Genomic DNA, 228032 nt, shown 5'->3' with positions numbered 1-228032 from the left:
GTCAGCGGACGTCGCGCCGCAGCCAACCCTGCGGAATAGCCGCACGGCGCCACTTGCAGTACCAGAAGGGCCGGGAATGATTCCCGGCCCTTCCCTGTTGCAGGAACTGATACATGCAAATGCATCTATTTTCAGGTACACTGGATTCATCGCCCGGAACCACGGGCAGGGAGAAAGGCACATCATGCAGATCGGCGTCTTCAGCGTCAGCGACATCACCACGGACCCCACTACCGGACGTACTCCCACCGAGCACGAGCGCATCAAGGCGTCGGTAGCCATTGCCAAGAAGGTCGAAGAAATCGGCATGGATGTCTACGCCCTCGGTGAGCACCACAACCGCCCGTTCTTCTCCTCGTCCCCCACCACCACGCTGGCCTACATCGCGGCACAGACTGAGCGCATCACGCTCTCAACGGCCACCACGCTGATCACCACCAATGACCCGGTGAAGATCGCCGAGGACTTTGCGATGCTGCAGCACCTCTCCGACGGACGCGTGGATCTGGTTCTGGGCCGCGGCAACACCGCCCCCGTCTACCCTTGGTTCGGCAAGAACATCCAGGACGGCATTGAGCTTGCCATCGAGAACTACAGCCTGCTCCGCAAGCTGTGGGATGAAGACACCGTCAATTGGTCGGGCAAGTTCCGCACCCCGCTGCAGAACTTCACCTCCACCCCGCGGCCGCTCGACGGCGTGGCCCCCTTTGTGTGGCACGGTTCCATCCGTACCCCGCAGATCGCCGAGGTTGCTGCGTACTACGGTGACGGGTTCTTTGCCAACAACATCTTCTGGCCGAAGGAACACTACCAGCAGCTCATCGGCCTCTACCGGGAGCGCTTCGAGCACTACGGACACGGTAAGGCAGACCAGGCAATCGTTGGCCTGGGCGGTCAGTTCTTCATGCGCAAGAACTCCCAGGACGCCGTCAAGGAGTTCCGTCCGTACTTCGACAACGCACCCGTGTACGGCCACGGACCGTCCCTGGAGGACTTCACGTCGCAGACGCCGCTGACAGTGGGCAGCCCCCAGGAGGTCATCGAGAAGACCCTGACCTTCCGTGAGTTCTTCGGCGACTACCAGCGTCAGCTGTTCCTGATCGACCACGCCGGACTTCCGCTGAAGACCGTCCTGGAGCAGTTGGACCTCTTCGGCGAGGAAGTCCTGCCGGTCCTGCGCAAGGAGTACGCAGCCCGGAAGCCCGCCCACGTTCCCGACGCCCCGACCCACGCTTCACGTGTTGCCACCGCCCTGGAGGCCAGCGTCGGCGAGTCGGCTCCGGCGGGGACTGCAGGTCAGGAGTCCTGATGTCCAGCCCGTCGGCCTCATCCGCCGTCCGTCTCGCCGCTGAAACCTGGGAGTCGCTTTTCCGCTCCCAGGTGGCGGTGATGCGGAAACTGCAGTCCGGCCCTGCCTTCAAGACCCTTCCGGTCAAGGAGTACGACGTCCTGTTTACGCTCTCCCGCTGCCCTTCCGGCCAGCTGCGCTTGAATGAAATCAACGACAAAGTCCTGCTGAGCCAGTCAAGTTTGAGCCGGTTGGTTGACCGGCTGGAGAAGCGCGGCCTGGTGGAGCGGACAACAGCTCCCGACGACGGCCGTGGAGTCCTGCTGTCCCTCACCGAAGCCGGACGTGAGTTGCAGAAGACGATCGGACGCGAGCACGTCCGTGACATCGCGCACCTGGTCGCTCCGGCCTTGACCGCCGACGAACAGCGCGAGTTGCTTCGCCTGACGGAGAAGCTCCGCGCGTCCGTCGCGGGCCACTAGCCGGCTGCACTGCGCCTAGCGCAAGGTGATGAGTTGCCCGGGGTCTTCCCCGGGCAACTCGCCGTTAACGCCGGCGTTGACCTTCAGGGTTTTCAGCGTGAGGCTTCCCCCTACGGTGGAGAGGAACGCGGTGTCGGAGGAATCCCTGCCGGCAGTGATCCGGAGCATGGACCGGCGCGGGGCCAGGCCCGTGGGATCGATGACATGCCAGCCACCATCGATGTAGGCCTCGGCCACGGCGTGGAAATCCATGGGGCTCAGGCCAGGGGCATACACCGCAGCCAAGCGGGCGGGGACGTCCTTGGACCGCAGCAGGGCGATGGCAAGATGCGCGAAGTCACGGCATACACCCCGCCGGTGAAGGAGGGTCTCCACGGCACCGTCCGTCCCCCTGGAGGATCCGCTGACGTAGCGGAGCTCGCCATGGACCCAGTTCCGCACTGCTGCCAGGAGTTCGGCTCCCTGCAGGTTCCCGAACTCGGCGTAGGACGTGGGAAGCAGCCTGTCCGACTCGGCATACCGGCTGGGCCGGACGTAGCGGATGAGTTCCATGGGTTCGGATGTATCTGCGACTCCCGTGCCCACCACTGTGGCGTGGTAGTCGACCGTGACCTCGCTGGGTTCGGTGAACTCCATGTAGTGGAACCGTCCGCCGTGGTGGTCGGCAAGCTCAGCGTACGGAACGTCCTGCCCGTCGCACGTGATGGAAAGCGTCTCGGCCAGGGAGTCGTAGCCGGGGTTGTTGGCCACGGCAATGGCCATGGCGACCTTGGTATTCGCTGCGGTCTTGAAAACGAGCTTGGCGGCTACGTTGCGTTCCATTAATCTCCGGGTTGGTTGCGGCGGGACAGCCCCCGTGCCGCCGTGCGTGGACCGGCCGACATCGGGACTATAGATCGGCCTTCAGAGACAGTAGCATCCACTGGACGCTTGGGAATCCGGACGCGGGACACCCCGGAACACGCACAGGACTAGGCTGAAGGCATGGATTCCGACGACAGCCTTCCCACCATGTCCGCCGTGGACATCGCCGACTGGCGTTTGCGGACGTTCGCCCTGTACCACCACGTGCGTGAGTTGGCCGTCCGGGATCCTTTCGACGCCCACAATTACTGGCGGCAGGAACGCGACCGCATGTTTGGAACACATCCGGCCTCGGCTTTGACGGATACCGCGAAAGCTTCCTTCTCCGGCCTCAAAACTGCGGACTACGACCCCGCCTTCCGGCTGTATGTCCCGTTGTCGCCCGAGGGTGCCGGCCAGGAAATGAACGTGAACACGGGCACGGACGGAGTTGTACCCTTCATCAGGATCGGCACCTTTGAGCTTCCCCGGCTCGGCTCCCTGGCTGCCTGGCGCCTGCGCAGCTATGGCGGCGGAATCTTCGTTCCCTTCCGGGACGCCACCGCGGGCAAGGACGGCGGCAGCTACGGCGCCGGACGCTATCTTCTGGACACCATCAAGGGCGCATACCACGGCGTGCGCCAGGGCACCGGGGAACAGGAGTTCGTGCTGGACTTCAATTTCGCCTACAACCCCTCGTGCGCGTACAACGAAGCCTGGGCGTGCCCCCTCGCGGGTCCGGCCAACCGGCTCTCTGAGGAGATCCCTGTTGGAGAGTTGTACACCGGCTAACCTTTCGCGTTGGCTAGCCAGTCAGGCCGGCTGCAGCGGCAAGGGAGAGGCAGGCAATGGCCGTCAGTATCGTCAGGGGTGCCACGATCAGGCCAAAGACGGCGTAACCCTTCCATGCGATCAGCACATTCATCCGCTTCAGGCGATCGTGCCACAGCAGTGTCGCCAGCGATGCCCAGGGAGCCACAAGGGGTCCGGCATTGACTCCGACCAACAAAGCGGCCATTCGCAGGGGGCTTTCCGCCAGCGGTTCGGCGAGCAAGTAGGCCGGCAGATTGTTGACGACGTTTGCACCCAGGGCACCTGTCAGCGCTAATCTCAGCAGGTCCGGGAATCCCTCACCCTGGCCTGCGGCTTCTCCAAGCAGCGACGATGCCCCAAGGTATTGGGCGGCCTCGACCACCAGGAAGAGTCCGCAGGTGAAGAGCAGCAGGGACCACGGAACCAGGGCCACCTTCAGTGCTTTGGGGCGGCGAACAGCGAACGTGACCAACAGAACGGCTGCGGCGGTCGTGGCTGGAATCCAGATCGCTGTTCCCGATACCAGTGCGGGCAACAGCAGAACCAACACCACCGCGCTGACGGACAGCAACACGCGGTCTCCGGCAGCCTTGGACGGCCCAGTGGTCTTGGACGGCCCAGTGGCCTTGGACGGCACAATGGTCTTGGACGGCCCAGGGGTCGCAGGAGCAGAAGCATTGCGTGGGTAGGCCCTGCGCAGGTCGCGGCGGAAGACAACGGCAATGAATGCCATTGGCACCAGGACCGCGGCCAGGGACGGCGCCCACATCAATTGCGCGAACTGCGCTGGACTGATGCTGCCCAGGTGGTGCTGTGCCAGGAGGTTGGTCAGGTTCGACACCGGCAGCAACAGGCTAGCCGTGTTGGCCAGCCACACCGTGGTCAACGCGAACGGCAGGACCGGCAGGCCTGCCTGCTTTGCCACGGTGACCACCACGGGGGTGAGGAGGACCGCCGTCGTATCCAGCGACAGAAAAATGGTGCTCACCGCAGCGAAGAATGCCAATAACAACCACAGCAAAACGCTGCTTCCACGTCCCCACCGGCCCAAGCGCCGTGCGATCCACTCGAAGGCGCCGGCCTCGCTGACGAGCTCGGTCACCACGGTCATGGCAACGACGAAGCCGAGAATGGGTGCCACCCGGTCCACGAGGACCGCCACTTCATGCCAGGGCAGGATACCCGCGGCAACGGTGACCCCACCGGCCACCAGCAGGACCAACCCGAAGATCGCCAGACGCATGGACTGGATTCTAAACCCACGGCACGGCTCTTCGCCCACGGCCCGGGTTCTTCGCTGTCGGCCAGGAGAATGCGTCATGGCATCGTAAGCAATGGGCCCACCGCCAGAGCCCGTGGAAGCCTAGCCTTGAAGCATGAACAGACTCCTCTTCCGGCCGCGGACCCAGCGGATGCTCGTCGCCGTTGCGGCGGCGGCAATCCTTGGATTGCTGGTCGCCGGGGCAGCACTGTTCCAGCCCTGGCGGCTCTTCACGAGCAGTGCCGTGGACGAAGCGCCGCCGGGAGTTTCGGCGCCCGCAGCGGTTGATACTTCGGCCTCCGGCGCCGAGGCGGCCATCCCTGCAGAAGCGCAACAAACCCCCGTACCGGTTGTGGTTGGTACCGGCGCATTCCAATCGCAGGAACATGCAACCAGTGGCACCGCCCAGCTGCTGAAGCTCGCGGACGGCAGCCATGTTCTCCGCCTGGAGAACCTGGCCAGCAGCGATGGGCCCGACGTCAAAGTGTGGCTGAGCAGCCTGCCAGCCGGCGGCGATTGGTTCAAATACCGGTCGGGGCGCTATGTTGACCTCGGCGCTGTCAAGGCCACCCATGGCAACCAGAATTACGCCATTCCTGCGGGCACCGATGTCTCGGGGCTGGCCTCTGTTGTCCTGTGGTGCGATCGGTTCAGCGTCGCCTTCGGATCCGCTCCGCTTGCTTAGCACCGCGTCGGAGGACGTAGGATGTCTCCATGACGTCCCTCTCCCCCCGCCGCATCGCACGCGTCCGTCCCCTTGATCCCACCACGCCGGACGAGCAGTTCTTCGTGGCCAATGATGCCCGGGACTTCGACTCGGATGCCGGCAGGAGCTGGACTGTCATCGAGACCCCCTTTCCCGGATCACGGGCCAACGCTCCAGGCCCTGCCCGGGCCGGCTGGGACATCGGCGCAGTGGTGGACCAGAAGATGTTCACTTTCCTTGCCCCTTCGGTACCGGTCAATGTGTTCGGGATGGCCCACAACACGGGGCAACCCGGGCGGGACCTGCCACCGCAGGCTTTCCACAAGGCGGCTTCCAGCGTGATCGGCCCGGACGAAGCCATCCAGCTGGGCCACGGGGCGGGCCACGTGGACCCGGAAGCCGAACTGACGATCGTCGTCGGCCGCACAGCCCGGGGATTGACCATGGAAACGGCCCGCGACGCGATCCTTGGCTTCACCATCGGTAATGATGTCTCCGCCCGTGACCTGCAAAAAACAGACGAGTTGTGGATCAGTGCCAAGAGCCAGGACACCTTTACGCCCGTTGGGCCGTGGATCGTCACGGACCTGGACGATTCGGACCTGGCCATCGGCATCATCCACAACGGCAAGGAACTGCAGGCGGCCAGTTCGGCCGACCTCGGCTGGAAAGTGGACGAGATCCTGGTCTACCTGACCGCCTTCATGACCCTCCAGCCGGGCGACCTGGTGCTGACGGGCTTCCCGGCAGAATGTGCCCGGATCCGCCCCGGGGACGTGGTGGTGTGCCGTGTGGAGGGCATCGGAGAGCTGCGCAACCCGGTCACTGGGGCCTCGTGGGAAAACCAGGGCGCATAGTGTGACAGGCTTAAGGCATGGAGACAGCCGCGGACGCCACTGGACTGCGCCCGTCTCCCTCGGATAGCCCAGCAGCGAAACTGCTGCGCAAACGGCACAGGGGCATCCTCAAATACCCCGTGGTCCGCCAGCTCATCCGGTTTACGGGGGTGGGCATCATCTGTACCGCCGGTTCGCTGGCCATCTACGCCGTGCTCCGGCCCTGGATCGATCCCCAACTGGCCAACGCGATCGCCCTTATCCTGACGTCACTGATGAACACAGCCCTGAACCGCCGCGTGACCTTCAAGATCTCCGGGAGCAGGAAGCGGACCCAGGACCATGTGAACGGGCTGATCGTCATCGTCATTGCCCTGGTCATCACCGGCGGCAGCCTCGGGGTCCTGCACCTCGTCAGACCCGAAGCGACGGTCACTGAAGAACTGTGGACCACCACATTGTCCGGGTTCCTTGCCACCGCTGTGCGGTTCACGCTCCTGCGCCACTGGATCTTCCGCCGCGCCCGCCACATCTAACGGCTCACCCAACTGAGTCGCATTTGTGCGCGTTTTGAGGGGTCAAAACGCGCACAACTGCGACCTAGTTGGGGTGGTGGGCCAGGTTCCTGACGCGCCCGACGGCGGTTTCCACGGCAACCGCTGCTTGCTCAAGTTCTGCAGCGGTAACGGCAGAGGTAAAGCTGAAACGTACAGCGGTCTGCGCCGTTCCAGGATCCAGGCCGAGCGCCAACAGCACCGGCGAAGGTGCATCCGATCCGGCCGCGCAGGCCGACCCGCTGGAACACACCACGCCGAGCCGTTCGAGTTCCAGCAGGACCGACTCGCCGCTGGTTCCCGGAAAGCAGAAGGATGCCACCGACGGCAGCCGCTTCACAGGATGCCCCGTCAACACAGCTCCCGGGACTTTCGCGAGGATCGCTTCAATGAACCGGTCCCGCATTCCGGCAACCTGGCTTGCCGCAGTGCTTTGTTCGGCGTGGCTGAGCGTCAACGCCGTCGAGAGTGCTACCGCTCCGGCCACATTCTCAGTGCCCGAGCGCTTGCCACGTTCCTGGCCACCGCCGTGGACCAGTGGTTCCAGGCGCAGCCGGCCTCTGGCAAACAGCACCCCTGAGCCCTTCGGCGCCCCGAGCTTGTGGCCTGAAAGGCTGAGGGCATCCACGCCAAGGGCTTTGGTGTCCAGGGGCAGCCATCCGGCAGCCTGGACGGCATCGGTATGGAAGGGGACATCCAGTTCATGCGTCACCGCCGCCAGTTGGGCCACAGGCTGGACCGTTCCTACCTCATTGTTGGCATACATGATGCTGACCAATGCGGTTTCCGGACGAAGTACTGCCCGCAGGGCCTCCGGTGTGACCAGCCCGTCCCCGTCCACCGGCACCACGTCCACGGCGAAGCCATGGACCCGTTCCAGGTACCGGGCCGATTCCTCCACCGCCGGATGTTCGACGGCGCTGATCACCACCCGGTTCAACGCCGGGTCTGCGGCCTTCCGGGCCAAGGCGATGCCCTTGACGGCAAGGTTGTCCGCTTCCGTGCCTCCGGAGGTGAAGGTCACCTCGCCGGAGCGGCAGTTCAGGACATTCGCGACGGCGGACCGCGCCCCCGCGAGCGCTGTCGCCGCCGCTTGGCCCAGGCTGTGGTGGCTTGAGGGGTTGCCGAACTCACCGCTGAGGTAGGGCCACATGGCCTGGAGCACTTCCCTGCGGACGGGTGTGGTGGCAGCTGCGTCCAGGAAAATCACGGCTGGTTCAGTTCGAGTTCGACGTCCAGGCCCAGGTCAAGGGCAGTGACGCTATGGGTGAGGCCGCCAACGGAGATCACGTCCACGCCGGTCGCCGCGATTTCCGCGACAGTGTGGAGGTTGACGTTTCCGCTGGCCTCCACCATGGCCCGGCCGTCGACCTGCTTGACGCCCGCGCGGAGTTCGTCGGTGGTGAAGTTGTCCAGCATGATCGTGTCCACCCCGGCGGCAAGGACGGGCTCGATCTGTTCGGCGCGGTCCACCTCCACTTCGAAGTGGGTGGTGTGGCCCAGTTGGTCCTTGGCAGCAAGCAGCAGCCCGGTAAGTTTGGCGGAGTCTCCTCCTGTCATGACGGCCAAGTGGTTGTCTTTGGCCAGGACGGCGTCGGAAAGGCTGTAGCGGTGGTTCGCTCCCCCGCCGCAACGCACGGCGTAGCGTTCCAGCACCCGGAGCCCGGGCGTAGTCTTTCGGGTGTCGGTGATCCTGGCGCGGGTACCTTCCACCAAGCGCACGAATTCGGCAGTTTTCGTGGCTATGGCACTCATGCGCTGAACCAGGTTCAGGCCCACCCGCTCAGCCAGCAGTACTGAACGCGCGCGTCCGCTGACCCGCGCGAGGTGGGTACCGGCGTCGAACGTTTCACCGTCGGCGAGCAGCAACTCAACGTCGGTGTCCGGGTCAATGAGCTTCATCGCGTCACGAAACACCGTTCCGCCGCTCAGGACACCGGGAACGCGCGCGTTCAGGACGGCGGTGGCTCGGGCGTCTGCGGGGATGAGCAGCTGCGAGGTGATGTCTCCGTTGGGTGCGTCCTCGGCGAAGGCCCGCTCCAGGATGTCCCGGACAGCTGCGGCGGGGAGGGTCAGGTTAGTCATGGACGAGGCTCGCTTTCCGGCTCATGGTGTCACGCTTGTCAAAATGGTCGACGGCGGCTGGTTCGGTCACGCTGTCGCTGCGGTAGTGCGCCCCCAGGGACCCACGCCGCTCCCGGGCGGCCCGGACAAGCAGTTGCGCGGCCAGCAGCAAATTGGCGTCCTCGTGCTCCCGCGGATCCAAGGAACCGGCACCGACCAAGGGCAAAACATCCTCAGCCCAGCCATCGAGAACAGCCTCGGCTTCCGCCAGCAACACCCCGTTCCGCAGGACCCCGGCCTTGGCAGTCATAAGTTGCTGGAGGGCCAGTCGAGAGAAATCCGCAGGAGAAGGCAGTCCGCCCGCACCAAGCGGTGCTGGAGGCCCCGAAAGCGCCGTTGTCGCGTGAGCGGCCGAACCGGCCGCCGAGCTTGCGAGGCGATCGCCGGTGCGAGCCGCGAGCGCAGGCGCCGAGGGGCCTGCAGCGCCGCGGTCGCCGGAGACGAACCCCGCCACGGCACGCCGCGCAAACACGAGCCCTTCAAGCAAGGAATTACTGGCCAGTCGGTTGGCGCCCTGCACACCGGTACACGCAGCCTCACCTGCGGCGTACAAACCAGGCACCGACGTCCGGCCGAACAGGTCCGTCACCACTCCACCCATCCAGTAGTGCGCTGCCGGTGCTACGGGAACGGGTTCGGTGGTCCAGTCGATACCGGTTTGCCGGGTCCGGTGGCTGATGGTCGGGAAGCGTTTCTCGAGGAAGCCTTCGCCGCGCTCTTTCTCGGTCACCGTGGCGTCCAGGTAGACGTGTCCGTTGGGGTCGCCGAGGGCGGCCAAGTGCAGGGCGATGCTGCGGGATACCACATCGCGCGGGGCGAGCTCGGCGTCGGGGTGGTAATCGCCCATGAACCGCTGGCCGTTGGCGTCCACCAGGACGGCCCCTTCACCCCGGACGGCTTCAGAGATCAGCAGGGGGTCGGCGCCTGCGGCAGCATGCTGCATTCCGGCCTGGGGAACCAGGCAGGTGGGGTGGAACTGGAAGAATTCAAGGTCTGCAACGGCAGCTCCGGCCCGCCACGCGAGGGCCAGGCCGTCCGCGGTGGCAACCGAGGGGTTGGTTGTCTGCGCAAAGAGCTGTCCGGCACCGCCGGTGGCCAGCAACACGGCGTCCGCGGCAAGGGCAACCTCATGGCCCTCGTGCAGGTAGGTCAGACCGGAAATGCGGCCTTCGGGACCGGTTGTCCGGAGCAAGGAGGTGGCGAAAGCTCCACTGACCACGCGGATACGCCCTGCCGCCTCGAACTCCAGGACGCTCCCGATCAACGCAGCTGCCACCTTGGCACCGGTGGCATCCCCGCCGGCGTGCAGGATGCGCGGCGCCGAGTGGGCGGCTTCGAGCCCCAAGGCGGGGTCGCCGTCGTCGTCCAGGTCGAAACGCACCCCGAAGCGTTCCAAGCCGACCATGTCCAGTCGGGCCTCGGTGCACAGCACCCGCACGGCCTCGGGGTCGCAATGGCCCGCGCCGGCCTTCAGGGTGTCGGCGATGTGGGCGGCCACCGTGTCACCTGGGGCTGGTTCCGGCAGGACCGCCGAAATCCCGCCTTGGGCGAACCAGGTGTTGCTGTCCGCCAACGTGCCCTTGGTCAGGAGGACGACGGCGGCGCCCGCCTCCGCGGCCAGCAGCGCGGCGTAGAGGCCTGCGATGCCGCTCCCCACAACAATCAGTCGCTGCGCGGGTGGGCCGGAAAGGCTCGACGGGAGGTGTGTCGAGGTCATGTGGGACTCGATTCGGCTAGTTGCGGTGAACCGGTATTCCTGTGCCGTGCTTGACGGCGCACGTTTATGCAGGCTTGGCGGCTAACATGCGCTCAAGGGCGATCTTGGCGTTGTCCTGCACGGCGTCGTCCACGGTGATGCGGTTGACGATGCGTCCTGCCACCAGTTCCTCAAGGACCCAGGCGAGGTAGCCGGGGTGGATGCGGTACATGGTGGAGCACGGGCAAATGACGGGGTCAAGGCAGAAAATGGTGTGCTGCGGGTTCTCCGCGGCGAGCCTGTTCACCATGTTGATCTCGGTGCCGATGGCGAACGTGGTGGGTTCGGTGGCTGCTGCGATGGCTTTCTTGATGAAGTCGGTTGAACCGGCGGAGTCTGCCGCGTCCACCACTTCCATGGGGCACTCGGGGTGCACAATCACGTTGACGCCCGGGAAGTCCTGGCGGGCCTTCTCGATCTGGCCGACGTTGAAGCGCTTGTGCACGGAGCAGAATCCGTGCCAGAGGATCACGCGTGAGTCCTGCAAGGTCTGGGCCTGGTTGCCGCCCAGTTCCTTGCGCGGGTTCCACATGGGCATCTGCTCCAGCGGAACACCAAGGGCCTTGGCGGTGTTGCGGCCCAGGTGCTGATCGGGGAAGAACAGCACCCGCTGGCCGCGTTCGAAGGCCCACTCCAGCACGATTTTGGCGTTGGAGGACGTGCAGACGATTCCGCCGTTCCGGCCGCAAAAAGCCTTCAGTGCGGCGGAGGAGTTCATGTACGTGACGGGAATGACCGGCACCCGGCCGTGCTCATCGGCGTCGGTTCCGAAAATCTCCTCCAGCTGTTCCCAGCACTCTTCCACGGAGTCTTCGTCCGCCATGTCCGCCATGGAGCAGCCTGCGGCCAGGTTGGGCAGGATGACAGCCTGTTCGGGCGTGGAGAGGATGTCCGCGGTCTCGGCCATGAAGTGCACGCCGCAGAAGATGATGGCCTCGGCGTCCGGCCTGGTGAGGGCGGCATTGGCGAGCTGGAAGGAGTCACCCACGAAGTCCGCGTACTGCACCACTTCGTCACGCTGGTAGAAGTGGCCCAGGATCACGGCACGGTCGCCGAGGGTTTCCTTCGCGGCGCGGATTCGCTGGTCGAGCTCGGCCTCGGAAGCCAGCTTGTACTCTTCGGGGAGCTGGCCCTGGCGTGGCGTCGCCTGCGGGGCGACGTCGGCGCTGGAGGCACCCGGGCCGTACGCCGGGACTCCGGCAAGGGCCTCGGCGAGGTCGTACTCCCACGGACCCTTCGCGAGTGCGGGGCTGCAGGTGGCTCCGGCAGCGGAAAGGCCCTTCTCGGCTTCCTCGCGGGTGATCAGCTGAACGGCAGTGTTGACGCTGCTCATGGTGTACTCCTGTTGTCTGGCCCGAGGCCGGGCGTGCCGGTGAAGCGGTAGAGGCGTGGCGGACGGTGTTTTCCGCCCTGCAGGTATTCACCGGTTTCTTCGATGTCCGGTGTGGCTTTGATGTGGCGGCGGAAGTTTGCCGGGTCCAACTGCCGGTCCAGGACGGCTTCGTAGACCTCACGGACCTGGGCGAGCGTGAAGTACTCCCCCAGCAGGTGGTAGGCGATGGACCCGTAGGCCATTTTGTTGCGCAGCCGCCAGAGGGCGTAGTCCACGATCGCGTTGTGGTCGAAGGCGAGCTCGCCCACCCTGTCCGCGCGGAACCACTTCACGTTTTCGGATTCGTCCGCCAGGGCTGCTTCGGTGGGCTGGACGAGCGCCCAGTACACAATGGACACCACGCGCTGGCTCGGAGAGCGGTGCACTCCGCCGAATGCATAGAGCTGTTCCAGGTAGTTCGGAGCCAGGCCCGTTGTTTCCCGCAGGTTCCGGGAGGCTGCGTCCTGAAGGGACTCATCGTGGGACAGCGGCCCGCCCGGGAGCGCCCATTGGTCCTTGTACGGCTCACGGATGCGGCGGACCAGCGGCAGCCAAAGGGTGGGGCGCCCGGTCTTCTCGCTGGGCCTGAGGGCAAAAATCACCGTGGATATGGCCAACGACGGCGGTGCGAGCCGCCGCTCTGCGACGTTGGCTGAGTTGACGTTCACGGCGTTCACCTCGCTTCTTCGCCGCTGGAACCATCAGTTCCGGTTTAGTTAAAGTCAGATTGACTAGAACTAATGGTACGACTCGGGAGGCCAAGCGCAAAATGCTTTTCGTCACACAGGCTTGGCGGCCGACTCCATGAGCGGCAGGGTGCGTCCCTGGATGTGGCTGTTGAGGACGATCACCGATGAACAACGGACCACCGACTTAGTGGCAATCATGGCATCGAGCACCCTCTGCATATCCGGGTTGGAGCGGGCCGCAATCCGGACCATGAGGTCCGAGTTCCCCGTGACCGTATGGACTTCTATGATCTCCGGGATCGCACTGAGGCTCTCAATGATGGCGTCATGCCCGATTTCCTGCGTGATGGTCACCGAACAGAAGGCCACCACGGGAAAGCCGAAGTTGGCAGGGTCCGGTTGCGGCACCCAGGAACCGATGACACCGTTTTCAATCATCCGGTCAATCCGGGACTGCACCGTTGCCCGTGCCACCTTCAGCACACGGGATGCCTCCAGCACGGAGGATCGCGGCGAATCCGTGAAGAAACGTACAATTTTTGCATCAAGAGCATCGACCAGCATCAAAGTTCCTGTCCCCGGGGAGCCATACCCATCACATCGCTACTGTGAAAAGTGATGTATCTTACAAACTGCGAGAATTATTCCACGGCTCTTGCTGCGTCGTCGACGCTCCGCTTGCCCGGCCCAAGAGGCCGGCGCGGCACAACCACGTATGAAATCCATAGAAGGTAGACACGTATGACAACGAAGTCCATCGCGGCTCCTGCGACTGCGCCCGGCCTCGGCCATTCACTCAAGCCACGCCAGCTCACCATGATGGGCCTTGGCAGCGCCATCGGAGCCGGGCTGTTCCTGGGCTCCGGCGCGGGGGTCCAGGCAGCCGGTCCCGCAGTCCTCATCTCCTACCTGGTGGCGGGAACCCTGATCATCCTGGTGATGTGGGCCTTGGGCGAGATGGCAGCGGCCAACCCCAACAGCGGCGCCTTCTCCGTTTATGCGGAAAAAGCCATGGGTAAAACGGCCGGTGGCACCATCGGCTGGCTCTGGTGGCTGCAGCTGGTGGTGGTCATTGCCGCTGAGGCCCTGGGCGCAGCCGGTCTGCTGTACTCCGTGTGGCCCGTCATTCCGGTCTGGGTCCTTGCCTTGGTGTTCATGGTTGTCTTCACCGGCATCAACCTGGTGGGAGTCCGGAACTTCGGTGAATTCGAGTTCTGGTTCGCCATCCTCAAAGTGGCAGCAATCGTAATCTTCCTGTTGATCGGCGCAGCCCTGCTCCTTGGCCTGCTTCCCAACGTCGCATCCCCCGGACTGTCCGGCTTCGCAGATTTCGCCCCCAACGGACTCAGCGGCATTGCTGCGGCGTTGTTCGTGGTGATCTTTGCCTTTGGTGGCACCGAGATCGTCAGCGTGGCCGCCGCCGAGACGGAAAACCCCGCCCACAGCGTCGGTAAGGCCATCCGCACGGTGGTGTGGCGCATCCTCGTCTTCTACATCGGCTCCGTGTTCGTCATTGCAGCGGTCCTCCCCGTCGGCTCCGACGGCCTCAAGTCCCCGTTTGCCGGGGTGCTGGACCTGGCCGGCATCCCGGGGGCCGGCGCGGCGATCACCCTGGTGGCCGTCGTAGCGCTGCTTTCGGCACTGAACGCCAACCTGTACGGCGCGTCCCGCATGATCTTCTCCTTGTCCGAACGTGGCGAAGCCCCCCGCTTCCTGTCGCGGCTGAGCGGCGCCAAGGTGCCGGTTGCCGCCGTCGGGATTTCCGTGGCGTTCGGGTTCGCCGCAACCGTCCTGGAGTTGCTGTTCCCCGAAATGGTGCTCCCGGCGCTCCTGAACCTCGTGGGCTCCACCTGCCTGGTGGTGTGGGGTACGGCACTGGTGTCCCAGCTCATCCTCCGCCGCCGCGCCGACCGCGACGGCACGGAACTTCCGCTCCGGATGAAGGGCTTCCCGGTCCTGACCATCGTGGGACTGGTACTGCTGGGAATCATCTTCGCTGTTGGCTTTGCGAACCCGGAAAGTGCGGTACAGCTGTTCGGCACCACGGCTCTGATCCTTGTGATCGCCCTCGGATGCTTCCTCAACGCCCGCGCGAAGGCCGGGAAGGTTGGCAGCACCGCCAAGTAGCGGCTTGTCAGATGAAATCAAGAGGCTCTTTGCAGTTTGTTCTGCAAGGAGCCTCTTTTTCTCTTCAGTTTGTACAATGTGTTTGCTTCAAACTGGGCTGATTGCGCACCGCCACTTTTGGTGATTACTGTCACAGCCATGACAAGCATTCCTGTGATTGCCGCCGTCGAGGATGACGCGGCCCCGCTCACGCACCACCAGTTGCGCGAGCTTTACACGCTGATGGCATCCGTCCGCCACCTGGACACGGCCGCCGTCGCCTGGCAGCGCCAGGGAATCATTCCCGGCTACGCGCCGGAGCTCGGCCAGGAAGCGGCCCAGGTCGGCAGCGGCTACGCCGTGGACCTGAGCCGGGACTTCGTCTTTCCGACCTACCGTGAGATGGGCGTGGCCCGGGCCATGGGCGTGGACATGGTGGGCTATATGTCCACCCACAAGGCAACGTGGCACGGCGGAATGTACAACCCCGTGGAATCCCGTTTCGCTCCCATCCAGGCAGTGGTGGCAGGGTCGGTCCTGCACGCCGTCGGCTGGGCCCACGGCCAGACCCTGTCCGGCGGGTCCGGCGTCGCCATCACGTACTTTGGGGATGGCGCTTCCTCCCAGGGCGACGTCCACGAGGCCATGAATTTTGCTGCGGTGATGAAGGCGCCCGTGGTCTTCTTTGTCCAGAACAATGGCTGGGCCATTTCCGTACCCACCGAACGACAGGTAGCAGGCGGTTCCGTTGCAGCCCGCGCCGCCGGTTACGGTGTCCCGGGCATCCAGGTGGACGGCAACGACGTCCTGGCCGTGTACGAAGCCACGCGTTCGGCCTTGGCGCACTGCCGCTCCGGCAACGGGCCCGTAGTCATCGAAGCCATGACCTACCGCCGCGGACCGCACTCCACCGCGGACGATCCCGGGCGATACCGCTCCCTTGAGGAAGAACGGCTCGACGCCGGCGAGGACCCCCTGGAACGGTTCCGCCGGACACTCCTGGCCGACGGCGTGGCGGACGAAGCCTTTTTCGCGGAGGCCGGGCGCCAGGCCCGGGAGGAAGAAGAAGCGATCCGCACGGCCATCGAGAACCTGGGACCGCGTCCCGGGGCCGAGATGTTCAGCCTGGTTTTCCAGGAACCCACACCCGCACTGCAGCACCAGGCCACCGCGTGGCGAAAGGAATCCGACCATGCCTGAGGCAATGACTGCCACCACCGTCGCGGCTCCGCGCGCCGCTTCCGGCACCGTGGAACTGCTGTCCATGCAGCAAGCCCTCAACCGCGCCCTGGACGACGTCCTGGCGGAGAACCCCAAGGCCGTGGTCTTCGGCGAAGACTGCGGAAAGCTCGGCGGCGTCTTCCGGATCACCGACGGCCTGCAGGCCAGGCACGGCGAAGACCGGGTCTTCGACACCCCGCTGGCCGAATCCGGCATCCTCGGCATGTCCGTGGGGCTGGCCATGGCCGGTTACCACCCGATTCCCGAGGTCCAGTTCGACGGCTTCGCCTACCCGGCCATCAACCAGATCATCTGCCAGATTGCCCGGATGAACTACCGCAGCCGCGGAACGTTGCCCATGCCCATCACGCTCCGCGTTCCCAGCTTTGGCGGCATCCGCGCCCCCGAGCACCACGGCGAAAGCCTCGAAGCCCTCTTCGCGCATGTTCCCGGCCTCAAAGTCGTCTCACCCTCCACGCCGCACGACGCCTACCACTTGCTTAAGTACGCAGCCACAAGGCCGGATCCGGTGATCTTCATGGAGCCAAAATCCCGGTACTGGCAGAAAGGTCCGGTGGACCTCACCACCGCCACGGCCCCGGACAGCGGAACCCACGACGCCGGTACGCACCCCGGCGGGAACCTGACCGGTGCCCGGATCGTCCGGGAGGGGCGCCACCTCACCCTGGTGGCCTGGGGTGCCATGGTCGCCCGGTGCCTGCAGGTGGCCGAACTGGCCGCTGAGGACGGAATCGACGTCGAAGTCCTGGACCTGCGGTGGCTCAAGCCCATCGATGCAGAGGCGTTGGCGACATCCGTCGCCAAGACGCGTCGCGCCGTCGTCGTGCATGAAGCTCCGTTGACCTCAGGCTTGGGCGCCGAAGTCGCCCAACTGATCACGCAGCACTGCTTCGACACACTGAAGGCGCCGGTGGAACGCGTCACCGGCTTCGACGTGCCCTACCCCTCCGGCGACCTGGAGGACGAATACATCCCCAACATCGACCGCATCCTTTATGGGATCCAACGCGTACTGGAGTATCGCCGTGGCTGAACTGTCCTTTCCCCTACCGGACCTTGGCGAAGGCCTCATCGAAGCAACCGTGCTGGACTGGCTCGTGGAACCGGGCCAACAGGTGGAACGCAACCAGCCGCTCGTTGAGCTGGAAACGAGCAAGTCGGCCCTCGAATTGCCCAGCCCGCAGGCGGGTAAAGTGGTGCGTATTCACGGCGAGCCGGGTCAGACCATCAATGTCGGCGAACCGTTGATTGTGTTCGAGGTCCCGGATGACACCGCCGGGATCGTGGGCACTGTTCCGAAGGACGAAGCACCCAAGCGCCGGGTCCGCCTGAGCGCCGTACCCGATGAGGACTGACATGATGACCGGCAGGCACACCGTGGAACAGCGGCACACCGTCGAAGGCACCGATCCAGGATTGTTCGTCGAAGTCCACCAACCTGCCACCGACGCCGGGCTTCGGCCTGTCCTGCTGATCCACGGCTTTTCATCCTCCAGCAAACTCAACTGGGTTGACAGCGGCTGGGTGGCAACGCTCCAGGGAGCCGGAAGGCGGGTGATCACCGTCGACCTCCCGGGCCACGGCCGAAGCCACTCCCCGGAGGACCTAGACTCCTACACCCCCAGCCGCATCCGGGCCGACCTGCTTCAGATCGCCATCGACGCCGGGGCACGCCCCCTGCGGGATGGAGACCCGGCCACCGGCCTGGACATCATCGGATATTCGTTGGGTTCCCGGCTCGCCTGGGAGTTCGCTGCCACGCAACCGGACCTGGTGCACCGGCTGGTGCTCGGTGGCCCCAGCGCCCAGGATCCGTTGGCCGCCTTCGACCTCGCAGCCGCCCAGAAGTACCTGGCCGACGGAACGCCCATTGAGGACGAGTCCACCGCGGGCTTGCTGAAGATGGCGGCGATGCTGCCCAGCAACAACCTGTTCGCCATGTTGTCCCTTATCGAGGCCATCAAGGGCGAGCCCTTTGACCCGGCCGAGGCGGCGCCGCACCTGCCCATCCTTCTGGTTGCCGGGGACAAGGACGAGCGTGCCCTCACCATGCCCCGGCTGGCCGCCATTGCCGGCAAAGCCGGAGCGCTGGTGGAAACGCTCGTCATTCCGGGCAGGACGCACACCAATGTGGTCACCAGCAGGGCATTCAAGGACGCGGCCGTGGAGTTCCTGGGCGTTTAGCCCTGGAGCCTGGGGGCGGCGGACTAGCGGGACAGCCGCTCAGCGTTGATGCTCATTCGCTGGAGCACGCTGACGGCCATGGCGTATTCGTCGATGCCGATGCCCAGGGACAGATCCTGCCTGGTGGCCTCCACCAGCCGCATGGCCTGGTGGTAGGTTTCCCGTCCGCGCTCCGTCAGGACGAGGCGTTCGTCCATCATGCTCAGCAAGCCCCTGCCGACCAGCGCCGCGAGGTCGCGTTCGCGCTGGTGGGCGGCATCGGTCCAGTACGGCCGCAGAACGGCGTCAAGTTCCTCGGGCCGCAAGGGTGCTTCGCCCAGGGCATTCAGCGCCTGCCACTGGGCGCGGCTGAGCTTGATCCGGGCCAGCGTGTAGTCCAACTGCGCCTCGAGTGCGGCGTCCAGCTTTTTGATCCAGTAACCAATGGGCTTGTCCACAGTGCCATGCTTCCAGCGGATCCCGCACCGGGCAAGGATGGGACGATAGGCTGGAAGCAGCGCCGGACAACGTGGAAGTGGGATAGATGGGCATGCGGTTCAGGGACCGGGCGGAGGCCGGGCAGCGCCTGGCTGAAGGACTCCCCCAGTTCAGGGAACGGCCCCATACGGTGGTCCTCGGACTGGCCCGGGGAGGCGTTCCCCTCGCAGCGGCAGCCGCCTCCGCTCTCTACTTGCCCTTCGGTGCGGTCCTTGTCCGCAAACTGGGCATCCCCGGCCGGTCCGAAACTGCCTTCGGAGCCCTCGCCTGGAGCCAGGGGGACGTTGTCCGCCTCATCAACCGTCCGCTGAAGGACCACATCCAGGCGCTGGGCATCAGTGAAGCTGCGCTGGAGGCCGTGGAAGCTCACGAACGGGCCGAACTGGTCCGGCGAGCGCGGGAATATCCGGGCGTAGACCACGATCTGCGGGGCAAGACCACCATTCTGGTGGACGACGGCCTGGCCACGGGAGCTACCATGCGGGCTGCCGTGGAGGCTGTGCGCTCGGCCGGGGCGCGAACGGTGGTGGCTGCCGTTCCGGTCGCTTCCCTGGAAGCTGCAACATCCCTTGGCCGGGTTTGCGATCTCGTCCACGCACTGCATATCCCCGGTAAGTTTAATGCCGTCGGTGCGTTCTATGAGCACTTTGAACAGTTGACGGACGCTGAGGTCATGAAGCAACTGGAAGGGGCATAGCCCTGCCGGACCATGCCCCTTCCCGTCGGCTGTCCGCCGGAGTTGCTAGTGGTGGACGCTGTACCCGAGGGGCCGGCCCTTGGTTTCCTTGGCCAGGATGACGCCCACCGCCGAGATAACGCAGAGGCCCATGATGTACAGGCCCACGGATCCCGACCACTTGGTGCCATCCAGCAGTGCCTGGGCGATGGTGGGCGCAAAGGCACCACCCAGGATCGCGCCCAATGCGTAGCCGATCGAAATGCCGGAATAGCGGACCTGGGGCGGGAACATCTCGGCATACATTGCGGACATGGGACCGTAGGACAGGCCCAGTCCGATGGTCAGCACGAAGAGCGCCACGCCATAGAGCCAGATGTCCCTGGTGTCGATCAGGGCGAACAGGGGCACCATCCATACGAAGACCAGGGCGTAGCCGGTGAGGAAGGTCTTCACGCGCCCGATCTTGTCAGACAGCCATCCGCCGACCATGGTGAAGATCAGCCATCCGAAGGAGGCGACGGTGGTGGCCAGGAGGATCTGGGGAGCCGGCATCTTGAGGGCACGGGTTGCGTAGGAGATGAAGAAGGCAATCAGCAGGTAACCTGCGGCGTTGTTGGCAATGAAGATCAGTGCCGCCAGCACCACCTCTTTGGTGTTGTGGCGGAACAGCTCGCCCAGGGGCGCCTTGCTTTCAGCCTTGCGCTGGGCGATCTCCTTGAACACCGGGCTTTCTCCGACGGCGCGCCGGATCAGGTAGCCCACCACGATCAGGACCACGGAGAGCAGGAACGGAACACGCCAACCCCATGCGGCGAAGTCCTCCTTGGACATGCCGGACTGCAGGAAGAACAGGAGCCCGGTCGCGAGGATCATGCCGATGGGAACACCAATCTGCGGGTAGGCGCCGAAGAGGCCGCGCTTGTGCAGCGGCGCGTGTTCCACGGCCATGAGGGCTGCGCCACCCCATTCGCCACCGGCAGAGAAGCCCTGCACCACGCGCAGGAAGATCAACAGCACAGGAGCCCAGAGGCCGATGCTGGCGTAGGTCGGCAGGAGGCCGATCAGTGCCGTGGCGACGCCCATCAACACGAGCGTCATGACCAGGACGGCCTTGCGGCCGACGCGGTCACCGAGGTGGCCTGCCACGGTGGCACCCAGCGGCCGGAAAAGGAAACTGATGCCGATCGTGGCGAAGGAGAGGATCTGCGCCACGCCTGGGTTCGCTTGCTCCAGGGGCGTCAGGAACAACGGGGACAGCAGTGTTGCCGTGAGCTGGGCGAAGATGAAGAAGTCGTACCACTCGATGGTGGTGCCCACCAGGGTCCCTGCAAGGACCCTGCGCTCATCGCGCTTGCTGCTGGGCCCTGACGGGGAATCGACTGTGGAGGCTGCGGTCATTGGAACTCCATGGGGGTGAGTGACTGGTCGGTACGCGGCACTGCAATAACCGACAGAACGGTCAGTTAGGAAGAATACTACAATTGTGATCCCAAGCACAGCATCCGCCGATGCTTGGCCCCGCGGCCCCGCGCACTGCCGACGGCAACTGCCACCACCGCAGAGCGGACATAGGATGGTTCGCATGACTTCCCGCAGCGACGCCACAAGCCAACAGGCTCCCGCCACCCAGGTCCCGCCGTCGCAAACGCTCTCCCGTGGAATCCGGGCGCTGGAGATCCTGGCCGAAGCCGAGCGGCCGCTGAGCATAGCCGAACTGGCCGCGGCACTGGGAGTCCACCGGTCCATTGCCTACCGGATCCTGCGGACGCTCGAAGACCATTCCCTTGTCTTCCGCGACGATTCGGGGCGGGTCCAGCCGGGCGCCGGACTTGCCGTCCTGGCCCGCGGCGTCTCGCGGAACCTGCAGGCAGCTGCTTTGCCCGAGCTGACCCAACTCGCCAACACGCTGCACATGACCGCCTTCGTTGCTGTCTGGGACCACCAGGAATGCGTCACGCTGGTGACCGTGGAACCCCGCAATTCGGGCACGGCACTGGCCCAGCACCCGGGCACGCGCCACCCGGTGGGCACCGGAGCCCCGGGCATCGCCATCCAATCCACCATGACGGAAGAGCGCTGGCACCAAGTGGGCGGAGGGATCCCCTACCGCGCTGAAGCCCGGGAAGCCCGCCGCGCCGGCTACGCCACCAGCCACGATGAAGTCATCGCCGGCCTGTCATCCCTGGCCGCCCCGATCCACGTGCCCGGCGGACGGCCGGCCGCGGTCGCCGTCGTCTACATCCGGCTGGACCAGGACGCCGACGCCGTGGGCAAGGCGCTGGTGGAATGCGCCGCGCGCATCGAAAGCCAACTGGCCTGACCCCATCACGCCAGCCATTCCTTCCACGCCAAGCAGTGTGCCTTGGCACACAAGACCTGGCGGCACCGGGTTCCCAATACTCGAAGGACGGACAGGACCACCCTGGCCCTGTCCTTTGCCGAGATCAGAAGGAAACCCATGAGCCTGAACCTCCTTGACACCTCCAACTGGCTGCCACTCGACGGCCTGGCGCCAGGCTTTGATGCCAACAAGGCACCGACCGTGCAGGACCTGGCAGGCCGCCACTTCGCGGTCCGTGGCGACGGCGGACCCATGACCTTCACTTTCGACGACGATGAAGTGAACTGGGCGGCCGCAGGGCACTCCGGAACCGCCGCATACGAAGCTTTCCAGGTGGCCGATGACCTTTACTACGCGCAGTGGCACAGTCCCGTGGAACCGGACCTGGCTGTGTCGCTGGTGCTTGACCTGGCCAACGGCCGGGCCCTCTATATCGGCGCAGTGCTGGGAAGATCGACAGCGGGCAGCACGGCCGTGCAGCACGACTTCCGCCCCGGCGACCTTGACGGCGCATCCCCGAAGGGCCGGCCCATCGGCGAAAGCACGGGACTGATCGGCAGGCGCGTGGAATGGGTTTACAGTCCGGACCACGCCTATGAGCACGTATACCTCAGCCCCACCTGGTACACCTGGCAATGCCTGGCCGGACCGGAACGCGGCCTGGCGGACACCGATTCCAATACGGTCCTCCAGGTCAGGCCGGGCATTTTCGTCTTCACGTGGCGGGAGAAGGTCATCCCCTGCGGTTCGGTGACGATCGCCGACCACAGGGATGTGGGCGCGATCCGCTCCCATGGCAGTTTGTTTGGATGGGACGAATCCGGGACGCTGCCCGTCCATTTCACTTTTGGAGCGCATGGGCGCCTGATCAGCGTCAGCCATCACAGCCCCGGGCTCGACCCGGCCGCTTGATGTCAGCAAACGGCCCCGGCAGTTCTGGTTTCCAGGACTGCCGGGGCCGTCTTCCTGCGCTGCTCAGCCCTCGGAACCGTGCCCGATCCTCGCATAAACGGCGGGCTGCGAACGCCGCAGGCGCAGGGCCCAGAGAACCCCCACGACTCCTGGCAGCAACACCACCAGTGGCAGGATGAAGGTGGCGGGGGTGGATTCGGACTGCCCCAGGAGGACGTTGAAGTTGGCCACGATGAGGATGAAAACCAAGGCCAGGAGCACAAACCCAAGCCCCGGAGCCACCATCCGCACCCAAAGGCTTGCGCCGTGGGGCTGCTTGCGGAAGAAGCCGATCACCGCCACCGACACCACGGTCATCAGCAGGACAAGTCCCATGGCGCCGCTGTTGGTCAGCCAGGTGAACATCGTCAGGACCGGGTACAGTTCGCCGAGGTCCGAACCTGCTCCTCCCACGGCAAAGGCCAGGGTCACGACGACGGCAATCGCCGTTTGCGCCAGGGAACCGGCATAGGGGGCGCCATTGGGGCGGACTGCGGAGAGGGCAGCCGGGATGACACGCTCCCGGCCGAGCGAGAAGAAATACCGGGCTACTGCGTTGTGGAAGCTAACCAATGCCGCGAAAAGGCTGGTCACGAAGAGCAACTGCGCAATGTCGCTGAGCAGGACGCCTCCGTGGGCGGTGAGGAAGGCGAAGACCATGTCCGGCCCGTTGGCTGCTGCGGTATCAACAACCGCCGACGGTCCGGCGCCCACGGTCATGGCCCACGCGGAGACGGCATAGAAGAGGGCAATGATGGCGACGGCGGCAAAGGTGGCCCGGGCGACTGTGCGTTTGGGGTCCTTGGATTCTTCGCCGTAGATGGCTGCTGATTCAAAGCCCATGAAGGCAGCAATGCCGAACGAGAGGACCGCCCCGATGCCCGGCGCGAAGAGGGAGGCCGGGTTGAACGTGGCGGCACTGATGCCTTCCGGTGCTGCTGCCAGGCTGATGACGTCATAGACGATCACCACCAGGAACTCGAGGGCCACCAGGACGCCGAGGACCTTGGCGGAGAGATCCACCCTGTTGACTCCCAACCAGCCCACAACCGCAATGCAGGCCACCACGGGAATCCACCACGGCACGGCGATGCCGAACCTTGCCGAGAGCAGGGACGAGACGGTAAATCCAAAGAGGCCGTAGATGCCCACCTGCATCAGGTTGTAGGCCATCAAGGCCACCAGCGAGGCCCCCACCCCGGCCGGACGCGATATGCCCTGCGCGATATAAGCGTAGAACGCGCCTGCGTTCGTGACATGGCGGCTCATCGCTGCGTACCCCACCGCAAAAAGGGTGAGGATGCCGCCGAGGATCAGGAAGGACAGCGGCACGCCCGTCACCCCGGTGACGGCGAACGTGGTGCTTACCCCGCCTGCCAGGACCGTCAGCGGAGCCGAAGCCGCGATGATCATGAAAGTCACGGCGGGCACGCCCAGGCGGCCGCCGGTGCCGGCCGTTCCGCTGGTCTTGCCCCGGACCGGGTTGTCAACGCTCATATGTATGCTCCTGCCTCTTCACCGCGTGGATCCGAGCCGCGGGTCTCGGTGCCGCGGGAGATGGCGCGGCACTTTCTGGGTGACTCCGCCATCTTCCACCCCCCAAGGCAGGAGTGACTTGTCTCACACCGCAGGGCTCTTGACTGTCCACGCAAGCACCGGGGCGGGGCGGACCCCAGGTGTAGAATCGTGGGCAAGCTCACGTCCGCGCTGCTGCATCCAATGTTCATGGCACGGCCGGCCATTGAAAGGGATAGTGATGACCGTCGCGGCCGAAACGGGCCCCTCAACCGTGCAGACAGTGGTGGCCGGGTCATTCCAGGAATGGAGCCGGGCCATCTCGGCGTCGTTCGTGCCGCTGCTGGCTTCCGGGCTCAAGGACACGTCGTTCCACGGAACCATGCGCGCCCGTGTCCTAGGGCAGATTTCGGTGGTGGAGGTGACGGCAGGCCCCCATACAGTACACCGGACACCGGAACTGATCGCCCGATCCACCGGCCGGTTCTTCAAGCTCAGCATCCAACTGGCCGGCACCGGCCGCCTGGTCCAGGATGACCGCGAGGCCGTCCTCCGCCCCGGCGACCTCTCCATTTACGACACCTCCCGCCCGTACCAGTTGACGTTCGACGACGACTTCCGCACCCTGGTGCTGATGTTTCCGCATGTGCTGTTGGACCTTCCCGCCGACGCCATGGGCCACGTGACAGCCCTGCGGATCCCGGGCGACCAAGGCCTCGGTGAACTGATCAGTCCCTTCCTGGTCCGGCTCGCTGACAATCTCGAGGCACTCTCCGGCACCAACGGCCTCCGGCTGGTGCATAACGCCCTGGACCTGGTCACCACTCTCTTCAACGGCGAACTCGACCAGCTCATCGAGGCCGGACGCGATCCCCACCTCCTCCTCCTGGCGCGGATCCACGACTACATCGAATCCAACCTCGGGGATCCGGAGCTGTCCCCCGGGTCGATCGCGGCCGCCCACTATATCTCCACCCGCCACCTGCACGACCTCTTCCAGGAAATTGGCACCACCGTGGCCGCCTCCATCAGGCAGCGCCGGCTGGAACGCTGCCGCAGGGACCTGGTGGACCCGGTCCTCGCGGACCGGCCCGTCACGGCCATTGCTGCCCGATGGGGGTTCACCGATGCCGCCCATTTCAGCAGGATCTTCCGGGCGGCTTTCGGAAACTCCCCCACCGGGTACCGCAGCAGCAGCTGAGGTACCCGGCCCGCACCGGGGAGGGCCGCCGTCGAACGCCTCCGACTGACGCCGGCTACGCGGCCGCGGTAGGCGCCGTCCCTTCGTCAGCCAAGGCGGCCATCTCCTCCACCATGGCGCGCAGCAGCCGGTCCTCCAGCCCCGACGCGGATGGATCACCTGCCAGGTTCACCAACTCACCCGGGTCCGACCGGTGGTCGTAGAGTTCTGCGATCTCTGTTCCGAAGTAGCGGGTCAGCCGTCCTTCGGCGGTGATGACCGTCCGCATCCGGACCGGTCCGGGCAACCCTTCCAGGCCGAACGGCTGTTCTTCCTCCACGAGCAGGGCGTCCCGGTGGCTGCCTGCCAGGCCGTGCAGCAGGGGCACCAGCGAGCGCCCCTGGATGCCGCGGTAAGTGCTGGAACCGGTGAGTTCCAACAAGGTCGGCGCAAGGTCCGCGCTGGAAACGAGGGCACCGCTTCGACCTTTTATGCCGTCCGGGACATGGACAACCAGCGGCACGTTGGTCACCGCCCGGTAGTGGACGAAGTGCTTCAGCATGAGTCCGTGGTCACCGAACAGATCGCCGTGGTCGCTTGTGAACACGATGATCGTGTCATCGGCCAGGCCCTGCCGCCCAAGTTCATCCAGGATCCGGCCGATGTGCTCATCCATCATGGTGATCAGGCCAAACTGTGCCGCGGCGGCGTGCCGGTATTGCTCCTCCGTGGCCGACCAGGTCATGGTCGGATCCGGGTTTGGTTCGCCCCGCCGCTCCACCATGGTGCGGATATGGTCCGGCGACGCCCCGTGGTCCTGCTCGAAGCCAAGCGGCAGGGGCATGGAAGCGGGCTCGTACAAGTCCGCGTAACCGGCCGGCGGGGAGAACGGGTGGTGTGGGTCCGGGAAAGAGACAAACATGAAGAACGGTTGGTCCTGGCCTGCGGCATCCTTGAGGTGTTCGATTGCCTTCTCGCTCACGTAGCTCGTTGGATGGGCCTCGGCAGGGATTGCCGTTTGGTAGACCTGGTCCCAGCCGCCGTACGTGCTGGAGGAGCGGGCGGGGCCGCCCAGCGTCTCCGGATCCACACCTCGTTCGCGGGCCCAATGCACATAGTGCCCGCCGGGACGGTCGCCGTGGCCTATCACCAGGTCAACGTGCTGGTAGCCGTAGTAATCGGCCGGAAGTGCGATGAAGCGCTGGTCGTGGGCCTCACGGTTCTCCCACTGGTCCCAGCCCGGCGCCAGGTTCCGGCTATGTGCGTCCCCCACTGTCCTGTCGAGGAGCAGGGGATCCGTGGACCGGATCTCCTCCGCCTGGTGCGGTTCGAACTCCCAGCCCATGTTCTGGTGGTGCAGTTTGCCCACACCGACCGTCCTGTAACCCGAGGAAGCCAGCGAGCCGGGAACTGTCTGCGTGAAGGGGTCCAAGGTGATGCCGTTGCAGCGGGTCCCGTGCGCCGACGGCCAGCGGCCCGTCATCAGGCTCGCCCGGTTGGGCATGCACGTGGGGTTGGCTACGGTCGCATTATTGAAGACCAGGCTCCTCGCTGCGAGCGCGTCAAGGTTGGGTGTCCGGACCGTACTGTTGCCGCCAAAACCCAGATGGTCTGCGCGGAGCTGGTCCGCGATGATGAACAGCACATTGGGACGCTTGGCGCGTGGTTTTTTGCTCTTCGTCATGCGGGCCTCTTGATCATGGACAGAACATCGGTGCGCTGTTGCGCGAAGGCCGGCAGGGACCGCGTGGTGATCTGGTCCCTGGGAGCGGGCAGGTCGACCTCGACGATCCGGTGCACGCGCGCCGGGCGGGAGCCAAGGACCACTACCCGGTCCGCAAGGTAGACGGCCTCGTCGATGTCGTGGGTGACCACGAGGATGGTCATGTTGAAGTCCTTGCGGATCTTCAGGCACAGGTCTTCCAGGTCGAAGCGGGTCTGCGCATCGACCGAGGCAAACGGCTCATCCATGATCAGGATTTCGGGCCTGTACGCCAGCGCCCGGGCGATCGCCACACGTTGCTGCATGCCGCCGGAAAGTTGCCACGGGTACTGGTTGTCGGCGTGGGAAAGCCCGACGGCAGCCAGCGCGCTGTCACAGCGTTCCTTCACTTCCGCTGCCGGCAGTTTCATGTGCTTCAGGGGCAGGACGAGGTTCTTCCGTACCGTCAGCCATGGCATGAGCGAACGGTTGTAGTCCTGGAACACCAGGGCCATTTCAGGAGGTGGCCCACTAATGGTGCGGCCGTCGATGGCCGCCCGGCCGCTGCTGGCCGGGTGCAGGCCGGCAAGGCACTTCAGGAGCGTGGTCTTCCCCACGCCGGAGGGGCCCACAATGCAGACGATTTCACCGGCATCCACCGTGAAGGTGAGGTCCTCGATGACCGTGCGGGCTTTCTCGCCGCTGCCGTAGGTCTTGGCGAGATGGGAAACGTCCAGGCGCGGCGTGTTTTCCGGCCCGTTGGTGGTTTGCGGTTGCCGTGTGGTTTCTGGTTGCTGTGGCATGACGGACTTTCTGTTCTGGAGGGGAAGCTTGGTGGACTGCCGGATGCTCATGCCACACGCGCCAGGGCACGGGAACCGAGGTACCAGGCCAGGACCTTGCGCTTGATCAGTGCAAAGACCACGTTGACCAGGAAGCCGATGACCCCAAGGAGCAGGATCCCCGCCCACATGTCGGCCGTCATGAAGCTTTGCTGTGCCAGGAGCGTCATGGCACCGATGCCCTGGGAGCTGCCCAGCATCTCGCTGGCAATCATGACGATGAAGGCAACCTGCAGGCTCACTTGGAGGCCCGAGAAGATCTGCGGGGCTGCTGCGGGAAGGAGGACATTGAACAGCCTTTCCTTCCGCGTGAGCCGGTACACGCGAGCCACATCCATGATGTCGTTGCCGACGCCCCGGATTCCGTCCACGGTGGCGATCATGGTGGGAAAGAGTGCCGCCAACGCAATGCTCGTGACCCGCATCTGCGTCCCGAAGCCGATCAGCGAAATGAAAATCGGCACCAAGGCAACCGGCGGGATGCCACGCAGGAAGTGGATGAGCGGGTCCACCATCCACCGGACCTGGGGAACCAGAGCCGTGGCGAATCCAAGGGCAACGCCACCGACGGCCGCGATGACAAATCCGAGGAACAGGTTGCCCAGGCTCAGCAGCACATCGGATTGGAAATGGTCGAACAGCCAGAGCTGCCGGAACCGCAGCAGGATGTCCTGCAGTGGCGGGAAGAAGGGGTCGATCGACCGGGCGGACAAGAGCCACCATGCCACGAGCAGGAGCACCGGGGTGCCTGCACCCACCAACCAGTTGCGGATCTTTGTATTCTTCATCAGGGCACCACTTCCCGGTAGGACTCATGCCAGTGCAGGACCCGGCGTTCGGCGAGCCTGGTGGCACCTTGGAACAAGAGGCCCAGGACGCCCAACACGATCACCAATGCGTAGAGGGTGGCGTAGTCGCCCGCGGCCTGGGCCTGGTAAATGCTTTGGCCCAGGCCAGGCCCTCCCCCCAGCAGGCCGGCTACGACGGTGACCACCAGGGCGGCAGGAGCCGCCACGCGCATCGCCGTTCCGATGTACGGCAGCGCACTGGGCAGGACCACGCGGAACAGGATCTCTGCGCTGGACATTCCATAGCTGCGGGCCGTATCGCGGGCCACGGGATCCGTTCCCTGCACACCGTCCACTGTTTGCATGACGATCGGCAGGAAGCAGCCGAACACCACCAGGAACAACGACATTTCGGCGGTGGGCCCAAGGACCAGCACGGCCAGTGGCAACACGACGATGGGCGGCACGGGCTTGAGGAATTCGAGGACTGCAAGGGTTGCGTAGCGGATGGTTTCGAAGCTGCCTACCAGCAAACCAAGAACCACGCCCGCAACTGCGGACATTCCCAACGCGAAAAGCGCAATGCCGATGGTGGATCCCACGGCGGCCCAGAAGGTGGTCGACCCCAGGATTCCCGCCAAGGTGGTGAAGACCGTGGTGGCTTGCGGCAGGGCGTTGCCGGCCACCTTGGCAGTGGCGGCCAACTGCCAGGCGATCAATGCGACTGCTATCCCCGCCCCGCTGAAAACGAGCGGACGCAGTGACGGTTTCATGGGGAAGCTCCCATCGTCAGCCACGTCCTACTTTCCGAAAATGAGGTCGCCCGGCAGTTTCACCGGTGAACTGAGGAAGCCCAGGTCGGCCAGGTTCTTGTTGGCCCGTTCGATGTCCTCAAGGCGCACGTCCTCCGGCCAGTAGTTCACGGCACCGGACTTCACAACATCCAACGGGGTTTTGGTGATCTCGGCACTGACTTGCTGGGCCTCGTCCGTGTGGCCGTTGGCGTAGGCGTTGGCCTTGTAGATGGCGGCACGGAAGCCTTCCAACGCTTTCTGCTTGCCCTTGACCGTGTTGGCCCCGGCCACCCAGAGGCCAATGGCACCTTCTTCGAAGAACTTGACGCCCGGGGATGCCAGCAGGCGGTTGCCTTCGGCGACAGCCTTGGAGGTGAAGGGCGCAACCAGCGATGCTGCATCGACACGGCCCGAGTTCAGGGACTGAAGTGCTGATGACGGATCCAGGACCATCCAGTTCACTTTGGCGGGATCACCGCCGTCGTCCTTGACGAGTTTGCTGACCGTGACCTCAAGCTGGGCCTTGCGGGCCGGTACGCTCACGTTCTTCCCTTCCAGATCCTTGGGCCGCGAGATCGCAGAAGCCTCCTGGACCAGGAGTCCGGTGTCGTCCACGCGGTTCAGGTCAGCGCCCTCGCTGGCACCGTCCTTGTAGCCGTCGGCTGCAGCGACGACCTTCAGGGGAACGTTCTGGCTTAGCGCATTGAGCAGCGGGATGGACGGCGTGTAGGTGAGGTCCAGCTGTCCGCTCTGGGCGGCTGCGATACCGGCGGGCGGGTTGGCTATGACAGAGATCTCGACGTTGAGACCCTGTTCCTTGAAGTAGCCTTTGTCTGCCGCAAGCTTGATGGCGGCGTCTGAACCGATGCCGATGGTGCCCACTTTGAGGGTGGTTGTTCCGTCCGGCGCGGCCGTGGCGGACGGACCGGACGAGGTGCCACACGCAGCAAGGGACATGGCCAGGACTGCTGCCAAAGCCACGGGAAGTGTGCGTTTCATGGAGGTACTCCTTGGTTTACGAACGGTTGGATAAGGCGGAGAGTTCGGTGGCGGCCTGATGGACAATGCGTCCACCGGCCACGGTGAGTGTGATCCTTGTGCCCGGGAGTGTTTCGATGTCTCCGTCCCCGGGCCAGGGATCGGACAACAGGCACAGATCCGCTGCCATTCCCGGCAGCAGCGACCCTTTGAAATGTTCTGCATGGTCCTGCCAGGCCGCCTTGCTGGTCATGGAGGCAAGCGCCTGGAGGCCGGTGATCCGCTCGGGGTCGTTCGGGTCACCGGGTGTGGATGCTGTCCCCCTGCGTACGGCCGCCACGATGGTGCGGCGCCAATCAGGACTGGTGACGGGCGCATCCGAGGCAAGGTTGAAGCACACTCCGGCATCGAGGGCCGAGCGGAGGGGCTGGTGCCGGGCAAATCGCTCCTCGCCCAGGACGCGGCGCATGATGTCGCCGGCCTCGGAACGGATCAGTGGATTCGTGCTGTAGCCGATGCCGTGATCGGCCATGGTGGACAGCGTTGTGGTGTCGCTGAAGGCACCGTGGATGATGTAGTGCCGCCGATCGCCCGCTACGTCACCGGCGGCGAGGATGGCTTCAACCGCGGCGCCGGTGGCTGCGTCACCGGTAGCATGGATGCCGGCCTGGAGTCCCGCGCCGTCGATCAGGCGGAGGATCCTGTGCAGTTCGGCGACCCTTTCGGCGTCGCTGTTGCCCTGGATCACCAGCTGCCCGTGGGTGCAGGCCTTTCCATACGGCTCACTCATCCAGGCAGTGCCGCTGCGCGGGATGCCATCCGCGAAAACCTTGACCCCGGCAATCCGCAGCTGCCGGGAGTCGATTCCCCTGCTTGAGCAGGCCTCGGCAAGCCCGCTGCCAAGCCCCTCTTCGACAGCCGATGCGGTGGCTCCACCGGTTCCGGCGAAAAGCATGAGGACGTTGATCCGCAGCGTGAGCAGCTCCTCTACGGCAAGATCGCCCAGCAAGGCCAGGGCCGCCGTCGAGCCTGCTCCGTCCATCAGTCCGGCACTGGCGGGACCCAGCCCCGGGTCGGTGAGGGACGTGATGCCAAGCGAATGCAGCTGTTCCTGCATGCGGAGCAACGCGGGGCGGAGGGTCTCTTCGGGCACCGGTGGCATGACCTTGGAAACCAGCGCCATCGCCCCGTCCTGGAGCAGACCCGTGGGACTGCCGTCCGCCGCCCGCACCAGCACGCCGCCCCCTGCGTCCGGGGTTGCCGCGCTGACACCCGCCAGGCGCAGCGCCTCGCGGTTCGCCAGCAACTGGTGGCCTGTCTGGTCGAAGGCCACCACCGGAATGCCTGGCCGGACGTCAAGCAGCTGTCCGGTTGCGGGTCCGAGCGTGACTTCATCCCAGCCGTGGGCTCGGATCCAGCCGTCCGCGCCAACAGGTGCGGTCTGGATGACATCGACGACGGCGGACCAGTCGGGTGCCGTTGAGGCGTCCAGGCGGACGTAGCCGAAGGAGGCCATGGCCGCGGAGATGAAGTGCAGATGCGCGTCATTGATGCCCGGGATGAGGGCACCACCTGCAGCATCCACGACGATCGTGGCCGGGCCGGTCATCGCATCCACGTGCGCGCGGCCGAGGCCTGACACGAGGCCGTTCTTCACGGCGAGCGCATCCGAAACCCTGCCGGGGTCGCCGGGGTCCATGGTGTGGACCCCGGCATTGATGATCACCAGGTCAGCGAATTCCTGCATCGGGTCTCCTCAGGTTTCTGCACCCATGAATGTGATGCAGGCAACGTTTCTGAAAAGAGTATGTCAACTGACTAGGTCACTTGACTAGGTTTTCGGATAAAATTTTTCCCGGAGGTCATTTCCAGCCTCTCCGGTGGCGCCGAAAGCCGACCCGGGCGGACAACGCCTAGGATCGTTTGGGACCGGCATGACCGGTCAGCACATGATGAGAGGGGCGCGGATGGCCAGGGTTCCCGCCGAGGAACGGCGATTGCAGTTCGTGGAAGCAGCAGCACGGGTTATTGCCCAGGACGGGCTCGCCTCCGCTACTACCCGACGGATAGCGAGCGAGGCCGACGCCCCTTTGGCAGCTCTCCACTATTGCTTCCGCAACAAAGACGAACTTCTCGAAGAGGTTTACAACTTCCTCAGCAGGGACTACGCCAAGGCGCTGGAACCCGTAGCCGACCCCGGACTGGGACTGCGCCACATGATCGGCGCCCACGCCCGCCGTATCTGGAGCAGGATGCTCGAGAACCCCCACGAGCAGGTGACCACCTTCGAGCTGCTGCTCAGGAGGTACCGGGTAGAGGCGGTGGACCAGCCCCAGGCCCTGCTTATGAACCGGTCAATGTACGACGGCTGGGTGAATTCCACGCTGGAATTGTTCCGCAACGCTGCCAAAGCCTCCGGCGAGCCGCTCCCCCACAACCTGGAAGACATCACCAGGCTCTTCATCTCAGGCATTGACGGCATCAGCATGCAGCACCTTGCCGACCCGGACGAGGACCGCTCCTTGCGGCTTGTGGAGCTCATGGCCCGTTCCCTGGCGTCCGGGCTGGACTACAGCTGAGTCAGGCTTTGCCCTTGCGGCGCATGACCAACCACGTCACCAATCCCAGCAGCAGCAATCCACCTGCTGCGGCCATCGACACCAGGAAGGCGCCACCGTATCCCTGCGTTTGGGCCAACTGGCCACCCAGGTAGGCGCCCAACGCAGTTCCGGCAACAATTCCACTCGCGAGTGCTGTCATGACCGTCGCCATGCGCCCGTTCGGGGCAACCACGCCGCCGATGCTGAAGACTGTGACCATCACAGGACCCACCGGGATGCCGAGGACCAAGAGGACAACGATCATTGACCAGAGACCGGCGGGCAGCAGCAACAAGACTGTCAACACCGACATCGCCAACGCTGCGGCCACCCAACGGGCAGCAAGGCCGAAGCGCTGCGGCCAAAAAGCCACCGACAACGCCGCCACCGCTGAGCTGAGACCCATCACCGCGTACAGGAGGCCGGCAATTTCCGCAGTGGCAAACGCGGCGCCGAAGGCACTCAATCCATTTTGCGTCGCCCCGAAGAAGGTGCCCATGCAGATCATGGCCAAGACCGGGACAGCCACGACAGCCATCGCCCACCGGCGTCGTGGCTGGGCGGTTTCGGAACCAACGACGGCGGAACGCGGCTTACGTGGGTGCGGAACCACCGCGAGGTGGCTGGGATGAACGGCGAAGGCCGGCACGAGGGTGATGGTCATGGCCGCCGCCAGCGCAAGGGGAAGCCAGGGTGCCACCAGGCTTGCGAGCAGACCCACCAACGCGGGTCCCAGGACAAACGTGATTTCGTCGGCCGTCCCCTCATAGGACAAGGCCGTGTCCAGATCCGCACGGTTTGCTGCAACGCTTCGGTGTCCAGTGGTTGGCGACGCCAGGTTGCGGGTAGTGAGCGCCATCCACCGGACACGGGCCATGGGACCCACCTGCGGGCAACTGGCGCCGGCAACAAAGGCCACGACAAGCACTGCGAGGGCGTCGACCGGCGATCCGTACGAAGGCGTGAGATAGGCGGCCGCCAATAACCCGGCCACGGCCAGGGTGTTGATCACTGCGGCCGCGAGCAGGACAGCCCGCTGGCCGGCACGGTCCGCGAGGGAACCCAGGACGGGGGCACCGACAGCTGAACCAATGCCTACAGCGCCCGCTGCCATGCCGCCTATGGCGTAGGAGTTGCTGACCGCGGTGATGAGCGTCAAGGTCCCCACGGTCAGCATCGCAAGGGGTAGGCGCGCGAACAGCCCCAGGGGCAGGAACCCCGGACCGGCCAATTCCGGCAGTCGCGCAAACCTGCCGGGCAAACGGGAGGTTCGCCGGGCCGCGGCCACCGGCTGGCCCTGGGAGCGCAGCGGATCAGCCTGCAGGATGGGCTGCTTTGGGGCGGGAGATGTGGGGGCCACCACGTGGTGGACTGGATGGGAAGTATTGTCCATGTTTTCCGGGTTCACTAAAGGTGCGCACCGTCCCTCCTCCCGATGCGCGTAACCCGGAATAACGGATCAAGTCTATCGGATCCGCATCAGAGCGGGACAGCCTCGGCCATGCGGACCGTGGATCCGTTCCTGCCCTTGACCACGTGCAACTGGCTTCCGATCCGCTGTTTCATCTCGGCGACATGGCTGACCAGCCCCACCACCCTGCCGCCGTTGCGGAGGCCTTCCAGTGCGTCCATGACCTGCTCGAGTGCCTGCTCATCCAGGCTGCCGAAGCCTTCGTCCACGAACAGGGTTTCGATATCCACTCCCCCGGCTTCGTGCTGCACCACATCGGCCAACCCCAGTGCCAGGGACAGGGAAGCCATGAAGGATTCGCCGCCGGAGAGTGTGGAAGTGTCCCGGCGGTGGCCCGTCCATTCATCCACTACTTCCAGGCCCAGGCCGGACTTGGCACCGCGGGCAGCCCTGGCGTCCGTGTGCTGCAGCGTGTAGCGGCCATCGCTCATGGCCACGAGGCGCTCCGAGGCGGCCAGTGCCACCTGCTCCAGGCGCGCCGCCAACACGTAGGTGTTCAGGCTCATCTTGTACTTGTTGTCGCCGGCACCTCGGAGCGTTTCAGCCAGACCGGACAGAATGCGGGCCCGTTCCCGGGGCTCCTTGCCGGCCGCATTGAGGTCGGTGTAGTCCTTGCGGATCCTGGCCAGCGCGGTCACTGCCTTGCGCGCCACCCCCGCAGCCACCGCTAGCGACGTGGCTGTCCGGGTGGCTCGGGAAACCTCTTCCCCGGCCGCGGCAAGCTCTGGCTCCGGAACGGGCAACTCCCCCAGCGCAGCCTCCTTGGCGGCCAGGACCAGTTCCTCGGCGGCAAACAACTCCTCCAAGCGGGCACCTTCGGTATCGAAGTCTGCGACCGCAGTTTCCAGCCCCACAACGTCCGAAGCCGGCAGCAGCTGTTTCCGGGCTGCATCAGCGGAAGTGAACCCGGCGTCGGGCAGGGCGCGCTCCAGTGCCGAATGAGCGTCTGCTTCCATCTGCAGCGCCAGCCGGGCGTCGTCGTCCGCGGCGACATACGCCTGCAGCACTTCGGATTGCCGCAGGAGAATGTCCAGGCGGTGGCGAAGGCTCGGGTGCTCCTGCCTCAAGCCGGCAAGCTCCGTTTCGAGCTCCTGGTGCTGTTCCGCAAGGAGCCTCAGGGCCGATGACGCCTGCGCTTCACTGCTGAGGGAGGCGTCATGCTCCTCCTGCAGGAGCGTGACGCGTGCCGTGAGCTTGTCCTTGCTGACGCGCAGGCCCTCAAGTTTCTTCACCGCAGCCAGTGCCTGCGACGCCGCCAGCCGGGCTTCCTCCAGTCGCTCTTTTGCCACCAAGGGATCAGCGTCTCCGCCCTGGGCAGCGAGCGCCGCGAGGGCCTGTCCTGCGGCGGCTTGCTCGGTGGACAGCTGATCGAACTCTTTTTCGCTCGCCTCGAATGCCTCCCGCGCCTCTGCCTCCTCCTGTGCCAAGGACAACGCCGTCCTGGCCGCCCGCGCCGGGTGGGGATGCTCGGAGCTTCCGCATACGCCGCAAGGTTCACCGTCAACCAGGGCAGCGGCGAGTTCGCCTGCAGCGTTGGCAAGCCGCTCTTCACGCAGATCCAGCCACGCCTGCCGGAGGTCCTGCCAGATCGTTCTTGCCCGGGAGCAGCGTGACGTTGCCTGGTCCGCTTCCCTGGCAGCCACTGCATGCCGGGCCACGACGTCCACCGCAGCTGCCGCCGCTCCCGCCTCGCGGTCAAGGTCGGGCTGCCGGGCTGCCAAGGGCTCAAGCGAGGTGATCTCCGCGTCCAGGGCATCGCCTTCGGCCCGCAACTGGACAAGGGTGGCAGCCGCCGACTCTACCGCGGCCTCGCTGGCAGCACGTTCTTTGTGCAGGTCAGCCATCCGCCGCGCGATCGCCTCAAGACGCTGTTCATCAGGCAGGCTGGCTTCGAGCACGGCGACGGCAGCCTTCACCGTTTCCAGTGCCGCCTTGGCCTCCGGGCCAGCATGCCCTGATTCAGTCAGCTGACTCGCTGCGTGGTCCTTGCGGGCGACAGCGGACCGGACCTTCAGCGCAGCGGCGTCAACTGCGTCGAGTTGGCCTTTCAGGACCGCCGCACGCCGGTGGGCATCAAGTCGCTCCCGATCCTCGAGTGCTTGCGGCGCAGCCAGTTCGAAGAGGACACGGCGTTGCATCGCGGCAGCCAGCCTGGCATGGCGCCTGGCCTTGTCCTGGTCTTCCTGCAGCTTGGCCGAAAGCCCGGCTGCGTGGGTTTCGGCAGCTCGGGCCGCAGTCCGGCACCGGTCTTCTTCGGCTGTCACGGCTGCTTCAACCGACGCCAGCCAGGCCTCCGGCTCCCCGGCCGCGGGATCGAAGGGCGCATGCTCCCCGCCCAAGTGTTCCTGTTCCGCAGCGGCGCGGTCCAGCAGCATCTTCAGCTCGGCCGCGTTGTCCTCCACGGCACCCGACGCCTCCGCTGCCTGCCGTGCGACCTGCCGCTCCACGGCTTCGAAGCGCTGGGTGCCGAACAGCTTCTGCAACAGGTCAAGGCGATCAGCGGCCTTGGACCGGAGGAAGGCTGCGAAGTCCCCTTGGGGAAGCATCACCACACGGGTGAACTGCTCCCGGTCCATGCCGAGCACATCAGCAAGTTCCGCCCCGGCCTCATCATTGCGGGACGTCTTCTCCTGCCACTCACCGGAGACCCACTCGCGCAGGAGAGTCTTGGCCTGCTGGGTGGTGGTTCCGTTCCTGCCCCTTTTGCTGGGCCGTTCCCAGGCCGGCGAGCGGCTGACTTCGAACCGGCGTCCCCTGGCCGAGAATTCACAAACGACACGCGGCTCAGCGGCCGGGGCGGCGTGGTCGCTGCGCAGGCGCTTGCCATCCTGCCGGGCGCCCGGTACGGAACCATAAAGTGCGAAACAGACAGCGTCCAGGATGCTGGTCTTCCCGGCCCCGGTGGCACCGTTGAGGAGGAACAGGCCCTGTGCTCCGAGCTGGTCAAAATCGATGACCTGCGGCTCGGCAAACGGCCCAAAGGCTTCAATTTCCAGGCGGTGGATCCTCATTGTGCGGCCTCTTCCAGTCGAACCGCTTCCAGCGCCTCACGGAGGGCCGCTTCTTCCGCCCCCACGGGCCCGCGGTCCCTCACGTGGTCGAGGAACCCGCAGCAGATCCCGAGGTCGTTTTCCGCGGCAGCAAGCCTGCTGCTGTAACTCGTGACAGCCTTGGCCTGCGCCCCCTGCGGATCGAAAGCAAGGACCAGGGTCCCGGCAAACCTGGTCCTGACCTGTTCCATGGCCTGCGCGGGACGCTGCGGATCGGTCAGGGTGACGTGGCAGTAGGCAGTTTCCGCCCACTGGTGCTCTTCAGCTGCCAACAGCTCCGCCAGCGTGCCCCGGAGGACAGCCAGCTGCTTGGGAGCATCCCAAAAAACGTCCTGCACCTCCACACTGCCATCTGCTGCAATGTCCACCAGCCACGCGCCTTTCCGGTGCTGGGCCTCTGAAAACGAGTAGGCCAGCGGAGACCCGGAGTAGCGGACGTTATGGGTCAATTCCTGGCGCCCGTGCAGGTGTCCGAGGGCCGTGTAGGAAAACTCCTGGAACAGATCCAAGGGGACGGCGCCCAGGCCCCCGACACTCAAGTCCCGTTCACTGTCCGAGGTAATGCCGCCACTGGCGAACGTATGTGCCAAAACCACGGGATAAACCGGCCCGTCCGCACGCCGGCGGTCAACGTCCTGACTGATCCGGTCGACAGCCTCACGGGTGACCTCGAAATGACCTGCTTCCTCCAGGCCCAAGGAACCGGCTACCAGGCGGGGCTCCAGATAAGGAATTCCATACACGGCGAGCGTAGCCCCGGTAGCACCATCGAACGGAAAGAGCACCGGAACATTCAGGTCCTCGACGCGGGTCCTCACGTGGACGCCGCCGCGCTCCAGCAAGCGGGCAGCGAAGCCGAGCCGGATCGCGGAGTCGTGGTTGCCGCTGGTCAGCACCACCTTTGCGCCTGCCGCGGTGAGCCGGACCAAGGCCTCGTCAAGGAGCCTGACGACATCCAGCCCGGGCAGGGCGCGATCATAGACATCCCCGGCAATGAGCACGACGTCCACTGCGTTGGCTTCCGTGAAAGCCACCACCTGATCCACAAAGCTACGCTGGGCCTCGAGCATCCCTACGCCGTGGAAGGACCGGCCAAGGTGCCAGTCGGAGGTATGAAGTAACCGCATATTTTCAAGCTAACGGGGGGCACCGACAAAAAAGCGAAGGCAGGCCGCCCGCCGTCGATCCTTAACCCGTTCCTAGCCTTTCCTGCCGTCGAAGAAGTCGCGGGCCTCATTGGCGGCCGGCTTGACCGGCCTGCTGCCGGCTGCAGCATCCGCCCCGGCATCAGCGCGACCCGCTTCCTCCGCCGCGGTGTCGTCGTCGGTGTCGTCGTCAGCGGCTTCTTCAGCAGTTTCTTCAGCGGCTTCTTCAGGGGCGTCGCCGGCGCCCGCCGGAGCCGGGGAGAAGTCGCTGAATCCGCGGAAGACAAACCCTGCCAGGGCCGCACCCATCAAGGGAGCAACCCAGAACAGCCACAGGCTTTCAAGGGCCCAGGACGGGCTGAAGAACGCCTGGCCTGTTGCCCGGGCGGGGTTGAACGGAAGGTTGCCCAGGACCTGGCCGAGTTGAAGGAGGACAGCAAGGGCCAGGCCCACCGCGAAGGGCGCCAACGCCGGGATGGCGCGGCGTCCGGCCGTCGCCCCCAGGTACACCGCCACCAGGAGCGCGGACCCGATGACCTCAACGAGCAGGACGCCTGCCAGCTGGGTTTGAGCTGCGGAGTGCTCGCCAAAGCCGGCAGCCACAGTGCCGAAAGCCCCGCGGGCGTCGGTCAGGACCGGCACAGTGAGGACCACGAAGAAGGCCAACGCAGCACCCACCACGGCACCGGCCACCTGTGCCAGTACGTAGGCCAGGGCAGCGACCGGCCGGATACGGCCGGCGATGAGGCTGCCCAGGGTGATGGCCGGGTTGAAGTGGCCTCCCGAAACGTAACCAAAAGCCAGCATGGCCGCCGTCACCGCCAAGCCGGCAGCAAGGGTGGCCGGCAACGGACCTGCCTGGGGATTGGAGAAGATCTGGACACCGACAGCCACCAGCACCAGGAACATGGTTCCGAGGGCTTCCGCGCTGAGCCGGGCAATCAGTCCAGGCCTAGGCGCGGGCGGTGCTTGCACAGGAGAGGTCATGGCTGGGCATCCTTTGAAGTCGGGAACGGGGCCTTGGAAATCTTGCCAGCGGAATCTGGGGAGTTGCTGGGACCGGCCCCCGCAGTGCATCCTTTCGAGCTTAGCCGCCCAGGGCGATCGCCGCGATCGCAGAGGCGCCCAAAGCAAGCACGGCCACAGTGCTGGCCAGGACCAGTTTGGCCGGGACGGCGGAGTTTCCACCGTGGAGCTGCCGTGAGCGGACCCACACCACGGCGGCAAGGACGGCCGTGGCCGCGGCAGCCACCAGGGCACACAGCCCTTGGTAATCCAATCCGGGGAGCCCCGGGTACAGGGGGGCGGTGGATGGTTCGGACACCAGCCAGCTCCGCCAGATGAACAGGTCCACCACCACCAGGGAGATCAGCGTCCGGCGCCAGGCGAGGGTGGTCCGTTCGGGCTGCAGTCCAGGATCACGGGTGGTGTCCATGTCTACCGGGCTATGAGGATCAGGACGGCGAATCCGAACGCCGAAAGTGCCACCACGATCGTCATGAACAACATCACACGGGAGAACGGCAAGGCCCGGTCGTTGCGCATGGCGGCCTCCATCTGCCCCCACCGCCGGTAGGACAGGGCAGCAAGTCCGGCCCCAATGACGGACAGGGCTACGCAGAGGACCACCCTGACCGGCTGAGGCGCGATGTTCGGTGCGAGCTGGTCGATTGCCACGGCACCTGCCAGCAAAGCCAGGGACGTGCGGATCCAGGCCAGGAAAGTGCGTTCGTTGGCAAGGGAGAAACGGTAGTCAGGCGTTTTGCCTGTTCTTCGCCAAGCCGGTTCGCGCACGGTGCCTCTCCACGTTCGTCCATGCCCGGCAGCCCCTGTCGCCCCGCAGCCTCCCCACCATATCAGCGGGGTTCGACGGGCACGGTAAGTTACTGCCATGAGTGTTGACTCCCCTTCCGCTGCTGCCCCGTCCTTCCCGTCGCGTGTGCGCGGCACGCTCCTCGGCGGAGCATTGGGTGATTCCCTGGGCTACGCCGTGGAATTCGACCCCATCAAGACGATCCGGGCGCGGTACGGTGCCGCCGGCCTCACCTCCTTTGACCAGCTCGACGGCGTCAGCCACTTTTCGGATGACACCCAGATGACGCTGTACACCGTGGACGGCCTGGTGGAAGCACTGGAATGGGCCAACGACGGAGTGGCCGCCGACGAAACCGCGTGCCTGTGGCTTGCCTACCTGCGCTGGCTGGCCACCCAGGATGTGGCTGTTTCGCCCTCGGCCCCCGTGCCCCAGCCGCGCTGGATCGACCGGCAGGAGGTCCTCAAACACCGCCGGGCGCCGGGGAACGCCTGCCTCAGCGGCCTCGCCACGGGCGAGATGGGAACCGCTGCACGGCCCGTCAACCCCGACTCCAAGGGCTGCGGCACGGTCATGCGGTCGGCTCCGTTCGGCCTGATTCCCCATATTTCGCCTCAAGCGGTGGCAAAGCTGAGCTCCGACGCCGCTTCCCTGACCCACGGCCACCCGTCGGCCCGGATCAGCGCGGCCGCCTTCAGCCTGCTGATCCATCACCTCGTGGCAGGCAGTGACGCCAGGGCCGCTGCCGCCCAGGCACTTGAACTCGTGATGGACCTGCCGGTCGCGGCCCCGGAGCTCCAGGCCCGCCTCCAGGCTGCGCTGGACCTCTCCGACGACGGGCAATTGCTGGCACCGGAGGACCTGACCGAAGCATTGGGTGAAGGCTGGGTCGCAGAGGAAGCACTCGCCGTCGGGCTTTACGCTGTGCTGGCCACCGCGGGCGGCGGGCCGCAGGAACACTTCCGCGCCGCTGTGGCGGTCGCCATCAATCACAGCGGCGACAGCGATTCCACCGGTTCCATTGCAGGAAACATCCTCGGCGCCCTCTACGGCGAGGCATGCCTGCCGCCCTCCTGGTTGGACGCACTGGAGGGCAGGGACGTCATCGAGGGCATGGCCGCGCGGTTGCTGGCCGTCACCGTGGGCTGACGGTTCTCAGGTACGGCGGAGCGCGATGTTGTTGCAGGCCTCGCACACGCTGTCCGGAATCATCCCCCGGCGCTGCAGGAAGGCGAAGACTGCGCACCCCAGGCAGAACCCTGCGAACGCTTCAAGGGACGCTGCCACGATCAGCACCGCCAGGACGGTCCAGGCTGCGGGCTGGAACCCCAGGAAATAGAGCACGACGGCGGCACTCGCCATGGCGGCCCCCATGCCTTGGGCGAACCGCTTGGGAGGACCGGCAACGAGCTTGGCGTGGCCGATCCGCGGTGCCAGTACCTTGGTTGACAACAGGGCCAGCGGGGAAATCCGTGGGCCGAAAAGCACCCGTAACCAGAAGCCGGCAGCAATCACCACCAACCCCCAACCCCATCCCGTTGCGAGCGTGGCCACAGCAAGGACCACCACCAGCCCTGCGGTGATCCTGGCAGCGTGCTCATTCACGGGATTGGGGAAAGCGAAAACCGCGCGCCAGTCCACGCCCCGGAGCGCAATGTCCCCGCCTTGGTTCCGGGCACTGGCAGGATTGGCCTTGGTCATGATCCAAGGCTAGGAGCGCCGGCCTGTGCGCGGGAAGCATTGTTGCGCTCTATGACCGCTGCGGCATCACGAGGCCTGCCGCTGCTGGAAGCCACCCACCATCTGCAGGAACTCGCCCTCGGAGACCACCTCGATCTGCTGGCCCTTGGCATGGAGTTCGAGCACCCGCTTCGCTTTCCCGGTCAGCCTGCCTGCCCGCAGGTCACCGGCTACGAAGCCGCTGCCGACAACCAGAACGGTAGTCCGGGCAGTGACCCGGCTCTCCGGGCGGGCGCCCATGTCAGCTGCGCGGGCCTTGGCTTCCGGGCGCGTCATGGCCAGGTCGCCGGTAAACACCACCGTCTGCCCGAACAGCGGATGTCCCGGCTCGGCCGCAGGGTTCGGCAAGGGGTTGGGACCTTCCTCCGGCCACGCGGACCAGCCGCTCCGGGGACCGCCGGGAACGACGCCTCCCGGGGCCGCGGCGGGGCCGGTTCCGGCTGCCTGGGCTGCGAGCGCCGCGGCCGTGGCCTTCGACAGACCCGTGGCGGGATGGAAGGCGGGCTGTTGCGGCACAGCCAGCCCCAGAGACAAGTAGAGCTCCGCGATGCTGTTGGCGTTGTTGCGGCGGGCTATGTCCACCAGGATGCCGGCGCATGCCCGGGCGTCTTCCGCGGCGTCGTGGTGGTTTACCAGCGGCACCCCGGCTTCCTCGGCCGCGTAGGGAAGTGAATTGGAGACCAGCGAATAGCAACGCCGCGACAGCATGACGGTGCAGACGTAGTCATAGGCCGGGCCACCCAGTCCGGACACCTCCAGGGCCGAGCGGATGACTCCGAGGTCGAACGCCGCATTGTGTGCTGCCAGGATGTCGTCACCGATGAAGGCCCCGATCTCGGGGAACAGCTCAGCGAACCGCGGCAGGCCGGCAACGTCCTCGGCCCTGATGCCGTGGATCCGGGTGTTGTGGTACTCGAAGTGGTCGTGGTTTTCCGGGGGGCGCATCAGCCAGGACGCTTCTTCCACCACCACACCGCCGCGGACTTTGCTCAGTCCGACCGAACACGGGGACCCCCTGAAGCCGTTGGCTGTTTCGAAGTCGATCGCCGTAAAGTCCAATGCCACTGGACAAGGTTACAGGCGGAAAGGGCCAACCCCGGCCGGTTTCGGCGGCGGGGCGGCCCTTTCGGAAAGCGTTTGTGGTGAACGCTACATCACCCGGTCAGGGAGTGGCGTGGCGGAGGGTGGCGTAGGAGCCTGCCGCCAGGAGGATGCACAGCAGGGCGGCCCAGCCACTGATGCTCAAGGGAGACTGCCCGGCAAACCAGCCACCGATTGACCCCCACCACTCCAGCAGCGTGGCGAGTGCGGCCAGCCCGATCAGCACCACCACGGTGCCCAGCGTGGAGACGAGCACTCCCGTGGTCCCCCAGCGCTTGAAGATGGTGGCAAACCAGAAGCCGATAATGAACATGAACATCATTACGACGAAGAAGAACGCCGCCGTTGAGTACCACGGGCCGTCGGCTACCCAGGGGATCGTGAAGAAATAGCCGGAAACTCCCCATCCATTGGTGGCCCTCTCGATGACGCCGCCCAGGAGGTACAGCCCGGTCATCCCCAGGGCTATGACGGCGAACAGGCCCAGCGACCCCAGGTAGAACGCCCTGCGGCTGATGCTCAGCCCCTGGGAGAACGGAAACACCAGGGTCATGCTCTGGATGCCCAGCACCATGAAGTACCACATCGGCGCCTGGCTGCCGCCGCCATACTTGTTCTCCGCCACGGGAATCAGGGCAAAGATGGCCAGCGACATCAGGAACGCAGCGGCCAGGATCACCACGGGCCAGCCCAGGAAAGTCCATTTATTGATCAGTTGCATGCGCGCAACTGCTACAGCCCTGCTCATCTGCGTGCCTCCATCGTGTCTTCACTGAAGTCCTGCGCGCCGGCACTGTCCGGCATGCCGCGGGCCATCGTCTTGCGTACTACCAATTGCTGGAGGGAGACGGGCGAGAGTTCCAGTCCCAGCTCCTGTGCTTCCATCCTCGTGCGGCCGTCCAGTGGCTCATCCACGGTGACCGAGGCCAGCGAGCCGAGTGTCTCCCGGTGCAGGATTTTTCGGCCGGCCAGGAAGGAATCCACTTTCTCAGCGGACCCGGAAACGGTGACTGCCGAACCGCGGATGCTGTCGGCGTCGGCATCCATGATGATGCTGCCGCGGTCGATCACCACGACGTGTTCGAGCAGGTTGGAAACCTCATCTATCAAGTGGGAGGAGAGGATGATGGTGCGGGGATGCTCCGCGTAATCCTCCACCAGGCGGTCGTAGAAAAGCTGGCGTGCCACGGCGTCCAGGCCAAGGTAGGGCTCGTCGAAGAAGGTGAGCTCGGCACGTGAAGCGAGGCCGATGATCACTCCCACCGCGGACAACTGGCCGCGGGAAAGCTTCTTGATCCGGCGGTTTACCGGCAACTGGAAGTCTTCGGCCAGGCGGTCCGCGAACTTCTGGTCCCAGTTCCTGTAGAACAGCGCAGCCGAACGGAAAGCATGCCGGGGCTGGAAGTCATCGGGGTACTTCTGGGACTCCCGGATGAAGCAGATGCGCGACAGGACGCCGTCGTTCTCGTAGGCGTTTTCCCCGAAAACGAGCGCGTCGCCGGATGAAGCGAAGGCCTGGGCGGTCAGGATGGACATCAGGGTGGTCTTGCCGGCGCCGTTGCGGCCCAGCAGGCCGTAGATCCGGTCGCCCGTCAATTGAAGGTTGACGTTGTCCAGGGCTTTGAGGTCTTTGTAGCGTTTGTTCAGGTTACGGGCCTCGACGATGATCTCGCTCACAGGGCCGCGCTCCTTTCCTTGGTTTCCGTCTCCGGATCCAATCCGGAACTTCGTTCGATCATGCTGCCCAGCTGCTCCGGAGTAATTCCCAGCTTGCGGGCTTCGGCCGTCAAGGGCCGGACGTACTGCTCAAAAAACTCTTCGGTCCTGCGGGCAATCAGTTGGGCGCGGGCACCTGTGGCAACAAACATCCCTATCCCCCTGCGTTTGTAAAGAATCCCTGAATCCACCAGCACATTGACGCCCTTGGCGGCCGTAGCCGGATTGATGCGGTGGAACGCCGCGAACTCGTTGGTGGAAGGAACCTGTGATTCCTCGGGCATGGTTCCGTCCACGATGCCGTTTTCGATGAGTTCGGCGATCTGCATGAAGATCGGTCGGCTGTCATCGATCATCACATCACCGCCTCATTGGTTCGTTACTCATGTAACTAACCATACAACCAACCAGCGAGTCGTCAAGCCCCACGGGGCAGAAAACCGGGCAGAAAAGAGGACCACGGCGTTCAAGTAGGCTTAATGGGTGATCTTTTCTGCGATGAGCGACCTTGCCGTATCCACCATTGGGGGCGCGGGTCCGGTGCGGCCGCCCATGGCCTCGTTCCTTCCGGACTGGCTGAACCCCCAGATCTTCCTCGCCGATCCCGCCCTGGCACCCTGGGTGGTGTTGCTGGTCTGCGGCATCGTTTTCGCTGAGACCGGCCTGCTGGTGGGCTTCTTCCTTCCGGGCGATTCCATGCTGTTCACCGCCGGCCTGCTGGTGGCCACGGACACCATCAAGTTCAACATCTGGGCCTTCGCCGCCCTGATCGTGGTTTCTGCGATCATCGGCAACCAGACCGGCTACCTCATCGGCTCCAAAGCGGGACCGGCCATCTTCAACAAGCCCGACTCGCGCCTGTTCAAGAAAGAGAACGTGGAGAGCGCCCATGCCTTCTTTGAAAAGCATGGCGGCAAGGCGCTGATCCTGGCCCGGTTCGTGCCGATCATCCGCACGTTCGTCCCCGTTATCGTGGGCGTGGCCCAGATGGACAAGCGCAAATTTTTCCTGTTCAACGTGATCGGCGCGCTGCTCTGGGGCGCCGGCGTCACCCTGCTGGGCTATGTCCTGGGTGACCGCGTTCCCTGGGTCCAGGAGAACCTGGACATCATCTTCATCGTCATCGTGCTGGTCTCCGTCATCCCGATCTTCATCGAGGTCGGCCGCGGTTTCGTTGCCAAGCGCAAAGCGGCGCTCGAGGGAACGGACCCGGTGGAGGAATTCATCGAAGAACATGAGGGCGGCAAGCACGGCGACCACTGACAAACGCCAAAGGCGCCCCGCGCTGAGCTGATGAAGCTCTGCGCGGGGCGCCTTTTTGTCAGGGGACAGCCGTCAGCCTGCAGCGCCATGCCCGGAGAGGGCACCGACAATGGCCGGCAGCAAAGCCCTGAATGCCTGTCCGCGATGGCTGATGGCGTTCTTTTCCTCGGGGCTCAGCTCTGCGCAGCTTCGGTCCATGCCTGCCGGCTGCAGCACGGGATCATATCCGAAGCCTCCATCGCCCCGGGGTTCGCGCAGCAGCGTTCCCTCAAGCTGGCCGTACTCAACTGTTTCGCGTTCCACGCCTCCCGTTCCCGGAACGGCCAGCGCAGCGGCACACACAAAGGCTGCACCGCGGTGGGTGTCCGGCACATCGGAGAGCTGGGCCAGCAGCAACTTAAGGTTGGCGGCGTCGTCTCCATGCCTGCCGGACCACCGGGCGCTGAAGATTCCCGGCGCACCGCCCAGGACATCCACTGCAAGACCTGAGTCGTCAGCGATGGCAACAAGCCCCGTGGCCTCGGCCACCGCCCGTGCCTTGAGCAGCGAGTTTTCAGCGAACGTGACGCCTGTTTCGCGGACGTCCGGCGCACCTGCCGCAGCCGCGTCCACGACTTGGGTGTCGACGTCGAGCCCTGGCACCTGGCCACGCAGCAGCTCGCGCAGCTCCTTCAGTTTTCCTTTGTTGTGGGTGGCAAGCACCAGACGCGGCGAGGCCGCCCCGGGCCCGGTCACGGAGCCTCCGCCAGGGTCTCACGCTGGATGGCGGCCAGCTGGCCGGTGCCGATCAGGGCAAGGTCGAGGAGGGCATTGAGTTCGTCACGGTCGAAGGGGGCACCCTCCGCGGTGCCCTGGACCTCCACGAATTTGCCGGAGCCGGTGACCACGACGTTCATGTCGGTTTCGGCCCGGACGTCCTCGACGTAGGGCAGGTCCAGCATGGGCACGCCGTCGATGATGCCCACGGAAACGGCGGCGATGGTATCAACCAGCGGTTCGGCGTTGCGGGCAATGAGCTTGTTCTCGCGGGCGAACCGGATGGCTTCGGCCAGGGCGACGTACGCGCCGGTGATAGCCGCCGTCCGTGTTCCACCGTCGGCTTGGAGGACGTCGCAGTCCAGCACGATTGTGTTCTCGCCGAGGGCTTTGGTGTCGATGATGGAACGCAGCGAACGACCAATCAGGCGGGAAATCTCATGGGTGCGCCCGCCGATCTTGCCCTTGACGGATTCACGGTCCGAGCGGGTGTTGGTGGCCCGGGGAAGCATGGCGTACTCGGCCGTGACCCAGCCGCGGCCTTCACCCTTGAGCCAGCGCGGCACGCCCTCGGTCAGGGACGCCGTACACAGGACCCTGGTGTTGCCGAACTCGATCAATGCTGAACCTTCGGCCTGCTTGGACCATCCCCTGGTGATGCTGATGGGGCGCAGTTGGTCCGGGGTTCGTCCGTCGGCACGGGTGACGGGCGTGGCTGTAGCTTCTGAAGTCATGACCCAAGCTTATCGAGGCCCGGCACCCAACCAGGTCGCATTTGTGCGCGTTTTGACGGCTGAAAACGCGCACAAATGCGACCTGGTTGGGTTGGGTTAGATCGTGTAGTGGACGCCCGCGACTGCCACGGCCACGTCCCCGGCAAAGACCGGCTTGGCCTCAGACATGACCTTGGTTTGGGAGGTCCAGACCGGAATATGGGTCAGGAGCAGGCGCCTCGCCCCGGCGTTGGTAGCTGCCTCGCCGGCCCGCTTGCCCGTGAGGTGGACGTCCTTGATACCGTCGTCACGGCCTTCCTCGAACGCCGCCTCGCACAGGAAGAGGTCCGCGTCACGGGCGGCTTCTTCCAAGCCGGGGCAGGAATCGGTGTCGCCTGAGTACGTCAGGGTTTTGGTCACCGGAATTCCGTCCTTGCCCGGTTCGGTCGCCGTGACCCGCAGGGCGTACGCTTCCTCCACCGGATGGTTCACGCTGAAGGGGGTCACGGTGAACGGACCTACCGTCACGGGCTTCTGTTCGGCCCAGTTGGTGAAGTCGAATTCCTCATGCATGCCCGGATCGAGGTCCAGGCCGTAGGCGGTGGCCATCCGGTCCGCAGTGGCCGCCGGCCCCCACACGGGAAGGCGGTCCCGGCCCCAGCCCCCTGGTTTCCAGCGGACTGCCACATGCAGGCCACAAAGGTCCATGCAGTGGTCAGGGTGGAGGTGGGTCAGGAAGATCGCGTCAATGTCTTCGAGGTCGGTGTACCGCTGGATAGCCCCCAAGGCACCGCTGCCCAGGTCCATCACGATCTTCCATTCACGCTCACCGTCGTGCGCGGTTACCAGGTAGCAGGACGCAGGCGAGCCGGGACCGGGAAAGGATCCGGTGCAGCCCACAATGGTGAGTTTCACAGGCCACTCTCCAACGGGCCCCGGTTCAGGTCATCGGCGGGTTGCACGAAATACGACCGGCGGGACAGGCCGGCCCCCGATCGGGCCGCTTCCAGCATCTCCGGCGTGATCCGGGCCAGGCTGCCGGTGGGATACTGCGCCGACACGTGGTCCACATGCTTCACGGAGAGAACCTCCGGTCCCAGGAAACGGCGGGCGAGGGTTTCGAACTGGGCGGCGTCGCCGGTGGCAATGAACTCATGGCCCGGAGGCGTGCCCTCCGTCCGTTGAATGCCGCCGTTGGCCAGGGCACGGTAGACATCCTTGGCCGTCTCCTCGGCACTGGACACCAGCGTGACATCCTCACCCATGACGAAGGAGATCACGCCCGTCAGCAACGGATAATGGGTGCAGCCCAGCACCACAGTGTCCACGCCGGCCTGTTTCAGGGGCGCCAGATATTCGTTCGCGGCGGCCAGGAGTTCCGGACCCGTAGTGACGCCGGCTTCGACGAAGCTGACAAACGCAGGGCACGCCACAGACGTAATGGCAAGGTCCGGCGCTGCGGCAAACGTGTCCTCGTAGGCGCGCGAACCGACCGTGGCGGATGTTCCGATGACACCGATCCTTCCGGAGCGGGTAGCGGAGACGGCACGCCGGACTGCCGGCTGGATGACTTCGATCACGGGAATGCCGTAGCGGGCCGTGTACCGCTCGCGGGCGTCCCGGAGGACGGCGGCCGACGCCGAGTTGCAGGCGATGGTGAGCAGCTTGACGCCGGAATCGACCAGCTCGTCCATCACGCCCAGGGCGTTGGCCCGGACCTCCGCGATGGGGAGGGGTCCATACGGGCCGTGGGCGGTGTCGCCCACATACAGGATCGACTCATTGGGAAGCTGGTCGATGATGGAGCGGGCCACCGTCAGGCCACCGACCCCGGAATCGAAGATGCCGATCGGCCGCGAACCCATAAGGGCGTCCTCGCTGCCCAAGCCGTCAGCCGCGGCCGTGACGGGGATTTCCGAAGACGCGGGGCGGAAGAATCTGCCGCCTGCTGAACTGCCCGATGCTGAAGTCATGATTATTCGAGAATAAGGCTTCACCTGTGCTGCGGCCATTACCTGTGGTCACCGCCTCGTGTCTGATGTGTCACAAACCCGGGCACCACGGCAGACCCCGCTGATCAGGATTTTGCCTGCCTGGCGGCCATCATCGACTGCACCAGCGACTCCTGCAGCCAGGTGGTGAAGTTGTACACCAAGGCAAGGTAGCTCTCCACGTCCTCGGCCTGGCTCCAGTCCTGCATGGAGTGGATGTGCTCCGCGTCGGCTTCGTCGCGGATGTCCAGCCTTTCGGCCAGCACGAGTCGCACATCGTTGAGGGCCATGGACCACCGCTTGGCGTCCTCCGGCGTCAGGAGGAGATCGTCCTTGTCCAGGCCCAGGGCGGTGGCGCGCAGTGCGCCGATCTTGCTTTCCCTGACGGAGCGCTCGGTGAGTTGACGGAACTCCAGGGACGCGGCGTCGTCGTTCTTCATGACGTTGGGCAGCAACCGCAGGAGGGCGCGGTCCGTTGGCTGCTTGACGTCCATGTCCAGGCCGATGAGTGCCGCCAGCGGATCCTCGTCCTCGCGGATATCAGCCTCCAGCATGGAGATGACGTCGGCCACCAATCCCCGCAGGAGGTCGCGTTCTGCCGGTTCGAGGTAGCCGGTGATGCCCTTGAGTCCGTATTTGAATGCCTTAGCCACGTCCGCGGCCGCCCTTTCCGGGTGCTTCGTTGCCGCTTGCCGCCTTTTCCACGGTGGCCCACAGGCCAAACCCGTGCATGGCCACCGCGTGCTGCTCCACTTGTTCCTTGCTGCCGTGTGCCACGATGGACCGGCCTTTCTTGTGGACCTCCATCATGAGCTTGTGCGCTTTGGACTCGGAGTAGCCGAAGTAACTTTGGAACACATAGCTGACATAGCTCATGAGGTTGACGGGATCATTCCAGATCACCAGGTTCCAAGGGATGTCCGGGGCGGTCAGGACACCCGTGGAGGTCAGCTCGGCGGCTTCCGTCCGTTCATCGATGTCCGTACCAAACGCAACGCTAGGGCTCATCTGTCCATTCTATGGCGGCTCGCACTAGAGTGAATTTCGTGAGTAGAGCCACGTCATGGGACCATCCCGCCACTTCCTTATACACCGACCACTACGAGCTGACGATGCTCCAGGCCGCCCTGCATTCGGGCGCCGCGCACCGCCGTTCGGTCTTCGAAGCGTTCGCGCGCCGGCTGCCCGACGGCCGTCGCTACGGCGTGGTGGGCGGCACGGGCCGCCTCCTGGAGGGAATCGCCGACTTCAGGTTCGGCGATGCCGAGCTCGCCTTCCTTGAACACAACAAGGTGGTCAACCGGGAGACCCTGGATTTTCTGGCCAACTATAAGTTCACGGGCGACATCTGGGGCTATGCCGAAGGCGAAGCCTACTTCCCCAACTCCCCCATCCTCATTGTGGAATCCACCTTTGCCGAAGCCTGCATCCTGGAGACCTACATCCTCTCCGTCCTCAACCACGACAGCGCCATTGCTTCTGCAGCCTCCCGGATGACGACGGCGGCCGGCAACCGTCCGTGCATCGAGATGGGCTCCCGGCGCACCCAGGAGGAATCGGCGACGGCGGCAGCACGGGCGGCGGTGATTGCCGGCTTCGCCAGCACCTCCAACCTGGAAGCCGGACGCCGGTACGGCATCAAGACGGTGGGCACGGCAGCGCACTCCTTCACCCTCCTCCACGACACCGAACGCGAAGCATTCGAAGCGCAGATCGCTGCCTTCGGCCCGGGTACTTCCCTGTTGGTGGATACCTATGACGTCGAGACCGCGGTGAGGACCGCCGTCGAACTCGCCGGTGACAAGCTGGGTGCCGTCCGGTTGGACTCCGGCGACCTCGTGGCGCAGGCACAGTGGGTCAGGCAACTGCTGGACGACCTCGGCAACCACAACACGCGCATCGTAGTGACCTCCGACCTCGACGAATTCGCCATCGCCGCCCTGCAGTCGGCCCCGGTGGATTCCTACGGTGTGGGTACGTCGCTGGTCACCGGCTCCGGTGCGCCGACGGCAAGCATGGTCTACAAGCTGGTCAGCCGCACCAACGACCACGGCGAGTTCATCTCCGTGGCCAAGGCGGCCAAGAACAAGGTCAGCGTCGGTGGCCGCAAATACGCGTTGCGCAAGCTCAACGAACGGGGCATTGCCACCCAGGAAATCGTTGGCATCGGCCACCGGCCCGAAGACGACGGCAATGACCGTCCCCTGCTGCAGCAGTTCGTCAAGAACGGGGAACTCCTTCCCGGTTGGACCGGCCCGGAAGGGGTGGTGAGGGCGAAGGAGCGGCACGCTGCCAGCATGGCTGAACTTCCCGCCGTCGTGAACCGCCTCCAGCGCGGCGAGGCCGCCATCCCCACCATCTACGAGGAGAACTGATGGCCAAGGCCCTGATCATCGTCGACGTCCAGAATGATTTCTGCGAAGGCGGAACCCTCGCCGTGGAAGGCGGGGCCGCTGTGGCCGGAGCCATCAGCGAATACCTCGACGCCAACCAGCAGCACTTCGACCACGTCGTAGCCACGCAGGACTGGCACATCGAACCCGGCAGCCACTTCTCGGATGAACCAGACATGGTGGACTCCTGGCCGCCCCACTGCCGCGCACGGACCAAGGGTGCCGAACTCCACGAGGACCTTGACCCCGAGTACATCCAGGCCTACTTCCGCAAAGGCCAGTACACCGCGGCCTACTCCGGATTCGAGGGCGTTCTGGCACCCGAAGACGACGTCCCGTCCGGCGACTTGAAAGCAGGTGCCCCGGTGGCGGAGGTCCTCGATGAAGACGCCATCGGGCTGGATGACTGGCTGCAAAGCCACGACGTCGAGGAAGTAGTGGTTGTAGGGCTCGCGACGGACTACTGCGTCAAGGCCACAGCCCTTGATGCGGTGCAGGCCGGCTACACCACCACCGTCATCGCAGAGCTGACGGCGGGTATCGCCGACGACCTTGACGACGCCTTTGACGAGATGGAAGCGGCCGGCGTCGAAGTGGAGCGCTCCTAGTACTTCCGGACAACGATGAAGGGCGCCGCAGTTGCGGCGCCCTTCATCGTTGGTGTTGGCGGGTTGCTACTTGCGGCCGATGAACCAGTCCTGAAGCTTGCGCAAACGCGCCTGCAGTTGCTCTTCGTTGGCCTGCGCCACTGCAGGTCCGCCACAGACCTCGCGCAGCTTGGTGTGCACCACCCCGTGCGGCGTTCCGGTCCGGGCCGACCACGCCGAGACGTTCTTGGCCAGTTCGTTGCGCAAATCCATCAGCATGCGGTGGTCGGGAACGGCCGGAGCCGCTTCCGACGCAGGAGGCTGCCGCTTCCGGCGGGATTGTTGCTCGCGTTGGCGCTGGCGCAGCAGCGTACCCACCTGCTCGGCATCCAGCAGCCCCGGGATGCCCAGGAAGTCCAGTTCGTCATCCGAGCCGATATCGGCACCCGTACCGAACTCGCCGCCATCGAAAAGGACCCGGTCAAACGAAGCCTGCGAGTCCAGGGCTTCGAACTTGCCCTTGGCCAGTTCGTCAGAGGCCTTTTCCTCCCGGTTGGCCTCTGCCATGAGGTTTTCCTCAGGGCTGAAGAGGCCGTCGTCGTCCTTGTCCGGACGGTCCAGCGCATGGTCCCGCTCGGCCTCCATGGTGTTGGCCAGCACCATGAGCGGTGGTACGGACGGCAGGAACACCGACGCCGTCTCTCCCCTTTTGCGCGCACGCACGAAACGCCCCACGGCCTGGGCGAAGAACAACGGCGTGGACGTGGACGTGGCGTAGACGCCCACCGAAAGCCGCGGAACGTCGACCCCTTCGGACACCATGCGCACGGCAACCATCCAGCGCTTGTCCCCCGCCGAGAACTCCTCGATCTTGCTGGATGCCTTGGAGTCGTCGGAAAGGATGACCGTGGGGGACTCCCCCGTGATCTTCTTGAGCTGGCCGGCGTAGGCGCGTGCGTCCTCGTGGTCCGTGGCAATGACCAGGCCTCCGGCGTCGGGAACGGTCCGGCGGACCTCGCTGAGGCGCTTGTCGGCTGCCGCCAGGACGGCGGGAATCCACTCCCCCGCGGGGTTCAGGGCCGTGCGCCACGCCTGGGAGGTGATGTCTTTCGTAACGGCTGCCTCACCCAGCGAGGCCGCCATTTCATCGCCCGCGCTGGTCCGCCACCGCATCTGGCCCGAATAGGCCATGAACAGCACGGGCCTCACCACGTGGTCGCGCAGGGCGTTGCCGTAGCCGTAGGTGTAATCGGCCTTGGACCGGCGGATACCGTCCCGGTCCTCGACGTATTCAACGAAGGGGATCGGGGAGGTGTCCGAGCGGAAAGGCGTTCCCGTCAGGGCGAGCCGTCTGGCGGCGGGATCGAACGCTTCACGAAGACCGTCGCCCCATGACAAAGCCTCGCCGCCATGGTGGATTTCATCGAGGATCACCAGGGTCCGGGCCGCCTCTGTCTTGGCCCGGTGCAGCATTGGTTTGCTGGCCACCTGCGCATAGGTCACGGCGACGCCCACAAATCCGCGTCCGTGCTGCCCGTCCGAGTTCTTGAAGTTCGGGTCGATGGCGATGCCAACCCGGGCCGCCGCGTCAGCCCATTGGCGCTTGAGGTGGTCAGTGGGTGCCACGATCGTGACCCTGTTGACCACTCCGCTATCCAGCAGCGTGGTGGCGATACGCAGCGCAAACGTGGTCTTTCCGGCGCCGGGTGTAGCAACGGCCAGGAAGTCCTTGGGCTTGCGCGTCATGTAAAGGTCCAGGGCCTCCTGCTGCCAGGCGCGGAGCTTGGGAGCTGTACCCCAGGCTGCCCGCTCCGGGTACGCCGGGGGCAGGGATGGACCACCAAAAAGTGTTTCTGTCATACGGACTCCCCCGTCCTGATGGCAGCGCCGGCGCGTCCCGGAACCCCGGGCACGCGGCATTGCACCGCTGGGCGGTGGTAATCAGAGGGGACCTTGTTGTTCTCCCCACCCACTACTTGGAGTTGCCCGGGCCGCTGTTTCCGCCGTCGTCACCGGGACGGAGGCCTTCGTAGATCTCCTTGCATTCCGGGCAGACCGGGAATTTCCTGGGATCCCGCCCCGGGGTCCAGACCTTGCCGCAGAGCGCAATCACAGGCTCGCCGGTCATGGCCGACTCCATGATCTTTTCCTTGCGCACGTAGTGCGCAAAGCGCTCACGGTCGCCGGGCTCCACTTCCTGGCGCGTCTCTTCGCGCTCAATGGTGGCGGTGGACGTTCCGGCTCCGGAAAGCTCGCGCATGGGGTCGTTCTCGAATGGATCCGGAGGAAGCGTAGTCATGGCATCCATCCTACCGTCTACAGCCCCTGCCACTCCGGCTTGTTGTCGTAGGTGTGGCGGTAGTAATCGGCCAGCTTGAGCGAGGATGCGGCGGCTTCGTCCACCAGAATCGTCGCGTGCGGGTGCATCTGCAGGATGGAAGCGGCACAGATTGCCGCGACCGGACCTTCGACGAAATCCCTGACAGCCTGGGCCTTCTGAGCTCCCGTCGCTACCAGGATCACGTGCCGGGCATCCATGATGGTGCCCAGCCCCTGCGTGACGACATGGTGGGGTACATCGTCAATGGAGTCGAAGAAACGGGCGTTATCCTTGCGGGTCTGCTCGATCAGGGTCTTGATGCGCGTCCGCGATGCCAGCGAAGAACCGGGCTCGTTGAAGCCGATGTGCCCGTCCGTACCAACACCCAGAATCTGCAGGTCCACGCCGCCGACGGCCTTTATTGCATCCTCGTACGCCTGGCATGCCGCTTCGAGATCCTCGGCTGCACCATCGGGGCCGTGGACGTTTTCCGGCTTGATGTTGACTCGGTTGGTGAACTCACGCCGAATGACCTCACGGTAGGACTCCGGATGCCCTGTTTCCAGGCCAACATATTCATCCAGCGCAAAGCCATGCGCCTGGCTGAAGTCCAGGCCGCCGGCCTCGTACCTTCGAGCCAACTCATCGTAGATGGGGAGGGGGGAAGAGCCCGTGGCAAGGCCCAGCACGGCGTTGGGCTTTCGGCGGACCAAGGCCTCGATGGCATCGGCCGCCAGGGCCCCGATCTGCTTGGTACCGGGGAGAATAACAACTTCCATCGTCTACGGCCTTCCTAATAAAAATGAGCTCAGTGCGAGGTTATCCCATGTCCGACCTATGCACTATTGTTACGGATTCAACGGTTCACGCTGAGCTGAGCGAACATTTCCGGCCCACGCGCATCCAGCCACTTTCCGCCCAGGCGAACTCCTGCAACGAACAGCACGGTGCCCAGCACCGGCCCCACCGCCAGGTTGATCCAGCCGGCTTCCGGGCTGCCGGCAAAGAGCTGCACTGCCACGAAAGCCAGCTCCGGTATCAGCAGGACCGCCAGCACGCCCATGCCTATGGCCTGCACCGCCAGCGTCTGGGCCACGTTCCCCGGAGGCTTCTTGAACGGGCTGTCCCCCGGCAGGGGAACAGCTATGTTGTAGCGTGCCGAGAGCACCGAGGACAACCCCAGTCCAGTAAAGAGCGTTCCCAGTGACAAGCCGAGCAGGTTCGGCAGCCACTCCCAGGAACCGGTGACGAACAGCGGTCCCACAGTGAAGACCACAACAACCGGCAACGATATAGCCAGGCATGCCAAGGCCCTGCCCAGCCTGTCATCGATACCGCGCACTCCGGCTGCCAGGTGGAGGGCAAAAGCGGTGTTGTCGTAGGAAACGTCGGCGCAAATGGCCCAGGCCATGATGAACGCCGTCAGGGGCCCCAGGATCATCAGGGTGCCGTAGCTGCCTTCCTGCGATCCTGCGAAGAAAAAGATCACCGGCAACAGCGGGACCACTACCAGGGACCCGGCATAGCGGGGATCCTTCAGCCAATAAATCAATGCCCGTGCGGCCACCGCGCCTGCCGGAGTAGCAGGCAAAACGCCGAAGAGGCCGGGTTTCCCACCCCTCTTCGAAGAGCCTCCGGAGTAGGGCGGAGTGACCAGGGCACGCTGCAGGAGCAGGTGCCAGCACCAGAGAAGGACCGCGATGGTGCCGGCGGCAATAAGCGCCTTGAGCCCCGCGCCCGCGTAATCCCCGGCATCCAGCGAGCCTCCGAGGGACCAGGCGGCACCAAGCGGCGTCCATGCGACTGTCCGCGCCAGCACGGGCAAGTAATCGGCGCTGCCCCGCACGCCGTCAATGATCCCCACCATGATCGGTCCCATGAGCATCAGCGGGATGAATACCACGATGCTGCTGACATCCTTGAAGCGCCGTGACGAAGCCAGCCCGGCAGTGGCCGTGGTGACGACTTTGGACAGGACTACACATGTCAGGGCACCCAGCAGCGCGCCAAGCAATGCTCCTGCCACGGCAGGGACGCTTCGCCACCAGGTGCCTGCAGTACCCAAGGCTGCGAGCAACGTGGCGATTCCGGGGACGCCGATGAAGCCGGACAGTGCCAGGCCCGCCAGGAGCTGCCGGGGCGGCACGGCAAACCCGGTGAAACGGGAAGGATCAAGGGTCATGTCCGCAGCTGAGGCGACGAGCGGGATAATGGCCCAACCCAGCACAGTCGCGGCACCGCCGAGCACCACGACGGTCTGGGCAACGCCGGCATCAGCCCAACGCAGTGCCACCAGGCCGCCGATGACAAGGGACAGCATGCCCAGGGCATACAGGAGGCCCAGCCCTATGCCGATCAACTGCAACGGGCTCCGTTTGAAGCCATTCAGCAGGAGACGCCACTTCAGGCTCAGAAGGTGCGCAACCATTCCAGTCCTTCCGTCCGGTGTCCCCCGCCTACCAGCTGGACAAAGCGTTCCTCCAGGGTCGAACCGCCGCGGACCTCCTCGACAGTACCTGCCGCCAACACCCGCCCGGCGGCCACCACGGCCACGTGGCTGCACATGCGCTGGACCAGGTCCATGACGTGGCTTGAGACGATGACCGTGCCACCGGATGCCACATAGCTCTCGAGGATGCCGCGGATGTTGGCAGCAGAGACCGGATCCACCGACTCGAACGGCTCATCCAGGACAAGGAGCCGTGGCGCATGGATCAGGGCCGAGGCCAAAGCGATCTTCTTGGTCATGCCCGCCGAATAGTCGACCACCAGCGAGCCCGCATCGGCTTCAAGGTCCAAGGCAGCCAGGAGTTCGCCCACCCGTGAGGCGACGACGTCGCGCTCCATGCCGCGCAGGAGCCCCGAATACGTGATGAGTTGCTCGCCCGTCAGCCGGTCGAACAGGCGTACGCCGTCCGGCAGCACACCCATGAGCTTCTTGGCGGCGAGAGGTTCGCGCCAGACGTCCACACCGTGAACCAGCGCCGTTCCGAAGTCGGGCCGCAGCAGGCCGGTGGCCATGGACAGCGTGGTGGTCTTGCCTGCGCCGTTGGGACCCACCATGCCGTAGAAAGAACCGGCCGGTACCTCGAGGCTGACGCCATCGACGGCGATCTTCTGCCCAAACCTCTTGGCTAGGCCCCTGATCGAAAGAGCCGCGGGCCCGGCAAGGGAGCCGTCCTGGGGGACGTAGGATGCGGGGCCGGTGGGCGGTTGGGCGGGCTCGGGCTCGTGGCTTGGTTCCGTCATGGCACCAGCCTAGCCGTGCTGCGGGCGCGCGGGGGGCGGCCTAAAAACTATGGCGTGGCTTGGCCCGTTGGTACTGCGGAGCCCAGGGAATGTCGTGTCCCAGTTCGTGGGCAGCCCGCAACCACCAATGGGGATCCCGCAACGCTGCCCGGGCCATGAAGACTGCATCTGCACGGCCGTTGGCCACGATATCTTCAGCCTGCGCCGGAGTAGTCAGAAGTCCAACAGCCCCGGTGGGAACACCGGCCTCACGCTTGACGGTCTCCGCGAAGCCCGCCTGGTACCCGGGAGCGGGACGGATCGACTGGTGGGCCACTGCTCCTCCGCTTGATACGTCCACCAGGTCCACGCCCCGCCCTGCGGCCTCCTTGGCGAGCCGGACGGAGGCATCCAGGTCCACGCCCCCTTCTGCCCAGTCCGACGCCGAAATCCTCAGCAGCAGCGGCATGGAGTCCGGTATGGCAGCACGGACAGCGTCAATGACTTCCAGCATGAGCCTGTTCCGGTTGCCCTCACTGCCGCCCCAGTCATCCGTCCGGGTGTTGATGAGGGGACTCTGGAACTGGTGGAGCAGATACCCGTGGGCGCCATGGATTTCCACGGTGTCGAAGCCGGCCTCCACTGCGCGGGCGGCAGCGGCGGCAAAGTCGCTGATCACACCACGAATGTCCGCTTCGGTCATGGCCACGGGTGCTGCGTAGCCCTCGTAGGACCCGGCGGAAGGACCCACGGTGGGCCAACCGCCGTCGGACTCCGGAACCGAACCGGAGCGTTCGGCGAACGGCCAGTACGTGGAGGCCTTGCGGCCGGCATGCGCCAGCTGGACACCGATCCTGCAGTCCACGGCGCCGTTGCTGTGCACGAAGCCGACGATGCGTTGCCAGGCCTCTGCCTGCGCATCCGAATACAGCCCGGCGTCCCTCGGGCTGATCCGCCCGGCGGCGTTGACCGCCGCGGCTTCGGTGAGGATCAGGGCAGCACCACCTGCAGCGAACGAACCCAAATGCATGAGATGCCAGTCATGGGGAACCCCCTCCCCCGTTTCCGGGCCGCAGCTGTACTGGCACATGGGCGAAACCCAGCCACGGTGCGCAATGGCAAGGGAACGGAGCTGGAGCGGGGCAAAGAGGGCGGACGGCACTAGAAGAGGACCCTCGCCAGCCCCTGCCGCGCCTTCGCCACCCTGTCATCGGACGTACCCACGACCTCGAAAAGCTCCAGCAGCCGTACCCGTGCAGTCTCCCGTTCGGGACCGAAATTCCTGCCAATAAAGGAGATAATGCGCTGGAAAGCGTCCTCGATGTGCCCCCCGGACAGATCAAGGTCCGCCACCATGAGCTGGGCGTCGAGGTTGTCAGGTTCCTCGGCCGCCATGGTCCGCAGGTTTTCCGCCTCCGGTGCTGTGAGCTTCTCCAGGCGGGCCATGAGCTCCACCTGCGCCAGGCCGGCCTTGGCATCAGCATCGGCGGGTTGTTCAAGCAGGGCCTGCTTGTAAGCGGCTTTTGCGGCCTCGTAATCGCCTGCCTCGATGGCATCCACGGCGGCCTGGTGAAGTGGGGGAAGCGGTGCGGTTCCGGCCTCGCCCTCCTGCGGAGCATCGCCGATGGTGCCGGTGACGCCGTTGGCGGCAGCGACCTTCAGGAGTTCTTCCACAAGGCTGCGGATCTGTTCGTCGTCAGCCGGGCCCTGGAACAGCGGAACGGGCTGGCCCTTGACCACTGCAACGGCTGTAGGGACAGCCTGCACCTGGAATGCCTGGGCGAGCTGCGGGAAAGCGTCGACATCCGCCGCCGCAAGCACCAGCCGGCCGTGATAGCTGTTCACTACCCGTTCTGCGGCATCGAGCACGGCGGGTGATTCAGCCGCGTAGCGCGACCAGAGCAGGAACAGCACGGGGATCTGGGCGGACAACTGCACCAGGTCCTGGAAGTTGGTTTCCGTGGCATCCACGCGGAGCGGGGCGCCTGGCGCCTCACCGCCGGCGGGCGCGCCGGGATCACCCGGGGCTTGCGGCGTGGGCGGCTGGGCAGGGGCCGGACGGCGCAGCGACGAGAGGTCGACGGCGCCACGAAGGTTGAGCTGGCTGGCAGCGGCTGGAGTGGGTCGGTATCCGGGCGAACTCATACCGTCCACTCTAGCCGCTGCCGTGCACAGGCCGTGGCTTACTTGAAGCTGGCCCCTACCAGTCCACGCGTGGCCGCCACGAGCTTCATGGGATCACTGGAACCTGCCGGCGGAATGTAGATGGCCACCGACTCTGCAAAGTTGAGCACCATGCCCGTAGTGGTTTCCTTGCCACCGGCAAAGACCGCTGAGTCGTCTTCAAGGATCAGCTTGTCACCGGCGGCTTTCGGGGTGCCTTCGAAGGCGAAGTTCAGGCGTCCTACCACCAGGGCGCCGCCATCGGCTGTGCGCAGAACAACTGTCTGGTTGTTGACGGGCGTGTGCGAGAACTTGAAGTTGGCGCTGGTGCCGTTCTTCACTGTGTCTGCCTGGTAAGTCAGCGCACCGGCAATGTAGGGCGACGACTGGCCATCGGCCAGCTTGCTCCGGTTGGGCGAATCGGGAGTCGTCAGCATTTCACCGAGGATCCCCAGTGCCTCGTTGCCGCTGTAGGCCAGTCCGGTCTTGTCATCAGCCGACACCGGGGCGGTTCCGTCGCGCGGGACCGGGAAGGACGGGAAGTTGGTTCCCGGCTGCAGCGGAGCAGTGCCCCACAGCTTGTAGTTTTCGCGCGGCGACAACTGGACCAGCGTCAAAACCTGCGGAACGACGTTTCCGTCACCCTGCGTGAGGGCGAAGACCGTGCGAGGCCAGTCTGTCTTGGTGCTGATGACGCTGCTCTGCAGCTTGGTGGCACGTACCGGCATGCGGGCCTCGTAGGCCGAAACCGCCGAACGGATCTTGTAGTTCTGCGTCCGGACCTCAAGCTCCATCTTGTCCACGCGGGGTGCAAGCTTGGCTGCGTCCTTGGCGGCATCGGCGGCGTCAACGGTGCTGGCCACCTGCTCAAGGATGCGCTGCAGCTGCGATTCGAGCATGACCGGACGGGCAGCGTCGTCCCCGGCACTCGCCGAGGCAGATGGGCTGGGGGTAGTGGTCGCGTGGGCCGCCACCGCGGTACCGCCCACGAGGACCGCAACAGTCGCCGCTGCTACGGCACTGATCCGGAGCGTGGAACCTTCGGCACCTGCACCGCGGCGCTTGGCGGCGTCGTCGGCCGGGGTCACTGGCAGCGCCGTAGTCTGTCCCTCGCCGCCGCCGTGCGTGTCATCGTCATGCCGGCGGTTGCTGATCGCCTTGGCGACGAACGGAAGGGCAGCGCCTACCAGGATGATGATGATGCCGAGCACGATCAGGGGCACGGCCCAGGGGGTGGTTGCGTTGTTGGGGAACGTCATGGAAATCGACGACGGCGCGGGCTGGGTTCCGTCGCTGGCCACCAGCAGGGACCACTCGCCCTCGGCAGGTGGGTTCCATGTGTAGTCAAGCTCGCCGCTGGCGTCCTCCGTGTTGACCCAAAGGTCGGAGCCAGCCGGCGACGGTGCCGTCGGTTCACCGTCAGCAGACTCCACTTCCAGGGACTTCTGGTCGTCGGACACGCCCTTGACGGTGGTGTGGGCAGTGTTGCCTACCCAGGCGTCCACATCACCGGGACGGCCGGTGGCAACAATGAAATTGCCTTCGCCCTGGATCTTGATCTTTACCGGCCCGTCATGCCGGGCAATCAGCTCCTGGTCGATCACCGTCAGCGGGGACGCCTTGGTGTCACCGGGCGTAGAGGCCGTTACAGTCTCAGCGGGAGCCCAGAAGGTCAGCTGGCCAATGCCGGCCAGCATCGTCAGCAGGCCCAGCAGCACCAGCAAGGCTGCAGTCTTCAAACGCACAGAATCACCTATCATCAGCGGTCGTTGAACTTCAAGGGTAACCGTTTTGTTATCAAAGAGTCAGATCGGCGGAAAAGCACGGACACGCCGAAAACCCCGTAATGGCGCCGACAGAGGGCGATTACGGGCTCCTGATAGTGTGGCGATGATCATGATATCGGGGCAAGCAACCGCCAATATCGGCAAGCATCCGCGTAGAAAAGGCAGCATAACCGCGTGAAAGACCACATGGAGTCCCAACCCGTCGAAGAGCCGGGATCAACCGCGGAGAATGCGCCCGTGGACGGGACCTCGGCAACGGTCCCGGTCCGCACCGGTCGCATGGCTGCCTTGGCCCGCCGTCTCCGGCAACCCATTCCCGGTGCCAGGACCAGGGTCCGCTTCGAAATGCCCCCTGAAGAAGAGGCCGGCACCTCCCTGGAGGCAACCGGCACGGACGACGACCACGGCTTCGGAGCCCCCGGGCCGCGGATGTCCTCCCAGCATCCGCTGTATGTGGGCTTTATGGGCACTGCCGGGGTGGGTGTTGCCCTGCTGGTGTTCTATATCGCCAGCAACACCACCCAGCTGCTCTTGTGGATCGTCGCCGCCTTGTTCATCGCCCTGGGCCTGGACCCCGTGGTCCGGTGGTTGGAAACGCGGAAGTTCCCCCGCCCTGCAGGCATCCTGATCTCGCTGACAGTCCTGGTCCTGGCCGTGGCCGGGTTCTTCGCAACGCTTATTCCCACGATCGTGGAGCAGGTCTCGGAAATCGTCCGGCAGGCCCCTGATTGGATCCGCAGCTTCCTCGACTCCGACTTCTTCCGGACTGTGGACTCCCAGTTCGGCGTCCGCGACCGCATCACCACTGAACTGGACAAATTCGTCAAGGACCCCGAAGCCATGGGCGGCATCTTCGGCGGCGTGGTGGGTTTCGGTTCCACCGTCGCCAACGGCCTGTTCGGCACGCTGATCGTCCTGGTGTTGAGCCTGTACTTCCTTGCCGCGCTGCCATCCATGAAGAAGTGGGCGTACAGGCTGGCACCGCGCTCACGCCGGCCACGGGTGGAAGCCCTGTCCGAGGCCATCACGGACTCGGTTGGCAACTATGTGATCGGGCAGGCCTGCGTTGCCCTGCTCAATGCTTTCTTCGCGTTCATCGTCATGAGCATCCTCGGCATACCTTTCAGCGTGCTGCTGGCCTTCGTCGTGGCACTGCTGGCGTTTATTCCGCTCGTGGGCGGCTTGATCGCCGGGGTCGTGGTCATCCTGGTGGCACTGACCGCAGGCTGGCAGACCGCGGTCATTTACGCGATCGCCTACTTCGCCTACCTCCAGTTCGAGGCCTACTTCATTTCACCGCGCATCATGCAACGCGCCGTGGCTGTGCCGGGAGCTGTCGCCGTGATCTCGGTGATCGCAGGAGGCAGCCTGCTGGGCGTGCTTGGCGCGTTGATCGCCATTCCCACGGCAGCTGCGATCATGCTGCTCATCAAGGAAGTCTTCATCGCGCGGCAGGACCGGCACTAAGCTCCCGCTACCGGCCCCGCCCAGACCCGCGGCAGGCCGTCCACGCCCGCGCCCGCCTCAGTGACGTCGTCGACGATCTCATCCAGGACGCGCGCCGCGTACTTCTCGCCCACCCAAAGATGCTTGGCGCCGTCGACGCCGACAAGCCGGGCCTGGGGTACGAGGCTGAAACGCCGGGCTGCTTCGGCAGGCTGCAGGTAGTCGTCATGCTCCGGCACCAGGACCGTGAGCGGCTTGCCTGACGCCGCCCACTCTTTCAGGTGCACATCGGTTGCGCGGTGCAGCGGCGGTGACAACAGGACGGCGCCTTCGACCGCCGGCGCCACCGGCTCCGTTGCGCCGTACATGAGGGCCAGTTCGGTGCCGAATGACCATCCCACCAACCAGCGGTTGGGCAACCCGCGGTCGACGGCGAAGCGGACTGCCGCTTCAACGTCGTACCGTTCTCCCACGCCTTCTTCGAACACCCCCTGGCTGGTTCCCCGGGGCGAGTGGGTACCGCGCGTATTGAATCTCAGTACTGCAACCCCGGCCAGGGCAGGCAGGCGGTAGGACGCCTTGCGGTACACATGCGAGTCCATGAAGCCGCCGTGGGTCGGCAGCGGATGGAGGGTGATCAGCGTCGCCGCGATGTCTCCCGACTCAGGCACTGCCAACTCCCCCACAAGGACCTTGCCGTCTTCGGTGGTGAACTCGATGTTTTCGCGGCGTGCCGGCAGCACGGTGGATGCCCTGATCTCCGCGGGTACATCCGGCTGGGTGAAAACAAAGGAGGCAGGGTCGAAAGTCATGCACCCAAGCCTAAGCGAATCAGCGGTAGCGGTAGGTCCGGGACGTCCAGCAGTTGGTGTGCCAGTGCCGCCGCTCTGCCAACCCCGCAGCCTGGCCGAACAGGTGGCTGTCGTTCCACACCACCAGATGCGCAATGCCCGGCATGATCGCAGTGGAACAACCCGGGCAGATGTACTGTTTTTCCGCCTGGCGGGCCGTCATGGTGCGCACCATCCAGTCCCCGTCAGGCGCGCTTTCGCGCCGGGCAATCCCCGCCCTGGCACGCTCCAGGTCCAGCTCCGGAACCGGGTCCGTCCACTTGCCCGCGGACTTGCCGGACCGCGCGCTGGAGGGGCTGCGGCGGGGGCGGTTGGAGCGGGGCATACCTCCATTCTGCCCCAGCCCACCACCGCCAAGCGGTAATGTGGGGCGGGTGCGACTTGTCATAGCCCGTTGTTCTGTTGATTATGTTGGCCGCCTCAAGGCCCACCTGCCCCTCGCTACCAGGCTCCTGCTGGTCAAGGCGGACGGATCGGTGCTGGTGCACTCGGACGGCGGGTCATACAAGCCGCTTAACTGGATGAGCCCGCCCGCCACGCTGCGCGTCACCACCCCTGAGGAAACAGAGGTGGAAGAGGGCGTGGTGGAACAGTGGACGGTCCAGTCCGCCAAGACGGATGACCGGCTCATCATCAACATCTACGAATCGCTGCACGACACTTCCCATGAACTCGGCACAGACCCCGGGCTCATCAAGGACGGCGTGGAAGCCGACCTGCAGCGTCTGCTGGCCGAGCAAATTGAGACCTTGGGCACCGGATACTCCCTGATCCGCCGGGAGTACTTCACCGCCATTGGGCCGGTGGACATCCTGGCCCGCGACGCCCACGGCACCACGGTGGCGATCGAACTCAAGCGCCGCGGCGACATTGACGGCGTGGAACAGCTCACCAGGTACCTGGAGCTGCTCAACCGTGATCCCCTGCTGGCACCCGTTCGCGGGATCTTCGCGGCCCAGCAGATCAAGCCCCAGGCCAAGGTGCTGGCCAACGACCGGGGCATCGATTGCGTCACGCTGGATTATGACGCGATGCGGGGCGTGGATGACAGCGAGTCCCGCTTGTTCTGATTCCGCCCTTCGGGCGTTGTGCCACAGGCCACTAGAATCACAACCATGACTGCCGCAGACCGATTTGTGTCCTCTTCCGCGCCCAGCCACCAAATCCTGACCGGAACACTTATCAGTGACGGGGTGGTGACGGAGGACGGCCTCCTGGCCATCGATGGTGACCGGATCGCCTTTGCCGGCCCGGCAAGGGACTTCGATCCCGAAGCCTTCGAAGGTTTCGGCAGCGCCGTCCGCCTGGGTGTTCCCAGCGGCAGCTACCTCCTGCCGGGCCTGGTGGACGTGCACTGCCATGGTGGAAACGGCGGCGATTTTCCGGGCGGGGACGAGGCGTCTGCGCGGAAGGCTGCGGACTTCCTGCACCGTTCCGGAACCACGTCCTTCCTGGCCAGCATGGTCACGGCCTCGCGCGAGGACCTCCTGCGCGGGATCGGGCTCTTCGTGAAGCTGGCGGACGAAGGGCTGGTGGCCGGTATCCATCTTGAGGGTCCGTTCCTCTCGCATGCCAGGTGTGGTGCACAGAATCCCGACTTCCTGCTCGAGCCGGACCTCGATCTCATGAACGAACTTGTCGCAGCTGCTGCCGGGAAGCTCGCCACCATGACCTACGCACCGGAGCTCCCCGGAGCCTCGGCCCTGGTGGACCTCATGACGTCGCACGGCGTGACGCCGTCCCTGGGCCACACGGACTGCGACGACGCCACTGCGGCCGCGTCCCTGGCCGCAGCCCGCGAGGGCCTTGAGTCTGCAGGGTTCGACGGCGTGAGCTCGCTTCCGACCGTCACGCACCTGTTCAATGGGATGCCGCCGATGCACCATCGGGCTCCGGGGCCTGTGGCGGCTTGCCTGCGCACGGCACAGGAAGGAAAGGCCGTGGTGGAACTCATCGCCGACGACACCCACCTGGATCCCAGCACCGTTGCCACTGTTTTCCAACTGGTGGGCGCCAACAACATCGTGCTCGTGACGGACTCCATGGCGGCAGCCGGCTTGTCGGACGGCAACTACATGCTCGGCCCCTCCCCCGTCACGGTCAGCAATGGCGTTGCAACGCTGGATGCCACGGGGTCCATCGCGGGCGGCACGGCAACGCTGCTGGAGGTGGTCCGCAAAACCGTCGCAGCGGGGGTGGCACTCCCGGATGCCATCTGCTCCGCCACGGCGGTCCCGGCGGCTGTCCTTGGCCTCTCGGACGAGGTGGGCGGCCTGCGGCGGGGGCTGCGCGCCGACGTCGTCATCACTGACCAGGAGCTGGGCCTGACTTCTGTGATGCGCAACGGAGAGTGGCTGCACCAGGGGCAATAGCGTGTTTGTGAATTACCGGCAGCACGTTACCTTCTTTTTACCGAAAATTTTCCCGAATTGCCTAAAAGACCGTTGACCTGCGGCACGCCGCATGAAAGTGTTGTAGCAGTCTTTGTGTAGGTGGTTTTCATGCTCGCAAGACGAGTTGCGAGCGTGAAGCTCCTGCGAAACCAACCGGGCGCCCCCCGGCAGGAATCCGGAACTTCTCGCGAAGTAACAAGGCCGGTACGAGGTGTATCGGACTGCTGTTTCGTAATGAGGAGAAATACATGGCACTGGGAACCGTCAAGTGGTTCAACGCTGAAAAGGGCTTCGGCTTCATCACCCCGGACGACTCGGATGGGGACGTGTTCGTCCACTACTCCGAGATCCAGACCGGTGGCTTCAAGACCCTCGACGAGAACCAGCGTGTTCAGTTCGAGATCGGCCAGGGTGCCAAGGGCCCCCAGGCAACCGGCGTTACCGTCGTCTAGCATGACCCGCTGAAACCGCATCCGGTTTCGCATCCAGTGATGGCCCCGGCTTACGCCCGGGCCATCACTCTTTAAGCAGCAATGCCTGATTTGTCTGATATTTCGACAACCCTGTTACAAACAGTGAAGAAATACGTATTATCGGCATTCTTAATATGGGTTGATAAATCAACCAACCAAGCTCCGGAGGAGCCGGGCCGAATGTCGCACGGACAAACCCGGGAGGTACGCCCGGGTCAATGCGCGGCCCATTGCCGGAAGGTCAAGGGGATCCTGGTAATACATGTACAAGGTCCGGTAGTCGGGCTTGAAGCGTGATTTGAAGGACGCCAGGGACCGGAAGCCATAAACGGGTTCCAATGCCTGTCCCACGACGTCCAGAATCCCCGCCAAGCCCTCCGGCCGCTGGTCGCCGTCCTCCTGGTCCCGGGCCAGGGGCGAGCCTGAGAGGGAAATGACCTCCACCGATGTCCGCAGATGGAGAATCGCAGAGGCAATCAGGAATTCCATGACCCCGGGGAAGCCATCACCCCGTCGGCGCATGAAATCCAAGGTCCAGCTCACAACCTCGCCATTGCTGTAGACGGGCAGCCAGCTGGTGACGCCGTACACCAGTCCCTCTTCATCCACGGCGGCGCAGACCAGGACATCGGGATCGTCCAGTTCGTCCAGGCCACCGAGGGTAAAGCCCATCTCAGGGACACGTTTCTGTGCGGCCCACTCTTCGGACACCTCTGTAATCTGTGTCCGGATGCTGTGCGAAAGCTCACCATACCGGCCCCACACCGGAGCGATCCCCATCTTGCCTGCACGGTTGAGAGCAGTCCGGACGTTTTGCCACTCCTTGCCGCGGAATTCCAGCCCCTTGACCATCAACCGTGTCTCCTGGGCCACGGGCACGCGGCGGAAACCCCGTCCCTTGAGCAGGGGCCACAACTCGTCGGTGCACGAATAGAGGCATGGCACCAGCGCATGCTGGGAGCAGTATTCGAGGAAGCCTTGGATCGTCACGGCACGGTGCGCGGGATTCCCCAGCGGTCCGGCCAGCGTCAAGGCCACGTGGCCGTGCTGCTGGTATGCAACGCACCCTGTCCCCTGCTGGTTGAACCAGTACTTGTTGGGTTCCCAAAGCGCCATCCAGGACAGGGAGTCCCCGCCCTTCTTCACCAGCGCGCGGGCGTGGTCCCGCCCCTCGTGGTCCAATCCCCCGGCATGGTGCCCGCGGAGCAGGAGGATCCATACCCCCAGCAGCGCCACCAGCCAAAAGAACGTTCCTGAATAGGAGAACAGAAAGACTTCCAAGGCATCACGCTCAGCGAAAACCTTGCGGTAAACCCCAGGAAGTGGAACAGGCAGGTACTGCCGGGCGAGTTCGGCACCCAGGCCCAGCAGGCCGCCGTCGCGCGTCATGCCGCCGGCCGCGAACCACGCAACGGAGTACAACAGCGCCAGTCCGCCGCCGGTTAAGCCCACCAGCCAGAAGACCCTGCGGGTGAGTGCGCCTGATGACCGCACACGGAAATGACCACGGTAGGCAAACAACAGCACCGCCAAAGCCAGTGGTACGAGCACCAACGGAATAACGTGGGCAACTGCGGAGCCCAGCGTGCTGCCATGGGGACGGACAACCGGGAGCGGCATGCGGGCGAAGAGCCCCAGGTACACCGCCGACAGGCCGACCACCACCAACTGCACGGCAATGGCAATGCCCAGCGCCAAGCGCCGGCCACGCCGCATGCCGTCCGCACATATCAGCAGGAGGACCACCGGGACCACCGCCAAGGCAAGGCCCAAGGGACCTGTGTAGCCCTGCCGGCCCAGGTCCAGGCAGGCCACATCGATGGTTCCGCCGCAGCTCTCTTCCAATTGGCTCAGCGTTGGCAGGGGGTTGAGGATGACATCACGCAGCAGGGCCAAGGGACCCGAGGGACTCTTCGCTGCGGCCGTGAGGATCGGCCCCACGGCAAAGATCGCCATGGTCAGCGCCAGCAGATTGCGCACTTCCCTGCCCGTGGAGCGGTGAAGGTGCAGGTGCCCGTGGGTACTCTGCATCCACCAGCCGGCAGCAAGCCCGATCAGGGCGCCCAACAGCCCCACCACCGTTTCGGGATGGCCGATGTACAGGACAAGGAGAATGGCCACGGACAAGGCGGCCGTCCGCAACCGGCGCTGCCACAGGGTGGGCATCAGGGCACTGGCCGCCAACGCCGTGGCTATCAACGCACCGTAGGGTCCGATCAGGCGCTGGTCCACCATCCTCGACAACCAGCCGTCGTCTGCGACGCGTGCCACTTGGGTAACCGTCAGGAAAGCTGCAACGCAGGCGAACTGGGAACCGAAGAACATCACGGCTGTCCGCAGGAAACCCAGATACCGTTCGGCAATCCCCAGGAGGAACAGGATCATCAGGACAGCGGCGGCAAAGGCCAACGCATTGGTTGTGAAGAAGAGCGAGGTCCACAGCGACCACCACTGACCCGAGCGCAATCCCGGCAGGGAGACACCCGCCACCGGTAGCCATGCCTCCGGCGGACCGGAGAGGAAGCTTCCGGACACTATCGAAACTGCAGCAAACAGGATCAGCACGGCGGTCGTCAGCGGAGTGGCGCGAAGATGCCTGGCGGTCAACCGCATCGCCGGTACCAGGACGCCCTTCACCGCAAGGTTCACCTGGTCAGTCCCCACCTGGAGGAAAGAAAGGACAACGCCCCGGGCATGCTGCGCACTACCGCATCCCACGAATGTCCGGCGTGGGGGATGGAATGCTCCTCGACGGTGAACCCGGCGTCCCTCGCGGCATCGGCAAGGACGTGCATGTACCCGGTGAACTCGGTGTCCGACACACCTGCCGTCAGGTACATGCCGCTGTCCGGGTAAGTCCGTTCCCGCATCAGAACCAAAGGCGTTCCCGCTTCGAAGGCCGCGACATCGCCGTCGAAGGAATCGGCAATGGTTTTGTTCCGGTCTTTAGCCAAAGCCGGCTCCTGCTCAGCGGCGAAAGCCAGTACCGAGGTAAACAACTCCGGATGGCTGGTGCCCATCTGGACCGCGCACGTGCCGCCGAAGGAGAACCCGCCAACACTCCATTGACCTGCGTCCGTGGACACATCCAATGTTGCTGCGATCCAAGCAGGTACATCCCGGGACAAATACGTGCCGGCCTGGGCAATGCGGCTGTCCATGCACATGGTGTTGGCATTGCCGGAACCGTTGGGGTCCACCACCACGGTGACCGGTGCAAGGCCGCCATGCGATTCGGCAAACCGGTCCATTTGCGACCGGAGCTGCCCTCCTGTCAGCCAGTCCGCCGGACCACCCGGCTGGCCGGAAAAGAGCACCAGTACAGGCAAAGCGGGCCGGGGTTCCGTTTGATAGGCCGGCGGGAGATAAATATAGGCGTCGCGTGCCGCGAAACCGGAAACTGTGCCGGGAATGGCCGCCTTGCGAAGGACACCGCCGCGTGGCATCGCATCAGGAGCTTTCCACGTTGAAACCGGTACCGGTGCCTGTGCCGCGCTCCCCCGCTGGAGGCCGGGCTCCAGCGGCTGGATTCGGGCTACGGCCGTGCCCAGGAGGTCGGAAACCGTATTGTTCAGCCCGAAATACAGATTCACCTGGACTACGCAGAGCAGCACCACGCCGAGCATGGCTGCCACGTTGGCCCACCGGAGCTTCCAGCCGGATCGGGGAAACTTCGCAAGACACAGCAGGACGGCCGCCACCGCAGGGACAGACCATACAAGGGTTTCGAACGGAAGATTCTCCGAAAAAACCGCGAGCACGTCAACAAGGAGCCAATGCGCCAACGCAACCATGCCCACGGCTGCACCCAAGCAGGCCGGCACCACCAGCAGCCAGGAACGCGTGCGCCGCCACAGCAAACAGGCCGCCCCGGCTGCACCGCACGCGATGCTGAACCATAGGAACGGCCCATCTACGAGACTGAGGTCCGACAAGAAGTCCATGGCGCCTAACGCCAGGTTCCGACGCCGATGACCGGCCCTGCTTCAAGCCACGAGGACAGGCCGGCATAAGCGTCGAAGTTCATGGCGAGCATGAACTTGTTGCCCTCGTACTGCAGTTCGACCACTACGACACCGGGCTGGACCCGTACGAGTTCGTCTTCCGTGGGTTGCCGCCTGCCCAGCAATTCGAGCGAACTGCGTTTGAACCGGTGCTTGGGGATGACGCTCAGGGACATCAAGCGGAACCACTCAAGTTCATTGTCCTGATAACGACAAACCCCCATCTGCCAGCTGTGACCAGCCGTGCAAATGGAGGCGTCGACAGTGCCCAGGGCGCGCCGCAGATTGAAGCGGCGCACCCCGAAAAGGCACAGTGTGAAAATCAGCAACGTAAACGCCGTTGCCAGGGCGATGAACGGAATAAAGGAATCGTCCATCTGGGTCTTGCTATCGGATCCCCGCTGTAGCCGCTTCGCCCAGGTGGGCGTTGTCAGCAACAATGACCACGCGATCGTTGTCAACGGAGAAGAAACCGCCGTCGACCTCTACCGCAATACGGTCACCGGAAACCGGCTGGATTGCCAGCTCGCCCGCGGCCAGGATGGCCAGGAGGGGCGAGTGGCCCGGCAGGATTCCGATTTCACCATCGCTGGTGCGGGCCTTCACCATCTTGGCCGCGCCGGACCACACGAAGTGGTCCGCTGCGACAATCTCAACCTCAAGCTCAGCCATATTACTTGGTCTGTTCCTGGATCTTGGCCCAGTTGCGCTCGACGTCATCCAGGCCACCGACGTTGAAGAACGCCTGCTCTGCGATGTGGTCCAGCTCGCCGTCGCAGATGGCGGTGAAGCCTTCCACGGTGTCCTTGATGGACACGGTGGAGCCTTCGACGCCGGTGAACTGCTTGGCGGTGTAGGTGTTCTGGGACAGGAACTGCTGGATACGGCGTGCACGCGACACGACGATCTTGTCCTCTTCGGACAGTTCGTCAACACCAAGGATGGCGATGATGTCCTGGAGTTCCTTGTTCTTCTGCAGGATCTGCTTCACACGGACAGCCGTGTTGTAGTGGTCCTTGCCGATGTACTGGGGGTCCAGGATTCGGGAGGTGGACGTCAGCGGGTCAACGGCCGGGTACAGACCACGGGAGGCGATTTCACGGGAAAGTTCCGTGGTGGCGTCCAGGTGTGCGAAGGTCGTTGCCGGAGCCGGGTCGGTGTAGTCGTCAGCAGGGACGTAAATGGCCTGCATTGACGTGATCGAGTGGCCCTTGGTGGAGGTGATGCGCTCCTGGAGCAGACCCATCTCGTCAGCCAGGTTCGGCTGGTAGCCCACTGCGGACGGCATACGGCCGAGCAGTGTGGAAACCTCGGAACCGGCCTGCGTGAAGCGGAAGATGTTGTCGATGAAGAGCAGCACGTCCTGGTTCTGCACATCGCGGAAGTATTCCGCCATGGTGAGCGCGGACAGGGCAACGCGCAGACGCGTTCCCGGCGGCTCATCCATCTGGCCGAAGACAAGGGCGGTGTCCTTGAGAACGCCGGCCTCTTCCATTTCAACCCAGAGGTCGTTGCCTTCACGCGTACGCTCGCCAACGCCGGCGAATACCGAGGTACCACCGAAGTTACGGGCAACACGGGTGATCATTTCCTGGATCAGAACGGTCTTGCCCACACCGGCGCCGCCGAACAGACCAATCTTTCCACCCTTGATGTAAGGGGTGAGGAGGTCGATAACCTTGATACCGGTCTCGAGCATCTCCGTGGAGCCCTCGAGGGAGGCAAAGCTCGGGGCCTTGCGGTGGATCGGCCAGTAGGCGTCAGCCTTGATCTCCGATTCAGCAACGTCCAGGGGCTTGCCGAGAACGTTGAAGATGTGGCCCTTGACGCCGTCACCGACGGGGACGGAGATCGGGGCACCGGAGTCCTGCACGGTGGTACCGCGGACGAGACCGTCGGTAGCCTGCAGGGAGATGGCGCGGACGAGGTTGTCACCCAGGTGCTGGGAGGTCTCGAACGTGATGGTCTTGGTCTGGCCGTTGAGCGTTACCTCGGTGGTCAGGGCGTTGTAAATCTCGGGGATTGCGTCAGCCGGGAATTCGACGTCGACAACCGGACCAATAACACGGGCAATGCGGCCGGTGGCACCGGCCGTTGCTACGTGTTCGGTAGCAGTGGCAGTCATCTCTCTCACTTCACTCAGTAGATGGCGTGGGGTTAAGTTTATCTGTTTGGTGCAGGTGCGGCTTCGCGCCTGACCAGCTAGGACGCGAGGGCGTCGGCGCCGGCCACGATCTCGGAAAGCTCCTGCGTAATTTCGGCCTGGCGGGCCGTGTTGCGAAGGCGCGTGTACTTCTTGATCAGTTCCGTAGCGTTGTCACCGGCCGACTTCATGGCCCGCTGGCGGGCAGCAAGCTCGGAAGCAGCGGCCTGCAGCATGGCTGCGAAAATGCGGGACTCGATGTAACGCGGAAGCAGGGCGTCGAGGACCTGCTCGGTTTCCGGCTCGAACTCGTACAGCGGCAGCAGCTCGGATTCCGAAGCCGCTTCCTCTTCGACGACCTCCAGCGGGAGCAGACGGATGACCGTGGGCTCCTGCGTCACCATGGACTTGAAGCGGGTGTAGACGACGTGGATCTCATCCACGCCACCCTCTTCGTAGCTGGTGGCGAAGTCTTCGAGGAGTGCAGCGCCGATTTCCTGGGCTGTTTCGAATTCCGGTGCATCCGTTCCGCCGGTCCAAACGCGGGTGTAGTCACGGTTGCGGAACTCGAAGTATGCCTGTGCCTTGCGGCCGACCAGGTACGACTTGACTTCCTTGCCCTCTGCGTGGAGAAGCTCAACGAGGCCTTCGGCCTGCTTGAGCACGCTGGCAGAATAGGATCCTGCAAGGCCGCGGTCCGATGTGACAATCAGGACTGCGGCGCGGCGGATCTGCTCCGGCTCGGTGGTCAGCGGGTGGTCGATTTCGCTCTGAGTTGCGACAGCAGAAACGGCACGGGTAATCGCGTTCGCGTAAGGCAGTGAAGCTGCTACGCGGGCGCGGGCCTTACCGATGCGCGAGGTAGCGATCAGTTCCATCGCCTTGAAGATCTTGCGCATCGACGTCGTCGAGCTGATCTTCTGACGGTAGACCCGAATCTGGGCTCCCATACTTATCCTTTCCTAAGTTCCCGACGTACTGCCCTGCCGGGGCCCTTCCGGACCCCGGCAGGGCAGTTCATCGAAACTAGCGCTTCTGCTTGACGATCTTTTCCTGGTCGACGTCGCCGCCGGAGATCGCTTGGTGCTCCTCGTGTCCGGCGCCAACCAGTCGGTTGTCGCCCTCACCGAAGAAGCCCTTCTTGAAGGAGACAACGGCTTCCTTCAAGGCTGCGGCGGTGTCGTCATCCAGGACGTTGGTCTGTGCCAGCGTGGTCAGGATGGAGGACTGGTGCTTGAGGTGCTCAAGGAACTCGGATTCGAAACGGCTGATGTCTTCAACCGGAACGTCGTCCAGGTAACCGTTGGTGCCTGCCCAGATGGACACAACCTGGTTCTCCACCGGGAACGGCGAGTACTGGCCCTGCTTGAGCAGTTCCATCAGGCGTGCGCCACGGGTGAGCTGCTGGCGTGAAGCAGCGTCAAGGTCCGAGGCGAACATCGCGAAGGCCTGCATGTCGCGGTACTGTGCCAGGTCCAGCTTCAAGGTACCGGAGACCTTCTTCATGGACTTGACCTGTGCAGCACCACCCACGCGGGAGACGGACACACCCACGTCAACAGCGGGACGCTGGTTGGCGTTGAAGAGGTCCGACTGGAGGAAGATCTGGCCATCGGTAATGGAGATCACGTTGGTCGGGATGTAGGCGGAGACGTCGTTTGCCTTGGTCTCAACGATCGGCAGACCCGTCATGGAACCTGCACCGAGCTCGTCGGAGAGCTTTGCGCAACGCTCAAGGAGGCGGGAGTGCAAGTAGAAGACGTCACCCGGGTAAGCTTCGCGTCCCGGCGGACGGCGCAGCAGCAGGGATACGGCGCGGTAGGCTTCGGCCTGCTTGGACAGGTCGTCGAAGATCACCAGGACGTGCTTGCCGCCGTACATCCAGTGCTGGCCGATGGCCGAGCCGGCGTACGGTGCAAGGTACTTGAAGCCTGCGGGGTCGGATGCCGGAGAAGCCACGATCGTGGTGTACTCCAGGGCGCCGTGGTCCTCGAGGGTCTGACGGACGGCTGCGATGGTGGAAGCCTTCTGGCCAACACCGACGTACACGCAGCGGACCTGCTTGTTGACATCCCCCGAGGCCCAGTTGGCCTTCTGGTTGATGATGGTGTCCACGGCGATGGCGGTCTTGCCGGTCTGGCGGTCACCGATGATCAGCTGGCGCTGGCCGCGTCCGATCGGGATCATGGCGTCGATTGCCTTGAGGCCGGTCTGCATCGGCTCGTGGACGGACTTGCGCTCCGTCACGCCGGGTGCCTGCAGTTCCAGCGCACGGGTGGTTTCGGCCTTGATCTCGCCAAGGTCGTCGATCGGCTGGCCCAAGGGGTCGACAACGCGGCCCAGGAAGGCGTCGCCAACCGGAACGGACAGGATCTCACCGGTACGGTGAACTTCCTGGCCTTCTTCAATACCGGTGAAGTCACCGAGGATGATGACACCGATTTCGCGGACGTCGAGGTTCTGGGCGAGGCCCAGGGTGCCGTCTTCGAAGCGAAGCAGCTCGTTCGCCATGACCGAGGGAAGACCCTCAACACGGGCGATGCCGTCACTTGCGGTGGTCACACGACCAACCTCTACGCGCTCTGCGTTACCGGGTTCGTAGGACGCCGCGAACTCGTTCAACGCATTACGGACGTCGTCGGCGTTGATGGTCAATTCGGCCATCTGCAGTCCCTGCTCTCCTGTTTCGTGATCATCGTTGCTCACGATGACCGGGTTTTCTATCAGTTGTGTTGTGCTTGGTCTGGCTAGCCAGCGAGCTGACGGCGGAGTTCGGTCAGGCGGGCGATCACCGAAGCGTCGAGCACTTCATCGCCCACCTGGACACGGATTCCACCAATCAGGGTGGGGTCAACAGTGACGTTGACCTTGAGTTCGCGGCCGTACAGGGCATCCAGCCCGGCCTGCAGACGGCTGGCCTGCGTTTCCGTCAACGGACGGGTAACGCTGACAGTTGCAATCCAGCGCTGCTGACGCCTGGCTGCAAGCTTGGCGAAGGACTCGACGAGCTTGCTCGGCTTGACACCACGCGGCTGCGTGACGGCCTGGCTGATGAGAACCTTTGCTTCCTCGCTGATGCCAGGAACAAGTTTCTCGGCCAGTGCCACCTTTGCCGCGGCGGATGCCTGCGGCTCAGACAGAGCACGCTGTACTTCGTGGCTGGAAGCGACGACCTGGTTGAAGGCAAACAGATCGTTTTCCAGCTCTTCCAGCCCCGTGATACCGGAGGCAGAAACTGCCGACTTGTTTTCAGCTACCGCAATGACAACCGTGGCGGCAAGAGTCTCGAGTGCATCGCCGATATCGCGTGCGGAGGCCCAGCGCGAGCTGGCCAATCCACCTGCGATTTCAGCAGCATCAGCGGAGACTTTTCCGCTAACAAGCTGCTTGACCAGCGCCGACTTCTCGTCTCCGCTACGGGAAGGATCAGTCAGGGCGCGGCGCAAGCCAGCCGAGCTGTCCACCGTTCCCAGGATTCCGAAGAGGTCCTTAGCCAACTGCAGCGACGCCAGGGGAAGCTTGGATTCCAACTGGGCCAGCGCTGTGGTCAGCGATTCGCTCGATATACCTGCCATTACTTAGCTGCACCTGCGTTCTGGGTCTCCAGATCGGCGAGGAAGCGGTCCACGACGCGGGCTGCGCGCTCGTCGTCGGTCAGTGCTTCGCCAACGATGCGGCCGGCAAGCGTGGTTGCCAGGGTGCCAACCTCGGAGCGGAGGGACACTACTGCGGCCTGACGCTCGGATTCGATGGCAGCGTGTGCCTGTTCCGTGATGCGTGCAGACTCGGCAGCAGCCTTGGCCTTCAGGTCAGCGAGGATCTGGGCGCCTTCGGCGCGTGCTTCTTCGCGGATACGGTTGGCCTCGGCACGGGCATCCGTGAGCTGCTGCTTGTACTCTTCGAGTGCAGCAGAAGCTTCTGCCTGGGCCTGCTCGGCCTTGGCAATGCCACCTTCAATGGCTTCGGCGCGCTCTGCGAAGGTCTTCTCGAACATCGGGACAACAAACTTGACCACGATGTACATGAGGACCGCAAAGCCGACGAGGACGACACCCATTTCCCAGACATTGGGCATAAGGGGGCTGACCGATTCGCCTTCAGTGGCGGCTGAGATGATCAGCTGATTCATATTTCACCCGTCCTATCTACTCGTGCTTGGAATTCGCTTGGTTCTAAGGACTAGGAAAGAACGAAAGCGAAGACGAGGCCGAGGATGGCGAGAGCTTCAGTCAGTGCCAGACCCAGGAACGCGATCGGCTGCAGCACGCGCTGAGCTTCCGGCTGACGTGCAACACCGTTGATGTAAGCGGCGAACACGAGACCCACACCGATACCACCGCCGATGGCCGAAAGACCGTAGCCGATGAGGTTGAGGGAGCCGTTGATGGTGCCTTCCATTTTTTCTTCCTTTCAAGATGCCGCCAGTGCGGCAGGTTGTTTGGGTTGCTTCATCCCCGCAAGGGGAAGTCTTTGTTGGGTGCCTAGTGGCTGTCGGCGTGCAGTGCGCCTTCGATGTAGATCGCTGTCAGCAGCGTGAACACGTAAGCCTGCAGGGCCATGATCAGGGCTTCGAGCATGTACATGGCGACGGCGCCAACCAGGACCAGGACCGAGGCACCCTTGAGCAGGACGTTCTCCTGCATGACAAGGAACTCGATGCCGGAACCGGCGAGCATCACGATCAAGTGACCGGCCAGCATGGTCGCGAACAAACGGAGGCTGTGCGTGACCGGGCGGACCAGGAAGTTGGAGATGATTTCGATCGGGACGACGATCGGGAGGATGTACCACGGCACGCCGGACGGTACGGTGGCCAGCTTGAAGTACTTCAGGCCGTTCTTCTTGATGCCGATGATGATCCAGGTGAAGTACACGATGCCGGCAAGCACATAGGCGCCGCCCACGTGGGAGAAGCTCGGAAGCTGGATCAGCGGGATGGCACCGTAGATGTTGTTCAGCAGGATGAAGAAGAACAAGCTGAACAGCAGAGGGACATACTTGATGAAGTCCTTGCCGCCGATGATGTCCTTGGCGATGCTGTTACGGACAAAGCCGTAGGCCATCTCGCCGGCGAACTGCAGTTTGCCGGGAACCAGCTGCTGCTTGCGCGCGGCAAGGATAAAGAAGGTGGCGATAATAACGACCGAAAGGATCACCAGCAGCATTTGCTTGGAGAAGCCGTCGTGTGCACCCCAGGGCAGGATTGCCGGCAGGTGCATTTCGTCGATTCCGGGCGGGGTGAATGACCCCGAATCCTGGGCGGGGAGCGCAAGCGCGATCAACGCGTTTCCTCTCTGCTGTGTCCATCATTGGGCATTGGGTGGAAGGTGGACACAGGCAGTGCATCCAATTTCCGTGTGAAATTATGTGGCATTACTGTCCCCGTCCGTGGACGGACCGCTGTCTGCGTTGCTCCCGCCAGCCGAAGAACTTGGTTTGGTGAGGCCGTGCATATGGGAAAGATAGAACCCTCCTGCGGCTCCCAGCAGAGCGCCAAGGAGCACAATCCAGCGGGTCCCCCACAGATTATCCAGACCCCAGCCTATCAAACTCCAGACAATGATCCCGCCAATGATGTAGCTGAAGACGGCGATGCCGGCGTTGTAGCCGCCATCGTTTCCGGGCTCGGCAGAATCATTGGTTTTGCGGGTCTGAGGAGCCGGGGCGGAGTGGCTGGTGCGGCGCTTACGCAGTGGCATCGGGTTTACCCTCCTGGTCTGCGGAATCGTTGTAGATCTGCAGGCGGGCTTTGCTGAATCCGTAAATCTCTGCGGCTTGCCAGAACACGACGCACACCACGGCACCGATAAGGAACCAGCGGTGGTGGAGCCATTCCGGCGCACCTGTCAGGAAAAGAACCACCGCGAAGCCGATCACTTTGACGAAATACGTCGCAACAAAGAGGCCCACGGCACCGGAGGGATTGTTCCTGCCGACGAAGTGGCCGATCAGAAGGCTGATCGCAAAGAAGACCATGACCAGGGCCGAGCCGAACGCTGCCGAGAGCGCTCCGGTTCCGCCGTTCAAGACCGCTGCCACCACGCAGGTGGCCACGGTTGCGGCAGAGGCCGCCAGCGTGCTCAGCCGGAGCAGGCGCAGCCACAGTGAGGAGGATGGTCCGGAAACTCCAACACCACGTCTGCCGGACGGGCGTCCGGTGTTGGCGTTGGATGTCATGGGGATACCAATCCTCGTGGCAAGGGGTGCCATATTCTCAAAGTGGGGAAACGGGCGAGTGAATGTCCGCAGTAAGAATTCTACATGAGATAGAACTGTGACGATAACCAGGCGTCATGCACTACTCCCCCGGTTGCGCCACATTCCGTTTGAAGTAGGGCCACGCGGTGACTGCGGCCATCACCAGGGCCGCCACGACGTCAACGATCAGCACGACCTGCCACGGGAAGATGGCGAAGGCCACGCCGCCGAAGGCCAGGATGCAGGTCCAGACATAGAGCATCACGACGGCGGTGCGGTGCGAGTAGCCGAGGTCCACCAGCTTGTGATGGAGGTGCCCGCGGTCAGCTGACCAGGGGGATTGTCCGCGCGCGGTCCTGCGGACCACGGCCATGCCGAAGTCGAGCAGCGGCAGTGACAGCACGGCGAAGGGCAGCAGGATCGGGATGATGGTGGGGATACCATTGGCCCGGTCGTAGAGGCCCGAACTGATTTGGCCGGTGGCCACGACACCGGCCGAGGCCATCAACAGCCCGATCAGCATCGCTCCCGAATCGCCCATGAAGATCTTGGCCGGGAACCAGTTGTGCGGCAGGAACCCGATGCATCCACCCACCAGGATGGCCATGAGAAGGGTCGCAAGGTCGGAATTGTCCGTGGAGGGGTTGTTCCGGTGCACCCAGTAGGCAGTGAGGAAGAAGGCTCCCCCGCCGATGGTGGCCACGCCCGCTGCCAGCCCGTCCAGGCCATCGATGAAGTTGACCGCGTTCATGGTGGTGACGATCAGCCCGGCCGTCAGGAGGATCTGGACCAGCTCCGACTCAAGGAACAGTGGCTCCGGAATGAAAGGCACCACGGACATCCGCACCCCCCAGATGGCAACAATGAGTGCTGCCGCCACCTGCCCGAGCAGTTTGATCCACCACCGGATGTCCAGGATGTCGTCCGCCACCCCCACGGCGACAATGACCACAGCACCGGCCAGAATGCCCCACGGGGCGTCGTTGTGGCGGAAAATATCCTTCACGAAGAAGGAATTGCTTGCCACAACCAACGCCACAAAGAAGCCGGCAAATATGCCCAATCCCCCGAGCTTGGAGATCAGCACCGAGTGCATGTCCCGGCTCCGGATGGGACGGTACAGCCTGAGTTTGTTCCCCAGGACCCGGGCTCCCCAGGTTCCGGCGTATGAGACCAAGGCAGCCGTCAGCGCCATCAGCAGATACATGATCATGCGGCGGCTCCGGACGGCAGGCCTGCGCCGGCACCGCGAACAACGGCCATCCCGGTCAGCCGGAGGGCCGCTGGAATGCCGTGTAGTTCTGGGCAGCTCAAGGGGTGGAAATCTGTCTGTCGATAAATGGAACTACTCCGTCGCCATGCCTGCACCGGCTGTGCCGAATGATGCGGGATTGTTGTGGACTCTAGTCACGATACTAATGCCAACGCCTGTGACCTCCGGCGCAAGGCAGCGCAAAGCCGCCCGCCAAACGGAGCCGGCGGAACGGTTTCAGGGACGCATTGCCGGTCCGCGGACCTCGCGAAGCGCGTAGATCCCCCTCAGGACGTCCTCGTTTGCCCGTGGTGGACGGAACCCGTGGACCAGCCCGGTGAAAAGCCCCTTGAGAAGTACTTTGCGGTTCCCCGACGCGGCCACGGTCCGGGTCCAGTTGCGGACCGATGCACCCGTGAAAAGAACTTTCTCCCACGGCGCAAGGGCCTTGGAACGGGTGTACACCCAGATTTTGTTGCGGACTTCGTAGTAGAAGCGCGGCCCCGGATCTGCCCCGGCATCACCAAACACCTTGGTGTGGTGGTTGGCAACCGAAGCGTTGGTGGCCAGCGCCGCTCCGCTCCGAGAGACCCTTGCCGTGTATTCGAGGTCATCATTCCAGATGAAGTAGTCAGCGATCGGAAGCCCGTGCTTGCGGATTTCCGCGCCGCGGAGCAGCACCGAGACGAACGACGCGCTCCTGATCTGGGTGGCACCAATGCGGGCCGCAGCGCTGCGGGCTGCCTCGCCGGCGCCAATCCTGGGCCGCATGCGGTTCATCGGGTGGTCCCGGCCGTCGGTCCAGACAACGCGGCTGGCGACGAACGCCGGAGCGCTGCCGGTTTCCTGTTCATAGGCCTCCGACGTATCCAAGGCTTCCTGCAGCGCACCCGGCTGTGGTTCGGTGTCGTCGTCCATGATCCAGACGTGGTCCGCATGATGGTCAAGGACAGCCCGTTCCATGCCCACCACGAAACCACCGGCACCACCGACGTTGGTGTTCAGCGTGACCACATCAGTCTTTAGAGGGCCGGCGTAGCTGCGAAGGTAGGCGGCGGTGCCGTCGGTGGAGGCGTTATCGACAATGACGACGGCGTCCGGAACCATGGTGCCTCCAGCGATGCCTGCCAAGGTGGTTTGCAGCAGTTCGCGCCGGTTATAGGTCACCACAACTGCTACCACGACGGGTTGGGACGTCATTTTCTGCCTTTGCTTGGGGAATGTTGGAAACGGCGGCGGATGAGCAGGCCGGCAAGTTTCCACGGTTCAACAAATACGCGGTACGCGACCCTCCCGGGATGGAGCACCAGCCGCCATGCCCACTCGAGTCCAAGGCGGCCAAGCCACCGCGGTGCCAGTTTCTGTACCCCCGCCACCTGGTCGATCGCGCCACCCACAGCGCAGTACACAGCGGGAGGCAGCTGCTGCAGCCGGCGGACGAGGACCTCCTCCTGGAGTGGCATGCCCAGTCCGAGAAGAACCACCTGGGGGCGGAATCCGTGCAGCCATCCGACGACAGCGTCTTCCAGCGAATCATCCCAGTCTTCGCCTGGCATGCCGTCCACCACAGCGCCGGGGATCAGCTCACGCAGCCGTGACACGGCTTTGGTGTTCGCGTCACGTCCGGCTCCTACCACTGCAACCCGTTCGAGTCCCTCGACGCCTCCCAACGCAGGCAACCAGTCGGTGGAACCCAAGCGGTAGGCCATGGTCCCCTGCCCGAGGTGCTTGAGCCGTCGTTTGTGGGCGAGACCCCACAACATGGCGACGGGGGCACCGTCCAGGAGGACGATGGAGCTGTCCTCGTAAAGGGAGCGGAAGGTGGAGCATGAGTGGAACAGTGTCACGCTGTGCAGGTTGTGTCCCAACACGGTGGCGGTGGTACCCCGGGCGATCAACCCGCCCAGGGCATTGATGAGGTCATTGACGCGCAGCGGAGTGGCGTCGACGTCGAGGACGGGGACGCGCTGGCGGTCCGGGATCATTCCGGCTTGGCCTCAGGTGCGGCATTCGGCGCAGCGGCTTCCAGGGGATCGTCGACGGCGGCCGGCTGGTCAGCGGAGGCCGGTTCCGCCCCTGCGTCCGCCGGAGTTGCCTCGGCAGCTGCCGCCGATTCGCCGAAGCCAAGGATGGAGGGCACAACTTCGCGGAGACGTTCCAAGGAGATGGCCCCTTGGCGAACCACCTTGAAGGGCGCGGAGGTGGCGTCGACGATCGTGGACGGAACAGCCGCAGTTCCCTGCACTGGCCGGAACCCGCCTTCGAGGTAAACCTCAACGGATTCAGCCAGTTGAAGGCGGGCCTCGGAGGCAGTCTGCGCCGCTTCCTGGCCGGTGCGGTTGGCCGAAGAAACGGCCAGGGGGCCGGTGAGGCCCAGGAGTTCCAGCGCGATCTCGTCGTCCGGCATGCGGAGGGCCACGGTGCCCTTGGTCTCACCCAGGTCCCAATCGAGGGAGGGCTGGGCGTGCAGGATCAGGGTCAACCCGCCAGGCCAGAACGCCTGCGCCAGGGCGCGGGCATCAGCCGGGACGTCCGTGGCCAGCCCGTCCAGGGCGTTGATGCGGGGAATCAGTACAGGCGGCGGCATCTGGCGGCTGCGGCCTTTGGAGGCCAGCAACAGGGTGACGGCCAGCGGGGAAAAGGCATCCGCTGCGATCCCGTACACCGTGTCCGTCGGCAGGACGATGCACTTCTTGTCGCTGATGGCACGCTGTGCGTGCTGGAGTCCCTCAGCCCGCTGGTCATCGGAAGTGCAGTTGTATGTTGTGGTCACACCGCTATTCTTTCATTGATCAGTTGGCTTCTTTGCCAGCACCGCGCTCGTGGCACGTTCCTTGCCGTTGAGGTCAACGTGGGTCGAAATGTCTTCCCAGCAGCCCATGCGGCGCATCATTCCGGCAATCCATGCAGACTGGACCTCGGCGTGTTCCATCACGAAGAAGCCCCCCGGCTTCAGAAGACGGGCAGCTGAGGCCGCTGCCGCCGTCGGGAGTTCCATGCCATCGGCTCCCCCGCCGTAGAGTGCCTCCGGTGGGTCGTGCAGCGCGACTTCCGGCTCCTGCGGGATGGCTTCAGCCGGGATGTAGGGCGGGTTGGACACGACGGCGTCAAAGGTTCCGTTATGTTCCTGGAGTGCATCCCGGAGGTCACCCTGGACCAAGGAAACGCCCAGCGGTTCAAGGTTCCGGGCCGCCCAAGCGTAGGCAAGGGGGCTGAACTCGACGGCCAGGACCTCAGAACCGGGGATTTCGTGGGCCAGGGATCCGGCGATCGCGCCTGAACCGGTGCCCAGGTCCACCATTTTGGGATGGTCTGTTCCGGCCAGGTGGTCGATGACCAGTTGGACGACGGATTCTGTTTCAGGTCTGGGGATGAACACTCCCGGACCGACGCGCAGCTCAAGGTGCCGGAAATAGGCGATTCCGGTGATGTGCTGCAGCGGGACCCGGTCGGCGCGTTCCGCGACAAGTTCCGCGTAGCCTTCCGGAGCGGGCGAGTCTCCAAGGAGCATGGCCCGAAGCCGCCCGAGGCCAACCCCCAACAGGTGGTCGGCAAGCAGTTCGGCATCAACCCGCGGACTGGGAACACCAGCTTCGGACAACACCGACTCGGCTGCCCGCACAGCCTCCGCGAGGCTCTGGCCTGGATGGAACGTCATGGGCTGAACCTGCCGGACGCTATTCGCCGATGGCGTCCAGGCGGGACTGCTCATCCATGTCGATGGCCGACTGGATGACGGGCTCAAGGTCACCGTTCATCACGGCGTCGAGGTTGTAGGCCTTGTAGCCGGTGCGGTGGTCCGCAATGCGGTTTTCCGGGAAGTTGTACGTACGGATGCGCTCGGAACGGTCCATGGTCCGGATCTGCGACTTGCGCTGCTCCGAGTTCGCTGCGTCAATTTGCTCCTGCTGGTGGGCCAGGAGGCGGGCACGGAGCACGCGCATGGCGGCTTCGCGGTTCTGCAGCTGCGATTTCTCGTTCTGCATGGCCACGACGATCCCGGTGGGAAGGTGCGTGATGCGTACTGCGGAGTCCGTGGTATTCACCGACTGACCGCCCGGACCGGACGAACGGTAGACGTCGATCTTGAGATCGTTCTGGTTGATCTCAATTTCCTCAGGCTCATCAACTTCCGGCAGCACCAGGACACCGGCAGCGGAGGTGTGGATGCGCCCTTGCGATTCCGTCACGGGAACGCGCTGCACCCGGTGCACGCCGCCCTCGAACTTCAGGCGGGCGAAAACGCCCTCCGCGGGATCGTTCGAACTGCCCTTGATGGCCACGGAAACGTCTTTGTAGCCACCGAGATCGGACTCGGTGGCGGAAATCATTTCCGTCTTCCAGCCCCGTGACTCGGCATAGCGCATATACATCCGAAGGAGGTCGCCGGCGAACAGCGCAGCCTCATCGCCGCCTTCACCGCCCTTGACTTCGAGGATCACGTTACGGGCATCATCCGGATCGCGCGGGATGAGCAGGCGCCGCAGCCTCTCCTGGGCGGCGGGAATCTGCTCCTCGAGCTGCTCCACCTCAGCGGCAAAGTCGGGATCCTCGGCGGCCATTTCCTTGGCAGCCTCAAGGTCGTCGTTGAGTCCGCGCCATTTGTTGTACGCCTCCACGATGCCCTGGAGCTGGGCAGAGCGCCGCCCCAGCTTACGGGCAAGCGACTGGTCGGCATACACGGCAGGATCGCTCAGCTGCGCCTGGATGGCGGCATGCTCATCAAGCAATCCCTGGACGGACTCAAACATTTTTCAAACCTCTTTCGACTCGTACAAGTCTAATAACTGCAACGACGGGCCAATGACACCGGGCGAGAGCCCACTCTGATCCGCTTGTCGGGGACCGTTGCCGACGTCGAGCATTTTGCCAACCCGCGAAGGCGGGCCGAAAGCGGGACGAGCCGCTGATTCTGCTGCCCCGGGAGTGGCTTCGGGCCTGCCGGAGCGTGGTGGCAAAGTCCGAAGGGACTTTGCCACCACGCGTAGGGGCGGGGGCAGCAGAATCAGCGGCTCACCAGAGCAGCTATTTGTCGTTGTCCGACTTTGCTCCAAGCGTCGTCTTCTGGACCTGCATGAGGAACTCGACGTTGCTTTGCGTTTCCCGGATCTTGTTGGTCAGCAGCTCAAGGCTCTGCTGCTGCTCCAGGCCCGAGAGGACGCGGCGCAGCTTCCACATGATCTTGACCTCTTCAGCGGAGAGCAGGTTCTCTTCGCGGCGGGTGCCGGACGCGTTGACGTCCACGGCCGGGAAGATGCGCTTGTCCGCCAACTGGCGGGAGAGGCGCAGTTCCATGTTGCCGGTGCCCTTGAACTCTTCGAAGATGACCTCATCCATCTTGGAACCCGTCTCAACGAGCGCAGTTGCCAGGATGGTGAGTGAACCGCCGTTTTCGATGTTGCGGGCGGCACCGAAGAAGCGCTTCGGCGGGTACAGGGCAGCGGAGTCCACACCACCGGACAGGATGCGGCCGGAGGCCGGTGCTGCCAGGTTGTACGCGCGGCCCAGGCGGGTCATGGAGTCGAGGAGGACCACGACGTCCATGCCCATTTCCACGAGGCGCTTGGCGCGCTCGATCGAAAGTTCGGCAACTGTGGTGTGGTCGTCGGCGGGACGGTCGAAGGTGGAGGCGATGACCTCGCCCTTGACCGTGCGCTGCATGTCCGTGACTTCTTCGGGACGTTCGTCAACCAGCACCATCATGAGGTGGACCTCAGGGTTGTTGGTGGTGATTGCGTTCGCGATGGATTGCAGGATGAGCGTCTTACCGGCCTTCGGCGGGGAGACGATCAAGCCACGCTGGCCCTTGCCGATCGGAGCCACGAGGTCGATGACACGCGGGCCGATCTTCTTGGGGTCCGTTTCCAGGCGCAGGCGCTCGGACGGGTACAGCGGAACCAGCTTGGCGAACTCGACCCGGTCCTTCAGTTCCTCCGGCGTCTTGCCATTGACCGAGGTCACGCGGACCAGGGCGTTGAACTTCTGGCGGGAGGACTGCTGGTTGCGGTCTTCGCCTTCGCGCGGGGCACGGATGGCTCCCACCACGGCGTCGCCCTTGCGCAGGTTGTACTTCTTGACCTGGGCCAGCGAGACGTAGACGTCATTGGCGCCCGGGAGGTAGCCGGAGGTACGGATGAACGCGTAGTTTTCCAGGACGTCGAGGATGCCTGCCACCGGCAGGAGGACGTCGTCCTCAGTGATCTCGATGTCGTCTACCTCGGGACCCTGGGCCCGGCCGCGGCGGCGCTCGTTGCGGTCGCGGAAGCGGTCGCTGCGGCTGTTGCCGTCGCGTCCGTCCTGGCCACCGCGCCGGTCGCTCCGGTCATTTTGCTCATTGCGGTCGCGGCGGTTCCGGCGGTTGCGGCGGTTGCCCGTGTCCTCGCCGTCGTTGTCCTCCCGGCGGCGGGAGTTGTCACGACGTTCGCGCTGGGGCTGCTCCCCGGCTTCGGACTGCTCGCGCTGTTCGCTGCGTTCGCCGCGCTGTTCGCCGCGCTGTTCGGTGCGTTCTGCCCGCTCGGCACGGGGTTCGCGCTGCTCAGGTGCGGCTGCCTCGGCTGTTTCCGCGGAAGCTGCGGCGGCCTCGCCACGGCGGCGGTTGCGGGTACGCGGCTGGCGACGTTCGGTTGCAGCTTCACTGTTGTCCTGCGTTGCAGGCGCTTCGGCCGGCGCAGCTTCCGGAGCGGCTGCTTGGGCGGATTCACCCGGAGCGGCGACAGCAGCTGCCTCGGCAGCGGCGGCTACTACGCCGTCGCTGGTGGCGCGGCGGCTGCGGCCACGTCCACGGCCCCGGGGTGCTTCCTGGGCCGGGGTTTCGGCGCCGGCATCCGGTGCGGTTGCGGCGTCTGCTGCCGGGGCCGGGGCTTCGGCGGGCGCCTGGGTGGCAACGGTGTCCGTTGCCTTGGCTGCCTTGGTTGCCCTGGCAGGTGCTTTGGCGGTGGACGTCCCGGCCCGGTGGGCAGAGATGGCCGTTACCAGGTCCCCCTTGCGCATGCGCGAACCACCGGAGATTCCCAGCTGGCTGGCGAGAGCCTGAAGCTGGGCGAGCTTGAGGCCTGCAAGGCCACTGCTCTTGGTGGCGGCTGCCGTTGACGACTCGGCAGCAGAAGATGATGTGTCCACAGCTGAAGCCAGCTCAGTGGTTTCTGTCACGAAGGATCCTTCCCCCTCGACGGCGTCCAGGGCGAGAGCCGGACGCGATGATTTGATCTGGGCTGCAGTTCAGATCTGCAGCCGGTATTTTCGGCCTTGCCTGATGGATTGTGGCCAACAGGGCCGGTACTGATCGTCTTCACTGGATCCAGTTGCCCGGACAGCCGACTGACTATTCAGGGAACAGAGAGAGTTCTGCGGAACCTGAAACAGGCCGGAAGGAGACGGCACCACCAGGCGTTGACGCAGTTGACGAAAGGAACGGCGAATCCACCGTAGTCCAAAATCAGGGAACTGCCCGCGGCTTTACCGGCGGTGCACTTCCACTCTAGCACCTTCGACGTCCACAGCCAGCGTCATCACGCGCCATCCGACATCCGGTGTGTTGGATGCCGTAAATGCCTCAATCTTTTGGACAATCTCCGCGGCTTCACCCTGGCCGTTGGCCAGGACCATGACAGTAGGCCCGGCACCTGAAACAACGGCGGCATGCCCGGCGGTCCGCAGCGATGCAATGAGGTCGGCGCTGGGACGCATTGCCTCGGCCCGGTAGCTCTGGTGCAAATAGTCTTCGGTACCTGGCAACAGGAAGCGGGGCTGGCTGGTGAGAGCGTGGATCAGCAGCGCAGCGCGCCCCGAGTTCATGGCTGCCGCATGGTGGCCCACCGAGGCCGGCAGCAGTCCGCGGGCAGTTTCCGTGGACAGTTCATAGTCGGGAATTGCCACCACCGGAACCACCGACGCCGCGACGTCGGCGCGCGTACTGCTGTACTGCTCGCTGTCCTGCCAGGACAGCGCCAATCCGCCAAAGATGGCGGGTGCGACGTTGTCAGGGTGACCTTCGATCTCACTGGTCAGCTGCAATATCCAGTCACGGTCCTGCCGGGCTGCTTCCGGAACCAAGGCATTGGCGGCGGTGACCGCGGCAACCACAGCCGCAGCCGACGAACCGAGCCCACGTCCATGCGGGTTGACGTTGTCTGCAGTGATCCGGAGGCCCGCACGCTGGTAGCCGAGCCGCTCCAGGGCAAGATCGATCGCACGCACCACCAGGTGGGAAGCATCGCGGGGAAGAGTGTCCGCCCCTTCGCCGGAGAGCTCGAACTCGAGCTCCCCGGACTCCAGGGTTTCCACCGTCAGGGTGTCATGGATGGACAGGGCCAGGCCCAGGCTGTCGTAGCCGGGCCCCAGGTTGGCACTCGTTCCGGGGACCGTGACGGTCAGCCGCTGGCCTGCCGCGACAAGTGCACGATCAGTCGCGGTGGGCTGCGTTGTTTCCACTCTTACTTTTCTTCCAGTCCCAGTTCTGCTGCCACGGTAACGACGTCATTGGGCACCTTAACGGGCTGGACGTCGCTGCCATCCTCGGTGCGAAGGGCCCACTGCGGGTCCTTCAGGCCGTGGCCCGTGACGGTGATGACAATGGTCTTTCCGGAGGGCACCTCGCCGGCAGCGTGCTTCTTGATCAGCCCGGCGACACCGGCGGCCGAGCCGGGTTCGACGAAAACGCCTTCCTTCGATGACAGCCAACGGTGTGCGGCGAGGATTTCCTCGTCCGTCACGGCTTCAATGAGGCCGCCGGACTCGTCACGGGCCGCAACAGCGGTTTCCCACGACGCAGGGTTGCCGATCCGGATGGCGGTGGCAATGGTGTCAGGCTCAGTGATGGGGTGTCCGGCCACGAAGGGAGCCGCACCTGCAGCCTGGAAGCCCCACATGATGGGGGTCCTGGTGGACACGGCGGGGAGTGTCCCGTTGGCGGTCTCGAACGGAGCGGCGTACTCCTTGTAACCCTTCCAATAGGCACTGATGTTCCCTGCGTTGCCCACGGGCAGCACGTGGATGTCGGGCGCGTCGCCCAGGGAATCCACAACTTCGAAAGCACCCGTCTTCTGGCCCTGGATACGTGCAGGGTTGACGGAGTTCACCAGGAACACCGGGTACGACTCGCCCAGCTTGCGGGCGATGTCCAGGCAGTTGTCGAAGTTGCCGTCCACCTGCAGCAGCGTGGCGCCGTGGGCAATGGCCTGGCTCAGCTTACCCATGGAGATTTTGCCTTCGGGTACCAGGACCGCGCATTTGAGTCCGGCGGCCGTAGCGTACGCAGCAGCGGAGGCGGAGGTGTTTCCCGTCGAGGCACAAACAACTGCTTTGGCACCGGATTCGACGGCAGCAGTCATGGCCATGGTCATGCCACGGTCCTTGAAGGAACCGGTGGGGTTCATGCCTTCGACCTTGAGGTAGACCTCGGAGCCGGTCAGTTCGGAAAGCTTCTGCGCGTGGACAAGAGGAGTGCCGCCCTCGCCGAGGGTAATGACCTTGGTGGCTTCCGTTACAGGCAAACGATCAGCGTATTCGCGGATTACTCCGCGCCATTGGTGAGCCACTTAGACCCCTTCTACCCGCAGTACGGATGTCACAGAATTGATGACGTCAAGGCCCTTCACGGCCTCGACGGTTGCTGCAAGTGCAGCTTCGGATGCCCGGTGCGTCACGATCTTCAGCTCAGCCGATTCCACGTTGGATGCGGAATCCCGGTGGATTGTCTGGCGCATGATCTCAATGGACACGCCGTTCTCCGCGAAGATGTGGGCGATGCGAGCCAGCACGCCGGCCTGGTCTGCCACATCCAAGCCGATGTAGTAGCTGGTGTTCGAGGCGTCGACCGGCAATGCCGGAACATGGCCCGTCGTGGTTTCGGTTCGACCGGGTCCGCCCAGGACCAGGCGCCGCGCAGCGGAGACAAGGTCGCCCAGCACTGCCGAAGCTGTGGGCGTGCCGCCGGCTCCCTGGCCGTAGAACATCAGCTCGCCGGCGTTTTCCGCCTCGATGAACACTGCGTTGAAGGCTCCACGGACAGCTGCAAGCGGGTGCTCCCGCGGCAAGAGCGTGGGATGGACGCGGACGGAGATGCCGCTTCCGTCCTCCGAGTCAATCTTCTCCGCGATGGCGAGGAGCTTGATGACAAAGCCCGCTTCCTTGGCGGAGGCGATGTCCTCGGCGCTGACCTTGGTGATGCCTTCACAGTAGACATCATCCAGGGAGAAACGCGTGTGGAACGACAGCGAGGCAAGGATTGCCGCCTTGGCTGCGGCGTCGTGGCCTTCGACATCGGCAGTGGGATCGGCTTCGGCATAGCCAAGGCGCTGGGCTTCGGCCAGGGCGTCGGCGAACTGCGCGCCCGTGCTGTCCATCTGGTCAAGGATGAAGTTGGTGGTGCCGTTCACGATGCCCAGAACGCGTGTGATGCGGTCTCCGGAAAGGCTGTCCCGGATCGGACGAAGGATCGGGATGGCACCGGCCACTGCGGCCTCGTAGGACAGCTGCACCCCGGCTTTGTCGGCTTCCTCGTACAGGGTGGGGCCGTCCTGGGCGAGCAATGCCTTGTTGCCCGTGACCACGCAGGCGCCGTTCTGGATGGCGGTGAGGATCAGCGAACGGGCCGGCTCGATGCCTCCCATGAGCTCGATCACCAGGTCGGCGTCCTTGACCAACGTCTCGGCGTCAGTGGTGAACAGTTCGCGGGGCAGCTCAACATCACGGGGTGAATCGATGTTCCGCACGGCGATACCGGACAGTTCCAGCCGTGCCCCGCTGCGGGCCGCAAGGGCCTCGGCGTCGTCAATCAGAATCCGCGCGACCTGGGCCCCAACGTTGCCACAGCCCAGCAGGGCCACCTTCAGGTTTCGCACTTCAGACATTCGCCACTCCCATGTCGCGGTTCAAGAGATCTTCTTCGGTTTCCCCGCGGACAATGAGCCTGGCGACGCCGTCGCGCACCGCGACAACACCGGGCCGTGCCAGGTAGTTGTAGTTGCTGGAGAGGGCCCAGCAGTAGGCGCCGGTACCCGGTACTGCGAGCAAATCACCGGCTGCCACATCCGCGGGCAGATATACATCTCTAACAACTATGTCGCCGCTCTCGCAATGTTTGCCCACTACGCGGGACAGCTGCGGAGCCGCACTGGAGTTCCGGGACGCCAAAATCGCCGAATAATCCGCGTCGTACAGCACCGGGCGGGCGTTGTCGCTCATTCCGCCGTCCACCGACACATAGCGCCGGGGGTACGTAACGTTGTCCGGCTCTTCCGTGTCAGCCGGACCGTCCACACGTACCGTCTTTGTGGTGCCCGTCTCATACAGGGTGAACGTGGTGCTGCCGACGATCGCACGGCCGGGTTCGATGGAGATCCGCGGTGCAGTGATGCCCAGCTCCGCGCAGGTTGCACGCACCACGGCAGCCATCGCCTGCGCAATGTCCGCCGGCGGGCGCGGAGTGTCCACGGGGGTGTAGGCGATGCCGTAACCTCCGCCAAGATCGAGCTCCGGCATCACGATCGAGTACTTCTGCTGCATGGCAGCCTGGAAGCCCAGCAGTTTTTGGGCCGCCAGGGCAAAGCCGTCCGGCTCGAAGATCTGCGAGCCAATGTGGCAGTGCAACCCCAGGAGTTCGATGCTGTCGTAGGCCACCGCAGCAGCAACGGCTTCCTCCGCCGCCGACAGGCCCTCCTCATCGGTGGTATCACCGGCCATGGAGAGTCCGAACTTCTGGTCTTCATGGGCCGTTGCGATGAACTCGTGCGTGTGTGCGTGCACCCCGGGAGTCAGCCGCAACATCACGTTTGCCCTGGTGCCCCGGCTGGACGCGATTATGGCCACGCGTTCCAGTTCATCGAGGCTGTCCACCACGATCCGGCCTACGTTCATGTCAAGGGCCCGGTTGATTTCGGCATCGGATTTGTTGTTTCCGTGGAGGCCCAGGTGGCTTCCGGGAACTCCGGCGTGCGCTGCCACAGCGAGTTCCCCGCCGGAACAGGTATCGAGCCGCAGGCCTTCGTCGGCAACCCACTGTGCAACGGCGGTGCACAGGAACGACTTGCCCGCGTAATAGACATCCACTCCCCCGCAGATGTCCGCGAAGGCAGCATCGAAAGCATCCTTGAAAGCGCGCGCCCTGGACCGGAAATCGGTCTCGCTCATGACGAACAACGGGGTGCCGAACTGCTCCTTCAGCGCGCTGGCAGCGATGCCGTCAATGGTGACCTCACCGGCGTCGTTCTTCTGCACGCCTTCAGCCCACAGGAGCGGCTGCAGGGCGTTCAGGTCCTCGGGAACGGCAAGCCATTCGGGGGCCAGCGGTGATTCGTGGGTGGTCATGGTTACATCCGTTCCGGCGCAGAGACGCCCAGCAGTCCGAGTCCATTGGCCAGCACCTGGCTGGTGGCATCGTTGAGCCACAGGCGGGTGCGGTTGACGTCCTGTACAGGTTCCTCACCCTGCGGAGACACACGGCAGGCATCGTACCAGCGGTGGTAAGCCCCCGCGATAACTTCCAGGTGCCGGGCAATCCGGTGCGGTTCGCGCAGTTCCGCAGCCTTGGCGACGATGGACGGGTAGCTGCCCAGGTAGGACAGGAGTTCGTTTTCGGTCGGGTGGTCGAGCAAGGACGCGTCGAAGGCGTCCTCGCCATCAATCTGCCGTTCCACCCCGGCCTCAGCTGCGTTCCGCGCGGTACCGCGTGAACGGGCGTGGGCGTACTGCACGTAGAACACCGGGTTTTCATTGCTGTTTTTCTTCAGCAGTTCAGGGTCCAGCGTCAGCGGTGAGTCGGCAGGGAACCGGGCCAGGGAATACCGCACGGCATCCTTGCCCAGCCAGGAGATCAGGTCCTTGAGCTCGATGATGTTGCCGGCACGCTTGGAGAGCTTGGCGCCGTTGATCGAGACCAGCTGTCCGATCAGGACCTCGATGTTGACCTCCGGGTCATCGCCTGCGCACGCGGCGATGGCCTTGAGCCGGTTGATGTAGCCGTGGTGGTCTGCCCCCAACAGGTAGATCTTCTCGATGAATCCGCGGTCCTTCTTGGACAGGTAGTACGCGGCGTCGGCAGCGAAGTAGGTGGGTTCGCCGTTGGCACGGATCATCACGCGGTCTTTGTCATCGCCAAAGTCGGTGGTACGCAGCCACACGGCTCCGCCGTCGTCAAAGACGTGGCCCTGCTCGCGAAGGCGGGCAACCGCGGACTCGATGGCACCGGCGTCGTGCAGTTCCTTCTCGGAGAAGAAGACATCGAACTCGACCCCGAATTCGGCCAGCGTGTTCCTGATGTCCACCATCTGGGCCTCGTAGGCAGCGGCACGGATCACAGGCAGCGCCGCCTCGTCCGTGAGCTCGCGGATGTCCGGGTGGGCCTTGAGGACTTCATCCCCCAACTCCCGGATGTATTCGCCGGGGTAGCCACCTTCGGGAACATCGCGTCCGTGGAGGCGGGACAGGACGGAGTTGGCGAAGACGTTCATCTGCGAGCCGGCGTCGTTGATGTAGTACTCGGCAGTGACATCCGCGCCTGACGCACGCAGGACCCTGGCGATGGCGTCGCCCAGTGCCGCCCAACGGGTGTGGCCGATGTGGAGCGGCCCGGTGGGGTTGGCTGAAACGAATTCCATGTTGACTACATGCCCGGCGAGCGCCTTGTTGGTGCCGTAGGCAGGCCCGGCCTCCACGATGGCTTTTGCCAGGGCGCCCGCGGCAGCTGCGTCCACGGTGATGTTCAGGAACCCCGGCCCGGCGATGTCAACACCGGTAACCCCGGGGATTTCCTGCAGCCGGTTGCTGAGGATGACCGCGAAGTCGCGCGGGTTCATGCCTGCTTTCCTGCCAAGCTGGAGGGCAATGTTGGTGGCCCAGTCTCCGTGCTCCCTGTTCTTGGGACGCTCCACGCGGACGGTTTCAGGAACGTCGGTTTCCGTCAGGGCGATTTCCTGGGCGGAGACAGCGTCCTTGAGGCAGGCGGATATGGCAGCGGAGAGTTCTTCGGGAGTCACCCATCTAGCGTACCGGGGGGCCTGCAAAGACGCGGAATTCGGGCCGTGGACGTGGACACCCTGTACACAGCGGAGGCACAGGAACGGCTGGCCGGGGGCACAGGGTGAACCATTACGCTGATTTCATCGTTGTGAAGACGTAGGAGGTGGCCTTGCCGGCCATTACCGAGCACTACCGGTCCATTGACGGATCCGCGTCCAATCCCAAGCCCAGTTGAAACGAGCAGAACCATGACTACGCCACTTCGCAAAAGCCTTTACGTTGGTATCGCCGGCCTCTCCATCATCGGAACCGCTGCAGCGTGCGCGCCCTCCACCCAGGCACCTTCCACCCAGACGCCCGCCACGCAGAACGGCGGACAGGCGTCCACAAGCAGCCCGTCCGCGGCAGCCTCCTCTTCCAGCGGGTCGGGTACGTCTACGTACAAGGACGGCACCTACAGCGCAGACGGGACCTATACGTCTCCCAACGGCCAGGAAACCGTCGGGGTGGAACTGACCCTGGCTGGAGACACGGTGTCGGCCGTGAACATCACGGTCCACCCTTCCAACCCCAATACCAAGAAGTTCCAGGGTGAATTCGCCAGCGGGATCGCCGGCCAGGTAGTGGGGAAGAACATCGATGAGCTCAATGTTTCCAAGGTGGCCGGCTCGTCACTGACCTCCGGCGGCTTCAACGACGCCGTCCAGCAGATCAAGTCCCAGGCAAAGTAGCACCATGCCGCACCCGGGCTGGAGCAGTTTCAGCTTTGAAGGGATCGGCACGCAGTGGGACATCGCGACGCAGGACCCCCTCACGCCTGAGGTACAGGGACACCTGCTGTCCACGGTGGAGGACTATGACCGGACCTACTCACGGTTCAGGGCGGACTCTGCCGTGTCGGCCCTGGCCCGCGAAGCAGGCACTGTGGTCCTTCCGGCCCACGCCGTGGCCCTCCAGGGCGTTTACGCGTCCTTGTACCGCTTGACCGACGGCGCCATGACCCCGTTGGTGGGCGGGAGCCTGGAACGCCTTGGTTATGACTCCTCCTACACCCTGGCACCACACGGTGCCCCCGCGCCCGCCTCCCGGTGGGAGGATGTCCTGGAATGGACGGGCACAAACCTGGGTGCCTTGGAGCCCCTGGTGTTTGACATCGGCGCGGCCGGCAAGGGGCAGCTGGTGGATCTGCTCGGCGATGTCCTCCGGTCCGCCGGGCATCGCGAGTTCCTGGTGGACGGCAGCGGCGACATGCTCCATGCCGGCAGCCGCCCGGTGACCGTCGCTTTGGAACATCCCTATGATGCGCGGCAGGCGATCGGCACGGTCGAACTGCAGAACGGCGCGCTCTGCGCGTCCGCTTCGAACCGTCGCGCATGGGGTGATGGCCTGCACCACGTCCTGGATGGGCGGACCGGACGGCCGATCCAGACCACGGTAGCCACCTGGACCCGCGCATCCACGGCATTGGTGGCCGATGCCTTGGCCACGGCGCTGTTCATGGCGGAACCGGCCCGGCTGGAGTCCGGTTTTGAATTTTCCTGGCTCCGGGTGTCCTCGGACGGCACCTTCAGCCGTTCGAAGGACTTTGAGGGGAAACTGTTCACATGAACGCAGTGAAATCGCGGCTTGATACCTGGCTTGGCAGGTTCACCATGTACCGCCTGGTCCTGTGGGTGCTGGGCATCCTGGCAGCCTACAGCCTGGTCCTGAATGCCCTTGGCTGGCTGACGTTCGGAATTCCGCAGATGCTGGTCCATCTGGCAGTATGCCTCGGCGTTACCTACGCATCGAACCGCCTGCTCGCGCTGCTGTTCCGGACCACGCCCCATTCGGAATCGTCCCTGATTACGGGTTTGCTCCTCTACTTCCTCTTCTGGCCAACGTTCGCCCCCACTGACATGGCCGGGGTGGCTCTCGCATGTGTCCTGGCCAGTGCTTCCAAGTACGCGCTGGCGTTCCGCGGGCGCCACATTTTCAATCCGGCCGCGGCGGGAGCGTTCCTCACGGGTTTGACGGGGCTGAACATCGCCACCTGGTGGGCGGCAACGCCTGCCATGCTGTGGCTGCTGGTTCCCGGTGTCCTGGCCGTGCTCTACCGTACGCGGAAAATAGCCATGGCCACCGTTTTCACGGTGGTATCGACCGGCATCATCTTCGTCGAGCTCATGGGCCGTGGGATGACGGCGGGGCAGTCGTTGTGGCAGCCGCTTGCCCAGCGGCCGGTCCTGTTTTTCGTTGGTTTCATGCTGTCTGAGCCACTGACCCTTCCGCCGCGGCGCTGGCAACAGCTGGCCTTGGCCGCACTGGTGGGCGTCGTTTTTGCCGTTCCCTACAATTTCGGTTTCGTCGCCAACTCCCCCGAGCTCGCGCTCCTGCTGGGCAACCTCCTGGCGTTCTTCTTTGGTCAGCGCGGCGCCGTCCACCTGACGTACAAGGGTTCGCGGCCGCTGACCCCGGGCAGCAGGGAGTTCCGCTTCGAGCCTGATCGTCCCGTCCGCTTCGCTGCCGGGCAGTACATGGAGCTGAACCTGCCGCACCGGAAATCCGACGGCAAGGGCCGCCGCCGGGTCTTCAGCATCACCAGCGCACCAAGTGCGCCGGAGGTGACTTTCGGCGTCGGAACCGCCGGTCCCTTGTCCAGTGCCAAGCAGGCGCTGCTCGCCCTGCAGCCGGGCGATAAGGTATCTGCAACCTCCGTGGGCGGGGACTTCCTGCTTCCGAACGACGCCGGAAGGCCTGTCCTGCTGATTGCTGCGGGGATCGGGATCACGCCTTTCCTCTCCCATCTTGCTGCCAGCGGCCCCGGCCGTGATGTGGTGGTGCTGTACCTGGCCAAAGGACGCGATGAACTTGCTTCCTGCGATGCGCTGGAAGCCTCCGGTGCCCGGGTGATTGCCCGCCTCGCCGATGGTTCCACTCCCCCGGCGTTCATGCACGACGCCGGTCCCTCCCGGATCGACGGAACCCGCCTTAAGGAGCTGGTTCCGGATGTTTCAGGGCGGGACGTCTATATCTCCGGGTCGCCGGCCAGCGTGGAGTCCCTGCGGGCCGCTGCACGGTCGGCTGGCGCCCGGCGTGTCCACATCGACTCCTTCGCAGGCTACTAGGGATTCGGGGGACGGCAGGCCGGATGCGGTGGCGTCGCGTGCCGTTTTCGTTTGCGGCGCAGTGGCTGCTAAGCTCTAGGACGTCCCACCGGCAACGGAGGGATCCCCGGATGCCCTCGTAGCTCAGGGGATAGAGCGTCTGCCTCCGGAGCAGAAGGCCGTAGGTTCGAATCCTATCGAGGGCACAATGAAGACCCCGCCAGTTACCTGGCGGGGTCTTTGTCGTTCCCGGCCCCTTTTCGCCCCTGTCCGGCCGGCAGGCGGTGCCGGACTATCAGTTCGGGGCATGCCGGGGCGACACCCGGAAATTGTCGGACCCCGCTCCTAGGCTGGTCGCAGTTGCAGTCGCAGAGAGCCAAAGGGGTAGTCCATGATGTGTTCGATCGTCCCGCCGTACATGCTGCGCCGGCTCGCGGCTCAGCACGAGCCCCGGCTCCGGGCCGTAGCCCGGGCCGCCAAGGAATCGCTCCTGCATATCAGGGATTTGCAGGCCGCCCGGGCGACTCCCGTGCCCGCAGCCCCGCCGAGTGCCCGCCAAGCCAAGCCCGGGCCGCCCTCCCGGACCATCTTCGACGCCGGGTCGTCCGAATCGCTGCCAGGGCGGATTGTGCGAAAGGAAGGCGCACCCCCTTCCGGGGACGCTGCGGCGGATGAGGCTTATGACGGCCTGGGCGGAACGCACGGGCTTTACGCAGACATTTTCGGGCGCAATTCCATTGATGACGCCGGGTTGGCCCTGGACGCCACGGTGCATTACGGGCAGCTGTATGACAACGCGTTCTGGGATGGAAGCCAAATGGTCTTCGGCGATGGCGACGGCCAGATTTTCCAGCGCTTCACTAAATCCTTGAGCGTCATCGGCCATGAGTTGGCCCACGGCGTGACGCAGTACACCGCCAACCTGGCGTACCGGAACCAGGCGGGGGCCTTGAACGAGTCCATGTCGGATGTCTTCGGTGCGCTGGTGGAGCAGTACGTCAGGAAGCAGCCCGCCAGCCGTGCCAGCTGGCTGATTGGCGAGGGCCTCTTCACCGAACACGTCCAAGGCTCCGCACTGAGGTCCATGAAGGCTCCCGGCACGGCGTATGACGACGACGTCCTGGGAAAGGATCCCCAGCCCGATTCCATGGACACCTACGTCCGCACCAGCGCGGACAACGGAGGAGTGCACATCAATTCAGGCATCCCGAACAGGGCCTTCTACCTGGTGGCCTCGGAATTGGGTGGCAACGCCTGGGAAGCCCCGGGACAGATCTGGTACGGGACCCTCACCAGCGGCGCCCTGCCTGCCACCTGCACTTTCGGCAAGTTCGCCAGGACTACCCTTGCTACCGCGGAAGAACTCTTTGGTGCCGGTTCGGTCGAGCATGACGCCGTGAGGAAGGCATGGGAAACTGTGAAGGTCAAGGTTTAGGAGCCGGCCGGGCAGGCGGGGACGTTCCCGCCCGGCCGGTCATGTACAGGAAGCGGTGACGGGCCGGCGCCATGAAAATCACAGTCCAGCGCAGCGGGGGCATCGCCGCCATGACGCGCGTCTGGATCGTCGAGGCGGTGTCCGCCCAGGACAAGGAGCGGTGGCTGCCCATGGTGGAGGCGTGCCCTTGGGATGAGGCCAGCCACCGCTCCCCGGCCGGCAACCAACCGGACCGGTTCATGTACTCGATCCGGGCCGGGCAACGCCGCGCCACCCTCCCGGAACGGGAAGTCACCGGCCCTTGGCAGGAACTGGTCGATTGCGCCAAAGCGGAGGGCGCAGAAACCCGCGGCCGCTTCGGCACACGGCGCTGACCATCCGGAGAACAACCAGCCCGCAGATAAACCACCCGTTACCGCCCCACCCGTTACCGCCGGAAGCTTAGATGGCTTCAGCCAGTTGGCCCCTGAACGCCCTCCGGTAGCTCTGTGGACTCGTGTCCAGGACTTTGGCGAAGTGGTGCCGCAGCAGTACGGAATGTCCAAATCCTGCTTCGCGGGCTACTTCGTCAATGTTCAGTTCGGTGGTCTCCAGCAGTTCCTGGGCCCGGAGCACCCGCTGGGAGTTGAGCCAGGCAGCCGGGGTCGCACCTGTTTCGGCCCGGAACCGGCGCGCGAAGGTCCGCGGGGACATATGGACCCTGGCGGCAAGCTCGTTGACGCTGTGTTCCTCCTCCAGGTGTTCCACCATCCAGCGCAGGAGCTGCTCCATGGGCGCGGATCCACATTGCGGCATGGGCCGGTCGATGAATTGTGCCTGGCCTCCGTCGCGGTGCGGCGGCACCACCATGTCCCTCGCTATGGCGGCTGCAACGTTGGCGCCAAGTTCCGTGCGGACCAGGTGCAGGCAGGCGTCGATTCCCGCGGCTGTACCGGCGCTGGTGATGATGGTCCCGTCCTGGACGTAGAGGACGTTTTCATCGACGATCGCCGCCGGGTAGCGGGCGGCGAGGTCCTGCGAATAATGCCAGTGCGTGGTGCAGCGCCTCCCGTCCAGCAAGCCGGCCCGGGCCAGGGCGTACGCTCCCGAGCAGATGGACATGACCCACGCTCCGCGGGCGTGGGCTGCCCGCAACGCGTCCAGCACGGACTCTGGAACATCCTGGTCGCGGCCGAAGGGGGCCATGATCACGAGGTCGGCGTCAGCTGCGGCCTCGAGCCCGAGGCTGACGTGCAGTGAGAGCCCGGATTTCATCCTGATGTCGCCCGGCTCCGGCGCGCACACCCGGAAATCGAAGGCAGGAACGCCTGCGCCGCGGTCGGAGCGGTCGATGCCGAAGACTTCGAAAGCCGTACCGAACTCGAAGATGGAGAAGTTGGGAACCACGATGACTGCCACTGAGGTCAACATACATCCAGTGTGGCAGAAAATTTGCTAAATGGGGAATTTCTGCCACTGTTTCCTGGACCATCTCCAGAGAAGGATGGAGGCATGGAAATCTTCGGAATCATCCTCTTTCTGGTCCTCGTCACTGCTGTAGCAGCCACCGTCTCCGCCCTCCTCAAGGACGGCCGCGGACACAACCCGCCCATCAATTCCAAGCAGCCCTGGACGGCGTTTGACGCCCCCAGCTCGCCCTACTGGAACCCGCGCATCTACTGACCGCTCTCCTGCCCGCAACGAGTCTCTCCCACGTGCATCCGCCCGGGCAGCACGTGGACTAGATTCATCAGCATGATCCAAACTTCCGCCCGGCTCCTGCAACTGCTGTCGCTGCTGCAGGTGCGCCGGGAATGGACAGGTCCGGCCTTGGCGGAACGAATGGGCGTCACGGAGCGGACCGTCCGCCGGGATATCGACAAGCTGCGCAACCTTGGTTATCCCATCCACGCCTCGCCGGGGATCGCCGGCGGTTACCAGTTGGGGGCAGGCGCGCAGCTTCCACCACTTCTCCTGGACGACAACGAAGCCCTCGCTGTTGCCCTCGGCCTTAATGCGGTGGCCGCGGGCCCCGTGGCAGGCATCGGCGAAGCGTCAGTCCGGGCGCTGGCCAAGCTTGAGCAGGTCCTGCCCGCCCGGTTGCGACCCAAATTCGCGATGCTGAAGACAGCCGTCACCACGCTGCCAAGCAACGCGGCATCAGTGGACCCGCAGCACCTGACGGCTCTGTCCTCTGCCATCTCCGACCACCGGCAGGTTTCCTTCGACTACATCAAGTCCGATGCTTCCGCCGCGCGCCGGTTGGTGGAACCGTACCGGTTGGTCGATACCGGCCGTCGTTGGTACCTGGTTGCCTGGGACCTAGACCGCGATGACTGGCGGACATTCCGGGCGGACCGCATCGGTTCACTTCCCGCCGAACGCCGCAAATACGTTCCGCGGCCTTTGCCGGCGGACGACCTGGCGGCCTATGTGCAGCAGTCCATCACCAGGTCGCCCTACAGGTACGACGTTGTGGTCCGGCTGCACGCCCCCATGGCCGAGGTGGCCGCCGTCGTGAATTCCACCATCGCGGCGTTGTCACCGGACGGCGGGTCCGCCACCATTCTCCGGGCAGGCTGGGACAACCTTGCCGCGCCCGCGGCCCATCTGGCGTCGCTGGAGATGGACTTTGACATCCTGGAACCGCCCGAGTTCAAGGCCTTTGCCCTGCAGCTCTCCCGGAAACTGACGGCAGCCGCCGGTCCGGCGTCAGCTCCTGCCGATGACACGGCAGTAGACTGGCATCAGCCATGACACTTCATATCTCCTACCCCGCCGAGCTCCCCGTTTCCGAGCGCCGCGAGGACTTGATGGCGGCCATCGCCGCACACCAGGTGACCATCATCGCCGGCGAAACCGGCTCCGGTAAAACAACGCAGATCCCCAAGATGTGCCTGGAACTGGGATTGGGCGACAACGGCCTGATCGGCCACACCCAGCCCCGCCGCCTCGCTGCCCGGACAGTGGCCGAACGCATCGCTTCGGAACTCGGCGTGGAGATCGGCCAGGAGGTAGGTTTCCAGGTCCGCTTCACCGGCGAGACCAGCCCGGCCACCAAAATCAAGCTCATGACTGACGGCATCCTTCTCGCGGAGATCCAGCGGGACAAGCTGCTGCGCAAATACAGCACCATCATCATCGATGAAGCGCACGAGCGAAGCCTCAACATCGACTTCATCCTGGGCTACCTGAAGCGGATCCTCCCCCAGCGCCCGGACCTGAAGGTCATCATCACCTCGGCCACCATCGACCCCGAACGCTTCGCCAACCACTTCGGCACGGACGATTCCCCGGCTCCCATCATTGAGGTTTCCGGCCGTACCTACCCGGTGGAAATCCGGTACCGTCCGCTGTCCCAACCGGCTGATCCGGATGAAGACGCCTCAGACGACGAACTCGAGGAAGACCGCGATCCCCTCGACGCTGTCTGCGACGCCGTGGACGAACTCGCCAAGGAGGCACCCGGGGACATTCTGGTGTTCTTCTCGGGTGAGCGCGAAATCCGTGATGCCGCAGAAGCCATCAACGGCCGGATCCAGGCCAACCGCCGGCTCGCCGGGACCGAGGTGCTTCCGCTGTTTGCCCGGTTGAGCCTGCAGGAACAGCACCGCGTCTTCAACCCCGGTGGGAAGCGGCGCATCATTCTTGCTACCAACGTGGCCGAGACGTCCCTGACGGTCCCCGGAATCAAGTACGTGATTGATACGGGAACGGCCCGCATCTCACGGTACTCGCATCGCACCAAGGTCCAGCGGCTTCCCATTGAACGCGTGTCCCAGGCTTCTGCCAACCAGCGCTCGGGCCGTTGCGGACGCGTGTCAGAAGGCATCGCCATCCGGCTCTACTCCGAAGAGGACTTCGAGTCGCGTCCACAGTTCACGGATCCGGAGATCCTCCGGACCAACCTCGCCGCGGTCATCCTGCAAATGACCGCCATGGGTGTGGCACGGGGACCGAAGGACGTCGAAAACTTCCCCTTCGTGGAGCCACCCGACTCACGCGCCATCAACGACGGCGTCACTCTCCTCCGTGAACTCGGTGCCTTGAGTGCGGCCCGGCAACAGGACGCCGGCGAGGGGCAGGGTGCGGATCGAAGAGGCGGCGATGAGGGCCGCAACGGCCGCGGACGCAGTGGCCGGAGCCGCAATGGCCAGGCCCGAAGCGGCAGCGGACTGACCGCCGTCGGGCAGAAGCTTGCCCAACTGCCCGTGGACCCGAGACTCGGCCGTATGATCGTCGAGGCGGGCAAGCGCGGTTGTGTCCGCGAGGTCATGATCCTCGCTGCGGCTTTGACCATCCAGGACCCAAGGGAACGGCCCACTGACAAGCAACAGCTTGCTTCGGAAAAGCACGCGCGCTTCCGTGATGAAAACTCGGACTTCACCGGCTATTTGAACCTGTGGAATTACGTCCAGGAAAAGCAGCGTGAGCTCTCCTCCACCCAGTTCCGGAAGCTATGCCGGACGGAGTTCATCAACTACCTGCGCATCCGTGAGTGGCAGGACCTCTTCACCCAACTGCGCCAGCTGGCCAAGCCGCTGGGCATCACCCTGGACAACAAACGCGAAGCCGACCCCGTGGGCAACCATGAAGGCATTCACATCAGCCTGCTGTCCGGCCTCCTGAGCCACATCGGCATCTATGACGAACGCAAACGCGAGTACGCCGGAGCACGCGGCAGCCGGTTCGCCATCTTCCCCGGCTCTGCCCTGTTCAAGAAGTCGCCTCCTTTTGTGATGGCGGCGGAGTTGGTGGAGACCAGCCGGCTGTGGGCGCGGGTGGCTGCAAAGTTCGATCCCCTGTGGGCAGAACAGGTGGCACCTGACCTGGTGAAGCGCTCCTACAGCGAGCCGCACTGGTCCTCTCGCCAGGGTGCCGTACTGGCCCACGAGAAAGTCACGCTCTACGGCGTCCCCATCATTCCCAACCGCCGCGTCAACTATGGACGCATCGACCCGGAGCTCTCCCGCGAACTGTTCATCCGCCACGCATTGGTGGAGGGCGAGTGGCGTACCCACCACAAGTTCTTCCATCGGAACCGCGCCCTCCTCCAGGAAGTCGAGGAACTCGAGACCCGCATGCGGCGCCGGGACATCCTGGTGGACGACCAAACGCTCTTCGAGTTCTATGACGCCCGGGTGGGCCAGGATGTGGTGTCCGAACGCCACTTCGACAAATGGTGGAAGGAAGCCCGCCAGTCGGACCCAACGCTGCTGGACTTCGACCAATCGTTCCTCATGAGCGGGGACGCCGAAGACCTCGATGAATCCGCGTACCCCAAGGTCTGGGTCCACAAAGGCTTCGACCTTCCGCTCAGCTACGAGTTCCACCCTGTGGCGCCAGGCTCCACGCCCGATCCCTCTGACGGCGTCACGGTCGAAGTGCCCGTGCTTTTCCTGAACCAGATGGACGACGCGCCGTTCCGTTGGCAGATCCCCGGCCAGCGGGTGGACCTCGTCACGGCACTGATCAAGTCGCTGCCGAAACAGGTCAGGAAGAACTTTGTTCCCGCCCCGGATGTCGCCCGGCAGGCCACGGCGGCCCTTGAAGCGGAGTTCGATCCCGCTGCCGATGAGCTGGAGCCTTCGCTCGAACTCGTCCTGCGCAGGTTGAAGGGGCACATCATCCCCCCTGGTTCGTGGAACTGGGCGGCTGTTCCTCCACACCTGCGCGTGAGCTTCAAGGTGGTGGACAGCCGGGGCAAGGTCCTTGGTGAAGGAAAGAACCTTGCCGCGCTTCAGGAAACCCTCGCACCGGCCACCCGGCGTGCGATTGCCGAATCGCTCGGGGCCACCCCGGCCACCACCCGGGCAGCGAAGACCAGCCCTGCGGCCCCCGGCGGGAAGGGCACCCGGGAAGCGCTGTTGCCGGGAAGCAAACCGGCAGACGGCACGGTTGCAGAGCGCAGCCGAATCACATCCTGGGACTTCGGGAAGGTCGAACGGCAGGTCTCCCGAAACGTCAAGGGCCACGCCGTCACGGGTTACCCGGCGATCGTCGACGAAGGTTCATCGGTTGCCTTGCGGGTTTTCCAGACGGTTCAGGAGCAGGAAGCGGCCATGCGTGGCGGCGTGATCCGGCTTCTGGCTCTTCGGGTTCCCTCGCCGGACAGGTACGTTCTGGAACACCTGAGCAACACGGAGAAACTGACGTTCAGCCAGAATCCGCACGGCTCCGTCAATGCCCTCATAGCCGATTGTGCACTGGCCGCCATCGACAAACTGACGCCTCAGGACCTCCCCTGGGACAAGGAAGCCTTCGATGCCTTGTACGAGGCAGTCCGTGCGGAACTGATCGACACCGTGTTCACGGTAACCGCCGTCGTCGAGCGCATCCTCGCGAGCACGCGCAGGATCCAGAAACAGCTGAAGGCGGCCACCAGCCTGTCACTCATCAGCGCCCTGAACGACATGAAGAGCCAACTGGAGCAGTTGGTCTACCCGGGTTTTGTGGCACAGACGGGCTACGCGCAGCTGAGCCAGCTTCCGCGGTATCTCCAAGCCATGGAGAAGCGTCTCGAGAAGCTGCCGTCCAACGTGCAACGGGACGGCCTGAATATGGCCGTGGTCCAGTCCCTGGAAGACGGGTATGACGACGCCGTGGCAGCACTGTTGCCCGGACGGCGCGCCGGCAACGAGTTAACACGCGTGCGCTGGATGATCGAAGAGCTCAGGGTCAGCCTCTTCGCCGTGGAACTGGGCACAGCCTATTCCGTGTCGGAAAAGCGGATCCGCACGGCCCTCAACCAGGCGCTGGCGCCCGCCTGAGGCGCCACGTCCGCGCCATATCCGCCAACCCGGTGGTGCCTCATCGAGCACCACCGGGTTAAAACTGCGCTCAGTCTTCGGGGACGAACTCTTCGTGGCCGGCCGCCCGCAAGGCGGCGCGCAACTTGACCGCGGTCGCGTCCATCACCGCTGGATCAGGGTTGTGGTCGACGTTATGGACTTCGAAGTCAGCCGTGGAATAGGCCGGCCAGATGTGGACGTGCAGGTGTTCCACTTCGAAGCCTTCCACGAGCACACCCACGCGTTTGGCGTCGAACAGCTTCTCCTGCACCTGCGCGATGCGCTGTGCCACATCCATGACCTTCCCCAGCAGTTCCGGGCTGGCATGGGTCCAGGAGTCCACCTCCGTGCGCGGCACCACCAGGGTGTGGCCGGACGTGATGGGCGCAATGGTCAGGAAGGCCACCACGTCCTCGTCCTTCCATACAAAGCGGCCCGGGATATCGCCGTTGATGATCTTGGTGAACAGCGTGCTCATGCGTCTGCCCTTTCTGACGGTTGGTGGAGTGTTGCGGTGTCCAGCACGAATCGGTACTTCACGTCCCCGGCAACCATGCGGTCGTAGGCCTCGTTCAGCCGGGAGGCGTCCACTACTTCGATATCACTGGCAACGCCATGCCCGGCACAGAAATCCAACATCTCCTGGGTCTCATGGATGCCGCCGATGAGGGACCCCGCATAAGCCAGGCGGCGGCGGATGAGGAGCCCGGGGCTGACCGGCGGCATGTCCTCCGCGGGAAGGCCCAGCTGGAACAAAGCACCCTCGAGCCGCAGGGTCCGGAAGTAGGGGTTGAGATCGTGCGGAGCAGCCACGGTATCGATGATGACATCGATGCTGCGGCCGGCAGCGTCCATGGCTTCCGGGTCCGTTGACAGGACTACGTGGTCCGCGCCGAGCTCACGGGCGGCCTGGAATTTGGTCTCGGACGTGGTGAACACGGTGACCTCGGCGCCCATGGCCTTGGCGATCTTGACCGCCATATGGCCCAGTCCGCCCAAACCCACAACGCCAACCGCATCCCCCTCTTCCACCTCGAAGTACCGCAGCGGCGAGTAAGTGGTAATTCCTGCGCACAGCAGCGGTGCGGCGGCCGCCGGGTCCAAGGCATCCGGTATGCGCAGGACGAACCTGCGGTCAACCACCACGGAGGTGGAGTAGCCGCCCTGGGTGATGGCATCCCCATTGCGGGGATCGGGGGCGCCGTACGTCCCCACGTTGCCCCGTTCGCAGTACTGTTCCAGGCCGTCCAGGCAACTGTCGCATTCCCTGCAGGAGTCCACCATGCAGCCCACTCCCACCCGGTCGCCGGGCGCGAATTCCGTCACGGCAGCGCCAACGCGCGTCACCTTGCCGACGATCTCATGGCCAGGCACCAGCGGATAGGGCGGGATGCGCCATTCCCCGCGGGTGGCGTGCACGTCCGAATGGCAGAGGCCGCAGAATTCGATCCCGATTTCCACGTCGTCGTCCTTGGGTTCCCGCCTCAAGACGGTCAGGGGCACCAGGCCGCTCCCAGGGGAGGTGGCGCCGTAGGCGGCTGCGAGGTTGGTCGCCACGGAGGGCGGGTGTTCGACCGTGATGGGTTTGGCAAGCGGCGGTGGTACGGGGCGTCCTGGCGTCATGGTTCGACGCTACCTCCGGCGCCTGTGGCTGTGCCAGTTTGCGGACGTCCCGTTCCGGCGGTCGCCGGCTCGCCCTCGAATGGTTCCGGCCCTGTGGCCACAGGGTTGCCGGCGTCGTTGGACCACTGCGAGAAGGACCCGGGGAAAAGTGCGGCCTTGAACCCCGCCAGTTCGAGGGCCACGATCTGGTGGGCGGCCGTCACGCCGGATCCGCAATAAACCGCTACGGGAGTCTCGTCCGTGACGCCGAGCCCGGCGAAGCGGGCCCGCAGTTCCTCCGCGGGCAGGAAGGTCCCGGCCGCGGAGATGTTGTCGGTGGTCGGTGCACTGAAGGCACCGGGAATATGCCCCGCACGCGGATCAACCGGTTCCACTTCCCCGCGGTAGCGCTCCCCCGCCCTGGCATCGAGCAGAACACGGTCACCGTGCCAGTGGGCAGCCTCGTGCCCGCTGATCACCGGCATCCTGCCTTCAGCCAGCGTGAGATTCCCGACGCCGGGACTTACCTCGCCTGTTTCCAGCAGGTGGCCTTCCGCGCGCCAGGCGGACAGGCCGCCGTCGAGCAGGTAAACCGACGCAACCCCGGCGTTGCGGAGCATCCACCACACGCGGGCGGCAGCCATGCTGCCGCTGTCGTCGTACGCGACCACGGTGTCGCCCTCATTTATGCCCCACCGGCGGGCTGCTTCCTGGAAGCGGTCCGTGGACGGCAGCGGGTGCCTCCCCAGTGCGGGCTGCGCGTGGTCGGCGAGTTCCGTGGGCAGGTCCACAAACACCGCCCCGGGAAGGTGGCCCTCCAGGTAGCGTTCACGGCCATCGGTCCGGCCCAGGACCCAGCGGACATCGAGAAGCACAATGCGCTCCCCTGCCGCGAGCCGGCCATGCAGCCCGGCAGCGTCAATCAGCGGTGGCATTCAAACTCCTTGCGGTCGTTGGCGTTTCTTCACGTACTGCTCACAGGGCATCCGCGTCCCAGCCTAGTCCTGTCAGCAGCCGGCCGCGCGGGGTGTGACACCGGCGCACCTGCGTGCCGCCGGTAGGCTTTAGCGGTGAGCACATCGTGTATTCAGGACCGTCGCTGGGCAGACGAAGCCATCCGGAAGATCGAGGCCGAAAACAACCGTTCGGCGGACACGCACCTTTATGCGGTTCCGCTCCCCGCGCATTGGGGGGTCCAGCTTTACCTGAAGGACGAGTCCACCCACCGTTCCGGAAGCCTCAAGCACCGCTTGGCGAGGTCGCTGTTCCTGTACGGGCTGGTCAATGGCTGGATTACCGAAGGCACCACCATCGTGGAAGCCTCGAGCGGCAGCACGGCCGTGTCGGAAGCCTACTTTGCACGGCTCATCGGGCTGCCGTTCATTGCTGTCATGACCAGGACCACCAGCCCGGAGAAGATCGCCTTGATCGAGGAATTCGGCGGTGCATGCCTGCTGGTGGACCATGCATCGGAGGTTTACGCCGTCGCCGAAGAAACCGCACGGACCTCCGGCGGCTACTACATGGACCAGTTCACCTATGCCGAACGCGCCACTGACTGGCGCGGCAACAACAACATCGCCGAGTCCATCTTTGAGCAGTTGGCCCTGGAAGAACATCCGGTTCCCGAGTGGATCGTGGTGGGCGCCGGCACCGGCGGAACCAGCGCCACCATTGGACGCTACCTTCGCTACAACCGGCACCGCACCCGGCTTGCCGTGGTGGACCCGGAGAACTCCGCCTTCTATCCGGCCTGGCGCGACGGACAGGACGCATCACCCACCGGGCAACCCTCCCGCATCGAAGGCATCGGACGTCCCCGGGTGGAACCGAGCTTCATCCCGGCTGTCATCGACCACATGATCCAGGTCCCGGATGCTGCCTCCGTGGCCGCCATGCGGCATCTGCGCAAACTGACCGGACTGCACGCCGGCCCCTCCACCGGCACCAACCTGTGGGGTGTGTGGCAACTCGTGGCCGACATGGTGTCCCAGGGCCGCACCGGCAGTATCGTTTCGCTCATGTGCGACGGCGGTGACCGGTACACCGGCAGCTATTACGACGACGGCTGGCTCACCGGAAAGGGGTTGGATCCCACGCCCCACGAAGCCACGCTGGAAAGGTTCCACGACACCGGGATCTGGAACGGCCCGCGCGCCTAGACTTCCACGGACTCCCCGGGAACGAGCCGCCTGTAGCGCGTGCCGTATTTGGCACCGATCCGGGTGACGTGGCCCTCCACGATTCCCCTGCCGAGTTCGTTGAGCAGAGCATCGTGGACCGGGAATGCCTGCGGCGCCCGGACCGAGATGACGAAGTCCACTACTTCCCCCACCTTGGACCACGGTGCGTGGATCGGAACCAGCAGGGTCTTGACCTCCATGGAATCGGGAACCACGAACGAGTCGCCGGGGTGGAACACGTTGCCGTCCACAAGGTAGCCGATGTTAGCCACCACTGGGATCTGGGGGTGGATCAACGCATGCTGTCCGCCATAGGTCTGCACCCGGAAACCGGCAACGTCAAGGGTGGATTCCGGAGCCGCTGCATGAATGCGGCCGGCCAGGGAACCTGCCCCCTCCCCGGCGTCTTGACCCGCTGCATCCAGCAGGGCGTTGACCACGGCCTGCGGAGCGTGCACTGCCAGGTCTTCATCCCTACGCAACGCTGCCAGGACCGCCGACCGGTCAATATGGTCGTCGTGCTGGTGGGTGATGAGGACCGCCTGCGCTCCCGCCAAAGCCTCACCGGCCTCCGAGAACGTCCCGGGATCAATCACCAGGACGTTTCCCTCCTTTTCAAGCCGGACACAGGCATGGGTGTACTTGGTGAGCTTCATGATGACAGCCTAGGGTCGGCCCCTGACAGTTTCCAACCATCCCCTGCTGGTAAAATTGGGGTTTGCCAGCGTCACCAGGGAAGTGAGTTCTTCAATGCCACAAGGCACCAATTCCGCGACCACCGGCCCTTCGGCGCCGGCCACGGGCGGCGCCAGGGAGCAGCGCGTCACCAAGCAACGTCTCGCTGTCAGCGCTGCCCTGGACGAATTGGATGACTTCGTCAGCACCCAGGAACTATACCGGTTGCTGCAGAACAAAGGCACGTCGGTCTCCCTGGCCACGGCGTACCGTATCCTCCAGTCGCTGGCAGACGACGGCCTGATCGATGTCCTGAGGAACGGCGAGGGCGAGGCCGTGTACCGCAGGTGCGCCGTTACGGGTCACCACCACCATTTGCTGTGCCGCAACTGCGGCAAGGCCGTTGAGGTGGAGGCCCCCGCCGTCGAGACCTGGGCTGCCCGTACCGCCACCGAACACGGCTTTACCGAGGTGGCCCACACCGTGGAAATCTTTGGTCTTTGTCCCGACTGCACGGCCCGGAAGGCGGCCGGCGGGCTTTAGGCCGCCTGCAGGCTCCGGGGGCTTAGAGTGCTCCCGCCGGCTGACCGCGGGACACCCGCCCGTTCAGGCCACGGTTCGCCCGCACCCGTCCGATGATCCTGCAGGCCACGTAGATGACGAACGACAACGTGGTGACGTAGGGGCTGATCGGGATCCGGCTGCCGAGGGCCAGGAGAATTCCGCCCACTGTGGCGGTCATGGCGAAGACGACACTCAGCAACACCACCAGGCGCGGCGAGGTGGTGACCTTCAAGGCCGCGGCGGCAGGAGTGATCAGCAGGGCCAGCACCAGCAAGGCCCCTACGATCTGGATGGACAGCGCCACACTGACACCCAGCAACACCATGAAGCCGATCGCCAGTCCCCTGACCGGGACGCCCCGCGCCTCGGCCATCTCAGGGTCGACGCTCGCAAAGTCCAGCGGACGCCAGATGGCGGCCAAGGCAATCATCACCACTACGGCCGTGCCGGCCAGGGCCGTGAGCTGCACCGTGTCCACTGACACGATCTGCCCTGTCAGCAAACCGAACTTGTTGGCCGCGCGCCCTTCATAGAGGGCAAGGAACAGGATGCCCAGGCCCAGGCCGAAGGGCATGATCACGCCAATGATCGAATTCTTGTCCCGGGCGCGGACGCCCATGAAGCCCAGCAACACGGCGGCGGCAACGGAGCCGACAAGGGAACCAAAGATGATGTCGGCCCCCACCAACAGTGCGAACGCGGCACCGGCAAAGGACAACTCCGAAATGCCATGGACGGCAAAGGCGAGGTCCCGCTTCATGACGAAGGTTCCCACCAGGCCGCCGAGCAGCCCGAGCACCGCGCCGGCCCAGATCGAGTTCTGGACCAGGACCAGGAGCTCGGCGTAGTTGTCGAAAGTGAAGATGGTCCGGAGGATCTCACCGAGGTCCATTTAGAACTCCTCCCCGGCAGTTGCGTGGGCATCGTCATGGAAGTGCGTGGTCGCGTCGGGAAGGCCGACGACGACGATCCTTCCGTTCGCGTGGATGACCTCCACGTGGCTGTTGTACAGCTCCGACAACACTTCCGTGGTCATGACATCCTCAGGAGCACCAAGCCGGAACTGGCCCCCCGCGAGATACAGCACCCGGTCCACGTAGTCGATGACCGGATTGATCTCGTGGGTCACAAACACCACGGCGCTGTTCCGCGCGTGGCATTGTTCGTTGATGAGCGCGCTGACGCCCTGCTGGTGGTGAAGGTCCAAGGACAGCAACGGCTCGTCGCACAGCAGGACCTGGGGCTCGGTGGCGAGGGCCTGGGCAACCCTGAGGCGCTGCTGTTCGCCACCGGACAACTGCCCCAGCGGAACCTTGGCGTAATCCGAGGCACCCACCAGGTCAAGGAGTTCATCAACGCGCCGGTTTACCGTGCCGGAGCCGAGGCGCATGCCCCACCGATGACCGTCGATGCCCAGGGCAACGAGGTCCCGTGCCCGCAGCGGCGTGTCCGGAGCAAAAGACTTCTGTTGCGGGATGTAGCCGATGCGCTTGCTTCCGCCTTCCGCGGGATGTCCCGCCAGCGTTACGCTGCCGGAATGGAGCTCCTGGAGGCCCAGCAGGACTTTGAGGAAACTTGTCTTGCCACTGCCGTTGGGCCCGAGGACCGCGAAGAACTCCCCGGGATGGATATCGAGATCCAGGTCCCTCCACAGCGTCCTCCTGCCGAACTGCAGGCTGGCTCCGCGGAGGCTCACTACGGGTGTCAAAAGTTGTCCTCGATCCAAGCGCCCGTTGGTGCGCCGTTGTTGGTGCGATGGTGTTCGCGTTCAGTGATGGCCCACCCTGTGGTTGGGGCAAGAAGGTGGGGCAGGAAAAGGCCCCGCGGCCATCCCCAATATCTTAGGACTCCAGCGGGGCCTTCACCGCATAAGTGCGGGCATACTTTGCGGAACTGCGTGCCTATTGTGCCAAAGCGGCCGACAGGGACTCCACGTTCCCGCCCATCCACTGCAGGTAGTCCTTGCCATCCGGGAGGGTCTCGGTGAAGTTGACCACGGGCACCCCCGCAGCCTCGGCGGCACGCTTGACGGATTCTGTCTGCGGCCCCTCGGTCTGCTCGTTGTAGGCGAGGAGCTTGACGCTCTTGGCGGAAACGAGGTCCGTAGTCTCCTTGAGGACGGCCGCGGGAACGTCAGTGCCCTCTTCGATGGCGGCACTGTAGGCTTCGGGGGTCTTGTTTTCAAGACCGGCAGCCTCCAGAAGGTACAGCGGCACAGGTTCCGTGATCGCCACCGGAGAAGCCTGGTGTGCGGCCTTCAGGGCGTCAAGCTTCCCGGTCAATTCTCCCAGCTTGGACTTGAACGCATCGGCGTTGGCCGTGTAGGTGGAGGCGGATGCGGCGTCCAGTGAACCTAGCTTGCCGGCGATCGCTTCGGCAAGCTTTCCCATGGTGTCCAGGCTGTACCAGACATGCTCATTGAACTCTCCGTGGTCGTGCGTGTGACCTTCCCCGGAGTGGGACTCCTCCGTGTGGCTCTCGCCCTCCGGTGCCAGCCCGGAAACGTCCACGGCGCTGATCATGTTGTCGTGGCCGACCTTGGTCTCGTCTGCGATCTTATGGAGGAATTCGTCGTAGCCGCCGCCGTTCTCCACCACCAGCTTTGCCTTGGAGATCACCAGCTTGTCCTGGGCGCTTGCCTCGTATGAGTGCGGGTCCTGGCTGGTCTTGGTGATGATCGAGCTGACGTTGACCTTGTCTCCACCCACCGCCTTGACGATGTCACCGTAGACGTTGGTGGACGTGACAACCTCGATGGCGCCCGAGGACGACGCCGGGGAAGAATCACCCGCTCCTGCAGTTCCGGCGCAGGAAGAGAGCAACAGGGCAGCAAGACCGGCGGAAGCGGCCATGGACAGGCGGGCGGCTGGACGACGCACAAAGACCTCGGATCTACTCAAAATGAGAATCAAACACAATAACTGGCATTCCCAGTGTAGCGCTAAATAGGAATGATTCCTATTTAGCGCTACACGTCAACGTTCAGGGGGAGCCACGGCACCGGCCGGGAGGCCGGTGCCGTTGGCGACGAACTCCTGGCGGAGCACGTGACTACTGGGCCTGCGCGCCGCCCAGGCGACGTATTCCCGTGGCCTGCGTGGCATCCCTGATCTCGCCCACCAATTGCTCAATCACGTCCTCGAGGAACAAGACTCCCTGCGTAGCTCCCCCCGGACCCACGACCCGGGCCAGATGCGAGCCGGTCCTCTGCATGACGGACATCGCCTCTTCGATTTCATCTTCGGGAGAGAGATTGGCCAGTGAGCGTATCCGGCCTTCGGCAATGGGGTGGCCGCGCCCTTCATCGGGGATGGACAGGATGTCCTTGACGTGCACGTATCCGGCGAGTTCGCCGTCGTCGTCCACTATCGGGAACCGCGAGAAGCCCGTCCGGCTGACCGCCTTCTCCAACTCCCGGGGAGTTGAAGCGGACTTCAGGACCACCAAATGCTCCAGCGGGACCATGATGTTGGCCGCCGTGTGTTCGGAGAACTCCAGGGCGCCGCTCAACAGCCCGGCTTCATCGTCCACCAGGCCGTGCCGCGTGGACTCCTGGACAATCGACTGGACTTCCTCCAAGGTAAAGGAGGACGACACCTCATCCTTTGGCTCGATCCTCATCAGCTTCAGGATGTGGTTGGCCAGCCAGTTCAGCGTCCAGATCACCGGGTTCACCACGCGGGCGATGAACATCAGCGGCGGAGCCAACAGCAGCGCAGCCTTGTCCGCCACGGAAACAGAGATGTTCTTGGGGACCATCTCACCGAACGTCACGTGCAGGAAGGTGACGAACAGCAGCGCGATCGCAAAGGCGATCACATCAGCCAGTTCAACAGGAATCCCTATCATCTCCAGCGGAGCCGCCAGCAGATGGTGGATCGCAGGCTCGGCTACCTGCAGGATCAGCAGGGAACAGACCGTAATGCCCAACTGGGCACACGCCAGCATGAGGGAGACATTTTCCATGGCCCGCAGCGTGGTTTGTGCCCTCTTTGACCCTGCCTCCGCCAGCGGTTCGATCTGGCTTCGGCGGGCCGACATGACTGCGAACTCGGCGCCAACAAAGAAGGCGTTGCCGATCAGCAGGACAACCAACCAGATAATTCCGGCCCAGTCACTCATACGGCACCTGCCTCATGGTGGTTGTCCCCGGCCCCTGCAGCTGCGTCGTCAGGTTCGGCCACGTGGTGGAAACTGATCCGGTCGATCCGCCGGCCGTCCATGCGCGTGACAGTCAACGTGCCGCCGCCGGCGTCAACAACATCACCGACCCTGGCGATCCGGCCCAGTTTGCTCATGACGTAGCCCCCTACGGTTTCGTAGGCGGACTCGTCCGGGACCTTCAGGTGGGGAATTTGTTCCGATACCTCGTCGGGCCGGAGGAGGCCCGGGAAATACCAGTCACCGGACGCGCTCTGGAGCAGGCCCGGGCGCACTTTGTCGTGCTCATCGGAGACCTCTCCCACGATTTCCTCCACCAGGTCCTCCAGGGTTGCGATGCCCGCGGTTCCTCCGTATTCATCCAGGACCACCGCCAACTGAAGATTGCCCTCACGGAGTTCGGACAGCAGGGCATCCAGGTGGATGGTCTCCGGCACCCGGAGCACATCGGTCATGATGGCTCCGGCCTCAAGCTTGCCCCGGCGGTCGGCAGGGACCGCCACCGCTTTCTTGACATGCACGACTCCCCGGATGTCATCCGCCGAGTCACCAATCACCGGGAACCGCGAATATCCGGTCCGGCGCGCGGCGTCGAGAATATCGGAAACGGGCTGGCCCGCATCAATCGTTTCCATGCGGATGCGGGGTGTCATGACATCCGCGGCCGTCCTGCCGGAGAAGCTCAGGGTCCGCGCCACGAAATTTGCGGTTCCGGCGTCAAGCGTGCCGAGTTCAGCCGACCGCCGCACCAGGGACGCCAGTTCGGCCGGCGTCCGCGCGCCGGAAATCTCTTCCTTGGCCTCGAGCCCGAACAGATTCAGGACCTTGTTGGAGAAACCGTTCAGCACCACAATGGCCGGCTTGAACACAGCGGTGAAGATCAGTTGTGGCCGGGCAAGCGCCTTGCCCAGCGGGAAGGCCAGGGCTATGGCCATGTTCTTGGGTACCAGTTCGCCGATGAGCATCGACAGCAGGGTTGCAAGGACCATCGCCACCACCAAGGCCACCGAATGCGCTACCTCGGGCGCCAGGCCCAACAGGCCCAGGGGCCCTGAAAGGAGCTGCCCCACGGACGGTTCCATGACGAAACCCGTGAGCAACGTGGTGAGGGTGATGCCCAGCTGGCAACTCGAAAGCTGGGTGGACAGGGACTTCAGGCATTTCAGCAGCGGTACCGCCGCGTGGTCGCCGTCGTCGATGGCCCGCTGGACGCTTGATTGGTCCAGGGCCACCAGGGAAAACTCAACTGCTACGAAAAAGCCGGTTCCCAGAATGAGGGCGAAACCGGCTATCAGGAGAATCCATTCCATCAGAACATCACTCCGGAAACCGGAGCATGCCAGGAACGGGGCGCCTCCACCGCGGGACGATTGCCCGGCGGAGGCTGGTCGGGCCCCGTGGACGCGTGGTCCGCGGGACCACCGGCCTGGAGGGCCGGCGGGTGATGGGCATGTGAACGGGTGTTGCCGGCTCGGGGGGTACGTTCCGCGGGAATCGCAATGCGGTTCCCCTTGCAGTACCCAGGCCGGCACCTAGATTTACTGTCCATAAGGATTTCAGTCTACAGGCCACGCCTGTGCGTCCAGGCGTGGGGACAGGACGGTTTTTGACGTGCCGCCGCGGCCCGGAATCAAGGGTTTTCCCCTTTGAGAACCGGGCAACATGATTTAGGTCACCACTATTGGCAGTTAACCGACGATCCTAACTAGACTGGCAAAGGTCTGAGTTCGCGGGACCCGGACCCTGGTGCATCGTTGCGGAAAAGCAACCTTGGCCAGCGGGAAATCAACACTCATGGAAGAGGCGTATTTCAAGTGCCAGAGCAGCCCAGCCACCGTCTACCAGAGGAATTTGGCGGAAACGAGTGGCTCGTTGACGAACTGTACGAGCGGTATCAGCAGGACAAGAATTCGGTCGACGCCAAGTGGTGGCCGCTCTTCGAATCCTTTGACACCGGGGACGGCACTTCTTCCAACGGAACCTCCGCAGCCCCTGCCGCTGCCAATCCACCCACCCAAGTACTTCCCGTGGTAGCCCCGGCGCCCGCGGCTCCGGCACCGGCGCCGGCAGCCCCTGCGGCACCTCCCGCTGCCGCGCCGGCGGCCCCGGCCGCAGCGAAGAAAGCACCTGCCACGGTAGCCAAGGACGGAGCAAAGAAGCCCGTCGGCGGTAATGCCGCACAGCCGATCCCCGCCCAGCTTCCCCGGAGCACCAAAGCACCAACCGCGCCTGAAGAGGATGTCGTGTCCGTCCTGCGCGGCCCCGCCAAGGCGATCGCTTCCAACATGGTCACCAGCCTGGAAGTACCCACGGCCACCAGCGTCCGGGCCGTTCCGGCCAAGCTGCTGATCGACAACCGGGTGGTCATCAACTCCAACCTTGCCCGCGCCCGCGGCGGCAAGGTGTCCTTCACCCACCTCATCGGCTACGCCGTGGTCCGTGCGCTCTCCCAGTTCCCGTCCATGAACGTCTACTACGACGAAATCGACGGCAAGCCCAGCGCAGTCCAGCCCGCGCACGTCAACTTCGGCATCGCCATTGACATGCCGAAGCCCGATGGCACCCGCCTCCTGATGGTTCCCAACATCAAGAAGGCCGAGACCATGGACTTCGCTGAGTTCTGGCACACCTATGAGGACCTCATCAAGCGTGCCCGCAACGGCAAGCTGACTGCTGACGACCACGCCGGTACCACGGTTTCGCTGACCAACCCGGGCGGCATCGGCACCGTGCACTCGGTGCCCCGCCTCTCCAAGGGACAGGCAGCCATCATCGGCGTCGGCGCCCTTGATTACCCGGCCGAGTTCCAGGGCGCGAGCGAAAAGATCATCGCCCAGAACGCCATCAGCAAGATCCTGACACTGACCTCCACCTATGACCACCGCGTCATCCAGGGCGCAGGCAGCGGCGAATTCCTGAAGCTGGTCCACCAGCTCCTGCTGGGCGCGCAGAACTTCTACGACGAAATCTTCGAAGCCCTGCGCATTCCGTACGAGCCCGTCCGCTGGAGCCCCGACCTCCAGGTGGACCCGGCCGACGAGATCAACAAGGTGGCACGGATCCAGCAACTGATCCACTCCTACCGGGTCCGTGGCCACCTCATGGCCGACACCGATCCCCTGGAATACGTCCAGCGCAAGCACCCGGACCTTGACGTCCTCACCTACGGCCTGACGCTGTGGGACCTCGACCGCGAATGGCCCACGGGTGGCTTCGGCGGCAAGCCGCAGCTGAAATTCCGCGACATCCTCGGCGTCCTCCGCGATGCTTACTGCCGCACCACCGGCATCGAGTACATGCACATCCAGGAACCCGCCGAGCGCAAGTGGTTCCAGGACGAGCTGGAGCACCCCTACTCCAAGCCGAGCCGCGAAGAGCAGCTCCGCATCGTCTCCAAGCTCAATGCGGCCGAGGCTTTCGAAACCTTCCTGCAGACCAAGTTCGTCGGCCAGAAGCGCTTCTCCCTTGAAGGTGGAGAGTCGCTGATCCCGCTGCTCGACGCCGTCATTTCCGACGCGGCCGACGACGGACTGGACGAGGTCGCGATCGGTATGGCCCACCGCGGCCGCCTGAACGTTCTCACGAACATTGCCGGCAAGACCTACGCCCAGGTCTTCCGGGAGTTCGAAGGCACCCAGGACCCGCGCTCCGTCCAGGGCTCGGGCGACGTGAAGTACCACCTGGGCACCGAGGGCACGTTCACCTCGGACAACGGGAAGCAGACCAAGGTCTACCTCGCTGCCAACCCGTCCCACCTCGAAGCCGTGGACCCGGTCCTCGAAGGCATCGTCCGCGCCAAGCAGGACCGCCTGGACCAGGGTGAGTCCTTCCCCGTCCTGCCCATCATGGTGCACGGCGACGCCGCCTTCGCGGGCCAGGGAGTTGTGGCGGAAACCCTCAACCTCTCCCAGCTGCGTGGCTACCGCACCGGCGGCACCATCCACGTCATCGTGAACAACCAGGTCGGCTTCACCACCGCTCCGTCCTCTTCGCGTTCGTCCACCTACTCCACGGACGTCGCCAAGATGATCCAGGCTCCGGTGTTCCACGTCAACGGTGACGATCCCGAAGCCGTGGTCCGCGTGGCCCAGCTCGCTTACCAGTTCCGCCAGCGGTTCCACAAGGACGTTGTCATCGACATGGTGTGCTACCGCCGCCGTGGCCACAACGAGGGCGACGACCCCTCGATGACCCAGCCGCTGATGTACAACCTGATCGAGGCCAAGCGCTCGGTGCGCAAGCTGTACACGGAATCGCTCATCGGCCGTGGAGACATCACCGAGGAAGAAGCCGAGCAGCTGCTGCGCGACTACCAGGAGCGCCTGGAGCGGGTCTTCGCCGAGACACACGCCGCGCAGACCTCTCCGATCCCGATCATCACCGCGGACTCCGCTGCCGTGTCGGATATCGAGCGGCCCATTGCCCAGCAGTCCGATTTCGGAACCAACTCCCCCACGTCCACCGCCATCTCGGCAGAGACGCTGGCACGCATCGGCAAGGCCCACCTGGAGATCCCGGAAGGCTTCACCGTCCACTCCAAGCTCAAGCAGCTGCTGGAGAAGCGCGAACAGATGTCCCGTGAAGGCGGCATCGACTGGGGCTTTGGCGAGATCGCTGCCTTTGGTTCGCTGATCATGGAAGGCGTTCCCGTACGCCTGGCAGGCCAGGACTCCCGCCGCGGAACCTTCGTCCAGCGTCACGCCGTCTTCCACGACCGTGCCAACGGCAATGAATGGCTGCCCTTGGGCAACCTTTCGGACAACCAGGCCAAGCTGTGGATCTACGACTCCCTGCTGTCCGAGTACGCAGCCATGGGCTTCGAATACGGCTATTCCGTGGAACGGCCGGACGCTCTGGTCCTCTGGGAGGCCCAGTTCGGCGACTTCGTCAACGGCGCCCAGACCATCATCGATGAATTCATTTCCTCGGCCGAGCAGAAGTGGGGCCAGCGTTCATCGCTGGTGCTCATGCTCCCGCACGGTTACGAGGGCCAGGGACCGGACCACTCCTCCGCACGCATCGAGCGTTTCCTCCAGCTGTGCGCCGAGGACAACATGATCGTGGCCAACCCCACCACCGCGGCGTCGCACTTCCACCTGCTCCGCCGGCAGGCCTACAGCCGGCCGCGCAAGCCGCTGATCATTTTCACGCCGAAGCAGTTGCTCCGGTTGAAGGGCGCAGCCTCTGCCGTGGAGGACTTCACCACCGGCGGCTTCAAGCCGGTCATGGGCGAGCACGAGCTCGAGCCCGGCACGGTGGATCGCGTCATCCTGGTTTCCGGCCGTCTGTACTACGATCTCCTGTCCAACCGGCAAAAGTCGGGCGACACGTCCACGGCGATCGTCCGTGTGGAGCAGCTCTACCCGCTGCCCAAGGCCGAGATCGAAGCCGAACTGGCGAAGTACCCGAACGCAGACATCGTGTGGGCCCAGGACGAGCCCGCCAACCAGGGTCCGTGGCCGTTCATGGGCCTGAACCTGGCTCCGCAGCTGGACCGGAAGGTCCGCCTGGTGTCGCGCCCGGCGTCGGCGTCCACGGCAGCAGGCTCCATGAAGCGACACGCTGCCGAGCAGGACATCCTGATCAAGCAGGCGTTCGAGCGCAAGTAACACCAAAAACTGCCCGGCTGGGGTGCGGTTCCGCACCTGCAGCCGGGCAGTTCTGTTTAATGGGACAGAAACTCGGTTCAAGAACAGGCGCTGATCCTGATGCCGTGCAAGGACCGTAACGAGTGTGAAGAGGTAACCGTGGAAGACAGGAAGCTGCGCATTGCAGCTGTTGGAGATGAACTGCTGGCAGGGCTGGGAGATCCCCGGGCGCTTGGTTGGCTTGGAAGGGTCCTGGCACGGACACCCCAGGATTCAGTCGTGGTGGAAAGCTTCTCCCTCCCCTGCCCCATGGAAGGCACGGAGGGCCTGGCGACACGGTGGCAGGACGAAGCCGGCCGGCGCTTCAGCGACACCCACGAAAACCGGCTGGTCATAGGTCTCTCAGGGCGCGACGTCGAGTTCGGCCTGTCCACCGCCCGCAGCCGCCTCAATCTCGCCAACATCCTGGACGGCGCCTCGCACAGCGGTGTCGAGGTCTTCGTCGTCGGCCCGCCACCCACCCTGGACCCGGCCCGCAATAAACGCCTGGCCGAACTGAACACAGCCTTTGCCGATGTCACGACCAGGAGGAACCACCACTACGTTGACACGTTCTCTCCACTGCTCAACCATGAGCAGTGGAGGACTGACCTCGCAGCCAATGGCGGCACACCGGGACAGGCCGGTTACGGATTGATTGCGTGGCTGGTCCTGCACCGCGGCTGGTTCCAGTGGCTTAACATCGCCCAGCCGGAGTAGCAGCCAACCGCGCCCTACCCTGGTCAGCGCCGTCCATTGCCATCGGTGCCATCGCGATATATCGTGTTTACATCAACGCGATATATCGCAACCTGGAGGGATCATGTCAGACGAGCTATGGACTGTGACGGGCCCGCAAACCATCGATGTGGAGAACGTCCGCTCACTCAAACTCGGAATCGTCAAAGGCCGGTTCGACGTCGTAACGCACGACGAACCCTTCGTGAGGATCGAAGTCAGCGACGTCACCGGCGACCCCCTGACCGTGACGTTGGTCAACGGCCGCCTCGAAGTCCGGCACCAACTGCAGGGACCGCAGGGGTGGTTCAAGAACCTCATGGGGACCGTCAACAACTCCAGCACCAACACCGCGGTGGTCGGGATCGCCCTGCCGCCCGGCGTCGATGTGGAGGCGGGAACGGTCAGCGGCGACGGAATGGTGTCCGGCCTCACCGGCAACATCCGGCTCAGCACCGTCGCAGGCTCCGTGATGTCCGACCAGACGAGCGGCGAACTGCACGTCAACACCGTCAGCGGCGAAGTCATCGTCAGAAACCACGACGGCGTCCTGACCGCCAAGAGCGTCTCCGGCGAAGTGACGGCGTCGGGCACGTTCTCGAACATCCGCGCCAACACCGTCAGCGGCAACCTCACCTTTGACCTCCAGGACTTCACCCACGACTTTGGCGCCAATTCGGTGTCCGGGGACCTCACCGTCCGCCTCCCCCATGATGTGGGACTGGATATCTCCGCCAAGTCGGCAAGCGGCGCCGTTGTCATTGACAACCAGGTGTACAACCAGCCGGGAGGCAACGTGAACACGATCGTGGGGCCCGACGGGAAACTGATGCTGGTCCGGACCAACACAGTGTCCGGCAAAACCCACATCATGCATGCGCTGGCGCCTGCCCCCGGGGAGCCAGGGTATCCGGTCCCCGGCGAAGCAGGCCTCTGATGCCTCCCGTCTTCGCGCATGGTGCGTTGCGCTTGTACCTCCTGGCCCTTCTCGAGTCGGGCCCACGGCATGGGTACGAGCTCATCAAGGCGCTCGGCGACAGGTTCGGGGGCACCTATTCGCCCAGCGCCGGAACCATCTATCCGCGTCTGGGCAAGCTGGAAGAAGAAGGGCTTGTAGCTACGGAGTCGGAAGGCCGGCGGACCAAGTACCTCATTACCGAAGCAGGCCTGGCGGAGCTTGACCGGCGGAGGGAGGAACTGGCCGGCGTCGAGGACACCATCTCTGCCTCTGTCCGTCGTCTGGCGGATACCCTTCGCGAGGATATCCGCGCCAATATGCGCGGACTGCGTGCCGACCTCGCCGCCACGGCAGAAGCGGCAAGGACCCAGCCCGGACCCGTTCCCTTCCAGGTCAGGACCCGGAGTTATTCAGCCGAAGGCCAACAGATGCTCAAGGAAGCCGAACTCATGGTGCAGTCCTTCCGTGACGACATGCGTGTGGAGCTACGCCAACACAGCGCCGGGCAGGAACTCACGCCCCTGGTCCTGGAGACCATCAGGGCCGTCCTGGACCAGGCCCGCATTTCCATCAGGAGTTCACTGCGCAGCTAGGCCGGAAGACCCGGCCGGGGGCCGGTTCGCCTGCGAACGTGCTGATGTGCGAAACTGGAGGGCAGCTCTATTGAGTATCAAAACATTTAAGGAGGCCAGCTATGAGCAAGCGTGCACGTAAGCGTCGTGACCGTAAGCGTGGCGGCGCGAACCACGGCAAGCGTCCCAACACCTAAGCCAGCGGCTTAGCGTCAAGGCTTAAAGCAAAGGCCCCGGAAACCAGCAGGTTTCCGGGGCCTTTGGCGTCCAACCGGCAGCTCAGGCGTCCACGGTCTTGATGGAGTGGATCCTGTCCAGGATGGAGTTCTTGAGGTTTTCCGGGGCAGACTCGGTGCAGGAGCGCTTGACCATGGTGCGGATCAGGCATTCGAGGTCATACTGCTCGGTGCACTCTTCGCAGGAGTCCAGGTGCTCCTTGATGTCTTTCAGGTCCTCGCGGGTCAGTGCCCCGTCCAGGTATTCGTAGATGCGCTGCATCCGCGTGTCGTCGCAATCGCCCAATCCCTGGCAGTCGCTCATTGCTCTTTCTCCTGATTTTTGCTCCCGGCCGCAGCCTGGTCTTCTGTGTGGGCGCTGAAGCCCCGTTCTGCGGCGTAGTCCGCCAACATATCCCGAAGCATCTTCCTGCCGCGGTGCAGACGCGACATGACGGTACCGATCGGGGTATTCATGATCTCTGAAATTTGCTTGTACGCATATCCTTCGACGTCCGCGAAGTAGACCGCCAGGCGGAACTCCTCCGGGATGGCCTGCAGCGCGTTCTTGACGTCGGAGTCAGGCAGGTGGTCCAAGGCCTCGGCTTCGGCCGACCGCAATCCGGACGACGTGTGGGACTCCGCCTTGGCCAACTGCCAGTCCTCGATGGTGTCCGAGTTGGACTGCAGGGGTTCCCGCTGCCGTTTCCGGTAGAGGTTGATGTACGTATTGGTCAGGATGCGGTACAGCCATGCCTTGAGGTTGGTCCCCGGCTTGTACTGGTGGAAGGCCGAAAATGCCTTGGTGTAGGCCTCCTGCACGAGGTCTTCCGCGTCGGAGGGGTTCCGGGCCATCCGCATCGCCGCAGAGTACAACTGGTCGACATACTGCATGGCGTCCCGCTCGAAGCGCTCCCGCCGCTGTTCAACAGTTTCGGTAGCAGGATCGACGTCGGAAGCCACCGCGACGTCGTCGTCCGCTTCGGCTGCCTGGTACATGGCCGCTGCGGCCGGTTCAATGGTGCTCATCGAAGCCAAGTCTACTGTCAGCCGCGGGGAATCAGGCTGTCTGGTCCCGCCGGACTCCAGCAGGCCTGCCCGGTCCTTCACCAAGGTCAAAAAACCAACTCCGTTCAGCGAAGCGGCATCACGCTGCCGCAGCCCGGCCTCCACCGCGCCTGTTGTTCACAACGGCGGCCGCTGGGTAAATATTCCGCAAAGGTGCAAGACTAGACCAGACTGCACCCCGTGACACTTGTGGCAACCCATCCAGGAGGCAAGACATGTCAGTTATCCGGTTCCTCGCCCGCCCCATGCTCGCAACCAGCTTTGTCGTGGCAGGTTTGGACAAGCTCAAGCACGCTGACGACACTGCCCGGCAACTCTCCCCTGTCCTGCGGCGCGCCTCCGAGTCCTTGCCCTTCCCCGCGGACGAGAAGGTGCTGGCCCGGGTCATCGGCGGAGCACAGTTGGGCGCCGGCGCCCTGTTGGGCCTGGGCAAGCTGTCCCGCTTTGCGGCCACCGTCCTGGCCGTGACATCGGCGCTGAACACTTTCGTGGAGTGGCGTTCGGCGGACATCAGCACCAAGGAAGGCCGTACCGCACGCAAAGCACAGCTGCTCAAGAACATATCCCTGACCGGAGGCGTGCTGTTGGCCGCCGTCGACACCGCGGGACGGCCCAGCCTTGCCTGGCGGGCAGAGCACCTGGCGGCGGACGCCCGGAAGGTCACCGGCAAGCAGATCAAGCGGGCAGACAAAGCCGTACGCAAAGCCGTCGATAACGCAGTTGGAGCATAAGGAAGCATGACAGGTACCACCGCAGCACACCCGGGGCCGGCAGGCTCCGGCCCTGCATTGCCACTTTGGCCGGCTCCGTTTGCACAGGCACCCGTGGACGCCACCGTCACGGTACCGGGGTCCAAGTCCCTGACCAACCGTTTCCTGGTTCTCGCGGCCCTGGCCGACGGCCCTTCGAGGCTCCGGGCACCGTTGCATTCGCGTGATTCGGTGCTCATGATCCAGGCCCTCAAGCAATTGGGGGCCACAGTCACTGAAGTACCCGGCGACGGCGACTACGGACCTGATCTCGAGATCACGCCCATGGACCAGGCGGCATCGGGCACAGACACAGCCATCGACTGCGGACTCGCCGGAACCGTCATGCGATTCGTCCCGCCGCTGGCCGCCCTGCGGAAGGGCACGACCCTCTTCGACGGTGATCCCCACGCCCGCAAGCGGCCCATGGGAACCATCATCGAAGCCCTCTCAGCGCTCGGGGTGCCGGTGGGCACGGAAGGCGGCAGGACGCCGTCGGCCCTTCCCTTTACTGTGGCAGGCACCGGAGAGGTGCGCGGGGGCCACCTGGTGATCGACGCGAGTGCCTCTTCCCAGTTCGTGTCCGCCCTGCTGCTTGCGGGGGCACGTTTCACTGAAGGCCTGCACCTGGAACATGTGGGCAAACCCGTACCAAGTCTCGACCACATCGCCATGACGGTTGCTGTGCTCCGGAGCGTCGGTGTCAGGGTCGATGATTCCGTTCCCAACCATTGGCGCGTGGAGCCCGGACCCATCCGGGCGTTCGACCAAAGAATCGAGCAGGACCTTTCGAACGCGGGCCCGTTCCTGGCGGCAGCACTGGCGACCCGCGGAACCGTGCGGATTCCCAACTGGCCATCCGAAACAACCCAGGTCGGCGATCTCTGGCGGAGCATCCTTGCGTCGATGGGTGCGCAGGTCACCCTGGACCACGGCACGCTGACCGTGACCGGCGGTCCGGACATCAAGGGGGGCGATTTCGACGAGACCAGCGAACTCGCACCAACGGTGGCCGCCCTGTGCGCTTTGGCGTCGGGACCATCCCGCCTGACGGGTATTGCCCATCTGCGGGGCCATGAAACCGACCGGCTGGCTGCCCTCGTCGCGGAAATCAACCGCCTGGGCGGTGACGCCGAAGAAACAGCGGACGGCTTGGTCATCCGCCCTGCCCCGCTTCATGGCGGGGTGGTCCACAGCTACGCGGATCACAGAATGGCCACCGCAGGAGCCATCCTGGGCCTCGCCGTCCCGGGCGTCCAGGTGGAAGACATCGCCACCACGTCCAAGACCATGCCCGACTTTCCGCTGATGTGGGAGGCCATGCTGCAGCAGGGCGAGGGCACCAACGGAGCCAGCGCCTGACCATGGCCCGCGACGCACGCTCCTGGGACGAGTCCGACGTCCGGATCCGGCCCAACAAAAAAGGTTCCCGGCCCCGCACCAAGGACCGCCCCAGCCACGACGACGCCGTGATCGGCCGGATCATCACGGTCGACCGTGGCCGCTATACGGCCGTGGTGGCCGAAGACACACCGCAGGAACGGACGGTCATCGCCGCCAGGGCCCGCGAACTTCGCCGGTCCCCTGTGGTCCCCGGTGACTTCGTGGCCCTGGTCGGCGACGTCTCCGGCGGGCCGGACACGCTCGCCCGGCTGGTCCGCGTAGAGGAGCGCAGCACGGTCCTGCGGCGCAGCGCCGATGACACCGACCCCATTGAACGGGTGGTGGTGGCGAACGCCGACCAGCTGGTGGTTGTAGTGGCCGCGGCCAATCCCGAACCCCGGACCGGTTTCATTGACCGGGCCCTGGTGGCCGCATACGACGCAGGTATTGAACCACTGCTGCTCGTCACCAAGGCTGACGTCAAGGATCCGTCTGAGCTGCTGGCCAATTACGTGAGCCTGGACTTCCCCGTGATCATCAGCCGTACGGCGGACGCAGCCGCATCCGGCATCGATGCCCGGTCGGATGACGGCTTGTCAGCCCGCCTGGACAGCGAAGCCGTGGCAAGTCTGCGCAGCCATTTGGACGGCAAAGTCACGGTCATGCTGGGTCACTCCGGCGTAGGCAAATCCACCATGGTCAACGCCTTGACCGGTGCCGAACGCGCCACAGGCGGCGTCAACGCCGTCACGGGCCGCGGGCGCCACACCTCGTCCTCGGCCCTGGCGCTCAAGCTCGCCGATGCCCCGTCCGGCAGCTGGATTATTGATACTCCCGGCATCCGGTCCTTCGGCCTGGCCCTGGTGGATCCGGACCGCATCCTGCACTCGTTCCCGGACCTGGAGCCCGGCACCGACGCCTGCGACCGCGGTTGCAAGCACGACGCCGGGGCGGTCAACTGCGGCCTTGATGCGTGGGTCAACGAGGGCCACGCGGGTCCCTCCGGTCCGGCCCGGCTGGCATCACTGCGACGACTCCTGGGCGCAGACCCCAGGCTGGAGGCCAAGGAAGCCAAGGAACTGGGAACCGTCAACTAGCCAGCGGGCTTCACGTCCCGCTGCGGGGGAACGTTTCACGATAAGTTTGGTGGCATGACCCAACCCGTTTCCAGCTACAACGACGACCTTCGCCTTGCCCATGTCCTGGCGGATTCCGTGGATGCCCAGACCATGGACCGCTTCAAGGCCCTGGACCTGCAGGTCGAAACCAAGCCAGACCTCACTCCGGTCACAGATGCCGACAAGGCCGCCGAAGAAGCAATCCGCGGCCAGTTGTCCCGTTCCCGGCCGCGGGATGCTGTGCTGGGTGAGGAATTCGGCAGCACGGGTCACGGCTCGCGGCGCTGGATCATCGATCCGATCGACGGCACTAAGAACTTTGTCCGCGGAGTTCCCGTCTGGGCCACACTGATTGCCTTGGTTGACGAGGGGGAGCCAGTGGTGGGGGTCGTCAGCGCTCCCGCCCTGGGCAAACGTTGGTGGGCTGCAAAAGGGATGGGAGCCTACACCGGCCGTTCCCTGGCGTCGGCCACACGGCTCAAGGTTTCCAACGTCTCGCACCTGGCCGATGCCTCCCTGTCCTTCTCGAGCCTGTCGGGTTGGAAGGACCGCGGAAACCTGGAGGAGTTCCTGGGCTTGACGGAAGACGTGTGGCGCACCCGCGCGTACGGGGACTTCTGGTCATACTGCCTTGTTGCCGAGGGCGCGGTGGACATCGCCTGCGAACCGGAGCTCAACCTTTACGACATGGCGGCCCTGGTCCCCATCGTCACCGAGGCCGGTGGCCGGTTCACCTCCCTTGAAGGTGAGGATGGCCCCTTCGGTGGCAACGCCCTGGCGACCAATTCGATCCTCCATTCCGAAGTCCTCAAGCGCTTGAACCCCGAGGTTGACGACCTCCTCTAGCAGCTAATGCCACGGTTGCCACCTGGCAGCCAAGCAAAATTTTCGACGGCGGATGCCACCTTTCGGGGGCATCCGCCGTCTGTTTGTTCGGCAAATCGGCCAAATTTCAACCGGCGTAATAAAGCGCTTAACAATCCGGGCGGCTTTGAAACGGGCGGCGGGCGTGCCCTAACCTCATTTACAGGTCACGAGTGCCAGCGCAAAACCCCGGTTTGCTGGCCGGCAACCCTCCATTCGCGGTGGGGTGCCCCGGGTGACGACCAGGCCGGTCCGGAACGGATACGGCAAGCGCGGATCCCCGGCGGGGTCCCTCTTGAGTGAGGTCACATGAGCACAGCTACGTTCAGTTTCACGATCCAGCCGTCCCCCGGGCAGGAGCTTGCCGCCGGCAGGCCACTGGCCGCCGTCACCGGCGCCGAGCTGCAGGCACCACTGATCCAGGGCGGTCACGTCCGATACGCCAACCTTGACTACGGAGCATCGGCACCGGCCCTGACCATCGTGTCAGCCTACTTGAACGAGGTCCTCCCCTACTACGCCAGCGTGCACCGGGGCGCCGGTTATGCCTCGCAGATCAGCACCTCGGTGTACGAAAACTCGCGCAACATCGTTCGCGGGTTCGTAGGCGGCCGTCCTGACGATTCCGTGATCTTCACCCGTAACACCACCGACTCGCTGAACCTGCTGGCAGGCTGCCTGCCACAGATCGATGGCAAGCACACCGGTGAAGTCCTGTACCTGGACATCGAACACCATGCCAACCTGCTTCCGTGGCAAGGAGTTCCCCACCGCAGCGTGGTGGCTGATACCACCCTTGCCGGCACCATCGCGAAAATCCGCGGAGAACTCAGCCAGGGTGGCGTCTCCCTGCTGGCTGTTACCGGCGCCTCCAACGTGACCGGCGAAATCCTGCCGATCAAGGAACTCGCTGCCCTGGCCCACGAATACGGTGCCCGGATCGTTGTTGACGCCGCACAGTTGGCACCCCACCGCCCCATCAACATCGCCGCGGCCGACGTCGACTATGTTGTGTTTTCCGGCCACAAGCTCTATGCACCTTTCGGCGCGGGTGTGGTGGTGGGACGCCCGGACTGGCTCGACGCCGGAACCCCGCACCTTGCCGGCGGCGGAGCGGTGCGCGAGGCACGCCTGGACTCCGTCAGCTGGGCAACCGGCCCTGCCCGCCACGAAGGCGGCTCCCCCAACGTGCTTGGTGCAGCAACCCTCGCCCGCGCTGCCCAGGTACTTTCCGGACTCGATCCGCAGGCATGGCACAACCACGAGGCCGCCATCCGGGCCTACCTGGTGGAAGGCCTGCAGGCCATTGACGGCGTGAGCGTCCACCGGATCTTCAGCGATTCGACCGATACCATCGGTGTGGTCAACTTCTCGGTGGAAGGATTCGACGCCGGACTGGTGGCCGCCTACCTCGCTGCAGAGCACGGTGTGGGCCTCCGCGACGGCCGCTTCTGCGCCCACCCGCTGCTCAAGCGCCTGGGCTTGCCCTCGGGTTCGCTGCGCGCCAGCTTCGGCGTAGGTTCCAGGCTGGAGGACGCCGGGCGCCTGCTGCGCGGCATCGAAGAACTCAAGCGCACCGGCCTGGGCTGGGACTACGTGGTGGATGAAGGCCGCTGGGTACCGGCCAACGACCACCGCACCTACCCGGAATGGGCCCCGAATACCCCGGGTACCGCAGGCGCCGCACCCTGCACCGTGGACTAGCCTGCGCCCTGGAACGACTCCCGACCCAACTAAGTAGCAGCAGAGCGCGTTTTGACCCCTCAAAACGCGCACAACTGCGACCCAGTTGGGTGAGGCGGGCGGCCACTGAATCGCACCGCTCTTGCGGTAAATTCGTAAGGTACCCCGGTCTCAAGCTTCCGAAGGAGTCCTTGCGTGGCCATCAGTCCACATCTTGTATCCGGTGGCGCCAGCGGTCCCAGGCTGCATCATGAACGACGGCAGGAACTGGGACAGAGCTTCCAGGACGGCGGCGAACACTACCACCGGGTGCGCCCCGGTTACCCCGCGGACTCGGTTGACTGGCTCCTGCCGGCGGGAACCAGGTTCGCTGCGGACGTTGGTGCCGGTACGGGAAAATTCACGGGGCTGCTCGTCGACCGCGGACTGGAAGTGGCCGCCGTCGACCCTTCCCGGGACATGCTGGAGCAACTGCGGAAAACCTGGCCGCAGGTGAACGCGCTGGAGGGCACGGCAGAGGCAACAGGGCTGGCGGACTCAGCATTCGACGTCGTCAGCGTCGCCCAGGCATGGCATTGGTGCGAACCCCTCAAAGCGAGTACCGAAATCGCCAGGATCCTCAGGCCTGACGGGGTCCTGGGACTGATCTGGAACCAGCTCGACACGTCCGTTCCCTGGGTACACCGCTTGTCGCGCATTATGCATGCGGGCGACGTCCACAAACCGGACTTCCGGCCGGTCGTCGGACCGGAGTTCGTGGACCTTGAAAGCCACCTGACGGCGTGGCAGGAGACCCTCACCCCTGCCGACATCATCGAGCTGGCCAAGTCGCGCAGCTACTACCTGCGCGCCAACCAGGCCACCCGGACGAAAGTCACCGGCAACCTCGAATGGTACTTGTATGAGCACCTCGGCCACGCGCCGGGAGAGACCGTCGGGCTGCCGTACGTGACGCAGACCTGGCGGGCGCGAAAGGCCCGATCTGCGCCGCCACGGTAGGCTAGTGGTGTGAAGACCAGTACGCCCTCCTCCTCGATCGAGGACTACGTCAAGGTCATCTACTCCTATACGGAGTGGCAGGACAAGCCCATCACCTCCTCGCAGCTGGCCCAGAGGCTGGGCGTGGCCAACTCCTCCGTATCCGAGATGGTCCGCAAGCTCAAGGACCAGGGCCTGGTGGACCACCAACCGTACTCCGCTATCCGACTCACGGATGAAGGTATGCGCCTGGCGTTGGCCATGGTCCGGCGGCACCGCCTGATTGAGACCTACCTGGTCGAAGAACTGGGATACAGCTGGGATGAAGTCCACGACGAAGCCGAAATGCTGGAGCACGCCGTCTCGGACACCTTCATCGACCGCATGTCCGCCAAGCTCGGCCATCCGCTCCGCGACCCCCACGGCGATCCAATTCCCTCTTCCGACGGCTCGGTGGAACTTCCGCACGCGTACCGCATGATCGAACTCGACCAAGGGCATTCGGGGCGCATTACCCGCATCAGCGACGAAAACCCTGATCTCCTGCGCTATCTCGCCGCAGAGGCGATCACTCTGGATGCACAGGTGGAAGTGATAGGGCGGAAACCGTTCGGCGGCGCCTTGGTGGTCCGGATCGGCAGCGGGAGCCAGCGCCGCGAATTCGATCTCGCCGATGAAGTCTCCTCGGCCCTCTGGGTGCAAAGCGCCGGCGTCCACGAAGGCTGCGTCCTGCCCGCCCGCTGACTGGAGCGACGCGAAAGGTCAGGTTGGCACTTCCGGGCTGCTGCCGTCGTCGGCTGTGCGCCCCCTGGGGTTGCCGGCTGAACCGGCCGGTTCAGGAACCCCGTTCCGGATCCCGACGGCGGACGCCAGCGCCCCGGCCACGAACAGGACCGCCGTGACCACCAAGGCGTTGTAGAGACCCTCCCGTGTGAAGACGGGACCTACGATCAAGCCTGCGAAGGCGATGCACACCAACCCGGCAATGCGTGCCACCGCGTTGTTAACGGCCGAACCAATTCCGGCTTCCTCCGGAGGCACGGCACCCAGGATCGCCGCCGTCAGCGGAGCGACCAGCGTCGCCAGGCCCAGCCCGAACACAATCTGCCCCGGGAATACCTGCGTCCAGTAATCCAGCGGCTCCTGGATCGACAAGGACATGAGGAATCCCACCGCGCACAGCATTGGTCCGACCGTCATGAACCACCGCGGCCCGTACTTGCCTGCCAACCCACCGAACCAGGAGGCCGCCAGCATCAGGATGACGGTACCCGGCAGCAGGGCGATACCGGCAACCGTGGCCCCCATGCCGCCAAGTTGCTGGAGGTAGATGCCGAGGACAAAGAACCCCAGGGATATGGCACCGTAGATGGCCAGTGTGGCCAGGTTTCCCCACCCGAAGTTGCGGATCGAGAAAAGCCGCAGCGGGAGCATGGGTTCCGGTGTGCGCGCTTCGTGGACGAGGAACAGTGTCAGCGCTGCCGCGCCTGCCAGCAGCGGAACCCACACCTGCGGGCTGCCCCAGCCCATCCGTCCCTGTTCGATGAACGCAAAGACGGGACCGCCCAGGCCAATCATCGCCAGGACCGCGCCCCGATAGTCTATGCGCTTGCTCCTGTCACGGGCTGCGTCGGAGGCGCGCAGGCCTGCCAACACAGGCCAGATCGCTACGGCAGGAACGACGTTGATAAAAAAGATGACCCGCCAGGACCACAGGTCGACGGACAGGCCACCGATCAGTGGACCGGCGATGGCGGCCGCGCTCGTCCAGCCGGACCATTGCCCGATCGCCTTCGACTGGGCCGGTCCGGAGAATGCGGAAATGATCATGGCCAGCGAACTTGGCACCAGCAAAGCACCCGCCACGCCCTGCAGCGCCCGCGACACCACAAGGACCTCACCGTTCCAAGCAAGGCCGCACATCACGGACGTGGCTGCAAACCCGGCCAGACCCCATTCCAGGATGCGGGCACGGCCAAAATGGTCCGACAACGATCCCGCAACCAGGATCAGCGCGCCGAGTGTCAGGAGGTATGCATCCACCACCCACTGCTGAATCACCAAGCCGCCGCCGAGTTCCCTGCCGATCGCCGGAAGTGCGAGATTCACCACAAAACCGTCAAGGATGGCCATGAAAGAAGCAACAATGGCCACCACCAGCACGCGGCGCTGGAGTGGTGGGCTTGGTGCCGCTTGTTCGGTCATCTGCACAGCCTACGCTTGCCGTATCGTTGAGTGGTGATCAGCAGACGTGATGCAGCTTTGGCCCTCGATATCTCCATGGAAATGGCCCAACGGCACGGCATCCCGTCCAGGCTTTCCGAAGCGCAATTGCGGGAACTGCAGGACAATCCGCCGCCCTGGCTGGTGCAATCCCGCGCCAACCGTACCGGTAAGCGTCCCGTCTGGGTTCATTTGGAATGTGCGGTCTGCGGCTACTCGGAGGCCGCAAGGCCCAAGAAGTGGTGGCCGGAGTTCTCATTCGTTGTGTGCGGGCACCACCACGGCAAGGAACTGCCCGTAGCTTTCCCGGGCGATGTCCGCACCGAGTACGAAGGCATCGGCAGCCGCTTCATCGGTGTGGTCGATGTCCAGCCTGAAGACCGCTAGCCGGTGCCCGCTATCCCGGGGTGACCATCTCCGACGGCACCGCGACCAACTGCAGAGTCTTCCCCTCACGCAACACCGTCAGGGGAAACGGCTCACCAATGGCCTCGGTGAACAGCAGCTTCTGGAGGCTCTCGGCGCTGGAGACCGGTCGGCCCATGGCCCGCAGCACCAAGTCCCCAGGTTCCAGCCCGGCCGCTGCTGCTGGTGATCCCGGAAGGACCTCCACGACCCGCAGTCCCTCGCGCTGTCCGGTCCGCACAACGGCACTGGCATCCAGCGGGATCGGGGTACTGACCAGGCCCAGATAGGCACGGCGTACCCTGCCGTCCTTGAGCAACGCCGCGATAATCCTTTGTGTCGTCCTGTTGATGGGCACGGCCAAGCCAAGGCCCAAGCCGGCCACCGCCGTGTTGATACCCACGATCCGGCCCCGGGAATCGGCCAGTGCGCCCCCGGAATTTCCTGGATTCAGCGCAGCGTCAGTCTGGATGACATCCTCAATGACGCGCCGGTGTTCCCCGGCACGGACGGGAATGGACCTGCCCAGGCCGCTGACAACTCCCGCGGTGACCGACCCGGCCAAACCCAGCGGATTCCCAACAGCGATGACCAGTTGTCCCACGTGCAGGCCTTCGGCGTTACCCAGGCTGGCGGGCGGCGGGGTTGCCCGGAGTCCCCGCACCACGGCCAGGTCCGAGAGCGGATCGGCACCCACCAATTCAACGTCTGTCTGTTTGCCGTCGGCAAAGACAGCCCGGCCGGCTTGGATGCCGGACACGACGTGCGCGTTGGTGAGCATGTAACCGTCAGCGGTGAAAACCACCGCTGACCCGCTGCCCACCCGGCTGCGGCCATGACGCCCCCTGCTGGTCATCTCAATTGCTGCTACATGCGGGGTAACCGTCGCCGCAACGCGGATCACGGTCTGCGAATAGGCGTCCAGTTCCTCGCTTCCCTGCCGGAACTGACTGTCCTCCCCCCCGGCCGGCTCGTCCGGCCATTCAAACTCCGGTGCGGTGCCCATGGTCATGCCTCTCGTTGCGCTGCGCACTGCTGACGGGACTGTTGGTCCTACCGGAATCAACGCACGGCGGGCCAGTGGGTAGTCCCTGATGGGCTACGCCATGGGTGAACGAAAAAGGGGCCTTAAAGGGAAATTGCCCCCGGATCGTGATGATCCGGGGGCAATTCCGTGGAGATGGGGGGAATTGAACCCCCGTCCGATGTCGTGTTGTCAGGGCTTCTCCGGGCGCAGTTTGCGTCGGATTTTCTCGGCCCCAGCCATCCTGCAAACAGGTGGCTGATCCGGGCCCAGTCATCTAAAAGTCCCGTTTACCCCAATGACGAAGGCAAACAGCAGTGGCTATCTAAATGACGCCAGGAACCGGGGCGATAGCAACCCCGGGCTGACGGACTGTCTTACTGCTTAGGCAGCAAGAGCGAAGTCAGTGCGCTTAGATTCGGCACTTATTGGTTTGCAGACAGCGTTTACGAGATAATTCTGCATCCTCGGCCCGCTTCACCTGTCGCGACTAACATCGTCGAAACCGATCATCCCCGTATTTTGTTACCAACCCGGACGGCGGGTCGAAAGCTTCGAACCCCATCCGGACTATCAATCATAACGCACGCAAAGCTGCCGGCATTCCCGCGACACGGCATTTGTCAGCGACGGTTGCGCTCCCGAAGTTCCCGCAATGATTCACGCTTGTCCTGCTGCTCGCGGAGGGTCTGGCGCTTGTCGTAATCCTTCTTGCCCCGGGCAACGGCGATTTCCACCTTCGCACGGCCATCGAGGAAGTACAGCTGCAACGGGACAACTGTAAAACCCGACTCGCGGATCTTGTGCGAGATTTTGTCGAGCTCCTCGCGATGGAGCAACAGCTTACGACGGCGGCGCGCGGCGTGGTTGGTCCAGCTCCCTTGGTTGTACTCGGGGATGTGGATGCCTTCCATCCACAACTCGTCGTTGTAGAAGGTGCAGAACCCGTCCACCATGGAGGCGTGGCCCTCGCGAAGGGATTTCACTTCGGTACCCATGAGGGCGATGCCGGCCTCGTAGGTGTCCAGGACATGGTAGTTATGCCGGGCCTTCCGATTGGTGGCCACTACCTTACGGCCACTTTCCTTGGGCACGGTAGAACTCCTTGTCTTAGGTGGATCAGCAGGTGCAGATCCCATTCAGTGTACGTCAGCGGCAGCCTGCTCTTTCCTACAGCAACCTCATGGGATCGACCGCGGCGCCGTTGAGCCAGGTCTCGAAGTGCGCATGGCAACCCGTGGAGTTACCGGTGCTGCCCGAGTAGGCAATGAGCTGGCCGGCCGAAACCCGCTGGCCGTTGGCCACAACGATGCTGCTGTTGTGGTAGTAAATGGTGGTCAGGGAGTTGCCCTGAACCACTCCATGCGAAAGCTTAACCCGCCAGCCACCGCCGTCGGCTGAGTTCCAACCGGAGTTGAACACCTCTCCGGCAGCGGCCGCGTAAACCGGAGTGCCACAGGCCGCACCGAAGTCGATGCCTGTGTGCATGTACCCGCCGGTGCCGTAGAAGTCGATCGTGCCCGGCGGGGTCGCACGCCACCCGAAGCCGGAAGTGATCGGCACATAGCTGGCGAACGGGTGCCTCAGGCCAAAGGACGAGGGCGAACCCACGGGCGGGACGAAGGGAGTTTCCGGTGGCGCCGGACGGCCCTGGGCCGCAGCAGCGGCGGCTGCGGCGGCGGCTGCTTCTGCCGCCAGGCGCCGTTGTTCTGCTTCCCATGCTTCCCGCAGCTTGCGATCGCGCTCCACGATCTCCGCGGCAACCGAGTCCTGCTCGGCCTTGACGCGGGCAAGGTCTGCTTCGATTCCTGGTTTGGCTGCCTGCAGCTGACCGTTCAACCGGGTGGTGTCCTCGATCAACTGGTCCACCTCGGCCTTCTTCGCCGCGGCCTCGTCCCTGGCCGCCTTCTCGCGTTCCAAGGCAGCATCGGCTTTGGCTTTCAGGTCCTGGATTTCCGCTTCGACGGCGGCAAGCCGGGCCTGGGAGTTGACGTTGGTGGCGTTCTGCTGCGTCAGCTTGGTCATGGCGGCGTTCTGGCTGCGCATCGCCTGGTCAGCCAGGTCCATCGACTCCGTCAAGCTGCCGGATTCATTGGAACCGAACAGGAGCGCAATGTTGGTGGGCACACCTCCGGACTTGTACGCCTGGGAGGCAATCTGGCCGATCAGCTTCTTGGTGTCGCTGATCTTCTGCTTGTCGCTTTCAAGCTGCTCGGTGATTTTGGCTTTATTCTGCTGGGCAAGTTCCACCCTGGCAGCCAGGGCTTCAACTTCCTTGACCGCACTGGCCACACGGCCTTGCGCTTCCAAGAGGGCCTGCTGGGCACCCGGCAGCCGCCCCTGATAAATCACCAGGTCGCTGGCCGCCTTCGCAATCTTGGAATCAACGAACTCCAGGGACGCCTGAACCCGTGCCGCTTCCGCTTCAAGGGCAGCCTGCTGGTCATCGAGTTGGTCAGCGTGTGCCGCTGGAACACCCGACAGCAGACCCGCGGCAAGGCCGACGGCCAACACGGCACCCAGAATCCGGGCATGCCCCGACGCCAGGCGCCGGCGCAGGGAGTTCTGGTCCAAGGTGGTCATCATGAGTCCTTTTCGCTTGTCAGTCTTGTTCGTTGGCGCGCACCCACCGCTAAACCTTCAAGTAGCGCCGGAGGGTCAACAAGGAGGATATCCCGGCCAGGCCGCCACCGAGTGCAATGAGGACCGGTGCGATCACCAAAACCTGCGTGGATGAGATGAAGGGTGTGTTCAGGAACTGCCGGGAAAGGTCACCGTTGAGCCAGAAATGCGCCATGAGCCAGAGCGTCACGGAAGCAAGGACAGCACCGACCACGGCAGCGATGACGCCTTCAAGGATGAAGGGCAACTGGATCACCGTCTTGGAGGCTCCCACCAGGCGCATGATCCCGGTCTCCCTGCGGCGGCTGAATGCTGACAACCGGATGGTGGTGGTGATCAGCAGCACCGCACAGAAAATCATCACGGCGGCGACACCGACCGCTGCGACGGATGCCCCGTTCATCCACGAGAAGATCCTCTCCAGCACCTGGCGCTGGTCGCTGACGGTTTCAACGCCCGGCTGGGAGGAGAACGTCTCGCTGATGATCTGGTATTTCTCCGGATTCTTCATGTTGATCCGGAACGACGCCGGCAACTGGTCCTCGGACACCGAATCGACGATCGGAGAATTGGAGAACTGCTCCTTGAAGTGCTTGTAGGCCTCAGTTTGGGACTCGAACTGGAAGTCGTTGATGTACTGCTTCACGGCCGGGGATTCAAGCATCGCCTGCAGGTTCTCCTGCTGCTCCTTGGTGACCGCGCCGGACGCGCAGCCCACCGCCGTCGAGCTGTCATTGCAGAGGAAGACGGCAACCTGGACTTTGTCGTACCAGTAACCTTTCATCTGGTTGATCTGCATCTGCAGCATCCCTGCTGCACCGACAAAGGTCAGAGAGACAAAGGTAACCAGCACCACGGAAACCACCATGGAAAGATTGCGGCGAAGGCCGCTGCCGATCTCGCCAAGAATGAAGAGAAGCCTCACAGCTTTGCCCCCTGTGCCCGGGTGATCTCTTCTCCGCTGGCATCGCGAAGTCGACGCGACTCTCCCACCACCGGAATCATCGACGTGTACAAAGCCTTGGCTTCATCACGGATGACCTTGCCGTTCTCCAGCTCCACCACGCGGCGGCGCATCTCATTGACGATGTCGTCGTCGTGGGTGGCCATGACCACCGTGGTGCCGTTCTGGTTGATCTTGTCCAGGACACCCATGATCCCCATGGACGTGATCGGATCCAGGTTTCCGGTGGGCTCATCGGCCAGGAGGATGCCGGGACGGTTCACTACGGCCCTGGCGATGGCCACGCGCTGCTGCTCACCGCCCGAAAGCTCGTGCGGCATACGGCGTTCCTTGCCCTCAAGGCCCACCGTCTTCAGCACCTCCGGCACTGTCTCGCGGATGATTGACCGGCTCTTTCCGATCACCTGCATCGCGAAGGCGACGTTCTGGAAGACATTCTTCTGCGGCAGCAGGCGGAAGTCCTGGAAAACCACGCCGATGCCCCGACGGAGCTTGGGCACACGCCAACTGGAGATGTTGGCAACATTCTGGCCCGCGACATAGACCGAGCCTGATGAGGCCTTGTCTTCTTTCAGGATCAAACGCAGGAACGTGGACTTGCCCGAACCCGAGGCACCTACGAGGAAGGTGAACTCGCCACGGTTGATCTCAAGGCTGACAGAATCGAGCGCCGGCCGGGCATTCTGCTCATAGACCTTGGTGACATTCTCAAATCTGATCATGGCCCTTTTGGAACCCCGCCGGACATGACATTGTGGCCCAGTCCAACAGCCGGCGCGCGGGCTTTCGGTGGGGGAAGTGAGAGCACCGGCCTTTTGACTATACGCAGGCGGGGACCGTGATCACGGGGCTTTGGAGGGCGTGTCGCAGAATCCGGTCAGGCGTCGGCGTTGCGGTTGCCGGTCCTCCAACGGATGCCGGCGTCGATGAAGTCGTCGATGTCGCCATCCAGAACGGCAGAGGTGTTTCCGACTTCGTGTTCGGTCCGCAGGTCCTTGACCATTTGGTAGGGGTTCAGGACGTACGACCGCATCTGGTCGCCCCAGGATGCCTTGACGTCACCGGCCAGTGCCTTCTTTTCGGCGTCCTGCTGCTCTTTCTTGAGCAGCAGCAAGCGGGACTGCAGGACCCGCATGGCCGCCGCGCGGTTTTGCAGCTGGGATTTCTCGTTCTGCATGGACACGACGATGCCCGTGGGAATGTGGGTCAAACGCACCGCCGAGTCCGTCGTGTTCACCGACTGCCCACCGGGGCCCGAAGACCGGAAGACATCCACCCGGATCTCGTTGTCCGGGATCTCGATGGAGTCCGTTTGCTCGATGAGCGGGATCACCTCAACAGCTGCGAAGGATGTCTGGCGCCGGCCCTGGTTGTCGAAGGGGCTGATGCGGACAAGGCGGTGCGTTCCGGCCTCGACGCTCAGGGTGCCGAAAGCGTAGGGTGCCTTGACCTCAAACGTGGCGGACTTGAGGCCTGCTTCTTCCGCATAGGAGGTATCCATCACGGTGGTCGGATACCCGTGGCGTTCTGCCCATCGCAGGTACATCCGCAAGAGCATCTCCGCGAAGTCGGCCGCATCCACACCACCGGCTCCGGCCCTGATGGTGACCACGGCTTCACGTTCGTCATATTCGCCGGACAGAAGCGTGACCACTTCAAGTTCCGCCAGCGCCTGGCGGATCGATTCGAGTTCGTTGGCCGCTTCCGCCATCGAGGCATCATCGCCTTCGTCCTGGCCCAATTCCACGAGTACTTCGAGATCGTCGATACGGGCCGCAAGTTTGGTGAGGCGCTCAACTTCTGCCTGCTTGTGGGACAACCTGGACGTTACGACCTGGGCGGATGCGGGATCGTCCCAAAGGTCAGGGGCGCCGGCCTGTTCGCTCAGTTCTGCGATCTCGACCTTCAAGGCATCAACATCTGTGACGTTCTCGATGGAGCTGTAAGTAGCGCGCAGCGCGCGGATTTCTGCGGGAAAATCAATGTCAGCCATGGTCATTCCAGCCTACGCTATCCGCCGTAGTGTCCCTGCGGCAGGTCCTCATTGTGTCAGGCGGGACCGGGCCGAGGACTTCGCCTCGACCACGATTCCTTCGGGCAGCAGCAAACTCACCAATGGTGGATGCGCCACCGATGTCAGGACCACGACGGCGGTCCCCCCTGACGAGCTTCCGGTTCCCGGGGCGATTTCCAGCCGGTCGTGCAGCGGAACGGCCTGGCTGGCCTCCAGGTAGCGCTGCACAGCATGCCGGACCTTGTCCCCGGTCAAGGAAAGCGCTGGAGCGCCGCCGGCCTGCAGGGCTTCGGGTCCGTACGTGTCGGCCGCGGCAAGGGCTGCCCCATCAGCCAAAGACAACAGCTTCTTGTGTTCAAGGTAGACGGCAGAAACAGCCATGACCACGGCAGCAACCAAAAGAACCAGCACCAGATAACCCACGATCAGGACGCTGATCTGCCCGTCTTCGTTGCTGCCGCCGCGATACAGGCGGCTGCAGCCGGCCGGACATTGGTTTCCTGCAGCAGCCGGCGCGTCCGTTGGTTCCTGTGGCGTCATGGGAACCGTCCGGCAATCTGGGTGGCCGAAGAGCTCAAACTGGCTGCCTCGAGCCTCAAGGCATCGCCGAAGGGGACCAACGGCAATGGCACGGCCAGATGCACGGTAACCGTCACGGCTGTACCTCCGGCGGCACAATCGTCCGGAATACACACCACATCCATGGTGGCTTGCCCGGGGGCGAAACCATAGTCCTGCAAGGCCGCGGCCACCGCCTGCCCGGCCGCCGTCGTCCGGTCCTCCAAAGGCCCTTCGGAAACGTAAACCTTCGCGGCCTGGTCCGCCGCTCCCACCACAGCGAAGGAGCCTCCCTGAAGCTGCGCCATGGTCACCACGAAGTACACCACGGGGAGCATGAGCAACAGCGCAAGGAAGGTGAACTCCACCACGGCGCTGCCCCTCTCGCCTGCAATCCCTGCGGCCGTGCCGGGGCTAGTCCGGGCGCGGCGCATGGCCCCTCACTTCCTGGATGCTGGCCGGACCTGCGAGGCCCACCACCGGAAGAGGCGCCCGCACAATGACCTCCAGCGTGCCGTACCCGTCGCGCGTTTCCTCGACAGCCACAACGTCTGCCGCGTAATCGCCGTTCAGCGCCATGGTGATCAGATCAATGGTCCTGCTCCTGGCATCCTCCGGCGACCGATCGGCCAAGGCACCGTAGCGGGCACCGGAGGATGCAGCATCAATGAGCGTATTCCGGACATGCAACGCCAAGGTGAGCTGAACGACCGATACAAAGAACAGAGTCAGCAGCGCTCCGACGAGGACGAAGTCCACCACAGCCGATCCACGTTCTCCTGGCCAGGTAGCCGACGGGGGTAGTACCCGCCGGGGGCTCGCTGGATTGCCTGCCCGCTGCGTCGCTGGCGGGCCGTTCGGACGGTTGCACACGCCTAGTTGCCCACCTTGGCCATGGCCTGGTTGAAAAGGTCAGCCAAAGCAGGGGATGCGATGGCGAGGAGGCCTGCGACGAGGATCGCGGACATCAAGGTGATCATGACCCACCCGGGCACGTCTCCCCGCTCCGGGCTTTCCTGGAGACCGGACACCATGCGGTGGGTGAGCCGGTTTGCTGCGCTTTTGCCGGCAGTGGCTGCTGAGGACGGTCGGTCGGTGCAGATGCTCAAGGTATCCCCCATAGGGTGTGTTGGTTGCTGGACAGAATTGGTGCGGAAATTGGTGCGGAAAGAAGACGTGGCCCGGAAAATGATGTGGTCCCGGTCGTTGGGCCAAGGTGAAGACTGGGCCGGGAAAAGCCGGTGCGGTGCCGAACAGGCTGGTTGTTGCCGCAGGTGCCGTGGAGCAGGCGCTTCGGCCCTTCGTGGGTCAAAGACTCATCTGGAGCGCTCCCAACGCGGGGAAAGCTGCAAAGACGACTGTCAGCGGAAGGACGCCAAAGACAAGCGGCACCATCATGCCGATCTCCTTACGGCCTGCCGATTCCATGAGCTCCCGCTTGGCAGCGTCCCGGACGTCCGCGGCCTGGGCCTTGAGGACGTCTGCGAGCGGTGTCCCGCGTTCAACGGCAACAACGAGCCCGTCGACAAACCGGGCCAGCGGTTGGAGCGACGTACGGGCGGAGAACGCCTGCAGTGCTTCCGCCAAGGGCTTGCCTGCGCGGGTGTCGGCAAGAACGGCGGCAAACTCCCGGGCGAGCTCCCCGTGCGGGCTGCTCCGGCAGACCCGGTCCATGGCATTGGGAGCACTCTCTCCCGCGGCCACGGCGAGCGCCATCAGCTCAGCAAGGCTGGGAAACTCGGCGAGTATCCTGGCTTCCCGCTTCTTGATCCGCCGGCCGAGGACAAAGCCCCGCAGCATATAGCCACCTAGCGCGCTTCCCGCCACAGCCAGGACAAGGAACGCGGGATTCAGCCGGCCAATCAGGGCGCCAAAAACGGCCGCTGCCAGAGCCGCCAGGAACCCGCCGACCGCCCACAGCATCTGTTCGGCGCGGAAGTCGAGAACCGATTTCCCCGAGCCGGCCTGCGCGAGGCGCCTGGCGAGGGCCGAACTCCCGTGGTTGTAGCGCGCAAGGAAGGCGAATGCATCCGCTGCGACGGGTCGAAGTATCAACTCCAGTGGGCCGAACGGCGTAATGTTGTGCATCGGTTCCGTCAACAGCCTGGATTCGAGGTTATGGGATTTCAGCTGCGGTTCGATGCGCTCAGCGAACGTGGTTGCCCGCATGAAGGGAAGACGGACGATGATAAGCCAGGCCCCGGCTCCGAGCAGGAGACCCAACAGCACGGCTGTCGCCGCTTGTGGATTCATGCCAGGACCCTCCTGTCCTCGGGCAGCGCTCCGATGCGAAGCATCACTGAATAGCTGACGGCCGATATCACCAGGCCACCCAGGAGGACTACCGCTCCGGTTCCGGAGTTATACGCTGCCGCCGCTTCCGGACGTCCCGACATCACCATGAGCACTATCCACGGAGCGGCTACGGCCAGGCGTGCGCCGTTGACCGTCCACGACTGCCGGGCTTCCAGTTCGTTGCGCATCCTGGTGCTCTCGCGCAGGAACATGGCAAGTGTCCCGAGCATGCTGCCCAGATCAGAGCCGCCGACCTCCCGTGTCATGCGCAGTGCCTCAAGGATCCGGTCTGCTACCGGGTCCGCAAGCCTGGCCTTCAAGGTGTCCAGGGCTGTTTCGAAGTGGCCGCCGGATCGGTAGTCCGCCCCAAAGTCGAGGAACATCCCACGGAGTTCATCGGGCCCTTTATGGCCCAGCTGCATGAGTGCCTCGGGCAGGGACAACCCTGCCCGGATGGCAGAACGCAGGTGATCCACGACGTCCGGCCAGAGCCGGCGCAGGACTGCCCGGCGTTTGCGTGCCCGTCGCAGAACAAGGGCGAAGGGAGACCACGCCCCGAACGTGGCGAAACACAGTGCGAGGGGCGCCGACGCCGTGAACACCAGGAACAGCAGGAAGACCACCAGCCCGGTGCCTGCACAGGTCAGCAACAGGCCGGTACCCGTGACCTTTTCGATTCCCGCCGTCAACAGGAGTTGTTGCACAGCGCTGGACCGGCGCTTACCTGCCGGCTCTGGCGGGGTCTCCCAGGTGGACCACCAGATCAGAAACACCCCGGCACCGGCAACGATGCCCAGGAACGGTCCCATCAGTTCAACTCCAGCAAGGCGGAAACGTCGAAGCCGGCGCGGGCGAACTTGTCGATGGCAGGCATCGAATTCGCGTGGGGCTGGAGCTGCCCGTCCACCAACCTAAAGACCGCCGAGGACTCAATAATGCCGTTCTCAACACGTTTTCCCAGCGACAGGATTTCTGTCACCTGCCGCTGGCCGGTGGAATGGCGGCTGCAATGCACAACAATGTCGATGCAGGCTGCGACCGTGGGCACCACGAAGGCACTGGAGATGTTGGCCCCCGCCAGAAGGGGCAGTGTGCAGATCTTGGTGACAGCATCGTGCGCCGAGTTGGCATGGACCGTGCACATACCGGGAAGGCCTGAATTCAACGCGATCAACATGTCCAGGCTTTCGGCTTCCCGGACCTCCCCCACTACCAGGCGGTCCGGTCTCATGCGGAGGGCTTCCTTGACAAGCCGCCGGAGCGGTATCTCCCCCTGGCCTTCAAGATTCGGCTGGCGGCACTGAAGGCCCACAACGTCGCGCAGCGGCAGCTGGAGTTCGAAGATTTCCTCGACCGTGATGACCCTCTCCCGCGGGCCGATACTTGCCGCCAAGCAATTCAACAGGGTGGTTTTGCCAGCCTGCGTGGCGCCGGAGACCAGGATATTCAATCCGCTTGCGACTGCGGCGCCCAGGAACCTGGCCGCCTGCGGAGTGAGGCTGCCCAGTTCAACCAGATGCTCCAGCCGGCTGGCCCTGGCAATGAACTTCCTGATGTTCACGGCCCAGTGCTTCCTGGTCACATCAGGAATAGCCGCGTGCAGCCGGGAGCCGTCGGGCAACGACGCATCGACAAACGGCGAGGACAGGTCGAGGCGCCGTCCTGAACTCTTGAGCATCCTTTCAACAAGGTCGCGCACATTGTGGGTGCTGAGTGAAACAGTGGTCAGTTCCGACTCGCCGTTCCTGGCCACGTAGATTTCCTGCGGAGCATTGATCCAGATCTCCTCGATGGAGGGGTCATCCAGAAACGGCTGCAGCGGACCGAATCCGGCCACGGCGTCATAGACGTACCGTCGGGCTGCTTCGAGCTGACCCAGCGGCGGCAGCGGCCCAAGGAGGGCCCGTTCGTCGTAGTCATTGACCGCAGCGTCCACGAGGCGCCGTACATCCGAAGCCTGCTCCAGCGGATCCAAACCTTGCCGGCGGATCAACTCACGGACCTCACCCTCGACGATCTTCAGCGCATCCATATTTCCCCCAACCTGCAGCATGTCCGTGAAGCGAGAGGCGAATCTCGCATCACCACGCTAGGTCAGCGGCATCCGGTGAATAAAGCCCTTGGTGCCTGCATGTGGATAACCCGTACCAGATGGCCACGCCTGTATCGCACGTCCCACTAGTCACTCCAGTTTCAGGATGTTAGGGTAATGCCCGTTAGGAGCTGGCCTTTGGTCCCATGCGCAAGCGCCCGCCCCGGAAGCTTGTCCGCAAGCCACCCATGCGCCGCTGAGCCGCGGCACAGGGCCGGAAAACGATATGACACGTACCCCAGGCAGGTCGCTTAGCCGCCGCGTCCCCTTCGCCCAGTCCGGGATTGCCCTTTCCCTGGCGCTTGTTGCGGGCTGCTTCCTCGGAGCGCCCGCCTGGGCGGAGACGTCCGGGCCCAGGCCCGCCCCACCTGATGCCACCCAGGAAGCGGTCTCCGGGTCGCCGCAATATCCAGCCATTACCCCCGGACAGGCCCAGCCGCCGGCTCCTGCCTCAGGGGTAGCTGCGGCGGGTCAACCGCCCGCCGCAGGGACCGGCGTCGTACAGTCACCGGAAAGCGGGCCCGTACCTGCCGCAGGACCGGCGCCCGACGCAACCCCGGCCGACGCAACGTCCGCAGCCAAGGCCATGCCAGGCGAAGCTCCCAACGCTGAATCCATCAAGGAAGCCATGCGCGCCGCCATCCCCGCCGGTGGTGCGGAGATGGGCCAGCGCTCGCCGAGGGTCCTGGCGGACAAGAACAACCCGGGCGGTTCGGGGCCCGCAGCATCCCGGGGTGTCGGCCAAGTGGTGTCCATGGCGGCCGATCCGGGGCACTGGCGCCCAACCATCGGAGTCCATGGGCAGGACGTCAGCGCCCACCAAGGCAACGTCAACTGGCAGAGCCAGTGGAACCAGGGATCCCGGTGGGCCTATGTCAAGGCCTCGGAGGGCAACTACTACCTCAACGAAAACTACACCCAGCAGTACAACGGCTCACGGAATGTCGGCATGGTCCGGGGCGCATACCATTTCGCCATCCCCAACTGGTCCTCGGGTGCTGACCAGGCGAGGTACTTCGTGGCAAACGGCGGCGGCTGGACCGCGGACGGCTACACGCTCCCTCCTGTGCTGGACATCGAGTACAACCCCTATGCCGGGCGGACCATCAACGGTTTCTACTTCGGCAACACCTGCTATGACATGTCCAAGGCACAGCTGGGCCAGTGGGCCGCCGACTTCGGCAACACCGTCAAGGCACTGACCGGCCGCTACCCCGTGATCTACAGCACCACCGATTGGTGGAACACCTGCGTCGGCAACACCACGTTCGGTGCCTACCCCTTGTGGATCGCCTCCTACTGGTCCAACCCCACCAACTCCCCGGGCTCCATGCCGGTGAGCTGGGGCAACTACACCATGTGGCAGTACAGCAGCACTGGACCGTTCCAGGGCGACTCCAACATCTTCAACGGAAGCTACGACCAGCTGCGGACCTTTGCCCGTGGAGTCTCCTACGCTTCCAACCCGTCCATCAAGTCCGGCGCAGACATCCTGGCCACTACATCGTCCGGGCGGTTGGACGCCTTCACGGCGAACGGCAGCGGGCGCATCACGGGACCGGTGTCCATCGGGTCCGGCTGGAGCGGGGCCAAATCCTTGTTCGTCATCGACTGGAACCAGGATGGCGTTCAGGACATCCTCTCCCAGTGGCCGGATGGAACGCTGAAGGTCTTCCGCGGTGCCCCCGGCGGGAGCTTCTACGCACCCATCCAGGTGGGTTCGGGGTGGCAGGAAATGTCGCTGACCGCAGGGTGGTGGAATGCCAAAGACCCCTATCCGGGCGTGATTGGCCAGGACTACCGCGGCAACCTGTACAGATATCCGAACGCCAGCGGCGGTGGACTTGGCAACGGAATCCTCATCGGTACCGGCTTCAGCGGACACCAACTCAACCAGATCGACTTTGATGGTGACGGTAACCAGGACATCGTGTCCCGGACTGCGGACGGAACACTTCGCCTGTACCGGTCAAACGGCACAGGCAGCTTCGTGGGCGAACCGGCCCGGGTCATTGGTTCCGGCTGGGGTTCCATGACGGCAGTCAGCTCGGCCACGAACTTCAGTGGTCCGGCATCCCAGGGGCTCCACGCCGGGGCAACCAACGGTGACCTGTTCTACTACCCGGCCGCTAGCGGCAACTGGGGCAACCGCAGCCTCATCGGCCTGGGCTGGAATGACGCGAACCTCATCAGCGGGGCGCCCCTCGATGTCGAGTCCACCCTCGGGATCGACCAGGAAGATGTCCTCGCCGTCCGCCCGGACGCCAACCTTTACCGCTACCCGGGCACGGGAACCACTGCACTCCTTCCCGAAGACCTCATCGGTACGGGCTGGGCGGGCCTCAAGGCCGGCTTTGTCACGGATTGGAATGGGGACGGTGCCCTGGACATCGTGGCGCAGTGGTCCGACGGCCGGCTGAACGTCTACCCGGGACGGACCGGCAGCGGATTCGGTGCCCCCATCGCCTTGGGCAGCAACTGGAGGGACTGGACACTGACAGTTGGCACGTGGAAGAAAGCCGATGCCCATCCCGGCATCGTCGGTTATGACGGTTCCGGCCGGTTGTACTACTTCAACAACCCCAGTGGCAGGACCGTCTCCACCGGCGTAGCCATCGGGGCAGGCTGGACGGGACTGGCCATCGTCCACATGGACTTCGACAAAGACTCCAACGCCGATCTCCTGGCGAAGACCGGCACAGGCGAGTTGAAGCTCTACCGTTCCAACGGCTTGGGCAGCTTCATCCAGGAGGCCCCCGCGGTCGTGGGAACGGGCTGGAATGTCATCTCTTCCTACGGATCCGTCCGCGGGTTCGCCGGCGCGGGTTCCACGGGGATCATCGCCCGGACCACCTCCGGCGAGTTGAAGTACTACCCCGTCGGCTCCAACAGGACGTGGGGCACCGTCTCCAGGATCGGTACGGGCTGGAACGGCCTGAACATCCTGGCACCTGCGGCACGCTGACACAACGCGCCGAGCCAGCTTGCAGGGTCTGTCCACGGGAATTTCCCCCCGCGGACAGGCCCTTCCTGCTTCGTGCATCAATGCAGATAAATAGTTCCGCCCGACCGTCCTAAATTTGTCGATCACATGGTCTAATGAAGGTGGTCTCACGTTTTGGCTGTTCGGCGCATTCGGGAAACGGACTTTGTTTGGGGGCAAGCAAGATCACCCATTGCGCGCAATCAAGGAGTGATCTTTATGGCGTTTAGAGTTGGAACTGCTATCACCGACATAACGCCGTCGCTGAGCACCAATCCGTACATGGCCGGATATGGATCAACCGACGGCGGACGGGAGGCCACCAGCAGTTCTCCGTTCGAGCCCCTGTATGCTCGGGCCATTCTTATCTGGGAGGACGCCCACCCCCATATCATCATCAGCCTGGATGTCCTTGCCCTGCCACGGGCCATGCACCAACGGGTACGTGACAGGATCATCGGGCTGGCCAACTGGTCCAGCAGCGACATCCTGATCCAGGCGACGCACACGCACAACGGTCCTGCCCTGATCGATACCCTGCATCCCTACATGGCCTATGGCGTGTCGGACCTTGGCCTCATCCGCTCCTACAGCGCTGATCTTGAGGACACCATCGTCGATCTTGCCCAGGCCGCACTGGACGCAGACGAAACGCCGGTGACCTTCGATTACAAGGTGTCGTCCCAGAACTTCAGCGCCAACCGGGTCGGCCTGCCCTATACGGAGACCGCAGTTCCGATCCTGGTGGCGCGCCGGGGAAACGGCACCCCTGCGGCAGTGATCTTCAGCTACGGTTGCCATCCGATCAGTGCGGGCCTGCGGACCCTCTTCGACGGCGATTTCGCCTCCGGTGCCTGCAATTACATCGAGAACCGCAATCCGAACTGCTTTGCCATGTTCATCCAGGGCCCCGCAGGCGACCAGGACCCGGGCGGTGTACGCAGCTGGACGCTGCGGGACCAGCACGGCGACGCCCTGGGTGCAACTGTCCACAACAATATGCAATCCGCAGGCCGTGCCTTGAGTGGCCCCATGGTGACCAGGTACCAGGAAGTCCAGCTCCCCTTGGACATCACTCCTACCGCCGGCAACCTGGCAGCTGTCCGCGCGGCCTACGTGGCGCGGCTGGGCAACCCCAACGGCCAGCCCCAGTGGTACCAAAGGCATGCGCAGGTGATGATCGGCCGCATAGACAGCAACAGCTACGAAACCTCCGTGCCGTCACCGTTCCAGGTGTGGAAATTCAACGGCAGTCCGCAGCTGAAGATCGCCATGATCGGCGGTGAACTCGTCAGCGGCTACGCTGCATATTTCCGCAGCAGAAACGGTGGAAACAACGGCATAATCGTCGGCGGATATGCCAATGAATCATGCTGTTACATTCCCAGCAATGAATTCTTCCCCCCTTATATGCCGCTGGGAAGCTACGAAGGTGGTTGGGAACCTGATTTCCCGGGAATTGCCGGTGGATCCATGACGGTATATGGCCATCTGGCACATTTCAAAGGTGGCACCAATGGGGTGGAAACCACCCTCATCAATGCCATGAATTCACTGCTGGCCTGAATCGAAAATTCACAAGGCGCGGATCCCGCCGAGGGATCCGCGCCCTTTCTTTAAGCGGCAGCGGTTTTCAACCATCTGGTCAGCAGGGCTGCCTGGGGAGCCAGCGGTGCCAGCGTCAAGGCACCCTTCACCACGGGAACACCGTAGGCGGACAAGGCCGCGGCCAGGTTCCGCGGATCTGTGCGCGTACTGGCCCTGATGATGCGAAGGCACAGCTCCGATGCCTGCCCCGGGGCAGCACCCGCGGCGATGGCGGTGTTGACCGCCGCGGTTTCCTCCGCGGTCAGGACATGCGGGCTGCTGCCAACGTAGGCTACCTGACAATCCGTGATGTGCATGTAGCGGGTAGAGGCCCACACTTCATCCAGACTCGAGAACTTGCCGATCAGGGTGCCGTCCTGGGCCGTACAGGTGAACTGGTACCGGATTAACGGCTCCGGGCGTTCCTCGGGAACTTTGTCGGTCGCGTCCACTGGCGCGGCCTCGAGCCCGGAGGGTTGGGAAGAATTTACGTTGGTTCCTGAGCAACCGGCCAGGGCAATGGTTGCCACACCGAGCTGAAGAACACTGCGCCTGCGCATGTCCACCGAGGGATCCCCACTTCATTCGGATGCTCCCCAGCTCCGCATGCATTGGTTATTCGCCCCAAGCCGTTTCCGGCTGCGTCTTAGTACATCTTCCACCAAATTCCGCATTTGTCACTAGTGAATTTCTGGCCTTCGTCAACCGGGACGCCCGCAAGGGCTTCCTGCATGCCACCCCGCCCCACGGTTCCACCCCCTGGATCAGCCACCGTCCAGGAGCACTCCCCCGGCGCGGGGCCCTGCTTGACTACCTGGTACGAACCGGGCTGCAGGGACTCCCCGGCGACCACGGAACCGTCACCTGTGCGCGTGCCGTCGGCCCAGCCATTGATGATCCCTGCCTGCGGAGCATCGGGGCACATGGCCGCCGCCGCCAACAACGTCTCCCGTCCGGCTTCGGCGAATCCGCCTGGACCGGTTTCATCGCTGATCCTCGTGCAAAGGCGCAGGACCTCCTCGATCACGGCTTGGGGATCGTCCGTTCCACCTGGCGCTGCAGCATCGATCGCTTGGGCCTCGCGGTTGCTCGGGTCGAAACTTCCGTCCCCTTCGAAGGACACCTCGCAGGACTCGAACCGCGTGTAGTTTGGCGCTGCCCACACTTCGGCCAGGCTCGACAACCGAACCTCCGGGGCAGCGTCAAGGCTCGTGCAGGCGTAGATGAAGCGCCCGGGATCATCCTCTGCCGGCTGCGGAACCTCTCCTGCCGTACCGTCCCGGCTTGGTGGAACGGACGACGGCGGACGGCTGGGTTCTGCTGTTGTGGCGGGACTGGTTGCCTGGGAGCCGGTGGAGCCAGGGCCGGGGGGCGTCGTGGGTACGGTGCAGGCGGCCAGCAGCAGCGCCAGGGGGACGGCCAAGGGAAAAAGTCTGCGCATGATGCCTCCACGTCCATCGTGCGATCGGGCGGTTGCCGGGTCAAGGGATACCCCGCCAACGACCGTCAGCGAGGCGGGAAATTTCTGCGCCCTAGTGACAAATGTGAAAATTGGTGGAAGATGTACGTAGACGCAGCCGGAAACGGCGTGGGGCGAATAACCAATGCATGCGGAGCTGGGGAGCATCCGAATGAAGTGGGGATTCCTCGGTGGACACGCGCAATCGCAGTGTTCTTCAGCATGGTTTGGCATGTGTTGCCCTCGCCGGTCGCTTTAGAACCAAGGGAAAATTCCGGTCGTCAATCCAAGGCCGCACGGTGGGCAGGCCAAGGCACCAAGCCACGGCCTTCCTCGCCGCTGCCAGCATGGCATTGGCCGCGCTGGTCGGTGTACTGACGCCTGCTTCCGCCGTAGCTGACCAGGCCCGCCAGACGGTGGCGACCGGTCTGACGAAGGCTGCGGGAACGCTGGTTGACCCGAACGGCCGGCTGTGGGTTTCAGACGCCCGCGCCGGTTTCTGCCGGGTCACCGAGGCCTCCGGAACCACACCCGGCGGCCTCGAAGCCGCAACCTGCCTGGGCGGAACGCTCCCCGGGCACAAGAACGGTCCGGCTTTGGCCGGAGCCCCGGCAATCATCGACCCAACTCCCGCAAACCACGGCAGCGGCGACGAATTCGCGTTCATCCCGGATGCCGCCGTCGGAAGTTCCGACGTTGTCCGCGCTTACTGGAACCCGGGCGGAGGAGTCTTCGTCTACGACGGCGAACTGACCATCTTCGACGGCGACCTCCGTCCCAACGCTGTCAGCGATGGACCGGACGGCAACATCTATCTTTCGTTCGCCAACGCGCGCTCCATTGTCAAGATCGTCCACCCCACCGCACTGCACCCCAGCATCGAATCCATCGCCAGTGTCAATTCCAGTTCCCTGGGCCTGGCAGCAACACATCGGAACAGCGCCGGGAACGTGGTGGTTTACGTCGCCGAAACATCGGGGCTGACGGTCTTCACAGCACCAGACGATGGTGTGCTCACCAACTACGTCCCTTCGCCCCTGTACAACGTGGGGAAGCCCACCGCCATCTACTATGACTGGCACTCTCCGCTGGTGCTCTACACGGGAACAGGCGGCGGCACAACCACTGCAGATGCCGGCAAGGACACCATTTCCCGTATCGATCTGAGCACGGACACTGTTGATAACCAGTGGGCCCTTGGGTTCAGCAAGATCGGCGGGCTCTCCATGCGCGACGGCAAGCTGCTGGTCCTGGAAGATCCGGGCCAGTTGGATCCGGCCAAGCCGACGCAACAGGGCAGGCTGCTCACCCTGGGCGGCGTGGTTCCTTCGATTGTCAGCGGCCCGACGGCGGCCAACGGAGCGCAGGCTCCCGACCCCGCTTTCACCAATGACCCAACGCCGACGTTTACGGTGGCCTCGACCCCTCCTGGCGGAGCCCTTGAATGCAGCCTCCAGCTGAGCACGGCCACACCTGTATGGCAGGTTTGCTCCGGTGGATCCTTCACTCCGGCCAACTCCCTGGCCAACGGGGCCTACACCTTCTCGGTCAGGGCCGCACCTTCCGGACTGCCCGTCTCACGGTCATTCACCGTGGACCTGACGGTACCTGCGGCACCGGTGATCACCTCACCGGCTTCCGGTGCGACTGTCAGCGGGTCGCCGGTACTGGGCGTGACCTCCGAACCTGACACCACGCTTTCCTGCTCCGTCGACTCCACGACAACCTTCACGGCATGCAGCAATGGGCACGTCTTCAACCTCGGTACCTCCGGGCAGCACATCCTCCGGGTCAGGGCTTCGGACAAGGCCGGCAACATCAGTGCCGTGGCGTCGGTGACAGTCACCGCTGACCTGACCCCACCCCAGGTGGCCATCAGCTCACCGGCAGAAGGCGCTACAGTGGGCATCTCGCCGTCGTTCGCTTTCGCATCGACCTCAACCGATGTCGCAGGCTTCAGGTGCAGGACCGGGTCGAACGCCTTCACGGCCTGCACCTCGCCCAAGTCCTACACCAACCTGCCCAGCGGCCCCGTAACCTTCACGGTGGAGGCCACTGACAACGCCGGCAACACCGCCACCGCCAGCAGGACCGTGACGGTCTTCGCCCCCGACACCGCGGCTCCCGTAGTATCGGTCGATCCCGCAGGCGGTACCTATGGCCCAAACAGGACGGTGACGCTATCGGTCAATGAGGCAGCCACCATCTACTACACAACGGACGGCAGCACTCCCACCGCGAGCAGCACGGTGTATTCCGGCCCGATCCCCATGGCGTCCATGACCCTGAAATACTTCGCCCGGGACACGGCAGGCAACGCATCAACAGGAGGTAGCCAGACGTACATCGTGGACGCCACGCCACCCGTGCTGACGGTTTCCCCTGCAGCCGGCGCTTATCCGTCCGGTCAGTTGGTCACCTTGTCATCCAGTGAACCCGGTGCCGTTTTCTACACGGTCGACGGAACCACGCCCGCGACCTCTGCCACCGGATCCACCAAGGCATACACGGCACCGTTCGCCCTCACTGCAAACACCACGGTGAAAGCGGTCGCAGTCGATGCCTACGGAAACGCCTCGGCCGTGGCCACCAGGGCATACACCGTCCTGGACACCACTGCTCCTGTGGTTTCCGTATCGCCTGCCGGCGGCAGCTACCCTGCCAACCAGCAGATCACCCTCTCCGTCAACGAAACCGGTGCGAGCATCTACTTCACCACCAACGGCACCAACCCGACGGCCACTGCGGCCAACAAGTACGCTGCTCCCATCACGCTCACCACGGCGATGACGCTGAAATACTTCGCTGTGGACACGGCCAACAACAGTTCCGCAATCGTCACCCAGACCTACACCGTCACGGCACCGCCGGTTAATACCTGGAAGGACTACACGGGCGATGCGAAGAACGACGTCGTGGCCCGCGACAATGGCGGCACGCTGTGGTTGTACCCGGGCAACGGCACCGGCGGTTGGCTGACGCAACGGTCAATCGGAACAGGCTGGAACTCACTCAACGCCATCGTGCCTACCAAGGACTTCAACGGAGACGGCCGCAGCGATATCCTGGCCCGCGACACCAACGGCGTCCTGTGGCTCTACCCGGGCAATGGTGCAGGTGGCCTGGGAACGCGCACTCAGGCAGGAACCGCATGGTCCGGGATGACCCTGATACTGGCACCGGGTGACTTCAACGGTGACGGAAAAGCAGATGTCCTCGCCAGGAACTCCACCGGAGCTTTGATCCTGTACGTTGGCAACGGAACCGGCGGATTCGCCTCAAGTGCCCAGGTCGGTACGGGATGGAACACCATGACAGCCATCCTCAGCACTGGCGACTTCAACGGGGATACCCGGACGGACGTACTGGCCCGGGATACCAACGGAATCCTCTGGCTGTACCCGGGCAATGGAACCGGTGGTTGGCTTGCCCGCGTCCAGGTAGGCAGCGGCTGGAGCGGAATGACTGCCATCGTCGGGCCGGGCGACTTCAACGGGGACGGCAAAAATGACGTCCTGGCCCGTGACTCGGGAGGCAACCTGTTCCTCTACCCGGGCAACGGCACCTCCGGATGGCTCTCACGCAGCCAGGTCGGTTGGGGCTGGGGTGGCTTTACGTCCCTCCCCTAGGGAGAGCCTGCATTAAAGGCGCAGGGCCCGGACGCGTCGCGTCCGGGCCCTGCGCCTTGGTGAAGAACGTGCCCCTTGATGAAGAACGCTAGGCGCGTTCTTTCATGGGGTGCATTGTGGGTCTGTCCGGGCTTGCCTGTATGTCCAATTGCAGCGAAACCAGCAGCATCTGGACACCCAGGACAAAGGGCACAACGGCCAGCATCACCGAGCCTGCCGTCGGGGACCCCACACTTGCGGCGAGGACCCAGGCACCCACACCGAGGCCCATGACGATCAGGGCCAGTCCGGCAATCAGGAGCAGAGCCACCGCGGAGAACGACCACACCATGTACTTCCACCACACGCGGCGCCAGAAGCCTCCAAAGAGCATCGCCAAAAGTTCAGGGATGACCTTACGCAGCTTGATGCTGGACACCTCGTTGCCATAGACCGCCGGAATCGGCACGTCCACAATCGGCACATCCAGGATGTTCAGGTGGATCAGGAGGTCATTCTCGAAGCTGTAACGTGCAGCGACCTTGTTCAGCGGAAGTCGACGCAGGACCTCCGTGCGGATGGCCGTGTAGCCGTTCTGCGGATCGAAGATGTGCCAGTAGCCGGACGCCAGCTTGGTCATGAAGGACAATACGATGTTGCCGAAAATACGGTAGCCGGGCATGCCTGCAAAGGACTCGCCGGAGAAGAACCGGTTTGCCTTAGCAAAGCCATACCCTTCGACCACGGGGTCCAGCAGTTGCGGCAGGTACTCCGGATCCATCTGGGCGTCACCGGCCATGACCACGTTGATGTCGGAGCCGAGTTCCATGGCTGCCTTGTGCGCGGTCAGGACCGCACCGCCCACGCCCTGGTTCACCTCATGGCGGATGAGGGTGACCCTGCCGTCGTCGGCGCGGCGCGCAGCGCCCGACGTGTCGTCGGGGCTGCAGTCATCGACAATCACGATGTGGTCCACAAAGTCGGGCATCGTCTTGATAACCGTCGCGATGTGGTTTTCTTCCTTGTACGCCGGCACTACCGCGGCTATTCGCACGCCTCGATACATCGATTATCCTTCGCTGCTGTTAGGGGTGAGTTTTTGGGCAGGCGCGCCGGTGTCCGGCCCGCCTTCTGGAATGGGGCTGGTGTTCTCCGGGTGCTTTTTCTGCGGGAAGATCCAGTGCTTGTAGATGAAGTAGTTCCATCCCATGGTCACGATCGTCGACACCACTTTACCGACGACATATCCGGCGCCGATGAATTCAAAGAACTCAACAATGCCCATCACGGCTACCGTGTTGAAGGCGAGCAGACCGGAGTACCTCAGCACGCCGCCAAGAGCCGTTCCTCCCCCGCCAAAGGCAAAATGGCGCTGGAGGAAGTAGTTGAAGAAAAAGCTGCCCCAGAATCCGGCTCCTGCTGCCAGCCACAAGGGCCAGCCAAAGACCTGGAAACACAGAGCCAGGAGGCCGAGGTCCACCAGGAAGCTCAGTCCGCCGACAACCAGGAAACGGAACAGGCTGGAAGCCAGTACCTTGGCGATGAGTGCCTTCATGGTCAGCAGATCCTTCCAAGCGGGGCGATGCCATCGGGGTTCTTGTTCTCAAGGATTCCGGAAACGCCGTCGAGCTGCACGCGGTCCTTCGCTGCGGCGTCGAACTCCGCTTTTCCACCCGGGAGCTGCGACCAGTCGAGCCGGTACAGGGCAGCGTTGCCCTCGCGCACCACGAGCTCCAGGAACGGGATGGAGTCCGGCTGGGTCAGGCCAGGCTTCGGCTCATCCCAGGCCCGGATCCGGCCATCTGCCACGTAGACCCACTCGATGCCGAGTTCTGCTGCGGCGGCCCGGGCCTCGGAATCGGTGGCGAGCTCCGGCAACTTCTGCAGGACCAGCAACTGGCGGTTGGTCGGAAGAATTTCAAAGTGCCGGATCATGGGCATTCTGTCGCCCAAGGCGTACATCCATACTGATCCGTCGCAGGAGTCGTTGAGCACAGTTGCATCCTGCGGCACGTACTGGTCGATCTTGCTGAGCAGGCCTACCTCTGACGCACTCAGTGTGGCACCATCCACCTTGGTGTTGATGTTGATCCTCTGGGCATTCTGCTTGAAGTACGGGATGGCTGCCACACCACAGGCCAACAGTACGACGGCGGACGCAGCCGCCGTGATGATGTGGTTGGGTCGGCGCTTCGTTCGGGTGCCGGTTTCAGCAGCCGGGGAACGACGAAGCTTCCTGACCAGCCACTCAACGGCCTCCCCGGCTTGGGCGACGCCCAGTCCTGCAAGCGGGACAAGAAGCATCACCAGGATGCCGAAAATCCGCCACTGGTCATCGTAGAAGGGGGCCGTCAGAGTCATGAAACGGGGATTGTCGGTACCCATGGTGTAGACGGAAAGGAAGGCAAAGGCCAACACAGGACCGAAGTACCACCACATGCGGATCCGCAGAACCACTGCGAGGCATCCCAGGGCCACCAGTGCGGTAAGGATGGGCATGGCCATGGAACCGTGATTGAGGAAAATGATGTTCTGGATTGCACCGTTCCGGTCGGTATCCGCAGCCCAGACCTGCTTTGAGACACGTGCCGATTCCTTGAGCATCTGCGCAATGATCGGCAGTCCCAGGATTGCGGCAAGGACACCTGACACAGCGAGGTAGACAGTGATGCCCAGTACCCTGCCCTTGCGGCGGATCAGCGCGGAGAGGAACCAGAAGACCAGGATGGGAAGGACAACGAAAGCAAGCGAGGGGTGGACCGCAATGACGCCGACGGCACCAAAAGCGATCCCGATGATCCAGAACTTCTGCCGCTCCAGCGCACCTTTCACCGCCAGGAATGCGAACGGGCCCACCAGCAGCATCCCTGCAAAAAACGGAATCAACGGTCCGCGCCACAGGAGGTCGTAGGGATACACCGTGAACCAGCCGGAAACGGCCGCCGCTGCAGCAACGGCGATGGGACGGCGGGTCACCAGCATCGTCAGGGCCATGGTGCTGAGCGGCAACTGGATGGCCATCATCACCAGGACAAAAACGTTCAAAAACACCGGAATGCTGACATTGCTCAGCGGCCAGAAAAGGGAAAGAACCGCATGGAACGCAATTGGATAGCTCCGGATCGGAGCCTCCGGAATGGTGGTGTCGTAGTAGGCAAAGTTGCCCGCAATGGAAGGATCCCATTCATGGTTCACGGAGATCAGCCGGATCATGTTGGCGTGCCACGGGATGTCCCAGTCCTGGTTGATGCCCAGGAGGCCTTCAGTGCCGACTATCCACGAGACCGCTGCGACTGCTCCACCGGCGACCAGGCCGGCGAGCAGGATCCACCACGAACCTGCAAACCGGTGCTTGCCAAAAATGCTTGGCGTTTCGCGGACTCCGTGGCCGAACTTGTCGGGAAACCGGCGCCGCAGCACCAGACGGACCGCGAAGAGGAGGCCTGCCAAAACCAGCAGGACCGCCGTTACCGGAAGCAGATCCCAGCTCATGCCCAGGGAGTTTCCAGTGACGCCGATGACCGTCAGGACCCCCATGCCGAGCAAGGGTGCCACAACAGGCAGGAGAGTCCTGTTTACCCCAAGCGCCTCGCCGAGGAGCCAACCGGGTCCCCACCACAACACTACGATCAGGAGTACACACAACAGCAGTGGGCCGATACCCATTCCTACGATCGCCTTTCTTAGATGCTCTTGCCGGCCATCCTCAGATAGACGACGTGGGCATTGATGCCTGCTAGTTGCGTTCCCGCAACCAGGCCACAGCTTGGTCTGCGGGCCCTTCGAACTGGACAGTCCCCGAGGACAGCACAACTCCCCTGTCGCAAATGCGCGAAATCATGTCGAGATCGTGGCTGACAACAACCAACGTCCGCCCCTCGTCGGAAAGCTGCTTGATCTTGGCCAGACATTTGCGCTGGAAAGGTTCGTCGCCCACAGCAAGGATCTCATCGACCAGGAAGATATCCGGCTGGGTATGAACGGCCACGGCAAATGCCAGGCGCAGGAACATGCCGGAAGAATAGAACTTCACTTCAGTATCGATGAACTGTTCAATCTCCGAGAAGGCGACGATTTCGTCGAATTTCTCATTGATCTCGTCTTCCGTCATGCCCAGGATGGCGGCGTTCAGGAAGACGTTCTCGCGGCCGGAGAGGTCCGGGTGGAAGCCTGCACCTACCTCAATAAGGCCGGCAACCCTTCCCTTGGTGCGGACCGTTCCCTTGTCGGGAAGAATCACCCCGGAAATAAGCTTCAACAGCGTGGACTTTCCCGAACCGTTGAATCCGAGCAAGGCCACCGTTTCACCCGGCTGGATTTCGAAGCTCACATCATGGAGGGCGTCGAACTTCCTGGAAAGGTCGCCTTTGCGTCCCTTGGCCAGCCACACCAGCGTCTCCTTGAGGGAGTGCGAGTGCCGAAGGTTGAAGGTCTTCTTGAGGTTCTTGACGATAATTGCGGCGCCCATTCAGACCTCCTGCGCGAAGTGGCCTTCGAGCCGGCGGAACACCAGCTGGCCGATGATGAGGAACAGGACAGCCATGCCCAGGCCGGCGAAACCGGTCATCAGCAAGTGCGGCGGCAGTTCAACGGGCCGGTCCACCGTGGGATACCAAAAGGCCCAGTGGAAAAGCTCCACAGCCACTGTGACCGGGTTCAACTGATAGATCGTCAACGCCCAGTCCGGGGCGAGACGACGGATCATGGTCCAGTCGTAAAGCACCGGCGATGTCCACGTGACCACCATCATCAGCATGTCCACGATGTTTTCGGCGTCCCGGAAGAAGACGTTGATCGCGCCTGCCAGCAAGCCCAGGCCTGTGGCAGTTATGGCTACTATCACGAAGCCAAGGGCCGCTCCCAGCAACTGCATGGCATCAGGACGCCATCCGTTCAGGAGGGCCGCAGCCAGCAGCACCACCAGTTGGGGCAGGAAATGGACCGCCGCCACCCACACCGAAGCGACCGGGAAAAGCTCGCGCGGCAGGTAGATCTTCTTGACCAGGGCGGCATTCCACACGATCGAGCGCGTGGCATTGGAAAAGGCTTCCGTGAAGAAGTTGACCACGATGACGCCGGAGAACATGTACAACGCATAGTTGGGGATCTGGTCGCCCACCCGCAGGACAATGCCGAGGGCAAGGAACAGCACGATGTACTGGACCAGCGGCTTTACATATGACCATGCCAGGCCCAGGACCGATCCCCGGTAACGGACCCTGAGCTCCTTGCGGACGATCAGCTTGAGCAGGTACCGACGCCGGAAGACGTCCAGCAGTCCGGCGCCAACCCCGGGCACTGCGTATGTATCAGTGGAATTAGACATCGCTAGTCTGTGGGCTCCGAAGCGTCAAACGTCTCCCGCCAGGAATCCATGGAGGTGATCTCGGGAAGGGCAGCGCGGTACTGGGCACGCAGAGTTTCCCAGTTGGAGAAGAGCTGAGCATGCAACTGGGCGGTCTCGGCGAGCAGGCGGCGGGCCAGCTTGGGATCACGCTGGTACCACGAAGCGCCCGTGCCATCGGCGTTGGAGACCACCGCACTGTCCAAGTGCGCAAGGCTCCACCACTTGCCATCCTGGTGTGCCACATGGGCTTCCGGGTTGGTCCTGGCAGCATCGCGGACCGGTGCCAGTGTTTGCTTGAGTACAGTTTTGACAGCCCAGGGAAGCAGGCCCAGTGCGCCCGGCTGCTTGTAGGTCTGCGGCTTCTTCGGCGGACGCTTCCGGAAAACCTCCGGGAATGCCCCGGGATCGGTCTTCACTTGCGAATCGACAAAATCATCGCGCATGGCGCGGAGCTTCGGCATGGTGCTCGGAAGCTGCTCGTGAAGCTTGCCCGGCCCTTCCAGCACGTCCCGCAGCGCCATGATGCGGGCCTGCTCAGGGTAATACTGCATGGAAACAAGGTGCTTGATGTCGGTGTTCAGGCTTTCACGGAAGATGCGGCCGCCCTTGGGGAACGGCGAATGAAGCAAGGTGGCGATCAACCGGTTCCGCTCATGGTAGTACGCCTGCCAGTCCACGGAGTCGTCCTTGTCCGCCCAGGAGACGTGCCATACGGCCGCACCGGGAAGCGTCACGGTCGGGAATCCGTTTGCACGTCCACGAAGCGAGTACTCCGCGTCATCCCACTTGATGAAAACGGGGAGGGACAAACCAATCGTCTCGACCACCGTCTTGGGAATCAGGCACATCCACCAGCCGTTGTAGTCGGCATCCCAGCGGCGGTGGAGCAACGGGGTGGACCGCAGGCCCTCCGCGGAGAAATCGTGGTTGCCCAGGCCTTCAACGGGGCCCCACAGGAAGCGGTAGAAGTTCACTACCTCGGCGTAGGCGTGCAGGACTGACTTGTTGTACATGTCGAACATGTGACCGCCCACGATGGTGGGTTTGCGGCAGAGGTCCGCGAATGCCACCGCACGCCGGACGCCTTCGGTTTCCAGTTCGATGTCATCGTCCAGCAGCATGACGTAGTCGCTCTTGTCCGAGACGACCATTTCATACATGTTCCGGGCGAAACCGCCAGAGCCGCCAAGGTTGCCTTGGTTGATGATGCGGAGCTGGTCCCCCATGGAGGCGGCTACGGCGTCGAATCCGTCCTCGTCTGCCACCTTCTTGTTGCCCTGGTCCACGATGATCAGTTCGGCGAGGATCCCGCGCAGGCCGGCATCGGCGTCGATCGATTTGATCGTCTCCAGGCAGTAGTCAGCGCGGTTGAACGTGGTGACGCCAAGCGTCACTTTGCCCTGCGGACGGCCCTCATCCGGTACGGCCCAATGCGCACTGCGCAGCGTCATGCCCTCGCCGCCTGCGATGAGGTCGAACCAGTACCAGCCGCCGTCGCCGAATGGCGCGAGCGTCAGTTCGAAATCATTGGAAGCGTTGCCTTCGACGAGGATGGAGTCGACGCGCTGGGCAGCACCGCGTGCGTTCGACCTGTACACGATGACCGTGCCTTCACCTTCGGTCTCGATGTGGAGAACGGTCTTGGTGGCGATGGTCCACTTGCGCCAGTAGCTGGCCGGGAACGCGTTGAAATAGGAGCCGAAGGAAAGACGCTCGCCGCGCCGGACCTGGACGGACCCGCGGTCCAGGATGTCCTCGGGATGCAGCTTCCGGGCCATTCCCACGGCCTGGACCACTGTGCCGCCGTTGTCGTCCTGCTTGCGGACCTTGTTGGTGTCCGGATCGACATACAGGGGAAGGGTGTCGAGGTCCCGGTTGGCCGGGAAGACAACCCGCTGGACAATCCTCAGGCCATCCTTGGTGGAGGCCGGAGCTTCAGCAGCAGTGGTGGCCGTCATGGCAGTCTCCTGGCTTTCGTTCTTCGTGGCGGTCATGCGTCGACTCCGCCGCTTTCAAGCTTGGCGCCGCCGGTAAAATGCGGCTTGATCTTGTTGTCGAACATGGACAGGGCGGATCCAATGGCCATGTGCATGTCAAGGTACTTGTAGGTGCCAAGGCGGCCGCCGAACAGTACCGACTTTTCCCCCCGCGCAAGATCGCGGTAGGCCAGCAGCTTGGTGCGGTCTTCGGCGGTGTTCACGGGGTAGTAAGGCTCATCGCCCTTCTCCGCGAAACGCGAGAACTCACGCATGATGACGGTCGCGTCCTTGGTGTAGTCGCGCTCGGGGTGGAAGTGCCGGAACTCGTGGATGCGGGTATATGCCGCTTCAGCGTCGGGATAGTTCATGACAGCGCAGCCTTGGAAGTCCTCGATGGGAAGGACTTCTTCTTCAAGATCGATGGTGCGCCATGACAGGTCGCCCTCGGCATAGTCGAAGTACCGGTCCACCGGGCCCGTGTAGATGACGGGGACCTGGCCAAGGACCGAGGACCGGCCAAATTCGCCGTCCTCGAAAAAGTCGGTGTTGAGGATGACCTCGATGTTCGGGTGATCCGCCATGCGTTCGATCCACGCGGTATAGCCGTCAACCGGAAGGCCTTCGTACGTGTCGTTGAAGTAGCGGTTGTCGTAGTTGTACCGGACAGGGAGGCGGGAAATGATCTCCGCCGGCAGATCCTTGGGATCAGTCTGCCACTGCTTGCCGGTGTAGTGCTTGATGAATGCTTCGTAGAGCGGGCGGCCAATCAGCTGGATGCCCTTGTCATTCAGGTTCTGCGGATCCGTGCCCGCCAGCTCGCCCGCCTGCTCCGCGATCAGTGCGCGGGCTTCGGACGGACTCATGGCCGAACGGAAGAACTGGTTGATGGTGCCCAGGTTGATGGGCATCGGGTACACCTCGCCCTTGTGGCTGGTGTAGACCTTGTGCTGGTAGTTGGTGAACTTGGTGAAGTTGTTCACGTAATCCCAGACACGCTCATTGGAGGTGTGGAAGAGGTGTGCCCCGTAACGGTGCACCTCGATTCCGGTCTTCTCCTCATTCTCGCTGTAGGCGTTTCCTCCAATATGGTGGCGGCGATCCAGAACCGCAACCTTCAGCCCCAACTCGGTAGCGGCGCGTTCTGCAATGGTCAGGCCAAAGAAACCCGAGCCGACGACGACGAGATCAGCGTTCACAAACTCTCCTGTGTATTGGCGTGCGGGCACAGAAGTGCCCACGTCTACTGGTCAAGGCTACCCGACGTCCCGCGGGTTCCCCGATTCGGCACCAGTGCCGGGCACTGGTCATCAGCCCCCGGAAACGGCGAGGGGAGGCTGGCCCACAGCCAACCTCCCCCATCGCAAACCATGGCTGGCCTGCCGTTTCAGAGTGCTATCACAGCACCTGACTTGGCCGAATCCAGGACGGCTTCAGCAACGCGCAGGGTCTCCAGGCCTTCGGCCATGGTGACAATGTTCATGGACTTGCCAAGGACAGCGTCCCGGAACGCCTCATGCTCCATCTTCAACGGTTCGCGCTTGGCAAGGGCAAACCGGGTGGAAGAGCCCTCTGAAACGCCACGGAAAGCTGCCACGGAGTCCCAGTCGGTCTGGAAGGTGCCATTTTCAACGAACGTCAGATCGGCCGAAATCGTGTCGGCGATGAAGGCACCACGTTCGCCAAGGACCACCGTGGTGCGTTCCTTCATGGGTGACAACCAGTTGACGATGTGGTTGGTGACCACACCGCTCTTGAGGTGGCCGATTGCCGTGACCATGTCCTCGTGCTCACGGCCGCTGCGGGAGGTCGTGTGGGCAACAACGTTGACGAAGTTGCTCTGGGCCAGCCATGCCGTGAGGTCGATGTCGTGCGTGGCCAGGTCCTTGACCACTCCGACGTCCGCGATGCGGGCCGGGAACGGCCCCTGTCGCCGTGTGCTGATCTGGTAGACCTCACCGAGGTCGCCATTGCCAAGACGGTCCCGCAGGCTCTGCAATGAGGGGTTGAAGCGCTCGATGTGCCCTACCGCGCCCACGAGGCCCTTGGCTTCGAAGGCCTCGGCGATGCGGCGTCCGGACTCGGAGTCGTTCGCAATGGGCTTTTCCACCAGGCAGTGGACACCGGCTTCAGCGAGCTGAAGGGCTACTTCCTCGTGCAGGATCGTGGGCACGGCGGCAACCGCCATATCGATCCCTTGGGCGATGAGCTCTTCGACCGAGCCGTAAACCGTCAAACCGTCGGCTACATTGTGCGGGTCGCCATACGAATCCGCGACGGCGACCAAGTCAACGCCGTCAAGTTCACGAATGACCCGGGCATGGTGGCGTCCCATCATGCCCAACCCGATGAGCCCTGCGCGGAGGTTCGCCACTAGCTGCCTGCCTTTGCGACGGCGTTAACGGCCTCGACAATACGCTCCAGGTCGTCCTGGCTGAGGGACGGGTGTACCGGCAGCGACAACACGCTGGCTGCTGCTTCCTCCGTGGCAGGAAGGTCGTCGGAAGTCTGGAAGGGGGCCAGCCGATGGTTTGGAATGGGGTAGTAAACACCCGATCCGACGTTGTATTCCTCGCGGAGGGCTTTGGCGAAACCGTCGCGGTCCTCTTCGACCCGGACGGTGTACTGGTGGTAGACGTGTTCGTAGCCCTCGGCGACCTTGGGCGTGACAACGCCTTCGATGTTGGCGTCGAAGAAAGCAGCGTTTGCCTGGCGGGTCTTGGTCCAGGCTTCAACCTTGGTCAGCTGAACGCGGCCGATCGCTGCATGGATGTTGGTCATGCGGGCGTTGAAGCCCACCAGCTCGTTTTCGTACTGGCGCTCCATGCCCTGGTTGCGCAGAAGGCGGAGGCGGCGCTCGACGTCAGCCAGCCCGGTGCTGACCATGCCGCCCTCCCCCGATGTCATGTTCTTGGTGGGATAGAGGCTGAACATGGCAAAGTCACCGAAGGTACCCACCTTGCGCCCGTTGACCGAAGCACCATGCGCCTGTGCTGCGTCCTCAAACACCTTGACTCCATGCTTGGCGGCGAGGGCCCCAATGGCGTCTACGTTAAAAGGGTGGCCGTAGAGGTGCACCGGCATGATCGCCGCCGTGCGGTCGGTGATCTTCGACTCCACGGAGGCCGGGTCAAGCGTGTAGTGGACCGGATCGACGTCGGCAAATACGGGAGTAGCGCCTGTCAATGCCACGGAGTTGGCGGTTGCTGCGAAAGTGAAGGACGGAACGATGACTTCGTCGCCCGCACCAATGCCTGCGGCGAGGAGGCCGAGGTGGAGGCCCGAGGTACCGGAGTTAACGGCGACGGCCGCCCGGCCATCCAGGAGGACCTGGGAGAACTCCTGCTCGAAGGACGCAACCTCCGAGCCCTGCGCGAGCTGTCCCGAGGCAAGGACAACCTCCACGGCTTTACGCTCTTCGTCGCCAATGATGGGTTTGGCCGGGGGAATGAATTCGGGGCTCATGCCTCTACCTCTCGAAGGGTTTCGTTTTCTTCAACATATTTGGCGCCGGTCTCAGGGCAAACCCAGGCATCACCGCTGCGCTGCAGCGGGAATCCCGCTTTTCCGACCCATCCGTGCCGCTTGGCGGGGACACCAACCATCAAGGCGAAGTCAGGTACGTCTTTTGCGACGACCGCTCCTGCGGCAACCGTGGCCCAACGGCCGATCGTTACGGGTGCAACACAGACAGCGCGGGCTCCGATGGAGGCACCCTCGCGGATGGTAACGCCGACGGGTTCCCAGTCATGGGCGCTTTTCAGGCTGCCGTCGGGGCCGACCGCCCGCGGATAAGTATCGTTGGTAAGGACCACCGCAGGTCCGATAAAGACCCCTGCTTCCAGTTCCGCAGGTTCGTAGACCAGCGCGTAATTCTGGACCTTGCAGTTATCACCCATCTTGACGCCGGTACCGATGTAGGCACCCCGCCCTACGATGCAGTTGGCTCCCAACTCCGCCTTCTCACGGACTTGGGCCAGATGCCAGATCTTGGATCCCTCACCAATTTGCGCCTCGTCCGAAACATCGGCGCTCTCTGCAACCACTATCACCGGTGAAGGTCCTTCCTCATTGAGCACACGCGACAACGAGTCTCATCTTAGCCGAGACGCAATGCCCTCGCGTCAAGGCCGCGGGGCACGGAGTTGCGGAAGTTTTCCACATAGCGCAACAGCCTAACAGCACCCCGCTGCCGTCATTCATAGCCTGATGGAACAATCCACCTACCTGAAGGGACACCCGTGACGCTGGAGTGCACGCTCGTACACGGCCCTGCCGCCGCAAACCCCGGAGCAGTGGAGGAACTGTCCCTTGAAGTTGCCCCGGGCACCTCCGGGGAAGCGCTGCAGGTTGCCCTTGAGGATGCCCGCGGAGTGGGCACCCTGTTTGTCGACGGCCAGGAGCTTTCCCGGCTCACGGTGGGGAATCCTCCGTTGGTGGCAGGCGCGGTCCTGGTCAACGGGGCAGAACCGCGGGCAGAACAGACCAGCACGGCACGGCTTCTGTTGCTCGCGCACTCGGGGCCGGCTGCGGGTTCCGTTTTTCCCCTTGTCCGCGGGACCTACCGCATCGGACGCGGTGACGCAGACATCGCTGTCTCCGACCCTGGAATGTCCCGGCACCACGCGGTACTCCGCATGTCCGGCACTGCCCTCGAGCTAGCAGCCACAGGACGCCGTAACCCGGTCTTCGTGGATGGCGTCATGACCGAGGCCACCACCGTCACTTCGCAATCACTCATCAAGGCAGGCCACTCCACCTTTACCGCCTACACCTGTACTCCTTGTGGCCCGGACATAGCTGCTGAAGCGGGACGCTCGGTGGCATCCGCTGTGGAAGTCCGCAGGGTCCGCCCCGCCGGAAACCGATGGGCTTTGGCAGCAACTGCCGGCTTGCCGCTGCTGGCAGGTGTCGGGCTTGCCATGGCTACGGGCATGTGGATGTTCCTGGGTTTCACGGTGATGTCAGCCGTCAGCCTTCTTGTGCCGGCACTGGCTACCCGCAGGGCACGCCGGGAGTTCGCGCAGGACGTGGCCGAAGCTGCTGCCCGGGACAAACGACGCCGGGAGCGCGGCTCGCCGTCGGCGGCCGATCTTGTGCTGGCTGCATCCTTCCACTCAAGCCCGGGCGGCAACAGCCGCCCGGGCGCTGCCATAAGGCCCCTTGCCGCCCTTCAGCCGGAGGAAGACCGTCAGGATCACCGTGCGGGACCGCGCGATGTGTGGTTGCGGCTCGGCCTCTCGGATGCCCGGGCCAATATCGCGGTCGTTCCCGACGATCCCCGGTTCGTGCCACCTTCCATCGGGACTGTTCCAGTCACGCTGGACCCTCGCCACAAGGCAGTGGCTCTCCGCGGGAGCAATGGACACGTCGACGCCTTGGTGAGATTCATCCTGATGCAGATGGCCTTCTACGCGCCCGGGTCTCCGTTGATTGTGGCCGGGCACCACGAAAGACTGCCCTCCGCAGCCAGGTTCCTGCCCGCGGGGAGTCTGGCGGCGAATGGATCCGCCGCCCTGTCCGCGCTGAACTCCTGCCGGGGAAAGGGCAGCGGGATGCTGGTCATCCTAGACCCATCGATTCTCGGGGAACCGGGAGAGCCGGGGTCGCTCGTCGAAACCGCCGTGGCGATGTCCTGGCGCGTCGTACTTCACGCCCCGATGGAATCCGAATACCCCTGGAAAGCCGACGTCGTCCTGGAACTGGGAACGGCCGGGACTTCGGCTCTGATGGTTGACGGCACGACACGGCATGAGTTTGTTCCCGACCTGGTGCCGGCACAGGCCTTTAATCGGTTTGCCCGCGGTATCGGCCGGGCAGGTTCCGATGGAAAGCTGCCCGTCGCGGGCGTCCCCACGTATTGCCCCTTGCCAACCCTCCTGCCAGCGGGTGCCCGCAGTATCCAGCGGCGCTGGACCAAATCGGACGCGGACATCGGCCTCCGCGCTGTTCTGGGTGTGGATGCCCAAGGTGAGGTGGAATTCGATTTCCACACGGACGGCCCGCACCTCCTCATCGGGGGAACCACGGGTTCGGGCAAGTCTGAACTGCTGAGAACCCTGGTTGCATCCATGGCCCTGAGATATCCACCGGATGTCCTGCAGTTCCTGTTCTTTGATTTCAAGGGAGGCTCCGGGCTGGGACTCCTGGGTGGTCTTCCACACTGCGTGGGAATGGTGACCGATATTGGCGGGCAGGCGTTGGGCCGTGTCCTGGCGTCGCTGCGTGGTGAGATCCGTCGGCGCGAGACAATCTTTGCTGAAGCCCGCGTATCCGCGCTGGTGGAATACCGGCAAGGAAGGGTTCCCTCTGACCCGGTCATCGCCTCCTTGGTGATCGTTATCGACGAATTCAGGATGCTTGTTGATGACGCGCCAGCGGTCCTGGCTGAGCTTATGCGGATCGCCACGATCGGGCGGTCGCTGGGCATTCATCTGGTCATGGCTACCCAGCGGCCCCAGGGCGCAGTGACGGCGGACATCCGCGCCAACGTGACGTCCAGCATCGCACTCCGTGTCCAGTCCGACGCTGAATCGATGGACATCATCAGGTCAAAATCTGCAGCATCGATCCCGATTACTCTTCCAGGGCGATCATTCCTCGCAAGAGCTGCGGGTCAGCCGGAGGAATTCCAAGCAGCCACCTTGGACACGACGGATCGCAGTGGGAGCGGATGCCGGTCACCCTTTGCATCCCCGGGGGTTCCGGGCCGGACGCAACGAACCGTGGTTGTTCGATCGGCCGCGGAGGCATTGCTCCAGGTGGCAGGGGGCACCCGGCCTGCAACGGCCAGCCAGGATCCAACTGCAACCCGGGCAGGGGCAGACACGATCATCGCCGGAACAACGATTGCCTGGCGTGGCCTGGAAAGGGAACTCCCCCCTCCACCCATGGCAGAACCGCTTCCTTCTTCTGTTCCCTGGGACCAGGACATTCAGGCCGTCCTCGGCGAGGCACGGGATCCCCGGCGGGGATGCGTACTGGGTGTCCTGGACCGGCCCGAACAACAGGCACTGGAGGTCTTGGCCTGGTGTTGCCACCAGGGGCATCTCGCCATGATCGGGAGCATCTCCAGCGGAATGCCTGAGGCCTTCAGGGCAGCCGCTGCACTGGCAGCAGCACAAGGGACAGAACCCCACCTTTACATCCTGGACGCGCACGGAATGTTCCCCGACGTTTTCCATCCCGGCACCCAGCATCCGGACAGCGAGCATTCGGGCACTGAGAATCCGGACACAGTGAACGCCACCTCGACAACCGCGGGGATTCCTGACTCCATCGGGGCCCTGGTGGGACTTCACCAGGTTTCCCTCGCGCTTAAGGTACTCCAACGCCTTGCGGACGAAATGGCCCGTCGCCGGGCTGCCGCGGGTTCGCACCAGAAACCCCCGGCGCTGCTTCTGGTAGTCACCGGTTGGTGTTCCTGGGCGTCAGCATTCCGCGAGTGCCGGTCGGCCTGGGCCGAAGACCTCTTCAGGGATATCGTCCGCGACGGTGCCGCAGTGGGCGTCACGGTGCTCGTGTCCGGAGAAAGGGAACTTGTGAGCGCCCGCTTTTTCGGGTCGATACCCAACCGCGCCTTTTTCCCAGCAGATTCCACGGAAGAATCACGGTTCCATTGGCCACGCATTCCGGACCTAGATCCCGTTCCCGGCAGGGCATGGACCATGGGTAGCTTCGTGGGGGGCTCCGCTGCGGCCGCCCAGTTCCGTTCTCCACCTGTCTTGGGAACCTGGCCTTTCAGGCGCCTCGCACCCGCAACCAGTCCGCCCTTCCGGGTCCGGCCCCTGCCCGGCACGGTGACCCGTCAACAGTTCCACGCCGCCATGGCCAACACCTTCGGAGCACTACAGAACCCTGATGTGGCCCCCGTCCCCCGGATGGTCACCCCCTCAGGAACCTCGGCAGGCCCACTGGATCTATGGGTTGGGTTGGGAGGTGACGACGCCGTGCCCATTGCGTTGCCCCTACCGCCCGGCGGTATATGTACCGTGCTCGGCGGCCGGCTTTCCGGCAAGAGCTCCCTGCTGGCGGCCCTCCGGGAGCTGAATCCCGGCGTTCCATGGATCGCCTCCAACGACCCCCGCTCCCCCGAAGCCTTCCTTGCGGCCGCGGCCGCCGCGGCCGAGGCCGGAACCCTGGATAGCTCCAGCGTTCTTCAACTGGACGACGCTGATCAGCTGGGTGCAGACGGACGCCGTATTTTGGCCTTTCTCAAAGACAAGGTGCGTGGGCTAGTGCTGACCGCAACATCCGGGCCAACGCTCGTCCAGCGGCTCCCCCTGGCAGTTGAGGCGCAATCATCGGGTGCAGGTGCGGTCCTTATGCCGCGTTCGCCCCTGGACGGCGACTTTTTCAACATCCGGCTGGAAGCCGACCCCGGAGCTGGCGCGGGAAGGGGATACATCGTGCAGCACGGACGGCTGCAGCCATTCCAAGCGGCGTATACCGTTTGACCCGGCACCACCCACGGGCTGCAGAACCTGGTCCACGGGGGTGGCCTACAAGGCAGCGGTGCTTCCCCCCACCTTGGAAGCATAGGCAATGACGTCCTTGGTGAACAGGAAAACGAGCGCTGCAAGGGCGGGAACGATCATGGCCAACCCGGGAAGGACCAGTCCGCCGGTCATCGTCGGAAAACCGATGGTCAGGACAAAAAGCTGGGCCACCAAAGCTGCCGCGCGGGTCCATCGGTACCCCCTGAACAGGAAGTGTCCAACAGCGAACAACCAGGCCGCGAAAACCAACAAGAGACCCAGTGTGAAGACGGCACCCCAGAAGGTGAGCACCGGGGCCCCGGAGATAAGTTCGAACGCGTACCATGCCGCAGCACCGAGCAACGCCAGGGCCTCCAGCAAGACAACAACCGAGATGACAACAACTCCGGGAGGTCGGGCGCTGACCGCTGCACCGGACGAACCGCCCCTGTCGGAGCGCCCGATGGCGCCATCGCTTGGATCCGGTCCATGGTCCGGTTGAGCAGGGTTTTCAGGAGGTCTTGACACACTGGCACACTACCGGACATAGTCATCTAGCGGTGAGGGCAGTGGCGGCTGATGTGATGCATCGCTCACGGATTCCGGGCATTTCAACGACTAATACCCCTTGTTTACAAGGCGTTAACATGAAACGCTTGACTCAGACGACCAAGGGGGCCCATGCGGGCCCCTTTCCTTTGAAGCCTCTCGTGAATGTTTTCACAAGACGGCCCCCTAGTTCTCACGAATGGAGTGACTGATCAGCATGGATTGGCGTAACCGCGCAGCCTGCCTCGACAAGGACCCGGAGCTCTTCTTCCCAGTCGGTAACACGGGACCAGCACTTCTGCAGATTGAGGAAGCCAAGAGCGTTTGCCGCCGCTGCCCCGTCGTTGACACCTGCCTGCAGTGGGCCCTTGAGTCCGGTCAGGACGCAGGCGTCTGGGGTGGCATGAGCGAAGACGAACGGCGCGCCCTCAAGCGGCGTGCAGCACGCGCCCGTCGCGCTTCCTAGGCAGGCACACCAGAAACTAAGGCTGCGGACCATGGTCCGCAGCCTTAGTCATTTAATAACGGCATCCTGCGTCTTGCCGGCCTTAAGCCCGCGCAAGGTTCAGAACGATATCGACGGCGGTTCCCCCGCCTTCGCGGGCACGCCACTGGATGGTTCCGCCCAGCTCACTGGTGACCAGTGTGCGCACAATCTGCAACCCGAGGCCCTCGGCATACTGCCCGTCAGGCAGCCCCACGCCGTCATCGGCCACGGTGACTGTGAGGAATTCATCGTTCCCATCTCCTGGCGCACGGTCGGCCAGCAGCCAGACAGTACCGGTCCGGCCCTCAAGCCCGTGCTCAACGGCATTGGTAACCAACTCATTGATGACCAAGGCCAGAGGTGTTGCGAAATCGCTCGGCAGTTCGCCGAACAAGCCTGATCGCTCGGTGCGAACATGCTGCGACGGCGACGCTACCTCGGCCGACAACCGGAACTGCCGACCAATGAGTTCATCGAAGTCGACACTCTGCGTCAGTCCCTGGGACAGGGTCTCGTGGACCAGGGCGATGGTCGCCACCCGCCGCATGGCCTGCTCCAGACCTTGCTTTGCCTCGTCGCTCACCATGCGGCGCGACTGCATCCGGAGGAGTGCTGCCACTGTCTGCAGGTTGTTCTTGACCCGGTGATGGATCTCGCGGATGGTGGCATCCTTGGTGACCAGTTCCATTTCGCGCCGCCGCAGCTCCGAAACATCACGGCACAGGACGAGCGCCCCGAACCGATGCTGTTCATCGCGCAAGGGAATGGCCCGCAAGGAAAGACTGACTCCCCTGGATTCAATTTCGCTGCGCCACGGCATACGGCCTGTGACCACCAACGGCAGTGTTTCATCAACCATCCGGCGGTCCTTGAGCAGGCCTGCTGTCACCTCAGCCAGGGACCTGCCTTCCAGTGATTCCACCTCGCCAAGCCGGCGGAAGGCTGACACTCCGTTCGGACTGGCGTACTGGACTACGCCATCGGCATCAAGCCGTATCAGGCCGTCGCCCACGCGCGGTGCGCCACGACGCGACCCAGTGGGTGATGCGAAGTCCGGCCACAGGCCCAAGGTCCCCATGCGGAGAAGGTCGTAGGCGCACTGCCTGTAAGTCAGCTCGAGACGTGAGGGCATGCGGGAACTGGAGAGGTCCATGTGCGAGGTGACCACTGCCAGCGTCCTGCCGTTGCGCACCATGGGCACCGCCTCGACGCGCAGTGCCATATCGCTGCTCCAGCTTGTCTCGCTGGAACGCTCTATGGAACGGCTGTTCCAGGCTTTCTCAACCAGTGGCCGCAGATCGGAACGGATTCCCTCGCCCACGAAGTCCGCATGAAACACCGTATGCGATGTCGAGGGACGGACGTGGGCGAGGGCGATGTATCCAAGCTCCGGGTGCGGGAACCACAGGGCAAGGTCGGCAAACGCGAGGTCGGCGACCATTTGCCAGTCGCCGACCAGGAGGTGCAGCCATTCGGCATCTCCAGGCCCGAAATCAGCGTGTTCCCTGATGGGGTCCGTAAAGATTGCCACTGCACCTCCAGTTTCGACGCGGGACCTGCCCTAGCGTCGGACGATTGACCTCAAGAGCCTTAATGCTACCGACAGGGAGGCCATGTCGTCGGCCTCGAGGGCATTGACCTCATCGAACATCGTCTTCGCGCGACCCAATTGCTCGGCATTCAGCGTTTCCCAACCCTTGAGGCGATCCGCGGCAGGGGTACCTGGCTCGCTCGCCTCAAGGACCGACGTCGTAATATCCGCCACCGTTGAGTACAGGTCATCCCGCAGCGCTGCGCGGGCAAGCGCCTGCCAGCGGTCATCGCGTGGCAGGGAACTGATCCGCTCCAGCAGTGAGTCGACGTGGAACCGGTTAAAGACGGTGTAGTAAACGTGGGCAACGTCCTCGACGCTGATGCTGCCGGCCTGGGCGATCCTGGCGATGTCCAGTAAAGCGTAGCTCTCAAAGAGTTCCGCCCAGCGGTGGGCCAGATGGTCAGGCAACTGCCATCCCCGGGCCTTGTCCAGCCATTCGGTGACGCGCTCCTTGTCATCACCGCGCAAGTAATCCAGGAGCCTGGCCCGCAGGGGCGCCATCATTGGCTTGAAGGAATCCACGACGTCGGCGATCGGCTGCGAAGCGATGCCCTGGCCAAGAATCCAGCGGACTGCGCGGTCGAGAAGTCGCCGGATGTCCAGGTGGACTTCACTCCAATGCTCCGTGGGGAAGGACGCCGGGAGGGCGTTCAGCTCAGCGATCATGGGGTCGAGGTCGTAGATTTCACGCAGGGCTACGAATGCCTTGGCGACTGCAACCTCGGAGGCCGAGGTTTCCTCGATGGCGCGGAAGGCAAAGGTGATGCCTCCCAGGTTGATGATGTCGTTGGCCACCACCGTTGCAACAATCTCACGCCGCAGCGGATGGGTATCCAGTTCCGCGTCGAACCGTTCCCGCAACTGCTGCGGGAAGTAGGAACGGATCGTCTCCTTGAACCAAGGATCGTCCGCGAGGTTGCTGTCCCGGAGCGCAGCGGTGAGTTCGATCTTGGCGTAGGCGGCCAGGACCGACAGTTCGGGCGATGTCAGGCCCTGCCCCTGCTCCAGCCGCTGCCGCAAGGAGTCAGTTGTCGGCAGCGCCTCGAGGTCGCGCTTCAGGTCGGCAGACTTTTCCAGCCAATCCATGAGCCGTTCGTAGCTCGGGCTCCAGTCGGCAACGCGCGTGCGGTCATTCAGGAGCAGGATGTTCTGGTCGATGTTGTCCTGGAGGACCAGGCGTCCCACTTCCTCGGTCATGTCGGCGAGGAAGGCCGAGCGCTCTGCGGCCTCCAGCTTCCCGGCGGCGACCATCCTGTCGACGAAGATCTTGATGTTGACCTCGTGGTCGGAGCAGTCCACGCCGGCGGAGTTGTCGATGGCGTCGGTGTTGAGGATGACTCCCTGGAGTGCCGCTTCAATCCGGCCACGCTGCGTAAGACCCAGGTTTCCACCCTCCCCGACAACCTTCACGCGAAGATCCCGGCCGTCGACCCTGATCGGATCGTTGGCTTTGTCTCCAACAGCGGCGTTGCTCTCCGTGCTCGCTTTGACGTAGGTGCCGATGCCGCCGTTATAAAGGAGGTCGGCAGGAGCGAGGAGGATGGCTTTCAGGAGCTCGGGCGGGCTCAACTGGGTTGTCCCTTCCGGAAGCCCGAGTGCCTTGCGTGACTGTTCGGAAACCGGGATGGTCTTCGCCTGGCGCGGGTAGACGCCCCCGCCTTCGCTGATCAAGTTCCGGTCGTAGTCGTCCCACGAGGAGCGTGGCAGTTCGAAAAGCCGCTTCCTTTCTTCGAAGGACGTCGCTGCGTCAGGCTCGGGATCGAGGAAAATGTGCCGGTGGTCGAACGCGGCCACCAAACGGATGTGGCGTGACAGGAGCATGCCGTTGCCGAAGACATCACCGGACATGTCACCCACGCCCACCACGGTAAATTCTTCCGTCTGGGTGTCGAGGTCAAGCTCGCTGAAGTGCCGTTTGACAGACTCCCACGCTCCACGCGCAGTGATGCCCATCGCTTTGTGGTCATACCCAACGGAGCCTCCGGAGGCGAAGGCGTCTCCCAGCCAGAAACCATAGTCCGCGGCGAGACCGTTCGCGGTGTCGGAGAACGTCGCGGTGCCCTTGTCCGCGGCCACCACCAGGTAGGAGTCGTCGCCGTCGTGGCGGACAACGTCCGACGGCGGCACCAGGCTTTCGCCGTCGGCACTGGTGACAAGGTTGTCCGTGATGTCCAACAGGCCCCGGATGAACGTCTTGTAGCTCTCGATACCCTCAGCCATCCAGGCGGCCCTGTCCTCTGCAGGGTTTGGCAGCTTCTTGGCAAAGAACCCACCTTTGGCCCCGGTGGGAACAATGACGGCGTTCTTCACCGTCTGCGCCTTGACCAGGCCAAGGATCTCCGTGCGGAAATCTTCACGGCGGTCGGACCAGCGCAGGCCACCGCGGGCCACCTTGCCAAAGCGCAGGTGCACGCCTTCGACCCGGGGCGAGTAAACCCAGATTTCGTACATGGGCCGCGGGAAAGGCAGGCCGTCAATGGACGTCGGGTCGAGCTTGAAGCTCAAGTAGCCCTTGTTCTGGAAGTAGTTGGTGCGGAGTGTGGATTCGATGAGGTTCACGAAGGTGCGCAGCACACGGTCCGCATCGAGCGTGGCCACCTGTTCGATGGCTTCGGCAAGCGCTGTACGCGCCACCGCCTGCCGTTGCGGGCGCTGGTCCGCATCCACGGCGGGATCGAACCGCGCATTGAAGAGGACGATGAGGCCGCGGACAACGTCAGGATTGGACAGCAAGGTATCGGCAATGAAACCGAAGGAATTCGTGTTGCCCATCTGCCGCATGTACTTCGCGTAGGCCCGCAGGACCGTTACCTGGCGCCAGTGCATCCCTTCGCGCAGGACCAGGCGATCAAAGTTGTCAGATTCCACCGCACCCGTGACGGCAGCACCGAAGGAATCAGCCAGGAGTTCACCTGTGGTGAGGGGATCGATGCCGGCGGGGTACTTGAGACCCAGATCATAGAGGAAGAAGTCCCGGTGGTCAGCCGTTTCAATCTCGAAGGGACGCTCATCCAGTACTTCCAGGCCCAGGTTGTGGAAGTAGGGCAAAATTTGGCTGAGGCTCTTAGGCTCCATCAAGTACAGCTTGACGCGGGCGTCTTCCTCAAGGGACTCCCCCGCACCTTCGGGCAGGTATACGTGGACACCGGGTCGCAGGTCCTTGGGGACACCACCCGTTCGTTCCGCCTCGGCGCCGTACTTCTCGAAGCGTTCGATGTCCTCGAGGGCGTCCTCTACTTCATAGTCCACCCGGTAACCGGCAGGAAAAGCCTCGGCCCACAGTGCTGAGAGCATGTCGGCGTCCTCAGACGGACGGTTGTCGCGGAGGACTTCCGCGATCCCTTCACTCCACGACCGGGAAGCTCGCATGAGGCGATGTTCGAGGTCTGCGGCATCCACCTCAGCCAGTTCAACGTTGCGGGGCAACCTGATCCGGAAGAAGACGCGGGCGAGGGCCGATTCCGTGATGCGTGCCTCGTAATCGATGCTTTCGGCCTGGAACGTTTCCCGCAGTTCCTGTTCAATGCGGAGCCGCACACTGGTGGTGTAGCGGTCGCGCGGGAGATACACCACGGCCGACATGAACCGGCCGTAGATGTCCGGGCGCAGGAACAGCTTGGTGCGGCGCCGTTCCTGGAGCCTCTGGATCCCGGTGGCTGTGGCGGCAAGGTCCGGCACTTCAATCTGGAACAGCTCATCACGAGGGTAGGTTTCGAGGATACCCAACAGGTCCTTGCCCGAGTGGGAGTCAATGGGGAACCCGGCGTTACGGAGGACAGCATCGACTTTGTCCCGCACGATCGGAATGCTGCGCACGGAACCTGTGTAGGCGCTGGTGGCGAACAGGCCAATGAAGCGCCGCTCCCCATTGACATTGCCTGCGGCATCAAAGCTCTTGACGCCGATGTAATCAAGGTAGGCCGGGCGGTGAACCGTGGAGCGGGAGTTTGCCTTGGTGATGACCAGTGCGCGCTTCTCGCGGGCACGTTTTCTGCCTGCGTCCGTCAGATGTTGAACCTGGCGGGTGTGGTCGCCGGCACGGAGCAAACCCAGCCCGCTGTCTTCACGAAGCTGCAGGACATCTTCCCCGTCTTCGTTCACGAGGTCATACTCGCGGTATCCGAGGAACGTGAAATTGCCGTTATCCAGCCAACGCAGCAAGTCCTGGGCCTGGCGCAGTTCCGCGATTTGTTCGGGATGGGTTACGCTCCCGAGCGCCTCGGCAAGCTCCAAGGCCTTGCTCCGCATCTTGGGCCAGTCCTCAACGGCGGCACGAACGTCGCCGAGGACTCTCTGCAGCCCGGCTACCAATTCAGCACGGGCTTCTTCGCTGACACGGTCGATTTCGACGGCGATCCACGACTCCATGTGGGAGGCGTTGTCGCCATCGCCGAGCAGATGGGCGACGCTGGGCAACGCGGCAGTGTCACCGCTGGAGATCCCGATATTGGAAGGGACCCTCGAGACCTGGCTGAGTTCGCCTGTCACACGGTTGCGCGTAACGACGAACAACGGGTGCATCACGAGGCGGATGGCACAGTTCTGCCGGACGAGTTCGGCATTGACGGAGTCCACCAGGAAAGGCATGTCGTCTGTGACGATATAGACGACGTTACGTTCGGGCTCGCTAACGATCTCCACAAGGGCATTGCCCGGGCGCCGGGACTGAGCGATTTCCCTGTGCCTGGTTGCCCGTGAAGTGAGCGTCTCCGGTGAGTAGCTTCGGGAATCCTCTTCAGCCAGGTGCTCGTAGTAGTCGCCGAAAAACCCCTCCCGGACTACTGCTGTACCCGACCGATCCTCCACGCTGGATCCTGACGACATGTTGTAAACGCCTCCATCACATGTTGATTGCTGCGACTCTGCAGCCCACACCGTGAGCCTAGCGCGTTAGGAGGCGCATGGCTCTGGTAGATCGTCCAGCAGATGCGCGATTCTGCTGGAAGTCTGCACAGACGAGCCGGGCGATGGCGAGACGGAGGGCTGAGTCCGGGGCGCATTCCAGAAGGACTGACCCGCTCAGCAGCGCGGCATCACAGGCCTCGGAGTCGGCAGGCAGGAAGGCCTCGATATCCCCCGTCGGACCAAAACGCTGCCAGGCCTCCCCCAGTTGCGTTCGGGGCGAGCGCCCCACCGATGAACGCCGGACCTTGTTCAGCACTACCCGTGGGGCGGCGTCCGGAACGGCTTGAGCCAGCTCGGCCAAACCCCTGACGAGGCGCGGCATACCGATTGCGTCGGCCGCCCCGACCGCAATGACCTCATCTGCGACCTCAAGGCTCCTGAGGGTTGCCGCGTTGCGCCGCGGGGCCATGGAATCAAAACTGAGTTCCTCGTCCGCTTCGAGGCAGAAGCCCGTATCGACCACGACCATGTCAGCCTTCTCCCTTGCCCGTTCGAGAACCTTCGACAACGCCGAAGCCCGAAGCTCAATCCAGCGGTCCGCCCTTGCGGTACCTGTGAGCACACGGAAAGAACCGCTCTTTGTGAACACCTCAAGACTCGCCCTATCCAGGGCGGCATCGTCCAGGACCCCTTGGTCGGCCATCCTGCACGCTTGTGCGAGTCCGGCCGACTCATCCAGGAGCCCCAGCAGGACCGACACACTGGCACCGTAGGTATCCGCGTCAACCAGGACGACAGATTTCCCCGTGGCCGCAAGCTCAGCGGCAATGTTCACGGCCAGCAAGGTGCGGCCCGGCGAGCCCGCCGGCCCCCACACGGCAAGTATGCGCCCTGCCCCGGATGCTGCTGCCGTGGTCACCGAGGCGGTCGCGGCTGCCCGCACAGGCGCCCGTGACACCGCATCAGAGAATCCCGCATGGAGGACCGTCTGCACAGAAAATCGGTCCTGCACGCTGTCAACGGCGTCAGTGATGCTGGAGGCCAGCGAGCGGGCATCAATCGCCAGCGGAGCCGGCACGACGCCAATGGAGCGGAGACGGGAGGCCTCCAGCGGATCATCCGTCAGGGCAACTATCGAGACACCGGCAGCCTGCATCCGCTCCACGAGAGTACCCGTCAACTCGCCGCTGCCTTCGGCAACAACTGCTGCGGCAGCAAGTCCGCTTTGACAGGCGGCGAGCAACTCCGCGAGCTCCGAGCAGCGGCGGACAACCGTGACGGGGCCACGCAGCCGCTCCAACCCGCTGACGATATCTTCCTGCCCTGGCCCGACAGTGACGACGGGAATGCTCACTTGGCCACCCCGGCAGGGTTCCAGACCACAGAAACGGCAGCTTCATTGGCCAGGGCGGCCAGCAACTTCGGCATCTGCTCATCGGTGACCAGCACGAGGACCACCGTCTCCTTTGCCGAGCCCAGGCCAGTGGATCCGGGCGTGATGTGGGCGATCTCCGCGCCGGGGAGCAGCAATTGGGGATCGCCAAAAGAACCCCCCGGGCCAGGCATGGCGACCCATACGTCCAGCCTTGCGCCGGGAACAGCCTGTGGCGGCAGCATTTCCTTGACGGAAACCGCGACCGGCTTTCGGTTCAGGTCGTCGGGCCGCCCCAGGCTCTGCCGGGGTAGCAGTTCACTCCTGGCCACCCGCTGCAGGGCTACCTGGCCGTCGGCAAGTCCACCGCCGACCGTGACATAGGCGGGCTCCACGTCATCGAGCCGGACATTGACCACTGCCAGGTCTTCAGCCGTGACGGTTTGGCCGACGGCGATGTCCTCCCGCGCAGCGTAGACCGGGATGGTCTTGTCAGCAGAAGATGTAACCGCAACCACGCCGGAAACGGAGAGAAGAACCAGCAGCACCCCGATTAATAGGCGGGGGTCTTTCCAGGACGGCTTCCTGAGCCTTACTGCCTCGACAGCCGCTCCCTGTTTCATGATCCACTCCCCCGGTAGGTTTACAGCACAACCCCTGCACCGCGTCCCATTCTGCTCGGCGAGATGATGCAAACCAAAGCAAAGGACGCGCAAATGTGGATAACTGCACCAAACAGGGACAACCGGTGGCAAAATAGTTCCATGCCCCGTTTTTTGACTCTGGCGGACGTCGCCGAACAGCTACAAATCAATTCCCCCCAGGCCTACGCCCTGGTTCGCAGTGGCGAACTCAAGGCCATCCAGGTCGGTGGGCGCGGCCAGTGGCGCATCGAAGAAAAAATGCTGGAACAGTACATCGAGGACCGCTATGCGGAGGCGAGCCGCATGATCGAGGAAGCCAAGGCCAAGTCGCACCAGCCTTCCCGATAGACCTCGCCCATCAGGCATGAAGCTCTCTCGATGAAAGGGCAAGCAGCGAACCGAAGGGAATCGTTACGACGGCCCTCACATCGTGTTCCCGCCGGACCTCGCCGCGACTCACGGTGAGATCGAAATGGTCCCTGCCGACCCGGTCAATCACACCGGTTACAACGCGTCCTTCGCTGCCGCTCCCGCTGAGGTGGGCATTGACATGTACCCTGTCACGGGCCAGTGCCCGCAGGCCGCTTGCCAACCCCAGATTTCCCGGGCGGGTGGACTGTTCCACTCTCCGCCCCAGATCCATCACGTACGTGACGGCCGCGTGTGGCACCAGCCATTGACGGGGACCATCGGCGAGCACCAGCGACTCACGTCCCACGTACCGAAGTTCGCCGTGCAGCCGCAGGCCGCCCTCAAGCACCAGCCCCATCACGTTATGGGTGGCTGCGCGAAGCCGGTCCGTCAACCCAACAGCCGCAATCTCCACGTGCGCGCGCCCGGATATCTCGGACTCGAGCCCGCGCATCTGCAGCGCGGCCATCTGGGATTCAAAATCCTCAAAGAGAGAGTCCCATCTCATCTTGATAGCCTAAGTGCCGTCAACACCAAAACCAACTCATTGCACACAAGACTTGTCATGATTGGACAATTCCAAACATCTGTGGTCAGAATGAGCCAAGAGTACTAAATGACATCAAATGACCACAGAGAGGCTCCCGTATGCGCCGAGCAATGCCCGTCCACCGCGATGCTGCCATGGCCGGGACAGTCCTCCTGTTGGGCATACTGCTCGCTGCTGCCGGCCGGATGCTCCTGGGCCGGTCGGGAATGATGGAACACCGCAACGACATTCCCTTTGATCAACTTCTGGGCGTGGTCGCCAGCCTGACGGGAGTCATCATCGTGGTGTGGTGGCTGCTGTCGTTCACCCTTGCCTTGGTCGCGGCACTGCTGCATCGAAAGGGCCGTGCAGGCACAGCCGCGGCGAAATTCAGCCCCGCGTTCATGCTCCGGCTGGCTGTGGCCTTGGTTGGTTTGAACCTGGCGGGTCCCGCGGCGGCGGCCATCGCTGCGACAGCACCGGAACCTGCATGGCATCCGCAGCCCCACACCTCGGCATCCGTGGCATGGCAACCCGGCATCGGCCCAGAGGCAACCTCCGCGTCCCCGTTGAATCAGGACGATGCCCGGCAGTCCTTACCCACGGTGCCGTTGCCGGGATGGAAACCGGATCGGATCGTCGAAGAAACAGGTCTGCTCAGCCGTACGGGTTCACGGGCTGCAGAACCGGGTACCGTCGGCCGGTCCGGAGTTGTAGTCCGGGAGGGCGATTCGCTGTGGACCCTGGCCTCTGCGCATCTCGGGCCCCTGGCCACCGATGCAGAAGTTGCCCTTCACTGGCCCAAGTGGTTTGCGGCCAACCGGTCAATCATCGGAGACGATCCCACGAAGCTTCTGCCGGGCCAGGTTCTGCAGCCTCCGTCGCTCTCCTAGGCGACCCTCCAGACTCCGTTCCGTACCGGACACCGCCCACTCAGGGGCAGTGTCTTGCCCCCACAAAACCAACCAGAGTCATCCCAGACGTAGCCATCAGAACCGGCGTCGCCCACGCCACGGTTCACACTGCGAACGCATGAGGATCGACCATGACCGTTGGAACAGCCAGCCGCACTACCAGCCGCACGAGGCCCAAAAGGCCTCCTACTCATCACGGTTCGCCCGCCCCCGGGATAGATATCAGGCTGGTGGCCAGGAGCATTGCCCAGGCGGCGGTGGAGGTTTTGGCAGGGACCCGCCCGATTCAGCAGTTGGCCAGATCCATGAATGCGGAATGTTTTCTGTCGTTGCAGCAGCGGGCAGCGCTCACACGGGAACACATGGCCCGCAACCGCACTTCCTGCCAAATTCACCAGAGCCCGATGGTTCGCTCTGTGCGCGTCTGCAGCATCTCGGAGACCATCCACGAGGCCGCAGTCGTCGTGTCAGAAGAACAACGGTCCAGGGCGATTGCCATGAGGTTGGAGCATCAGGAAGGCATGTGGCAGGTCACTGCCCTGGAAATTGGCTAGGAACAGAACAGGCCCGGCACCGAGTGTTCGGTGCCGGGCCTGCTCCATGGTTCAGGTCAGCGGCGCTTCTTCTTTGTTTGTTTCCGTTGGTCCTGGGCCGCTGCCTTGGCAGGATTGCCTGATCGGCCTGCGCTCCGGCCTTCAATGCGCGTTTGCGTTGCTCCATCTTCCCCGGGCGCGGTGTACTGCAATTGCGCGGGCCTCTCGGGGGCTTCCAGTCCTGCTGCCCGGATCTGCGGGTCGTGGTGTTCGGTATGGATGCCGGCAGGACTGTCGTCCGTCACAACCACGTCTTCGGCCGGGGTCACCTCGACCTCAAGGTTGTACAGGAAGCCGATGCTTTCCTCACGGATGGCTTCCATCATGCTCTGGAACATCACAAAGCCTTCGCGCTGGTACTCCACCAGTGGATCACGTTGTGCCATGGCCCGCAGGCCGATGCCTTCCTTGAGGTAATCCATCTCATAGAGATGTTCCTGCCACTTCCGGCCGAGCACGGACAGGACGACCCGGCGCTCAAGCTCGCGCATACTTTCAGAACCGATCGCCTCCTCGCGTGCCTGGTAGACAAGCTTCGCGTCGGAGAGGATTTCGTCCCTGAGGAATTCGGCGGTGACCTTGGACCTGCCGCCGGCTTCGTCAATGATGTCCTGGGCCGTGATGGTGGCCGGGTAGAGAGTCTTCAGGTTGGCCCACAACTGGTTGAAGTCCCAGTCGTCGCCGGTACCCTCGGCCGTAGCGGCGTCGATCAGGGAGTTGATGGTGTCTTCCAGGAAGTACTGGACCTTCTCATGGAGGTCATCACCTTCGAGGATCCGCCGACGGTCGCCGTAGATGGCTTCACGCTGGCGGTTAAGGACGTCATCGTACTTGAGGACGTTCTTCCGTTGCTCCGCGTTGCGGCCCTCCACCTGGCCCTGTGCGGAGGCAATCGCACGCGAAACAAGCTTCGATTCAAGTGCGACATCGTCCGGAACGGAGCTATTCATCAGCCGTTCTGCCGCGCCCGAGTTGAACAGGCGCATGAGGTCATCCGTCAACGACAGGTAGAACCGGGATTCGCCTGGGTCGCCCTGACGGCCGGAGCGGCCACGCAACTGGTTGTCGATCCGCCGGGACTCGTGGCGTTCGGTTCCGAGGACGTAGAGACCGCCAAGGTTGAGGACTTCCTCGTGCTCGTCCTTGACCGCTTGCTTGGCCTCGGCCAGCGCACCAGGCCAGGCGGCCTCGTATTCCTCGGAGTTTTCCTCGGGGTCCAGACCGCGTTTGGCCAGTTCGGCGATGGCCGTGAACTCCGCGTTGCCGCCGAGCATGATGTCGGTACCGCGGCCTGCCATGTTGGTGGCCACGGTGACGGCGCCCTTTCGGCCAGCCTGCGCCACGATCGATGCTTCACGCGCGTGGTTCTTGGCGTTGAGTACCTCGTGGCGGATCCCTTCCTTGGCAAGAAGCTTGGAAAGATACTCGCTCTTCTCGACACTGGTAGTGCCCACCAGGACCGGCTGTCCCTTTTCGTGCCGTTCGGCAATGTCCTGGACCACGGCGTCGAACTTCACGACCTCGTTCTTGTACACAAGGTCCGGCTGGTCGATGCGCTGCATGTCGCGGTTGGTCGGGATCGGAACAACGCCAAGTTTGTACGTACTCATGAACTCGGCGGCTTCGGTTTCCGCCGTACCGGTCATTCCGGACAGCTTGCTGTACATGCGGAAGTAGTTCTGCAGCGTCACGGTGGCCAGTGTTTGGTTCTCAGGCTTGATTTCGACGTTTTCCTTGGCCTCAATGGCCTGGTGCATGCCTTCGTTGTACCGGCGACCGGCAAGGATACGGCCGGTGTGTTCGTCGACAATCAGGACTTCACCGTCAAGGATCACGTAGTCCTTGTCCCGTTTGAAGAGTTCCTTGGCCTTGATGGCGTTGTTAAGGAAGCCGATCAGGGGCGTATTGGCGGACTCGTAGAGGTTCTGGATGCCGAGGTAGTCCTCCACCTTTTCGATGCCGGCTTCGAGGACACCGACCGTGCGCTTCTTTTCGTCGACCTCGTAATCGACCTTGGGTTCCAGCCGCTGAACCACCTTGGCGAATTCGCTGTACCACCGGTTGGTGTCTCCCTGGGCAGGGCCGGAGATGATGAGCGGCGTACGGGCTTCGTCGATCAGGATGGAGTCGACTTCGTCCACGATGGCGAAGTGGTGGCCGCGCTGCACAAGTTCGCTGGCATCCCATGCCATGTTGTCGCGGAGGTAATCGAAGCCGAACTCGTTGTTGGTGCCATAAGTGATATCAGCGGCATACTGCTGGCGCCGGACTGCGGGGTCCTGGTTTGCGAGGATGCAGCCACTCGTGAGGCCCAGGAACCGGTAGACGCGACCCATCAGCTCGGACTGGTATTCGGCGAGGTAGTCGTTCACCGTGACCACGTGCACACCCTTGCCTGTGAGGGCGTTAAGGTATGCGGGGGCCGTGGCCACCAGGGTCTTGCCTTCACCGGTCTTCATTTCGGCGATGTTGCCCAGATGCAGTGCCGCACCACCCATGAGCTGGACGTCGAAGTGGCGCATGCCGAGTGTTCGCGACGATGCCTCACGGACGGCGGCAAAAGCTTCCGGCAGCAAACTGTCCAGGCTTTCACCGTCCTGGTGGCGGCTGCGCAGCCGGTCCGTCTCTTCACGGAGTTCGGCGTCGGAGAACGTCGTGAAGGAGTCTTCCAGGGCATTAATGGAATCGGCATTGTTCCGCAGTTGCTTGAGTGTTTTTTTGTCACCCGTGCGGAGAAGTTTTTCGATTAGTGATGCCACGTGAAATTGCTCCCAGTCTCATGCTGCCGAATTCTGGCTGTTTCAGTCTACGGGAGAGACCAACGCCACGTTGTCCGGTTTCCCTGACAGCGGACTGCGGAGTTCCAGATCATCCCCAGGGCTGACGCTCCGCCACGCCACCTCCTCCGCGAGGGCCGCAGAGAGATCGCCCACGGGCCAAACCTCAACGTCTTTCAGTCCCAGCCATGCGGCCATGAGCCAAAGCTCGGCGGAAAGTTCGACGGCGGTATCCGCCGGGGCTGTTGGCTCACCGTGGGCGGAACGGACCAGGAGACGGCCTGCACTGCGGTCGGCTTTGAGATCGACTCTGGCAACGATGCTGTCCCGCAGCAGGAAGGGCAGGACGTAGTAACCAAAGCGCCGCTTGGCTGCCGGTGTATAGATCTCGATCCGGAAGTGGAAGCCGAACAGTTCCTCCAGCCGCCGTCTCTCGAAAACCAGGGAGTCAAAGGGGCTAAGGAGGGCCCGCGCCTGCGCTTTTCGCGGGAGCCGCGACAAGCAGTGCCGGAAAACCTCACGATCCCAGCCCTTCACCTCCACGCGTTCCAAGCGCCCTGCGTCGAGCAGCCGCCGCACAGAATCCGCGGAGGCTTTCAAGGGCGTGCGGAAGTAGTCGGCGAAACAGCGCACAGTACCAATCCCATGGGCCCGGGCGGCCGCTTCAATGAGACGGTCAAGCGATTCGTCGTCCGTGCAATGGCGGGTACGTTCTACCTGGACCACCCGCGAAGCGAGGGTATACCGGCGTTCGAATTGTGGAGTGCGGGACGCAGCCGACACGCGCCCTTCCTCGAACAAATGCTCAAGGACGCGTTTGACGATATTCCAGTTCCAGCCCCAGTTGTCCCGGTTCCCGACTTCTTCATGCCCAAGCCTTGCCGTCAGTTCCGAGGCCGTCAGGGGACGGCTGGCCGCGAGGGTTGCCAGGATCTGCTCTTCCATGTCCAGGCGCACCGCTGGGTCCATCCGGTGGGCACCGACCCACGAGCGGCGCTGCCACTGCAGGAGGTCGTGGAAGTGTTCCGGCAGGATAAAACTTGCCTCGTGCGCCCAGTATTCGATCATCCTCCGCGGCTTGCGGCCGGCCATTGCTTGGAGAATGGCGGTGTCATAGTTGCCCAGCCTTGAGAAGAAGGGCAGGTAATGGCTTCTTGCCAACACATTGACGGAGTCGATCTGCACAAGGTTGAGCCGGGCAAAAGTCCGGCCCACCGCCCGCGGGGTCACGGGGCCGGTGGGCCGGGCTGTTGCGAGTCCTTGGGCTGCCAATGCGATCCGCCGTGCCTGCTGGAGGCTCAGCGAAGCGGTCATGGGGGTCCTTTCACTCGGTTGGCATTCTCCTATTTTGCGCTGGCTGCCTGGTCGTCAGAGCGGTAGGCGTGGATTTTCTCCTCCACGGCTTCGACTCCGGGCTCGCACGTTGAATCGAGAGTGATCACTCCGTAGGTCCAGCCGCTTCGCCGGTACACCACGGAGGGGGCGTTGGTTTCCTTATCGAGGAAGAGGTAGAAGTTGTGGCCCACCAATTCCATGTTGTCCACGGCGTCGTCCAGCGTCAGCGATGCAGCCGGGAAAACCTTACGCCGGATCAGAACCGGCGAGTCACCCGCCGGGATGTCATTTTCAATGTCATACGGGGACCGCTCGTCCGCCAGGGCCTGCGGTTCCTGGTGATTGGAGGATTCCGCGTAAATGGGCTCACTGGTACTTGCGGGTTCAAGGGATGCCGTTGCTTCCCGAACGGCTTTGGGCGTGTGGCGCCCGTGGTGCACCTTCTTCCGGTCCTTCGCGCGGCGAAGCCTCTCCAACAGCTTGTTGTACGCGAGATCGAAGGCAGCAAATTTGTCAGCGGCGGTGGCCTCTGCACGGATAACGGGGCCGCGGCCCAGAACAGTTACTTCAACGGTGAGCTGGCCCGGGGTTTGCCGGGGATTGGTCTCCTTGGAAACCTTGGCGTCTACTCGCTGAACTTTGTCCCCCAGCGATTCAATCTTTGAGATTTTTTCGCCGGCGTATTCGCGAAAGCGGTCAGAAACTGTCAGATTTCGTCCGCTGATCATGAACTCCATGGTGCCCTCCAAATAACTCAGGTGACACGACAACGACGCTGTTGGGGGCCGGTCTGACAGACAGTCGAGCCCCTTTCCGAGCCGCTATCGACAGGTACAACTTTTCTTGGTACCCACATCCGACGTTAGTTCATCGGCACGAGTTATTCACCCTTTAGCAACTTATTTTTTGATTGAGTCTTAACCACCGTTTCGGTGTCGACCGGGTTGCCCTGGGAGGCGTAGGCTGGTGGCCTCGTGGCCGCCAACACCACGGCTCCGCAGACGATACCTCCGGCTTCCGAGACCGCCCGGGCAGCTTCAGCAAGTGTGGCCCCTGTGGTCAGGACGTCGTCCACCACCAGGCATCTGCGCCCACTGATCCTGCCCCGGCTGCGGCGCCTCACGCGCATGGATCCACGGACCTTCCGCGCCCGCTCCCCCCGGGCCAGGCCTTTTTGCCCCTCCGCGTGCATTGCCGGTGCGCCGCCTTTGCGCAAGACCCCCGCCCGGTTTCGCAAGAAGTCGATAGCAAGTGCGGGCAACGCCCCGGCCGGCTTCTCCAGGACGTCGGCAATGCCAAGGTTGGTCAGCATTCTCCGGCGCCGCAAGCTGCCCAGGAGTACATGGACCGGACTGAATCCGCGGCGCCGGAAGGCAGGGCCGCTGCTGGGAACCGGTACCAGCAGGAGTCCATGCCCGGATCCGATGGCAGTACGCAGGGCGTTGCCGAGGCACACCGCGAGAACGCCTGCAAGCCGCCACTGCCCTGAGCGCTTGAAGGAAAGAATCGCCTGGGCCAATTCGTCGCGGTATGCACCGGCAGCCACGACGCCGAGCTTGACTGAGCCATCCGTTTCCACCAGGGCGGGAGCCTGCTGTTCTGCCCTGAACGGAGACTTGCACAGCAACCTTATGCGGCGGGCACATGCGGCACAGAGAACGGTGTCTTCAACGCCGCAACATATGCAGTCCACGGGAAACAGCAGTGCCGCCACCTCGGCCCAGGCTTTGAGGAACCCGTGGAGCATCCGCCCCGGACCGGCCCTGGCCACGGCCCGGCGCCGTGGGGCCCGCGGATCAGCCGCCGTAAGGTCCGGATCCGGCGGACGGAGTGGCAGTGCCGGCAATCCGGCAGGCAAGGTTGGCATTGTCCAAGCATCGCCGGTGGCCCGGCCCCGCAGAAGCCACCAGGTGCGCTATGTGGACAACGGGACCCAGGCTACCCCGGGAACGCTGGTTCAGAAGGACCCTTCAGCTGCAGTTCCCAACCGTTGCCGACGCGCTGGAAGACACCGTCGGCCGACTGTCCGTAGATTTGTTCCGACCCGTTGCCTGCGCTGAGGTAGGTAAGCCCATCCCAGGGGGCCAGCTGTTGAGGCTCTCCGGACGCCAGCGACAACAGTTCCGGAACGACCGTCCCCGAGGCGGAGCCTGCCATCACCGCGACCGTTGAACCATTGACCCAGACACCTTGATCCGGAGATGAGGAACTGAAGAGGGTCAGCGGGCCGGTGAGATCCTTTGGTGTGCCGTCTGAATTCCGCACGATGCCGGTCACCTGTACCAGTGTCTTGCCGTTCACTTCGGATATGACCAACGCCCGGGCACCTTCCCGGGAGACACGAAGGTCTTTCACCGTCCGTCCGGACAACCAAGCCGGCGCCATGGTGACAGTCGGTACGGCCATCCCGGGCGCAACCCCGGTGGGCTTGAATGCCACCAGTTCGCTGCCGCCTCCGGCAGCCGGACGAGCCGTCCAGATCCAATCATGCGGGCTGAACGACGGACCGGTCAGTGTGCTTCCCGTGGTCAATTGGCGGGGAGGTTGTCCCGGTTCAATGGAGTACAACGCGTTCTTCTCACCGTTGAGGAACGCAATGGTCTGGGACACGGGCGATTCGGCAGGGGTACGGGGACCCAGTGCGGCCACGGACTGGATATCCGGCAGTGGCGACACCCGGTTGTTCTCATAGCGGACGAGGTCCCCGTTGTTCACGGCCACCTGCCGGGCGGGGACCGTCTTGTCCACTACCGGTGGCAGGACGGAGCCGTTGTCCTCGACCCGGACCAGGTCCTGGTCGGCCCGCAGTTCCACGCTGATCACATCCGGCTGGCTCCTGAACGTAAGGGCCAGCTGGTTCTGCATCCGTTGCCGGTCTTCGGCGGATGCGTTGAACAGTTCCCGCGCCGACAGATCGACCTGGGCGGAGCCTGACACCACCGGGACAGATTCACGGGTCAGTTTCATGCCGGAGGGAAAGGCGCTCACGACGGCACCGCGAAGATAGGGGGCCGGACCGGCCAGCAGGGCACTCGTCATTGATTTGACGGTGTTCTTCTTGATGAACCAGCGGTAGTCGGGCACAGCGTAGGTGAAGGTCGGGTCGTAGAAGTAGATCGGGAACGGCCCGTAGATCACCTTGAAGGTCTCCTCGGGTATGGCGGTTCCGTTGGGAAGCTTCGATATCCGCCATTCACCATCCACCTGTTCCAGGGTGACGGGAATGGTCTCCTTGGTGCCTGCCGGGTACTGCGTGGCCACACCGTCGGCGTCCACCGAGTAGGCAAGGTCCAATTCGTAGAGGTACTCGTTTTCAATGGCTGTCTTGACCACTTGGGCTTCCCGGAAGACGATGGCCCGCTCGTCGGGTTTCCAGGTCACGGACTGGGCCTGGGTCAGGTACTGGCGTGCCACGGGGTAATCGTCTTCGTATCCGCTTCCAGCCATGTAGAAGTCCTCTATGACCGATTCCGGGCTGGCACCCGGTCGCGGTGCCGCAGGAAAGAACACGGGGGCGTTGGCATTGCCGGCGCCCTCGTCCTGGCTCTTGCCTACTGGCCCGGAACGGGGTATCTGGGCGCAGGCCGCGAGCAGCAACATCAACACGGCCACCACAGCGGCCAAGACAGGACGGGCAAGGGTCCTCATAGTGCGCCGCCACCTTCTTCGCTGCCCGCAGCGGGACGCCCGCGATCAACCTTGGCCTCCGGCCGTGCAACATCGGCGCCGAGGACCAGCATCTGCCGTTCACCGGCTGACCCCGGCAGTTCGATATCGGCCGGCTCAAGCTGCAATGGAGACTTCTGGATGGTCCCGCCCTGGCGCAGCGGCAGCGTGAGCCGGAAATTGGAGCCGGCCCCCTTTCGCCCCCACGCCTGCAACCAGCCGTTATGCAGCTTGGTGTCCTCGGCCGCAATCGACAGACCTAGGCCACTGCCGCCGGTAGTCCTTGCCCGCGCCGGGTCTGCGCGCCAGAAGCGGTCGAACACCCGCGCCGCCTCAGCGGGGGTCATGCCGATACCGTGGTCGCGCACCGCTACGGCAACGGCTTCCTGGTTGGCGGCAACGGAAATATGCACAGGCCTGCCCTCCCCGTGTTCCAGCGCGTTGAGCAAAAGGTTACGCAGGATGCGGTCGATGCGCCGGGAGTCCATTTCGACGACGATGCTCTTCTCCCGCGCGTTCAACCGCACCTCCGAGCCATACTCGGCAGCAACTGGAGCCGCGCCTTCCATGACATGGGAAATGACCTGGAAAATGTCCTGCGGCTCGGCGTCCAATACGGCAGCCCCGGCATCGAACCGGGAAATTTCCAGCAGATCCGACAGCAACGACTGGAATCGTTCCACCTGATGGTAAAGGAGCTCGGCGGACCTCTTGTTCATCGGGTCGAACTCTTCCCTGGCGTCGAAGAGCACTTCGGCTGCCATCCGTACCGTGGTCAGCGGCGTACGGAGCTCATGGGAAACGTCGGAGACAAAGCGCTGCTGCATCTGGGACAGGGTCGCCAGCTGCGTAATCTGCTCCTGAAGGCTTGCGGCCATGTGGTTGAAGGAGGCACCAAGCCGGGCGACTTCATCTTCACCCTTGACCACCATGCGTTCCTGGAGCTGGCCGGCCGCGAGTTTCTCCGAGACCACGGCCGCATGGCTGACGGGACTCACGACGTTCCTGGTGACGTACCAGGCAATGGCCCCGATCATCAGCACCAGCGCCGCACCACCGGCCCACAAAACGTTCTGGATCTCATCCAGTGTTTTCTGGGCAGTGTTGAGGTCGTAGATCAGGTAAAGCTCGTACATCGTGCCGTTGAACGTGACCTTGTTGCCCACCGCGATGCCGGGCCGGTCCTCATTGCCCACGGGGAATTCCATCGAAGCCCAGAACTGCTGCTTGCCGCCTTCCTGGACGGCCTTCCGCAGTTCAGGCGGGATGACACGCACGGTCAGCTGGTCGGAAGCACGCGATTCGACCCAACGGTTGCGGGGCTTCGTCTGTTCCGGCACTGCTTCGAACACGTAGCGGCGCTGGATGACCGACCCCCGGCCCTCCACGGCAGTCAGGGTGTCGTACACCAACGTGATGACGCTGGACTGGTCGGTGACCTGGGCGCCGTCGAACGTGTCCTGCACCTGCTTGACGTTAAAACGGGACTCCGACTCGGCCTGTGCCAGGCGTTCCTGGAAGAGGTTGTTGGCGATCTGGTTCGAAAGGTAGGCACCCACGATCGCGAATGAGGTAACTGCGAGCAGGAGGGTAGTCAGGACCGTCCTGAATTCCAGCGACCGACGCCAGCGCTTGAGGAGTGAACGCCACAGGAGGCGCAGGCCCGGCCTGATGTGCCGTACACCGGTCCCGACGAGGCGCGAGACCCGCAGGAACAGGATCAAGCCACGGCGCGTCCAGATCCTGGTCCGGGTCAGCAACCATGCGACGTTGTGCTTGCCGTTGCCGCCTCCCGAAGGCGAGTGCTCCGGCGTCGGGCGTTCCGGCGTCGCAGGAGTCGTTCCGCTGCCCGCAGGACGCCCGGAAACGCTGTCCGCTTCATCGCCGGTCGAGTGGCCGGCTGCAGACTCAGGAACCTGCTTTGTACCCGACACCGCGCACCGTCAAGACGACTTCGGGCGCTTCCGGATCGCGTTCAATCTTGGAGCGCAAACGCTGGACATGGACGTTCACCAGGCGGGTGTCCGCGGCGTGGCGGTAGCCCCAGACCTGTTCAAGGAGAAGTTCGCGGGTGAACACCTGCCACGGCTTGCGGGCCAGGGCCACCAGGAGATCGAACTCCAGGGGCGTCAGCGAGATGCGTTCGCCGCCGCGCGTCACCATGTGCCCTGCGACATCGATGGTGACATCGGCGATACGGAGCGTTTCAGGAGCCTTCTGCTCTCCCGGCCTCAGCCTTGCACGGACGCGGGCCACCAATTCGGCCGGTTTGAACGGCTTGGGTACGTAGTCGTCGGCGCCCGATTCGAGGCCCCTGACGACATCCGACGTGTCGGACTTTGCGGTGAGCATGACGATCGGCACATCGGACTCGCCACGGATCTGCCGGCACACTTCGATGCCGTCCGATCCGGGAAGCATAAGGTCAAGAAGCACCAGGTCCGGCTTGCTGGAACGGAAGACCTCCAACGCCTGGCCGCCGTCTGCGCAGAACACCGGCTCGAAGCCATCATTGCGCAGGACGATGCCAATCATCTCTGCCAGGGCTTCGTCGTCGTCTACTACCAGAATGCGTGCCTTCATAGTTATATGTTCCCTTATCGCCAAGCCTTTGTCCTGTTGGGCAGTGCGCACGGCATGGCGTCCTCCCCGGGGCACTTCCACCGTACTGCACGTGCCCGTGGAGGCGTGTTTGGCACCCTGTCCGGGACCTGGATGCCGGCTTTTGATGACACCAGCGCACGGGACTATGAGCGATGACGCCGGGACTATAGGCTGGGGCCAAGGTCCGTATGGGGGACCCCGGATGTCAACGGACCGCGTCCGATGGGGAGGAAAGCGTGTCAGAACCAGAGCACGGCCGCCAGCCACATCCCGGTGGCCAGCCGGGGTGGGACCAGCAGCCGCAGTGGGGGACGCCGCCCGCCTGGCAAGCCCCTCCGCCGTGGGGCCCGCAGGCCGGGACTCCCCCGCCGGGCGCTTGGCAGCCGGGACAGCCCGGACCGGGCGCTCCCCAGCCGGGACCCTTCGGATATGGCCAGCCCCGCGGAGGCTGGCAAGGTGGAGGCCAGCCGGGTGGAGGCTGGCAAGGTGGCGTCCCCTACGGCCAGCCACTCTATGTGGCCCCGCCCAAGCCCGGCATCATCCCTTTGCGGCCTTTGCAATTGGGCGAGATCCTGGACGGTTCCTTCCAGACCATCCGCCGCAACGCTGCGGCAATGTTCGGTTCGGCCCTGCTGGTCCAGGCCCTGGCAGCCGTGCTGGCGGGTGTTGTCACTGTCGGCATGCTGCAGTTAGTGGGAACACTGGAGGCCGTCGAGAGCAACGCTGATCTTGAGGAGGCCATGGGCCCCTTCCTTGCCATGATGGCCGCTTTCTCAGGCATCTCGATCCTGGTCGGTTTCCTGGGCGCCGCGCTGCAAGGGGTTCTGGCGGTTCCGGTGGCCAGGTCGGTCCTCAACCGGCGCACTGGCTTCAAGCAGATGTGGAAGCTGGCCGGAAAGCGCATCGGCCCGCTGCTGGGCGTGGCCGCGCTCCTGGTGTTTGGCGGTCTCCTGGTGGCCGCTGCATTCGTTGGAATCGCCATCCTGTTGTTCACCGGCATGGGTCCTGCCGGCATGCTGGTTGTCTTCCCCCTGGGACTCGGGGTGTTCATCCTGTTTCTCTGGATCGCTTTGAAGCTGATGTTTGCCCCCGCGGCCATCGTCGTAGAGCGTCTTGGCGTCTATGCCGGCTTGCTCCGTTCCTGGCAGCTGACGCGGAACAACTGGTGGCGTATTTTTGGCATCACGCTCCTGGTGGCTTTGATGGTGGGCCTCGTTGCCCAGGTCGTCCAGATTCCTGTGTCCCTCGCCGCCGGCGGCATCGGCTCGGTGGTTTCTCCTCATCCGGACATGGAGACCCTGACCTCGGCAATGATCATCACCACGCTGATCTCAACGGTCGTTGGCGCGTTGGTGGGTTCAGTGACCTTTGCCTTCCAAACCTCCGTTTCCGCCTTGATCTACATGGACCTCCGCATGCGCCGCGACGGTCTGGACGTTGAATTGTTGCGGCTGATGGAGACAGGCGCCGACCCCGACGGCATTCCGGGCAGCCCCACGTCCTCCCTGGGGGGGCCTGCCGTAGGCCACCCGTTCGGGCCACGGCCTTCGGCATGACGGTTCCAGTTCCCTGCGGCCTCCTCCGAATGATTCCGCTGGAGCCGCCGGTTACTCCTGACCGTGAAGAAGCCCGCCGCTGGGCGGAAGAGGAACTGTCCAAACCGCAGTATCCAGCAGCCCAGCCCACGTGGCTGCAGCAGATGTGGCGCGACTTCCTGGACTGGCTCAATTCCTTGGAGTTTGAAACCGGCAGCGGCGGCAATCCTGCCGTGCCGATCATGATTGCCGTCGCCGTAGTCCTGATTGTGGTGGCGGTCCTTGCGGTCAGGCCGCGCCTTAACGCGCGGAAGAGGCCGACGGCGACCGGCCTGTATGGTGACGATCCGGCCGTTGACGCCGCTGCCTACCGCCGCCGTGCACTGGCTGCAGCGGACGACGGCGACTGGCCGGCCGCCGTCGTTGAGCAGTTCCGCGCTGTGGTCAGGTCAGCGGAAGAACGCGACATCATCGAACCGCGCCCGGGTCGCACGGCTGATGAGGCAGCGTGGCAGCTCGGCCAGGTTTTTGGCACGGTCCAGGAAAGGCTGGACTCGGCCGCCGGCCTGTTCGACGCCGTCCGGTACGGGGACCAGCCTGCCGTGCGGGGCGACTTCGACTCCCTCCGCCGGCTCGACGAGGACCTCGGTGCCATGGTTCCTGACTTCTCCGAACAGGACCGCCACGGATTCGCGGTGCCACGATGACGGCAGTAGACCAACAGCAAGCAGGCCGGGCGCAAAAACCCGCCACGTCCGAGGCGTCCGGGTTCCGCGGGTGGGCGCGCAAAAGGGCGGCTTGGATCGCTATCGGATTGGTCTTTCTGGCCCTGGTGACGTACCTCGCCGTTGGGCAGTTGTCTGCCCCGGATGATGCGCGTCCGCTTTCAGTGCGTAATCCTGCGCCGGATGGCGGCATGGCGGTCGCCGAGATCCTGGGCCGGCAGGGTGTGCGGGTCACACCGACGGACACATTGCCCGATACCTTGGCTCAGCTGTCTCAGAAGGAAGATCCGGTTCTGTTCCTTTCCGATCCCCGGGGATTCCTGGATCGGTCCCAACTCGAGGAGTTGCGTGCCGCGGCCGAAAAGATCGTAGTGGTCGGCCCCAGGCTCCGCACCCTGGCCGGGCTCGATCCGGCGTTCGGACCCGGCGGCGTTGTTCCTGAGGCGGTGACTGTTCTTGAGCCGCAGTGCCGCGAGGATGATCCGGCAGCGGCCGGCCCGGTGTCAGCCCAGGGTCCTGTCTATACGGGGCCCGTGGTGTGCTACTCCATCCGGCCGGGCGCAGCCGGACTGTACGCCACATCCGCGGACGGCAGCATCGTGGTGCTAGGCAGCTCCGGACTGGTTGACAACGGGCACTTGGCGCTGGAAGGCAATGCGGCCCTGGCGCTGCGCACCCTGGGCAGCGGCCCAGAGCTGGTGTGGTACCTGCCGGGGCCCTCGGACATGTCCACTGACCGATCGGCGCCGACCCTCAGCGAGTTGGCGCCGCCCTGGCTGGCTTTCCTTGGGCCGTGGCTTGGAGTGGTGGCAGTCCTGACGATCCTGTGGCGTGGCCGCCGCCTGGGGCCGTTGGTTTTCGAGCCCCTTCCCGTGGTGGTCAAGGCAGCCGAAACGGCGGAGGGACGTGCCCGTTTGTACCAGGACTCGAGGGCCCTTGACCGTGCGGCCGATAATCTCCGGGCGGGCCTGCTTTCCCGCTTGGCCAAGCACTTCAACCTGGGGCCGGCGGCAACCGCAGGGTCGGTGGTGGACGCAGTGGCGGTCGCCGTGGGCAGGCCGGCACCGGAACTTCGCTCCATTCTGGTCGACTTCAGGCCGCAAACAGAAGGACAACTGGTCCAGTGGGCACAACAGATCGAACACATCGAACAGGAGGCGACGGCCCGATGAGCAGCCAGCCGAGCAACTTCACGGAGGATACGTACGGGTACCAGGGCTCTTCCCGGGTGCCAAGTGACGCACAGCCAGACCAACCGCGAAACCCCGGTCCACAGGGAAGCAGTCAAGCCGTTAGTCCTGCGCGGACATCGCTCCTGAAGGTCCGCGAGGAAGTGGGCAAGGCCGTTGTAGGACAGGATCCGACGGTCACGGGCCTGCTGATCGCACTCCTGTGCGGTGGCCATGTCCTGCTGGAAGGAGTCCCGGGAGTCGCCAAGACCCTGCTGGTCAGGGCTTTGTCCACCGCCCTGAGCCTCGAGACCAAACGCGTCCAGTTCACCCCGGACCTGATGCCCGGCGATGTCACCGGTTCCCTGGTGTACGACTCCCATACGTCGGAGTTCTCCTTCCGGGAGGGGCCGGTGTTTACCAACATCCTGCTGGCCGATGAAATCAACAGGACTCCGCCCAAGACCCAGGCCTCCCTGCTGGAGGCCATGGAGGAACATCAGGTCTCCGTGGATGGCGTGTCCCGGCCGCTTCCAGCGCCTTTCATCGTGGCCGCAACCCAGAATCCCGTGGAGTACGAGGGAACATACCCCTTGCCCGAAGCGCAGCTGGACCGGTTCCTTTTGAAATTGACCATGCCCCTCCCCGGCCGAAACGACGAAATCGAAGTGATACGGCGCCATGCTGCCGGCTTCGACCCGCGGGATCTTGCCGCCGCGGGTGTGCGGCCGGTGGCCGGTGCCGGCGAACTTGCCGAGGCCCGCGCAGCAGTGGCGGACGTATCAGTGGCCCCCGAAGTTCTGGCCTACATCGTCGATATCGTTCGCGCCACCCGGGCCGCCCCGTCGTTCCAGTTGGGCGTCTCCCCCCGCGGTGCCACGGCCCTCCTGAACACGTCCAAGGCCTGGGCCTGGCTGTCGGGGCGGACGTTCGTGACCCCCGACGACGTCAAAGCACTGTCCCTGCCCTGCCTTCGGCACCGGGTGGGCCTTCGCCCGGAGGCCCAGATGGACGGCATCCGGGTGGACGACGTCCTGGGCAGCATCCTCTCATCCGTCCCGGTCCCGCGTTGAGGCTTGGTGAACAGGCGGAGACGGAGGTGATTTGAGTGGCCATCACGGGCAGATTCGTCCTGCTTACCCTGTTGGGGCTGGCGCCCTTGGTGCTTTTCCCTTCGTGGACCACCGTGCTGATGATCGTCGGCGTGCTGCTGCTGGTGGTGGTCATTGACCTGTTGCTCGCGGTATCGCCGGCCAAGGTTGGCCTTACGCGACAACCCTTGGGGAGTGTCACCCTGGAGCACCAGGTGGACTCCGTGGTGACCATCACCAATGCCTCGGGCCGCACGCTGCGGGCCGTCGTCAGGGATGCCTGGCAGCCCTCCGCCGGGGCCCGGGCATCCACCCACCGCCTTGTCATTCCGCCCGGTGAACGCCGCCGGATGTCCGTGACTCTGGTGCCCCGCCGTCGGGGAGACCTCGAGTCCCCCCACGTCACCATCCGCTCCCATGGGCCCCTGCACCTGGCGGCACGCCAGCGTACGCGGCCGCTGCCGGGGCGGCTCCGTGTCCTCCCGCCGTTTCATTCCAAGCGCCACCTGCCCTCCAAGCTGCGTAAGCTGCGCGAGCTGGACGGCAAGGCCGCCGTCCAGATCCGGGGTGCCGGTACCGAGTTCGATTCCTTGCGCGACTACGTCCGCGGCGACGACGTACGGTCCATCGACTGGCGGGCCACGGCACGACGCACCTCCGTGGTGGTCCGCACCTGGCGCCCGGAGCGGGACAGGCGCGTTGTGATCGTCCTCGATACCTCCCGCACCGCAGCGGCGCGGATCGACGACGAACCACGCCTGGACACCGGGATCGAGGCAGCCTTGCTGCTGGCAGTCCTTGCTGAACGGGGCGGGGACCGGGTGGATTTCCTGGCCTATGACAGGATGCTTCGGGCCAGGGTGGAGTCGGCCGCCAAAGGCAATCTGCTGGGGCAACTGGTCCAGGCCATGGCCCCGTTGGAAGCCGAACTGATCGAACTGGACTGGCAGCAGATTCCGGGACAGGTCCGGGCGGTTTCCGCCCACCGCTCCCTGGTGGTGCTCTTGACGGCACTCGACGGCGGCGACCCTGCCGACGGGCTCCTCCCCGTGGTGGCACGCTTGGTCCAGCAGCACGTAGTGGTGGTTGCTTCGGTCCGGGATCCCCTGCTGACGGCCATGAAGGAAGAACGCGCCACGGCCAGCCAGGTTTTCCGGGCAGCCGCTGCCGAGCGGAGCCTGCTGGAACGGGCTGCTGTCACCGCCCAGTTGCGGCAGCTTGGCGCGGAAGTAGTGGACGCCGATCCGCTGGACGTTCCACCCTTGCTGGCAGACACGTACATCCGGCTGAAGGCCGCCGGACGATTGTAGGAAGGACGGATATGAGTACCCCCATTTACCGGCTTGCCCTGGGCAGCGGGTTCGACGACCTCGCTCCTGAGCTGCAGGAGTATTTCTCGTTGGCTGCAGGTTCGGGAAGCTATGGCATCGGTGAGGGTGTCTTCGACGTCGTGGGATGCAGGCAACGGTGGTTGCGGCCACTGCTGGCCTTGACCGGCCACGAGGAAGCGTTCTTTCCGGAGTACGGCGAGCACATCCCCTTCCGGATCGAAAACCACGCCCATGTGGATCCCTTCGGCAGGCCTGCCCTGACTGCCCGCCGCGAGATTTATTTTCCGTCCGGCACGCGCCTCTTCCACGATACAACCAGCGCCATCACCGGAAACCCACCTGACGACCGGGCCCGGCTGGTGGACCATCTGGGCCGCTACCGGCGCCTGGCCACCGACCTTGAGGTCAGCGTCACTCCGGAAGGCAGGCTGCGGGGCGTGTCAAAGGCCAGCCGGCTGTTCCTTGGTCCACTGCGGATAGCCCTTCCGGAACTCCTTGATGCCCGGGCCTACGCAGAGCAATGGTACGACCGCGAAGAAGGGAAGCACCGTATCCAGGTCAAGGTCATCCAGCCCCAGATCGGTCTGGTGCTTGTTTATGCCGGCCGCTTTGATTACCGGTTGGTCCCCTACCTCCCGGGGTCGGCGCCAGGGAACTCGCTTCCCCGCTACGCAGAACCTGACCGATGGGAGCAGCGCGTCTAGCCCTGGGCCAGCTGGTCGAGGCCGTCGGCGACCTGTGTGAGCCGGACGAGGACCTCTTTGGCGGTCGACGGCGGCAGGTGTGCCAACCCTGTGGCTGGAGTGACGCGGAGCCCGCTGAGCAAGGATGCCGGGAGGCCGAGCTGACGCCACGGGCGCCAGATGGTGTTGACGATATCCGCAGTGCGCGGCAAGGGGCCCTCCGTCGCCATTGCGCCTGCCCACACCCGTTTTCCCGCTTCCGCGGCTGCTGCGAGCTGTTCCCACTGCCGGGTGGTCAGGGCCTTGAGGGGAACGGCGACTCCGTCGGCGCCGGCCGACAGGATCCGCTCGATCGGAGCCTCGATCTCAGGGACGGAAATAACGGTTTCGACGGCGCCGGCTGACTTGAGTGCCTCCACCACCAACCGCCATGCTCCGGTGACTTCCTCCCCGGCAATGGACCGCAGCGTCCGGTAACCACTCGCCGTCGGGATGGTGCCGGCCATGACGGCCGCAATGTCCGGTTCATCCACCTGCACCACGATGCGCGCACCAGGCACGGCCGCCGCAAGGCGCTGGAGGTGGCTGCCGACGCCGGCGGCGAGCGACTCCGCGATGTCCCGCCGTGCACCGTAGTCGAGGAGGGAGCGCTCGCCATTGTGCAGGTAAAGGTTGGCCGCCAGTGTCAGCGGACCAACGAACTGGACCTTCAGTGTGGTGGCCTGGGCGTCCTCGGCCCCCGCGATGTCGGCCAGGACGTTGATGTCGGACGCCAGGAGGGAGCGGGCACGTTGTTCGTCCTTTCCCGGGCGGTCCACCAGCCGCCATCCGTGCGGCTGCACATCGACGGCAAGGTCCACCAGCAGGGCACTCGTCCGGCCGACAGCGTCGGCACCCACCCCGCGGTCCGGAAGCTCTGGAAGGAACGGCAGATGAGGATCGCCGAGCTCGCCCCGGACTGTCCGGACAGCTTCGGCATGGTCGGTGCCGGGCCAGGTGCCCAGCGCCGTAGCGGACGCGCGCTCGGGAGCGGGCACGGGAATTCCGCTGGACGGGTTTGTCTGCTCCGCCACGGGCTACGCCTGCTGGCTGGAAATCTGGTGATCCTCGGCAATGGCCTCGTGGTGGCGGATCACTTCGCTGATGATGAAGTTCAGGAATTTCTCGGCGAAAGCCGGATCAAGGTGCGCATCCTCGGCGAGGCGCCGCAGCCGCGCAATCTGGGCGGCTTCGCGCCCGGGGTCTCCTGCCGGGAGTTTGTGGGTAGCCTTCAGGATCCCCACTTTCTGGGTCGCTTTGAAGCGCTCGGCCAACAGGAAAACAAGCGTGGCGTCAATGTTGTCGATACTGGACCGGATGGACAGGAGCTCATCCATGATGGCGCTGTCCACCTGGCCGGCCAGGGAGCTTGCTGCCGGGTTGAAGGAAGGGACGTCATCCGGGAGGGCATTGTTCTGCTCGGTCATGAGTCCCAGTCTAGGGTCTGGGCGCACACAGGCGCGGGTGTTACCTGCAGCCCCACCGGGTGCCGGCAGTCCGCCCCATGACAGGAACGGACCGCCGGACGGGCCGGGTGTCAGCCGCCCAACAGCGCGCGGTGGGCCTCCCGCCGTCGTGCTTGTTGTTCCGGGTCCGGAACCGGCAGTGAGGCGATCAGCCGCTTGGTGTAGTCGTGTTGCGGCGACCCCATGACGTGGTTTCCGATTCCCTGCTCCACCAAACGTCCCTTGTACAGCACGCCAACCCAATGCGAGAGCATGTCCACCACTGCGAGGTCGTGGCTGATGAACAGTGCCGCGAACCCGAATTCCTCCTGGATGTCCTTGAATAGGTCCAGGACTTTCGCCTGGACTGACACGTCCAGCGCGGAGGTGGGCTCGTCGGCGATCAGGAGGCGCGGATTCAGGGCCAGGGACCTGGCCAGGGACGCACGCTGCCGCTGACCTCCGGACAGTTCATGCGGGTAGCGTTGGGCGAACGACGCCGGCAACTGGACTGATTCGAGCAGCCGGCCGACCGCCTTCCGCGCCTCCTCAGGACGCGGCCGGGTATGGATGAGCAGCGGCTCTGCAATGCATTCCCCGATGGTCAGGTGCGGGTTGAAGGACGCGGCGGGGTCCTGGAAAACGAAGCCGATATCCTTGCGCAGCGGCCGGAAGGTACGCTCCCGGAAATCCAACATTTCGTAGCCCAGGACCTTCAGGCTGCCGCCTGTCACGCGGGTCAGCCCGGCGATCGCCCTCCCGAGCGTCGACTTACCCGAACCGGACTCCCCCACCAGGCCGTAAACCTCATTGGCAGAGATCGTGAAATCAACGTTGTCCACGGCTTTGAAGCCGTGGCGTCCGAACCGGGCCGGATATTCGATGGTCAGGTTCTTTGCCTCGACCAACACCTCTCCGTCCTGATGGAGCCGGGTACGGGCTCCCTCTGACGCCGAGTTCCGGCCCAGGTGCGGGACTGCTGCCAGGAGATTCCTGGTGTACTCCTGCCGGGGTTCGGCAAACAGCACGCGGGAGGTTGCTTCCTCAACGACGTCTCCCTGGTACATGACCACCACCCGGTCGGCGAGGTCGGCCACCACGCCCATGTTGTGGGTGATCAGCACAATGGATGTCCCGTAGTCATCCCGCAAGTCCCTCAGCAGTTGCAGGATCCCGGCCTGGACGGTGACGTCCAGCGCCGTGGTCGGCTCGTCTGCCACAATCAATCCCGGGTTGAGCGCCAGCGCCGCGGCAATGACTACCCGCTGCTTCTGTCCGCCGGAGAACTGGTGCGGGTAGTAGTCGACCCGGGTTTCGGGATCGGGAATGCCGACCTTCCGCAGCGCCTCCGTTGCGCGCTTCCTGGCTTCCTTTGCCGAGACCCGGTGGCCGTCTGCCGCATGGGCGCGGATGCCTTCAGCGATCTGCCACCCGACAGTAAACACAGGGTTCAGGGCGGTGGACGGTTCCTGGAACACCATAGCCACATCCCGGCCACGGATTTTCCGCAGCGTGGAGGGTCCGACGCTGATGACGTTGCTCCCATTGATCACCACGGCGCCTGAGCTGACGGCCGTTTCGGGGAGGAGACCGAGGATGGTTTTGGCCGTGACGGTCTTGCCGGAACCGGACTCGCCCACGATCGCCACGACTTCTCCGGCTTTGACATCCAGGCTGACGTCCTTCACGGCGTGGACGTCACCACCGTCCGTGGCAAAAGTGACCTTGAGGTGTTGGATGTCCAGGACGGCGGGGGCAGCCCCGCGGTCCGGCACGATGACGGGATCGACGCTCATGCTGTGCCTTCCTGTGCAGTGGGTGCCGTGGAACCGGCCCGTTTGCGTCCCCGGATCCGTGGATCGTTGAGATCGTTGATGCTTTCGCCCACCAGCGTCAGCCCCAGCACGGCCAGCACTATGGCCAGGCCCGGGAAAACTCCTGTCCACCAGATGCCCGAGGACGTGTCGGCCAACGCTTTGTTCAGGTCGAAGCCCCATTCGGCGGCGGAGGTGGGTTCGATGCCGAAGCCCAGGAAGCCAAGCCCCGCCAACGTGAGGATGGCCTCCGAAGCGTTGAGGGTGAACATCAGGGGCAGGGTCCGGGTGGCGTTCTTGAAGATGTGGCGGCCGATGATCCGGACGCTTGATGCGCCCAAAACCTTGGCGGATTCCACGAACGGCTCGGCCTTGAGGCGGATGGTCTCAGCCCGGATCACCCTGAAGTACTGGGGCACGAACACCACGGTGATGGAAAAGGCACAGGAGAAGATCCCGCCCCAGAAGCTCGACTGTCCGCGGCTGACCACAATGGAAATGACGATCGCCAGCAGCAGTGTGGGGAAGGCGTAGATGGCATCCGATACCACCACCAGGATCCGGTCCAGCCACCCGCCGAAGTAGCCGCTGAACAGGCCCAGGGCCACGCCAAGGAACAGCGACATGGCCACAGATACGGCGATCACCGTGACGGCTGTCTGCGAACCCCACAGGACGCGGGACAGGACGTCGTAGCCGCCAACGGTGGTTCCGAGCAGGTGCTTGGGTCCCGGCGCCTGCTGCGTGGGGAACGATCCCGAGCTGTCGCTGAGCTGGGAATAGCCGTAGGGCGCAAGCAGTGGGGCGAGGATGCTGGTCAGGAGGAAAAGTCCCGTGAGGATGACACCTGCCACCAGCATGCCGCGTTGGAGTCCCACACTCTTGCGGAGATGGGACACCACCGGGAGCCGCGATCCAAGGGACCGCTTGGGAGCCGTGAGTTGTGGGGTTTCCATGGTCAGTACCTCACTCGCGGGTCGATCAGCGCGGCGATGATGTCCACGATGAAGTTGGTGACGGCGACGATCACGGCAAGCAGCACCACGATGCCCTGCACGGCGACGAAGTCCCTGGCGTTGAGGTACTGCACCAACTGGTAGCCCAGGCCTTTCCACTCAAAGGTGGTTTCGGTCAGGATGGCTCCTCCCAGCATGAGGGCGATCTGCAGGCCCATGACGGTGATGATGGGGATCAGCGCCGGCTTGTACGCATGCTTCGTCAGCAGCCTGTACTCGCTGACGCCACGGGAGCGACCGGCCTCCACATAGTCCTTGCCCAGCGTTCCGATCACATTGGTGCGGACCAGGCGCAGGAAGACGCCGGCCGTCAGCAGCCCCAGGGCAACAGCGGGAAGGACTGCGTGCGAGGCGATGTCACCAAAAGCGGTGAAGTTGCCGCTGCGCAGGGCATCCAGCCAGTAGATCCCGGAGGGCGCGGCAAGATTGCTCATGGCCAGTTCAGTCCGCGTGGACGCCCTCCCGGCCACCGGAAACCACCCCAGCCACACCGAGAAGGTCAGTTTGAGGAGGAGCCCGGAGAAGAACACTGGTGTCGCATAGCAAAGGATGGCAAAGATCCTGAGGACTGCGTCGGAGGCCTTGTCCCGGTGCTGGGCGGCAATGAGCCCGAAGGGAATTCCCACGGCGAGCGCGACGATCAGGGCATTGATGCTCAGTTCCAGTGTGGCAGCGCCGAAGGTGAACAGGACTTCGACCACCGGACGGCGGTCCGTGATGGTGGTGCCGAAGTTGCCTGTCAGCAGCTGGCCCAGGTATTCGAAGTACTGGACCAGGATGGGCCTGTCGTACCCGGCCTCATGGATCCGCTGTGCAAGGACGTCCGGGGGCAACCGTCCGCCCTGGGCAGCGGTGATGGGGTCGCCGATGACCCTCATCAGGAAGAAGACCAGGGTCACCAGGATGAAGACCGTGGGGATGATCAGGAAGAACCTGACCACGATGTATCTGCCCAGTCCTCCACCGGGCCTGGATTTGCTTTTGGGGGCCACGACGCCGGGTTCGGCATCGGGTACGTCTACGAGTGTTGTCATTGTTGCCTATGGCTCCTGCCCGTGGGTTGCGCGGGGTTGCTGGTGGCTGCCGGCGATGGTGGTCAGCACAGGAGGCGGGACACCTGGTCAGTGTCCCGCCTCCCCCTGGCGCAGCTACTTGGATATGGTTCCGAGGCGGAACTTGAAGGAGGCGTCCAGCGTGTTTTCCACGCCATTGACTCCGCTGCCTGCAATGGCAACCTGCGCCCCCTGCAGCAACGGCAGCGTAGAGATGTCCTTGGCCAAGGCGTTCTGTACGTCCTTGATCGCGGTTTCGCGGGCTGACTTGTCTGCTTCGGTGAGCTGCTTGCTGATGAGTTCGTTCACCGTGGCGTTGTTGTAGTGGTTCTTCAGGAAGCCGCCCTCCGGGAAGAACGGGGTGAGATAGTTGTCGGCATCGCTGAAGTCCGGGAACCACCCGAACTGGAACAGCGGGTACTCGTCGGCCCGGCTGGCCTTGCTGTAGGTGACCCACTCGGTGGACTGCAGGTTGACGGTGAACAGGCCGGACTTCTCGAGCTGCTCCTTGATCATGGCGTACTCGTCACCGGAGGATCCGCCGTAGTGGTCCGGGTTGTACTGCAGGTTCAGGGCCACGGGTCCGGTGACTCCCGCGTCCGACAGCACTTTCTTGGCTTTGTCCAGGCTGGGCTTGCCGCTGTCGCCGTAGGCGTCCTTGAAGGACTCGTTGGCTCCGAGGAAGCCATTGGGAACGTTGGACCACAGCGGCAGGTACGTGCCCTTGTAGACCTGGTCGGCGATCGCCTGCCGGTCCACGAGATGGGCCACTGCCTGGCGAACGGCCAGTGCTTTGGCAGGATCGGCCCCTTCGGCTTTGTTGCCAAAGGGCATGGTGTCGAAGTTGAAGGTGATATAGCGGATTTCGCCGCCGGGACCGGTCAGGACCTTGACCTTGGAGTCCTTCTTGAGGTCGTCCACGTCCGTGGCGCTGAGGCTGCGGAAGGCAACGTCGATGTTGCCCTGCTGGATGTCCAGCTTCAGGTTGGTGGGGCTGGCGTAGTACTTGATCGTCGCTTCGTCATTGGCCGGCTTGCCGAGGACCCCCTGGTAGTCGGGGAAGGCCTTGAAGCTGACGAGCTCGTTCTTCTTGTAGCTGTCGATGGTGTACTGGCCGTGGAAGGCATTGGCCTTGATGATGTCATCGTCAGCCAGGAGCTTGTCCGCCGGGAACACTTCGTCGTCCACGATCGGAGCAGCCGGGCTGCTGAGGATCTGGGCAAAAGTCTGGTCGTTCGCGAGCTTCAGTTTGAAGACCACCGTGTTGGCATCGGGGGCAGTGACGCTCTCGATGTTGGTCAGCAGGGTGGCGGGACCGGCTGGATCGTTAATGGCCACCTGGCGGTCGAAGGAGAACTTGACGTCCTTGGAGTCCAGGGTGTGGCCGTTGGCCCATTTGAGGTTGGGCTTGAGTTTGACGGTGTACTCGGTGGGCGCCGTGAAGGAGGACGATTCCGCCAGGTCGGGCACCGGTTCGGCACCGCCGGGCTTTGAGTTGAGGAGGAAGGAGTAGATCTGGTTCATCACCATGAATGAACCGTTGTCGTAGGACCCGGCAGGGTCCAGCGCAGTGACTTTGTCGGTGGTGCCGTAGGCGATGGGTCCTTCGGCTGCCGGAGCGGACGAGGATCCTCCGCCCGAGGGCCCTGTGCAGGCGGTCAAGGCGAGCGCGGAGATGCCCGCGAGCGCGATAACGCTGTTCAGGGCCTTCTTGTTCAGTGCCATCTGGGTGAACCTTCTGTTCGATGGTTTCGGTGCGCCCCTGCAATGTGATGGGCGGCACACTCTTGACCTCCCGATTCAACCAGACTTCCACCATCGTGAAGCATTCATTTTGTGATTCGAGACACAAACTTTACCTGTCAGTAGCTTCCTGCCCACCCCCCAAGGCCATTGCCCGGCAGCGGGTGCAGGAATATCTTGGTTGCGAAAGGACGGGCCCATGACCAAGTCAGCCCTCTGTGTAGGGATCAACAAATTCAAGTACCTCCCCTCATCGAGCTGGCTGCAGGGATGCGTCAATGACGCTGAAGACCTGGCCTCCGTCCTTGAGGCCACGTACGGTTTTCCGGAAGCCGGCATCACCGTGCTCCGGGATGCCAAGGCGACCAGGAAGAATGTGCTGGCCGCGTTGAACGAGCTTGTGGACAGCGCTGTCGAGGGCGGGTCCCGCCACTTGGTGTTTACTTTCTCAAGCCATGGCACGCAGGTCCCGGATACCAGCGGCGACGAAGCCGACCGCCTGGATGAGGCCTTTGCCTGCTATGACATCAACAACGCAGGAGACGCCTGGGATCCTGCGACCGTCATCACGGACGATGAACTGGCATCGCTTTTTACCCGCGTTCCGGAAGGCGTGCTCATGGAGGTGGTCCTGGACACCTGCCACAGCGGGACAGGACTGAAGTCATTGGATCTGCTCCCGGGCCGCCGCCCGCGTTTCCTCCCGGCTCCTACGCCCCGGGCTGTGGCAGCCAGCGAGTTCAGCGACACCCGCACCCTCCGTGACCTGGTCAAGGCATCGGTTTCATCCCGGCCTGTGCTCATGGCGGCCTGCCGGGCGGACCAGACTGCGGCCGATGCTCCCATCGATGGCCGCTACAACGGAGCCTTTACCTACCATTTGTTGAAGTCGTTGGCGAGCGACGGGTCGTCCCCCCGGGCAGAGATCCTGAAACTGGTCAGCAAGGGCTTGAAGGCCGGCGGTTTTGACCAGGTAGCGCAGTTGGAAGGCACGACGGCGGCACGCAAGGCCGCGTGGGGAAGCTGACGGCGGCGGTGGCCGCTACTGCTTGAAATTACTTGAAACTGCAGCCGTTGCCGGGCATTACTCCCCCGTGCCGTGGAACTTGTCCCGGACCCCCGATGACGCGGCTTCCTCGGCGTCATGATGTTGGTCCGACCCGAAAAGAAGTCCCTGGCGCTCCCTGTCCATGACCGGTTTGAGCGCCGCGTACACCAAGCGGCCCCCTGCGTCGAAGCGGAGCAGCCCGCCGCCCCGGACGTCCACGTACTCCCTGCGGGTTTTGAGGCCAAGGCGCACATAGGCTTCTTTCCGGCTCATGCGCACTGTTTGGATGAACGACGCACCGATTTCCGAAATAATGAACCCGTCCGGGGAGACCCGTTCGGAGGTCCGCACCCGGGTGGAACTCAAGGGAGTGCGCCGCTCCAGCCTGGCTGCGTCCAGCAGCCTGGGGTTTTCCCACACGAACCGCTGCACTTCCTGGGGATCTGAGCCGAGGGCAGACAAGCGGATCGGATATCGCAGCCCTTGGTAGTTGTCCACGCCGCTGATGTTATGCAGGGAAACCCGGCGGATGCCGATCGCCGAAAATTCATTCTGCAGAGCGTCCCTGTACCCGTATGCGTCCTCGGGCACCATGTCCAGGTCGGCTGCGATGATCCCCCGCAGCAGGTCGCGCCAGCCCACATCCACCGGTGGCATATAGGAGAGTCCCCGGATCACCATGCGCAGCACCCGCATGGCAACGATTGATCCTGACTCTGCTTTCTGCTGGAGGCTTGGGTGCCCACCCATGCGTGCATTCCGCTCCGACCAAAGGTGCCGGACGGCCCGGAGAACCGCCCCCACCACCACGGACCCCCGGGCGTGGGGTTCCACCAGGTCCTGCCAGTTTTCGGGCACCGGTCCAAGCAGCGGTTCCCGCAGGGGACCCCGGGCAAAGAGGTCGCGGGCAAAGTCGAACAGTGAACGCATCAGCTCGTCGTCGCCGACGCCGCGTTGTCCCCCGCCTGTACCGGCGGCCGCCTCAAGCTGCCGGTAGACCACCTCCCGTGAGGAGAAGACGGACAGGATGGCCACCAGGTCCGCCAGCGCCTCATGCATGGCCAGTTGTTCCATGGTTGCCAGGTGGTCCGCCCATGCCGGGCGGAAACCGTCAAGGATTGCGTGGGTCACTTCGTGGGCAACGATATCCCGGTAAAGAGCGGTTGGGACCTTGTAGCCCATCCTGTCGACTGAACCGAAGCGGATGATGTTGGTGCCGCGTTCGTATCCGGTGTCCGTCGCCGTGACACGGTCCCGGGCCTTGAGCACAACCCTGCCTTCGGGCACCCACGGCATCCGGCGTCCCAGAGTTGTTTCAAAAATGTCCAGTGTGTTCATCGCTACGGCGTACACGTGCTGGGCAAGGAAGCGGGTGTCATCCAGGAGTTCCCGCAGTTCCTCCGGTGGCGGCAGGGACACCAATTGCCAGGGGTCTCCCTGCCGCGTCAAGGTCACCGGCGAGACGTTGGTACCGCGCCATTTGCGGATGTGGATGGCGTAGCGATGGCCCGTCGGACCCCTGCGCAGCCGCTCCACAGGAATGCGTACCTGTGCGGTCAACGGCGGCTGGCCACCGCTGCCGATCGGCCCTTCCGCCAGGACCGTGACGGAGACCATCTGACCGGCTTTGATGTCTCCCGGGCCCTTCTTAGGAAATGCCACAGCCATCGCCATCCCGATCGCGGACCACCCCAGCCGCAGCGGTTGCGCTGCTTAGGGCAAGTATGGGGTGGGGTCAGGCTGGAGGCAATGACTACTGGAGGACAACCCTCTGCAGGGAACGGGCCGCGTCAATGGTCGCCTGGCCCAGCACACGGCTTCCTTGGTACAGGACAACAGTCTGGCCGGGAGCCACGCCACGCAGGGGGTCCTCCAGCGTCACCACAAGCCCGGGCCGATCCTGGCCGTCGTCGCCCGTGACCGCCTCCACGCGGGCGCGGGCAGGCACGGGGTCGCCGTGGGCGCGGACCTGGGCGTGGCAATCAAATTCTTCACCGGTAGTTACCTCAGCAATGGGCAGCCCTGCCCAGGAAACCTTGATGCCCCGGATTTCGTCGATGGCCAGGAGGGATTCAGGGCCCACCACCACCTTGTTGTCCTTGGGGCGGATCTCCAGCACGAAGCGCGGCTTTCCATCAGCGGCGGGCGTGCCGAGCTTCAAGCCCCGGCGCTGGCCCACGGTGAAAGCATTGGCGCCGGAGTGTTCACCCACCTTGGTGCCGGTCTCGTCCACGATGTCCCCCGTAGTCATGTCGATCTTCTCGGCCAACCAGCCGCGAGTGTCGCCGTCGGGGATAAAGCAGATATCGTGGCTGTCCGGCTTGTTGGCCACGGACAAGCCGCGCCTCTCGGCCTCGGCGCGGACCTCAGCCTTGGATGGGGTATCGGCCAGCGGGAACATGGAGTGCTTGAGTTGCTCGTGCGTCAGGACACCCAGGACATAGCTCTGGTCCTTGGCCCAGTCCGCCGCACGGTGCAGTTCGCGGTTTCCGTCGGCATCTTCGATGACCTTGGCGTAATGGCCGGTGCACACCGCGTCGAAACCCAGGGCAATGGCCTTCTCCAGCAGGGCGGCGAACTTGATGCGCTCATTGCAGCGCATGCAGGGGTTGGGGGTACGGCCCGCGGCATACTCATCAATGAAGTCCTGGACGACGTCTTCCTTGAACCGCTCGGAGAAGTCCCACACGTAGTACGGGATGCCCAGGACATCGCATGCGCGCCATGCATCACGGGAGTCCTCGATGGTGCAGCAGCCCCGGCTGCCGGTCCGCAGTGTTCCGGGCATGCGCGACAACGCCAGGTGGACACCCACGACGTCGTGTCCGGCCTCGACGGCGCGGGCGGCGGCTACGGCGGAATCGACTCCGCCGCTCATTGCTGCAAGAACTCGCATGCTGGCTTCCATGGTTGCTGGATGGTGGGAGAACGGGCCGGCAGGGAGCAGCCGGAACGCCCATCCATTCTAGCGCGCTGTGCTCTACGGGCCCTAAAACCGTTGACCCCCCAGCTCCGCCGTTCTAAAATCAAAAGTACTGCTTTTAGAATCCCCGGCTAGGAATCGAGCGGATCATGGACACCGGACAGATGCTCATCGCAGGTGGCGGCCTTGCAGGGGCTACAGCCGCCAAGACCCTTCGGGCCGAGGGCTTCGCGGGCCCGATCACCCTCCTGGCAGCCGAGGAGCGGATACCCTACCTCCGTCCACCGCTGTCCAAGGACTTCCTCCTCGGGAAAGCGGAGGAGGATGCGGTCCCCGTTGTTCCCGCGGAGTGGTACGGCGCGAACGACGTCGAACTCCTCACCGGCACCCCGGCCGCCGGGGTCCGGCCAAGGGACCATGAGGTGGAACTCACGGATGGCCGGACCATCCAATACTCGAAGCTGTTGCTGGCAACAGGGGCGAAACCGCGCAGCATCCCCCTTCCGGGCAGCGAGCTGGACGGCGTCATGACCTTCCGGACCTTCGACGACAGCCTCAGGCTTCGCGACCAGTTGAGGGACGGCGGCAGCCGTGTGGTCATGGTTGGCTCCGGGTGGATCGGCATGGAATTGGCCGCTGCAGCACGAACTTATGGCAACCAGGTGACTCTGATCGGACTCGAAGACGTACCGCTCGGCGCAGCGGTGGGCCCGGAACTGGGGAATTTCTTCAAGCGGGTCCATGAAGGGCAGGGCACGCGTTTCCTTCTTCCGGCGAGCGCGAAAGCCATCCAAGGCAACGGTGGGCATGCGTCCGCTGTCGTCACTGACACCGGCGAAGTACTGCCGGCAGACATCGTGGTCATTGCCGTGGGAGTCGTTCCTGGTACGGCCCTGGCTGCCACGGCGGGACTCCGCCTGGAGAACGGCATCCTGGTGGACCCGGGATTGCGCACCAGTGCTCCGGATATCTTCGCGGCCGGGGATGTCGCCAACGCCCTGCATCCCTTCACGGGCCGGCACCACCGCAGCGAGCATTGGTCCAACGCGCTCAATGGAGGCAAAGTGGCGGCGAAGTCAATGCTCGGCCAGGATGCCGTCCTGGATATGGTGCCGTACTTCTATACGGACCAGTTCAGCGTGGGCATGGAATACTCCGGCTACCCATCACTCGCCACCGGAACCGCACCTGTGCTCCGCGGCTCCCTTGATGACGAGGGTTTCCTCGCCTTCTGGCTCCGCGGGGGAAGGAATGGATCCAGCCGGCTGGTAGCCGGCCTCAGCGTCAATGTGCCCCGCGTTCACAAAACCATCAAGTCACTGATTGCAGGGAAGGTCGAACTCGACCCGGCCCAACTGACCGACCCCGGGGTTCCCCTGCAGGAACTGCTGCCTTCGGCCTAGCAGCCGGTATGGGGTCAGGCTGGTCCGGCTGCGGCCCGCCTGGCCACGGTGCCCGCTGTCTGAATGGTTGATTCGTGGCCCGCCATGCCCGCTTGGCGTGCCCGCTGGCAGGCATCCGGAAGTGCTTTGAGCAGGGCATCAACATCTGCGTCAACGGAGCTGTGGCCCAGGCTGAAGCGCTGGGCTCCCCGGGCAGTCTCTTCGTCCAGTCCCATGGCCAGCAGGACGTGCGACGGCCGCGGCACCCCCGCCGTGCAAGCCGAGCCCGTGGACGATTCCACACCCGCAAGATCGAGCAGGAAGAGCAGGGAGTCGCCTTCACAGCCGGGGAAGGTGAAGTGGGCATTACCAGGGAGCCTCCCGCTGCCCTCTGCCCCGCGCAGCACAGCGTCCGGCACGGCCTCCCTGACTCCCGCGATGAGCCTGTCCCGGAGGGCAGCCAGCCTTTTTCCCTCCCTGTCAAGATCCATTGACGCCCGCTCTGCGGCGGCAGCAAAGGCGGCGATGGCCGGCGTGTCCAGGGTTCCGGACCGGACATCGCGTTCCTGGCCACCACCGTGCTGGACTGGCGTGAGCTTGACCGCCCGGCCCAGGAACAGCGCCCCGACACCCACGGGACCGCCGAGTTTGTGCCCGGAAACGGACATCGCGGCCAGTCCCGACGCACGGAAATCGACGGGGACGGAACCAAAGGCCTGAACTGCATCCGAATGCACCGGGATTCCATGACGTGAGGCCAGTTCCACGATCCCGGGGATGGGTTGCAGGGTGCCGACTTCATTGTTGGCCCACATCACGGTGATCAGGGCGATCGAGTCCGCATCCCGCTCAATCTCGGCACGGACGGCGTCAAGCTCCACAGCACCCGTTGAATCGACCGGCAACCAGACGACCTCGGCATGTTCGTGCCGCTCAAGCCACTCCACCGTATCCATGACCGCGTGGTGCTCGACGGCGGAGCACAGGATCCGGGTACGTGCCGGGTCCTCGGCGCGACGGGACCAATAGAGGCCTTTGACCGCCAGATTGTCCGCTTCCGTCCCTCCGGAGGTGAAGATGACCTCGGAGGGATGGGCGCCGGCGGCAGCAGCCAGCGCCTCGCGTGCGTCTTCCACCGTCCGGCGGGCACGGCGGCCTGCACTGTGCAGGGAGGACGGGTTTCCTGTGCGGGCCAGCTCCCGGGTCATGGTGGCAAGGGCCTCGGCCGACATGGGGGTGGTGGCGGCGTGGTCAAGGTATACAGGCACCTTGCCATTCTATCGAGCAGGGAACTGCAGGTTACCCCTGGGGTCCCACCTCCGCCGCAGGGCCAGGAACGTTGCCGGGAGCGGTCCCGGAAGCAACGATCCTGGCGCAGCAATAACCCGGCCGGTTGTCCGCCTGGACGCTGTCCGCGGGGAGACCGGCCGCCGTTGCCGCGCCGGCAAGCAGGGCTCCGTTCATGGTGCACACCAGGTCCCGGTGCTCCAGGGCGAGCCGATGGAAGGGACAACTGGTCAGGCTCGTGCCGCCGTCCGCATCAGCCCGCGGTTCGTAGCCAAGCTGCCCAAGGGAGTCATGGAGGTCCGCAGACCCCAAACGCACACCCGTGCGTTTCGCTGCTTCCCGGAGGGCATCCTGAACCCTGACATCCGCGGACAGGGATTGCTCAACCGCAGCCGCGAGGAGATCAGCCGCGAGATCATAGCGCCGCTGGGGAACGGACGCGGACACCTCGTCCACCGCGACCCGGTACATCTTGGCCGGTCGGCCGGATCCTGGGCCCGTCCGGTCGGAAGATTTCCGGAACTCGACCGCCAGCAGACCGTCACGGACCATCCTGTCCAAGTGGAAAGACACGGTACTGCGTGGCATGCCCAATGCCTGCGCAGCTTCGTCCCGGCCCACGGCATGGGCGGAGCTGCGGACGTAGCCGTAAAGGGAGCGCCTGCCGGCGTCGTCAAGCGATGCAACAGCTGAAATGCGCCGAAGCCAAGGAAGGCCTGTCATGGGTTAAGGGTATCTCTAAAAACAAGATGAATTGCTAAAGAATCCGGCGAACATCACTGGCCGGGAGGAATCACCGCAACATGCCCGGCGAGCTCGGCCTTGGAGGTGGCAAGCGCGTCCGCGTCAGGACAGGCAAGCGAAACGTACACCGAGGAGGCAGGCTTGCTGAACAGCCGCGCCCACACCAGCATGGCCTGCCCACCGGATGTGCCCGGAGACTCCAGGGCAAGGAACTCCACCTGGCGCTGCGGCCCGTCAGTAGCCTGCCCCCACGGCAGCTTGACCGGCTTCAGGTTTTCCGCAGCGGTTCCGGCGTCCAGGGAGGCGAACAGTGCCTTGGTGGAGGCAGCGTCATCGCCTGGTACCACCAAGGGTCCCTGGTTCACGGCGACCCTTGCCACCGCCATACAGCCGTCCGTCTTTTTGTATTTGTTCTCCCCTTGCAGGCCGGAGTGCACCACGGACCACCCAGGCACCTCCTCCAGGCGGTTGCCCACCGTCACCGGGTCCCCCGCGGCCAGGGTGCCGCCGGCGTCGAGCGGAAGATCCTTGGCCGCAACAGCCGCGGCATCATGGCCGGGGGTGATGGTGGGCGTTGCCAGGGCCGGCTCCGAAACGGCGGGCGTCGGCGCAGCCGGGTCCGGAACGCTGACACTGCACGCGGCCAGCAACACGCCCACGGTTCCTGCGGCACCCAAGGCCGCCACCCGCCGTCGAACTCTGCGCATTGCCTGGCCCCCTGAAGTGTGCGGTCCAACGTGTCCGTTGCCCCACAGAGTCTAGCTTCCCTCCCGGGCACGCACGTCCGCAGGACGGTTGGGGCAGCCGGCCGGGAACCCTGGACCCTCCCGGCGTCGTTCATTGAGTGGGCTGGATAAACTGGCCCCAACGCCCCATACCGGGGCGGGGTCGCCATCCAAGGGAAGGGCCAGTGCTTGGCCGAGGGCAGCAAGTCGCATTACCAGGTTCTCCGTGTGCCGGTGACGGCGTCTGAGAAGGAAATCAAGGTTGCCTACCGCAAGGCTGCCCGCAAGGCCCACCCGGATCACGGCGGCGAGGCCGAAATGTTCCGACGCGTCACCCTGGCCTACGAAACCCTGATCGACCCCCGGCGGCGGGCTGAGTACGACCGCCGTTACGCCAGCGGCCGCGCCGGGCAACCCAGGCCCGGCGACTACACCGGAACACAGCAACCGGCCTACGCTGCGTCAACCGCAGCGAAGCGGACCCAGCCGCAGCGCAACACGGCTGGCGACCCTGCCGTCTACGTACCGTCTTTCGACGACCCTAACGAGGTGCCGCTGCTTTCGCGTTCCGAGGCTGCCCGGCAGGTCCACGGGCTGCCCCGCAAGCGCGGCATATTCGGGGCCGAGGCGCGCATCCAACGCGAGCTTCGAACCGTGAACCTCATCAGCCGACAAGTCCTGCCTGGGATTCCTGCAGCCCGGCTCATCAACGGGCTCCGCTCACCGTCGGACAACAACCACATCGACCACGCCGTGCTGTCCGGCTACAGGCTGGCACTGGTCGGGTCCATGCTGTTGCCCAAAGGAGCCTACGCCTGGGACGGGCAGACCCTGCGCCACGGGGGCCGTTCCGTTGCTCCCCCGCAGCTGGGCCACATCGTGCGCCACATGCAGGACATCTTCCCCGAACTCAACGTCACGGGCTGGGTAGTGCTCCACGGCCCGGACGGCAACCTGCACGAGCCCGTGATCGACCAATACGGCCGGGGAAAGTCGAGCCAATCTGCTGTGGAAGTGGTCAACGGGGCTGGTTTGGTCCGCGGCCTGAAACACTTCCTGTCATCCGGGCCGGCACCAAATACCGTGGTGGTCCCGGTCCTGGCGCGCCTGCTGCGGGGCATGCACTGAACTGCCGGTCCGGGAAGCACACTAATGCTGGCTAGGATGTAACGGTGTTCCGCATCCTCTTTCACACCCCGGAAATTCCCGGCAACACGGGCAATGCCATCCGCCTGGCTGCCATCACCGGCGCCGAGCTGCACCTGGTGGAGCCGTTGGGCTTCGACTTCTCCGACGCCAAGCTCCGACGCGCCGGGCTGGACTACCACGATCTCGCTGTTGTGACGGTCCATAAAGACATCGACGCCGCGTGGTCGGCTTTGCAGCCGGAGCGCGTCTTCGCCTTCACCTCCGACGGCGACACGTCCTACACCGATGTCAGCTACAGGGAAGGCGACGTCCTGATGTTTGGGCCGGAATCGGTTGGACTTCCCCAGTGGCTGAAGGACGACCCCCACGTCACGGCCCGCGTCCGGCTCCCGATGCGGCCCACCCTGCGCTCCCTGAACCTTGCCAATGCGGCCTCGATCGCAGTCTTCGAGGCATGGCGGCAAAACGGGTTCGCCGGGGCAAAGCTGTAGCCATCCGCGCGGGCTCCGGCACCGAATGACATATGCAGGGAACGTCCCTGCCCTGGATATTCGAGTGAGGAGCAGCCGTGAGTGCGATGGAGACAAGGACGGCCCTGGCCAGCCGGCGTGCCGCCTCTCCCGCAACACAGCCGGGGCGCGCTGCCGCTTTCAAACACGACGACCTATGCTGGAAAGTGATGGACATCCCGAACAACCCAGGCCCCCCGGTCTTCGAAGCTTCCGGCACGGCAACTGATCTGAATGCCCGGCTGGCCGGCCTGCTGGACCTCATTGCCAGCGGCGACCAGCAGGCATTTGCCGAGTTCTACCAGTTGACCTCCCGCCGGGTATTTGGCATGGCCAGACGCGTGCTGATCGACCCCGAACTCAGCGAAGACGCCACCCAGGAAGTCTTCATCCAGGTCTGGCAAGGCGCGGCCAGGTTCGACCGGTCAGCCGGAAGCCCGCTTGCATGGCTGATGACCATAGCCCACCGCAGGGCGATCGACCGCGTCCGCGCAGTGCAATCCGCCACGGACCGTGAAGCGAAGTATGGCGCTGCCAGCCAGGATCCGGACCGCGACGTCGTGGCCGAAGAAGCCGATACCAACCTTGAAGCCGAGGCCGTGAGCCGTTGCCTGGGCACCCTCACCGAAACACAGCGGGAATCTGTGCGCCTTGCCTACTATGGCGGACTGACCTACCGCGAAGTCGCAGAGCACCTCGGCGCGGCGGTGCCCACCATCAAGTCCCGCATCCGGGATGGCCTTCTGCGTTTGAAGACCTGCCTGGGGGTGGTCTGACGTGAGCGAAAATACCGGTGGAGGATTTGTCCGCAGAATGTTCGCCAATGATATTGCAACCGACCTGTCCGAGGGCCGCGTCCTCGAACTGGCTGAAATATACGCTTTGGATGCCCTCAGCGATGCTGAACGGGCCATGGTGGATGACTACCTCAAGGATGCCCCGGAGGCACCGGAGTTCCACGAGCGTGTCCGGCAGGCCCGCGAGGCGCTGACCGTCAGCTTCACGGCCGAGGAAGAGCCGCCGCCGGGGCTTTTCGACAGCATCCTTGACCGGATTGCGGGGTCCCCCACGTCCGGCGCAGCCGCAGGTCCGGTCCACAACACTGCCGGTTCAACGGCGGTCGACGCCAGCCCGGCCGGCGGCGCTGCAGGCATCGACGAACTCTCCGCGGCCAGGGCCAGGCGCAGCGGGCGCAGCCGCCTCACCGGAGCCCGTGCGTGGCTGGTGGGTGTGGCAGCGGCAGCCGTGGTTGCCTTGGGAGGTGTTGGGGTTGGCGCCTATGTTGCTGCGCAAAACGATCCAGTGAACCAGATCCTGCAAGCCCAGGACGTCCAGAAGCAGACCGCTCCGGTCCCCGGTGGAGGAACGGCCACCATCTCGGCCTCGTCGGCCAAGGATTCCTTCGTGGTGCTCATGGACGACGTCGCCCCCGCCCCGGAGGGCAAGGTCTACCAGTTGTGGACGCTGCCCAAGGACGGCTCAGCGCCGGTACCGCAGGGCACCATGGATGCCCGGACGCTGTCCAAGCCTGCGGTCGTGAAGGGACTCTCGTCGGCATCCTCCGTGGCGATCACCGTGGAACCGACCGGCGGTTCGAGCTCACCCACCCTTCCGCTGGTGCTTGTGGTCCCGTTGGCTGCCTGACGCCACGCCCGCGCCGATCACGCAGGTGCTTATGACGACGGCGGCCGCCCCACCAGATGTGGGAACGGCCGCCGTCGGTCATTGTTTCGCAAGCACTAGGGTGCGACCACTCCGGTGTCCGCAGCTGCCGGCACCAGGCCGAGCCGCTCGATGACCTCATCGGCTTCCTCTGCCGGTGACGCCGAGACGCAGAGGGAAATGTGGTTCTCGTCTTCGGTGGGCTCTTCCAGGGCCTCAAACTGGGATTCCAGCAGCGATGGAGGCATGAAGTGGCCGTGCCGTGATGCCAGCCGGTCCGAGATCCTGTCCTGGCTGCCTTGGAGGAAGACGAACACTACGTGGTCTCCACGCAGTACATCACGGTACTTCTTCTTCAAGGCCGAGCACGTGATGATGGCCGGGGTTCCGGCTGCTGTGTGGTTCCTGATCCACACTGCGATCGTGTCCAGCCACGGCCAGCGGTCGGCGTCGTCCAACGCTTGGCCCGCCTGCATCTTGGCAACATTGGCGGCGGGGTGGAGGTCGTCTCCCTCGGCCAGGTCCCACCCGAGTTTTCCGGCCAGGACACCGGCAACGGTGGACTTTCCCGAGCCGGAGACTCCCATGATCACCAACACCGGCTGCTGTGCAGTCTTCGTCATCAAAGCCTGCCTTCCTCAATAAATATGATTTAACTGAGGTCCAGCTTAGGGGAAGGGAGAACCATCGGCAATATCAGAAGCCGGCGATTGTGCTGGATCCATTCACCGACACAACGTGGAAAGCCTCCGCACTGATCCCGGCGGGAAGCCCCGCCCGTTCGGCATTGGCGAGCATCATGCCCCGCACCACCCGCTCCATCGCCCCGATGTCCGGGTGCTGGCTGGCGTGGACGCGGATCGCCTCCACCTTGGCCTCAACGTGGTCCGATACATCCACGAAGTGGTTCTCGCGGTTTTCCGGCCCGGCAATGAACCACAGCCAGGGAAGTTTGTAGGCCTCCAGGCCGGCCTCGGCAAGCTCCGGGTAGGCGAAAGGGTTCTCCACCGCCGGATATACGGCGCGGGTCACCGCCTCTCCAGCGGCCAGGTGGTCAGGATGGCTCTTCTGGATGCGGTCCCAGTTCCGTTCGGGATGCATGGTCAGCACAATGTCAGGACGGATCTCGCGGATGAGCTGGACCACCTGCTTGATGACATGGTGCGTCGGCTCCAGGTAGCCATCGCGTTCGTGCAGGTAGCGGATATCCTCCACGCCCACGATCGAGGCCGCGCGCTGCTGCTCCTCCGCCCGCAGCTCGATGATCCGCTGGCGGTCCACCGGATCGAAGCCGCCCGCGTCACCATCGGTCATGATGCAGTACGTCACCTCGACACCGGCTGCAGTCCAGGCCGCAATGGTTCCGGCGGCGCCGAAGTCGATGTCGTCCGGATGGGCGGTAAAACAAAGCACCCGTTCAACACGCTCCGTGGAGGCATTGAACGGGCTCTTTGCTGACGAAACGCCAGAACTCAAAGGATCAGCCTTTCCGCTTCTTGATCTCTTCGGTTGCCTGCGGGATGACCTTGAAAAGGTCACCAATGATGCCGAAGTCGGCGATCTCGAAGACCGGCGACTCGGCATCCTTGTTAATGGCAACGATTACCTTGGATGTCTGCATGCCGGCCTTCTGCTGGATCGCGCCGGAGATGCCCGCCGAGATGTACAGCTGGGGCGAAACGGTCACGCCGGTCTGGCCCACCTGCGCGTCATGGCCGATCCAGCCTGCGTCCGTGGCCGCACGCGAAGCACCCACGGCAGCCCCCAGGACATCGGCAAGATCTTCCAGGGGCCCAAAGTCGCCGTCGACGCCGCGGCCACCGGCCACGACGATCCGGGCTTCGCTGAGGTCCGGGCGGCCACTGGCAGGCTTGGCCGCACGTGAGGCGATGCGGGCAGCTGTTGATGCCGCGTCTGCGGGAATCTCCACTTTGGCTGTCTCCGGCGAGCTGGCCGATGCCGCGGGTTCAGGCTCCACGAGGTTGGCCTTCACCGTCAGGACCGCCACCGCAGTGGTGGCCTTGCAGGTGGTGTTGTAGGAACCTGCCAGCACCGACTTGTGCGCAGATCCGTCCGCTTCCACGCCAACGACGTCGGTGATCACGCCGGCATTCAGCTTGATTCCCAGCCGGCCTGCGATCTCTTTGCCTTCAGGAGAGTTCTCCAGCAGGACCCTGGTAGCGCCAGAGGCTGCCACTGCGGCCGCAAGGTAGGCGGCCTTGGGGGCCACCAGGTAGTCGCCGAGGTCGTCCGCGGAGGGCTGGTAGACCGTGGTGACCCCGTACGTGCCGAGCGTGGCGACGGTGTCGTCACCCAGGTCACCGTTGACGGCAACGGCGGTCTCCCCCAGCTGCCGGGCAATGGTCAGGAGCTCCAGGCTGCTCTTCTTGAGCGCGGCTCCGGGGTTGTCGATGAAAACGAGTGCGTTAGCCATGGTGTGCAGTCCTCTTAGAGCAGCTTCTGTGCGGCCAGGAAGTCGGCCAGCTTGATGCCGGCATCGCCTTCGTCGGTGATGATGGTGCCGGCGGTCCGCGGCGGGCGGGCCTCGGCAGTTTCCACGACGGTCCATGAACCGGCAAGGCCCACCTGCGAAGGATCGATTCCAAGATCGGCCAGGGTCAGCGACGCAATCTTCTTCTTCTTGGCGGCCAGGATGCCCTTGAAGTTGGGGTAGCGCGGCTCATTGATCTGGTCCGTGACCGAGACCAGCGCGGGCAACTGCGCCTCCACGGTCTCCGAATGGGTGCCGGCATCACGGCGGGCAACCACTGTACGCCCGTTGACGTCCAGGGTGGATGCGAAGGTCACCTGCGGAAGGGACAAACGCTCGGCAAGCTGCGCCGGGATCAATGACGTCTCGCCGTCCGTGGACGCCATGCCGGTCAGGACCAGGTCCACCGGCCGGCCATCGGAGGAGATGTGCCTGATCGCCGCCGCAAGTGCCAGTGAGGTGGCTGCGGCATCGGAACCGGCCAAAGCGTCATCGCTGAGGTGGACCCCCGAATACGCGCCGATCTGGAGGGACTTCTTGACCGCATTGACCGCGCCCGACGGCCCCATGCTCAGCGCGATGACCTCGTTGCCGGCCTTGGCGCCGCCGCGTTCCTCAGCCAGCTGCAATGCTGCCTCGAGGGCGTACTCGTCCAGTTCCGACAAGATGCTCTCGTCGCGGTCCGTGGTGTTGCCCGGTCCGGTGATGTGCCTGTCAAACTGCGCGTCCGGGACGTGCTTGACCAGAACGACAATCTTCAATGTCTCTTCCACTGTCTTCGAAGCAGCCTTCCATGCTTGTGGACGGCCAACCGCAGCAGCGTGGCCGTGAAGTGCCCAGCGTACGGGCCTACCCTAGCTAAGCATATTGCGCCCGGAAATCCGCAGCGGCGTTAACCCCTGTTTCGTCCCTGGCACCCCGCTGATAAACCGCCAAAGCCCGACGGCGGCACGCGCCAAGGTGCGCATGCCGCCCCGGGTGCGTGCCGCCGTCGTGCGTTATCGGCTTTACTGGGCCGCGTCCAAGGTGACCTCGATCTCCTGCGACTGGCCGCTGCGCTGGATAGTGACCTTGACCTTGGCTCCTGCCGGCTGTTCACGGACAGCGGCGGTGAGTTGGTTGGGGTCGCTGATGGAGTAATCGCCGAACTTGGTGACGACATCCCCCACCTTGATGCCGGCCTTCGCTGCCGCCGAGTCAGCGGTTACTGCCGCGACTTCCGCGCCGACCGAGAAACCGGAATCGCTGCCGGTGGACGACTTGGACCGTACGGACACACCAAACTGCCCGTGGCTGGCCTTGCCGTTGTCGATGATTTCCTGCGCCACCCGCTTGGCGTGGTTGATGGGAACGCTGAAGCCAACGCCGATGTTGCCGGACGACGATTCGGACGTGCCGCTTCCTGCCGAAGCGATCGCTACGTTGACGCCGATGATTTCGCCCTTGCTGTTGACCAGCGCACCACCGGAATTGCCGGGGTTGATGGCGGCATCAGTCTGGATGACATTGATGGAGATCGACCCCTCGTTGGCCGACCGCTGGCTTTGCCCGCCGTTCGGAGGCGCGAACTGGAAGCCCTCGTCGTCGCCCTGGCTGTCGTCCGGACCGTCTTCGGGCACAGCCGAAGACGCCACGCTGATGGTGCGGTTCAAGGTGGAGACGATGCCATCGGTCACCGTGCCGGTCAGCCCCAGGGGCGAACCGATCGCGACGGCGGTGTCCCCCACGTTGATCTTGGACGAGTCGCCCAACGTGGCCGGAACAAGGCCTGAAGCGTCGCTGACCTTGATCACTGCAAGGTCGGACAACGGGTCGGTGCCCACGACCGTGGCTTTCAGGACCTTCCCATCATGGGTCCGCACCTCGATGGCGGCGTTGGCAGTCGCACCATCAAGGGTCACCACGTGGGTGTTGGTCAGGATGTGGCCTTGGTCGTCGATGATGATGCCCGAGCCCGTTCCGCCTTCGCCGCCGCTGGTTGCCTTGATCGTGACCACGCTGGGAGAGGCCTTGGCCGCAGCCGCGGTGATGACGTTGACATCGTCCTTGTTGTTGACGATCACTGTGCTCGACTGGCCGCCCGTCGAGGACGCGGGCGCGGGCTCGACCCACAGTGCGTTGCTGCCGGCCACGACGCCGCCGCCAACCAGGCCCGCCGCCAGGATGCTCGCCACCAGCGTCCCCACACCGAAGGCAGGCTTCTTCCTGGTCGCCGCGGGGGCCTGGCCCCCCTGGGTGTGCTGGGGGCCCTGTGCGTAAGGGTGGCCGGCGTTGCCCGGTGATCCCGCGAAGTAGGGGCCTTGGTGCGCGCCATAGGGCGCAGTCGGGTTGGCCTGGCTGCCTCCTTGCCCCTGGTGGGGCTGGGCCGGGCCGGCGCCATGGAACGGCTGCCGCTGCGGGTAGCTGGGACGGAACTGGTCCTGTGAAGGCTGCGGATGCTGGGAGGGGCCGGGTTCAGCACCGGGCGAATGGAAGGCTGGAAGGGGAGCGGTGGCGTTGGCATCGCGTCCCGGCACGTCGCGGACAGGCTCTGCGCCCCCCGGGGCGTATGGCTGGTTGCCCTGATCATGGCTGGGCTGGTCCTGTCCTTGCGCCGCCTGCTCCGCAGCCTCGGCGTTCGGGGCCACCCCGGGAGCCTGGCGCGGCTGGGACGGCTCGCGGTTCTCTGGTCCGGCGCCCTGGGCTGGGTTCTCCGTCATGGTCTTCCTTTCGTCCTTGTCTCCCCTAACTATGAACCCTATTACTGGAACAAATTCGGACGTTTGCTGAGAGCTTCCTGAACGAGGAACGCGAAGAGTTGCAACTGCCCCCTGAAGGGCTTCAACGCGCGGCCTGAACGCTGTTCTCCACCATTTCGCTGGTGGCATATTCACTGCCTTGGACGGGGTGTGGGGTGCACCATAGAATCAAAAGGAATTGCCACAGCGACCTGCGGCTTTACACCATGCGTGGGGGCGCTGAGCATTCTGTGACGATTGGTTCGCCCTGTTCCAGTCGCAGACGTGCTGAAGGGTTGCACATGCGGTCAATAGTGAAACGTGTACTCGCCGTGATTGGCGTGGCTGGAATGTTGGCCCTACCGGCCGGCGCAGCGTGGGCCGAAGATCCGGTCACGCTTGATCCCGCCACCAAAATCGTGGATTCCGCCGGCGTCCTGGGCGGTGATAAAGCCAAGGTGCAGGAAGCCATCCAGAAGCTCGGGTCGGAACACGCCATGACACTGCACGCCGTTTTCGTGAAGCGCTTCGAGAAGCCGGCCGATCGGGTCGAATGGGTTGCAGACGTAGCAGAGAAAGCCAACCTCGGACCCAACGCCCTGGTCCTTGCCGTAGCAACGGACACCCGCCAATACCAGCTGGGCAAGCCCAGCAACAGCAAAATCACCAACGCGCAGCGTGACAACATCACCAGCAAGGCCATTGATCCACAGCTGCGCGCCGGAAATTATGCCCAGGCTGTCATCGATGCCGCTGCCGCCATTGGTGACGCAGCCGGAGGCGGCAGCGGCAACGTACCCAACGGCAACGCAGGCGTGGGAGTGCTGGTGGGAGCCGGCGTCGTTGCTGCCGGCGGCGTAGGCACCTACCTGTACTTGCGCAATCGCCGGAAGAAGTCCGGCCAGGCCTCCTCGCCCGGCTTTGGCCCGCAAGGTGAGCAGCTCGATCCTTTGGCCGGGCTCACCATTGCTGAGCTTCGCCAGAAAAGCGGTTCCCTGCTGATCGAAGCAGATGACGCCATCAAGTCCAGCGAGCAGGAACTCGGGTTCGCCCAGGCACAGTATGGCGATGCCGCCATCGGGAACTTCACCAAGGCCCTCCAGGAAGCCAAGGGCCACATGACCGAGTCGTTCAAGCTGCAACAGCAACTGGACGACCACATCCCGGACACTGAAGAGCAGCAGCGGAGTTGGCTGGGAGAGATTATCCGCCGCTCGGAGGCAGCACTCGCCTCCCTTCGCGACCAAAAGGCCGATTTCGACTCGCTTCGCGAACTGGAGAAAAATGCCCCGCAGGCGCTGGCAACGGTCAGCGCGGGCGCCCGTGAAGCCGATGCCCGGATCTCCAGCGCCGAGCAGTCCCTGGACGGCCTTCGTGCCAAGTACGCCGACTCTGCCCTGGCGCAGGTCTCCGATAACATCCTGCAGGCCAAGGAACGGCTGGCATTCGTCCAGAACGCCGTCGCAACCGCCCAGGAGAAGCTCACAGCCGGCGACAACAGCATGGCCGCCGTAGCAGTACGGGCAGCGGAAGAGAGCCTGCACCAGACGAACGTCCTTATCGACGCCATCTCCAAAACCGCCGGAAGCCTGGACGAGGCCCGGACCTCGCTGGAAAGCGCCGTGGCGGAAACCAGCCAGGACCTTGCCCAGGCACGCGCCATGATCCAGTCCGGACAGCATCCTGAGCTGGCGGGCCCGGTGGCGGGAGTCGAGTCTGCTCTGGCGCAGGTCAAGAACGAAATCCAGGGCGGCAAGATCGACCCCATCGCCACCTTGAACCGCGTGGAGACTGCCCACCAGGCGCTGGATCAGTCGCTGTCCGGCATCCGGGACCAGCAGGAGCAGGCCCGCCGTGCACAGGCCTCCCTGCAGCAGACCATCATGGCTGCCCAGGCTCAGATCAGCGCAACCTCGGACTACATCACGGCCCGCCGCGGAGGCGTGGGAACCGAGGCCCGCACCAGGCTGGCCGAGGCCCAGCGCAACCTGGACTATGCCCTGTCCATTTCACGCAATGATCCCGTGACTGCGTTGACCTATGCACAGCAGGCCCACTCGCTCGCGGCCCAGGCAGCGCAGCTTGCCCAGTCCGATGTTGACCAGTTCGGCTATGCCAACCAGGGCTACGGCCGTGGCGGCATGTTCGGTGGCGGCGGAGGTGGCGGCCTCGGCGGGGCCATCCTGGGCGGCATCCTCATCAACTCCATCCTCAACGGAGGCGGGGGCGGTTGGGGCGGCGGCCACAATGACGGCGGCGACGGAGGCTTCTTCGGCGGTGGCGACTCGGGCGGCGGCTTTGACGCCGGCGGCTGGGGCGGCGACGGCGGTGGCGGCGGCGACTTCTAGCCCGGACAGACTAGGTGGGGCATACGCCCACGTAGAAGCGGTACAACAACTGATCACTGATTTCAGTGGTTCCCACTGAGCAGGACGAAAGGCAACACCATGGTTAAGCAGTCCATTTTCGGTCGGATCGCACAGCTCGCCAAGGCAAACATCAACGCTTTGCTGGATCAGGCTGAGGACCCGCAGAAGATGCTGGACCAGATGGTCCGCGACTACACGAACAACATTGCCGAAGCCGAGTCCGCTGTGGCCCAGACCATCGGCAACCTTCGCATGCTGCAGGCGGACTACAACGAGGACATCAAGAACGCACAGGACTGGGGCAACAAGGCCCTGGCGGCTTCCCGCAAGGCAGACGAGTACCGTGCGTCCGGTGACAGCGTCGATGCTGAGAAGTTCGACAACCTGGCCAAGGTGGCAATTCAACGCCAGATGGCCGCCGAGTCCGAAGCCAGGGCTGCCGAACCGAGCATTGCATCGCAGACCGAAGTCGTGGACAAGCTCAAGAGTGGCTTGGACCAGATGAAGAACAAGCTCAACCAGCTCACTGCAAAGCGCAACGAGCTTGTTGCCCGTTCCAAGACGGCTGCTGCCCAGTCCCAGGTGCACGACGCCCTCAAGAGCATCGACATCATGGACCCCACCAGCGAGGTCGGCCGTTTCGAAGAGAAGATCCGCCGCGAGGAAGCCAAGGTCCTGGGCCAACAGGAACTCGCAGCCTCCAGCCTGGACGCGCAGTTCAACCAGCTTGAGGACCTCGGTGAGCAGACGGAGATCGAGGCTCGCCTGGCGGCCTTGAAGTCCGGTGGCAGCAAGCCGGCGATCGGTGCGGGCGCCCCCTCCCCCACCAATGCAACCATCGACGAAGCCGACTTCGACAAGCTCTAGGCACCACCGGGGCCACGGCCTCGACAACTGTGCAGCCGTAACGGCCGGATTCCACCGGGATCCGGCCGTTAGTGCATCCGGGAGGCCTTACGGCGCGGCGGAGCCCGGCGCTTCCTCCCCCGGGCTGGCATCCGTGGCTACTTCTGCCCGGATTTCAAAACCTTTGGGGTGGAAGTAGGTCACAGTGCATTCCAGGACTTCGCCATGGGGCCCCAATGTGGTGCGCTCCAGGCGCGGTACTACCGGGAACTCCCTGACGTTCAGGGCGTCTGCCAGGTGATCCGGAGGTGCGTGCATGGTCACAGTGATCTCTGCCCGGTGCAAGGGTTTCAGGGTCCGGTCCTGGATGACCTGGTAGATGGAGTTCTTCTCGGCGTCGGCGAGGCTGATGTGGCGGCCTATGTGGGACGGGATAAAGATTTCGGCAATGGCGTAGGGCCAGCCGGCGCTGGAGTAGGAACGGCGGATGACCAGGACGAGGTTGTCGTCGGAAACCAGCTTGGCTGGCACCGATCTGTCTTTCTCCATCCATTTGTATTCGATGAGGCCCTTGACCGTTTTCATGCCGGCGGCGGTAAAGGTCTCCATGAACGGTGCAAGTCGGTTGAGCATGCGGACGGGGCTCTGCGCCCTGACGAAGGTCCCCTTGCCTTGCCGGCGCACCAGCAGGCCTTTGACCACCAGGGTCTCGATCGCTTTTCGGACCGTGGTGCGGCTGATGCCGTAGTCCGCCATCAACGACTCTTCCGTGGGGATCCGCGAACCAGGTTCCAGGCTGCCCACCAGTTCGGTCAGGACGTCCGCAACCTGCTGGTAAACGGCAACGGGGCTGTCCCTCTCCAGGACCGGCCGGTGTGGGCCCTTCGCGTTGTCTTCGTCGACCATGTCACCTTTCCGCCGTGGTTGCCCAGTGCCGGACTGATGCTACACCAGCCAGGCGAACCCCCGGGTATGAAAAAAGTCCGGACCGGTTTTCACCGGTCCGGACTTCTTTCATCTTCCAGTTGCGGGGACAGGATTTGAACCTGTGACCTCTGGGTTATGAGCCCAGCGAGCTACCGAACTGCTCCACCCCGC

The 228032-nt window shown here is 64.1% G+C and carries 207 protein-coding genes, 2 tRNA genes, 1 other RNA gene and 1 riboswitch (1 of these 211 running past the window's edge); of the genes, 71 read left to right on the top strand and 139 right to left on the bottom strand.

The features are described from left to right. From ACSVIE_RS09030 to ACSVIE_RS09020, 3 genes are all read left to right on the top strand, one after another. A protein-coding gene (locus ACSVIE_RS09030) for an efflux RND transporter permease subunit (protein WP_442423616.1) crosses the window boundary here: on the top strand, positions 1 to 39 show its final stretch. The gene continues 3189 nt to the left of window position 1, outside the view; 39 of the gene's 3228 nt are visible here — the last part of the coding sequence; its start codon lies beyond the left edge, outside the window; its stop codon occupies positions 37 to 39. Between the two features lie 145 nt (positions 40 to 184). Further along, complete coding sequence (locus ACSVIE_RS09025) at positions 185 to 1309, top strand: LLM class flavin-dependent oxidoreductase (RefSeq protein WP_426003115.1); 1125 nt, start codon at positions 185 to 187, stop codon at positions 1307 to 1309. Next, positions 1309 to 1770, top strand: a complete 462-nt coding sequence (locus ACSVIE_RS09020; RefSeq protein ID WP_442423609.1) for a MarR family winged helix-turn-helix transcriptional regulator — start codon at positions 1309 to 1311, stop codon at positions 1768 to 1770. The genes ACSVIE_RS09025 and ACSVIE_RS09020 overlap by 1 nt, the downstream gene beginning before the upstream one ends. 15 nt (positions 1771 to 1785) lie before the next feature. Here the strand turns inward: ACSVIE_RS09020 and ACSVIE_RS09015 are convergent, their stop codons facing one another. After that, positions 1786 to 2592, bottom strand: coding sequence for a transglutaminase-like domain-containing protein (locus ACSVIE_RS09015; RefSeq protein WP_442423608.1), 807 nt, complete (start codon positions 2590 to 2592; stop codon positions 1786 to 1788). 162 nt (positions 2593 to 2754) lie between these two features. Between ACSVIE_RS09015 and ACSVIE_RS09010 the strand changes: the two genes are divergently transcribed. Beyond that, positions 2755 to 3405, top strand: coding sequence for a DUF1684 domain-containing protein (locus ACSVIE_RS09010; protein WP_426003119.1), 651 nt, complete (start codon positions 2755 to 2757; stop codon positions 3403 to 3405). 13 nt (positions 3406 to 3418) lie between these two features. On the opposite strand, the gene ACSVIE_RS09005 is transcribed toward ACSVIE_RS09010, so the two are convergent. Then, entirely contained in the window at positions 3419 to 4669 is a 1251-nt protein-coding gene (locus ACSVIE_RS09005; RefSeq protein ID WP_442423607.1) for an SLC13 family permease, read from the bottom strand. 133 nt (positions 4670 to 4802) lie between these two features. Here ACSVIE_RS09005 and ACSVIE_RS09000 point away from each other — a divergent pair, with 133 nt between their 5' ends. Genes ACSVIE_RS09000 through ACSVIE_RS08990 form a run of 3 tightly spaced genes read left to right on the top strand, consistent with a single transcriptional unit; the run spans position 4803 to position 6765 of the window. Next, positions 4803 to 5372, top strand: a complete 570-nt coding sequence (locus tag ACSVIE_RS09000; RefSeq protein ID WP_426003122.1) for a DM13 domain-containing protein — start codon at positions 4803 to 4805, stop codon at positions 5370 to 5372. 29 nt (positions 5373 to 5401) lie between these two features. Next, on the top strand, positions 5402 to 6250 hold the full coding sequence (locus tag ACSVIE_RS08995) for a fumarylacetoacetate hydrolase family protein (RefSeq protein ID WP_442423606.1): 849 nt from the start codon (positions 5402 to 5404) through the stop codon (positions 6248 to 6250). A gap of 17 nt (positions 6251 to 6267) precedes the next feature. Continuing rightward, complete coding sequence (locus ACSVIE_RS08990; RefSeq protein ID WP_426003125.1) at positions 6268 to 6765, top strand: GtrA family protein; 498 nt, start codon at positions 6268 to 6270, stop codon at positions 6763 to 6765. Positions 6766 to 6829: 64 nt separating this feature from the next. On the opposite strand, the gene ACSVIE_RS08985 is transcribed toward ACSVIE_RS08990, so the two are convergent. The 6 genes from ACSVIE_RS08985 to ACSVIE_RS08960 all read right to left on the bottom strand — a co-directional run bounded on the left by ACSVIE_RS08985 (position 6830) and on the right by ACSVIE_RS08960 (position 13288). After that, entirely contained in the window at positions 6830 to 7993 is a 1164-nt protein-coding gene (locus ACSVIE_RS08985) for a cysteine desulfurase family protein (RefSeq protein ID WP_442423605.1), read from the bottom strand. Then, complete coding sequence (gene nadC / locus ACSVIE_RS08980; protein WP_426003128.1) at positions 7990 to 8868, bottom strand: carboxylating nicotinate-nucleotide diphosphorylase; 879 nt, start codon at positions 8866 to 8868, stop codon at positions 7990 to 7992. The genes ACSVIE_RS08985 and nadC overlap by 4 nt, the downstream gene beginning before the upstream one ends. After that, the gene (locus ACSVIE_RS08975) at positions 8861 to 10624 is read right to left on the bottom strand and encodes an L-aspartate oxidase (protein ID WP_442423604.1); all 1764 of its coding nucleotides are present in this window, start codon (positions 10622 to 10624) and stop codon (positions 8861 to 8863) included. The genes nadC and ACSVIE_RS08975 overlap by 8 nt, the downstream gene beginning before the upstream one ends. Positions 10625 to 10688: 64 nt before the next feature. Continuing rightward, complete coding sequence (gene nadA, locus ACSVIE_RS08970; RefSeq protein WP_442423603.1) at positions 10689 to 11996, bottom strand: quinolinate synthase NadA; 1308 nt, start codon at positions 11994 to 11996, stop codon at positions 10689 to 10691. Next, positions 11993 to 12712, bottom strand: a complete 720-nt coding sequence (locus ACSVIE_RS08965) for an NUDIX hydrolase (protein WP_426003132.1) — start codon at positions 12710 to 12712, stop codon at positions 11993 to 11995. The genes nadA and ACSVIE_RS08965 overlap by 4 nt, the downstream gene beginning before the upstream one ends. Positions 12713 to 12814: 102 nt before the next feature. Next, positions 12815 to 13288, bottom strand: a complete 474-nt coding sequence (locus ACSVIE_RS08960) for an Lrp/AsnC family transcriptional regulator (RefSeq protein WP_426003133.1) — start codon at positions 13286 to 13288, stop codon at positions 12815 to 12817. 177 nt (positions 13289 to 13465) lie between these two features. On the opposite strand from ACSVIE_RS08960, the gene ACSVIE_RS08955 reads away from it, so the two are divergent. The 5 genes from ACSVIE_RS08955 (at position 13466) to ACSVIE_RS08935 (ending at position 18256) form a co-directional block, all read left to right on the top strand. Then, a complete protein-coding gene (locus ACSVIE_RS08955) occupies positions 13466 to 14851 on the top strand; it encodes an amino acid permease (RefSeq protein WP_442423602.1) in 1386 nt (461 codons plus the stop codon). A gap of 138 nt (positions 14852 to 14989) precedes the next feature. Next, positions 14990 to 16030 (top strand): thiamine pyrophosphate-dependent dehydrogenase E1 component subunit alpha, encoded by a 1041-nt coding sequence (locus ACSVIE_RS08950; protein WP_426003136.1) that lies wholly within the window; start codon positions 14990 to 14992, stop codon positions 16028 to 16030. A 4-nt stretch (positions 16031 to 16034) separates the two neighbouring features. Beyond that, positions 16035 to 17105: an alpha-ketoacid dehydrogenase subunit beta gene (locus ACSVIE_RS08945; RefSeq protein WP_426007563.1), complete on the top strand. Its 1071-nt coding sequence runs from the start codon at positions 16035 to 16037 to the stop codon at positions 17103 to 17105. Beyond that, the gene (locus tag ACSVIE_RS08940) at positions 17098 to 17427 is read left to right on the top strand and encodes a biotin/lipoyl-containing protein (protein ID WP_426003137.1); all 330 of its coding nucleotides are present in this window, start codon (positions 17098 to 17100) and stop codon (positions 17425 to 17427) included. The genes ACSVIE_RS08945 and ACSVIE_RS08940 overlap by 8 nt, the downstream gene beginning before the upstream one ends. A 1-nt stretch (position 17428) precedes the next feature. After that, positions 17429 to 18256, top strand: coding sequence for an alpha/beta fold hydrolase (locus ACSVIE_RS08935; protein ID WP_442423601.1), 828 nt, complete (start codon positions 17429 to 17431; stop codon positions 18254 to 18256). Between the two features lie 23 nt (positions 18257 to 18279). Here ACSVIE_RS08935 and ACSVIE_RS08930 read toward each other — a convergent pair whose 3' ends face one another. After that, positions 18280 to 18693 (bottom strand): MarR family transcriptional regulator, encoded by a 414-nt coding sequence (locus tag ACSVIE_RS08930; protein ID WP_426003140.1) that lies wholly within the window; start codon positions 18691 to 18693, stop codon positions 18280 to 18282. Positions 18694 to 18779: 86 nt separating this feature from the next. On the opposite strand from ACSVIE_RS08930, the gene ACSVIE_RS08925 reads away from it, so the two are divergent. Then, entirely contained in the window at positions 18780 to 19430 is a 651-nt protein-coding gene (locus ACSVIE_RS08925) for a phosphoribosyltransferase (protein ID WP_442423600.1), read from the top strand. A gap of 45 nt (positions 19431 to 19475) precedes the next feature. On the opposite strand, the gene ACSVIE_RS08920 is transcribed toward ACSVIE_RS08925, so the two are convergent. Next, entirely contained in the window at positions 19476 to 20810 is a 1335-nt protein-coding gene (locus ACSVIE_RS08920) for an MFS transporter (RefSeq protein WP_442423599.1), read from the bottom strand. Between the two features lie 175 nt (positions 20811 to 20985). Here ACSVIE_RS08920 and ACSVIE_RS08915 point away from each other — a divergent pair, with 175 nt between their 5' ends. Both ACSVIE_RS08915 and ACSVIE_RS08910 read left to right on the top strand, forming a co-directional pair. Continuing rightward, a complete protein-coding gene (locus ACSVIE_RS08915) occupies positions 20986 to 21732 on the top strand; it encodes an IclR family transcriptional regulator (RefSeq protein WP_426003146.1) in 747 nt (248 codons plus the stop codon). A gap of 138 nt (positions 21733 to 21870) precedes the next feature. Beyond that, positions 21871 to 22665: a MoaF C-terminal domain-containing protein gene (locus ACSVIE_RS08910; RefSeq protein WP_426003147.1), complete on the top strand. Its 795-nt coding sequence runs from the start codon at positions 21871 to 21873 to the stop codon at positions 22663 to 22665. 63 nt (positions 22666 to 22728) lie between these two features. Here the strand turns inward: ACSVIE_RS08910 and ACSVIE_RS08905 are convergent, their stop codons facing one another. Beyond that, the gene (locus tag ACSVIE_RS08905) at positions 22729 to 24201 is read right to left on the bottom strand and encodes an APC family permease (protein ID WP_442423598.1); all 1473 of its coding nucleotides are present in this window, start codon (positions 24199 to 24201) and stop codon (positions 22729 to 22731) included. Between the two features lie 259 nt (positions 24202 to 24460). Here ACSVIE_RS08905 and ACSVIE_RS08900 point away from each other — a divergent pair, with 259 nt between their 5' ends. Then, the gene (locus ACSVIE_RS08900; RefSeq protein ID WP_442423597.1) at positions 24461 to 25420 is read left to right on the top strand and encodes a helix-turn-helix domain-containing protein; all 960 of its coding nucleotides are present in this window, start codon (positions 24461 to 24463) and stop codon (positions 25418 to 25420) included. A 55-nt stretch (positions 25421 to 25475) separates the two neighbouring features. Here ACSVIE_RS08900 and ACSVIE_RS08895 read toward each other — a convergent pair whose 3' ends face one another. The 6 genes from ACSVIE_RS08895 to ACSVIE_RS08870 are packed head-to-tail and all read right to left on the bottom strand — an operon-like array spanning position 25476 to position 32250. Next, positions 25476 to 27083, bottom strand: a complete 1608-nt coding sequence (locus ACSVIE_RS08895) for a sulfatase family protein (RefSeq protein ID WP_442423596.1) — start codon at positions 27081 to 27083, stop codon at positions 25476 to 25478. Continuing rightward, on the bottom strand, positions 27080 to 27955 hold the full coding sequence (locus ACSVIE_RS08890) for an ABC transporter ATP-binding protein (protein WP_426003153.1): 876 nt from the start codon (positions 27953 to 27955) through the stop codon (positions 27080 to 27082). Before ACSVIE_RS08890 ends, ACSVIE_RS08895 begins: the two co-directional genes overlap by 4 nt. Continuing rightward, positions 27952 to 28731: an ABC transporter permease gene (locus ACSVIE_RS08885; RefSeq protein WP_426003155.1), complete on the bottom strand. Its 780-nt coding sequence runs from the start codon at positions 28729 to 28731 to the stop codon at positions 27952 to 27954. Before ACSVIE_RS08885 ends, ACSVIE_RS08890 begins: the two co-directional genes overlap by 4 nt. After that, positions 28731 to 29504 (bottom strand): ABC transporter permease, encoded by a 774-nt coding sequence (locus ACSVIE_RS08880; protein ID WP_426003156.1) that lies wholly within the window; start codon positions 29502 to 29504, stop codon positions 28731 to 28733. Before ACSVIE_RS08880 ends, ACSVIE_RS08885 begins: the two co-directional genes overlap by 1 nt. A 27-nt stretch (positions 29505 to 29531) precedes the next feature. Next, positions 29532 to 30524, bottom strand: coding sequence for an ABC transporter substrate-binding protein (locus ACSVIE_RS08875; RefSeq protein WP_442423595.1), 993 nt, complete (start codon positions 30522 to 30524; stop codon positions 29532 to 29534). A gap of 16 nt (positions 30525 to 30540) precedes the next feature. Continuing rightward, positions 30541 to 32250 carry an amidohydrolase gene (locus tag ACSVIE_RS08870; protein ID WP_442423594.1) on the bottom strand — a complete coding sequence of 570 codons (1710 nt, stop codon included), beginning with the start codon at positions 32248 to 32250 and terminating at the stop codon, positions 30541 to 30543. A gap of 187 nt (positions 32251 to 32437) precedes the next feature. Between ACSVIE_RS08870 and ACSVIE_RS08865 the strand changes: the two genes are divergently transcribed. Next, complete coding sequence (locus ACSVIE_RS08865) at positions 32438 to 33082, top strand: TetR/AcrR family transcriptional regulator (RefSeq protein ID WP_426003160.1); 645 nt, start codon at positions 32438 to 32440, stop codon at positions 33080 to 33082. Between the two features lies 1 nt (position 33083). Here the strand turns inward: ACSVIE_RS08865 and ACSVIE_RS08860 are convergent, their stop codons facing one another. The 6 genes from ACSVIE_RS08860 to ACSVIE_RS08835 all read right to left on the bottom strand — a co-directional run bounded on the left by ACSVIE_RS08860 (position 33084) and on the right by ACSVIE_RS08835 (position 40563). Continuing rightward, entirely contained in the window at positions 33084 to 34496 is a 1413-nt protein-coding gene (locus ACSVIE_RS08860) for an MFS transporter (RefSeq protein WP_442423593.1), read from the bottom strand. An 86-nt stretch (positions 34497 to 34582) separates the two neighbouring features. Further along, positions 34583 to 37585 (bottom strand): AAA family ATPase, encoded by a 3003-nt coding sequence (locus ACSVIE_RS08855; protein ID WP_442423592.1) that lies wholly within the window; start codon positions 37583 to 37585, stop codon positions 34583 to 34585. After that, a complete protein-coding gene (locus tag ACSVIE_RS08850; protein WP_442423591.1) occupies positions 37582 to 38751 on the bottom strand; it encodes an exonuclease SbcCD subunit D in 1170 nt (389 codons plus the stop codon). The genes ACSVIE_RS08855 and ACSVIE_RS08850 overlap by 4 nt, the downstream gene beginning before the upstream one ends. A 72-nt stretch (positions 38752 to 38823) precedes the next feature. Further along, the gene (locus ACSVIE_RS08845) at positions 38824 to 39756 is read right to left on the bottom strand and encodes an MIP/aquaporin family protein (RefSeq protein ID WP_426003166.1); all 933 of its coding nucleotides are present in this window, start codon (positions 39754 to 39756) and stop codon (positions 38824 to 38826) included. Positions 39757 to 39856: 100 nt separating this feature from the next. Then, positions 39857 to 40204 carry a DUF202 domain-containing protein gene (locus ACSVIE_RS08840; protein WP_426003167.1) on the bottom strand — a complete coding sequence of 116 codons (348 nt, stop codon included), beginning with the start codon at positions 40202 to 40204 and terminating at the stop codon, positions 39857 to 39859. 2 nt (positions 40205 to 40206) lie between these two features. Continuing rightward, the gene (locus ACSVIE_RS08835; RefSeq protein ID WP_426003169.1) at positions 40207 to 40563 is read right to left on the bottom strand and encodes a YidH family protein; all 357 of its coding nucleotides are present in this window, start codon (positions 40561 to 40563) and stop codon (positions 40207 to 40209) included. Positions 40564 to 40660: 97 nt separating this feature from the next. Between ACSVIE_RS08835 and ACSVIE_RS08830 the strand changes: the two genes are divergently transcribed. Next, complete coding sequence (locus ACSVIE_RS08830; RefSeq protein ID WP_442423590.1) at positions 40661 to 41731, top strand: ADP-ribosylglycohydrolase family protein; 1071 nt, start codon at positions 40661 to 40663, stop codon at positions 41729 to 41731. A 6-nt stretch (positions 41732 to 41737) separates the two neighbouring features. On the opposite strand, the gene ACSVIE_RS08825 is transcribed toward ACSVIE_RS08830, so the two are convergent. The 5 genes from ACSVIE_RS08825 to ACSVIE_RS08805 form a co-directional block, all read right to left on the bottom strand. After that, entirely contained in the window at positions 41738 to 42283 is a 546-nt protein-coding gene (locus ACSVIE_RS08825) for a DUF4395 domain-containing protein (RefSeq protein WP_426003173.1), read from the bottom strand. Positions 42284 to 42349: 66 nt separating this feature from the next. Then, the gene (locus ACSVIE_RS08820) at positions 42350 to 43387 is read right to left on the bottom strand and encodes an exonuclease domain-containing protein (RefSeq protein WP_426003175.1); all 1038 of its coding nucleotides are present in this window, start codon (positions 43385 to 43387) and stop codon (positions 42350 to 42352) included. 97 nt (positions 43388 to 43484) lie between these two features. Further along, positions 43485 to 44171 (bottom strand): hypothetical protein, encoded by a 687-nt coding sequence (locus tag ACSVIE_RS08815; RefSeq protein ID WP_442423589.1) that lies wholly within the window; start codon positions 44169 to 44171, stop codon positions 43485 to 43487. After that, positions 44168 to 45100 carry an ABC transporter ATP-binding protein gene (locus ACSVIE_RS08810; protein WP_426003178.1) on the bottom strand — a complete coding sequence of 311 codons (933 nt, stop codon included), beginning with the start codon at positions 45098 to 45100 and terminating at the stop codon, positions 44168 to 44170. Before ACSVIE_RS08810 ends, ACSVIE_RS08815 begins: the two co-directional genes overlap by 4 nt. Then, complete coding sequence (locus ACSVIE_RS08805; RefSeq protein WP_426007564.1) at positions 45097 to 45495, bottom strand: GntR family transcriptional regulator; 399 nt, start codon at positions 45493 to 45495, stop codon at positions 45097 to 45099. The genes ACSVIE_RS08810 and ACSVIE_RS08805 overlap by 4 nt, the downstream gene beginning before the upstream one ends. Before the next feature lie 142 nt (positions 45496 to 45637). Here ACSVIE_RS08805 and ACSVIE_RS08800 point away from each other — a divergent pair, with 142 nt between their 5' ends. Then, positions 45638 to 46402, top strand: a complete 765-nt coding sequence (locus ACSVIE_RS08800; protein ID WP_426007565.1) for a VTT domain-containing protein — start codon at positions 45638 to 45640, stop codon at positions 46400 to 46402. A gap of 72 nt (positions 46403 to 46474) precedes the next feature. Here the strand turns inward: ACSVIE_RS08800 and rdgB are convergent, their stop codons facing one another. From rdgB to clpS, 6 genes are all read right to left on the bottom strand, one after another. Further along, positions 46475 to 47137 (bottom strand): RdgB/HAM1 family non-canonical purine NTP pyrophosphatase, encoded by a 663-nt coding sequence (rdgB, locus tag ACSVIE_RS08795; RefSeq protein ID WP_426003179.1) that lies wholly within the window; start codon positions 47135 to 47137, stop codon positions 46475 to 46477. Then, positions 47134 to 47892, bottom strand: a complete 759-nt coding sequence (gene rph / locus ACSVIE_RS08790; RefSeq protein WP_426003181.1) for a ribonuclease PH — start codon at positions 47890 to 47892, stop codon at positions 47134 to 47136. The genes rdgB and rph overlap by 4 nt, the downstream gene beginning before the upstream one ends. A 96-nt stretch (positions 47893 to 47988) precedes the next feature. After that, complete coding sequence (locus tag ACSVIE_RS08785; protein WP_442423588.1) at positions 47989 to 48786, bottom strand: MBL fold metallo-hydrolase; 798 nt, start codon at positions 48784 to 48786, stop codon at positions 47989 to 47991. After that, on the bottom strand, positions 48783 to 49736 hold the full coding sequence (murI, locus tag ACSVIE_RS08780; RefSeq protein ID WP_442423615.1) for a glutamate racemase: 954 nt from the start codon (positions 49734 to 49736) through the stop codon (positions 48783 to 48785). Before murI ends, ACSVIE_RS08785 begins: the two co-directional genes overlap by 4 nt. 212 nt (positions 49737 to 49948) lie before the next feature. Next, entirely contained in the window at positions 49949 to 50515 is a 567-nt protein-coding gene (locus ACSVIE_RS08775) for a DUF2017 domain-containing protein (protein WP_426003184.1), read from the bottom strand. Next, on the bottom strand, positions 50508 to 50870 hold the full coding sequence (clpS, locus tag ACSVIE_RS08770) for an ATP-dependent Clp protease adapter ClpS (RefSeq protein WP_426003185.1): 363 nt from the start codon (positions 50868 to 50870) through the stop codon (positions 50508 to 50510). The genes ACSVIE_RS08775 and clpS overlap by 8 nt, the downstream gene beginning before the upstream one ends. Before the next feature lie 11 nt (positions 50871 to 50881). Between clpS and ACSVIE_RS08765 the strand changes: the two genes are divergently transcribed. Both ACSVIE_RS08765 and ACSVIE_RS08760 read left to right on the top strand, forming a co-directional pair. Beyond that, positions 50882 to 52237: a nicotinate phosphoribosyltransferase gene (locus ACSVIE_RS08765; protein WP_442423587.1), complete on the top strand. Its 1356-nt coding sequence runs from the start codon at positions 50882 to 50884 to the stop codon at positions 52235 to 52237. Beyond that, the gene (locus tag ACSVIE_RS08760; RefSeq protein ID WP_442423586.1) at positions 52237 to 52863 is read left to right on the top strand and encodes an isochorismatase family protein; all 627 of its coding nucleotides are present in this window, start codon (positions 52237 to 52239) and stop codon (positions 52861 to 52863) included. The genes ACSVIE_RS08765 and ACSVIE_RS08760 overlap by 1 nt, the downstream gene beginning before the upstream one ends. A gap of 66 nt (positions 52864 to 52929) precedes the next feature. Here the strand turns inward: ACSVIE_RS08760 and ACSVIE_RS08755 are convergent, their stop codons facing one another. The 8 genes from ACSVIE_RS08755 to ACSVIE_RS08720 all read right to left on the bottom strand — a co-directional run bounded on the left by ACSVIE_RS08755 (position 52930) and on the right by ACSVIE_RS08720 (position 62313). Next, positions 52930 to 54702 (bottom strand): DEAD/DEAH box helicase, encoded by a 1773-nt coding sequence (locus ACSVIE_RS08755; protein WP_426003189.1) that lies wholly within the window; start codon positions 54700 to 54702, stop codon positions 52930 to 52932. A gap of 112 nt (positions 54703 to 54814) precedes the next feature. After that, a complete protein-coding gene (locus ACSVIE_RS08750; protein WP_442423585.1) occupies positions 54815 to 55150 on the bottom strand; it encodes a DUF3039 domain-containing protein in 336 nt (111 codons plus the stop codon). 8 nt (positions 55151 to 55158) lie between these two features. Further along, positions 55159 to 55941 (bottom strand): glucosamine-6-phosphate deaminase, encoded by a 783-nt coding sequence (gene nagB / locus ACSVIE_RS08745; RefSeq protein WP_426003192.1) that lies wholly within the window; start codon positions 55939 to 55941, stop codon positions 55159 to 55161. Between the two features lie 77 nt (positions 55942 to 56018). Further along, positions 56019 to 57590 carry a transporter gene (locus ACSVIE_RS08740; protein WP_442423584.1) on the bottom strand — a complete coding sequence of 524 codons (1572 nt, stop codon included), beginning with the start codon at positions 57588 to 57590 and terminating at the stop codon, positions 56019 to 56021. Then, positions 57572 to 58411, bottom strand: coding sequence for an ABC transporter ATP-binding protein (locus ACSVIE_RS08735; RefSeq protein ID WP_426003195.1), 840 nt, complete (start codon positions 58409 to 58411; stop codon positions 57572 to 57574). Before ACSVIE_RS08735 ends, ACSVIE_RS08740 begins: the two co-directional genes overlap by 19 nt. Before the next feature lie 40 nt (positions 58412 to 58451). Beyond that, entirely contained in the window at positions 58452 to 59552 is a 1101-nt protein-coding gene (locus ACSVIE_RS08730; protein ID WP_426003197.1) for an NADH:flavin oxidoreductase/NADH oxidase, read from the bottom strand. Continuing rightward, the gene (locus ACSVIE_RS08725; protein ID WP_442423583.1) at positions 59552 to 60535 is read right to left on the bottom strand and encodes a tetratricopeptide repeat protein; all 984 of its coding nucleotides are present in this window, start codon (positions 60533 to 60535) and stop codon (positions 59552 to 59554) included. Before ACSVIE_RS08725 ends, ACSVIE_RS08730 begins: the two co-directional genes overlap by 1 nt. Before the next feature lie 38 nt (positions 60536 to 60573). After that, entirely contained in the window at positions 60574 to 62313 is a 1740-nt protein-coding gene (locus ACSVIE_RS08720) for a hypothetical protein (protein WP_442423582.1), read from the bottom strand. Between the two features lie 201 nt (positions 62314 to 62514). On the opposite strand from ACSVIE_RS08720, the gene ACSVIE_RS08715 reads away from it, so the two are divergent. After that, positions 62515 to 63807: an AI-2E family transporter gene (locus ACSVIE_RS08715; protein WP_442423581.1), complete on the top strand. Its 1293-nt coding sequence runs from the start codon at positions 62515 to 62517 to the stop codon at positions 63805 to 63807. On the opposite strand, the gene ACSVIE_RS08710 is transcribed toward ACSVIE_RS08715, so the two are convergent. Both ACSVIE_RS08710 and ACSVIE_RS08705 read right to left on the bottom strand, forming a co-directional pair. Further along, the gene (locus tag ACSVIE_RS08710; RefSeq protein ID WP_442423580.1) at positions 63804 to 64598 is read right to left on the bottom strand and encodes an alpha/beta hydrolase; all 795 of its coding nucleotides are present in this window, start codon (positions 64596 to 64598) and stop codon (positions 63804 to 63806) included. The genes ACSVIE_RS08715 and ACSVIE_RS08710 overlap by 4 nt on opposite strands. 19 nt (positions 64599 to 64617) lie before the next feature. Then, positions 64618 to 64962: an ATP/GTP-binding protein gene (locus tag ACSVIE_RS08705; protein ID WP_426003204.1), complete on the bottom strand. Its 345-nt coding sequence runs from the start codon at positions 64960 to 64962 to the stop codon at positions 64618 to 64620. Between the two features lie 49 nt (positions 64963 to 65011). Between ACSVIE_RS08705 and nucS the strand changes: the two genes are divergently transcribed. The 3 genes from nucS (at position 65012) to ACSVIE_RS08690 (ending at position 67482) form a co-directional block, all read left to right on the top strand. After that, the gene (gene nucS, locus ACSVIE_RS08700) at positions 65012 to 65707 is read left to right on the top strand and encodes an endonuclease NucS (protein WP_426003205.1); all 696 of its coding nucleotides are present in this window, start codon (positions 65012 to 65014) and stop codon (positions 65705 to 65707) included. 45 nt (positions 65708 to 65752) lie between these two features. Continuing rightward, positions 65753 to 67009: an N-acetylglucosamine-6-phosphate deacetylase gene (locus tag ACSVIE_RS08695; protein ID WP_442423579.1), complete on the top strand. Its 1257-nt coding sequence runs from the start codon at positions 65753 to 65755 to the stop codon at positions 67007 to 67009. A 269-nt stretch (positions 67010 to 67278) separates the two neighbouring features. After that, positions 67279 to 67482 (top strand): cold-shock protein, encoded by a 204-nt coding sequence (locus tag ACSVIE_RS08690; protein WP_018776337.1) that lies wholly within the window; start codon positions 67279 to 67281, stop codon positions 67480 to 67482. Positions 67483 to 67650: 168 nt separating this feature from the next. On the opposite strand, the gene ACSVIE_RS08685 is transcribed toward ACSVIE_RS08690, so the two are convergent. The 25 genes from ACSVIE_RS08685 to argS form a co-directional block, all read right to left on the bottom strand. Further along, the gene (locus ACSVIE_RS08685; RefSeq protein ID WP_442423614.1) at positions 67651 to 70116 is read right to left on the bottom strand and encodes a phosphatidylglycerol lysyltransferase domain-containing protein; all 2466 of its coding nucleotides are present in this window, start codon (positions 70114 to 70116) and stop codon (positions 67651 to 67653) included. Positions 70117 to 70148: 32 nt separating this feature from the next. After that, positions 70149 to 71447, bottom strand: a complete 1299-nt coding sequence (locus tag ACSVIE_RS08680) for an alpha/beta hydrolase (protein WP_442423578.1) — start codon at positions 71445 to 71447, stop codon at positions 70149 to 70151. Positions 71448 to 71452: 5 nt separating this feature from the next. After that, on the bottom strand, positions 71453 to 71884 hold the full coding sequence (locus tag ACSVIE_RS08675; RefSeq protein WP_426003211.1) for a DUF2550 domain-containing protein: 432 nt from the start codon (positions 71882 to 71884) through the stop codon (positions 71453 to 71455). Positions 71885 to 71894: 10 nt separating this feature from the next. After that, on the bottom strand, positions 71895 to 72179 hold the full coding sequence (locus tag ACSVIE_RS08670; protein ID WP_364158459.1) for a F0F1 ATP synthase subunit epsilon: 285 nt from the start codon (positions 72177 to 72179) through the stop codon (positions 71895 to 71897). 1 nt (position 72180) lies between these two features. Continuing rightward, positions 72181 to 73632, bottom strand: coding sequence for a F0F1 ATP synthase subunit beta (atpD, locus tag ACSVIE_RS08665; RefSeq protein ID WP_426003212.1), 1452 nt, complete (start codon positions 73630 to 73632; stop codon positions 72181 to 72183). Positions 73633 to 73709: 77 nt separating this feature from the next. After that, on the bottom strand, positions 73710 to 74600 hold the full coding sequence (locus tag ACSVIE_RS08660) for a F0F1 ATP synthase subunit gamma (RefSeq protein WP_426003213.1): 891 nt from the start codon (positions 74598 to 74600) through the stop codon (positions 73710 to 73712). A gap of 76 nt (positions 74601 to 74676) precedes the next feature. Further along, positions 74677 to 76314, bottom strand: coding sequence for a F0F1 ATP synthase subunit alpha (gene atpA, locus ACSVIE_RS08655; RefSeq protein ID WP_426007570.1), 1638 nt, complete (start codon positions 76312 to 76314; stop codon positions 74677 to 74679). Between the two features lie 83 nt (positions 76315 to 76397). After that, complete coding sequence (locus ACSVIE_RS08650; RefSeq protein WP_426003215.1) at positions 76398 to 77225, bottom strand: F0F1 ATP synthase subunit delta; 828 nt, start codon at positions 77223 to 77225, stop codon at positions 76398 to 76400. After that, positions 77225 to 77779, bottom strand: a complete 555-nt coding sequence (locus ACSVIE_RS08645) for a F0F1 ATP synthase subunit B (protein WP_426003216.1) — start codon at positions 77777 to 77779, stop codon at positions 77225 to 77227. Before ACSVIE_RS08645 ends, ACSVIE_RS08650 begins: the two co-directional genes overlap by 1 nt. A gap of 50 nt (positions 77780 to 77829) precedes the next feature. Continuing rightward, complete coding sequence (gene atpE, locus ACSVIE_RS08640) at positions 77830 to 78048, bottom strand: ATP synthase F0 subunit C (RefSeq protein WP_011775261.1); 219 nt, start codon at positions 78046 to 78048, stop codon at positions 77830 to 77832. An 83-nt stretch (positions 78049 to 78131) separates the two neighbouring features. Beyond that, on the bottom strand, positions 78132 to 78932 hold the full coding sequence (gene atpB, locus ACSVIE_RS08635; protein ID WP_426003217.1) for a F0F1 ATP synthase subunit A: 801 nt from the start codon (positions 78930 to 78932) through the stop codon (positions 78132 to 78134). A gap of 81 nt (positions 78933 to 79013) precedes the next feature. Then, positions 79014 to 79349, bottom strand: coding sequence for a hypothetical protein (locus tag ACSVIE_RS08630; protein WP_442423577.1), 336 nt, complete (start codon positions 79347 to 79349; stop codon positions 79014 to 79016). Then, positions 79336 to 79827: a hypothetical protein gene (locus ACSVIE_RS08625; RefSeq protein ID WP_442423576.1), complete on the bottom strand. Its 492-nt coding sequence runs from the start codon at positions 79825 to 79827 to the stop codon at positions 79336 to 79338. Before ACSVIE_RS08625 ends, ACSVIE_RS08630 begins: the two co-directional genes overlap by 14 nt. A gap of 121 nt (positions 79828 to 79948) precedes the next feature. Beyond that, positions 79949 to 81061, bottom strand: a complete 1113-nt coding sequence (locus ACSVIE_RS08620) for an MraY family glycosyltransferase (RefSeq protein WP_442423575.1) — start codon at positions 81059 to 81061, stop codon at positions 79949 to 79951. A 276-nt stretch (positions 81062 to 81337) separates the two neighbouring features. Beyond that, positions 81338 to 82300 carry a glycosyltransferase gene (locus ACSVIE_RS08615; RefSeq protein WP_442423574.1) on the bottom strand — a complete coding sequence of 321 codons (963 nt, stop codon included), beginning with the start codon at positions 82298 to 82300 and terminating at the stop codon, positions 81338 to 81340. Then, the gene (locus ACSVIE_RS08610) at positions 82297 to 83085 is read right to left on the bottom strand and encodes a WecB/TagA/CpsF family glycosyltransferase (RefSeq protein ID WP_426003225.1); all 789 of its coding nucleotides are present in this window, start codon (positions 83083 to 83085) and stop codon (positions 82297 to 82299) included. The genes ACSVIE_RS08615 and ACSVIE_RS08610 overlap by 4 nt, the downstream gene beginning before the upstream one ends. Continuing rightward, positions 83082 to 83873: an L-threonylcarbamoyladenylate synthase gene (locus ACSVIE_RS08605; protein ID WP_426003226.1), complete on the bottom strand. Its 792-nt coding sequence runs from the start codon at positions 83871 to 83873 to the stop codon at positions 83082 to 83084. The genes ACSVIE_RS08610 and ACSVIE_RS08605 overlap by 4 nt, the downstream gene beginning before the upstream one ends. Before the next feature lie 12 nt (positions 83874 to 83885). Further along, on the bottom strand, positions 83886 to 84758 hold the full coding sequence (gene prmC, locus ACSVIE_RS08600) for a peptide chain release factor N(5)-glutamine methyltransferase (protein ID WP_442423573.1): 873 nt from the start codon (positions 84756 to 84758) through the stop codon (positions 83886 to 83888). A 19-nt stretch (positions 84759 to 84777) separates the two neighbouring features. Then, complete coding sequence (gene prfA, locus ACSVIE_RS08595; RefSeq protein WP_426003228.1) at positions 84778 to 85851, bottom strand: peptide chain release factor 1; 1074 nt, start codon at positions 85849 to 85851, stop codon at positions 84778 to 84780. A gap of 274 nt (positions 85852 to 86125) precedes the next feature. Then, positions 86126 to 88249: a transcription termination factor Rho gene (gene rho / locus ACSVIE_RS08590; RefSeq protein ID WP_442423572.1), complete on the bottom strand. Its 2124-nt coding sequence runs from the start codon at positions 88247 to 88249 to the stop codon at positions 86126 to 86128. A gap of 306 nt (positions 88250 to 88555) precedes the next feature. After that, complete coding sequence (gene thrB / locus ACSVIE_RS08585) at positions 88556 to 89530, bottom strand: homoserine kinase (RefSeq protein WP_426003232.1); 975 nt, start codon at positions 89528 to 89530, stop codon at positions 88556 to 88558. A 2-nt stretch (positions 89531 to 89532) separates the two neighbouring features. Next, entirely contained in the window at positions 89533 to 90636 is a 1104-nt protein-coding gene (gene thrC, locus ACSVIE_RS08580) for a threonine synthase (RefSeq protein WP_442423571.1), read from the bottom strand. Beyond that, a complete protein-coding gene (locus ACSVIE_RS08575) occupies positions 90637 to 91950 on the bottom strand; it encodes a homoserine dehydrogenase (RefSeq protein WP_426003234.1) in 1314 nt (437 codons plus the stop codon). It abuts the gene before it with no gap. Further along, on the bottom strand, positions 91943 to 93406 hold the full coding sequence (gene lysA, locus ACSVIE_RS08570; protein WP_442423570.1) for a diaminopimelate decarboxylase: 1464 nt from the start codon (positions 93404 to 93406) through the stop codon (positions 91943 to 91945). The genes ACSVIE_RS08575 and lysA overlap by 8 nt, the downstream gene beginning before the upstream one ends. A gap of 2 nt (positions 93407 to 93408) precedes the next feature. Then, entirely contained in the window at positions 93409 to 95073 is a 1665-nt protein-coding gene (gene argS / locus ACSVIE_RS08565) for an arginine--tRNA ligase (protein WP_426003236.1), read from the bottom strand. A 231-nt stretch (positions 95074 to 95304) separates the two neighbouring features. Here argS and ACSVIE_RS08560 point away from each other — a divergent pair, with 231 nt between their 5' ends. From ACSVIE_RS08560 to ACSVIE_RS08535, 6 genes are all read left to right on the top strand, one after another. After that, a complete protein-coding gene (locus ACSVIE_RS08560) occupies positions 95305 to 95787 on the top strand; it encodes an FMN-binding protein (RefSeq protein ID WP_426003237.1) in 483 nt (160 codons plus the stop codon). A 4-nt stretch (positions 95788 to 95791) separates the two neighbouring features. Continuing rightward, a complete protein-coding gene (locus ACSVIE_RS08555) occupies positions 95792 to 96664 on the top strand; it encodes an FAD:protein FMN transferase (protein ID WP_426003238.1) in 873 nt (290 codons plus the stop codon). Then, positions 96661 to 98163 (top strand): FAD-dependent oxidoreductase, encoded by a 1503-nt coding sequence (locus ACSVIE_RS08550; protein ID WP_442423569.1) that lies wholly within the window; start codon positions 96661 to 96663, stop codon positions 98161 to 98163. The genes ACSVIE_RS08555 and ACSVIE_RS08550 overlap by 4 nt, the downstream gene beginning before the upstream one ends. A gap of 112 nt (positions 98164 to 98275) precedes the next feature. Continuing rightward, a tRNA-Arg gene (locus ACSVIE_RS08545) sits at positions 98276 to 98348 on the top strand. Between the two features lie 185 nt (positions 98349 to 98533). Continuing rightward, positions 98534 to 99577, top strand: coding sequence for a M4 family metallopeptidase (locus tag ACSVIE_RS08540; protein WP_442423568.1), 1044 nt, complete (start codon positions 98534 to 98536; stop codon positions 99575 to 99577). Between the two features lie 71 nt (positions 99578 to 99648). Then, a complete protein-coding gene (locus tag ACSVIE_RS08535) occupies positions 99649 to 99951 on the top strand; it encodes a protealysin inhibitor emfourin (protein WP_442423567.1) in 303 nt (100 codons plus the stop codon). Between the two features lie 67 nt (positions 99952 to 100018). On the opposite strand, the gene ACSVIE_RS08530 is transcribed toward ACSVIE_RS08535, so the two are convergent. Next, on the bottom strand, positions 100019 to 100987 hold the full coding sequence (locus ACSVIE_RS08530; protein ID WP_426003243.1) for a GlxA family transcriptional regulator: 969 nt from the start codon (positions 100985 to 100987) through the stop codon (positions 100019 to 100021). 81 nt (positions 100988 to 101068) lie between these two features. Between ACSVIE_RS08530 and ACSVIE_RS08525 the strand changes: the two genes are divergently transcribed. The 3 genes from ACSVIE_RS08525 (at position 101069) to hrpA (ending at position 106326) form a co-directional block, all read left to right on the top strand. Further along, positions 101069 to 101239, top strand: coding sequence for a hypothetical protein (locus ACSVIE_RS08525; protein WP_426003244.1), 171 nt, complete (start codon positions 101069 to 101071; stop codon positions 101237 to 101239). A gap of 72 nt (positions 101240 to 101311) precedes the next feature. Further along, positions 101312 to 102313: a helix-turn-helix transcriptional regulator gene (locus tag ACSVIE_RS08520; RefSeq protein ID WP_426003246.1), complete on the top strand. Its 1002-nt coding sequence runs from the start codon at positions 101312 to 101314 to the stop codon at positions 102311 to 102313. Then, a complete protein-coding gene (gene hrpA, locus ACSVIE_RS08515) occupies positions 102310 to 106326 on the top strand; it encodes an ATP-dependent RNA helicase HrpA (RefSeq protein ID WP_442423566.1) in 4017 nt (1338 codons plus the stop codon). The genes ACSVIE_RS08520 and hrpA overlap by 4 nt, the downstream gene beginning before the upstream one ends. 70 nt (positions 106327 to 106396) lie before the next feature. Here the strand turns inward: hrpA and ACSVIE_RS08510 are convergent, their stop codons facing one another. The 3 genes from ACSVIE_RS08510 to ACSVIE_RS08500 are packed head-to-tail and all read right to left on the bottom strand — an operon-like array spanning position 106397 to position 108884. Next, on the bottom strand, positions 106397 to 106825 hold the full coding sequence (locus ACSVIE_RS08510) for an HIT family protein (RefSeq protein ID WP_426003249.1): 429 nt from the start codon (positions 106823 to 106825) through the stop codon (positions 106397 to 106399). Then, positions 106822 to 107970 (bottom strand): NAD(P)-dependent alcohol dehydrogenase, encoded by a 1149-nt coding sequence (locus ACSVIE_RS08505; protein WP_442423565.1) that lies wholly within the window; start codon positions 107968 to 107970, stop codon positions 106822 to 106824. The genes ACSVIE_RS08510 and ACSVIE_RS08505 overlap by 4 nt, the downstream gene beginning before the upstream one ends. Continuing rightward, positions 107967 to 108884, bottom strand: coding sequence for a sulfurtransferase (locus tag ACSVIE_RS08500; protein WP_442423564.1), 918 nt, complete (start codon positions 108882 to 108884; stop codon positions 107967 to 107969). The genes ACSVIE_RS08505 and ACSVIE_RS08500 overlap by 4 nt, the downstream gene beginning before the upstream one ends. 135 nt (positions 108885 to 109019) lie before the next feature. On the opposite strand from ACSVIE_RS08500, the gene ACSVIE_RS08495 reads away from it, so the two are divergent. After that, complete coding sequence (locus ACSVIE_RS08495) at positions 109020 to 110111, top strand: PLP-dependent cysteine synthase family protein (protein ID WP_442423563.1); 1092 nt, start codon at positions 109020 to 109022, stop codon at positions 110109 to 110111. Here ACSVIE_RS08495 and ACSVIE_RS08490 read toward each other — a convergent pair. Beyond that, positions 110108 to 110788: an MBL fold metallo-hydrolase gene (locus ACSVIE_RS08490; RefSeq protein WP_442423562.1), complete on the bottom strand. Its 681-nt coding sequence runs from the start codon at positions 110786 to 110788 to the stop codon at positions 110108 to 110110. The two genes, ACSVIE_RS08495 and ACSVIE_RS08490, sit on opposite strands and share 4 nt — an antisense overlap. A gap of 94 nt (positions 110789 to 110882) precedes the next feature. Between ACSVIE_RS08490 and ACSVIE_RS08485 the strand changes: the two genes are divergently transcribed. After that, positions 110883 to 111350 (top strand): Fur family transcriptional regulator, encoded by a 468-nt coding sequence (locus tag ACSVIE_RS08485; protein WP_426003258.1) that lies wholly within the window; start codon positions 110883 to 110885, stop codon positions 111348 to 111350. Between the two features lie 22 nt (positions 111351 to 111372). Here ACSVIE_RS08485 and ACSVIE_RS08480 read toward each other — a convergent pair whose 3' ends face one another. The 5 genes from ACSVIE_RS08480 to ACSVIE_RS08460 form a co-directional block, all read right to left on the bottom strand. Further along, entirely contained in the window at positions 111373 to 112263 is an 891-nt protein-coding gene (locus ACSVIE_RS08480) for a metal ABC transporter permease (protein ID WP_426003259.1), read from the bottom strand. Continuing rightward, positions 112264 to 113079 (bottom strand): metal ABC transporter ATP-binding protein, encoded by an 816-nt coding sequence (locus ACSVIE_RS08475; protein ID WP_442423561.1) that lies wholly within the window; start codon positions 113077 to 113079, stop codon positions 112264 to 112266. A 193-nt stretch (positions 113080 to 113272) separates the two neighbouring features. After that, positions 113273 to 114283, bottom strand: coding sequence for a metal ABC transporter solute-binding protein, Zn/Mn family (locus tag ACSVIE_RS08470; RefSeq protein WP_442423560.1), 1011 nt, complete (start codon positions 114281 to 114283; stop codon positions 113273 to 113275). Positions 114284 to 114422: 139 nt separating this feature from the next. After that, positions 114423 to 115493, bottom strand: coding sequence for a hemolysin family protein (locus ACSVIE_RS08465; protein ID WP_442423559.1), 1071 nt, complete (start codon positions 115491 to 115493; stop codon positions 114423 to 114425). Next, positions 115490 to 116842: a hemolysin family protein gene (locus ACSVIE_RS08460; RefSeq protein WP_426003263.1), complete on the bottom strand. Its 1353-nt coding sequence runs from the start codon at positions 116840 to 116842 to the stop codon at positions 115490 to 115492. Before ACSVIE_RS08460 ends, ACSVIE_RS08465 begins: the two co-directional genes overlap by 4 nt. 504 nt (positions 116843 to 117346) lie before the next feature. Here ACSVIE_RS08460 and ACSVIE_RS08455 point away from each other — a divergent pair. From ACSVIE_RS08455 to ACSVIE_RS08435, 5 genes are all read left to right on the top strand, one after another. Beyond that, on the top strand, positions 117347 to 121141 hold the full coding sequence (locus ACSVIE_RS08455) for a multifunctional oxoglutarate decarboxylase/oxoglutarate dehydrogenase thiamine pyrophosphate-binding subunit/dihydrolipoyllysine-residue succinyltransferase subunit (RefSeq protein ID WP_442423558.1): 3795 nt from the start codon (positions 117347 to 117349) through the stop codon (positions 121139 to 121141). Between the two features lie 138 nt (positions 121142 to 121279). Beyond that, on the top strand, positions 121280 to 121879 hold the full coding sequence (locus ACSVIE_RS08450; RefSeq protein ID WP_426003265.1) for a GDSL-type esterase/lipase family protein: 600 nt from the start codon (positions 121280 to 121282) through the stop codon (positions 121877 to 121879). Between the two features lie 103 nt (positions 121880 to 121982). Then, on the top strand, positions 121983 to 122834 hold the full coding sequence (locus ACSVIE_RS08445) for a DUF4097 family beta strand repeat-containing protein (RefSeq protein ID WP_442423557.1): 852 nt from the start codon (positions 121983 to 121985) through the stop codon (positions 122832 to 122834). After that, a complete protein-coding gene (locus ACSVIE_RS08440; protein WP_442423556.1) occupies positions 122834 to 123448 on the top strand; it encodes a PadR family transcriptional regulator in 615 nt (204 codons plus the stop codon). Before ACSVIE_RS08445 ends, ACSVIE_RS08440 begins: the two co-directional genes overlap by 1 nt. A 101-nt stretch (positions 123449 to 123549) precedes the next feature. Continuing rightward, on the top strand, positions 123550 to 123624 hold the full coding sequence (locus tag ACSVIE_RS08435) for a 50S ribosomal protein bL37 (RefSeq protein WP_369299106.1): 75 nt from the start codon (positions 123550 to 123552) through the stop codon (positions 123622 to 123624). Between the two features lie 82 nt (positions 123625 to 123706). Here the strand turns inward: ACSVIE_RS08435 and rsrA are convergent, their stop codons facing one another. Then, the gene (gene rsrA, locus ACSVIE_RS08430; protein ID WP_426003269.1) at positions 123707 to 123967 is read right to left on the bottom strand and encodes a mycothiol system anti-sigma-R factor; all 261 of its coding nucleotides are present in this window, start codon (positions 123965 to 123967) and stop codon (positions 123707 to 123709) included. Next, positions 123964 to 124761: a sigma-70 family RNA polymerase sigma factor gene (locus ACSVIE_RS08425; RefSeq protein ID WP_426003270.1), complete on the bottom strand. Its 798-nt coding sequence runs from the start codon at positions 124759 to 124761 to the stop codon at positions 123964 to 123966. The genes rsrA and ACSVIE_RS08425 overlap by 4 nt, the downstream gene beginning before the upstream one ends. A 164-nt stretch (positions 124762 to 124925) precedes the next feature. Here ACSVIE_RS08425 and ACSVIE_RS08420 point away from each other — a divergent pair, with 164 nt between their 5' ends. The 7 genes from ACSVIE_RS08420 to ACSVIE_RS08390 all read left to right on the top strand — a co-directional run bounded on the left by ACSVIE_RS08420 (position 124926) and on the right by ACSVIE_RS08390 (position 132229). Beyond that, entirely contained in the window at positions 124926 to 125441 is a 516-nt protein-coding gene (locus ACSVIE_RS08420) for a DoxX family protein (protein ID WP_426003271.1), read from the top strand. Positions 125442 to 125447: 6 nt separating this feature from the next. Continuing rightward, positions 125448 to 126821, top strand: coding sequence for a 3-phosphoshikimate 1-carboxyvinyltransferase (gene aroA / locus ACSVIE_RS08415; protein ID WP_442423555.1), 1374 nt, complete (start codon positions 125448 to 125450; stop codon positions 126819 to 126821). Positions 126822 to 126823: 2 nt separating this feature from the next. Beyond that, on the top strand, positions 126824 to 127939 hold the full coding sequence (rsgA, locus tag ACSVIE_RS08410) for a ribosome small subunit-dependent GTPase A (RefSeq protein ID WP_426003274.1): 1116 nt from the start codon (positions 126824 to 126826) through the stop codon (positions 127937 to 127939). Between the two features lie 54 nt (positions 127940 to 127993). Next, the gene (gene hisN, locus ACSVIE_RS08405) at positions 127994 to 128806 is read left to right on the top strand and encodes a histidinol-phosphatase (RefSeq protein ID WP_426003276.1); all 813 of its coding nucleotides are present in this window, start codon (positions 127994 to 127996) and stop codon (positions 128804 to 128806) included. A gap of 183 nt (positions 128807 to 128989) precedes the next feature. Beyond that, positions 128990 to 129103: riboswitch (SAM riboswitch) on the top strand. Between the two features lie 30 nt (positions 129104 to 129133). Further along, the gene (locus ACSVIE_RS08400; RefSeq protein WP_442423554.1) at positions 129134 to 130528 is read left to right on the top strand and encodes an aminotransferase class V-fold PLP-dependent enzyme; all 1395 of its coding nucleotides are present in this window, start codon (positions 129134 to 129136) and stop codon (positions 130526 to 130528) included. Between the two features lie 174 nt (positions 130529 to 130702). Beyond that, positions 130703 to 131506 (top strand): class I SAM-dependent methyltransferase, encoded by an 804-nt coding sequence (locus ACSVIE_RS08395; RefSeq protein ID WP_442423553.1) that lies wholly within the window; start codon positions 130703 to 130705, stop codon positions 131504 to 131506. A 9-nt stretch (positions 131507 to 131515) separates the two neighbouring features. Further along, positions 131516 to 132229: a metal-dependent transcriptional regulator gene (locus tag ACSVIE_RS08390; RefSeq protein WP_442423552.1), complete on the top strand. Its 714-nt coding sequence runs from the start codon at positions 131516 to 131518 to the stop codon at positions 132227 to 132229. An 18-nt stretch (positions 132230 to 132247) separates the two neighbouring features. Here the strand turns inward: ACSVIE_RS08390 and ACSVIE_RS08385 are convergent, their stop codons facing one another. Continuing rightward, complete coding sequence (locus ACSVIE_RS08385; protein WP_426003281.1) at positions 132248 to 133690, bottom strand: MFS transporter; 1443 nt, start codon at positions 133688 to 133690, stop codon at positions 132248 to 132250. A gap of 75 nt (positions 133691 to 133765) precedes the next feature. Here ACSVIE_RS08385 and ACSVIE_RS08380 point away from each other — a divergent pair, with 75 nt between their 5' ends. Next, positions 133766 to 134095, top strand: coding sequence for a hypothetical protein (locus ACSVIE_RS08380; RefSeq protein WP_426007571.1), 330 nt, complete (start codon positions 133766 to 133768; stop codon positions 134093 to 134095). A gap of 10 nt (positions 134096 to 134105) precedes the next feature. Here ACSVIE_RS08380 and ACSVIE_RS08375 read toward each other — a convergent pair whose 3' ends face one another. From ACSVIE_RS08375 to ACSVIE_RS08310, 14 genes are all read right to left on the bottom strand, one after another. Beyond that, positions 134106 to 135125: a S1C family serine protease gene (locus ACSVIE_RS08375; protein ID WP_442423551.1), complete on the bottom strand. Its 1020-nt coding sequence runs from the start codon at positions 135123 to 135125 to the stop codon at positions 134106 to 134108. A 160-nt stretch (positions 135126 to 135285) separates the two neighbouring features. After that, positions 135286 to 135654, bottom strand: a transfer-messenger RNA (tmRNA) gene (ssrA, locus tag ACSVIE_RS08370). Positions 135655 to 135760: 106 nt separating this feature from the next. After that, positions 135761 to 136231: an SsrA-binding protein SmpB gene (smpB, locus tag ACSVIE_RS08365; RefSeq protein WP_426003282.1), complete on the bottom strand. Its 471-nt coding sequence runs from the start codon at positions 136229 to 136231 to the stop codon at positions 135761 to 135763. A 76-nt stretch (positions 136232 to 136307) separates the two neighbouring features. Next, a complete protein-coding gene (locus ACSVIE_RS08360; protein ID WP_426007573.1) occupies positions 136308 to 137720 on the bottom strand; it encodes a peptidoglycan DD-metalloendopeptidase family protein in 1413 nt (470 codons plus the stop codon). Positions 137721 to 137769: 49 nt separating this feature from the next. Further along, complete coding sequence (gene ftsX / locus ACSVIE_RS08355) at positions 137770 to 138684, bottom strand: permease-like cell division protein FtsX (RefSeq protein ID WP_426003284.1); 915 nt, start codon at positions 138682 to 138684, stop codon at positions 137770 to 137772. Beyond that, on the bottom strand, positions 138681 to 139445 hold the full coding sequence (gene ftsE, locus ACSVIE_RS08350; protein ID WP_426003286.1) for a cell division ATP-binding protein FtsE: 765 nt from the start codon (positions 139443 to 139445) through the stop codon (positions 138681 to 138683). The genes ftsX and ftsE overlap by 4 nt, the downstream gene beginning before the upstream one ends. 155 nt (positions 139446 to 139600) lie before the next feature. Continuing rightward, the gene (gene prfB / locus ACSVIE_RS08345) at positions 139601 to 140716 is read right to left on the bottom strand and encodes a peptide chain release factor 2 (protein WP_426003287.1); all 1116 of its coding nucleotides are present in this window, start codon (positions 140714 to 140716) and stop codon (positions 139601 to 139603) included. 48 nt (positions 140717 to 140764) lie between these two features. After that, complete coding sequence (locus ACSVIE_RS08340) at positions 140765 to 141277, bottom strand: pilus assembly protein TadG-related protein (protein ID WP_442423550.1); 513 nt, start codon at positions 141275 to 141277, stop codon at positions 140765 to 140767. Next, complete coding sequence (locus ACSVIE_RS08335; RefSeq protein WP_442423549.1) at positions 141274 to 141729, bottom strand: hypothetical protein; 456 nt, start codon at positions 141727 to 141729, stop codon at positions 141274 to 141276. Before ACSVIE_RS08335 ends, ACSVIE_RS08340 begins: the two co-directional genes overlap by 4 nt. Continuing rightward, a complete protein-coding gene (locus ACSVIE_RS08330) occupies positions 141710 to 142057 on the bottom strand; it encodes a TadE/TadG family type IV pilus assembly protein (RefSeq protein ID WP_426003292.1) in 348 nt (115 codons plus the stop codon). The genes ACSVIE_RS08335 and ACSVIE_RS08330 overlap by 20 nt, the downstream gene beginning before the upstream one ends. A 113-nt stretch (positions 142058 to 142170) precedes the next feature. Beyond that, positions 142171 to 142404 (bottom strand): hypothetical protein, encoded by a 234-nt coding sequence (locus ACSVIE_RS08325; RefSeq protein ID WP_426007639.1) that lies wholly within the window; start codon positions 142402 to 142404, stop codon positions 142171 to 142173. A gap of 199 nt (positions 142405 to 142603) precedes the next feature. Further along, positions 142604 to 143548, bottom strand: a complete 945-nt coding sequence (locus ACSVIE_RS08320; RefSeq protein ID WP_442423548.1) for a type II secretion system F family protein — start codon at positions 143546 to 143548, stop codon at positions 142604 to 142606. After that, a complete protein-coding gene (locus ACSVIE_RS08315) occupies positions 143545 to 144399 on the bottom strand; it encodes a type II secretion system F family protein (protein WP_426003295.1) in 855 nt (284 codons plus the stop codon). Before ACSVIE_RS08315 ends, ACSVIE_RS08320 begins: the two co-directional genes overlap by 4 nt. Then, positions 144399 to 145622, bottom strand: coding sequence for a CpaF family protein (locus tag ACSVIE_RS08310; protein ID WP_442423547.1), 1224 nt, complete (start codon positions 145620 to 145622; stop codon positions 144399 to 144401). Before ACSVIE_RS08310 ends, ACSVIE_RS08315 begins: the two co-directional genes overlap by 1 nt. 286 nt (positions 145623 to 145908) lie before the next feature. Here ACSVIE_RS08310 and ACSVIE_RS08305 point away from each other — a divergent pair, with 286 nt between their 5' ends. After that, positions 145909 to 148647: a GH25 family lysozyme gene (locus ACSVIE_RS08305; RefSeq protein WP_442423546.1), complete on the top strand. Its 2739-nt coding sequence runs from the start codon at positions 145909 to 145911 to the stop codon at positions 148645 to 148647. Between the two features lie 237 nt (positions 148648 to 148884). Continuing rightward, the gene (locus tag ACSVIE_RS08300) at positions 148885 to 150231 is read left to right on the top strand and encodes a hypothetical protein (RefSeq protein ID WP_426003300.1); all 1347 of its coding nucleotides are present in this window, start codon (positions 148885 to 148887) and stop codon (positions 150229 to 150231) included. A gap of 50 nt (positions 150232 to 150281) precedes the next feature. Here ACSVIE_RS08300 and ACSVIE_RS08295 read toward each other — a convergent pair whose 3' ends face one another. Further along, positions 150282 to 150812, bottom strand: a complete 531-nt coding sequence (locus tag ACSVIE_RS08295) for a hypothetical protein (RefSeq protein ID WP_442423545.1) — start codon at positions 150810 to 150812, stop codon at positions 150282 to 150284. A gap of 86 nt (positions 150813 to 150898) precedes the next feature. After that, complete coding sequence (locus ACSVIE_RS08290) at positions 150899 to 151693, bottom strand: hypothetical protein (RefSeq protein ID WP_442423544.1); 795 nt, start codon at positions 151691 to 151693, stop codon at positions 150899 to 150901. A gap of 317 nt (positions 151694 to 152010) precedes the next feature. Between ACSVIE_RS08290 and ACSVIE_RS08285 the strand changes: the two genes are divergently transcribed. Continuing rightward, entirely contained in the window at positions 152011 to 155340 is a 3330-nt protein-coding gene (locus ACSVIE_RS08285; RefSeq protein ID WP_442423543.1) for a chitobiase/beta-hexosaminidase C-terminal domain-containing protein, read from the top strand. 88 nt (positions 155341 to 155428) lie between these two features. On the opposite strand, the gene ACSVIE_RS08280 is transcribed toward ACSVIE_RS08285, so the two are convergent. The 10 genes from ACSVIE_RS08280 to ACSVIE_RS08235 all read right to left on the bottom strand — a co-directional run bounded on the left by ACSVIE_RS08280 (position 155429) and on the right by ACSVIE_RS08235 (position 166721). Next, positions 155429 to 156385 carry a glycosyltransferase family 2 protein gene (locus ACSVIE_RS08280; protein ID WP_426003305.1) on the bottom strand — a complete coding sequence of 319 codons (957 nt, stop codon included), beginning with the start codon at positions 156383 to 156385 and terminating at the stop codon, positions 155429 to 155431. Between the two features lie 3 nt (positions 156386 to 156388). After that, entirely contained in the window at positions 156389 to 156874 is a 486-nt protein-coding gene (locus tag ACSVIE_RS08275) for a GtrA family protein (RefSeq protein ID WP_426003306.1), read from the bottom strand. A 2-nt stretch (positions 156875 to 156876) separates the two neighbouring features. After that, positions 156877 to 158985, bottom strand: coding sequence for a DUF6541 family protein (locus ACSVIE_RS08270; protein WP_442423542.1), 2109 nt, complete (start codon positions 158983 to 158985; stop codon positions 156877 to 156879). A 70-nt stretch (positions 158986 to 159055) separates the two neighbouring features. Next, positions 159056 to 159787, bottom strand: a complete 732-nt coding sequence (locus tag ACSVIE_RS08265; RefSeq protein ID WP_426003309.1) for an ABC transporter ATP-binding protein — start codon at positions 159785 to 159787, stop codon at positions 159056 to 159058. Then, entirely contained in the window at positions 159788 to 160645 is an 858-nt protein-coding gene (locus tag ACSVIE_RS08260) for an ABC transporter permease (protein WP_426003311.1), read from the bottom strand. Positions 160646 to 160647: 2 nt separating this feature from the next. After that, a complete protein-coding gene (locus ACSVIE_RS08255; RefSeq protein ID WP_442423541.1) occupies positions 160648 to 162660 on the bottom strand; it encodes a glycosyltransferase in 2013 nt (670 codons plus the stop codon). Next, positions 162657 to 163841, bottom strand: a complete 1185-nt coding sequence (glf, locus tag ACSVIE_RS08250) for a UDP-galactopyranose mutase (RefSeq protein WP_426003313.1) — start codon at positions 163839 to 163841, stop codon at positions 162657 to 162659. Before glf ends, ACSVIE_RS08255 begins: the two co-directional genes overlap by 4 nt. A gap of 188 nt (positions 163842 to 164029) precedes the next feature. Then, on the bottom strand, positions 164030 to 165016 hold the full coding sequence (locus ACSVIE_RS08245) for a Gfo/Idh/MocA family oxidoreductase (protein ID WP_426003314.1): 987 nt from the start codon (positions 165014 to 165016) through the stop codon (positions 164030 to 164032). Further along, the gene (locus ACSVIE_RS08240) at positions 165016 to 166107 is read right to left on the bottom strand and encodes a DegT/DnrJ/EryC1/StrS family aminotransferase (protein WP_426003315.1); all 1092 of its coding nucleotides are present in this window, start codon (positions 166105 to 166107) and stop codon (positions 165016 to 165018) included. Before ACSVIE_RS08240 ends, ACSVIE_RS08245 begins: the two co-directional genes overlap by 1 nt. After that, positions 166104 to 166721, bottom strand: a complete 618-nt coding sequence (locus ACSVIE_RS08235) for an acyltransferase (RefSeq protein ID WP_426003316.1) — start codon at positions 166719 to 166721, stop codon at positions 166104 to 166106. Before ACSVIE_RS08235 ends, ACSVIE_RS08240 begins: the two co-directional genes overlap by 4 nt. A gap of 162 nt (positions 166722 to 166883) precedes the next feature. Between ACSVIE_RS08235 and ACSVIE_RS08230 the strand changes: the two genes are divergently transcribed. Then, the gene (locus ACSVIE_RS08230) at positions 166884 to 171098 is read left to right on the top strand and encodes an FtsK/SpoIIIE domain-containing protein (protein ID WP_442423540.1); all 4215 of its coding nucleotides are present in this window, start codon (positions 166884 to 166886) and stop codon (positions 171096 to 171098) included. 45 nt (positions 171099 to 171143) lie between these two features. Here ACSVIE_RS08230 and ACSVIE_RS08225 read toward each other — a convergent pair whose 3' ends face one another. Then, a complete protein-coding gene (locus ACSVIE_RS08225) occupies positions 171144 to 171647 on the bottom strand; it encodes a hypothetical protein (protein WP_442423539.1) in 504 nt (167 codons plus the stop codon). A 238-nt stretch (positions 171648 to 171885) separates the two neighbouring features. Here ACSVIE_RS08225 and ACSVIE_RS08220 point away from each other — a divergent pair, with 238 nt between their 5' ends. Continuing rightward, positions 171886 to 172134, top strand: coding sequence for a WhiB family transcriptional regulator (locus tag ACSVIE_RS08220; protein WP_003804966.1), 249 nt, complete (start codon positions 171886 to 171888; stop codon positions 172132 to 172134). An 82-nt stretch (positions 172135 to 172216) separates the two neighbouring features. On the opposite strand, the gene ACSVIE_RS08215 is transcribed toward ACSVIE_RS08220, so the two are convergent. From ACSVIE_RS08215 to ACSVIE_RS08200, 4 genes are read right to left on the bottom strand one after another with little or no spacing between them, the layout of a single operon-like run. Beyond that, positions 172217 to 173686 (bottom strand): sensor histidine kinase, encoded by a 1470-nt coding sequence (locus ACSVIE_RS08215; protein WP_426003320.1) that lies wholly within the window; start codon positions 173684 to 173686, stop codon positions 172217 to 172219. A gap of 30 nt (positions 173687 to 173716) precedes the next feature. Then, on the bottom strand, positions 173717 to 178573 hold the full coding sequence (locus ACSVIE_RS08210) for an NAD-glutamate dehydrogenase (RefSeq protein WP_426003321.1): 4857 nt from the start codon (positions 178571 to 178573) through the stop codon (positions 173717 to 173719). 58 nt (positions 178574 to 178631) lie between these two features. Continuing rightward, positions 178632 to 179948, bottom strand: coding sequence for an AAA family ATPase (locus tag ACSVIE_RS08205; RefSeq protein WP_442423538.1), 1317 nt, complete (start codon positions 179946 to 179948; stop codon positions 178632 to 178634). Further along, positions 179945 to 180589, bottom strand: a complete 645-nt coding sequence (locus ACSVIE_RS08200; RefSeq protein ID WP_426003323.1) for an SAF domain-containing protein — start codon at positions 180587 to 180589, stop codon at positions 179945 to 179947. Before ACSVIE_RS08200 ends, ACSVIE_RS08205 begins: the two co-directional genes overlap by 4 nt. A 141-nt stretch (positions 180590 to 180730) precedes the next feature. On the opposite strand from ACSVIE_RS08200, the gene ACSVIE_RS08195 reads away from it, so the two are divergent. Then, positions 180731 to 180958 carry a helix-turn-helix domain-containing protein gene (locus ACSVIE_RS08195; protein ID WP_442423537.1) on the top strand — a complete coding sequence of 76 codons (228 nt, stop codon included), beginning with the start codon at positions 180731 to 180733 and terminating at the stop codon, positions 180956 to 180958. Between the two features lie 10 nt (positions 180959 to 180968). On the opposite strand, the gene ACSVIE_RS08190 is transcribed toward ACSVIE_RS08195, so the two are convergent. Beyond that, entirely contained in the window at positions 180969 to 181529 is a 561-nt protein-coding gene (locus ACSVIE_RS08190) for a hypothetical protein (RefSeq protein WP_426003325.1), read from the bottom strand. 140 nt (positions 181530 to 181669) lie between these two features. On the opposite strand from ACSVIE_RS08190, the gene ACSVIE_RS08185 reads away from it, so the two are divergent. Then, on the top strand, positions 181670 to 182443 hold the full coding sequence (locus ACSVIE_RS08185) for a LysM peptidoglycan-binding domain-containing protein (RefSeq protein ID WP_442423536.1): 774 nt from the start codon (positions 181670 to 181672) through the stop codon (positions 182441 to 182443). A 152-nt stretch (positions 182444 to 182595) separates the two neighbouring features. Beyond that, the gene (locus ACSVIE_RS08180; RefSeq protein WP_426003328.1) at positions 182596 to 183018 is read left to right on the top strand and encodes an Rv3235 family protein; all 423 of its coding nucleotides are present in this window, start codon (positions 182596 to 182598) and stop codon (positions 183016 to 183018) included. 56 nt (positions 183019 to 183074) lie between these two features. On the opposite strand, the gene secA is transcribed toward ACSVIE_RS08180, so the two are convergent. From secA to mtrA, 7 genes are all read right to left on the bottom strand, one after another. Next, entirely contained in the window at positions 183075 to 185816 is a 2742-nt protein-coding gene (secA, locus tag ACSVIE_RS08175; protein ID WP_442423535.1) for a preprotein translocase subunit SecA, read from the bottom strand. A gap of 42 nt (positions 185817 to 185858) precedes the next feature. Next, complete coding sequence (locus tag ACSVIE_RS08170) at positions 185859 to 187148, bottom strand: winged helix-turn-helix domain-containing protein (RefSeq protein WP_442423534.1); 1290 nt, start codon at positions 187146 to 187148, stop codon at positions 185859 to 185861. A gap of 29 nt (positions 187149 to 187177) precedes the next feature. Next, the gene (gene hpf / locus ACSVIE_RS08165; protein WP_426003332.1) at positions 187178 to 187906 is read right to left on the bottom strand and encodes a ribosome hibernation-promoting factor, HPF/YfiA family; all 729 of its coding nucleotides are present in this window, start codon (positions 187904 to 187906) and stop codon (positions 187178 to 187180) included. Positions 187907 to 188049: 143 nt separating this feature from the next. Continuing rightward, positions 188050 to 189036 carry a ComF family protein gene (locus ACSVIE_RS08160; RefSeq protein WP_426003334.1) on the bottom strand — a complete coding sequence of 329 codons (987 nt, stop codon included), beginning with the start codon at positions 189034 to 189036 and terminating at the stop codon, positions 188050 to 188052. Positions 189037 to 189107: 71 nt separating this feature from the next. Further along, positions 189108 to 190817 carry an LpqB family beta-propeller domain-containing protein gene (locus tag ACSVIE_RS08155; RefSeq protein ID WP_426003335.1) on the bottom strand — a complete coding sequence of 570 codons (1710 nt, stop codon included), beginning with the start codon at positions 190815 to 190817 and terminating at the stop codon, positions 189108 to 189110. After that, positions 190814 to 192595, bottom strand: a complete 1782-nt coding sequence (gene mtrB, locus ACSVIE_RS08150; RefSeq protein WP_442423613.1) for an MtrAB system histidine kinase MtrB — start codon at positions 192593 to 192595, stop codon at positions 190814 to 190816. The genes ACSVIE_RS08155 and mtrB overlap by 4 nt, the downstream gene beginning before the upstream one ends. A gap of 148 nt (positions 192596 to 192743) precedes the next feature. Beyond that, positions 192744 to 193418 (bottom strand): MtrAB system response regulator MtrA, encoded by a 675-nt coding sequence (mtrA, locus tag ACSVIE_RS08145; protein ID WP_426003336.1) that lies wholly within the window; start codon positions 193416 to 193418, stop codon positions 192744 to 192746. Positions 193419 to 193675: 257 nt separating this feature from the next. Between mtrA and ACSVIE_RS08140 the strand changes: the two genes are divergently transcribed. From ACSVIE_RS08140 to ACSVIE_RS08115, 6 genes are read left to right on the top strand one after another with little or no spacing between them, the layout of a single operon-like run. Beyond that, positions 193676 to 194995 (top strand): DUF7847 domain-containing protein, encoded by a 1320-nt coding sequence (locus ACSVIE_RS08140; RefSeq protein WP_442423533.1) that lies wholly within the window; start codon positions 193676 to 193678, stop codon positions 194993 to 194995. Next, positions 194992 to 195681, top strand: a complete 690-nt coding sequence (locus tag ACSVIE_RS08135; RefSeq protein WP_442423532.1) for a DUF4129 domain-containing protein — start codon at positions 194992 to 194994, stop codon at positions 195679 to 195681. The genes ACSVIE_RS08140 and ACSVIE_RS08135 overlap by 4 nt, the downstream gene beginning before the upstream one ends. After that, positions 195678 to 196871: a DUF4350 domain-containing protein gene (locus ACSVIE_RS08130; protein ID WP_442423531.1), complete on the top strand. Its 1194-nt coding sequence runs from the start codon at positions 195678 to 195680 to the stop codon at positions 196869 to 196871. Before ACSVIE_RS08135 ends, ACSVIE_RS08130 begins: the two co-directional genes overlap by 4 nt. Next, positions 196868 to 197941 (top strand): AAA family ATPase, encoded by a 1074-nt coding sequence (locus ACSVIE_RS08125; protein ID WP_426003342.1) that lies wholly within the window; start codon positions 196868 to 196870, stop codon positions 197939 to 197941. The genes ACSVIE_RS08130 and ACSVIE_RS08125 overlap by 4 nt, the downstream gene beginning before the upstream one ends. Before the next feature lie 35 nt (positions 197942 to 197976). Next, on the top strand, positions 197977 to 199269 hold the full coding sequence (locus ACSVIE_RS08120) for a DUF58 domain-containing protein (RefSeq protein ID WP_442423530.1): 1293 nt from the start codon (positions 197977 to 197979) through the stop codon (positions 199267 to 199269). A gap of 11 nt (positions 199270 to 199280) precedes the next feature. Beyond that, on the top strand, positions 199281 to 199994 hold the full coding sequence (locus tag ACSVIE_RS08115; protein WP_442423529.1) for a DUF4166 domain-containing protein: 714 nt from the start codon (positions 199281 to 199283) through the stop codon (positions 199992 to 199994). On the opposite strand, the gene ACSVIE_RS08110 is transcribed toward ACSVIE_RS08115, so the two are convergent. From ACSVIE_RS08110 to ACSVIE_RS08085, 6 genes are all read right to left on the bottom strand, one after another. Continuing rightward, complete coding sequence (locus tag ACSVIE_RS08110; RefSeq protein WP_442423528.1) at positions 199991 to 201046, bottom strand: hypothetical protein; 1056 nt, start codon at positions 201044 to 201046, stop codon at positions 199991 to 199993. The two genes, ACSVIE_RS08115 and ACSVIE_RS08110, sit on opposite strands and share 4 nt — an antisense overlap. Before the next feature lie 3 nt (positions 201047 to 201049). Then, positions 201050 to 201439 carry a chorismate mutase gene (locus ACSVIE_RS08105; protein ID WP_426003347.1) on the bottom strand — a complete coding sequence of 130 codons (390 nt, stop codon included), beginning with the start codon at positions 201437 to 201439 and terminating at the stop codon, positions 201050 to 201052. Positions 201440 to 201549: 110 nt separating this feature from the next. Further along, entirely contained in the window at positions 201550 to 203253 is a 1704-nt protein-coding gene (locus ACSVIE_RS08100) for a dipeptide ABC transporter ATP-binding protein (RefSeq protein WP_426003349.1), read from the bottom strand. Continuing rightward, on the bottom strand, positions 203250 to 204227 hold the full coding sequence (locus tag ACSVIE_RS08095; RefSeq protein WP_442423527.1) for an ABC transporter permease: 978 nt from the start codon (positions 204225 to 204227) through the stop codon (positions 203250 to 203252). Before ACSVIE_RS08095 ends, ACSVIE_RS08100 begins: the two co-directional genes overlap by 4 nt. Before the next feature lie 2 nt (positions 204228 to 204229). Continuing rightward, a complete protein-coding gene (locus ACSVIE_RS08090) occupies positions 204230 to 205321 on the bottom strand; it encodes an ABC transporter permease (protein ID WP_442423526.1) in 1092 nt (363 codons plus the stop codon). Positions 205322 to 205435: 114 nt separating this feature from the next. After that, entirely contained in the window at positions 205436 to 207064 is a 1629-nt protein-coding gene (locus ACSVIE_RS08085) for an ABC transporter substrate-binding protein (protein WP_426003353.1), read from the bottom strand. 217 nt (positions 207065 to 207281) lie between these two features. On the opposite strand from ACSVIE_RS08085, the gene ACSVIE_RS08080 reads away from it, so the two are divergent. Beyond that, on the top strand, positions 207282 to 208109 hold the full coding sequence (locus ACSVIE_RS08080) for a caspase family protein (RefSeq protein ID WP_426003354.1): 828 nt from the start codon (positions 207282 to 207284) through the stop codon (positions 208107 to 208109). A gap of 57 nt (positions 208110 to 208166) precedes the next feature. Here ACSVIE_RS08080 and ACSVIE_RS08075 read toward each other — a convergent pair whose 3' ends face one another. After that, positions 208167 to 209792: a hypothetical protein gene (locus ACSVIE_RS08075; protein ID WP_442423525.1), complete on the bottom strand. Its 1626-nt coding sequence runs from the start codon at positions 209790 to 209792 to the stop codon at positions 208167 to 208169. Positions 209793 to 209883: 91 nt separating this feature from the next. Further along, positions 209884 to 211008 carry a tRNA 2-thiouridine(34) synthase MnmA gene (gene mnmA / locus ACSVIE_RS08070; protein WP_442423612.1) on the bottom strand — a complete coding sequence of 375 codons (1125 nt, stop codon included), beginning with the start codon at positions 211006 to 211008 and terminating at the stop codon, positions 209884 to 209886. 194 nt (positions 211009 to 211202) lie between these two features. Between mnmA and ACSVIE_RS08065 the strand changes: the two genes are divergently transcribed. Further along, positions 211203 to 212456: an NAD(P)/FAD-dependent oxidoreductase gene (locus ACSVIE_RS08065; protein ID WP_442423524.1), complete on the top strand. Its 1254-nt coding sequence runs from the start codon at positions 211203 to 211205 to the stop codon at positions 212454 to 212456. Positions 212457 to 212470: 14 nt separating this feature from the next. Here the strand turns inward: ACSVIE_RS08065 and ACSVIE_RS08060 are convergent, their stop codons facing one another. The 3 genes from ACSVIE_RS08060 to ACSVIE_RS08050 are packed head-to-tail and all read right to left on the bottom strand — an operon-like array spanning position 212471 to position 215173. Then, complete coding sequence (locus tag ACSVIE_RS08060) at positions 212471 to 213703, bottom strand: cysteine desulfurase family protein (RefSeq protein WP_442423523.1); 1233 nt, start codon at positions 213701 to 213703, stop codon at positions 212471 to 212473. 31 nt (positions 213704 to 213734) lie between these two features. After that, positions 213735 to 214445, bottom strand: coding sequence for a helix-turn-helix transcriptional regulator (locus ACSVIE_RS08055; RefSeq protein WP_442423522.1), 711 nt, complete (start codon positions 214443 to 214445; stop codon positions 213735 to 213737). Positions 214446 to 214498: 53 nt separating this feature from the next. Beyond that, positions 214499 to 215173 carry a hypothetical protein gene (locus ACSVIE_RS08050; RefSeq protein WP_442423521.1) on the bottom strand — a complete coding sequence of 225 codons (675 nt, stop codon included), beginning with the start codon at positions 215171 to 215173 and terminating at the stop codon, positions 214499 to 214501. A gap of 207 nt (positions 215174 to 215380) precedes the next feature. Between ACSVIE_RS08050 and ACSVIE_RS08045 the strand changes: the two genes are divergently transcribed. The 4 genes from ACSVIE_RS08045 (at position 215381) to ACSVIE_RS08030 (ending at position 218493) form a co-directional block, all read left to right on the top strand. After that, positions 215381 to 216319, top strand: coding sequence for a J domain-containing protein (locus ACSVIE_RS08045; RefSeq protein ID WP_426003360.1), 939 nt, complete (start codon positions 215381 to 215383; stop codon positions 216317 to 216319). Between the two features lie 44 nt (positions 216320 to 216363). After that, complete coding sequence (locus tag ACSVIE_RS08040) at positions 216364 to 216831, top strand: tRNA (cytidine(34)-2'-O)-methyltransferase (protein WP_442423520.1); 468 nt, start codon at positions 216364 to 216366, stop codon at positions 216829 to 216831. Positions 216832 to 217019: 188 nt separating this feature from the next. Continuing rightward, positions 217020 to 217625 carry an ECF RNA polymerase sigma factor SigK gene (gene sigK, locus ACSVIE_RS08035; protein ID WP_426007578.1) on the top strand — a complete coding sequence of 202 codons (606 nt, stop codon included), beginning with the start codon at positions 217020 to 217022 and terminating at the stop codon, positions 217623 to 217625. Positions 217626 to 217662: 37 nt separating this feature from the next. Beyond that, positions 217663 to 218493, top strand: a complete 831-nt coding sequence (locus ACSVIE_RS08030) for an anti-sigma factor domain-containing protein (RefSeq protein WP_426003363.1) — start codon at positions 217663 to 217665, stop codon at positions 218491 to 218493. Positions 218494 to 218588: 95 nt separating this feature from the next. On the opposite strand, the gene ACSVIE_RS08025 is transcribed toward ACSVIE_RS08030, so the two are convergent. The 5 genes from ACSVIE_RS08025 to ACSVIE_RS08005 form a co-directional block, all read right to left on the bottom strand. After that, entirely contained in the window at positions 218589 to 219134 is a 546-nt protein-coding gene (locus ACSVIE_RS08025; protein ID WP_426003364.1) for a gluconokinase, read from the bottom strand. 73 nt (positions 219135 to 219207) lie between these two features. Beyond that, positions 219208 to 219987 carry a PIG-L deacetylase family protein gene (locus tag ACSVIE_RS08020; RefSeq protein ID WP_426003365.1) on the bottom strand — a complete coding sequence of 260 codons (780 nt, stop codon included), beginning with the start codon at positions 219985 to 219987 and terminating at the stop codon, positions 219208 to 219210. A 4-nt stretch (positions 219988 to 219991) separates the two neighbouring features. Beyond that, a complete protein-coding gene (locus ACSVIE_RS08015; RefSeq protein WP_426003366.1) occupies positions 219992 to 220945 on the bottom strand; it encodes an electron transfer flavoprotein subunit alpha/FixB family protein in 954 nt (317 codons plus the stop codon). 14 nt (positions 220946 to 220959) lie between these two features. Further along, the gene (locus ACSVIE_RS08010; protein WP_426003368.1) at positions 220960 to 221763 is read right to left on the bottom strand and encodes an electron transfer flavoprotein subunit beta/FixA family protein; all 804 of its coding nucleotides are present in this window, start codon (positions 221761 to 221763) and stop codon (positions 220960 to 220962) included. Between the two features lie 246 nt (positions 221764 to 222009). Then, entirely contained in the window at positions 222010 to 223701 is a 1692-nt protein-coding gene (locus ACSVIE_RS08005; RefSeq protein WP_442423519.1) for a trypsin-like peptidase domain-containing protein, read from the bottom strand. Positions 223702 to 224021: 320 nt separating this feature from the next. Between ACSVIE_RS08005 and ACSVIE_RS08000 the strand changes: the two genes are divergently transcribed. Together ACSVIE_RS08000 and ACSVIE_RS07995 are read left to right on the top strand one after the other, a co-directional pair. Further along, positions 224022 to 226067: a TPM domain-containing protein gene (locus tag ACSVIE_RS08000; protein WP_442423518.1), complete on the top strand. Its 2046-nt coding sequence runs from the start codon at positions 224022 to 224024 to the stop codon at positions 226065 to 226067. Between the two features lie 99 nt (positions 226068 to 226166). Beyond that, positions 226167 to 226955, top strand: a complete 789-nt coding sequence (locus tag ACSVIE_RS07995) for a PspA/IM30 family protein (RefSeq protein WP_442423517.1) — start codon at positions 226167 to 226169, stop codon at positions 226953 to 226955. Between the two features lie 87 nt (positions 226956 to 227042). On the opposite strand, the gene ACSVIE_RS07990 is transcribed toward ACSVIE_RS07995, so the two are convergent. Next, positions 227043 to 227840, bottom strand: coding sequence for a GntR family transcriptional regulator (locus ACSVIE_RS07990; protein WP_426003374.1), 798 nt, complete (start codon positions 227838 to 227840; stop codon positions 227043 to 227045). 119 nt (positions 227841 to 227959) lie between these two features. Further along, positions 227960 to 228032, bottom strand: a tRNA-Met gene (locus ACSVIE_RS07985).

The organism is Paenarthrobacter sp. NCHU4564, from assembly GCF_052156435.1.
Taxonomy (GTDB): domain Bacteria; phylum Actinomycetota; class Actinomycetes; order Actinomycetales; family Micrococcaceae; genus Arthrobacter.
Note: the sequence above shows the minus strand (reverse complement) of the source record. Positions and strands in the feature narration are given on the sequence as shown.

Excerpts from the sequence above, each read along its gene's own strand:
- ACSVIE_RS07995 (WP_442423517.1), top strand. The coding sequence starts at position 226,167 with ATGGTTAAGCAGTCCATTTTCGGTCGGATCGCACAGCTCGCCAAGGCA.
- ACSVIE_RS08315 (WP_426003295.1), bottom strand. The coding sequence starts at position 144,399 with ATGGGACCGTTCCTGGGCATCGTTGCCGGTGCCGGGGTGTTTCTGATC.
- ACSVIE_RS08865 (WP_426003160.1), top strand. The coding sequence starts at position 32,438 with ATGACCGGTCAGCACATGATGAGAGGGGCGCGGATGGCCAGGGTTCCC.
- hrpA (WP_442423566.1), top strand. The coding sequence starts at position 102,310 with ATGACACTTCATATCTCCTACCCCGCCGAGCTCCCCGTTTCCGAGCGC.
- ACSVIE_RS08440 (WP_442423556.1), top strand. The coding sequence starts at position 122,834 with ATGCCTCCCGTCTTCGCGCATGGTGCGTTGCGCTTGTACCTCCTGGCC.
- ACSVIE_RS08830 (WP_442423590.1), top strand. The coding sequence starts at position 40,661 with ATGAGTGTTGACTCCCCTTCCGCTGCTGCCCCGTCCTTCCCGTCGCGT.
- ACSVIE_RS08975 (WP_442423604.1), bottom strand. The coding sequence starts at position 10,624 with ATGACCTCGACACACCTCCCGTCGAGCCTTTCCGGCCCACCCGCGCAG.
- ACSVIE_RS08490 (WP_442423562.1), bottom strand. The coding sequence starts at position 110,788 with ATGAAGCTCACCAAGTACACCCATGCCTGTGTCCGGCTTGAAAAGGAG.
- ACSVIE_RS08520 (WP_426003246.1), top strand. The coding sequence starts at position 101,312 with ATGATCCAAACTTCCGCCCGGCTCCTGCAACTGCTGTCGCTGCTGCAG.
- murI (WP_442423615.1), bottom strand. The coding sequence starts at position 49,736 with ATGGGTTCGCGGCCGATCGGCATCTTCGATTCCGGGGTCGGTGGCCTG.
- ACSVIE_RS08680 (WP_442423578.1), bottom strand. The coding sequence starts at position 71,447 with ATGGACTTCTTGTCGGACCTCAGTCTCGTAGATGGGCCGTTCCTATGG.
- ACSVIE_RS08895 (WP_442423596.1), bottom strand. The coding sequence starts at position 27,083 with ATGACGAAGAGCAAAAAACCACGCGCCAAGCGTCCCAATGTGCTGTTC.
- ACSVIE_RS08990 (WP_426003125.1), top strand. The coding sequence starts at position 6,268 with ATGGAGACAGCCGCGGACGCCACTGGACTGCGCCCGTCTCCCTCGGAT.
- ACSVIE_RS08710 (WP_442423580.1), bottom strand. The coding sequence starts at position 64,598 with ATGACTTTCGACCCTGCCTCCTTTGTTTTCACCCAGCCGGATGTACCC.
- ACSVIE_RS08935 (WP_442423601.1), top strand. The coding sequence starts at position 17,429 with ATGATGACCGGCAGGCACACCGTGGAACAGCGGCACACCGTCGAAGGC.
- ACSVIE_RS08240 (WP_426003315.1), bottom strand. The coding sequence starts at position 166,107 with ATGAGCCCCGAATTCATTCCCCCGGCCAAACCCATCATTGGCGACGAA.
- ACSVIE_RS08195 (WP_442423537.1), top strand. The coding sequence starts at position 180,731 with ATGCCCCGTTTTTTGACTCTGGCGGACGTCGCCGAACAGCTACAAATC.
- ACSVIE_RS08385 (WP_426003281.1), bottom strand. The coding sequence starts at position 133,690 with ATGACCGAACAAGCGGCACCAAGCCCACCACTCCAGCGCCGCGTGCTG.
- ACSVIE_RS08735 (WP_426003195.1), bottom strand. The coding sequence starts at position 58,411 with ATGACGGAACCAAGCCACGAGCCCGAGCCCGCCCAACCGCCCACCGGC.
- ACSVIE_RS08260 (WP_426003311.1), bottom strand. The coding sequence starts at position 160,645 with ATGTCTAATTCCACTGATACATACGCAGTGCCCGGGGTTGGCGCCGGA.
- ACSVIE_RS08675 (WP_426003211.1), bottom strand. The coding sequence starts at position 71,884 with ATGGACGATTCCTTTATTCCGTTCATCGCCCTGGCAACGGCGTTTACG.
- ACSVIE_RS08750 (WP_442423585.1), bottom strand. The coding sequence starts at position 55,150 with ATGGATGCCATGACTACGCTTCCTCCGGATCCATTCGAGAACGACCCC.
- ACSVIE_RS08210 (WP_426003321.1), bottom strand. The coding sequence starts at position 178,573 with ATGTCGTCAGGATCCAGCGTGGAGGATCGGTCGGGTACAGCAGTAGTC.
- ACSVIE_RS08670 (WP_364158459.1), bottom strand. The coding sequence starts at position 72,179 with ATGGCTGAGCTTGAGGTTGAGATTGTCGCAGCGGACCACTTCGTGTGG.
- ACSVIE_RS08555 (WP_426003238.1), top strand. The coding sequence starts at position 95,792 with ATGCCGCACCCGGGCTGGAGCAGTTTCAGCTTTGAAGGGATCGGCACG.
- ACSVIE_RS08690 (WP_018776337.1), top strand. The coding sequence starts at position 67,279 with ATGGCACTGGGAACCGTCAAGTGGTTCAACGCTGAAAAGGGCTTCGGC.
- ACSVIE_RS08310 (WP_442423547.1), bottom strand. The coding sequence starts at position 145,622 with ATGGATGCGCTGAAGATCGTCGAGGGTGAGGTCCGTGAGTTGATCCGC.
- hpf (WP_426003332.1), bottom strand. The coding sequence starts at position 187,906 with ATGGAGTTCATGATCAGCGGACGAAATCTGACAGTTTCTGACCGCTTT.
- rsgA (WP_426003274.1), top strand. The coding sequence starts at position 126,824 with ATGGCCCGCGACGCACGCTCCTGGGACGAGTCCGACGTCCGGATCCGG.
- ACSVIE_RS08090 (WP_442423526.1), bottom strand. The coding sequence starts at position 205,321 with ATGACAACACTCGTAGACGTACCCGATGCCGAACCCGGCGTCGTGGCC.
- ACSVIE_RS08615 (WP_442423574.1), bottom strand. The coding sequence starts at position 82,300 with ATGACGTCCCAACCCGTCGTGGTAGCAGTTGTGGTGACCTATAACCGG.
- ACSVIE_RS08295 (WP_442423545.1), bottom strand. The coding sequence starts at position 150,812 with ATGCGCAGGCGCAGTGTTCTTCAGCTCGGTGTGGCAACCATTGCCCTG.
- ACSVIE_RS09010 (WP_426003119.1), top strand. The coding sequence starts at position 2,755 with ATGGATTCCGACGACAGCCTTCCCACCATGTCCGCCGTGGACATCGCC.
- rsrA (WP_426003269.1), bottom strand. The coding sequence starts at position 123,967 with ATGAGCGACTGCCAGGGATTGGGCGATTGCGACGACACGCGGATGCAG.
- aroA (WP_442423555.1), top strand. The coding sequence starts at position 125,448 with ATGACAGGTACCACCGCAGCACACCCGGGGCCGGCAGGCTCCGGCCCT.
- ACSVIE_RS08630 (WP_442423577.1), bottom strand. The coding sequence starts at position 79,349 with ATGCCACTGCGTAAGCGCCGCACCAGCCACTCCGCCCCGGCTCCTCAG.
- ACSVIE_RS08050 (WP_442423521.1), bottom strand. The coding sequence starts at position 215,173 with ATGCGCAGAGTTCGACGGCGGGTGGCGGCCTTGGGTGCCGCAGGAACC.
- ACSVIE_RS08320 (WP_442423548.1), bottom strand. The coding sequence starts at position 143,548 with ATGAATCCACAAGCGGCGACAGCCGTGCTGTTGGGTCTCCTGCTCGGA.
- ACSVIE_RS08130 (WP_442423531.1), top strand. The coding sequence starts at position 195,678 with ATGACGGCAGTAGACCAACAGCAAGCAGGCCGGGCGCAAAAACCCGCC.
- ACSVIE_RS08500 (WP_442423564.1), bottom strand. The coding sequence starts at position 108,884 with ATGCCACCGCTGATTGACGCTGCCGGGCTGCATGGCCGGCTCGCGGCA.
- mnmA (WP_442423612.1), bottom strand. The coding sequence starts at position 211,008 with ATGAGCGGCGGAGTCGATTCCGCCGTAGCCGCCGCCCGCGCCGTCGAG.
- ACSVIE_RS08910 (WP_426003147.1), top strand. The coding sequence starts at position 21,871 with ATGAGCCTGAACCTCCTTGACACCTCCAACTGGCTGCCACTCGACGGC.
- ACSVIE_RS08505 (WP_442423565.1), bottom strand. The coding sequence starts at position 107,970 with ATGACGCCAGGACGCCCCGTACCACCGCCGCTTGCCAAACCCATCACG.
- ACSVIE_RS08705 (WP_426003204.1), bottom strand. The coding sequence starts at position 64,962 with ATGCCCCGCTCCAACCGCCCCCGCCGCAGCCCCTCCAGCGCGCGGTCC.
- ACSVIE_RS08290 (WP_442423544.1), bottom strand. The coding sequence starts at position 151,693 with ATGCGCAGACTTTTTCCCTTGGCCGTCCCCCTGGCGCTGCTGCTGGCC.
- nagB (WP_426003192.1), bottom strand. The coding sequence starts at position 55,941 with ATGGAAGTTGTTATTCTCCCCGGTACCAAGCAGATCGGGGCCCTGGCG.
- ACSVIE_RS08360 (WP_426007573.1), bottom strand. The coding sequence starts at position 137,720 with ATGACCACCTTGGACCAGAACTCCCTGCGCCGGCGCCTGGCGTCGGGG.
- ACSVIE_RS08800 (WP_426007565.1), top strand. The coding sequence starts at position 45,638 with ATGAGCGACCTTGCCGTATCCACCATTGGGGGCGCGGGTCCGGTGCGG.
- ACSVIE_RS08220 (WP_003804966.1), top strand. The coding sequence starts at position 171,886 with ATGGATTGGCGTAACCGCGCAGCCTGCCTCGACAAGGACCCGGAGCTC.
- ACSVIE_RS08335 (WP_442423549.1), bottom strand. The coding sequence starts at position 141,729 with ATGCGCCGCGCCCGGACTAGCCCCGGCACGGCCGCAGGGATTGCAGGC.
- ACSVIE_RS08660 (WP_426003213.1), bottom strand. The coding sequence starts at position 74,600 with ATGGGAGCCCAGATTCGGGTCTACCGTCAGAAGATCAGCTCGACGACG.
- ACSVIE_RS08720 (WP_442423582.1), bottom strand. The coding sequence starts at position 62,313 with ATGATAGGTGATTCTGTGCGTTTGAAGACTGCAGCCTTGCTGGTGCTG.
- ACSVIE_RS09015 (WP_442423608.1), bottom strand. The coding sequence starts at position 2,592 with ATGGAACGCAACGTAGCCGCCAAGCTCGTTTTCAAGACCGCAGCGAAT.
- ACSVIE_RS09000 (WP_426003122.1), top strand. The coding sequence starts at position 4,803 with ATGAACAGACTCCTCTTCCGGCCGCGGACCCAGCGGATGCTCGTCGCC.
- ACSVIE_RS08760 (WP_442423586.1), top strand. The coding sequence starts at position 52,237 with ATGGCCAAGGCCCTGATCATCGTCGACGTCCAGAATGATTTCTGCGAA.
- ACSVIE_RS08465 (WP_442423559.1), bottom strand. The coding sequence starts at position 115,493 with ATGAGTGACTGGGCCGGAATTATCTGGTTGGTTGTCCTGCTGATCGGC.
- ACSVIE_RS09025 (WP_426003115.1), top strand. The coding sequence starts at position 185 with ATGCAGATCGGCGTCTTCAGCGTCAGCGACATCACCACGGACCCCACT.
- nadC (WP_426003128.1), bottom strand. The coding sequence starts at position 8,868 with ATGACTAACCTGACCCTCCCCGCCGCAGCTGTCCGGGACATCCTGGAG.
- ACSVIE_RS08840 (WP_426003167.1), bottom strand. The coding sequence starts at position 40,204 with ATGGACACCACCCGTGATCCTGGACTGCAGCCCGAACGGACCACCCTC.
- ACSVIE_RS08180 (WP_426003328.1), top strand. The coding sequence starts at position 182,596 with ATGACCGTTGGAACAGCCAGCCGCACTACCAGCCGCACGAGGCCCAAA.
- ACSVIE_RS09005 (WP_442423607.1), bottom strand. The coding sequence starts at position 4,669 with ATGCGTCTGGCGATCTTCGGGTTGGTCCTGCTGGTGGCCGGTGGGGTC.
- ACSVIE_RS08000 (WP_442423518.1), top strand. The coding sequence starts at position 224,022 with ATGCGGTCAATAGTGAAACGTGTACTCGCCGTGATTGGCGTGGCTGGA.
- ACSVIE_RS08620 (WP_442423575.1), bottom strand. The coding sequence starts at position 81,061 with ATGATCATGTATCTGCTGATGGCGCTGACGGCTGCCTTGGTCTCATAC.
- ACSVIE_RS08875 (WP_442423595.1), bottom strand. The coding sequence starts at position 30,524 with ATGAAACGCACACTTCCCGTGGCTTTGGCAGCAGTCCTGGCCATGTCC.
- ACSVIE_RS08915 (WP_426003146.1), top strand. The coding sequence starts at position 20,986 with ATGGTTCGCATGACTTCCCGCAGCGACGCCACAAGCCAACAGGCTCCC.
- ACSVIE_RS08065 (WP_442423524.1), top strand. The coding sequence starts at position 211,203 with ATGGACACCGGACAGATGCTCATCGCAGGTGGCGGCCTTGCAGGGGCT.
- ACSVIE_RS08030 (WP_426003363.1), top strand. The coding sequence starts at position 217,663 with ATGTTCGCCAATGATATTGCAACCGACCTGTCCGAGGGCCGCGTCCTC.
- ACSVIE_RS08850 (WP_442423591.1), bottom strand. The coding sequence starts at position 38,751 with ATGCGGTTACTTCATACCTCCGACTGGCACCTTGGCCGGTCCTTCCAC.
- ACSVIE_RS09020 (WP_442423609.1), top strand. The coding sequence starts at position 1,309 with ATGTCCAGCCCGTCGGCCTCATCCGCCGTCCGTCTCGCCGCTGAAACC.
- ACSVIE_RS08560 (WP_426003237.1), top strand. The coding sequence starts at position 95,305 with ATGACTACGCCACTTCGCAAAAGCCTTTACGTTGGTATCGCCGGCCTC.
- ACSVIE_RS08275 (WP_426003306.1), bottom strand. The coding sequence starts at position 156,874 with ATGAAGGCACTCATCGCCAAGGTACTGGCTTCCAGCCTGTTCCGTTTC.
- ACSVIE_RS08135 (WP_442423532.1), top strand. The coding sequence starts at position 194,992 with ATGACGGTTCCAGTTCCCTGCGGCCTCCTCCGAATGATTCCGCTGGAG.
- ACSVIE_RS08105 (WP_426003347.1), bottom strand. The coding sequence starts at position 201,439 with ATGACCGAGCAGAACAATGCCCTCCCGGATGACGTCCCTTCCTTCAAC.
- ACSVIE_RS08480 (WP_426003259.1), bottom strand. The coding sequence starts at position 112,263 with ATGGACCTCGGTGAGATCCTCCGGACCATCTTCACTTTCGACAACTAC.
- ACSVIE_RS08530 (WP_426003243.1), bottom strand. The coding sequence starts at position 100,987 with ATGTTGACCTCAGTGGCAGTCATCGTGGTTCCCAACTTCTCCATCTTC.
- ACSVIE_RS08305 (WP_442423546.1), top strand. The coding sequence starts at position 145,909 with ATGACACGTACCCCAGGCAGGTCGCTTAGCCGCCGCGTCCCCTTCGCC.
- ACSVIE_RS08100 (WP_426003349.1), bottom strand. The coding sequence starts at position 203,253 with ATGAGCGTCGATCCCGTCATCGTGCCGGACCGCGGGGCTGCCCCCGCC.
- lysA (WP_442423570.1), bottom strand. The coding sequence starts at position 93,406 with ATGACCACCCACGAATCACCGCTGGCCCCCGAATGGCTTGCCGTTCCC.
- ACSVIE_RS08825 (WP_426003173.1), bottom strand. The coding sequence starts at position 42,283 with ATGACCAAGGCCAATCCTGCCAGTGCCCGGAACCAAGGCGGGGACATT.
- ACSVIE_RS08955 (WP_442423602.1), top strand. The coding sequence starts at position 13,466 with ATGACAACGAAGTCCATCGCGGCTCCTGCGACTGCGCCCGGCCTCGGC.
- ACSVIE_RS08080 (WP_426003354.1), top strand. The coding sequence starts at position 207,282 with ATGACCAAGTCAGCCCTCTGTGTAGGGATCAACAAATTCAAGTACCTC.
- ACSVIE_RS08950 (WP_426003136.1), top strand. The coding sequence starts at position 14,990 with ATGACAAGCATTCCTGTGATTGCCGCCGTCGAGGATGACGCGGCCCCG.
- ACSVIE_RS08055 (WP_442423522.1), bottom strand. The coding sequence starts at position 214,445 with ATGACAGGCCTTCCTTGGCTTCGGCGCATTTCAGCTGTTGCATCGCTT.
- ACSVIE_RS08945 (WP_426007563.1), top strand. The coding sequence starts at position 16,035 with ATGACTGCCACCACCGTCGCGGCTCCGCGCGCCGCTTCCGGCACCGTG.
- ACSVIE_RS08270 (WP_442423542.1), bottom strand. The coding sequence starts at position 158,985 with ATGGGTATCGGCCCACTGCTGTTGTGTGTACTCCTGATCGTAGTGTTG.
- atpA (WP_426007570.1), bottom strand. The coding sequence starts at position 76,314 with ATGGCCGAATTGACCATCAACGCCGACGACGTCCGTAATGCGTTGAAC.
- mtrA (WP_426003336.1), bottom strand. The coding sequence starts at position 193,418 with ATGAAGGCACGCATTCTGGTAGTAGACGACGACGAAGCCCTGGCAGAG.
- ACSVIE_RS08880 (WP_426003156.1), bottom strand. The coding sequence starts at position 29,504 with ATGAAACCGTCACTGCGTCCGCTCGTTTTCAGCGGGGCGGGGATAGCA.
- clpS (WP_426003185.1), bottom strand. The coding sequence starts at position 50,870 with ATGAGCCCTAGCGTTGCGTTTGGTACGGACATCGATGAACGGACGGAA.
- ACSVIE_RS08765 (WP_442423587.1), top strand. The coding sequence starts at position 50,882 with ATGGCGGCTCGCACTAGAGTGAATTTCGTGAGTAGAGCCACGTCATGG.
- ACSVIE_RS08280 (WP_426003305.1), bottom strand. The coding sequence starts at position 156,385 with ATGTATCGAGGCGTGCGAATAGCCGCGGTAGTGCCGGCGTACAAGGAA.
- ACSVIE_RS08510 (WP_426003249.1), bottom strand. The coding sequence starts at position 106,825 with ATGAGCACGCTGTTCACCAAGATCATCAACGGCGATATCCCGGGCCGC.
- ACSVIE_RS08375 (WP_442423551.1), bottom strand. The coding sequence starts at position 135,125 with ATGACCATGGGCACCGCACCGGAGTTTGAATGGCCGGACGAGCCGGCC.
- ACSVIE_RS08445 (WP_442423557.1), top strand. The coding sequence starts at position 121,983 with ATGTCAGACGAGCTATGGACTGTGACGGGCCCGCAAACCATCGATGTG.
- ACSVIE_RS08925 (WP_442423600.1), top strand. The coding sequence starts at position 18,780 with ATGGGCATGCGGTTCAGGGACCGGGCGGAGGCCGGGCAGCGCCTGGCT.
- ACSVIE_RS08805 (WP_426007564.1), bottom strand. The coding sequence starts at position 45,495 with ATGATCGATGACAGCCGACCGATCTTCATGCAGATCGCCGAACTCATC.
- hisN (WP_426003276.1), top strand. The coding sequence starts at position 127,994 with ATGACCCAACCCGTTTCCAGCTACAACGACGACCTTCGCCTTGCCCAT.
- ACSVIE_RS08265 (WP_426003309.1), bottom strand. The coding sequence starts at position 159,787 with ATGGGCGCCGCAATTATCGTCAAGAACCTCAAGAAGACCTTCAACCTT.
- ACSVIE_RS08525 (WP_426003244.1), top strand. The coding sequence starts at position 101,069 with ATGGAAATCTTCGGAATCATCCTCTTTCTGGTCCTCGTCACTGCTGTA.
- atpD (WP_426003212.1), bottom strand. The coding sequence starts at position 73,632 with ATGACTGCCACTGCTACCGAACACGTAGCAACGGCCGGTGCCACCGGC.
- sigK (WP_426007578.1), top strand. The coding sequence starts at position 217,020 with ATGGACATCCCGAACAACCCAGGCCCCCCGGTCTTCGAAGCTTCCGGC.
- ACSVIE_RS08885 (WP_426003155.1), bottom strand. The coding sequence starts at position 28,731 with ATGAAGAATACAAAGATCCGCAACTGGTTGGTGGGTGCAGGCACCCCG.
- ACSVIE_RS08005 (WP_442423519.1), bottom strand. The coding sequence starts at position 223,701 with ATGACGGAGAACCCAGCCCAGGGCGCCGGACCAGAGAACCGCGAGCCG.
- ACSVIE_RS08460 (WP_426003263.1), bottom strand. The coding sequence starts at position 116,842 with ATGGAATGGATTCTCCTGATAGCCGGTTTCGCCCTCATTCTGGGAACC.
- ACSVIE_RS08125 (WP_426003342.1), top strand. The coding sequence starts at position 196,868 with ATGAGCAGCCAGCCGAGCAACTTCACGGAGGATACGTACGGGTACCAG.
- ACSVIE_RS07990 (WP_426003374.1), bottom strand. The coding sequence starts at position 227,840 with ATGGTCGACGAAGACAACGCGAAGGGCCCACACCGGCCGGTCCTGGAG.
- ACSVIE_RS08740 (WP_442423584.1), bottom strand. The coding sequence starts at position 57,590 with ATGGTTGCGCACCTTCTGAGCCTGAAGTGGCGTCTCCTGCTGAATGGC.
- ACSVIE_RS08905 (WP_442423598.1), bottom strand. The coding sequence starts at position 24,201 with ATGAGCGTTGACAACCCGGTCCGGGGCAAGACCAGCGGAACGGCCGGC.
- ACSVIE_RS08185 (WP_442423536.1), top strand. The coding sequence starts at position 181,670 with ATGCGCCGAGCAATGCCCGTCCACCGCGATGCTGCCATGGCCGGGACA.
- ACSVIE_RS08870 (WP_442423594.1), bottom strand. The coding sequence starts at position 32,250 with ATGCAGGAATTCGCTGACCTGGTGATCATCAATGCCGGGGTCCACACC.
- ACSVIE_RS08485 (WP_426003258.1), top strand. The coding sequence starts at position 110,883 with ATGCCACAAGGCACCAATTCCGCGACCACCGGCCCTTCGGCGCCGGCC.
- ACSVIE_RS08995 (WP_442423606.1), top strand. The coding sequence starts at position 5,402 with ATGACGTCCCTCTCCCCCCGCCGCATCGCACGCGTCCGTCCCCTTGAT.
- ACSVIE_RS08380 (WP_426007571.1), top strand. The coding sequence starts at position 133,766 with ATGGAAATGGCCCAACGGCACGGCATCCCGTCCAGGCTTTCCGAAGCG.
- rph (WP_426003181.1), bottom strand. The coding sequence starts at position 47,892 with ATGACTTCAGAAGCTACAGCCACGCCCGTCACCCGTGCCGACGGACGA.
- ACSVIE_RS08550 (WP_442423569.1), top strand. The coding sequence starts at position 96,661 with ATGAACGCAGTGAAATCGCGGCTTGATACCTGGCTTGGCAGGTTCACC.
- ACSVIE_RS08610 (WP_426003225.1), bottom strand. The coding sequence starts at position 83,085 with ATGATCCCGGACCGCCAGCGCGTCCCCGTCCTCGACGTCGACGCCACT.
- ACSVIE_RS08815 (WP_442423589.1), bottom strand. The coding sequence starts at position 44,171 with ATGAGCAGGGCTGTAGCAGTTGCGCGCATGCAACTGATCAATAAATGG.
- ACSVIE_RS08300 (WP_426003300.1), top strand. The coding sequence starts at position 148,885 with ATGGCGTTTAGAGTTGGAACTGCTATCACCGACATAACGCCGTCGCTG.
- nadA (WP_442423603.1), bottom strand. The coding sequence starts at position 11,996 with ATGAGCAGCGTCAACACTGCCGTTCAGCTGATCACCCGCGAGGAAGCC.
- ACSVIE_RS08095 (WP_442423527.1), bottom strand. The coding sequence starts at position 204,227 with ATGGAAACCCCACAACTCACGGCTCCCAAGCGGTCCCTTGGATCGCGG.
- ACSVIE_RS08900 (WP_442423597.1), top strand. The coding sequence starts at position 24,461 with ATGACCGTCGCGGCCGAAACGGGCCCCTCAACCGTGCAGACAGTGGTG.
- ACSVIE_RS08025 (WP_426003364.1), bottom strand. The coding sequence starts at position 219,134 with ATGACGAAGACTGCACAGCAGCCGGTGTTGGTGATCATGGGAGTCTCC.
- ACSVIE_RS08400 (WP_442423554.1), top strand. The coding sequence starts at position 129,134 with ATGAGCACAGCTACGTTCAGTTTCACGATCCAGCCGTCCCCCGGGCAG.
- ftsE (WP_426003286.1), bottom strand. The coding sequence starts at position 139,445 with ATGATCAGATTTGAGAATGTCACCAAGGTCTATGAGCAGAATGCCCGG.
- ACSVIE_RS08170 (WP_442423534.1), bottom strand. The coding sequence starts at position 187,148 with ATGACCGCTTCGCTGAGCCTCCAGCAGGCACGGCGGATCGCATTGGCA.
- ACSVIE_RS08625 (WP_442423576.1), bottom strand. The coding sequence starts at position 79,827 with ATGACATCCAACGCCAACACCGGACGCCCGTCCGGCAGACGTGGTGTT.
- ACSVIE_RS08200 (WP_426003323.1), bottom strand. The coding sequence starts at position 180,589 with ATGAAACAGGGAGCGGCTGTCGAGGCAGTAAGGCTCAGGAAGCCGTCC.
- ACSVIE_RS08960 (WP_426003133.1), bottom strand. The coding sequence starts at position 13,288 with ATGCTGGTCGATGCTCTTGATGCAAAAATTGTACGTTTCTTCACGGAT.
- ACSVIE_RS08420 (WP_426003271.1), top strand. The coding sequence starts at position 124,926 with ATGTCAGTTATCCGGTTCCTCGCCCGCCCCATGCTCGCAACCAGCTTT.
- ACSVIE_RS08160 (WP_426003334.1), bottom strand. The coding sequence starts at position 189,036 with ATGCCAACCTTGCCTGCCGGATTGCCGGCACTGCCACTCCGTCCGCCG.
- ACSVIE_RS08085 (WP_426003353.1), bottom strand. The coding sequence starts at position 207,064 with ATGGCACTGAACAAGAAGGCCCTGAACAGCGTTATCGCGCTCGCGGGC.
- prfA (WP_426003228.1), bottom strand. The coding sequence starts at position 85,851 with ATGTTTGAGTCCGTCCAGGGATTGCTTGATGAGCATGCCGCCATCCAG.
- ACSVIE_RS08685 (WP_442423614.1), bottom strand. The coding sequence starts at position 70,116 with ATGCGGTTGACCGCCAGGCATCTTCGCGCCACTCCGCTGACGACCGCC.
- ACSVIE_RS08645 (WP_426003216.1), bottom strand. The coding sequence starts at position 77,779 with ATGAATCAGCTGATCATCTCAGCCGCCACTGAAGGCGAATCGGTCAGC.
- ACSVIE_RS08695 (WP_442423579.1), top strand. The coding sequence starts at position 65,753 with ATGACTGCCGCAGACCGATTTGTGTCCTCTTCCGCGCCCAGCCACCAA.
- ACSVIE_RS08255 (WP_442423541.1), bottom strand. The coding sequence starts at position 162,660 with ATGACCGCCACGAAGAACGAAAGCCAGGAGACTGCCATGACGGCCACC.
- ACSVIE_RS08340 (WP_442423550.1), bottom strand. The coding sequence starts at position 141,277 with ATGACGCCACAGGAACCAACGGACGCGCCGGCTGCTGCAGGAAACCAA.
- prfB (WP_426003287.1), bottom strand. The coding sequence starts at position 140,716 with ATGGCTGACATTGATTTTCCCGCAGAAATCCGCGCGCTGCGCGCTACT.
- ACSVIE_RS08845 (WP_426003166.1), bottom strand. The coding sequence starts at position 39,756 with ATGACCTCTCCTGTGCAAGCACCGCCCGCGCCTAGGCCTGGACTGATT.
- ACSVIE_RS08920 (WP_442423599.1), bottom strand. The coding sequence starts at position 20,810 with ATGACCGCAGCCTCCACAGTCGATTCCCCGTCAGGGCCCAGCAGCAAG.
- ACSVIE_RS08155 (WP_426003335.1), bottom strand. The coding sequence starts at position 190,817 with ATGAGGACCCTTGCCCGTCCTGTCTTGGCCGCTGTGGTGGCCGTGTTG.
- ACSVIE_RS08860 (WP_442423593.1), bottom strand. The coding sequence starts at position 34,496 with ATGGACAATACTTCCCATCCAGTCCACCACGTGGTGGCCCCCACATCT.
- ACSVIE_RS08755 (WP_426003189.1), bottom strand. The coding sequence starts at position 54,702 with ATGACAGAAACACTTTTTGGTGGTCCATCCCTGCCCCCGGCGTACCCG.
- atpE (WP_011775261.1), bottom strand. The coding sequence starts at position 78,048 with ATGGAAGGCACCATCAACGGCTCCCTCAACCTCATCGGCTACGGTCTT.
- ACSVIE_RS08190 (WP_426003325.1), bottom strand. The coding sequence starts at position 181,529 with ATGAGATGGGACTCTCTCTTTGAGGATTTTGAATCCCAGATGGCCGCG.
- ACSVIE_RS08540 (WP_442423568.1), top strand. The coding sequence starts at position 98,534 with ATGATGTGTTCGATCGTCCCGCCGTACATGCTGCGCCGGCTCGCGGCT.
- prmC (WP_442423573.1), bottom strand. The coding sequence starts at position 84,758 with ATGACGTTCCATCCAGGCCAGAGCCTCGCGGAGGCTGTGCGGGCAGCC.
- ACSVIE_RS08855 (WP_442423592.1), bottom strand. The coding sequence starts at position 37,585 with ATGAGGATCCACCGCCTGGAAATTGAAGCCTTTGGGCCGTTTGCCGAG.
- ACSVIE_RS08115 (WP_442423529.1), top strand. The coding sequence starts at position 199,281 with ATGAGTACCCCCATTTACCGGCTTGCCCTGGGCAGCGGGTTCGACGAC.
- ACSVIE_RS08650 (WP_426003215.1), bottom strand. The coding sequence starts at position 77,225 with ATGGCAGGTATATCGAGCGAATCGCTGACCACAGCGCTGGCCCAGTTG.
- ACSVIE_RS08890 (WP_426003153.1), bottom strand. The coding sequence starts at position 27,955 with ATGAGCATCCGGCAGTCCACCAAGCTTCCCCTCCAGAACAGAAAGTCC.
- ACSVIE_RS08575 (WP_426003234.1), bottom strand. The coding sequence starts at position 91,950 with ATGTCTGAAGTGCGAAACCTGAAGGTGGCCCTGCTGGGCTGTGGCAAC.
- ACSVIE_RS08535 (WP_442423567.1), top strand. The coding sequence starts at position 99,649 with ATGAAAATCACAGTCCAGCGCAGCGGGGGCATCGCCGCCATGACGCGC.
- ACSVIE_RS08725 (WP_442423583.1), bottom strand. The coding sequence starts at position 60,535 with ATGAGTTCGCCCGGATACCGACCCACTCCAGCCGCTGCCAGCCAGCTC.
- ACSVIE_RS08015 (WP_426003366.1), bottom strand. The coding sequence starts at position 220,945 with ATGGCTAACGCACTCGTTTTCATCGACAACCCCGGAGCCGCGCTCAAG.